Source organism: Alkalibacillus aidingensis, assembly GCF_014595945.1.
Lineage (GTDB): Bacteria > Bacillota > Bacilli > Bacillales > Alkalibacillaceae > Alkalibacillus > Alkalibacillus aidingensis.
The window spans coordinates 1-212,684 of the sequence record NZ_JABXWU010000003.1 but is presented as its reverse complement, the minus strand read 5'-3'; the positions used below and the strand labels follow the sequence as shown (position 1 = coordinate 212,684).

At 37.2% G+C, this 212,684-nt stretch carries 208 protein-coding genes, 14 tRNA genes, 1 rRNA gene, 1 other RNA gene, 3 pseudogenes and 1 riboswitch; of the genes and pseudogenes, 68 read left to right on the top strand and 159 right to left on the bottom strand.

From position 1 onward, the window contains the following. Positions 1-77, top strand: a 77-nt coding sequence (locus HWQ49_RS14885; protein WP_394810770.1) for an IS3 family transposase, incomplete at its 5' end; no start/stop codon positions are given. A 63-nt stretch (positions 78-140) separates the two neighbouring features. Here the strand turns inward: HWQ49_RS14885 and HWQ49_RS08295 are convergent. Further along, positions 141-1,361: a putative glycoside hydrolase gene (locus tag HWQ49_RS08295; protein WP_188207138.1), complete on the bottom strand. Its 1,221-nt coding sequence runs from the start codon at positions 1,359-1,361 to the stop codon at positions 141-143. A 519-nt stretch (positions 1,362-1,880) separates the two neighbouring features. Here HWQ49_RS08295 and trpS point away from each other — a divergent pair. Beyond that, a complete protein-coding gene (gene trpS / locus HWQ49_RS08290; protein ID WP_188207137.1) occupies positions 1,881-2,876 on the top strand; it encodes a tryptophan--tRNA ligase in 996 nt (331 codons plus the stop codon). A gap of 108 nt (positions 2,877-2,984) precedes the next feature. Here trpS and HWQ49_RS08285 read toward each other — a convergent pair whose 3' ends face one another. From HWQ49_RS08285 to HWQ49_RS08260, 6 genes are all read right to left on the bottom strand, one after another. Then, complete coding sequence (locus tag HWQ49_RS08285; RefSeq protein WP_188207136.1) at positions 2,985-3,743, bottom strand: DUF3603 family protein; 759 nt, start codon at positions 3,741-3,743, stop codon at positions 2,985-2,987. Positions 3,744-3,815: 72 nt separating this feature from the next. Next, positions 3,816-4,022: a hypothetical protein gene (locus HWQ49_RS08280; RefSeq protein WP_188207135.1), complete on the bottom strand. Its 207-nt coding sequence runs from the start codon at positions 4,020-4,022 to the stop codon at positions 3,816-3,818. Positions 4,023-4,197: 175 nt separating this feature from the next. Beyond that, positions 4,198-5,091 (bottom strand): glycine betaine ABC transporter substrate-binding protein, encoded by an 894-nt coding sequence (locus HWQ49_RS08275; protein WP_188207134.1) that lies wholly within the window; start codon positions 5,089-5,091, stop codon positions 4,198-4,200. 28 nt (positions 5,092-5,119) lie between these two features. Continuing rightward, positions 5,120-5,851, bottom strand: coding sequence for an ABC transporter permease (locus HWQ49_RS08270; RefSeq protein WP_223155071.1), 732 nt, complete (start codon positions 5,849-5,851; stop codon positions 5,120-5,122). 16 nt (positions 5,852-5,867) lie between these two features. Next, positions 5,868-6,857 carry an ABC transporter ATP-binding protein gene (locus HWQ49_RS08265; protein WP_188207132.1) on the bottom strand — a complete coding sequence of 330 codons (990 nt, stop codon included), beginning with the start codon at positions 6,855-6,857 and terminating at the stop codon, positions 5,868-5,870. 51 nt (positions 6,858-6,908) lie between these two features. Further along, positions 6,909-7,580 carry an ABC transporter permease gene (locus tag HWQ49_RS08260; protein WP_317450920.1) on the bottom strand — a complete coding sequence of 224 codons (672 nt, stop codon included), beginning with the start codon at positions 7,578-7,580 and terminating at the stop codon, positions 6,909-6,911. Positions 7,581-7,855: 275 nt separating this feature from the next. Between HWQ49_RS08260 and HWQ49_RS08255 the strand changes: the two genes are divergently transcribed. Then, on the top strand, positions 7,856-8,965 hold the full coding sequence (locus tag HWQ49_RS08255) for a mandelate racemase/muconate lactonizing enzyme family protein (protein WP_188207131.1): 1,110 nt from the start codon (positions 7,856-7,858) through the stop codon (positions 8,963-8,965). 163 nt (positions 8,966-9,128) lie between these two features. Here the strand turns inward: HWQ49_RS08255 and fabF are convergent, their stop codons facing one another. The 4 genes from fabF to HWQ49_RS08235 all read right to left on the bottom strand — a co-directional run bounded on the left by fabF (position 9,129) and on the right by HWQ49_RS08235 (position 12,788). Next, positions 9,129-10,367, bottom strand: coding sequence for a beta-ketoacyl-ACP synthase II (gene fabF, locus HWQ49_RS08250; RefSeq protein ID WP_188207130.1), 1,239 nt, complete (start codon positions 10,365-10,367; stop codon positions 9,129-9,131). Positions 10,368-10,435: 68 nt separating this feature from the next. After that, a complete protein-coding gene (locus HWQ49_RS08245) occupies positions 10,436-11,374 on the bottom strand; it encodes a beta-ketoacyl-ACP synthase III (RefSeq protein WP_188207129.1) in 939 nt (312 codons plus the stop codon). Between the two features lie 120 nt (positions 11,375-11,494). Then, entirely contained in the window at positions 11,495-12,439 is a 945-nt protein-coding gene (locus tag HWQ49_RS08240) for a BMP family ABC transporter substrate-binding protein (protein WP_188207128.1), read from the bottom strand. Positions 12,440-12,509: 70 nt separating this feature from the next. After that, entirely contained in the window at positions 12,510-12,788 is a 279-nt protein-coding gene (locus HWQ49_RS08235; protein ID WP_223155069.1) for a hypothetical protein, read from the bottom strand. A gap of 123 nt (positions 12,789-12,911) precedes the next feature. Between HWQ49_RS08235 and HWQ49_RS08230 the strand changes: the two genes are divergently transcribed. Next, complete coding sequence (locus HWQ49_RS08230) at positions 12,912-13,091, top strand: YjzD family protein (protein ID WP_188207126.1); 180 nt, start codon at positions 12,912-12,914, stop codon at positions 13,089-13,091. A 60-nt stretch (positions 13,092-13,151) separates the two neighbouring features. On the opposite strand, the gene HWQ49_RS08225 is transcribed toward HWQ49_RS08230, so the two are convergent. Next, positions 13,152-13,382, bottom strand: a complete 231-nt coding sequence (locus HWQ49_RS08225; protein ID WP_188207125.1) for a hypothetical protein — start codon at positions 13,380-13,382, stop codon at positions 13,152-13,154. A 199-nt stretch (positions 13,383-13,581) separates the two neighbouring features. On the opposite strand from HWQ49_RS08225, the gene HWQ49_RS08220 reads away from it, so the two are divergent. Beyond that, positions 13,582-14,394 carry an undecaprenyl-diphosphate phosphatase gene (locus HWQ49_RS08220; protein ID WP_188207124.1) on the top strand — a complete coding sequence of 271 codons (813 nt, stop codon included), beginning with the start codon at positions 13,582-13,584 and terminating at the stop codon, positions 14,392-14,394. Positions 14,395-14,915: 521 nt separating this feature from the next. On the opposite strand, the gene HWQ49_RS08215 is transcribed toward HWQ49_RS08220, so the two are convergent. Together HWQ49_RS08215 and HWQ49_RS08210 are read right to left on the bottom strand one after the other, a co-directional pair. Beyond that, positions 14,916-15,227 (bottom strand): metal-sulfur cluster assembly factor, encoded by a 312-nt coding sequence (locus tag HWQ49_RS08215; RefSeq protein WP_188207123.1) that lies wholly within the window; start codon positions 15,225-15,227, stop codon positions 14,916-14,918. Between the two features lie 75 nt (positions 15,228-15,302). Next, positions 15,303-16,067 (bottom strand): prolyl oligopeptidase family serine peptidase, encoded by a 765-nt coding sequence (locus tag HWQ49_RS08210; RefSeq protein WP_188207122.1) that lies wholly within the window; start codon positions 16,065-16,067, stop codon positions 15,303-15,305. Between the two features lie 169 nt (positions 16,068-16,236). On the opposite strand from HWQ49_RS08210, the gene HWQ49_RS08205 reads away from it, so the two are divergent. The 8 genes from HWQ49_RS08205 to dat all read left to right on the top strand — a co-directional run bounded on the left by HWQ49_RS08205 (position 16,237) and on the right by dat (position 22,189). Further along, positions 16,237-17,073: a Cof-type HAD-IIB family hydrolase gene (locus tag HWQ49_RS08205; protein ID WP_188207121.1), complete on the top strand. Its 837-nt coding sequence runs from the start codon at positions 16,237-16,239 to the stop codon at positions 17,071-17,073. 133 nt (positions 17,074-17,206) lie between these two features. Continuing rightward, on the top strand, positions 17,207-17,332 hold the full coding sequence (locus HWQ49_RS14760) for a hypothetical protein (protein WP_262926659.1): 126 nt from the start codon (positions 17,207-17,209) through the stop codon (positions 17,330-17,332). Then, positions 17,333-17,530: a DUF3813 family protein gene (locus HWQ49_RS08200; protein ID WP_188207120.1), complete on the top strand. Its 198-nt coding sequence runs from the start codon at positions 17,333-17,335 to the stop codon at positions 17,528-17,530. Between the two features lie 187 nt (positions 17,531-17,717). Then, positions 17,718-18,614: a phosphate/phosphite/phosphonate ABC transporter substrate-binding protein gene (phnD, locus tag HWQ49_RS08195; RefSeq protein ID WP_188207119.1), complete on the top strand. Its 897-nt coding sequence runs from the start codon at positions 17,718-17,720 to the stop codon at positions 18,612-18,614. A gap of 211 nt (positions 18,615-18,825) precedes the next feature. Then, the gene (phnC, locus tag HWQ49_RS08190) at positions 18,826-19,617 is read left to right on the top strand and encodes a phosphonate ABC transporter ATP-binding protein (protein WP_188207118.1); all 792 of its coding nucleotides are present in this window, start codon (positions 18,826-18,828) and stop codon (positions 19,615-19,617) included. After that, complete coding sequence (gene phnE / locus HWQ49_RS08185) at positions 19,598-20,419, top strand: phosphonate ABC transporter, permease protein PhnE (protein ID WP_188207117.1); 822 nt, start codon at positions 19,598-19,600, stop codon at positions 20,417-20,419. The genes phnC and phnE (HWQ49_RS08185) overlap by 20 nt, the downstream gene beginning before the upstream one ends. After that, the gene (phnE, locus tag HWQ49_RS08180; protein WP_188207116.1) at positions 20,419-21,216 is read left to right on the top strand and encodes a phosphonate ABC transporter, permease protein PhnE; all 798 of its coding nucleotides are present in this window, start codon (positions 20,419-20,421) and stop codon (positions 21,214-21,216) included. The genes phnE (HWQ49_RS08185) and phnE (HWQ49_RS08180) overlap by 1 nt, the downstream gene beginning before the upstream one ends. A 118-nt stretch (positions 21,217-21,334) precedes the next feature. Beyond that, complete coding sequence (gene dat, locus HWQ49_RS08175; RefSeq protein ID WP_188207115.1) at positions 21,335-22,189, top strand: D-amino-acid transaminase; 855 nt, start codon at positions 21,335-21,337, stop codon at positions 22,187-22,189. Here dat and HWQ49_RS08170 read toward each other — a convergent pair. Continuing rightward, positions 22,186-22,641: a hypothetical protein gene (locus tag HWQ49_RS08170; protein ID WP_188207114.1), complete on the bottom strand. Its 456-nt coding sequence runs from the start codon at positions 22,639-22,641 to the stop codon at positions 22,186-22,188. The genes dat and HWQ49_RS08170 overlap by 4 nt on opposite strands. 108 nt (positions 22,642-22,749) lie before the next feature. Here HWQ49_RS08170 and HWQ49_RS08165 point away from each other — a divergent pair, with 108 nt between their 5' ends. After that, a complete protein-coding gene (locus tag HWQ49_RS08165) occupies positions 22,750-23,013 on the top strand; it encodes a NifU N-terminal domain-containing protein (protein ID WP_188207113.1) in 264 nt (87 codons plus the stop codon). A 66-nt stretch (positions 23,014-23,079) separates the two neighbouring features. On the opposite strand, the gene HWQ49_RS08160 is transcribed toward HWQ49_RS08165, so the two are convergent. Further along, positions 23,080-23,937 carry a BsuPI-related putative proteinase inhibitor gene (locus HWQ49_RS08160; RefSeq protein ID WP_188207112.1) on the bottom strand — a complete coding sequence of 286 codons (858 nt, stop codon included), beginning with the start codon at positions 23,935-23,937 and terminating at the stop codon, positions 23,080-23,082. Positions 23,938-23,995: 58 nt separating this feature from the next. After that, positions 23,996-24,850: a YitT family protein gene (locus tag HWQ49_RS08155; protein WP_188207111.1), complete on the bottom strand. Its 855-nt coding sequence runs from the start codon at positions 24,848-24,850 to the stop codon at positions 23,996-23,998. Between the two features lie 91 nt (positions 24,851-24,941). Between HWQ49_RS08155 and HWQ49_RS08150 the strand changes: the two genes are divergently transcribed. Both HWQ49_RS08150 and HWQ49_RS08145 read left to right on the top strand, forming a co-directional pair. Further along, entirely contained in the window at positions 24,942-25,802 is an 861-nt protein-coding gene (locus tag HWQ49_RS08150) for a DegV family protein (protein ID WP_188207110.1), read from the top strand. A gap of 238 nt (positions 25,803-26,040) precedes the next feature. Then, a complete protein-coding gene (locus tag HWQ49_RS08145) occupies positions 26,041-26,247 on the top strand; it encodes a hypothetical protein (RefSeq protein ID WP_188207109.1) in 207 nt (68 codons plus the stop codon). A gap of 117 nt (positions 26,248-26,364) precedes the next feature. On the opposite strand, the gene HWQ49_RS08140 is transcribed toward HWQ49_RS08145, so the two are convergent. Beyond that, positions 26,365-27,795, bottom strand: a complete 1,431-nt coding sequence (locus HWQ49_RS08140; protein ID WP_188207108.1) for an alpha-amylase family glycosyl hydrolase — start codon at positions 27,793-27,795, stop codon at positions 26,365-26,367. Between the two features lie 91 nt (positions 27,796-27,886). Then, positions 27,887-28,276, bottom strand: coding sequence for a YisL family protein (locus tag HWQ49_RS08135; RefSeq protein WP_188207107.1), 390 nt, complete (start codon positions 28,274-28,276; stop codon positions 27,887-27,889). 159 nt (positions 28,277-28,435) lie between these two features. On the opposite strand from HWQ49_RS08135, the gene HWQ49_RS08130 reads away from it, so the two are divergent. Continuing rightward, positions 28,436-29,632, top strand: coding sequence for an ornithine--oxo-acid transaminase (locus HWQ49_RS08130; RefSeq protein ID WP_188207106.1), 1,197 nt, complete (start codon positions 28,436-28,438; stop codon positions 29,630-29,632). A 246-nt stretch (positions 29,633-29,878) separates the two neighbouring features. Here HWQ49_RS08130 and HWQ49_RS08125 read toward each other — a convergent pair whose 3' ends face one another. The 5 genes from HWQ49_RS08125 to HWQ49_RS08105 form a co-directional block, all read right to left on the bottom strand. Next, complete coding sequence (locus tag HWQ49_RS08125) at positions 29,879-30,118, bottom strand: hypothetical protein (protein ID WP_188207105.1); 240 nt, start codon at positions 30,116-30,118, stop codon at positions 29,879-29,881. 42 nt (positions 30,119-30,160) lie between these two features. Then, positions 30,161-30,424, bottom strand: coding sequence for a hypothetical protein (locus tag HWQ49_RS08120; RefSeq protein ID WP_188207104.1), 264 nt, complete (start codon positions 30,422-30,424; stop codon positions 30,161-30,163). An 80-nt stretch (positions 30,425-30,504) separates the two neighbouring features. Continuing rightward, entirely contained in the window at positions 30,505-31,029 is a 525-nt protein-coding gene (locus tag HWQ49_RS08115) for a GDYXXLXY domain-containing protein (protein ID WP_188207103.1), read from the bottom strand. 2 nt (positions 31,030-31,031) lie between these two features. Continuing rightward, positions 31,032-32,234, bottom strand: a complete 1,203-nt coding sequence (locus HWQ49_RS08110; RefSeq protein ID WP_188207102.1) for a DUF2157 domain-containing protein — start codon at positions 32,232-32,234, stop codon at positions 31,032-31,034. Between the two features lies 1 nt (position 32,235). Continuing rightward, positions 32,236-33,405, bottom strand: coding sequence for a DUF418 domain-containing protein (locus HWQ49_RS08105; protein WP_188207101.1), 1,170 nt, complete (start codon positions 33,403-33,405; stop codon positions 32,236-32,238). A gap of 203 nt (positions 33,406-33,608) precedes the next feature. On the opposite strand from HWQ49_RS08105, the gene HWQ49_RS08100 reads away from it, so the two are divergent. The 6 genes from HWQ49_RS08100 to HWQ49_RS08075 are packed head-to-tail and all read left to right on the top strand — an operon-like array spanning position 33,609 to position 35,507. Continuing rightward, positions 33,609-33,824: a spore germination protein gene (locus HWQ49_RS08100; protein ID WP_188207100.1), complete on the top strand. Its 216-nt coding sequence runs from the start codon at positions 33,609-33,611 to the stop codon at positions 33,822-33,824. Beyond that, positions 33,821-34,036: a spore germination protein GerPB gene (locus HWQ49_RS08095; protein ID WP_188207099.1), complete on the top strand. Its 216-nt coding sequence runs from the start codon at positions 33,821-33,823 to the stop codon at positions 34,034-34,036. Before HWQ49_RS08100 ends, HWQ49_RS08095 begins: the two co-directional genes overlap by 4 nt. Before the next feature lie 24 nt (positions 34,037-34,060). Beyond that, positions 34,061-34,645: a spore germination protein GerPC gene (gerPC, locus tag HWQ49_RS08090; protein ID WP_188207098.1), complete on the top strand. Its 585-nt coding sequence runs from the start codon at positions 34,061-34,063 to the stop codon at positions 34,643-34,645. Beyond that, entirely contained in the window at positions 34,635-34,817 is a 183-nt protein-coding gene (locus tag HWQ49_RS08085; RefSeq protein WP_188207097.1) for a spore gernimation protein GerPD, read from the top strand. Before gerPC ends, HWQ49_RS08085 begins: the two co-directional genes overlap by 11 nt. 9 nt (positions 34,818-34,826) lie before the next feature. After that, a complete protein-coding gene (locus HWQ49_RS08080; RefSeq protein ID WP_188207096.1) occupies positions 34,827-35,246 on the top strand; it encodes a spore germination protein GerPE in 420 nt (139 codons plus the stop codon). 42 nt (positions 35,247-35,288) lie between these two features. Further along, positions 35,289-35,507: a spore germination protein gene (locus tag HWQ49_RS08075; RefSeq protein WP_188207095.1), complete on the top strand. Its 219-nt coding sequence runs from the start codon at positions 35,289-35,291 to the stop codon at positions 35,505-35,507. A gap of 94 nt (positions 35,508-35,601) precedes the next feature. Here the strand turns inward: HWQ49_RS08075 and HWQ49_RS08070 are convergent, their stop codons facing one another. Next, positions 35,602-37,539 carry a heavy metal translocating P-type ATPase gene (locus tag HWQ49_RS08070; protein WP_394810769.1) on the bottom strand — a complete coding sequence of 646 codons (1,938 nt, stop codon included), beginning with the start codon at positions 37,537-37,539 and terminating at the stop codon, positions 35,602-35,604. A gap of 127 nt (positions 37,540-37,666) precedes the next feature. On the opposite strand from HWQ49_RS08070, the gene HWQ49_RS08065 reads away from it, so the two are divergent. After that, on the top strand, positions 37,667-38,230 hold the full coding sequence (locus tag HWQ49_RS08065) for a hypothetical protein (RefSeq protein WP_188207093.1): 564 nt from the start codon (positions 37,667-37,669) through the stop codon (positions 38,228-38,230). A 59-nt stretch (positions 38,231-38,289) separates the two neighbouring features. On the opposite strand, the gene addA is transcribed toward HWQ49_RS08065, so the two are convergent. From addA to HWQ49_RS08050, 3 genes are read right to left on the bottom strand one after another with little or no spacing between them, the layout of a single operon-like run. After that, a complete protein-coding gene (gene addA / locus HWQ49_RS08060) occupies positions 38,290-42,012 on the bottom strand; it encodes a helicase-exonuclease AddAB subunit AddA (protein ID WP_188207092.1) in 3,723 nt (1,240 codons plus the stop codon). Further along, positions 42,009-45,491 carry a helicase-exonuclease AddAB subunit AddB gene (gene addB, locus HWQ49_RS08055; protein WP_188207091.1) on the bottom strand — a complete coding sequence of 1,161 codons (3,483 nt, stop codon included), beginning with the start codon at positions 45,489-45,491 and terminating at the stop codon, positions 42,009-42,011. Before addB ends, addA begins: the two co-directional genes overlap by 4 nt. Before the next feature lie 20 nt (positions 45,492-45,511). Then, positions 45,512-46,159 carry a TVP38/TMEM64 family protein gene (locus HWQ49_RS08050; RefSeq protein ID WP_188207090.1) on the bottom strand — a complete coding sequence of 216 codons (648 nt, stop codon included), beginning with the start codon at positions 46,157-46,159 and terminating at the stop codon, positions 45,512-45,514. Positions 46,160-46,325: 166 nt separating this feature from the next. On the opposite strand from HWQ49_RS08050, the gene HWQ49_RS08045 reads away from it, so the two are divergent. Next, positions 46,326-46,715, top strand: coding sequence for a hypothetical protein (locus HWQ49_RS08045; protein ID WP_188207089.1), 390 nt, complete (start codon positions 46,326-46,328; stop codon positions 46,713-46,715). Positions 46,716-46,895: 180 nt separating this feature from the next. Beyond that, positions 46,896-47,150: a hypothetical protein gene (locus tag HWQ49_RS08040; protein ID WP_188207088.1), complete on the top strand. Its 255-nt coding sequence runs from the start codon at positions 46,896-46,898 to the stop codon at positions 47,148-47,150. Positions 47,151-47,186: 36 nt separating this feature from the next. On the opposite strand, the gene HWQ49_RS08035 is transcribed toward HWQ49_RS08040, so the two are convergent. From HWQ49_RS08035 to HWQ49_RS07985, 11 genes are all read right to left on the bottom strand, one after another. Continuing rightward, complete coding sequence (locus HWQ49_RS08035; RefSeq protein WP_188207087.1) at positions 47,187-47,621, bottom strand: hypothetical protein; 435 nt, start codon at positions 47,619-47,621, stop codon at positions 47,187-47,189. A 239-nt stretch (positions 47,622-47,860) separates the two neighbouring features. Beyond that, a complete protein-coding gene (gene solA, locus HWQ49_RS08030) occupies positions 47,861-48,985 on the bottom strand; it encodes an N-methyl-L-tryptophan oxidase (protein ID WP_188207086.1) in 1,125 nt (374 codons plus the stop codon). Positions 48,986-49,074: 89 nt separating this feature from the next. Then, positions 49,075-49,554: a competence protein ComK gene (locus HWQ49_RS08025; protein WP_188207085.1), complete on the bottom strand. Its 480-nt coding sequence runs from the start codon at positions 49,552-49,554 to the stop codon at positions 49,075-49,077. A gap of 527 nt (positions 49,555-50,081) precedes the next feature. Beyond that, complete coding sequence (locus tag HWQ49_RS08020) at positions 50,082-50,879, bottom strand: ABC transporter ATP-binding protein (protein WP_188207084.1); 798 nt, start codon at positions 50,877-50,879, stop codon at positions 50,082-50,084. Next, positions 50,854-51,867 carry an ABC transporter permease gene (locus HWQ49_RS08015; RefSeq protein WP_188207083.1) on the bottom strand — a complete coding sequence of 338 codons (1,014 nt, stop codon included), beginning with the start codon at positions 51,865-51,867 and terminating at the stop codon, positions 50,854-50,856. Before HWQ49_RS08015 ends, HWQ49_RS08020 begins: the two co-directional genes overlap by 26 nt. Positions 51,868-51,870: 3 nt before the next feature. After that, entirely contained in the window at positions 51,871-52,941 is a 1,071-nt protein-coding gene (locus tag HWQ49_RS08010) for an ABC transporter substrate-binding protein (protein ID WP_188207082.1), read from the bottom strand. Positions 52,942-53,102: 161 nt separating this feature from the next. Beyond that, positions 53,103-54,644, bottom strand: a complete 1,542-nt coding sequence (locus HWQ49_RS08005; RefSeq protein WP_188207081.1) for a fatty acid--CoA ligase family protein — start codon at positions 54,642-54,644, stop codon at positions 53,103-53,105. A 242-nt stretch (positions 54,645-54,886) separates the two neighbouring features. Next, complete coding sequence (locus tag HWQ49_RS08000) at positions 54,887-55,081, bottom strand: YwbE family protein (protein ID WP_188207080.1); 195 nt, start codon at positions 55,079-55,081, stop codon at positions 54,887-54,889. A 34-nt stretch (positions 55,082-55,115) separates the two neighbouring features. After that, the gene (locus HWQ49_RS07995; RefSeq protein WP_188207079.1) at positions 55,116-55,646 is read right to left on the bottom strand and encodes a hypothetical protein; all 531 of its coding nucleotides are present in this window, start codon (positions 55,644-55,646) and stop codon (positions 55,116-55,118) included. A gap of 35 nt (positions 55,647-55,681) precedes the next feature. After that, positions 55,682-55,882: a DUF6366 family protein gene (locus HWQ49_RS07990; RefSeq protein WP_188207078.1), complete on the bottom strand. Its 201-nt coding sequence runs from the start codon at positions 55,880-55,882 to the stop codon at positions 55,682-55,684. After that, positions 55,879-56,388 carry a hypothetical protein gene (locus HWQ49_RS07985; RefSeq protein WP_188207077.1) on the bottom strand — a complete coding sequence of 170 codons (510 nt, stop codon included), beginning with the start codon at positions 56,386-56,388 and terminating at the stop codon, positions 55,879-55,881. Before HWQ49_RS07985 ends, HWQ49_RS07990 begins: the two co-directional genes overlap by 4 nt. A gap of 156 nt (positions 56,389-56,544) precedes the next feature. On the opposite strand from HWQ49_RS07985, the gene HWQ49_RS07980 reads away from it, so the two are divergent. After that, positions 56,545-56,919 carry a hypothetical protein gene (locus HWQ49_RS07980; protein WP_188207076.1) on the top strand — a complete coding sequence of 125 codons (375 nt, stop codon included), beginning with the start codon at positions 56,545-56,547 and terminating at the stop codon, positions 56,917-56,919. Between the two features lie 151 nt (positions 56,920-57,070). Here the strand turns inward: HWQ49_RS07980 and ligD are convergent, their stop codons facing one another. Further along, complete coding sequence (ligD, locus tag HWQ49_RS07975; RefSeq protein ID WP_188207075.1) at positions 57,071-58,834, bottom strand: DNA ligase D; 1,764 nt, start codon at positions 58,832-58,834, stop codon at positions 57,071-57,073. Between the two features lie 94 nt (positions 58,835-58,928). Here ligD and ku point away from each other — a divergent pair, with 94 nt between their 5' ends. Beyond that, complete coding sequence (gene ku / locus HWQ49_RS07970) at positions 58,929-59,789, top strand: non-homologous end joining protein Ku (RefSeq protein WP_188207074.1); 861 nt, start codon at positions 58,929-58,931, stop codon at positions 59,787-59,789. Positions 59,790-59,950: 161 nt separating this feature from the next. Here ku and HWQ49_RS07965 read toward each other — a convergent pair whose 3' ends face one another. Next, positions 59,951-60,955 carry a lipoate--protein ligase gene (locus HWQ49_RS07965; RefSeq protein WP_188207148.1) on the bottom strand — a complete coding sequence of 335 codons (1,005 nt, stop codon included), beginning with the start codon at positions 60,953-60,955 and terminating at the stop codon, positions 59,951-59,953. Positions 60,956-61,022: 67 nt separating this feature from the next. Beyond that, the gene (locus tag HWQ49_RS07960) at positions 61,023-61,760 is read right to left on the bottom strand and encodes an MBL fold metallo-hydrolase (RefSeq protein WP_188207073.1); all 738 of its coding nucleotides are present in this window, start codon (positions 61,758-61,760) and stop codon (positions 61,023-61,025) included. Between the two features lie 119 nt (positions 61,761-61,879). On the opposite strand from HWQ49_RS07960, the gene yhfH reads away from it, so the two are divergent. Continuing rightward, positions 61,880-62,008, top strand: coding sequence for a protein YhfH (yhfH, locus tag HWQ49_RS07955; RefSeq protein ID WP_188207072.1), 129 nt, complete (start codon positions 61,880-61,882; stop codon positions 62,006-62,008). A 117-nt stretch (positions 62,009-62,125) separates the two neighbouring features. Here the strand turns inward: yhfH and hemY are convergent, their stop codons facing one another. The 7 genes from hemY to liaF form a co-directional block, all read right to left on the bottom strand. Next, the gene (gene hemY, locus HWQ49_RS07950) at positions 62,126-63,517 is read right to left on the bottom strand and encodes a protoporphyrinogen oxidase (protein WP_188207071.1); all 1,392 of its coding nucleotides are present in this window, start codon (positions 63,515-63,517) and stop codon (positions 62,126-62,128) included. A gap of 6 nt (positions 63,518-63,523) precedes the next feature. Further along, positions 63,524-64,453 (bottom strand): ferrochelatase, encoded by a 930-nt coding sequence (gene hemH, locus HWQ49_RS07945; protein WP_188207070.1) that lies wholly within the window; start codon positions 64,451-64,453, stop codon positions 63,524-63,526. Between the two features lie 16 nt (positions 64,454-64,469). Continuing rightward, positions 64,470-65,504, bottom strand: coding sequence for a uroporphyrinogen decarboxylase (hemE, locus tag HWQ49_RS07940; protein WP_394810768.1), 1,035 nt, complete (start codon positions 65,502-65,504; stop codon positions 64,470-64,472). Positions 65,505-65,610: 106 nt separating this feature from the next. Beyond that, complete coding sequence (locus HWQ49_RS07935; RefSeq protein WP_188207069.1) at positions 65,611-67,767, bottom strand: transglycosylase domain-containing protein; 2,157 nt, start codon at positions 67,765-67,767, stop codon at positions 65,611-65,613. A 762-nt stretch (positions 67,768-68,529) separates the two neighbouring features. Next, entirely contained in the window at positions 68,530-69,165 is a 636-nt protein-coding gene (locus HWQ49_RS07930) for a response regulator transcription factor (RefSeq protein ID WP_317450919.1), read from the bottom strand. 15 nt (positions 69,166-69,180) lie between these two features. Then, complete coding sequence (locus HWQ49_RS07925) at positions 69,181-70,218, bottom strand: sensor histidine kinase (RefSeq protein ID WP_188207068.1); 1,038 nt, start codon at positions 70,216-70,218, stop codon at positions 69,181-69,183. A 12-nt stretch (positions 70,219-70,230) separates the two neighbouring features. Continuing rightward, positions 70,231-71,211, bottom strand: a complete 981-nt coding sequence (liaF, locus tag HWQ49_RS07920; protein ID WP_188207067.1) for a cell wall-active antibiotics response protein LiaF — start codon at positions 71,209-71,211, stop codon at positions 70,231-70,233. 223 nt (positions 71,212-71,434) lie between these two features. Here liaF and HWQ49_RS07915 point away from each other — a divergent pair, with 223 nt between their 5' ends. Both HWQ49_RS07915 and HWQ49_RS07910 read left to right on the top strand, forming a co-directional pair. After that, a complete protein-coding gene (locus tag HWQ49_RS07915) occupies positions 71,435-71,869 on the top strand; it encodes a ferritin-like domain-containing protein (protein WP_188207066.1) in 435 nt (144 codons plus the stop codon). 187 nt (positions 71,870-72,056) lie between these two features. Continuing rightward, the gene (locus HWQ49_RS07910) at positions 72,057-73,226 is read left to right on the top strand and encodes a M20 metallopeptidase family protein (protein WP_188207065.1); all 1,170 of its coding nucleotides are present in this window, start codon (positions 72,057-72,059) and stop codon (positions 73,224-73,226) included. A 202-nt stretch (positions 73,227-73,428) separates the two neighbouring features. Here the strand turns inward: HWQ49_RS07910 and HWQ49_RS07905 are convergent, their stop codons facing one another. The 3 genes from HWQ49_RS07905 to HWQ49_RS07895 all read right to left on the bottom strand — a co-directional run bounded on the left by HWQ49_RS07905 (position 73,429) and on the right by HWQ49_RS07895 (position 76,464). Further along, positions 73,429-74,286: a YitT family protein gene (locus tag HWQ49_RS07905; protein ID WP_188207064.1), complete on the bottom strand. Its 858-nt coding sequence runs from the start codon at positions 74,284-74,286 to the stop codon at positions 73,429-73,431. A 215-nt stretch (positions 74,287-74,501) separates the two neighbouring features. Beyond that, a complete protein-coding gene (locus HWQ49_RS07900) occupies positions 74,502-75,725 on the bottom strand; it encodes an ABC transporter permease (RefSeq protein ID WP_188207063.1) in 1,224 nt (407 codons plus the stop codon). Between the two features lies 1 nt (position 75,726). After that, the gene (locus tag HWQ49_RS07895; RefSeq protein WP_188207062.1) at positions 75,727-76,464 is read right to left on the bottom strand and encodes an ABC transporter ATP-binding protein; all 738 of its coding nucleotides are present in this window, start codon (positions 76,462-76,464) and stop codon (positions 75,727-75,729) included. 145 nt (positions 76,465-76,609) lie between these two features. Between HWQ49_RS07895 and HWQ49_RS07890 the strand changes: the two genes are divergently transcribed. Together HWQ49_RS07890 and HWQ49_RS07885 are read left to right on the top strand one after the other, a co-directional pair. Next, positions 76,610-77,029, top strand: a complete 420-nt coding sequence (locus tag HWQ49_RS07890) for an HIT family protein (protein WP_188207061.1) — start codon at positions 76,610-76,612, stop codon at positions 77,027-77,029. A gap of 85 nt (positions 77,030-77,114) precedes the next feature. Then, positions 77,115-77,483: a YtxH domain-containing protein gene (locus HWQ49_RS07885; RefSeq protein WP_188207060.1), complete on the top strand. Its 369-nt coding sequence runs from the start codon at positions 77,115-77,117 to the stop codon at positions 77,481-77,483. Positions 77,484-78,080: 597 nt separating this feature from the next. Here the strand turns inward: HWQ49_RS07885 and HWQ49_RS07880 are convergent. From HWQ49_RS07880 to HWQ49_RS07865, 4 genes are all read right to left on the bottom strand, one after another. Continuing rightward, positions 78,081-78,992 carry a glycine betaine ABC transporter substrate-binding protein gene (locus tag HWQ49_RS07880; protein WP_188207059.1) on the bottom strand — a complete coding sequence of 304 codons (912 nt, stop codon included), beginning with the start codon at positions 78,990-78,992 and terminating at the stop codon, positions 78,081-78,083. 37 nt (positions 78,993-79,029) lie between these two features. Continuing rightward, positions 79,030-80,004 carry a glycine betaine ABC transporter substrate-binding protein gene (locus tag HWQ49_RS07875; protein ID WP_188207058.1) on the bottom strand — a complete coding sequence of 325 codons (975 nt, stop codon included), beginning with the start codon at positions 80,002-80,004 and terminating at the stop codon, positions 79,030-79,032. Positions 80,005-80,082: 78 nt separating this feature from the next. Continuing rightward, positions 80,083-80,925: an ABC transporter permease gene (locus tag HWQ49_RS07870; RefSeq protein WP_394810767.1), complete on the bottom strand. Its 843-nt coding sequence runs from the start codon at positions 80,923-80,925 to the stop codon at positions 80,083-80,085. After that, on the bottom strand, positions 80,918-82,120 hold the full coding sequence (locus HWQ49_RS07865; protein ID WP_188207056.1) for a quaternary amine ABC transporter ATP-binding protein: 1,203 nt from the start codon (positions 82,118-82,120) through the stop codon (positions 80,918-80,920). Before HWQ49_RS07865 ends, HWQ49_RS07870 begins: the two co-directional genes overlap by 8 nt. 283 nt (positions 82,121-82,403) lie before the next feature. Between HWQ49_RS07865 and HWQ49_RS07860 the strand changes: the two genes are divergently transcribed. The 3 genes from HWQ49_RS07860 to HWQ49_RS07850 all read left to right on the top strand — a co-directional run bounded on the left by HWQ49_RS07860 (position 82,404) and on the right by HWQ49_RS07850 (position 84,252). Continuing rightward, on the top strand, positions 82,404-82,889 hold the full coding sequence (locus HWQ49_RS07860; RefSeq protein WP_223155067.1) for a GbsR/MarR family transcriptional regulator: 486 nt from the start codon (positions 82,404-82,406) through the stop codon (positions 82,887-82,889). Between the two features lie 167 nt (positions 82,890-83,056). After that, positions 83,057-83,584, top strand: coding sequence for an HTH-type transcriptional regulator Hpr (locus HWQ49_RS07855; protein WP_188207055.1), 528 nt, complete (start codon positions 83,057-83,059; stop codon positions 83,582-83,584). Between the two features lie 125 nt (positions 83,585-83,709). Beyond that, positions 83,710-84,252: a DUF3267 domain-containing protein gene (locus tag HWQ49_RS07850; RefSeq protein WP_188207054.1), complete on the top strand. Its 543-nt coding sequence runs from the start codon at positions 83,710-83,712 to the stop codon at positions 84,250-84,252. Positions 84,253-84,590: 338 nt separating this feature from the next. On the opposite strand, the gene HWQ49_RS07845 is transcribed toward HWQ49_RS07850, so the two are convergent. Beyond that, a complete protein-coding gene (locus HWQ49_RS07845) occupies positions 84,591-84,683 on the bottom strand; it encodes a YjcZ family sporulation protein (protein WP_188207053.1) in 93 nt (30 codons plus the stop codon). Between the two features lie 152 nt (positions 84,684-84,835). On the opposite strand from HWQ49_RS07845, the gene HWQ49_RS07840 reads away from it, so the two are divergent. After that, entirely contained in the window at positions 84,836-85,693 is an 858-nt protein-coding gene (locus HWQ49_RS07840) for a peptidylprolyl isomerase (RefSeq protein WP_188207052.1), read from the top strand. 152 nt (positions 85,694-85,845) lie between these two features. Here HWQ49_RS07840 and yhaM read toward each other — a convergent pair whose 3' ends face one another. The 3 genes from yhaM to HWQ49_RS07825 are packed head-to-tail and all read right to left on the bottom strand — an operon-like array spanning position 85,846 to position 91,029. Continuing rightward, positions 85,846-86,784, bottom strand: a complete 939-nt coding sequence (gene yhaM, locus HWQ49_RS07835; protein WP_188207051.1) for a 3'-5' exoribonuclease YhaM — start codon at positions 86,782-86,784, stop codon at positions 85,846-85,848. 56 nt (positions 86,785-86,840) lie between these two features. After that, a complete protein-coding gene (locus tag HWQ49_RS07830; RefSeq protein ID WP_188207050.1) occupies positions 86,841-89,813 on the bottom strand; it encodes an AAA family ATPase in 2,973 nt (990 codons plus the stop codon). A 1-nt stretch (position 89,814) separates the two neighbouring features. Then, positions 89,815-91,029 (bottom strand): metallophosphoesterase family protein, encoded by a 1,215-nt coding sequence (locus HWQ49_RS07825; protein WP_188207049.1) that lies wholly within the window; start codon positions 91,027-91,029, stop codon positions 89,815-89,817. A 162-nt stretch (positions 91,030-91,191) separates the two neighbouring features. Between HWQ49_RS07825 and HWQ49_RS07820 the strand changes: the two genes are divergently transcribed. Then, positions 91,192-91,377, top strand: a complete 186-nt coding sequence (locus HWQ49_RS07820) for a YhzD family protein (RefSeq protein WP_188207048.1) — start codon at positions 91,192-91,194, stop codon at positions 91,375-91,377. A gap of 140 nt (positions 91,378-91,517) precedes the next feature. On the opposite strand, the gene HWQ49_RS07815 is transcribed toward HWQ49_RS07820, so the two are convergent. After that, on the bottom strand, positions 91,518-91,865 hold the full coding sequence (locus HWQ49_RS07815; protein WP_188207047.1) for a YlbF family regulator: 348 nt from the start codon (positions 91,863-91,865) through the stop codon (positions 91,518-91,520). A 79-nt stretch (positions 91,866-91,944) separates the two neighbouring features. Next, on the bottom strand, positions 91,945-93,084 hold the full coding sequence (locus tag HWQ49_RS07810) for a DUF445 domain-containing protein (protein WP_188207046.1): 1,140 nt from the start codon (positions 93,082-93,084) through the stop codon (positions 91,945-91,947). 184 nt (positions 93,085-93,268) lie between these two features. On the opposite strand from HWQ49_RS07810, the gene HWQ49_RS07805 reads away from it, so the two are divergent. Further along, complete coding sequence (locus HWQ49_RS07805) at positions 93,269-93,463, top strand: hypothetical protein (RefSeq protein ID WP_188207045.1); 195 nt, start codon at positions 93,269-93,271, stop codon at positions 93,461-93,463. A 167-nt stretch (positions 93,464-93,630) separates the two neighbouring features. On the opposite strand, the gene HWQ49_RS07800 is transcribed toward HWQ49_RS07805, so the two are convergent. The 22 genes from HWQ49_RS07800 to HWQ49_RS07695 form a co-directional block, all read right to left on the bottom strand. Then, positions 93,631-93,834: an alpha/beta-type small acid-soluble spore protein gene (locus HWQ49_RS07800; protein WP_188207044.1), complete on the bottom strand. Its 204-nt coding sequence runs from the start codon at positions 93,832-93,834 to the stop codon at positions 93,631-93,633. 84 nt (positions 93,835-93,918) lie between these two features. Next, positions 93,919-95,310, bottom strand: coding sequence for a class II fumarate hydratase (gene fumC, locus HWQ49_RS07795; RefSeq protein ID WP_188207043.1), 1,392 nt, complete (start codon positions 95,308-95,310; stop codon positions 93,919-93,921). A gap of 134 nt (positions 95,311-95,444) precedes the next feature. After that, the gene (locus HWQ49_RS07790) at positions 95,445-96,257 is read right to left on the bottom strand and encodes a M15 family metallopeptidase (RefSeq protein WP_188207042.1); all 813 of its coding nucleotides are present in this window, start codon (positions 96,255-96,257) and stop codon (positions 95,445-95,447) included. Between the two features lie 121 nt (positions 96,258-96,378). After that, a complete protein-coding gene (locus HWQ49_RS07785) occupies positions 96,379-96,618 on the bottom strand; it encodes an IDEAL domain-containing protein (protein WP_188207041.1) in 240 nt (79 codons plus the stop codon). A 273-nt stretch (positions 96,619-96,891) separates the two neighbouring features. Further along, complete coding sequence (locus HWQ49_RS07780) at positions 96,892-97,932, bottom strand: hypothetical protein (protein WP_188207040.1); 1,041 nt, start codon at positions 97,930-97,932, stop codon at positions 96,892-96,894. 215 nt (positions 97,933-98,147) lie between these two features. Continuing rightward, positions 98,148-98,696 carry a GNAT family N-acetyltransferase gene (locus tag HWQ49_RS07775; RefSeq protein WP_188207039.1) on the bottom strand — a complete coding sequence of 183 codons (549 nt, stop codon included), beginning with the start codon at positions 98,694-98,696 and terminating at the stop codon, positions 98,148-98,150. Between the two features lie 25 nt (positions 98,697-98,721). Continuing rightward, the gene (locus HWQ49_RS07770; protein WP_188207038.1) at positions 98,722-99,015 is read right to left on the bottom strand and encodes an AzlD domain-containing protein; all 294 of its coding nucleotides are present in this window, start codon (positions 99,013-99,015) and stop codon (positions 98,722-98,724) included. After that, positions 99,012-99,755 (bottom strand): AzlC family ABC transporter permease, encoded by a 744-nt coding sequence (locus HWQ49_RS07765; RefSeq protein ID WP_223155065.1) that lies wholly within the window; start codon positions 99,753-99,755, stop codon positions 99,012-99,014. The genes HWQ49_RS07770 and HWQ49_RS07765 overlap by 4 nt, the downstream gene beginning before the upstream one ends. 59 nt (positions 99,756-99,814) lie before the next feature. Next, positions 99,815-100,600 carry a cobalamin-binding protein gene (locus HWQ49_RS07760; protein ID WP_188207036.1) on the bottom strand — a complete coding sequence of 262 codons (786 nt, stop codon included), beginning with the start codon at positions 100,598-100,600 and terminating at the stop codon, positions 99,815-99,817. Between the two features lie 253 nt (positions 100,601-100,853). Next, on the bottom strand, positions 100,854-102,623 hold the full coding sequence (locus tag HWQ49_RS07755; protein ID WP_188207035.1) for a methyl-accepting chemotaxis protein: 1,770 nt from the start codon (positions 102,621-102,623) through the stop codon (positions 100,854-100,856). Positions 102,624-102,766: 143 nt separating this feature from the next. Beyond that, complete coding sequence (locus HWQ49_RS07750) at positions 102,767-103,888, bottom strand: SpoVR family protein (RefSeq protein WP_188207034.1); 1,122 nt, start codon at positions 103,886-103,888, stop codon at positions 102,767-102,769. A gap of 59 nt (positions 103,889-103,947) precedes the next feature. Further along, positions 103,948-104,586, bottom strand: a complete 639-nt coding sequence (locus tag HWQ49_RS07745; protein ID WP_188207033.1) for a YhcN/YlaJ family sporulation lipoprotein — start codon at positions 104,584-104,586, stop codon at positions 103,948-103,950. A gap of 103 nt (positions 104,587-104,689) precedes the next feature. Next, a complete protein-coding gene (locus HWQ49_RS07740; RefSeq protein ID WP_188207032.1) occupies positions 104,690-105,388 on the bottom strand; it encodes an ABC transporter ATP-binding protein in 699 nt (232 codons plus the stop codon). A 16-nt stretch (positions 105,389-105,404) separates the two neighbouring features. Next, a complete protein-coding gene (locus HWQ49_RS07735) occupies positions 105,405-106,424 on the bottom strand; it encodes an ABC transporter permease (RefSeq protein ID WP_188207031.1) in 1,020 nt (339 codons plus the stop codon). Beyond that, complete coding sequence (locus HWQ49_RS07730; RefSeq protein ID WP_188207030.1) at positions 106,421-107,605, bottom strand: ABC transporter permease; 1,185 nt, start codon at positions 107,603-107,605, stop codon at positions 106,421-106,423. Before HWQ49_RS07730 ends, HWQ49_RS07735 begins: the two co-directional genes overlap by 4 nt. A gap of 61 nt (positions 107,606-107,666) precedes the next feature. Continuing rightward, positions 107,667-109,208, bottom strand: coding sequence for a hypothetical protein (locus HWQ49_RS07725; protein WP_188207029.1), 1,542 nt, complete (start codon positions 109,206-109,208; stop codon positions 107,667-107,669). A 129-nt stretch (positions 109,209-109,337) separates the two neighbouring features. Further along, positions 109,338-110,612 carry an anti-sigma factor domain-containing protein gene (locus tag HWQ49_RS07720; protein WP_188207028.1) on the bottom strand — a complete coding sequence of 425 codons (1,275 nt, stop codon included), beginning with the start codon at positions 110,610-110,612 and terminating at the stop codon, positions 109,338-109,340. Then, positions 110,612-111,352 carry an RNA polymerase sigma-I factor gene (sigI, locus tag HWQ49_RS07715; RefSeq protein ID WP_188207027.1) on the bottom strand — a complete coding sequence of 247 codons (741 nt, stop codon included), beginning with the start codon at positions 111,350-111,352 and terminating at the stop codon, positions 110,612-110,614. The genes HWQ49_RS07720 and sigI overlap by 1 nt, the downstream gene beginning before the upstream one ends. 60 nt (positions 111,353-111,412) lie before the next feature. After that, positions 111,413-112,231, bottom strand: coding sequence for a S1C family serine protease (locus tag HWQ49_RS07710; protein ID WP_188207026.1), 819 nt, complete (start codon positions 112,229-112,231; stop codon positions 111,413-111,415). 279 nt (positions 112,232-112,510) lie between these two features. Further along, on the bottom strand, positions 112,511-114,541 hold the full coding sequence (locus HWQ49_RS07705) for an ABC transporter ATP-binding protein (RefSeq protein ID WP_188207025.1): 2,031 nt from the start codon (positions 114,539-114,541) through the stop codon (positions 112,511-112,513). Position 114,542: 1 nt separating this feature from the next. After that, a complete protein-coding gene (locus tag HWQ49_RS07700; protein ID WP_188207024.1) occupies positions 114,543-116,285 on the bottom strand; it encodes an ABC transporter ATP-binding protein in 1,743 nt (580 codons plus the stop codon). A 745-nt stretch (positions 116,286-117,030) separates the two neighbouring features. After that, positions 117,031-118,044 (bottom strand): TIGR00341 family protein, encoded by a 1,014-nt coding sequence (locus tag HWQ49_RS07695; RefSeq protein ID WP_188207023.1) that lies wholly within the window; start codon positions 118,042-118,044, stop codon positions 117,031-117,033. Between the two features lie 104 nt (positions 118,045-118,148). On the opposite strand from HWQ49_RS07695, the gene HWQ49_RS07690 reads away from it, so the two are divergent. Genes HWQ49_RS07690 through HWQ49_RS07680 form a run of 3 tightly spaced genes read left to right on the top strand, consistent with a single transcriptional unit; the run spans position 118,149 to position 121,888 of the window. After that, the gene (locus tag HWQ49_RS07690; RefSeq protein ID WP_188207022.1) at positions 118,149-119,645 is read left to right on the top strand and encodes a spore germination protein; all 1,497 of its coding nucleotides are present in this window, start codon (positions 118,149-118,151) and stop codon (positions 119,643-119,645) included. 9 nt (positions 119,646-119,654) lie between these two features. Further along, positions 119,655-120,755, top strand: coding sequence for a GerAB/ArcD/ProY family transporter (locus HWQ49_RS07685; protein ID WP_188207021.1), 1,101 nt, complete (start codon positions 119,655-119,657; stop codon positions 120,753-120,755). Next, on the top strand, positions 120,752-121,888 hold the full coding sequence (locus HWQ49_RS07680; protein ID WP_188207020.1) for a Ger(x)C family spore germination protein: 1,137 nt from the start codon (positions 120,752-120,754) through the stop codon (positions 121,886-121,888). Before HWQ49_RS07685 ends, HWQ49_RS07680 begins: the two co-directional genes overlap by 4 nt. 176 nt (positions 121,889-122,064) lie before the next feature. On the opposite strand, the gene HWQ49_RS07675 is transcribed toward HWQ49_RS07680, so the two are convergent. The 4 genes from HWQ49_RS07675 to HWQ49_RS07660 all read right to left on the bottom strand — a co-directional run bounded on the left by HWQ49_RS07675 (position 122,065) and on the right by HWQ49_RS07660 (position 126,590). Beyond that, entirely contained in the window at positions 122,065-123,255 is a 1,191-nt protein-coding gene (locus HWQ49_RS07675) for a quaternary amine ABC transporter ATP-binding protein (RefSeq protein ID WP_188207019.1), read from the bottom strand. Next, positions 123,256-124,113 (bottom strand): ABC transporter permease, encoded by an 858-nt coding sequence (locus tag HWQ49_RS07670; RefSeq protein WP_188207018.1) that lies wholly within the window; start codon positions 124,111-124,113, stop codon positions 123,256-123,258. It lies immediately after the preceding gene. 88 nt (positions 124,114-124,201) lie between these two features. Next, positions 124,202-125,194, bottom strand: a complete 993-nt coding sequence (locus HWQ49_RS07665) for an ABC transporter substrate-binding protein (protein WP_188207017.1) — start codon at positions 125,192-125,194, stop codon at positions 124,202-124,204. A 325-nt stretch (positions 125,195-125,519) separates the two neighbouring features. Next, on the bottom strand, positions 125,520-126,590 hold the full coding sequence (locus tag HWQ49_RS07660; RefSeq protein ID WP_188207016.1) for an undecaprenyldiphospho-muramoylpentapeptide beta-N-acetylglucosaminyltransferase: 1,071 nt from the start codon (positions 126,588-126,590) through the stop codon (positions 125,520-125,522). Between the two features lie 95 nt (positions 126,591-126,685). Between HWQ49_RS07660 and HWQ49_RS07655 the strand changes: the two genes are divergently transcribed. Next, positions 126,686-128,029 carry an MATE family efflux transporter gene (locus HWQ49_RS07655; RefSeq protein ID WP_188207015.1) on the top strand — a complete coding sequence of 448 codons (1,344 nt, stop codon included), beginning with the start codon at positions 126,686-126,688 and terminating at the stop codon, positions 128,027-128,029. A 79-nt stretch (positions 128,030-128,108) separates the two neighbouring features. Here HWQ49_RS07655 and HWQ49_RS07650 read toward each other — a convergent pair. From HWQ49_RS07650 to HWQ49_RS07640, 3 genes and pseudogenes are all read right to left on the bottom strand, one after another. Then, positions 128,109-129,247 (bottom strand): annotated as a pseudogene (locus tag HWQ49_RS07650) (NupC/NupG family nucleoside CNT transporter). Positions 129,248-129,521: 274 nt separating this feature from the next. After that, complete coding sequence (gene safA, locus HWQ49_RS07645) at positions 129,522-130,115, bottom strand: SafA/ExsA family spore coat assembly protein (RefSeq protein WP_188207144.1); 594 nt, start codon at positions 130,113-130,115, stop codon at positions 129,522-129,524. A gap of 59 nt (positions 130,116-130,174) precedes the next feature. Further along, positions 130,175-130,579, bottom strand: coding sequence for a hypothetical protein (locus HWQ49_RS07640; RefSeq protein ID WP_188207014.1), 405 nt, complete (start codon positions 130,577-130,579; stop codon positions 130,175-130,177). A gap of 486 nt (positions 130,580-131,065) precedes the next feature. Here HWQ49_RS07640 and HWQ49_RS07635 point away from each other — a divergent pair, with 486 nt between their 5' ends. Further along, positions 131,066-131,203: a hypothetical protein gene (locus tag HWQ49_RS07635; RefSeq protein WP_188207013.1), complete on the top strand. Its 138-nt coding sequence runs from the start codon at positions 131,066-131,068 to the stop codon at positions 131,201-131,203. Between the two features lie 121 nt (positions 131,204-131,324). Here HWQ49_RS07635 and odhB read toward each other — a convergent pair whose 3' ends face one another. The 8 genes and pseudogenes from odhB to HWQ49_RS07595 all read right to left on the bottom strand — a co-directional run bounded on the left by odhB (position 131,325) and on the right by HWQ49_RS07595 (position 142,343). After that, positions 131,325-132,587, bottom strand: coding sequence for a 2-oxoglutarate dehydrogenase complex dihydrolipoyllysine-residue succinyltransferase (gene odhB / locus HWQ49_RS07630; protein WP_188207012.1), 1,263 nt, complete (start codon positions 132,585-132,587; stop codon positions 131,325-131,327). Further along, positions 132,577-135,445 (bottom strand): annotated as a pseudogene (locus HWQ49_RS07625) (2-oxoglutarate dehydrogenase E1 component); the annotation flags it as partial. The gene odhB and the pseudogene HWQ49_RS07625, both read right to left, overlap by 11 nt. A 222-nt stretch (positions 135,446-135,667) precedes the next feature. Then, a complete protein-coding gene (locus HWQ49_RS07620; protein WP_188207010.1) occupies positions 135,668-137,362 on the bottom strand; it encodes a hypothetical protein in 1,695 nt (564 codons plus the stop codon). A gap of 318 nt (positions 137,363-137,680) precedes the next feature. Further along, positions 137,681-138,154, bottom strand: a complete 474-nt coding sequence (gene trmL / locus HWQ49_RS07615; RefSeq protein WP_188207009.1) for a tRNA (uridine(34)/cytosine(34)/5-carboxymethylaminomethyluridine(34)-2'-O)-methyltransferase TrmL — start codon at positions 138,152-138,154, stop codon at positions 137,681-137,683. Positions 138,155-138,205: 51 nt separating this feature from the next. After that, positions 138,206-138,718 carry a methylated-DNA--[protein]-cysteine S-methyltransferase gene (locus HWQ49_RS07610; protein WP_188207008.1) on the bottom strand — a complete coding sequence of 171 codons (513 nt, stop codon included), beginning with the start codon at positions 138,716-138,718 and terminating at the stop codon, positions 138,206-138,208. A gap of 12 nt (positions 138,719-138,730) precedes the next feature. Further along, the gene (gene queG / locus HWQ49_RS07605; protein WP_188207007.1) at positions 138,731-139,861 is read right to left on the bottom strand and encodes a tRNA epoxyqueuosine(34) reductase QueG; all 1,131 of its coding nucleotides are present in this window, start codon (positions 139,859-139,861) and stop codon (positions 138,731-138,733) included. 106 nt (positions 139,862-139,967) lie between these two features. Further along, on the bottom strand, positions 139,968-141,662 hold the full coding sequence (locus HWQ49_RS07600; RefSeq protein WP_188207006.1) for an ABC-ATPase domain-containing protein: 1,695 nt from the start codon (positions 141,660-141,662) through the stop codon (positions 139,968-139,970). Between the two features lie 24 nt (positions 141,663-141,686). After that, a complete protein-coding gene (locus tag HWQ49_RS07595; protein ID WP_188207005.1) occupies positions 141,687-142,343 on the bottom strand; it encodes a TVP38/TMEM64 family protein in 657 nt (218 codons plus the stop codon). A 134-nt stretch (positions 142,344-142,477) separates the two neighbouring features. On the opposite strand from HWQ49_RS07595, the gene HWQ49_RS07590 reads away from it, so the two are divergent. Then, positions 142,478-143,419 carry a DUF4349 domain-containing protein gene (locus HWQ49_RS07590; protein WP_188207004.1) on the top strand — a complete coding sequence of 314 codons (942 nt, stop codon included), beginning with the start codon at positions 142,478-142,480 and terminating at the stop codon, positions 143,417-143,419. A gap of 40 nt (positions 143,420-143,459) precedes the next feature. On the opposite strand, the gene HWQ49_RS07585 is transcribed toward HWQ49_RS07590, so the two are convergent. The 3 genes from HWQ49_RS07585 to HWQ49_RS07575 form a co-directional block, all read right to left on the bottom strand. After that, positions 143,460-143,936: a hypothetical protein gene (locus tag HWQ49_RS07585; protein ID WP_188207003.1), complete on the bottom strand. Its 477-nt coding sequence runs from the start codon at positions 143,934-143,936 to the stop codon at positions 143,460-143,462. 388 nt (positions 143,937-144,324) lie between these two features. Then, positions 144,325-145,281, bottom strand: a complete 957-nt coding sequence (locus HWQ49_RS07580; protein ID WP_188207002.1) for an alpha/beta hydrolase — start codon at positions 145,279-145,281, stop codon at positions 144,325-144,327. Between the two features lie 110 nt (positions 145,282-145,391). Beyond that, positions 145,392-145,775, bottom strand: a complete 384-nt coding sequence (locus HWQ49_RS07575; protein WP_188207001.1) for a DUF4870 domain-containing protein — start codon at positions 145,773-145,775, stop codon at positions 145,392-145,394. 262 nt (positions 145,776-146,037) lie between these two features. Here HWQ49_RS07575 and HWQ49_RS07570 point away from each other — a divergent pair, with 262 nt between their 5' ends. The 5 genes from HWQ49_RS07570 to HWQ49_RS07550 all read left to right on the top strand — a co-directional run bounded on the left by HWQ49_RS07570 (position 146,038) and on the right by HWQ49_RS07550 (position 151,535). Continuing rightward, entirely contained in the window at positions 146,038-147,249 is a 1,212-nt protein-coding gene (locus HWQ49_RS07570) for a hypothetical protein (protein ID WP_188207000.1), read from the top strand. Between the two features lie 48 nt (positions 147,250-147,297). Beyond that, a complete protein-coding gene (locus tag HWQ49_RS07565; protein ID WP_188206999.1) occupies positions 147,298-148,464 on the top strand; it encodes a hypothetical protein in 1,167 nt (388 codons plus the stop codon). Beyond that, positions 148,451-149,350: an ABC transporter ATP-binding protein gene (locus HWQ49_RS07560; RefSeq protein ID WP_188206998.1), complete on the top strand. Its 900-nt coding sequence runs from the start codon at positions 148,451-148,453 to the stop codon at positions 149,348-149,350. Before HWQ49_RS07565 ends, HWQ49_RS07560 begins: the two co-directional genes overlap by 14 nt. A 35-nt stretch (positions 149,351-149,385) precedes the next feature. Beyond that, positions 149,386-150,069, top strand: a complete 684-nt coding sequence (locus HWQ49_RS07555) for a hypothetical protein (RefSeq protein WP_188206997.1) — start codon at positions 149,386-149,388, stop codon at positions 150,067-150,069. A gap of 161 nt (positions 150,070-150,230) precedes the next feature. Continuing rightward, positions 150,231-151,535: a cytochrome P450 gene (locus HWQ49_RS07550; RefSeq protein ID WP_188206996.1), complete on the top strand. Its 1,305-nt coding sequence runs from the start codon at positions 150,231-150,233 to the stop codon at positions 151,533-151,535. 43 nt (positions 151,536-151,578) lie between these two features. Here HWQ49_RS07550 and HWQ49_RS07545 read toward each other — a convergent pair whose 3' ends face one another. Then, the gene (locus HWQ49_RS07545; protein WP_188206995.1) at positions 151,579-152,109 is read right to left on the bottom strand and encodes a CBO0543 family protein; all 531 of its coding nucleotides are present in this window, start codon (positions 152,107-152,109) and stop codon (positions 151,579-151,581) included. Positions 152,110-152,247: 138 nt separating this feature from the next. On the opposite strand from HWQ49_RS07545, the gene HWQ49_RS07540 reads away from it, so the two are divergent. After that, positions 152,248-152,706 (top strand): CBO0543 family protein, encoded by a 459-nt coding sequence (locus HWQ49_RS07540; RefSeq protein ID WP_188206994.1) that lies wholly within the window; start codon positions 152,248-152,250, stop codon positions 152,704-152,706. 62 nt (positions 152,707-152,768) lie between these two features. Here the strand turns inward: HWQ49_RS07540 and HWQ49_RS07535 are convergent, their stop codons facing one another. The 3 genes from HWQ49_RS07535 to HWQ49_RS07525 form a co-directional block, all read right to left on the bottom strand. After that, positions 152,769-153,302, bottom strand: coding sequence for a histidine phosphatase family protein (locus tag HWQ49_RS07535; protein ID WP_188206993.1), 534 nt, complete (start codon positions 153,300-153,302; stop codon positions 152,769-152,771). Positions 153,303-153,405: 103 nt separating this feature from the next. Next, positions 153,406-155,427 (bottom strand): prolyl oligopeptidase family serine peptidase, encoded by a 2,022-nt coding sequence (locus tag HWQ49_RS07530; RefSeq protein ID WP_188206992.1) that lies wholly within the window; start codon positions 155,425-155,427, stop codon positions 153,406-153,408. A gap of 110 nt (positions 155,428-155,537) precedes the next feature. After that, a complete protein-coding gene (locus tag HWQ49_RS07525; protein WP_188206991.1) occupies positions 155,538-156,548 on the bottom strand; it encodes a DUF3231 family protein in 1,011 nt (336 codons plus the stop codon). 162 nt (positions 156,549-156,710) lie between these two features. On the opposite strand from HWQ49_RS07525, the gene HWQ49_RS07520 reads away from it, so the two are divergent. The 3 genes from HWQ49_RS07520 to HWQ49_RS07510 all read left to right on the top strand — a co-directional run bounded on the left by HWQ49_RS07520 (position 156,711) and on the right by HWQ49_RS07510 (position 158,628). Further along, the gene (locus HWQ49_RS07520) at positions 156,711-157,424 is read left to right on the top strand and encodes an NAD(P)H-dependent oxidoreductase (protein WP_188206990.1); all 714 of its coding nucleotides are present in this window, start codon (positions 156,711-156,713) and stop codon (positions 157,422-157,424) included. 22 nt (positions 157,425-157,446) lie between these two features. Then, complete coding sequence (locus HWQ49_RS07515) at positions 157,447-158,031, top strand: Maf family protein (protein ID WP_188206989.1); 585 nt, start codon at positions 157,447-157,449, stop codon at positions 158,029-158,031. A gap of 120 nt (positions 158,032-158,151) precedes the next feature. Continuing rightward, entirely contained in the window at positions 158,152-158,628 is a 477-nt protein-coding gene (locus HWQ49_RS07510) for a DinB family protein (protein WP_188206988.1), read from the top strand. Positions 158,629-159,128: 500 nt separating this feature from the next. Here HWQ49_RS07510 and ssrS read toward each other — a convergent pair. Beyond that, positions 159,129-159,309: non-coding RNA, 6S RNA (gene ssrS / locus HWQ49_RS07505), on the bottom strand. 84 nt (positions 159,310-159,393) lie between these two features. Continuing rightward, positions 159,394-159,813, bottom strand: a complete 420-nt coding sequence (locus tag HWQ49_RS07500) for a MarR family winged helix-turn-helix transcriptional regulator (protein ID WP_188206987.1) — start codon at positions 159,811-159,813, stop codon at positions 159,394-159,396. A gap of 147 nt (positions 159,814-159,960) precedes the next feature. Between HWQ49_RS07500 and HWQ49_RS07495 the strand changes: the two genes are divergently transcribed. Continuing rightward, positions 159,961-160,482, top strand: a complete 522-nt coding sequence (locus HWQ49_RS07495; RefSeq protein ID WP_188206986.1) for a CarD family transcriptional regulator — start codon at positions 159,961-159,963, stop codon at positions 160,480-160,482. 59 nt (positions 160,483-160,541) lie between these two features. On the opposite strand, the gene HWQ49_RS07490 is transcribed toward HWQ49_RS07495, so the two are convergent. Beyond that, a complete protein-coding gene (locus HWQ49_RS07490; protein WP_188206985.1) occupies positions 160,542-161,102 on the bottom strand; it encodes a thioredoxin family protein in 561 nt (186 codons plus the stop codon). 162 nt (positions 161,103-161,264) lie between these two features. Between HWQ49_RS07490 and HWQ49_RS07485 the strand changes: the two genes are divergently transcribed. Next, entirely contained in the window at positions 161,265-161,660 is a 396-nt protein-coding gene (locus HWQ49_RS07485; protein ID WP_188206984.1) for a hypothetical protein, read from the top strand. A 101-nt stretch (positions 161,661-161,761) separates the two neighbouring features. On the opposite strand, the gene HWQ49_RS07480 is transcribed toward HWQ49_RS07485, so the two are convergent. Both HWQ49_RS07480 and HWQ49_RS07475 read right to left on the bottom strand, forming a co-directional pair. Next, positions 161,762-162,289 carry a LysM peptidoglycan-binding domain-containing protein gene (locus HWQ49_RS07480; protein WP_188206983.1) on the bottom strand — a complete coding sequence of 176 codons (528 nt, stop codon included), beginning with the start codon at positions 162,287-162,289 and terminating at the stop codon, positions 161,762-161,764. 89 nt (positions 162,290-162,378) lie between these two features. Further along, complete coding sequence (locus HWQ49_RS07475) at positions 162,379-163,332, bottom strand: alpha/beta hydrolase (RefSeq protein WP_188206982.1); 954 nt, start codon at positions 163,330-163,332, stop codon at positions 162,379-162,381. 282 nt (positions 163,333-163,614) lie between these two features. Between HWQ49_RS07475 and HWQ49_RS07470 the strand changes: the two genes are divergently transcribed. Further along, on the top strand, positions 163,615-164,133 hold the full coding sequence (locus tag HWQ49_RS07470) for a hypothetical protein (RefSeq protein ID WP_188206981.1): 519 nt from the start codon (positions 163,615-163,617) through the stop codon (positions 164,131-164,133). 234 nt (positions 164,134-164,367) lie between these two features. On the opposite strand, the gene HWQ49_RS07465 is transcribed toward HWQ49_RS07470, so the two are convergent. After that, positions 164,368-166,098, bottom strand: a complete 1,731-nt coding sequence (locus tag HWQ49_RS07465) for an ABC transporter substrate-binding protein (protein WP_188206980.1) — start codon at positions 166,096-166,098, stop codon at positions 164,368-164,370. A gap of 116 nt (positions 166,099-166,214) precedes the next feature. Between HWQ49_RS07465 and HWQ49_RS07460 the strand changes: the two genes are divergently transcribed. Continuing rightward, entirely contained in the window at positions 166,215-167,447 is a 1,233-nt protein-coding gene (locus HWQ49_RS07460) for an MFS transporter (protein WP_188206979.1), read from the top strand. 66 nt (positions 167,448-167,513) lie between these two features. On the opposite strand, the gene HWQ49_RS07455 is transcribed toward HWQ49_RS07460, so the two are convergent. Genes HWQ49_RS07455 through HWQ49_RS07440 form a run of 4 tightly spaced genes read right to left on the bottom strand, consistent with a single transcriptional unit; the run spans position 167,514 to position 169,469 of the window. Then, positions 167,514-168,143: a hypothetical protein gene (locus tag HWQ49_RS07455; RefSeq protein WP_188206978.1), complete on the bottom strand. Its 630-nt coding sequence runs from the start codon at positions 168,141-168,143 to the stop codon at positions 167,514-167,516. 34 nt (positions 168,144-168,177) lie between these two features. Further along, positions 168,178-168,903, bottom strand: a complete 726-nt coding sequence (locus HWQ49_RS07450) for a gamma-glutamyl-gamma-aminobutyrate hydrolase family protein (protein ID WP_188206977.1) — start codon at positions 168,901-168,903, stop codon at positions 168,178-168,180. 27 nt (positions 168,904-168,930) lie between these two features. Beyond that, entirely contained in the window at positions 168,931-169,194 is a 264-nt protein-coding gene (locus tag HWQ49_RS07445; RefSeq protein ID WP_188206976.1) for a hypothetical protein, read from the bottom strand. 17 nt (positions 169,195-169,211) lie between these two features. Then, positions 169,212-169,469: a hypothetical protein gene (locus HWQ49_RS07440; RefSeq protein WP_188206975.1), complete on the bottom strand. Its 258-nt coding sequence runs from the start codon at positions 169,467-169,469 to the stop codon at positions 169,212-169,214. A gap of 193 nt (positions 169,470-169,662) precedes the next feature. Between HWQ49_RS07440 and HWQ49_RS07435 the strand changes: the two genes are divergently transcribed. Then, positions 169,663-171,090, top strand: coding sequence for a hypothetical protein (locus tag HWQ49_RS07435; protein WP_188206974.1), 1,428 nt, complete (start codon positions 169,663-169,665; stop codon positions 171,088-171,090). A gap of 98 nt (positions 171,091-171,188) precedes the next feature. Here the strand turns inward: HWQ49_RS07435 and HWQ49_RS07430 are convergent, their stop codons facing one another. From HWQ49_RS07430 to HWQ49_RS07405, 6 genes and pseudogenes are all read right to left on the bottom strand, one after another. Next, positions 171,189-172,379 (bottom strand): DUF4317 domain-containing protein, encoded by a 1,191-nt coding sequence (locus tag HWQ49_RS07430; RefSeq protein ID WP_188206973.1) that lies wholly within the window; start codon positions 172,377-172,379, stop codon positions 171,189-171,191. A gap of 153 nt (positions 172,380-172,532) precedes the next feature. After that, positions 172,533-172,937, bottom strand: a complete 405-nt coding sequence (locus HWQ49_RS07425) for a globin domain-containing protein (RefSeq protein ID WP_317450918.1) — start codon at positions 172,935-172,937, stop codon at positions 172,533-172,535. A gap of 173 nt (positions 172,938-173,110) precedes the next feature. Beyond that, positions 173,111-174,250, bottom strand: a complete 1,140-nt coding sequence (locus tag HWQ49_RS07420; protein ID WP_188206972.1) for a tetratricopeptide repeat protein — start codon at positions 174,248-174,250, stop codon at positions 173,111-173,113. Positions 174,251-174,480: 230 nt separating this feature from the next. Next, positions 174,481-174,630 (bottom strand): annotated as a pseudogene (locus HWQ49_RS07415) (SDR family oxidoreductase); the annotation flags it as partial. A gap of 96 nt (positions 174,631-174,726) precedes the next feature. Continuing rightward, positions 174,727-176,412 carry a choline dehydrogenase gene (gene betA / locus HWQ49_RS07410; protein ID WP_188206971.1) on the bottom strand — a complete coding sequence of 562 codons (1,686 nt, stop codon included), beginning with the start codon at positions 176,410-176,412 and terminating at the stop codon, positions 174,727-174,729. 635 nt (positions 176,413-177,047) lie between these two features. Next, positions 177,048-177,668 (bottom strand): LbetaH domain-containing protein, encoded by a 621-nt coding sequence (locus tag HWQ49_RS07405; protein ID WP_188206970.1) that lies wholly within the window; start codon positions 177,666-177,668, stop codon positions 177,048-177,050. 357 nt (positions 177,669-178,025) lie between these two features. On the opposite strand from HWQ49_RS07405, the gene HWQ49_RS07400 reads away from it, so the two are divergent. The 3 genes from HWQ49_RS07400 (at position 178,026) to HWQ49_RS07390 (ending at position 182,585) form a co-directional block, all read left to right on the top strand. Then, positions 178,026-179,708, top strand: a complete 1,683-nt coding sequence (locus HWQ49_RS07400) for a M20/M25/M40 family metallo-hydrolase (protein WP_188206969.1) — start codon at positions 178,026-178,028, stop codon at positions 179,706-179,708. Positions 179,709-180,507: 799 nt separating this feature from the next. After that, positions 180,508-181,734: a DUF438 domain-containing protein gene (locus tag HWQ49_RS07395; RefSeq protein WP_188206968.1), complete on the top strand. Its 1,227-nt coding sequence runs from the start codon at positions 180,508-180,510 to the stop codon at positions 181,732-181,734. A 203-nt stretch (positions 181,735-181,937) separates the two neighbouring features. Beyond that, a complete protein-coding gene (locus HWQ49_RS07390) occupies positions 181,938-182,585 on the top strand; it encodes a GntR family transcriptional regulator (protein ID WP_188206967.1) in 648 nt (215 codons plus the stop codon). Between the two features lie 52 nt (positions 182,586-182,637). Here the strand turns inward: HWQ49_RS07390 and brnQ are convergent, their stop codons facing one another. The 12 genes from brnQ to HWQ49_RS07330 all read right to left on the bottom strand — a co-directional run bounded on the left by brnQ (position 182,638) and on the right by HWQ49_RS07330 (position 191,934). Continuing rightward, positions 182,638-183,996, bottom strand: coding sequence for a branched-chain amino acid transport system II carrier protein (gene brnQ, locus HWQ49_RS07385; RefSeq protein ID WP_188206966.1), 1,359 nt, complete (start codon positions 183,994-183,996; stop codon positions 182,638-182,640). Between the two features lie 189 nt (positions 183,997-184,185). Further along, the gene (locus HWQ49_RS07380; RefSeq protein ID WP_223155064.1) at positions 184,186-184,827 is read right to left on the bottom strand and encodes a YczE/YyaS/YitT family protein; all 642 of its coding nucleotides are present in this window, start codon (positions 184,825-184,827) and stop codon (positions 184,186-184,188) included. A 322-nt stretch (positions 184,828-185,149) separates the two neighbouring features. Beyond that, complete coding sequence (locus HWQ49_RS07375; RefSeq protein WP_188206965.1) at positions 185,150-186,160, bottom strand: DUF3231 family protein; 1,011 nt, start codon at positions 186,158-186,160, stop codon at positions 185,150-185,152. A 299-nt stretch (positions 186,161-186,459) separates the two neighbouring features. Then, positions 186,460-187,029 carry a CBO0543 family protein gene (locus HWQ49_RS07370; protein WP_188206964.1) on the bottom strand — a complete coding sequence of 190 codons (570 nt, stop codon included), beginning with the start codon at positions 187,027-187,029 and terminating at the stop codon, positions 186,460-186,462. 241 nt (positions 187,030-187,270) lie between these two features. Beyond that, positions 187,271-187,525: a hypothetical protein gene (locus HWQ49_RS07365; RefSeq protein ID WP_188206963.1), complete on the bottom strand. Its 255-nt coding sequence runs from the start codon at positions 187,523-187,525 to the stop codon at positions 187,271-187,273. A 57-nt stretch (positions 187,526-187,582) separates the two neighbouring features. After that, positions 187,583-187,834 (bottom strand): hypothetical protein, encoded by a 252-nt coding sequence (locus tag HWQ49_RS07360; protein WP_188206962.1) that lies wholly within the window; start codon positions 187,832-187,834, stop codon positions 187,583-187,585. An 8-nt stretch (positions 187,835-187,842) separates the two neighbouring features. Beyond that, a complete protein-coding gene (locus HWQ49_RS07355) occupies positions 187,843-188,187 on the bottom strand; it encodes a hypothetical protein (RefSeq protein ID WP_188206961.1) in 345 nt (114 codons plus the stop codon). Positions 188,188-188,429: 242 nt separating this feature from the next. Beyond that, complete coding sequence (locus HWQ49_RS07350) at positions 188,430-189,275, bottom strand: SHOCT domain-containing protein (protein ID WP_188206960.1); 846 nt, start codon at positions 189,273-189,275, stop codon at positions 188,430-188,432. 560 nt (positions 189,276-189,835) lie between these two features. Continuing rightward, positions 189,836-190,039 (bottom strand): hypothetical protein, encoded by a 204-nt coding sequence (locus HWQ49_RS07345; RefSeq protein ID WP_317450921.1) that lies wholly within the window; start codon positions 190,037-190,039, stop codon positions 189,836-189,838. Between the two features lie 326 nt (positions 190,040-190,365). Next, positions 190,366-190,599, bottom strand: coding sequence for a hypothetical protein (locus tag HWQ49_RS07340; protein WP_188206959.1), 234 nt, complete (start codon positions 190,597-190,599; stop codon positions 190,366-190,368). 258 nt (positions 190,600-190,857) lie between these two features. Next, entirely contained in the window at positions 190,858-191,115 is a 258-nt protein-coding gene (locus HWQ49_RS07335) for a hypothetical protein (protein WP_188206958.1), read from the bottom strand. 201 nt (positions 191,116-191,316) lie between these two features. Beyond that, positions 191,317-191,934, bottom strand: a complete 618-nt coding sequence (locus HWQ49_RS07330; protein ID WP_188206957.1) for a hypothetical protein — start codon at positions 191,932-191,934, stop codon at positions 191,317-191,319. 456 nt (positions 191,935-192,390) lie between these two features. On the opposite strand from HWQ49_RS07330, the gene HWQ49_RS07325 reads away from it, so the two are divergent. Genes HWQ49_RS07325 through HWQ49_RS07310 form a run of 4 tightly spaced genes read left to right on the top strand, consistent with a single transcriptional unit; the run spans position 192,391 to position 195,151 of the window. Continuing rightward, entirely contained in the window at positions 192,391-192,588 is a 198-nt protein-coding gene (locus HWQ49_RS07325; RefSeq protein WP_188206956.1) for a hypothetical protein, read from the top strand. Next, positions 192,578-193,135: an ABC-three component system protein gene (locus HWQ49_RS07320; RefSeq protein ID WP_188206955.1), complete on the top strand. Its 558-nt coding sequence runs from the start codon at positions 192,578-192,580 to the stop codon at positions 193,133-193,135. The genes HWQ49_RS07325 and HWQ49_RS07320 overlap by 11 nt, the downstream gene beginning before the upstream one ends. Then, a complete protein-coding gene (locus HWQ49_RS07315; protein WP_188206954.1) occupies positions 193,113-193,355 on the top strand; it encodes a hypothetical protein in 243 nt (80 codons plus the stop codon). Before HWQ49_RS07320 ends, HWQ49_RS07315 begins: the two co-directional genes overlap by 23 nt. Further along, complete coding sequence (locus HWQ49_RS07310) at positions 193,352-195,151, top strand: DUF2326 domain-containing protein (protein WP_188206953.1); 1,800 nt, start codon at positions 193,352-193,354, stop codon at positions 195,149-195,151. The genes HWQ49_RS07315 and HWQ49_RS07310 overlap by 4 nt, the downstream gene beginning before the upstream one ends. A 253-nt stretch (positions 195,152-195,404) precedes the next feature. Here the strand turns inward: HWQ49_RS07310 and HWQ49_RS07305 are convergent, their stop codons facing one another. The 3 genes from HWQ49_RS07305 to istA all read right to left on the bottom strand — a co-directional run bounded on the left by HWQ49_RS07305 (position 195,405) and on the right by istA (position 199,132). Beyond that, positions 195,405-195,881 carry a hypothetical protein gene (locus tag HWQ49_RS07305; RefSeq protein WP_188206952.1) on the bottom strand — a complete coding sequence of 159 codons (477 nt, stop codon included), beginning with the start codon at positions 195,879-195,881 and terminating at the stop codon, positions 195,405-195,407. A 958-nt stretch (positions 195,882-196,839) separates the two neighbouring features. Continuing rightward, a complete protein-coding gene (gene istB / locus HWQ49_RS07300) occupies positions 196,840-197,583 on the bottom strand; it encodes an IS21-like element helper ATPase IstB (protein WP_188206951.1) in 744 nt (247 codons plus the stop codon). 1 nt (position 197,584) lies between these two features. Then, complete coding sequence (gene istA / locus HWQ49_RS07295) at positions 197,585-199,132, bottom strand: IS21 family transposase (protein WP_188206950.1); 1,548 nt, start codon at positions 199,130-199,132, stop codon at positions 197,585-197,587. 250 nt (positions 199,133-199,382) lie between these two features. On the opposite strand from istA, the gene HWQ49_RS07290 reads away from it, so the two are divergent. Together HWQ49_RS07290 and HWQ49_RS07285 are read left to right on the top strand one after the other, a co-directional pair. Further along, positions 199,383-199,532, top strand: a complete 150-nt coding sequence (locus HWQ49_RS07290) for an Arm DNA-binding domain-containing protein (RefSeq protein WP_188206949.1) — start codon at positions 199,383-199,385, stop codon at positions 199,530-199,532. Positions 199,533-199,627: 95 nt separating this feature from the next. Beyond that, positions 199,628-200,746, top strand: coding sequence for a site-specific integrase (locus HWQ49_RS07285; protein WP_188206948.1), 1,119 nt, complete (start codon positions 199,628-199,630; stop codon positions 200,744-200,746). Positions 200,747-201,183: 437 nt separating this feature from the next. Here the strand turns inward: HWQ49_RS07285 and HWQ49_RS07280 are convergent, their stop codons facing one another. From HWQ49_RS07280 to rrf, 22 genes are all read right to left on the bottom strand, one after another. Next, complete coding sequence (locus HWQ49_RS07280) at positions 201,184-201,606, bottom strand: cytidine deaminase (protein WP_188206947.1); 423 nt, start codon at positions 201,604-201,606, stop codon at positions 201,184-201,186. A gap of 392 nt (positions 201,607-201,998) precedes the next feature. Next, a tRNA-Leu gene (locus HWQ49_RS07275) sits at positions 201,999-202,080 on the bottom strand. A 120-nt stretch (positions 202,081-202,200) separates the two neighbouring features. Further along, on the bottom strand, positions 202,201-203,244 hold the full coding sequence (locus tag HWQ49_RS07270; RefSeq protein WP_188206946.1) for a ribonucleotide-diphosphate reductase subunit beta: 1,044 nt from the start codon (positions 203,242-203,244) through the stop codon (positions 202,201-202,203). An 18-nt stretch (positions 203,245-203,262) separates the two neighbouring features. Then, complete coding sequence (locus HWQ49_RS07265) at positions 203,263-205,536, bottom strand: ribonucleoside-diphosphate reductase subunit alpha (RefSeq protein WP_188206945.1); 2,274 nt, start codon at positions 205,534-205,536, stop codon at positions 203,263-203,265. A 151-nt stretch (positions 205,537-205,687) separates the two neighbouring features. Then, a riboswitch (cobalamin riboswitch) is annotated at positions 205,688-205,881 on the bottom strand. Positions 205,882-206,034: 153 nt separating this feature from the next. Then, a complete protein-coding gene (locus tag HWQ49_RS07260; RefSeq protein WP_188206944.1) occupies positions 206,035-206,877 on the bottom strand; it encodes a carbohydrate ABC transporter permease in 843 nt (280 codons plus the stop codon). 18 nt (positions 206,878-206,895) lie between these two features. Continuing rightward, positions 206,896-207,789, bottom strand: a complete 894-nt coding sequence (locus tag HWQ49_RS07255) for a carbohydrate ABC transporter permease (protein WP_188206943.1) — start codon at positions 207,787-207,789, stop codon at positions 206,896-206,898. A gap of 196 nt (positions 207,790-207,985) precedes the next feature. Next, the gene (locus HWQ49_RS07250) at positions 207,986-209,356 is read right to left on the bottom strand and encodes an ABC transporter substrate-binding protein (RefSeq protein WP_188207139.1); all 1,371 of its coding nucleotides are present in this window, start codon (positions 209,354-209,356) and stop codon (positions 207,986-207,988) included. A 101-nt stretch (positions 209,357-209,457) separates the two neighbouring features. Continuing rightward, positions 209,458-210,366 (bottom strand): N-acetylmuramic acid 6-phosphate etherase, encoded by a 909-nt coding sequence (murQ, locus tag HWQ49_RS07245; RefSeq protein WP_188206942.1) that lies wholly within the window; start codon positions 210,364-210,366, stop codon positions 209,458-209,460. 280 nt (positions 210,367-210,646) lie between these two features. Further along, a tRNA-Cys gene (locus HWQ49_RS07240) sits at positions 210,647-210,720 on the bottom strand. Between the two features lie 6 nt (positions 210,721-210,726). After that, positions 210,727-210,801 (bottom strand) — tRNA-Gly (locus HWQ49_RS07235). Between the two features lie 47 nt (positions 210,802-210,848). Beyond that, positions 210,849-210,923, bottom strand: a tRNA-Gln gene (locus HWQ49_RS07230). 8 nt (positions 210,924-210,931) lie between these two features. Further along, positions 210,932-211,004, bottom strand: a tRNA-His gene (locus HWQ49_RS07225). 11 nt (positions 211,005-211,015) lie between these two features. After that, positions 211,016-211,089: transfer RNA gene (locus HWQ49_RS07220), tRNA-Trp, on the bottom strand. Positions 211,090-211,108: 19 nt separating this feature from the next. Then, positions 211,109-211,194: transfer RNA gene (locus HWQ49_RS07215), tRNA-Tyr, on the bottom strand. Between the two features lie 9 nt (positions 211,195-211,203). Continuing rightward, positions 211,204-211,279 (bottom strand) — tRNA-Phe (locus tag HWQ49_RS07210). A 198-nt stretch (positions 211,280-211,477) separates the two neighbouring features. Then, positions 211,478-211,554, bottom strand: a tRNA-Asp gene (locus HWQ49_RS07205). Positions 211,555-211,633: 79 nt separating this feature from the next. After that, positions 211,634-211,710: transfer RNA gene (locus HWQ49_RS07200), tRNA-Met, on the bottom strand. Positions 211,711-211,929: 219 nt separating this feature from the next. Then, a tRNA-Val gene (locus HWQ49_RS07195) sits at positions 211,930-212,005 on the bottom strand. 69 nt (positions 212,006-212,074) lie between these two features. Beyond that, positions 212,075-212,149, bottom strand: a tRNA-Glu gene (locus tag HWQ49_RS07190). Between the two features lie 10 nt (positions 212,150-212,159). Next, positions 212,160-212,252, bottom strand: a tRNA-Ser gene (locus tag HWQ49_RS07185). A gap of 7 nt (positions 212,253-212,259) precedes the next feature. Then, positions 212,260-212,334: transfer RNA gene (locus tag HWQ49_RS07180), tRNA-Asn, on the bottom strand. A gap of 40 nt (positions 212,335-212,374) precedes the next feature. Beyond that, positions 212,375-212,490, bottom strand: a 5S ribosomal RNA gene (gene rrf, locus HWQ49_RS07175). Between the last annotated feature and the right edge of the window lie 194 nt (positions 212,491-212,684).

Genomic DNA, 212,684 nt, shown 5'->3' with positions numbered 1-212,684 from the left:
ACAATTCATCGAGATATCAGTGGACATTAAAAAAGATGACCCCGAATCAGTATCGGGATCACCTTTTAGCTACGTAGTTTTTTTAATACTGTCCACTTTTTGGGGTGCAGTTCAAAAACGAGGGAACTTTTAATTTCATATTACCGAGGGTCAAAATCGACGCCTCTTGTATAGTTGTTATTCGGGTCCCATAGTAAATATTCGTAGATCCCATTATCATATAGTGCTCTTATTTGTGCTTCTACTTCGTCAATTCCGTAAGTAAATGATTGCCCTGGTGGATATAGCCAAGCTGCAGTAAAGTCTTGGATCCACGGCCTTGAAGTAGGTGCTTCATCTAACTGACCTAGTAACTCATTTTCTACTTGCGCATACTCATTGACTAAATTATATGGTTCGCGATCCGGCTCAGAAATGCCAAAATATGGTGTCCAATGACTCGGATAAATCATTGACGAGATGACATCAACATTTTCAGAAATGCCTAAGAAGTTTTGACCAATTCCTGGTGCCTCTTCAATAGTAGCCGTATATCCGAAAATATCAACTGAAACATCAACATCATATGGCTGTAATTCTTCATAAGCATATTCTACGAACTCGTTTACTGCTCTTACACGTTCTTTAATATTATCTAAACTAGCATCCTCATAATCGCCACGTCGGTAATCTAAAATCTCATCACGCGTTTCAAAACCTTCAGGGAATCTAACATAGTCAAACTGAATCTCTTTGAAACCTAATTCAGCGGCATGTTTGGCAATTTCTAAATTATACTCCCAAACCTCTTGAACAAATGGATTAACAAAGGCTTCCCCACGACCGTTGATCCACACGTCGCCATCTTCTTTAAACGACCAATCAGGGTTATCCATCGCTAAATTAGTATCCTTAAAGACAACTACACGAGCTATTGGATAAATCTCCTCTTCCTCCAGTTGTTCAAGCATTTCACGCGGGTCTTTAATGAAATTATTGGAGTAGTCATAATGAGGTGAATCCTCATCTAACTTATAGGTAATGTTGCCGTGATCATCCTTCACATCAATCACCATAGAATTAAGAGGTGTATCATTAACAAGCTCAATTAAACCATCAAAGCGTGAACCCCCAGCAGAATGACCAGTGACATAGATTCCACGGACAGCATCCGGATACTCAAAGTTCAAACCCGAATCATATGTAAAACGTGGTAGAGGGTCTGGTAATGTTCTCATTTCCAAAGATGTCTCAAAAGTATAATGCAGACTAGCTTCCATCACAGTAGCCTCTTCCTCATCAGCATTCAATTGACCTGGTAATGTCAATTGAACTAAACTCATCATCAAGACTAACGTCAAAATCCAACGAATCGCATTCATTGTGCCTCTCCCCCAAGCTGTTCTATTTATCTATTAAAACTATTATATACATTATAATCGGTTTTTCGACACTTTTGTTATTTTTTTTATAATTTATATTATTTTTTGAAAAAATAAACCAATAGGTATAGTTCCTCCGTTTTATTTACATTAAAGTGATTCTTTTTAACTGACAATTTATCACTTGCAACCGATTATATAATTATCTATAATATAAAGATATAAAATACAAGACATAAAATGCTATGAATTAGCTGAAGTACTGCGTTACCTCTGATTGCAGTGAGCCTGGATAGTGAAAACAGGCATTATGTAACGTTAGGAAATTGGGGCTTTGGAGCAGATGAATCTTCCGGGTTGCTCTCGTTAACAGCATTTACTAAGTGACCTTAGTATTTAATCAAGGTAACAAGGGTGGTACCGCGAATCCATTCGTCCCTTACTGGGGATGAGTGGTTTTTTTATTGGTCTTTAATGGTTTAATAACTATTCAGAACGTAAAATTAATGAGGTGATGAAATGAATACAATTTTCTCTGGGATTCAACCTAGTGGAACATTAACCATTGGTAATTACTTAGGAGCACTAAGTCGCTTTCCTAAAATGCAAGAAGATAATAACTGTTACTTCTGTATTGTTGACGAGCACGCAATTACAGTACCACAAGATCGTCTAGAATTACGTCAACAAACCCGTTCATTGGCAGCATTATATTTAGCCGTGGGAATCGACCCAAAAAAATCGACACTATTTATCCAGTCTGAAGTACCCGCTCACACTGAGCTAGCTTGGATCTTACAATGTGTCAGCTATGTTGGTGAGCTTGAGAGGATGACTCAATACAAAGATAAGTCTCACGGTCAGGAGGCTGTTTCAGCAGGTTTATTAACCTACCCACCATTAATGGCAGCTGATATCTTACTTTATTCAACTGATGTTGTCCCAGTTGGTGAGGACCAAAAACAACATATTGAACTAACACGAAATTTAGCCGAACGCTTTAACAACAAATACAATGACATTTTTACGGTCCCAGAACCACATATTCCAGAACAAGGGGCACGCATTATGTCCCTTCAGAATCCCACTAAGAAAATGAGTAAATCAGATGATAATCAAAAAGCAACCATCAACATCTTAGATGAACCTAAGAAAATCGAAAAGAAAATAAAAAGTGCTGTCACGGATTCTGAAGGTGTAGTCGAATATGATAAAGAAAATAAACCAGGAATCACTAACTTATTAAATATATATGCTGGATTTTCAAATCATTCCATCGATGAAATTGTCGATATGTATAGAGGGAAAGGTTATGGAGAGTTTAAAGGAGATCTCGCACAGGTCGTAATCACAGCTTTACAACCTATCCAAGAGAAATATCACGAACTATACGAATCAGAAGAATTAGACGACATATTAGATGAAGGTGCGGAAAAAGCTGCTTTTGTTGCTAATAAAATGCTCAAAAAAGCAAAGAAAGCCATGGGATTAGGTCGCGTTCATTTAAAAAGATAAACATAAGAGGTTAGATCCAAAATAATCTCTTAATATAGAAGAGCTCTATTTAACGATAAGACCTCAAAAAAGCCTACACATTATATATATGTGTAGGCTTCACTAAATCTAAGTCCTCTTTAGAACATTTTTCTTCTGTTGTTCCATTTCCCATAAACGCTCAAAGAATGGTTGACCTTTAGCCATTTTAGCACAGATGTCATCATGCTTCTGACTCCACCCTACTTTTGCTTCTTCAAGTAACCAATTAAACCCTTCTTCAAACGTCATTGATTGAATCTCTTCATAATTTTCTGGTCGCCATTCAGTTAACCAATAACGCAATTCATCGATTCGGCCACTTTGTTGTAGCTGATCAAGCATCAGCATCAGTAAATGCTTTAATTGGCGTTCTTTTCTAGTCAGCCCCACCATATACTCCGGATTCAAGGATAAGATATGGTGAGTTTTCCCTTCGCTTTTTGGCTTATAAGAATAATCCATCGGTCGTTTATGCGAAATTAAATCAATAACTAATCGTTCTTGTCTTGGGATCACTCGGCTTTTTCGTACAGGGATTTCATAACCTAGCGTATCAACGACTAATACTTGTTTTCCATCGGTAGCGACAAAAGCATAATCCAGCGAAATTCTTTTATGTTGTTTTTTTAAGTAGGCTCTTTTATAAACAGAGTCTAATAATTCTTGAGGAAGGTCTTGCATGTCATTTTCTATGTAATCAAATAACGCTTCTGTCACATAAACAACTGGTACTTGATCGAGTAACTCTATCGAATCGTTTTTACGCCACTCATGAAAATGGCAAACATTATAACCATTCTCTTCCCCTTCGAACCAGTTCACCCAAATATCATGAACGTACATCATCAACATCCCTCACTTTAAGTGTTATTCCGTTTACGCTCATTATCACCCAAGTGACTTATTTTTATTCTTAATTTATGAACCAAATGGGTTTTTATACATGGCGATAACCATGATGGTAAAGCCTAAAGGCAGCATATAGCACTCTGGCCTTTTATATATAAATAGTAAAAAATCATACACTGTCATCCCTACAGGTAAGAAATTTAAATAACCTATGATTGAAACAGCCCCGACACAAGTAAACCCAAACCCTATAAAAAACATGATTAAATACCACATCTACAACTGAAGCCACCTTTTCAATTAGTCGCTTGTCCAATTGATGTCTTGTCCGAACCCTATTTATTAAAATATATGTATCACCTTAATGTATCATTATTATTTTTGCCCACAAAAAAAGCTGAGACAGCATCATAGCTGCCCCAGCACGATTAAAATCTTTTATTCAAACCTTTTATTCAATGACACCGATTTCGGTTAAAAACTCTTCAGCAACCTCACTTACACTACGTTCTTCAACATCAACTTGATAGTTTAGCTCTGTCATCGTTTCGCTATCTAATGCATCTGCTACTGGCTTAGTCAATTCCTCGATTTCTTCATTAGCTTCTAAGACTTCACTACGTACAACAACTGCAGCAGAATAGTCTGGGAAGAAGTTTTGATCATCTTCTAAGTTTACCAAATCAAACTGTTCGATTCGGCTATCTGTGTTAAAGCCCATTGCTACATCCACTTCTTCATCTCTTAACGCTTGGTAAGTTAAACCTAAATCCATAATTGTTACATCATCAGTTGCGAATTCGAAATCGTAGAACTCTTGTAATGCACCAAACCCATCAGGACGCACCGAGAATTCGTCATTGACCGCTACCGGTGCCTCATTACCTGCACTGACATAATCAGCTAAGTCAGATAACGTATTAACACCTTCAGAATCTGCAAATGATTGGCGAACCATTAATGTATAGGTGTTATTCACTTCTGTTGGGTTCATCCAAGTAATTCCATTTTCAGCATCAATATCTTTAACCGCTTCAAACGCCTCAGCTGCGGTTGTTACCGGCTCTTCATCAAGGTAAGTCACTAATCCTGTACCAGTGTAATCCCAAGTAATATCTACTTGTCCACCTTCCATCGCTTCTCGTAAAACGTTACTACCCATATCCGTACGCTTATCAACATCATAACCTTCTTGTTCTAAGATGATTTCAGTCATCTCAGCAAATAATAAAGACTCCGTAAAACTTTTTGCTCCAACAGTAACCTCTTTTCCACTATCTCCATTACCACAAGCAGATAAAATAAGCATAACTGCTAACATTGATAAACCAATTACTTTCTTCATCATAATCCCCCTTAAAAATATATAACTTTTAACTAGATTCAGGTCTTGTTCCTCTAGGTACAATCTTTCGCTCAATTAAGCGTAAGATTAAATCGGTAATAACAGCTAAAATTGTTAGTGGAACAGCACCCGACAATAGAATGCCATTATCAAATACTCGAATGCCCGTAAAAATCCAGTTACCTAATCCACCACCACCTATTAGTGATGCTAAAGCTGCTGCACCGATATTAATAACTACAGCCGTTCTAACCCCTGCAATAATTGAATAAGCTGCATTCGGCAATTCAATTCTGAATAATATCTGATAAGGTTTAAAACCCATTCCCTGAGCTGCATCTATTAAACTACTATTAACTGATTGTATTCCTGCTAACGTATTTCTAAAAATCGGTAAAATGGAGTATAAGAAAAGGGCAAAGACAGCTGTTTTAAAGCCTATCCCCATCACTCCCATCATCAAGGCTAAAATCGCCATATTCGGAATGGTATATCCGAAATTAACAATCGTTGAGACAATTCCTTCAAACCTTTTAAACATTGGCCTAGTTACCAGAATAGCCAGTGGAATAGCGGTTAATATTGCTAACCCAGCAGAAATCAGTACTAATTGAAAATGCTGGCGTAACAGGACTGAAAACTCTTCAAAATTATTTACCAGATAGTCAAAATAGCCATTAGTGATGGTCCAGATAAAAAACCACACAAGAGCTACATAAACGACGATCCTAACTGACCAAGTGATTATTGTCTGACCCAATATTCTTACCTCCTTTTTAAGGTACTCTGACAGGATCATCTTCGCTCGACAGACTAACCATATATCGATTAATCAACTCAAAATCTAAATAACCAATGATCTCTTGTTCTTCATTCACAATAGCAACAGCTTGCTCTTCGCTTTCTAAAACAAACCCTAAAATATCACGCAAACTCGTATCTAAACTCGCTTTCTTTACAGTAGCAGAGCTTGATAATGAGTCTTTCAATTCGATTGTCTTAACTAAGTCATAAACAAAGTGGATCGTTAAACTTTTAATGGTTCGATCTTGACCAACAAATTGTGAAACAAAATCATTGGCAGGGTTTTGTAAAATGTTAGATGGGGTATCGAATTGCATAAGCTGTCCATTTTTCATTAATGCAATTTTATCACCCATTTTAATCGCTTCATTAATATCATGACTAACAAACAAAATGGTTTTATTCAACTCTCTTTGAATAGATAAAAACTCATCTTGAATGCGTTCACGGATAATAGGATCTAGTGCACCAAACGGCTCATCCATTAACATGGCTGGTGGATCAGCCGCTAAAGCACGAATCACACCAATTCGCTGTTGCTGACCACCTGATAACTCATGAGGATATCGTTTTCGATAATCCTCAGCATCTAAACCTACTAAACTCATTAACTCTTCATAACGTTCATTTTTCTTATTCTGATCCCACTTTAATAAATGAGGAACAATCGTGACATTTTGTTCAATCGTCATATTAGGAAATAACCCATTACTTTGAATGACGTAACCTATTTTTCTTCGTAATTCGATCTCATTTAATGATTGGATACTTTCACCATTGAATAAAATATCACCATCAGTAATAGTTTCTAAGCCATTGACCATTCGTAATAGAGTTGTTTTACCACAACCTGAAGGGCCCAATAAAACAACAATTTCACCTTCATTCACGTTTAATGAAACCTGATCAACCGCTGTGATATCGTCACCATATACTTTTGTGACATTATTATACTGAATCACGTCGGTTCAACTCCTTAACGTTTTTATTAACATTAGACTTAAAAATTCTACCTACGAAACCCCTTTTGGTGTTAATAGTTTTTGTAAAAACCTTAAAAATAAATCGGCTGATATTCCTAAAATAGAGATAGCAATCGCACCTGAGATAACCATCTCATGATAACCACGTGTAATCCCTTGTGAAATCAATGTCCCTAAGCCACCTGCTCCAATAAAGGCAGCAATAACCCCAATACCAATATTTAAAACTACCGCCGTCCTCACTCCTGCCATAATTACAGGAATGGTGTTTGGAATTTCCACTTTAAATATTCGTTGGATAGTACTCATTCCAACACCTTTAGCAGCATCGCGAATTTGAGGGTCAACGTTGTGTATAGCAGTGTATGTGTTTCGAATAATTGGTAATTGTGAGTAGAGGACTAAGGCAACAAAGGCAGGAACGAAACCTATGCCGTAATTAATGATGGAGAAGATTGGCACCATAATCCCAAATAAAGCAATGCTTGGTATGGTCATGATTACACCAGCTATGTTGAGGACAGTTCCAGCTAACTTCTTATTTGTCGTTAAATATATTCCTAAAGGTACGCCGATTAATATAGCTACCATTATAGCCGAACCAACCAATATAATATGTTCAATTGTCAACTCAATAACCCAGTCCATATTATTTTGGAAGTATTCCATTACCCGCCCAAAAGTACTTTGATGATCGTTCATTGATCTTGCACCCCCTTTTGATGCAACATTCAACACTAACCCGTTAATCGAAAATAAGCACATCTTTAATAATATATTAAATTGTATTTATATAACAAATTACTCATTAGGTAGATTCATAACGATATATGAAGTATTTTTATCTTATCACCGATTAACCTAGCTATATCTTTTGAATTACCTTAAATATATTGATATATCGAGGTATTTAAGTTTTGTATAAACTCTGACTATTTGTTATGTTACGGCTATTCAAATAAAAAAGGAGTTCAAAAATGAAAATTACATCGATTGAAACGAAACATTACAGTAAACCTCTGAATCCACCATTCAAAGCAGCTTGGGATCCAAAACCACGTGAGAATTTTGCTTCAACATTAGTATTTGTCCATACCGATGAAGGCATAACTGGCGTGGGATCCGGCGATTTAATGACAGGGTTTGAAGGCCATGAACACTTATTCATTGGACAAGATCCATTTGCCATTGAAAGACACTCTAAAATCATTGATAATATTGACTTCCACTACGGTCGCTGCTGGCCCTTGGATATTGCCTTATGGGACTTGATGGGTAAAGCAACAGGACAACCTGTTTACAAATTACTTGGTGCAAAATCCAACAAAATTAAGGCGTATGCTTCTACAGGTGAGATTGTCACTCCTGAAATTAGGGCAGAAAGAGCTAAAAAGTTAATCGAAGAAGGATATGAAGCCATTAAAATTCGCTTCCATCATGACGATGTTCGTGATGATTTGAAAGTGGTTGAAAAAGTACGTAAAGAAGTAGGTGACCAATTAGAAATTATGGTCGATGCGAACCAAGGTTGGAAGATGCCATGGGATACTGAAAAGACTTGGGATTTAAAAGAGGCTTTACAGGTTGCTAAAGAACTTGAAAAGCTTGGTGTCTTCTGGTTGGAGGAACCACTTCCTGCCCATGACTTCAAAGGTATGGCAAAGCTTCGTGAAATGACTAGTATTAGAATAGCAGGAGGAGAGATGAACCGAAGATGGCATGACTTTCGTGAAATGACCGACCAAGGTTCATTGGACGTATATCAGCCTGATGTTGCTCTTGCAGGTGGAATCACCAATGTTAAAAAGATTGGGGAACTCGTCCAAGGAAGTGTACATCTTTTCTCACCACATACCTGGAGTAATGGAATCGGCTTTTTAGCCAATCTCCATTTAAGTGTGGCGATTAGCGACTGTCCTTACATCGAATTTCCTTACGATCCCCCCGCATGGACACCAGAGCGTAGAGATTTCGTTATGAAAAACTTTATTACACCAAATGAACAAGGTGAGTTTATCATGAATGATAAACCAGGATTAGGCTTCGAGCTTGATGAAGAAGCACTCCAAAAGTACGAAGTAAAATGATAAAAACATATAAACTAAAATATATGAAGCCTTTGTTTTGTGACACGCTTACGGTTCATGACTGCTTCATTAGTATTCTCCAAAACCATTCTAATAGTATGAGCAACAGAACTAAAAAACAAGCACTATCCTTTGATAGTGCTTGCTTTATTAGATCAAATCTCTACTCATATTTCTTAAATACAATTGATGCGTTATGACCACCAAATCCTAATGAGTTACTCATTGCAACATTAACTTCCGCTTTCCTCGCTTCATTGACAACGTAATCTAAATCACATTCTTCATCTGGTGTTTCATAATTGACAGTTGGTGGCATGATACTATCTTTTATAGATAAAATAGAAATGATTGCTTCTAAACCACCAGCAGCACCAAGTAAGTGTCCTGTCATTGATTTGGTTGAACTCATTGCCAGATGATAAGCATGATCTTTAAAAACTGTTTTTACAGCATTTGTCTCATACTGATCGTTGTATGCAGTACTCGTTCCGTGTGCATTGATATAATCAACTTCTTCTCCGTTCAATCCTGCATCATCGATGGCTTGTTGCATCGCACGCGCTGCACCTTCTCCCTCCGGAGCTGGTGCGGTGATATGGTAAGCATCACCTGTTGAACCATATCCAACAATTTCTGCATAGATTTTAGCACCTCGTTTTTGTGCTGATTCTAATGATTCTAAGATAACAATTCCAGCTCCCTCACCCATAACAAATCCGTCACGGTTTTTATCAAATGGACGACTGGCTGTTTTAGGGTCTTCATTAGTCGTTAGCGCTTTAGAGCTAGAAAAGCCAGCAAATGCCATATTGACAATTGGAGCCTCAGCTCCACCTGTAATCATGACATCAGCATCGCCACGTTCAATCACTTTAAATGCATCACCGATTGAATTCGTACCTGAAGCACAAGCGGTAACTGTACATGAATTGATACCTTTTGCACCAAGTTGAATCGAAACTTGACCAGAAGCCATATCCGGAATCATCATCGGAACGAAGAAAGGGCTAACTCTGCGCTGTCCTTTTTCGATAAAGTTACGGAATTGATCTTCATAGGTCTGCATTCCACCGATACCTGATCCAATCCATACACCAACGCGAGGAGCTAACTGTTCATCAATTTCTAATTGAGCATCATCTACTGCCATTCTTGATGCTGCAACAGCATATTGAGTAAATAAGTCCATTTTTCTGGCATCTTTTTTATCCATATAATTCTCTGGATTAAAATCCTTAACCTCGGCCGCTATTTTCGTTGGAAAGTCATCCGGGTTCACCTTAGTGACATGATCGATTCCTACATAACCATCTAAAAGGTGATTCCACATTGTTTCAACATCATTGCCGATAGGCGACACAGTTCCTAAACCTGTCACTACTACACGATTTTTAGTCATGGTTCATTACCTCCTAATTCTCAATATATACGATTGTTTAACGAAAACCAATTACGAAGACTTCGAGTTTACTTTCCCCATCGTAATGCAATAGCACCCCAGGTTAAACCTCCACCAAAACCAACTAATACTGTTACATCATTGTCTTTTATTTTACCTGCTTTTACATCTTCAGACAATGCTATTGGAATCGATGCTGCTGAAGTGTTGCCATATTTATGAACAGACTTAGACATTTTTTCAACTGGAATATCTAAATTTTCCCTAGCTGCCTCCATGATGCGAATATTAGCTTGGTGTGGAATTAAATAATCGACATCATCTTTGGTCAGTCCTGCTTTTTTCACTACGTTAAGGGAAGAATCCCCCATTTGTCTTACTGCAAATTTAAACACTTCACGACCATTCATATAAATAAAATCTTCTTCAGTTTGGTGCAAGTGTGGTATTCCTGAACCATCAGCACCTAACTCATGTGCAAGAATTCCTCGCTCCTCAGAGACAGATCCTACAATGGCTGCACCTGCTCCATCGCCAAATAAGACACTTGTATTTCGGTCTGACCAGTCCGTAATCTTCGAGAGTTTTTCAACTCCAACCACCAAAATATTTTGATGGACATTTGCTTCGATAAACTGTTTGGCCGTTACCACACCATAAATAAAACCAGAGCAAGCGGCACTAATATCCATAGCAGCAATTTGCCTAGCACCTAATCTGGCCTGTAGCTGGCAAGCAACAGATGGGAACCCCATATCTGGAGTGACTGTCGCAACTAAAATCATATCTATATCTTCTGCCGTCAAATTTGCTTCATCAATTGCTTGAACAGCTGCATGATATGCCATATCTGACGTATCTACATCATCGGGAGCAATTCGTCGCTCTTCAATCCCTGTTCTTGTACGAATCCATTCATCAGACGTATCCACTATTTTCTCTAAATCATGATTAGTCACTACTTGTTCTGGAACGTAATGTCCAGTTCCAATAATACCTGCCTTCATGATTGCCATCTCCTAACAGTTACAATTATAATCATATATTATGACCTGGTTCTAATTTTAACAAAAAAAGTAGTCATTTAAAAGTTTATTTTCTTTCAAATGACTGTATTTTATTTATCATCATTTAGGTAATTGACCCGTTTCTTCAAATTCAGCAATCTTCTCTTCAACATGTGTCTGTATAGGTAATGACACATCATCACCAAAGTTACCAATCGTTAAATAATTTTGATCAAAGGTAATATTGACAATACCGGATGGAAGATTATCTTCATTAAACTGGGTAGCAATTTCCGTATACAACCCATCTACTTTATGCACTGTACTTGTTAGTACGGTCTTGGGAGCAATATCATATTGGTCATCGATAAAGCCAATAGCATAAATCCCCTCTTCTTGAGCTGCTCTAATAACAGGGGTGTTAAACCCGTCTCCAGCAGGGAAAACCACATCAACACCTTCGTCAACTAACTCATTAAAAAACATAATTGCTCTTTGTTGATCATACCTACTATTGACGACTCGTATATCCATATCTATGGTCGGGTCAACAGCTTGTACACCTTCAAAGAAACCTTCTACTTCATCTTGATATTGAAAGGCTGAAACAACCCCAATCTTTTGGGTGTCAGTCATTTCACCTGCTACCATTCCAGCAAAATAACCCACTTCATACCCATCAAAGTTGATACTAGTAATATTCCGATCAAACGTCCTACCGTTAAAATACACAAATTGAATATCAGGATAATATTCATTAAAGCTATCAAAAACACGCCCAAAGTTTGAACCATGACCAAAGACTAAGTTAACCCCTTGTCGCTTAAAATCTTCGACCGCTTCCTCAGCCTTCCGTTCAGTATCGATGTTTTCGCGAAATAGCACACTAACATTTTGCTCCTCTTTGATATTTAACAATCCTAGATAAGCTCCTCTACCCCAAGACTCATCATGGATTGTCCCTTCAAGGAGCAAGCCAACATTATTAAGTTGTCCATCATCAAACAAATTACAGCTTGATAATAAAGTCGGTATGATTAAAAGCACCAATAGCCATTTATACACCGTCCAACACTCCGATACTACATCATCTATACTCATTGTGGGAGTAAAAACAGAAAATAGCAAGACCTTATCATTGTTTATCTTCAGATGTATGGACAGTAATCACTTGCTTAGCACGTACCTCTAATTCAGAATTAATGAGATAAGCTTGGTCAAAACACTCATCACGATCTAAATCAGTGAACTCAGTATAATTAAAGTTTGCGTTTCTACCAACACTCATAAAGTAAAACGTCTCCTCATCCGACTCTAAAGTTCCAGAACCTACAACTTTAACGCCACTGTTCAAGAAATACTCAACTAGTTGATACCCTAAAGGGCTAAAACAAGGATAGACAAATACTTTCATCATTTATATCCCCTTAAAAATTAGTTTCCAATCATAAAACAAGCTCAAAATTTTTATATTTATTTTTATTAAAACCTTTGGTAAACTATTATATGGAATGTATAGATAAATGAGGTGAAGAATATGCGCTTAATTTGGACTGCTGTATGGAGCTTTTTGCTTAGTGCAATGATCGTCTACGTTATTGGAAGCATGTCTGGTCAAGAGTTTAATGTGACTGGGACGATAGCTTTGGCTGTAACGTTTTCATTAGTAACCGTCATTTTAGGTGAAGGCGTACTTAAGGAACAATCAGATAATTAAGGTTTGAGGTTGACTTATTCGTTAAGACTTCTAAGTCAACCTCTTTTATATTTCACAACTTTACCATGGCAAGGCGCTTAAGGCAGCAACAAAGGTTAATGGAATAATTAAACGGCTTAGACCATAACCATATCCATATGGTGGATACCCGTATCCGAAACCATATCCAAATGGATAACGATACGGCTGCCCCATTCCTGGCATATGTTGTGTGCCATGATGAGACGGTACGACAAGGTGGACATGTTCATCATCTAAATCAATGACGACACCTTCAATCTGTTCCCCCATCGTAGTCTCTACTATAACATGCTGTTTAAGATGGTTTTTACATAAATTATACGTCTGAGCTTTTGAACTATGCGCCAATGTAACCTCCCCTTTCACGTTACAGTGTATTCAACCAAAGAGTGACACGTGACCCAGTTAGGGAAGTTTATTTGTTCAAATCTAACCCGGTTAAAAAGTATCCAATTAAGGAGAGTGCCATATGTCTGACCTAATCGAAATTATTCAATTTTTCTTTCTAGGACTTTTCCAAGGCTTTACAGAACCTATCCCCATTTCATCGAGTGGTCATTTATTAATGCTTAGATCTATTCTCGATATTGATCTCCCCGGGGTAACTTTTGAAGCCTTTATAAATTTTGGTTCACTAATAGCTGTATTAATTGTCTATCGAAAAGATATTTTGTCGTTAATGATTAATGGAACCGCTTTTTTATTTAAACGTGAGGAAGAAAATCGCCAAGAGTTTTACTATCTATTCTTACTATTCATCGCGACCATTCCAGCTGGTTTAATTGGTGTTCTTTTTGAGGATATGATTGGAAGTATTTTTGATCACGTTAAATTAGTAGGAATCACGTTAATCCTAACCGCCATCGCACTTTGGATTATTAGGAATTTAAAAGGGTACAAAGATGATGCTGAAATGACCATCAAGGATGCGATTATTATTGGGTTTGCTCAATCAATTGCTTTATTACCTGGTATTAGTCGATCAGGAGCGACTATTGTTGCAGCTATGTTAGTTGGTTTAAAACGCCGTAGTGCCCTAAAGTTTTCCTTTTTAATGTATATCCCGGTTAGCCTTGGAACGATGGTGTTTGCGACAAATGACGTTTTAAGTGACCCAGCTATTTCCAGTCAATTTATCTTATACGTCATCGCTCTAATCGGTGCCATATTTGCGTCATACTTTGCTTTATTATTCTTTATTAACGTGATGACTTCAGGTAACCTTAAGTATTTCGCCTATTACTGTATGGGTATAGGTGTTTTAGCACTGATTTTTCTATAATCGATGGCTCGTTAACGTTGGATTGTTGGGATCTATGTGTGGTCGGACTTGCGTGCTGAACGTCGGACTATGTCGCGTAACGATCGGATTGAGTCTGCTGAGCGTCGGACTATCTCACGTGACAGTCGGATCAAGTCTGCTGAGTGCCGGACTATCTCACGCGACAGTCGGATCAAGTCTGCTGAGTGCCGGACTATCTCACGCGACAGTCGGATCAAGTCTGCTGAGTGCCGGACTATCTCACGCAACAGTCGGATCATTGCCCTGAACGTCAGACTAAACACCGTGGCGGTCGGACAGTCAGCGTCTTGAGCGCTGGATTCCACAATTATTTTTGAAGATTCAATAGTAGTTCTCCTAATTCATTAATTACAGGGAGTTATTCAATATTAAAATTGCTCTTTCATCAATTAATCAGACTTATTCATCATAAAAACGCTCATTCATCAATGAATATCCAACAAAAAACAGCCTGTACGGGATCGTCCCATACAGGCTGTTTTTAATAAAACTATATCGACTTAGTCCGGAATTCCTAATGCGATCTTCGCATAACGTGACATACGATCTTTTGTCCAAGGTGGATTCCAAACAATATTTACTTCAACATCAGATACTTCTGGTATATCGGAAAGTGCATTTTTAACATCTGATTCAATCGTCGCAGCTAATGGGCAACCCATTGCTGTTAACGTCATGGTAACAGTTGCCAAGCCATTTTCATCTAAATCGATGTTGTAAACAAGCCCTAAATTAACAATATCAATCCCTAACTCAGGGTCAATAACGTTTTCAACGGCACCCCAAAGATTCTCTTCTAATGCTTGATCCATCTTTTACTCCTCCTTCAACCATTCTATCTACATTATAAACGTGATCATGGATATTTTAAAGTGAAATCCTGTGAACTATAAGTGTCTTTTGAACCAGTCAGTTAACTGAAGCATCGCCTGACGACTCACCTTGTGATCGCGCCCATGTTCACGTACAAACTCTACATGTTCATCCATACCTAATGCTTCAAGTTCTTCAAAAAACTCTTGAGCATGACTAAATGGTACAACTGGGTCTTGATCACCATGCCAGATAAATAATGGACGTCCATCAATCGATTCTGGTTGCTCTGATAAGTCAATTTTCCTAAGGGCAGCTAGTTGCGTTTCAAGCTCAGCTTCACTAAAGGGGATCTCAATACCTTGTTGTTCGATACCTTTTAGAAGATAACGAGCCATATCCTGAGCTTTAGCAGACCCCATCATCATTCCGACCGCTTGAATCCAAGAATATTGCGTTAAGGCAGCTGCAGTAGTCATACCACCCATACTCGTTCCGGCAATCCCTAAACGTCCACTCTCTACTAGACCATTTTGTATTAACCATGAATTAATCATATGTAAATCGACTAAATTCTGCTCAACTATTTTCCAAAAGTCAAACTGAATTTGATCTTCATTTACCTCACCACGTCGTGCACCATGATGCATGGCATCAGGTAAGACAACACGATATCCAATATCGGCTAACAAGTAGGCAAGGGATAGATTCTGTTCCTTTGCACTTGTAAATCCGTGAAAATAGACGATTACTGGTAAAGGAGCAACTTGCTGTGTTTGATTATGTACAATTAAAGTTGGAATATGTTCAATTTGTCTCTCTTCTATAACTACTGCCATGTCAATAAGCCCCCTAAAATCATTTTATAACCATAATAAATGATATCCTAAAAGCTCTCAAACAATTACGCTTAACCCTTTTGACATAGCTAAAGTGACATACTCATAAAAATATGATATGATATTTTAATTAGAAAAAAGACAATGAGGAAATTGAGGTGAAACCGGTATGGATAGACATTTAATCGCTCTCGATTTAGATGGTACGTTACTTAATGACGATAAAATCATTTCCAATAGAACGTTAGAGACTATTAAAGCTGCCAAAGAGGCTGGACATATTGTAGCAATAGCAACTGGAAGGCCATTCCGCGTTAGTAGACAATTTTACGAGCAAATGGCATTGGATACTCCTATTGTGAACATGAATGGAGCACTTATTCACCATCCTAAAAAAAAGAACTGGGACCATTTGCATTCTCCATTACCTAAAAATGTGGCGTATGACATCATTGATACGTGTTATGATGTTGGTGTGCAAAATATTCTAGCTGAGATTATGGATCAGGTGTATATTGAGTTTAACAATAATCATTCAATTACGGATTTTTTCCAAGTGGGATTAGATTCACCTGCTATTTTCGGTAATATGAAAACCAATTTAGCGGATGATCCTTCCTCTGTACTCATTCATCCATTTGATGACCGAGTTAATCAAATTCGCCAAATACTAACTGATCGCCACCAGTCCATTATTGATCATCGTAAATGGGGTGCACCATTCCACGTCATTGAAGTGATCCGTTCAGACATGCATAAAGCAGTTGGGGTTCATAAAATTGCTAAGTATTATGACATACCTAAAGAACGAATTATTGCTTTTGGTGATGAAGATAATGACTTTGAAATGATCGATTATGCCGGAGTCGGGGTTGCAATGGGGAATGGAATTACTGAATTGAAAAATTTAGCCAATGAAATTACCAATACCAACCACCGAGATGGTGTTGCTGAATTCCTTGAGACTTACCTAAATTTACCTAAGCCAGCTTTAACGAAAAAATAACCAATTATAATATAAACTATTCCACACACACTATACCTGAACGCGATCTATTCGTGTTCAGATTTTTTATATGGATCTGAGATCGTTAACGACAGCTCAGGTTTTAATTGGGTCCCTTTAAAGGAGGAGCTTCATGCGCCATAAAAAAGAGGAAGTGCAACCAAATAAGCGTGGGAACACGAAAACAGGTCAACGAAAATTCACCGATCAGGAGCGGAAGCGAAGAGAAGCGGATATTCACACCAGAGGAGGATTTTAAATGGAAAACAACTTCCTTAACCAAGCGAGACAAGCAGTTCAAAATTTAACGAACCGAAACAATCGCCAAAATCAACCAGACGAAAAAGAACTTCAAGCCGTGCACGATGCAATTCAATCCGCTTATGAACAAAGCACTCCAGAAGAACAGCAGGAACTACAAGAATTGGAGAACGAATTAAGAACCCACCATCAATAATCAAATAATGTTAATGATCGATCATTACCCACTAAAACGTGACACAATTCGACTTGTGTCACGTTTTTTGTTAAGAAATCGTAAATTTGTCTCAAATTTTTAAAATTATGTTGTACTAATGTGTCATATTATTTATAATAAAGTTGTTTCGAAATAATATTTTGAATATTTTAAGGGGGAGACAGTTTTGAAAAAGTTCCTTATGGTAACTGCTTTAGCACTTATGACGTTTCTAGCAGCTTGTGGGTCGTCTGCTGATGAAGGAAACCCGGATGAATTAGTTATGGGGTTTGTTCCTTCACAAGACTCTGACACGATCGCAGAGACCGTTGAACCACTGGCTGAGGAATTAGCTGAAATTTTAGGCAAGGAAGTTGAACCACGTACCATGACCAACTACAACGCATTGGTTGAAGGAATGGGCTCACAGCAAGTTCATATCGGATTTATTCCGGCGTTTGGGTATGTCATTGCTAATGAAGACTATGACGTAGAAGTAATCTTAAAATCTATTAGACACGGTGATTCTACTTATAAAGCACAATATGTTGTTCGCTCCGATTCTGGTATTGAATCCCTTGAAGATTTAGAAGGTAAAACTTGGGCGTATGCAGATGCAACATCAACATCAGGTTTCTTATTCCCTGCTTCTCAATTGATGGACATGTTTGACCTTGAATCACAAGGAGATTTAACTAACGGATTCTTCGGTGATACAGTTGCTGTAGGTGGACATGACACTGCTGCAATTGCTGTCTATGACGGTGATGCTGATGTGGCAACTACATTTGATGATGTTCGTGACAACTTAGAAGATGATTACCCAGATATTTTTGATGAACTAGACGTAATCGACTACACAGATGAAATTCCAAACGATACGATCTCAGTCATCAAAGAACTAGATGATGATCTAGTTGAAGAGATTCGTGAGGCTTTCCTATCATTTAACGAAGACGATGATATGATTGAGATCATGAATGAGGTATACACTTGGGATGCAATTGATACAGCTGAACATTCTGAGTACGATGTGGTAGCTGAAACTTATGAACGCTTCAAAGATGACGTGTCATTAGACTAATCTAACCTATAACTATATACATCAAGATATTGATAGCAAGGGAGGAGTAATCCTCCCTTTTAGATTATCCAAAAAGGTTGCGAATTATCAGACGAAGGATCCATTCAAAGCATCTAAATTTAATCTAGCATTTATTATTCTCTATTATTCTATTATTTAGCGTCTGAATGAACAATACTAACATAAATCAACAGGCATGAGGTGAGAAATTGTGATTGAATTTAAAGATTTGTCTTTAGTATATCCAAACGGCCACCAGGGTCTTAAGGATGTTAATGTTACCATTGAAGATGGTGAATTTGTAGTTATTGTTGGTCTATCAGGAGCTGGTAAATCAACATTTATCCGTAGTATTAATCGTCTTGTTACCCCTACTGCAGGCGAGTTACGAGTTGATAGTGATAATATTCTTGATTACAAAGGTCGAGGATTGAGAAGTTTACGTACGAAAGTCGGTATGATTTTCCAAAGCTACAATCTAGTTAAGCGTAATAGTGTGTTCAAAAATGTCTTAGCTGGCCGACTAGGACACACAGGAACTTTTCGTTCTGTCTTCAATCTCTTTAATAAAGATGATAAAGCATTAGCTTATGAAAGCCTAAAACGAGTTAACATTGGTGAAAAGATTTATAACCGTGCGGACGAATTAAGTGGTGGTCAGCAGCAACGTGTTAGTATTGCACGTGTCTTAACACAAAAGCCTAAATACATTTTGGCCGATGAGCCCGTGGCCTCACTTGATCCACCTACATCACATCAGGTCATGAAATATTTACGTAAGATTAACAAAGAAGATGGGATCACAACAATTGTCAACTTACACTTTATCGATATGGCAATGGAATATGCTGATCGTATTATTGGTATGAGAGATGGTGAAGTCGTTTTCGATGGTCCAGTATCAGAAGTGAGCGAGAAGACTTTCGAAGAGATCTATGGTCGTTCAATCCGTGAAGAAGATATGCGCGGAGGTGCAGAAGAAGATGTCGAATCCCATGCATAAACCCTCGCTAACTGAGGACCAATACGCACCAATGCTCTCTCCTTGGCGAGCCAAAGCCAAGATTACCATGATCTTCTTTGTTATTATTATGTTTTTACTTTTTAGCTCTTGGCGTACGGGAGTTGACTTAGCTGAGCTTACACGTGGCTTTGGGAATATGACTCAAATAACTGATAAATTATTCCCGATGAATATGTCAATTTTAGGGCCTGCTGTCGGAAGGCTGTTTGAAACAATTCACATGGCCATTATCGCATCAACCTTCTCAACTTTAGTCGTTATCCCAGTTAGTCTATTAGCTGCAAACAATATTACGACAAACTGGTTTGTTTATAACATTACTCGTTTTATTATGAACGTTTTACGTACGATTCCTGATGTTGTACTAGCAGTTATTTTCGTTGGATTATTTGGAATTGGTGTATTCGGTGGTATCGTTGCACTATTTGTCTTTTCACTTGGAATCTTAGCTAAATTAATTAGTGAGACTGTCGAATCAGCAGATATGCAACCTGTCGAAGCCATGCGTGCATCTGGGGCTAATACGATTCAAGCAATTGCCTATGGAATCGTTCCTCAAGTATTACCACAATTTACATCTTTTTCACTATATGTATTCGAAATTAACATCAGAGCTTCGGTCGTAATTGGTTTAGTAGGTGCTGGTGGTATTGGTCAGCTTCTCATGAACCAATTTAGTTTTAACAATTATGGTGCTGTCATGACCATTATAGCTATCATCTTCGTTGTTGTAGTCATCATTGAATACATCAGCGGTAAAATAAGGGAGGCGATTATCTAATGAGCCAACAATTACCTCCAAAAAAACCGAGATCAACCAAAAAATTAGTTCGTAACATTGCCATCGCCATTGCGATTGTGATCCTTTACCTATGGACATTCTTATCAATTAATGTGGACTTTGCTCGAGTGGCAGAGCGATTTAGCTCAAACTATGATCGGGTTGTTCCTCAATTAATTAGTCCCAACTGGGAGCGAGGTCCTGAAGTTATTGAAATGATGATTGAAACGATATTTATCGCTTACGTTGGTTCTTTAGCAGCTGCAATAATTGCTGTCCCATTAGGCTTTCTTGCTGCATTTAATATGACGTATAATAAAATGCTTTCCACATTTGGTAAGTGGATTTTAAGTGGTGTTCGTGCATTCCCGGAAATTATTTTAGCAATCTTATTCGTTGTGGCTGTTGGTCCAACTCCTTTCGCAGGTATTTTAGCAATTGCGATTGGTTCAACTGGTATGCTTGGTAAACTTTATGCTGAAGTACTAGAATCAATTGACATGAACGTTGTTGAAGCCATGCAAGCTAATGGTGCTAATAAAGTTCAAATTATGTTCCACGGAATTATCCCACAGGTCATTCCGGAATTTCTATCATACGCGATCTATCGTTTTGAGATCGATGTTCGTGCATCAACCATTCTAGGTTATGTTGGTGCTGGTGGTATTGGTACAATGATCTTCTTCGCACAAAGTAACCGTAACTGGAGCGATATGGGGATGATCTTACTAGTGATCATCATTGTCGTAACACTTATTGACTATGCTAGTACGTATATCCGTAAACGTATCGTCTAATAGTCCATTCAAGAAGGTTCAAGTGACTCTATCTGTCATTTGGGCCTTTTTTTATATTTACACACGTATTTTTTAAAGCTAACATAAAATAATAAAGAAACTAAGGGAGTTGACATATATGATTGTACTAAAGAACAACCAGTTCATCGAAAGAGAATATGCCACAATAGATATGGAAGATCGGGGTCACCAATTTGGCGACGGTGTTTATGAAGTGATTCGTGTTTATGAAGGTAGATATTTTTTACTACAAGATCATCTTGAGCGATTACAATATAGCCTTAATGAAACGGGGATTAACTTTAATATATCTGAAGAGAACGTCCATGATCACCTTCACCAGTTAATAGATTTAAATGATGTTGAAGATGGCGCTATCTATATACAAATCACTCGAGGTATTGCACCAAGATCACATCCATTTCCCAAGGATACATCACCTATGGTTTTCGCTTATCCGATTAAAGCTACGAGTCCCACTGAAGCACAATCAAAAGGGATTAAGGTAATTTTAGAAGAGGACTTCCGTTGGTTACGTTGTGACATTAAGAGTCTCAACCTCCTAGGCAATGTAATGACCAAACAAAAAGCCGTTGAAGCAGGAGCAACCGAAGCGATTTTCTATCGTGATGAAAATCATGTAACAGAAGGCTCTTCAACAAATGTGTTTATCGTCAAAGATGGTACTATTTACACCCATCCTGCCGACAATTACATACTCAATGGCATCAATAGACGTTACCTTTTGTATCTTGCTAAAGAATTGAACATTCCTTATAAAGAAACGATATTTTCCATTAATGATTTAAAGCAAGCTGATGAAGTATTCATTTCATCAACAACTTCTGAAATGCTGCCTGTCGTTAATGTTGACGGTGAACCAGTCGCCAATAACAAGCCAGGCCCTATCAGTAAGCAGTTACTAGAGACATTTTTTAAGTATAAGGATCTTAATCAAATACCAACTCATTAATGCCCTTTGTGTTTGTGAAACAACCATTCAGAAATGTAATATAAATTAAAGAAGAAAATGACATGTCCAATAAACCAATCAAAGATAGCGACGAGATCTGTAGGAGCAGGTGTCGTCGTTTTTGCTATAGCCGTTAAGGGAAAGTAGGTTAAAAAAGCTATAAACGTCAATAAAGCCGCAACTTCTAACCGTCTCTTCCACAAACCTTTTCGCTTAGTAATTAAATATAGATAGATCGATGCAATCAATGTAGCCACCAACACATGTAGTGAATACTCAAAAGCCATATACAAATTATCCGGTACAGTTTCAGGGGGATCAAAAATAAAGTCAAGGTTTAAAAGTAACGTAAACAACTGTTTTCCAGTAAAGGCTTCAATTATATAAAAATAGAGGCTTATCGCTGTGGATGAAACCAATCCAACTACTAATGCTATGTACAAATACCTCATTAAATCCTCTCCTCTATAATTATCATATCATTTTATTCATGACTTTGCTTTTTTATCGACTTTTTTCATGCTAATATATAAGAGAGAAACCTAGGGAGGGATTGTCCAATGGCTGTAATTACCGAACCAACTCCAAATCCAAATGCAATGAAATTTACTGTCGATCGTGTGATTTTTGAAGGAGATGACAGCATTTCTGTCATGCAGGGTGAAACGAGCGAATTTGATATTTTAAATGATCTTATGGAACTTGAAGGTGTTGATAATGTCTTCGGTTATTATAACTTCATTACTGTTAATAAGACGTTTGATGCACAATGGGAAGAGCTTACGCCCAAGGTAGAAAAAGTTATAGAAGGCTATGGTTATTAATTGACCATCCTTGTTATCACCAAAGCCACCTAGCTAATTAGTTAGGTGGCTTTGTTTTATATTTATTTAGTTAAAATCTTCAAGTTTAGTATGATAATGGTTGGTCTGTTCTTCAGTTTCATCATCGTATTGATATAAAATCAAGGAAAGAACACCGTACTCAGGTAGATTTTCCTCATCAATTGAAATCTCTAGTTCAAATGACTGCCACTCATCATCACTTGATTCACCAAGTTCAACCTTTTCATTATTCATAAATAGATGATGACCATCCTCTACTGAATAATGGAAGTTTTCTTCTTTAGTTTCTCCAGTCACTTGATAATCGCCATTCTCACCACTAACCTCTATGTGACGGAATCGCTCATCATCAGAGTTTGCTGATTCAACTACTTCGTCTGATACTTGAATAGTTGATTTCTTTATTAATGAAGATTCTTCTACAGTATGACCGTCAACTTCTTGTGGTAACATTTCCACACTGACATCGTAATCATCAGATTCCACTCTCTCACCTTCATGAGTGTAGTCCCATTCTTCTTCCCATGTCAGCTGATCACCTGGTTTAAGATCTTCTGTAATAATAGCTTGTGTAAACATCTTTCCTTCAGAATAACGGTAAACTTCTTCCCCAGACTCTTGTTCACTCACAACAATTTCATACTGCTGTCCTGAGGAAAAAGATAACGTCATTTCATCATCGCCCATATGCTCTAGAGTCATCTTAACGATTAAGTGGTCATCCTGATTTTCAAGATCAATATCAAATTTCAACTGATCTAACAATTCCTCCACTTCATTCACTTCTCCTTGTTGATCCGTACCGTCCCCAGATGTAGAATGATCTTCTTGACCTGAAACGCCACATCCTGTAAGTAAGAAAATTAGTCCAAATGCAATTATAAAGCCTAGTAACTGCTTCATCTTGGCCACCCCTTTTTTCTATGGTTGTATCTATTTAGACGTTGGAACTTTTTATAAGTTACACCTTCTCGTCCTCTTTTCGGAAAAACCCAAAAATCCCCGCTGTTTGGACAATATTAGTAAAGGAGTTGGGATCGGCCTCCTTAACAATATGTTCTAAATCATACAATTCATAACGTGTTACAACCATCATTAACATTTCACGATCCTCATCTGTAAAAGCTCCTTTAGCCGGTACACGTGTAATCCCACGGACCATCTGCGAATGAATAGCTTTTGTTACTTCCTGTCCTTTCGAAGTGACAATCATAGCCGTCAACTTCTCATGACGAGTATGGATCGCATCAATTACGCGTGTTGTTACATACAAAGTAACCAACGTATAAAGAGCTTTTTCGGGGTCATATACTAACCCAGCAAAAACGATGATCAACCCATTAAGTGTTAAGAAGTAAACCCCAATGGGGCGATCCTTTAACCGTGAAAGTACCATAGCGATAATATCCATACCACCCGTTGAGGCACCTAATTTAAGGGTAATTCCCACACCAACACCACTTAGTAACCCACCAAAAACGGCATTAAGTAAAATGTCATCAGCCAAATCCATAAGTGGAATCGTTTCTAAGAACAATGTCGTAAAGCCAACTGAAATAACACTATAAACGGTAAAACCTCGTCCTACTTTCAACCAACCTAAAATAACAACCGGAATATTTAGTAAAAATAGCAAGATACCTGTACTAATATCGACATTTAGAAAGTCTTGAAAAATACTTGATCCAAGCTGAGCAACTCCCGTAAAGCCACTCGCAAATACATTAGCTTGAATTAAGAAGAAGTTTAAGGCCATAGCATTAAGTAGGGCCCCAACAATAACAATCGCAAAACGCTTTGCTTCAAATATAAACATAATAGCCTCCTGTCTAAACATTGACGTATGTAAATTGTCCTATTAAACTTAGTATAATAACGAATTTTAAGATAAATCTAGGAGGAAGTCCATGAACGTAAAATTAATCGTTGATTCAGGTTCGGATTTACCACAAGACATCATAGACAAATATGACATTGACCTCGTATCACTTATTGTCCATCTAGATCACAAAGATTATTACGATCGCGACACAATTGATTCAACAGCTGTTTATGAAGCCATGCGAAATGGTGCAGCTCCAAAGACCGCTCAAGCAACTCCCGATACTTTTTATGAATTATTCAAAAAGTATGCTGAACAACAAAGACCCATTATTTATCTAGCATTCTCCTCTGAACTATCAGGTACCTATCAAAGTGCTATGATAGCCAAACAACAGGTGGAAGATGAATTTAGTCAAGCTGAAATTTATATCATTGATACTAAAGCAGCTTCAATGGGACATGGGCTTATTGCTTATCATACGGCTAAAGCTATTGAATCTGGTGGAAGCATTCAGGACATCCTAGATCGTGCTCAATTTTACGTCAATCACATGGTACACATTTTTACTGTTGATGATTTAGAATACCTTCAACGTGGGGGTAGAGTCAGCAAAGCTCAAGCTTTTGTTGGTGGCATGTTAAAAATTAAACCTCTTCTCCATGTGGAAGATGGCAGACTTGTCCCACTTGAAAAAATCCGAGGAACTAAAAAAGTCCTTGGACGTATGACTGATTTAACAAAAGAACGAGGCCAGTCATTTGACCAACAAACCATCGCTATAACTCATGGTGATGACGAAGAGAGAGCACAAATGCTAGCTGAACGGCTGCGTGAGGCCCTTAATCCAAAAGATATCATCATCCATCAAATCGGCTCAGCAATTGGTGCGCACGCTGGTCCAGGAACGATCGCTCTATTCTTCTTAGATGAAGTCGAAAAGTAGTCTATAAAACAAATATACCCAGATGAAAGATTGGTTAATCTTTTCATCTGGTTTTTTTATAAAAAACAGCTTGATAGTAAAGCTAACTAAAAATAATCAACAGATATGATATTTCCACAAATGATTTTCTAATAATTCACCATCTCCATCATATAATGGTATAATAACACTAGTAAACACCATTTTTAATTTAAAAAGTCTTGAGTTTTTATCAATTTCTTCAGGTAAGGAGGTACATATGGACTGGTTAAATTGGTATGATTGGATTACTCCAACCAATGTCAATGCTGCAATCGTCATTGGATTGATCGTTGTAGCCTTAATTCTTGTATTCGTTTGGTTTCAAATTAAAAAGATTAAAGTGATCTTTTCCTTATTAATTACAGGCACAGTAACAGTAGTTGCACTGGCCTTATTACTCAACTGGATTGGTTTTTATGAATAAGCAAGTTTTATATGCTTTCAAATCAGTCCCATCTATTTTTAGAGCTAGTTAACATTACCTCATAAAAAATGACTGAATTGCACTAAAGCAATTCAGCCCTATCTCTTCTTCAAAACTCTATTCCTTACCCCTTGCGTTCTTATTCTTACGATACATCACGAATGCGAAGATCATAAATCCACCCATAATTCCAACGAAAACTAACGTGATAGTCCAATTGATTCCTTGGTCTGTCTGGACTTGATAGACGTTGACCGCTTCTCTTCCTAAAGCGATCGTATAAGCTCCATCTTCATTTTCGCGAACTAAGTCATTATCTAATAGTCCACTGAGCTCAAGATTAGAATCTAAATGGGTAAGGTCTACATGTTCTTGACCCGTACTATTATTAATCGCGACTATGAATTGTTCATCATCTAAATTTCTTTCAAATACTAGAAAGTCCCCTTCATCGTGAAGCACTTCCATCGAACCATCTCGTAAAGCTGGAAACTCATTAACCAAACTCGTTAACTTCTCAATGTGTCGAATAAGCTGATCATCGCCCCCTAAAAAATTGACCATATCGTGATGGGTAGCATCTTCCACTTCCCCATCCATTGGTACCTCAGTGCCTTGGAACAGCCATGGCTCATTCGGTGTCATAAACATAAAGGTTAAAGCCATTTTCCAACGTGTGATCGGATGAAAACCCGTCTCTTCCATCGCTCGGGTAAAACGATCTGTATGATAAGTATCCATGTAATGAATGACACGTGAATCTTGTACGAAAGGACCTGATACTAGAGAGGATAGTTCAGTTTCCACATCCTTAAAAATATCAATAGCTTCATCCCTAAAAGTTTGATTTAAGATTCTGTCAAAACCTCCGTCAAGGTAGAGATCAAAATTTTCCTCATCAAAATTGTTAAGTTGACCGATCCACAGTTGATCTGACAATTGACTGCTAGCTTCTTCCCAAAATGACAACGGACGCTCATCAATGTCATTAACATAAAATCCATCGGTTTCTAAAAGTTCCTGCCAATGACGCATCATCTCAACCATATAATCTTGAGCCGCATCCTCTTCCAGAAAAATATCTCCATTCTCAGAGATCCAATCCTCATCTATTAACGCACTATCAGAACTCACTTGATTGATCGGAAAATGAAGGATGGTCTCAATTCCATGATCACTTAACGTCTCGACAACGGATTGAAGTTCATCTAAAGTCCCATAAGTCTCTTGAACAGATTCATAATCACTGACGACTTGTCCTAAATAATCTTCGCTAGAAAAGACAGGTGATAGCACGACATGGGTGATTCCTAATTCATTTAAATGACTAACACGATCGGCAATTCCAGCAAATTCGCCCCCATGGAAACCTAGGGGATCACCACGATCAACTACATCCTCAGAAGCCTGGTTCGAATTTTGAAAACGATCAATTAAAATATAATAATAACTATGTTGCTCATCTTCTTCCCCATCAGCAAACCCTACTAACGGAGCAACTAAACAACTAAATAAAATAAGCAAAACCATATATAATAAACGTTTCATGGCGAACTCTCTCCTCTATCACTCGTCCAAATATTCAAAAATAGCCTATTAAACGGAAAAAGCCCCATGACGGGACTTTTTTTTATTACAATTACGGTAAAAATCCAAATGGTAAACGTCCGAATCCTAACGCTAACACTAAGATTAATGAAATAGCTAACTGTAACCAACCGCTAAATTCTTTTTTACCTTTCTTAGCTTTTGCCAAGGTCATTTCAATTGCAGCAATTACCCAAACACCAACGACTGCCTTAATGACTGATTCAGCAAAAAACTCACTCTGTATGCCAAAGTAAAAACGGAAGAACAAATCCGCACCTGTTGCTACAATAAGTAAATATAAAACACGAAGAATCATTTGAATAATCTTGATCGGCTTTTCGACCTTATTTTGCTTAATCATGACATAAGCAACTACAAAAAGAATAATTGCAGTACTCCACGAAAGAATATGTATTAATGCCATTTGTTGATGATCCATTACGCATACCTCCTTACCATATATCGTATCATTTTTTTAAAACATATGCGATTAAATTGTTGACAACTTTGAAACAATCCATACAAACAGGTATAATATTGATTAGATATTTTATCCAGTTTTTTTATTTTGTTTTTGCTTATTATTAGGAGGGATTAAATGTTAAAAAATAGTCAAAGCCAAAGCATTATCGAACAAACCGATCATTTTGGAGCAAACAATTATAAACCTCTACCTATTGTCGTTGCCAAAGCTGAAGGAATTTGGGTAGAAGACCCTGAAGGCAATCGCTACTTAGATATGTTAAGTGCTTACTCAGCTGTTAACCAAGGGCATCGCCACCCGAAAATTATTAACGCTCTCAAAGAACAAGCCGATCGCTTAACGTTAACATCACGCGCATTCCATAACGATCAGCTTGGCCCATGGTATGAAAAGATTTGTAAGATGACTAATAAAGAAATGGCACTGCCAATGAATACAGGAGCTGAAGCTGTGGAAACAGCAATCAAAGCGACACGTCGTTGGGCTTACGACGTCAAAGGGGTACAAGAAGACCAAGCAGAAATCATTGCCTGTGTGGGGAACTTCCACGGACGTACGATGACAGCTGTTTCGCTTTCTTCAGAAGAGGAATATCAGCGTGGCTTTGGCCCATTACTACCAGGCATTAAAATTATCCCTTATGGCGATGTTGATGCTTTACGAGATGCCATTACCGAAAACACAGCAGGCTTTATATTTGAACCGATTCAAGGTGAAGCAGGAATCGTCATGCCACCTGAAGGCTTTCTAAAAGAAGCTTATGATGTCTGTAAAGAAAATAACGTCCTATTTATTGCCGATGAAATCCAAGCAGGTTTAGCACGTACAGGTAAAATGTTTGCTTGTGATTGGGAAAATGTAGAACCGGATGTCTTAATCCTTGGTAAAGCGTTAGGCGGTGGTGTCTTCCCAATTTCATGTGTGGTTGCCAACCGTGATATCTTAGGCGTCTTCAATCCAGGCTCACACGGCTCTACATTCGGTGGAAACCCACTAGCATGTGCCGTATCCCTAGCCTCACTTGAAGTATTAGAAGATGAAAAATTAGCCGAACGTTCACTTGAGTTAGGTGAACATATGCTTAACGAATTAAAATCAATTGACAACCCAATCATCAAAGACGTGCGAGGTAAAGGATTATTTATCGGTGTTGAACTACACGAACCAGCCCGTAAATACTGCGAACAACTAAAAGAAAAAGGGTTATTATGTAAAGAAACACACGAAAATGTGATTCGATTTGCCCCACCACTAATCATCGAAAAAGAAGACTTAGACTGGGCTATTTCAAAAATTAAAGAAGTCCTGTGATTTTAACCAGTGGTGTTTAAGTCGGAAACTTTGAAACTCATCGATCAATCGTTAAGTAAAACCAAAAAATGTAAAAAGGCACTTGGGTTAGTAGCCAAGTGCCTTTAATAATTATTCAACTTATTGCGTATTTTTTGGTTTAAGAAACTTACTATAGCACCGTTAAGTGCATTTCCATAAATTGTATTTACTCCACCTATTAGTCGGGAACCTTCTCATATAAACACTTCGTCCCTACTCTAACTCTTATACAATCTCCATAACCGCGCTAATAAAAACAAACAGCGCCAACAGAACAATTACTACACCAAACACTTTCTTCCCTTCAACAAACCGTCTTACGGCCATAATTCCTAACATCACACTACCTGTTAATAAGGCAATCGTAATATAAAGTGGATTGTCCAACACAAAATTAAGGATAATAAACAGTAACGTCACAAACGAGAAAATAATCTCTATAATCAATAACCGCTCTTTACTCATGTCCTTTCCAGCCTTCCTAAATAAAATAAACACTCAACATCTTTAAGTGAAGATAATATAAGCGATAAAAATTAAAATAGCTATGTTGACAACGATTTGTAATTGAAATTTATATGGAAACCGGTCCAGCAATTTATTTAACGTGAGCGATCCATAAATCGTGGCCCCTAATAAGATCACAATCACAAAAAACTCCACTGCTCTGTGGAAATACAAAACGTGAAATATTTCTCCATACATATTTAAAACAATTAAAATAAATATACCGACTAAAAACACAAAAATACGTGATGTCATTTCTTTCATGATTACATCTCTACCTCTCATTATGATTCGCTACATATTATAAACGAAATCGAACCATAACACCATGAAGACTTATTACTTTATGACTCTTCTTCAACTTCGACTGTTTCAACATCAACAACTTTCTTCTGACCCCAAGGCGATAAAGCCACGGAGACAATCAAACGCTCCTGTGAAGCTTCAACCTCTTCTCTTTCGCCCGTTTCCAAGTTGTAACGTCCAATATCTAAATCAATATGATGAATTTCATTAAAATCTTGATATTGGTAGCGAGCCTGAATAACAACTTCATCCCCCTCTGCTTCTAACTTCATATCAGAAGCAGCTTTCACTTGATAAATCCCATCTTCATTTGGTGTTAATAACACATATATACGTTGATTAGGCTTTACTTCATCAGAAGAAAACCAATTTTCTGGCCTAATCTCCTCCACTAAATATTTAAGCTCGACATAATCACCATAAAAAACATCCTGCGAATCATAAGCCTCTGTTTGCAATTTAATAGTCTCTCCAAATCGCTCTAGCAGATAGCTTGATGTGACCATGGCCAATAAAAATAGTACTTGCAAAATAACCGTTATAAAAAAGAGTTTTTTACGCATGATCACCCATCCTTCCTGCGATCTTCTAACCGACCACTGTGCTGACGATTAAGTAAAACTCCAATCACAAACAAAATGATCCCACCAATTAAAAAGAAAAGCGAGCGGTCTAAGAAATCCCAAGCCATTTGGAAATATACAACACATGTACTTAGTAAAAATCCTGCTATTCCAAACCTAACTTTCTGTTGATCATAACAATAATAACCTTCAAGTAATTTACTAATGGACACGATGAATAATAATAAACAAGCAATAATTGAGGCATATTCTCCAAATATAAATACCGGAACAAATAAAACTAATTGGATAACTCCGAATTTTTCTTTATTCAGAATCGCAAAAAGTACAGCTAAGCTTAACATAGGAATTAGAAATAAGAAGTAATAGTCATTAACAGTGAACGTTTCTACCCTAGTCACATTCTCAAATAGTAGTGCATGATAAATGGTTATGATAAACATAGAACCTATAGCTACCCCGTATAAAGGTCTTTGGACCGAACGAGACGCCACGCTATAACTAAGTAAATAGATTAATAAGGCAAAAACCGTAAACCAATAATAGTCGACTTCTGAAACTGAAAAGGCAAATAACTGAACCGTAAGTAAAGAAGCAAACAACCAAGATAACCCTTCATGCTTGCGAACATAGATGACCCCACCGTAAGCCACAACAAATACTGCTAATAATAACCAATTGAAATCATGAAGCTGAAATGTGCTGATCATTTGGCCAGCGAAAGCGATGACTAAGCCGATTATCCAAATGAATATGTGTGGACGGCTCAAATAGATTAAGAAGGCAGCAATGGTCCAGATCGTAAACGAAAAAACGCTATTCATACTGAAATGATACATATCCCCAAACAAGAATATTCCAGTACCAAAAATAGCCAGAGCAACTACATTACAAAATATCCCGTAGCTCTCCCGTCCACGTTCAAACATCCAATAACCTAAAACATAAAAGCTAACTAAAAAACTTATAATTAACGTCACTCGTAACAAGTGATGAATTTCAGTCCAATTAGCCGCGAGAAACGTCAAACAGGCCAAGCCAATTAAAATGGCCGCAAAGAAGAAAATAACTGAACCACCTGATTGTTTTTCATATTTACTAAGTATTTGTTGCTGTTGAGCTTCGTCGATTATCCCTTCTTCCACCCATTCTTTCGACTCTGCCTCTAGCCAACTACGCTTCATGCTAAGCCCTCCTCTTAAACGCTTGTTTACGCCCATAGGTTAAGCTTCGATAGATCCACTCAAAAGGCCCATATTGATATTTAGATAAGTACCAGTGGCTAAACAAGGCTTGCATACTATAAATCAACAAAGCAAGAGCGACTAAAGCTGGAACGGTTAATTCACCGTACCACCCTAAACCAACGCCATAAAATATTAAGAAACAAATAACCGATTGCATTAAATAATTCGTTAATGATAACTTCCCAACTCCTGACATAATTCGTTGGAATCTGAAGAAATACCTTTTTTCAAATAAAATTAGTAATAACAATAAGTAAAATATACTCGAAAACGATCCCCCAATCGTATCTTGCATGAAATCCATCCAAGCTGGCATTCCAAATGCATACGGACCGATTTTAAACAGGGCAAAAATAATAAATGAAATGCCAAGCCACATTCTTATCTGCTTAAGATTTCCCTCAATATCCTTTAGCCATCCCAACTTGACGATAATGATTCCTGTTAAAAACATTGGCAAAATCGTTAAAGTGATAATTATTATTTGAAATGGATCAAACATAATTAACCAATCTGTAAAATTACGACTTAAAATATCTGAATAACTACCTAAATAATGGGCAAAAGACTCTCGAATCGCCCCGTGATCTTGGTACCCGTCAACAAAGTCACGTGCTTGATAATACATAAACGTTAATAATAGCGTGGTGATTAACAGCATAGAAGCTGCCCATTTAACTAACGATTTAACGGATTTATGTATAAACAATAAAGTAAATAAGCCTACAATACTATAAGTTAGTAGAATATCACCATACCAGATGAAGAGCCCATGTGCTAAACCAATTAATGCGAGCACGAACATGCGTCGTCTTAATACCTTCTTTGCTTCGTTCTGAACACTTTGTTGCAATCGTTCATACATTAGATACATACCGATTCCAAATAACAATGAAAATAATGGATAAAAACTAGCTTGAAAAAATAAATCGATCATGACTAAAAAAGGCCCATCCCATTCAGCTTGATAAAACTCACTAGCCCCACCATATAAAAAATGAGGAGAATGAAAAGCCAATATATTAACCATTAAAATACCGAATAACGCAAATCCTCTGATTGCATCTAACGAAATAATACGTTTTCTTGTCCCCGTTATTTCTTTCATCCTCTCACCTCTTAGCTCCATTATAAGCCATTTCTACTTTTTAACAATAGGGGCTCTATCATACATTATGAACCTGATGAAAAGGTCACTTTATAACGAGCAATCTTTACGAGTTTGCTAATTTTTTACTATAAATCTAAATCGGTTATAAGGTGTCAATTCATTATAAGATACATATATTACTATGAAAGGAGATAGGTTATATGCCTGCATTTGTTGGTGCTGTAAATGTGGTAAGTGTCTCCTCTTCAAGCGTTTTTCAAATCGGTGATGTCTACATGATGCAACCGATGAGTAGTGCAAAAACATTTGCAGGTGGAGGTTCTTTTAATACGGGTGATCACATCGAGGTCGAACTTGGATTTTCACAGGTCTATGTTTATGATAAAGATTTTGTTGATCAGGGTGTGATCGGATGACATTAACAGTCCACCAAAACATTCATATTCATTTTCTGAAAGTAGACGCAGTAACCAACTCATCCGTGCTTCAAGTTGGAAGCTCTGGCTGTATTCAGGCTGTCTCTAATGCGTATAACACAGGGGGCTATACTGAACCAGCAGAAGAAGCAGACCCGATTGAGCAGCCACTGGTGCCTATTCCAAGGCTGCCACTTGCGAGTAATAAGTGATTTTTCTAAAAAGGAGTGAGTGATATGCATGTGCATCCATATATTCTTGAAAGGTTGGCTCGGCTTGAGGAGAAGGTGGATTATCAAATCGAGCAAATGGCACAAATCTTATCCTTACTCCAAAACATGTCCCAAGAGCAGCCTGAACAAGAGGAATCAAAGGCTACCATTGATTCAGTTGAATACCATTTTGAACAATTAAAAATTGAAACGCTAGAGGGGACACTCAATATCGGATTAACCCCACAAAACGATCTACCTTTTGAACAGATTGATCTACCAAAACAAGAAGGAATGACTCATTTAGAACAGCAAGCAATGGAGGAGTTATCACCTTTCTTACGTGAAGAATTACCAAAAGCCATCGATGAGTATGCACAAGAACATGACCTTAAGGTGACCGATGAGTGGAAAATGTTAATCCTTCAAGATGTACAAAAACAAGTCCCGAAAAGGGTGAAGGAATATTTATCGCAAATAAACCCCGAAGAGCGAGTGATTATTGAAAATGAGCAAATTCCAACTATCGTAAAACACATTCGTTCTGAAATTTTAAAAGGGGTAAAAGATCATATTATGAAAATAAAGGAGCATCCTGATGAACGTTAAATTTATCAACGAGCAATTATATGTTGATAACATAGAAATTACAGGGGTCTCATCCTCATCACTATTCTTAATTGGTGATGCCAATCATCTGCAATTTTCTTCCAGTTTTGATACGCCACCAGAATCCTATTATATTGAGAATATCGTACCAGTCGTTCCATTTTCAGGGTAAGGTGATGCTATGCGTGATAGTGTTGTCAAAACCGTCAATTGCCAGTCCACAGATAATTCTTCTAGTATAAGAATCGGCGATACAAAATGGTTGACTCCCCAATCAGTCGCCCTTGCCGTTCAAAGAGAAGGCGCATATTATAGTAGAGAATTCCAGGAACGACATACTTTTCAATATTATCATTTCATGGATCAACCTTTTCCAAAGCAATTACAACCATTTCAGTGTAAAGTGTCACGACAAGAAAAACAGCCTATTAAAGTAGGTAATATCAATGTCATTGGTATTACAGCAAGCTCAACCTTACATGTTGGCTCGCTAGAACATGGTGATGCTTTTAGCAAAATTAAGCATGTTAGGCAGCTACTTGAGGCTGATGATGAAGAAGAAGTGGATGATCACGAAACGGATGATCAAGTAATTGATTAATTGTGAGGAATAGGATTTTATTTATAATAAGAAGGTGATGAGATGCCGTCTATTGTTGGCCCATTAAAGATTAATAGTGTTGATGGAGGAACTGTCAACTTTGGAGATGCCTTTTATATTGCACCCAAAAGCTCTTCTAAATCAAACGCAGGGTCTGGTGCATTAAATACCGGACAATTAATCCAAACTAATAATCTACTAAGTACTTCTAATCCAGTTGACCCAGATTTAAAAGATCAACAAATCGCTGGGAATAAATAACGATGAATTAAAAAGACACCGTCCAATGATTAAACGATCAGTTCATTGGACGGTCATTAGTTTAATTATAAACATTTGTCCAAGTCTCTTTGTCTTATTCTTTTAACATTCTTAATCCATTTAAGATAACTAGAATGGTGCTTCCTTCATGGGCAATGACGCCATAAGGTAACGTTAAACTTTGAGAGAAGTTAGCAACGATTAAAACAATAATCACACCAATGGAAAAGACTAAGTTTTGCTTAATAATTCGATTTAATCTTGAGGATAAATTAAATGATAAGGTGATATTTTCAAGCTTACTATTCATCAACACCATATCAGCTGTTTCAATGGCCACATCAGTTCCTGAACCCATAGCAATTCCAATATCGGCTTTAGCCATAGCTGGTGCATCATTCACCCCATCACCAACCATTGCAACTGATTCATAAGTTTCTTTTAAATGGGCGACTTCTTTCACCTTTTGTTCAGGTAAACAACCAGAAATCCACTCCTTAATTCCTGCTTCACTGCTGATCGATTGTGCCGTCTGTTCATTATCACCAGTGATCATGATCGTTTTTATTCCTTTTTCATTCAATGATTGAATTAACTGTTTTGCCTCAGGCCTAATTTGATCCTTAACCGCCACTAACCCTGTCACCAATCCTTCTTTACCTATCAGCATAACGGTTTTCCCTTGTCCTTGCAGGTAGGATTTACGTTCTTGTATATCAGAGGGGATCTCTACATTCTCTTCCATTAATTTCATCAACTGCTCATTACCGATATACCAAGCTTCTTGATTAAAGATGGCTTTCACACCATACCCAGTTATATTTTCCATTTCATTAATACCATTTTTGAATTCCACTTGTTTAGTTTCACCATAATGAACAATTGCTCGTGCTAGTGGGTGGTTGGATTGGTTTTCAATAGCGACGACATGCTCTAGAACATGTGACTCATCAATTCCCTCTTTAACATAAAAGTCAGTCACCTCAGGTTCACCCTTTGTAATCGTTCCTGTTTTATCAAAAGCAACTGATTTCACCTTTGATAACTGCTCTAAGTAACTTCCACCTTTCATAAGTACTCCTTTTCTCGCCCCCGTACTAATCGCCGAAAGTAGTGTTGGCATAATAGATGCAACCACCGCACAAGGGGAGGCAACAACTAATAACACCATGGCTCGATAAAAGGTTTCCTCAAAGTCAAACCCGAGAACAAATGGTGGAAACACTAGCATTAATCCAACTACTACAAGAACCGTGATTACATAAGGACCTTCAATTTTTTCGATTAATTGCTGGCTCGGAGGACGATTTTCTTTTGCTTCTTCAACCAGGCGAATCATTTTTTGGAATAAAGAATCTTGGTTTCGTTTAGTCACTTGAACAATAACAGAACCATCTCCATTAATCGTTCCGTTAAACACCTCATCACCTGATTGCTTATCATCTGGAATCGATTCCCCGGTAATAGTGGATTCATCAATAGAAGTTTGACCGGATAGAATCTCCCCGTCTACCGGAATCCGTTCACCATTTCTAACAAGTACACGATCACCAACATTTAAGGCATCCAAAGCTACCGTTTCGACCGTATCGTCTTCTTTTAATCTATTTGCCTCTTCAGGTGCCAGTTGAATTAATGTCGATAGATCACGCTCACTCTTTTGTGTCGCATAAGTTTCTAAAGCACCACTCACTGAAAAGATAAAGATTAAGATCGCGCCTTCATGCCAATAACCTATTGAGGCAGCTCCGATTGCCGCTAAAATCATGAGGATTTCAACATTTAAGGTATGATCATGAATAAGGTCAAGAACGCCTTCTTTTGCCTTAAAATAACCACCAACCACGTAAGCTAATATATATAAAACTGCAGTAAGGGCACCGGCATCATAAGACTCTGAAATAAACGCCGTTAGTAACAACACCCCACCAAGACCTGCAAAGATCATTTCCAGATGTCGTGATATATTTCCCCATAATGAAGTAGAATTCTCCATAGTCCTCCCCCTATCCTGTTTATAATAAGTATTTATTTATAATTATTATAATCTGATTATAGCATACCTCACTTTTTAAATAAAATTAAATACATCACATTGTTGTTTAAACTTCTGTGACAGGATAATTAATCATTATATGGGGAAAGATACGAGAAAATGAATGCTAGGTGATGTTATGTGGAAAGTTCTGCACCTTTTATTAATAGCTATTTTAGCTATGTTTCCAACCTTATCTGTCGAAGGGCAGGAAGTAGATAATCCTAAACCATTTGAAGAGTCATTCCCTGATCTGGGTTATACGACGGTAGAAGAGGCCGTTGGAGCGTTCGAAGAATATTACGGTCGGAGCGTAACACTGCCATTACGTGTTCCACCCATTGAATTTACACATCAGTTCGGACGATTTAAAAACGGAGAGGAAAACCAACTAGGCCATTCACTTGAAATCACTTTTTTAAATGAAGAATTATTAATCAATCATTATAAAATTGATATTCGACCATTAGAAGAAAAAATCCCCATCGAAAACAAGGAAACTCTTGGAAAGTACTCACTCAATTATGGGAATGAAGCTAAGTATATAGCTATTGCTGGGTTTAATGTGTTCGTTTTCGAAAAGGAAGGTTGGCAGTATATGATTAGTATTGACCGAAGAATTACAGAGCTCATTACACCCGATAATTTGGTCGATATCGCCAATTCAATTGATTATGCTCAACAATGAAAGGTTAATATAAAAAACATACCAAGCGCCATTTCACAGTATGAAATGGCGCTTGGTATTTAAAGGTTAATCATTAGTGAACGATCAAAGTAATACAAGAATACTCCTTCTAAATCAACATTCCATATACTCTCAAAGGCGCGACAATATAGATCAACCTGCAATTTGTAACGGTCAGACAGTCTTTTAATCTGCTGATCATCAAGATCACCGACAACGCGATCTGTTTTATAATCAACTAAATACCACTTACCTTCATACTTAATAATACAATCAATGACACCTTGAATGAGCACACTTTCATCTGTGTCATCCTGCCAATCTGGATAGATCTCCTTGGCACTTAGCTCCATCGTAAATGGTAATTCGCGTTTAACCTCATCTGCATTTAGCAGCATCTGGCCAACTGGTGTTTTAAACAGTTGTAAAATTGACTGATAATCAACCGCATCTGCTTCCTCATCAGTCAAAATTTCCTTGATAACTAAATCAGATACAAACTCACGTAAACCGTCTTCCTCCCATTCACGATTAAAAGGAAGATGTTGCATAACAGCGTGCATCGCACTACCGATTTCGGCCTTCGTCAGCGTTTGGTCATCTTGTTGCATAAAACGTGGACGTTTGAGTGAATGCTTTATTGAACGTCTTATGAAATCAGTCGCACTGGTCTCATCTTCCTCTTGTCGTAATCTTTTTAACTCCGTAACCGTTTGCTTCGCTCGGTGATGAACACTACTTGGAAAAGAATATGAAAAGGTTAAACGTTGACCAACTTTGTCAAATTCATCTGACTTTGCTTCAATTTTACTAGAGTCCCATTCTTTAATCGCTTGTTCTAAATCATCATTACGTTTGACCGTAATCCACTCAGGTTCTTCATAAACACTCGCATGTTCAATCCAAACCTGCCATGTTGAATCATCATCACGAATTTCACTAGGAACCTGTCTGTCAACTGGCCCTTCCCCTAATTTATCCGTCCCACCATGTCTGATTAATGACATACCAATCCAATTTAAATAGTTGGATTGCTCTACTCGAACGTGTGGTGGTAAGACCCATTGTGGATGCGAAGCAATCTCCTGCCACTTAGCATGACGTTTGTCCCAGTCGTTAATCGTTCCAACAATGACTAGCTTCTCCTTTGCTCGTGTTAAAGCAACGTATAAAACACGCATCTCCTCGGCTAACATTTCACGCTTATTGGCAACCGAAATTGCTTCAAATGGGAACGTTTTATACATAATGCGATTATCCACATCCATAAACTTAGCCCCTAAGCCAAGGCGCTTATGCATCAAATAACGTTTCTTATAATCAGCTGTGTTAAAATCCTTATCAGCTGCACCCAGAATCACTATGGGGAATTCCAAACCTTTACTAGAGTGAATCGACATCAGTCTAACAACATCTTCTTGCTCACCTAATGCACGTGCAGCTGCTAGATCCTCTCCGTTCTCCTCCATTTTTTCGATAAAACGTAAAAAACGAAAGAGACCTCGATAGGCTGTGTTCTCATAACTACGTGCTCGGTCATAAAGAGCGCGCAAGTTGGCTTGTCGCTGCTTACCACCGGGTGTGCCACCGACAAATTCATAATAACCTGTCTCGCGATAAATTTGCCAAATCAGTTGAGATAAAGCACCATACCTTGCTTCTTGGCGCCATTTGGTAAACATGCTAAAAAACCGTTCCAAACGACGAATTAATTCGCCGTCCTCACCAGCTCTCATGTAATTTTTAACAGCTTGATGAAATGTCTCCTTTCGTCCATGCAGACGAATCTTTGCTAACTCATCTTCATTTAAACCGACAATAGGTGATTTCAACACACTCGCAAGTGGGATATCCTGCTTAGGATTATCAATTGATTTCAACAAGTTTAACATCACTTGTACTTCAATCGCTTCTAAGTATCCCTCTGACATATCTGCATACACCGGTATCCCTAACTGCTTAAGCTCCTCTACCACGACACCAAACCAAGGTTTTGAGCGCATGAGAATGACAATATCCTTGTACTTTACCGGTCTTGGACGCTCGGTTTCTTTATCAATGATAGACATCGGCCGAGAGCCATCCGTACCTACCCAAGATTGAATTTTCTTTGCATAAGCTCGCGCTTCAAGTTGGGCTTTCTCAAGGTACTTCCACTCATCAGATTGCTCTTCGCTCTCGTCATCTTTATCACGTGTGATAATATGAAGCTCTGTATCCACATCTGAAGTTGTTAACGTATCATAAACCTTATTACTGTAAATTAATTCAGCCTCTTTTTCGTATTCCATGTCACCAACTTGTTCATCTAACAACTGTCGAAAAACGTAGTTCGTGCTAGATAACACTTCAAAACGACTACGAAAGTTTCTAGCTAGGTCAATTCGCATATTTGAATTCTCACCATTTTGGAATTCTTGATACTTTTTCATAAACAAGCTTGGCTCAGCGTGACGGAAGCCGTAAATACTTTGCTTCACATCTCCAACCATAAATAGATTGCCACCAGATTCATCTCCTGTTAGCATCGTTAGGATTGTTTCTTGAACCAAGTTGGTATCTTGATATTCGTCAATCAACACTTCACGAAACTGTTTTTGGAATTGTTTAGCAACCTCAGATGGCTTTAGGTTATCAGGGGTAGCGTCTTCACTCAAAAGTATTTGTAAGCTGTAATGCTCTAGATCTGAAAAATCAACAACGCCTCGCTCCAGTTTTTCCACTTCTAATCGTTCATCAAACTCTTTAACCACCTTAACTAGCTGTTCAATTTGTGGTTTTAATTTCCGTAAATCATTCACTAAAGCGGATGGTTCGCGCTGAAACCATTGCTTGATTACCCCTGAATACTTCTTCTTATAACGGTCTCTTATATCTTTCACACGCTGCTTTAAATCTTCGTTACATTCTACTTTTTTGCTAGATAAACGAGCAAAACTTTGTCTTTCTAACAAAGCATGGCGTAAATCTTCCCAGGGAGCTCCTATATACTCCATCACTTGTTGAAATAATTCTTTATCCTGTTCTAACGTTTCTAAATAATGCTGAGGGCCATCAACCTCTTGTGCCAGATTGATCGCATGATTCACGTCAAACATTAAGGATTCAAACGCCTCTTTAATATCTGCTCTGGCATACGGCATCCATACTAAATCATCAAGAGTTGAATCGTCACCAACATCATACATCTCAACCAATTCATCTAACCATTGAACTGGCCAAGGATTCTGGATCGCAAAGTTATGGACTTTTAGTACGAGCTCTTCTACCTGCTCATCATTACGGTCATTAGAAAAGCTGTCAACAAAACGGAAAAAGGCTTCCTGTTCCTCACCTTCTTTTCCATACCAATATTCAAAAACCTCTTGGATCACATCTCTTTTGAGTAATTCAGACTCTACATTATCTAAAATACGAAAACTAGGGTCTATATCCAATTGGTAACTATACTTACGCACAACATTCATACAAAAAGCATGTAACGTTGAAATATTCGCTCGCTGGAGAAGGGCGATTTGTTTTTTTAAATGGACACTCTTAGGGTTCGACTCTAATGCTTTCTCCAAAGCTTGGCCGACTCTAGTTCTCATTTCTTGGGCTGCTGCATTCGTGAAGGTCGCCACTAACATTTCATCAATATTATAGGGATCTTCTTCATCGAGCATCTTTTGAATAATTCGCTCGACTAACACGGCCGTCTTCCCCGAGCCAGCTGCTGCAGAGACGAGAATATCCTTGCCACCTTCATAAATAGCTAATTCTTGCTCCTTTGTCCACTTCATTTATTCTCCCCCTCTCTTGCTAACATTTTCTCGAGCATCACTTCGTCTTTTTCTTCCTTCAAACGTTCATAATCCTTTTCCTCTAGTGATGGATCAAATTGGCAGACTGACTTATACGGACAAAATGTACAAGCGACATGATCTTTCTTTTGAATAGGATTTAGCCTAACATCACCTTGTACAATTTCACTACCCGCTTGACGCATGACCCCTCTGACATATTGATTCATTCGCTTAAAAATATCTTTATCAACAGTTCTTGAAGTCTTTGTAAAAGTACCATCTTTTCTCACACCAAATGGTGCAATTTGTGACGTACCGGTAACTGACTTATCCATGGCAGCTGCAACCTGCTCATCTTCTAATAGCCAGCCCTTCATTTTATATTGTTTAAATAGTTCCTCTTCCACCGAGGACTTAATATCCGTTTCATTTAAAGTCGGGTTATGCACATGGAAGTACAAGACACCCGCAGGCTCCACTTCTTTTCCTAACCAACGATCAGAATGAGTTAAAACGACATCTAAATACGTTAACATCTGGAGGGCTAATCCATAATACACATCAACTAAGCTTAAATCTTTCTTGCTAGACTTATAGTCAATAATTCGTAAAAATAATTGATTGTCAATTTCAGCCTGATCGACTCGGTCCACTCTACCACTTAGTTCTAATTGATACCCATCCGGTAAATCAAGTGTTAGTGGTGGTAACTTTTCCCGACGACCAAACCCAATCTCAATTCCTGCTGGTACAAAGTCTGATTGCTTTGATTGGTTAGCTAAAACCGTTGTTGCCCGAATGATTACCTGTTCTAACTTACGTAAAATATAACGGTAACGATTTGAGCTAAACAAGATTTGATGCTGTAGGATTGGGGCCAACTGATTAATTGCCCGACGTGCATATTGTAAAATTTCCTCCTCTGTGAGTTCGAAAAACGCCTTACCATCTTCATACACCCATTCAGTAATAAATCTTAAGGATTCATGAAATAATTGACCGATATCCGGAGCTTCTAATTGATATAAGTTACGTTCCTTAAGACCTAACGTGTATTTAGCAAAATAATGATAAGCACACTGATGGTAGGTTTCTAAGCGCGACACACTCGATTTGATGGTTGTATCAAATATTTGCTTAGCTGTTTCTGGTTCGAGGTCAACTGGCTCGTTGCGATAAAATAAACTGCTTAAAATTTGCTGGGTTTCATCTGTTTTTGATTCTTTTTCCATAAACCAATGTAGGGTATCCCAATAAACCCCGGCAATTGGATAACCACGCAAATATCTTGATAATTCAGCTGTTAATATCGCACGTGACTTTACTGGATTGGTAATAAATCGAAGTGGATCTTCTTCATCCTCATCATCGAGTAACATTTTCACTTCTGCTTGTGGGTACATCGTTTTTAGTTGTTTAATAATGGGGGCCTCGGTCTTTTGATTTCCCTCTGCATCACTAAACGGATGACTCACCCATAACTGTTCACTTCCGAGAGTAAATGCTAAGTACATATAAAAACGATCATCTAATAAGACCCGGTCCGCCTGATCCGCTAATGTGATCCCTTGTGAGTCTAATAATTCACGCTCTTCATCGGTGACTAACCCTTCACTCATTGGTTTCATCGGGAACACACCTTCATTAACTCCTAAAATAAAGTTCACCTTCACATCGGTAATACGGGAGCGTTCAACATTACCAACAATCACGTGATCAATGGTTGGGGGAACATGGGAAAACTTTAGTGTCTCAAAACCTGCTTCCATAACCTCGCCAAACAATTTCAAAGAAAACTCCTCTTCACCTAACATGTCGACCATTTCATCAAATAGCTGCATGACTGCTTGCCATGCCTGCTCTTGTTCACGTGCTGTTTCGACATCACCACGAGCATCAAAATCGTCACGAAGTGCTTCCAACGTTTCAGGTGCTGCAATTTGTTCAAGCCAGCTATAAATAACTTGACAGCGCTCCTTGACCGTTTTAGCTTGGCGTATTTGTTCATCAAACATCTCTAAGTAATCTACGACCTGTTGACGGTATGCATTTATTTGTTTTTGTACTTCTAACTCTTCGTCTGTTTGCTTACGAATATCAAGTCCAAATAAGCGTTGATAAGTCCAACCCTGCTCCTTTAACCACTGTTCACGCGTACGAATTCCGTATTCAAGCACATAATTTTCTAGTAGATCAATCGCCTCTTCATTTAATGGATACGCCTCATTTGTGGGTTTAATAAAGCCTGTCTTAAGTAACCTAAATAACGTATCATAACGCCAGTTTCGTTCAACCAATTCTAACGCACTACGGATTAACTCGATAAACGGATGGTTTAACATCGTTCTCTTTTCATCTAAGAAAACTGGAATATCATAATCTTTAAAAATAGTTTCAATTAAGTCATGATAAGTACGATCATCACGCATTAACACCGCAAAATCGCGATAACGATAGCCTTCTTCACGTACTAAGCGAATCATCTCTTGAGCAACCCCTTCGACTTCTGCTCTTGGATGAACCGCCTCAACTAATTTGATCGGTGCCTCCCCTTCAAAAGTTTGCACCGGATGTTGGTCAAAATGGCGCTCTAGATGTTGAAATGCCAAGTTATCTTTAAAGCGACGCTCATCAGGATAAAGCTTAATCGTGTCTTTTACATTTATCTGATGATGATCAGCCATTTCGATTAACGATTCATAAGTCTTACGCGTTTGGAAGAATAAATCAAGTTCACCCACTTCTTGGTGCTTTTCATCTAAGATGAGTGCAACTTTAACCTCTTTTGTATAACGCATGAGTGCTTCTAGAACATAAAGCTCTTGTGGTGTAAACCGATAGAAGCCATCGATATAAATAGTTGACTGGCTTAACACATTAGTTTGAGCAATTTTTTCAACCAACAGTTCAAGCTGATCCTCACTATCCACATAATGCCCTTTGAGTTGTTCATCTAATTTTTCATAAATAAGTAATAGATCTTCAAGCTTATGCTTTAACGCCATTTCATTAGGCGTTAAATGCTCAAAACGACTCAACTCATCTAGAACGCTTTGCAACGATTCCGGTGTCACACGATATCTTTTCAACTCGGTGATCATTTTCTCCAACTGGTCGATAAAACCTTGCTTATCCATCGCTTTTTGAAAAGCATCAAACGACTCCTGATGTTCCTCGGCAATTTTTCTTAACAGCATTTGGATTCCAGTTGACGTCACAAATGGCTTCGTACCCCCTCCTACTTCTTGGAACACAAACCAAGCTAACCGTGAGAAGCTAAACACCTGAGCACGAATAGACCCAGCTAAATCGCTTTTTCTTAATAAATCATACTCTTGTTGAAATGCCATTTGGTCTGGAACAATATAAAAAATCGGATCACCTGTTGGATCCTGTTTTAATTCACGTTCAATTTCTTCTAAACAGTACGAGCCAATCTCTGATCCAGCTCGTCCTAAAATAAACTGTAAACCCACACTCATTCCCCCTTTATAGGCTAGGTCGTTTCACCATCTTCTCGCTCAACGTCTGTTTGAATTCGCTTCTCAATATATTTTCCGATGATCCAAAACAGACCAATCGCAATCCCTACAATGATCGTTTTTACAGGTTCTTCTGCAAATGACGTTATACTATCCCCTACATAAGATACTGAAAAAATCATGACCGCTTTTCCTAACGCTAAAGCTAAAATCACCTGTTTAATTGACATCTTCGTAAATGCCACAACGACATTTAATAAGGCTGAAGGCGAAAACGGAAAGCACAATAATAAAAATAATGGCGTAAAACCACGTCGATCAAAGAAGGTCGTAATCTTTTGAATATGCTTCTGATATTTAATTCGCCTTACCCAGCGAAACTTTTCACTCTTTCGCACTAAGACAAAGACGATAATCGCTCCTGCCAAACTACCTGCCCATGATAAAAGAAAACCCATGACCAATCCGTAAACAATCGAGTTCGCTAATATAAACACGATAATTGGCAAAAACGGTAAGAACGCTTCTATAAATGGCAGAAGAATCCCCGGAATTGGACCAAAACCACCATAAAATTGCAACAATTGAATGATAAAATCTCCAACGACTGAATCCGATATCATGTCTTGTAGTTCATCTAAGTTTGAAACGTCTTCATTCATGGTCTCTTTCTCCCATCTTTGGTCTCTACTTATCATTTTATAAGAAAAATGAACGCTTGCCCACTTTTAGAGACGAAATCTTTTCTTCTTTAGTGTTTGATATTTTATCAAGATTATCATATAATAGAACAAACGTTCGATAACTAATAACAACGGAGGGATCACTGTGCAATACTTAAATGAAGAGGAAGGAAAAATAGCATCAAGATTCTTATTTTTATCGATGGCCATCGTTGTTTTAGAGAAAGACATCAAGTTAATTGAATCAGGATCGTTTAAAATAAAAGAGCCTTACTTAGAACTGCTCCGTCGCATGATTCACCAAGCACGAACCGAACGACGAGATTTACGGAAGAATATGGACCAACGCAAAATGGATGTCGTATTTATTCAAAAAAACGACACCTTTTCCACCTATTTATTTTTGGCCCACGGATACGAGGAAGAGCGTCGGTACTTTAACCCAGCTGTCCGTAAGAAAGTTGAACAGATTTTATATGAGCTGATGTTCGAAACGATCGATACGACCAACAAACCAACACCCGACTATGCGTAGTTTTTGTTTGAAGCTTTTGAAACTAAATACCTATTACTAATATATTTGGAATTCTATATATGGATTCCAAGTTTTTCGACTTTTCTAACTAAAATGTGTTATGGTAATCGTACAAAATGGCTAAAATCATGTTCTCATGAATACTTAGGGCATAGTAAAACCTATAGAGGTGAGTAAAAAATGAACTTAAAAACAGTTAATCACATGGCTACCATCTTAGGTGTGATTGGCTTAATCATAACAACATTAGGATTGATTAGTTTTGGATTAGGAACGAATTCAAGTTTGCTGGATATCATATTCGGGGTAATCATTGTTTTTATCGGCTACTCCATTTATCAATTTGCCTCATTCATGGAATCTAAAATGACATATTTAACCAACAGAATGGCCTACCTAGAAAAACAAATTAACCAATTAAAAAAGAAACATTAGACCAGACATATCAAATAACCGGTTTATGTTTAACATTTAATGCTTGATGTAAAGGTAATACCATCTAAAAACCGGCACAATAAAGAGGTAAAAAATAGCCGAATACCACAATTTCCATCCAGTATAATTTAAATAATCGAAATACACGGTTGTCCATTCAAAGAAAGTAGCAAAACCAGCCCAAGCAATCCAATATGGGATGAACCGTTTAAAGTCATGAGGCATATAGTTTAAATACAGTAATGCAAATAGTGGAGCAGTAAATAACTTGATCAATAAGACGCCTCCACTCAGTTCATTTGAATCCCCAAAATAATAAAAGCCGAGAGTTTTATCTAGAGTTAAATCAATGACAATTTCGGTAAATGCTGCACTAATCCATATGATTAATATATCTCGCTTATCCAACTTCTTTGGCATGAACCAAACGACTACTAACAAAACACCGACCACAATGGAGATATAAAGCACTGGAGTTCAGTCCTTTCCTTCTCGATTGTATTAGTTTTTCAGGAACTAAGACTATTATGTAAAAGGATCACAAAAAGCATTATTCTTTTTATACCCATTGTACATTTTGCGGTTCACGGGGCGAGAAAACAGTCATGAGAACTCTACAATAAGATAATCACACTCATATGCATTTTTCCCATAAAAAACACGTGATTCATTTCAGAACTCACGTGTTTCACCTTATATTATTTAATTGCCTAAAATCGATCCACTCTAAATGGTGACAGGTTAAATTCTGTTTCACCACTTGTTACTAATTGTGATAAAATCTCTCCTACAACACTGCTAAACTTAAAGCCATGACCGGAGAACCCACATGCGACAATCACATTTGTGTAACCTGGAAGCTGATCAATTATAAAATCGCCATCGGGTGTATTGGTATATGTACAGACCTTGCCCATACGATGAGGCATTTCCTCTTTAAAAATTCGCTTAGTTTGCTTGACCACATCAGATCGATCACTTTCATAAGTCCCGAACTCAGCTAATTCCAGTGAATGTTCCAATAGCTCTCCACTATCATGACGACCAATTTTAACTCCCTGACCATTAATACTAGGAAAGCCATAAAACGTCTGATCATTTGCGTCATAAGCCCAACCTGGGAAATGGCCACTTCCATAGGTTTCCTCATTTGAGTCAAACCATGAAAACGTTTTTCGGACAGGCTGAAGTGGCACATGTTCATCCAACAACGATAAGACCTGGTTCGTTCCCTTTCCAGCCGAGACAATTAGCTTAGAAGCAGTCACAACACCATCTGATAACTGAATGGTCACTTGATCATCACTAGTCTCAACAGCTTGAACCTGTTGATTCATTTTGAATTCGGCCCCAGCACCTACTGCCAAATTACGATAAGCCTGGATACACTTCTCACTCATTAACACCCCTGAATCTGGCTCAAAACATCCAAACAAATCCTCTGTTAAATTAAAACCTTCCCAACGTGCATTAACTTCTTTAGCTGTTAATGTCTCAAGGTTTAATTCAAACTCTTCTGCACTTTTGATCACATTTTTAACAAAATCCGAATCCCGATCACCGATATTTAGCACACCAACTTGATGAAATAACGCTTCACCAGATTCCTGTTCAAGCTCACCCCAAAGCTCCTGAGCTCGAAGCGCCATCGGAACATAACTTTCTCCTTCACCATAAGCATGGCGAATTAATCTAGTTTCACCATGGTGCGAACCTTCGCTATGTGGTGGATCAAATGCATCAATCAACACGACACGCTGATCCTGCTTCGCTAAATAATAACCAGCAGCCATCCCCATGGAACCTGCACCGATTATTGCAACATCATATCCCATCTCATCACCCTCTTATTCAATATATTAGTCTGTTAAAGGATATTAAGCGAATTTTAGCAATAAGCCAGGGTGTTGTCAAAGCGATGTACCTAAACCCGGTAACTTGAAATTCGCTCTGTCACCAAATGACGATACTGTGCAGTTTTACGAATCTGGTTAGTTAACGATGTCGGCGAAACATTAAGATTTAATGTCTTACCACAATTGAAGATCACTCGTGTTTGTTTAGGAGCCAATGTTTCTAGATTTAAGACATAGCTATGCGCAATCCAAGCACACTCAGGAGAATGAGGCGATGAAGTAGGCATGAAGTACATATTTGATGAAGGTTCAACAACAATAGGGGCTTTTCGTTGGACGTTAAAAGATTTGCGAGTGGCATCCAAACGACCTTTCAAACTACAAGCAAAATAATTACAGATATCTTCCATTAGCTGCTTCGGTGTTAGATAAGAATAAAAATCATCGCCTTTATTCACAACATATGAACCAAAAACGCCATCTGAAAATTCATGAGGTAATACTGCTAATGTTTCTAAAGTAATACGACCATCTTCTTTAATATTCATATTTTTCTCCCCTTTCAGAAATTAAATATATATTATAAAACTTGTCATAAAAAGTAAAACCACTATTTTCTGCATTATCGCCCGATTTTTAGCTAATTTGACATAAAAATCACCACTAATTTTCCTTACGTATACACAAAACAAAACATAAAGAAAAAATTTATTTTTTTTAAAAACAAGCGCCTTAAAAACGGTTTTAACTTCACTTAATAGGCTTATAACACCATGAAAAATAACTTTAAAAGGGGAGTGTTTTTTAATCGTTAAAAGAATTAAACCGACCATGTCACCTTTCTATTAGTCAGTCAACACTTTTTTCACAAACAGGTAAATATACCTGTGATGAACGGTATTGATAAAAAAACTTGACAATAAAACTAAATTAGTATCCACAATCCTACGTTCATATTTTTAACATTGCTTTCAAAATTGTGACCTTACAATATACAAAAAACCAATCCGAGATTTTATCAATCTCAGATTGGCACTGTTCTTAAAAGTTATTAAAATAGACACCTTTACCTAGATCACTTCGCCAACAACGCTCGATCACTTGCCATTTTCTTACCACGGATATCTTGGAAGTTTTGGAGGAGATCTGCAACAGTTAATCTATCTTTATCGGCACCGTTGGCTTCGAAAATAATTTTTCCTTCATCCATCATCCAAAGGCGATTCCCGAAGTCTATTGCCTGCTCCATTTGGTGAGTTACCATGACAGTGGTTAAATTGTGTTTTTCAACTAGTTCACGTGTTAACTTTAGGATCAATTCTTCTTTGGACGGATCGAGTGCTGCTGTATGTTCATCTAGTAATAATATTTTAGGTTCTGTAAAAGTTGCCATGAGCAAGGATAGAGCTTGACGTTCACCACCTGATAATAAACCGACTTTAGTATTCAACCGATCTTCTAAGCCGATCTCTAAGGTCGATAGGTGCTCTTGAAATCGTTCGCGTAACTGTTTGGATACACCACGAAACAAGCTACGACGCTTGGTTCGCCCAAGTGAGATCATCATATTTTCTTCGATAGTCATACCTGGTGCAGTCCCTGACATCGGATCTTGGAAAACCCGACCGATATAACGTGCACGCTTTTGTTCGGGGAACCCTGTAACATTATTTCCGTCAATCCAAACATCACCTTCATCGGGAATGATCGTGCCAGCTAATGTATTAAGAAGAGTAGATTTCCCTGCACCATTACTTCCAATAATTGTGACAAAATCACCCACATCAAGCTGCTGGTTGACGTCAACCAGTGCCTGCCGTTCATCTGGTGTGTTCGGATAGAAGGTTTTATGAATTTGATTTAGTTGAAGCAAGGTGAATCTCTCCTTTCTTCTCCGTTGCACGTGCTTTTGACTTTTTATACTGGCTTTTGGCATTAGAATGACCCAGCCAGTTAGGGAATACGAGAGCCACAACGACAATAATCGCGGTAATCAACTTCATATCACTCGCTTCTAAAAAGTCTACGCGCAAAGCTAATGAGTATATAATTCGGTAAATAATCGCACCTAAAACAACAGCCAGTGTCATTCGGACGATCTTGTCTTTACCAAACAACACCTCGCCAATAATCACCGAAGCTAAACCAATAATAATCATCCCGACACCAAGGTTAATATCCGCAAATCCATTATGCTGAACGATCATCGCACCACTAAACGCAACTAACATATTGGAAATCCCCATGCCAATTACAATATATAAACTAGTGTTGGCTGAAAAGCTGCGTACCATCTTGGCATTATCACCTGTAGCTCGCAATGTTACACCGGCTTCCGTCCTCAAGAAAAAGTCCATTAACTTCTTCACAATAATAATCACAACTAGAAGAGACATTAGAGTATAAAAGGATCTCGGTGCAAAGTCGGCGATTCCTAACCAGTTAAATGGCGCCATGAAAATCGCCTCTAAATTCATTGCTTCCCACCAACCACTAATCGTTGTAAACAAGGTGTTTTCATTTAAGAGTGGGATGTTTGGCTGTCCCATAATTCTTAGATTAATAGAATAAAGGGCAATCATCATCAGAATACCTGATAATAATGGATTAATGTTACCCTTGGTATGCAGGATGCCTGTGATACATCCTGCAAAGAAGCCTGAGATAGCACCTGCTAGAGTAGCTGTAAAAGGATCGACACCACCAACAATCATCACGGATGTGACAGCGCCACCTGTAACAAAACTTCCGTCTACCGTTAAGTCAGGAAAATCTAGTAAACGGAATGATATATAAACACCTAGTGCCATAATCGCGTAAATTAATCCTGATTCAACTGCCCCGTATAATGCACTAACCATGCTTTACTCACCTTCTTCTTCTGTGGTTACAATCTCCGCTTGTTCTCTTAATTCATCTGTGATCTCTACACCCATTAGTTCAGCTGCTTCTTCATTGACTTCTAGAATTAGGTTTTGTGGATAAGATGCTGGGATGTCTCCTGGATTTTCGCCATCTTCTAAGATTTTAACGGCCTTTTCACCCGCTTCATAACCGATATCATAGTAATCAAACCCATAACCGGCGAAACCTCCACGTCTTACTGAATCTAGTTCACTAACAAATACAGGCATACTTTCATTTTGGCCGACAGAAATAACCGATTCTAATGCACTAACGACTGTATTATCTGTAATAATTAAGAAAACATCTGCCTGACCGACTAAAGATTCAGCAGACTGCATCACTTCTGATGATGATGAAACCGTAGCTTCATGTGTCTCTAAACCATTTTCATCTGCTACTTCATTGACTAACTCTATTTGTCTAACAGAGTTTTGTTCAGATGCATTATATATTAATCCGATTGATTCATATCCCATTTCTTCAACTAATTCCACTGCACTTGGTACCGCATCTGGGTGCATATCTGCCGTTCCTGTTACATTGCCACCTGGTTGATCCATTGTATCCACGAGACCTGCACCTTCTGGATCTGTTACTGATGTAAACACAATCGGAATCTCATCTGTTTCATTTAATGCTGATTGCGTACTTGGCGTTGAGTTACCAAAGATTAAATCAACCTCATCACCAACGAACTGTTCAGCTATGAGAGACGCATTATTGTTATCACCTTGTGCTAATGATATGTCAAAATAAACACTTAGCCCGGCTTCCTCTAAAGCGTCCTGGAAGCCTTCAGTCGCCCTGTCTAAAGATGGGTGTTCAACGATTTGAGAAACACCAACAACAAAGTCAGCATTATCACGGGTCACCTCATCTTCATCTTCATCTTCCGGTTCGTCACCGTTAATTTCATCCTCTGGTTCATCACCGTTACCCTCTTCACTTCCTTCTTCAATCGCTCCAGAACCACACGCAACTAGTATGGATATCACACCAATTACCAATAACAACAATAATTTTTTCATTTTTTAGTCTCCTCCCTTTTCTACATACACGCTTTTATGCATTAAAGCCTTTCGGAATATTGCTAACCATTATATGCCTCTTGACCTAGAAAATCAACAGGTAAATCAAAAAAAGTTCCGCAGCGTCAAAACGCCACGGAACCTTGTAAACGCTTACTTTGTTAATGTGATGCCAATTGATCACGTAAGCTTCTTCGTAAAATTTTTCCGGTTGTATTTTTAGGAAGTTCGTCTAGGAAGTTGATTTCATTTGGAATTTTATACTTGGCCAGTTTATCTTGGCAAACTTTTAACAACTCATTTTCTGTCAGGAAATCATCATTCGAAACGACAAAGGCAACTACGGCTTCGCCTAAGTTAGCATCAGGCACCCCAATAACTGCTACCTCTGTAATACTCTCGTGGCTATAAAGGACTTCTTCTACTTCTCGTGGATAAACATTGTAACCACCGACTAAAATAAGGTCCTTTTTACGATCTACAATATAGAAATAACCTTCTTCATCCTGACGCGCCATATCACCTGTATAAAGCCAGCCATCTTTAATGGTCGCTTGTGTTTCTTCAGGCATTTTATAATAACCCTTCATCACATTAGGTCCACGTACAACCAGTTCACCAACTTCACCGGTAGGTAATTCTTCGCCATGTTCATTGACAACTTTATTTTCAACATTAACAATATTAGTCCCGATCGAGCCTGCTTTACGGGGGCGATCTAAAGGATTGAAACATGTTACAGGAGATGCTTCTGATAAACCGTAGCCTTCAGAAATTTGAACATCAAAATGCCGTTCAAATTGTTCCAATAACGCAACAGGCATTGAAGCCCCTCCCGAGATACATAGGCGTATCCTTGAGAAATCCTTCTCCTCTTCTTTAGGATATTGAAGTAAATAGTTATACATGGTTGGTACACCGGCAAAAACCGTTGATTCATAATCCTTCGCAATTTTAAATACCGCTTCTGGAGAGAATTTCGGGACGATTAAAACCGTCGAACCATTGACCAACGGAGCATTTAAAGCGACTGTTAAACAAAAAACATGGAACATTGGCAAAGCTGCTATAACTCGGTCATTTTCATTGATATCTAAATACTCAGCGACATCCTTCGCATTCGAGTACAGGTTTTGGTGCGTTAACATTGCACCCTTTGGCTTACCAGTTGTGCCAGACGTATATAAAATGACAGCTGTATCATCGTCATTTAACGTCGGACGTTCAAACTCTAAGCTTCCATCCTGTATGAGTTTCGTAAATGAATAGGACTGGTTTTGTAACGTCGACTCATGTTCTTGTGATTGTCGGGTGGTTTCTCCGACAATGTAATGCTGAACATCAGGAATCATTGATGCCATTTGCTCAAACTTTTCCATGAGAATATCTAGCGTGATTATCCCTTTCACATCACCATTATTGACTATGTAAGCAATCTCATCTGCTGTATAAATTGGGTTAATCGGAATCACTGTTAACCCTAAACGCATCGCACCGTAAAGACCAATCACAAAATGTGGTGTATTCCCAACCACAAGCGCGATATGATCCCCCTTCTCATAACCAAGCGATTTTAGACTTGAAGCAAATTTAGTTACCGACCCTTCTAATGTTTGATAATCTGTTTCTTCCCCATTAAACACATAAGCTGGCTTCATCAAATGTTCTTGAGCTGTTAACGACAACTGATCACTTAAATTCATCTAACAACCTCCTCCCTAATAATGAAAACCCTTACAATTAAGAATTGAATGAATAATCATTCATTTAATTGTCTGAATTTAATTATAAATTAAATATTAGAGAAGAGCAAATCCTTTAAATTAACTATATTTCCTGGATTTTAACCGTATTTTGCTTTAATTAACCGTAAATTTAAAATTTTAACTGTATTTTCGAGAAATTAACCGTAAATCTGAGAATTTAACTGTATCCATAAACTAAGTCACTCTATAATATGCTTCACACGTCCAACCTGCCCATCTTCTAAACGCACTTTAATCCCATGAGGGTGATGAGACGATTTCGTTAAAATATCTTTAACGATCCCACGCGTTAACCTACCTGTACGCTGATCTTTCTTTAACACGATCTCTACTTCTATCCCTATTTTAATGTGACTTCTCTGTTGTCCTGACATCATAACCATTCCTTTACTTATTGATACAATCCTATTATTCCAATGGCTTAACCAAATACTCCGCCATTAATTGATTCGTGATTCTAAGCGCCTCCTCCCTACTATGAGCTGGACCCGCAATAACTTGGCCGTCTTCCCCTTTCCAGGTGCCGCCATTTTCAGTTTGTTCAAGAATGGTGATCATGAACTCACTGAAATCATCGTTCACACAAAGTGTTCCATAAGTCTCAATTCGATCATTTCCAATATAATCGATCGTTTCACTGTTTTTACAAATCCCATCATCAAAAACAAGCTCCAATTCATCGTCTCGCGCATCTGTCCCTGGCATCACATGATCATCAATCGCAATTGTTCCTACAAACGTTAAATTGCGAAACAAGCTTTTCTTCAGTTCACCATTAAACTCGACGGTTACTGGTTCCTCATAATCGGCGTTTTCCTCACCCAACTGATACCAGACCCCATCAAACGATTGATCAATCTGCTGAGACGTACTTGTTAAAGAAATTATTAAGACGCCTATTAATAACAGCAAAGCTATAACAACATATGGCCTTTTCATAAAATAAATCCTTTCTGTTTAGCCATTTATCTACATCAATTTAAAAAAGAATAAACAATAAAACCAACAATCATAATCAAAATTAAAATCCCGGTACCTTTCCAGCCTAGTGCACCCACGAGATCAACTAAACTCCCTGATTTAGCTCGGTGGAAGCTATCACCTACATTGCTCGAAGAATTCTTTAAATCCCTTTGTCTTAATCTCTCCCTACGTTCTTCTGGCGATTCCTTCATGATTTCTCCTCCTTATCCGATTCAAAATATGCTTCAACTTGTCTCTCTAATTCTTCAGTCATCCTCTCAACATCCGGCCTGAACTGTTCAGCTACTTCTTTAGGAAAAATCTCTTTAATATCATCTTGGTTATAGCTTCCATCCCTAGGAATTCGATGATCTACAATCCGATAATCTTGATCAACTCTATTAAAAATAATCGCAACTGGTAGTGATGCCCCACTTAAATGTTCTAAGTCCTGATTATACTCGCCACACACGGACCAAACGTAATGATACAAATCCTCATCATCTTCAAAAACCCCATATGAGTGATCAGTACAAAAGACTTTATGATCAAAAGATGAAGAAGCAACCTCTTCTGCTAGATACTCAGTTGTTAGCCCTTCAATTATTTCACGATCTGGTTCTGGTAAATCAGCTTGATCAACTCTGTTGTTATATTCATCACCACAAGCAACTAAGAGCAACGTAAAAAGCAAAAAAAGCAAGATACGAACCAACATAGATCAACTCCTACCATACGAAACTATTTCCATTTATCATACCATAATATAAAGACTTTTTGATTGACTTTTCTGACTTATCTTTCCTGTTACTAACGATTATGTTAACTTAAGTGTAGTGATTCTACTGACTTATAAGTAAGGAGTTCATATGTCATGAGATACGTTGCTTTGTTACTGCTAATTTCTCTATTAACAGGGTGTAATAATGGTCCAAAAGAAGAAGACATTCAAAGCCTACTAGCACCAACACCTGACACGTTTAGCCTTTACGTTATTGTTGAAGAACAAGAAGATAGAGAAAACCGTGATTTCGATTTAAAACAAATTCTAAGTGAAGAAAGCCTGGATGTGACCGCGCATGGTGATGGTGTATGGGGAGTGGATAGTGGATTGTTAGAAGTATTTGATATAGAGGAATATCCAACCTTTCTTATTTTTAATCAAGAGGAATTTTTATTACAAACGACTAATGTTGATGAAGTTGATCAATTCTTATCGTCAAATGACCCTTGGGATACACTTGAATAGCAAAAAATCCAGCACTTATCATAATCATAATCTGGCTAGCAGTTTACCCACCTTCTCTTAGCCTTGTGGCAGACGGAAGTGAAGTCTTGGCGACGGGCGACGGGTTATGGTTAGCGATCGGACAGGAACTTTTCCAAAGAATAAAATCATGCTAAGCATTAAAAAACGGACACCCCTTCTCTTTTAACCTCTTAGGAATGATATCCATCGTAAAGTCTCTAGGGTCTAAAGACTCGTTCAATTCATCCCAAAACAATGGTGTGGCAACCGTTCCTTCTTTCGTTGCCCTCGGAGAATATGGTGCAATAATCGTTTTGCCAGGTGCATGTTGAATATAATCTAAATAAAGTTTATTACCTCGATTTTTCTTTAAACGTTCAATCGTAAACGACTCTGGGTATTTTTCAACTAAAACCTTCGCGACTGCTTCCATGAATTCACGTGTATCATCAAAGGTCATGTCTTCTTCTAATGGAATATGCAGCTGCAATCCTGTCTTCCCTGATGTTTTTACATTCACTCGAAATCCTTGATGCTCACACATTTCCTTAATTAATTGTGCAGCTAAAACGGCTAAAGGGAATTGCTTCAGAGTCGGAGGATCTAAATCAAACACCATCTCATCTGGCAAATTGGAATCAATCCGTTGAAAAGGTACATGATACTCAATCGCCGCATGATTCCCAAACCAAAGTAGGGTCTGTAAATCCTGACAAACAATATCCTCTTCATCATCTTCACCTGGTACAGTTTGGATAAACTCAGGTGCATAATCAGGTAGGTGCTTTTGATAAAAGGAATGCTCATCAATCCCATCTGGAAAACGAATCATCGTTAAGCGCTTATTTTTTAACCTTGGTAGTAGTAATGGTGCGACCTCGCGCAGATACAAGACAAAATCGCGTTTATTAAAATCAGGAAACAAATATTTATCTGGTTTGGAAATCTCAATAGAATTCGGTAACTGCCCTAACCCTTCACGTACTGCTTCATACGTACAATCTTTTGGTTCTAAATCAAAACGAAACTGCTGAAACACAGGCTCACGCAGTTCACGGTCTTTCGCTTCTAAACAATTCACTTCCACACAAACGCTCGGAGGAATTTCCCATGTATTAGCGTCTACTTTCCCCCCATTCTCCTTGACAAACTTCCTAAGCGTTGCCTTTTGTTCATCATCAAAACCATGCTTTAATTTACCTAGTAGTATGATGTCATCGCCCCTATAAATTGACACATCATAATAGTCATTTTCCATATTCCATGTGGTAAGAAAGCCTGTCACTGTACGCCAGTTCTTCACCTTTTGCCACTTAGTTGTTCTCTTCCCATTAGTGATTTTTGATCGCTGATTTTTCGCAACTAGTCCCTCACCTTGGTGTAAAAATACATCCTTCCATGCTTGGTCTTCTCTAACGTATTGGTCAACTAAATGGATCCGTTGTGAGGGATCGGTCAACTCCCATTCCATCTCTTTGAAAAATTGCTCCAACTGTTCACGTCGTTTATGTAATAGCTGATTTTCGATATTTTTCCCCTTTAACTGTAAACCATCAAAAATCACTAACGTAGCAGGACGATGATGACTCAACTTATCAACACCTTCATTCGATTTCGTCCTCCCTCGCTTTTGAATCATCGAAAAGTTAGCACGTAACCTCGTTTCCAACACTACTAACTCCCCATCAAGGAACAACGGTAAATACGGCTTAGCTTCCTCAGCATGTTCCTCACACCACTCCACAATCTCAGGAAATTGTGGAGTCAAATCTGTTCCATTACGACTCCACAGCTTGACTGCATCTTCGTTCCACTCCAAGCCACAACGAAACCCATCATACTTCACCTCATAAACCCAATCCTCACCCTTTGGAATGTCTTCCACAAGAGTTGGTAGCATTGGCTTCCACATCATTAACCACCCCTCCAAATCTAGGCTTATTTTTAACGTTTTAGTGCATTTTTATCAATAAAAAGAGAAATGATAACCATTAAAGGAGTTGATCGTCATGCATACGATGTGGAAGGGAACGATAAGCTTTGGCCTTGTGAACATCCCGGTCAAACTACATTCAGCAACTGAAAACAAAGATATTAAACTTCGAAACCTGCACAAAGAGTGCCAATCACCTGTACAATATGAGAAGACATGTCCTGTCTGTGATAAAGAAGTCACGAACGATGATATTGTCAAAGGATTTGAATACACGAAAAATAAATTCGTCATTTTAGAAGATGAGGATTTAGAACAATTGAAAGAAGCAAAAGACGATAAATCCGTTGAAATCGTTGACTTTGTTAAGCTTGAGGAAATTGATCCAATCTATTTTGACCGAAGCTACTACCTATCCCCTAATGACGGTGGTGGTAAGGCATATTCATTACTACGTCAAGCCCTTGAAGAAACAGGGAAAATTGGTCTGGCTAAGATTACGATCCGTTCAAAAGAACATTTAGCAGTCGTACGGATTTACAAAAACACCCTCGTCATGGAAACCATTCACTATCCAGATGAAGTACGTGCCGTTGGCGAAGTGCCCAATGTTCCTGAAGAAGATAACATCGTTGAAAAAGAGCTAGAAACAGCCAAGATGCTAATTGATCAGTTAACCACCGAATTCGAACCAGAAAAATATACTGATGAATATCGAACTGCACTATTAGATTTAATTGAGCAAAAAAAAGAAGGCAAGGAAGTCGCAACTGCCAAAGAACCAGAAAAACCAGACAACGTCACCGACCTTATGGAAGCTTTGGAAAAGTCGCTTAATAAAACGAAGAAAGGAAAAGGTGGCACAAGGAAGAAAAAGACAACAACCGGTCAAAAGAAAAAGACGACTGCTTCCACTCAGAAAAAGAAAAGTGGTTAATAATTACCGGATTCTCACTTTTATTATTAAAAAACTCGACAGTTAACGCTGTCGAGTTCTTACCCATTTCCGCTTTGATACCCTAAATCATTCACACAGCACCCAAGGGACACATCCATTCAAATTACCCCCAAAAGCATTCTTAGCTTATGGGGGGGCTATTAATAGATTAATGACAAGAAATCTTCATCTTCTAGTTTTCCTAAATAGTGTTGAAGATCAACGTCTTTTAACGCTTCCTTGATTGCTTCACGTTCATATCTTACACCTTTTAACTTATCCTCTACATCTGTTACTTCTCCGATACCAAAAAAGTCCCCATAAATGGTCACATCCTGAATAATGCCTTTTTTCACATCTAAGCGAACGTCGTAAGAACCAACACCCTCAATACGCTTTGAGTGTTGGATGTTAAAAGCTGGTGAACGGCCATAATTCCAGTCCCACTTTTGATAACGTGATTCTGAGATCTCATAAATCTTCTTCCAGTCATCTTCTGTTAACTCATAGCGTGGGACATCTTTCACATCTTCCACATCAAAAATGTATCTTAATAAAATTTCTTTAAACTCGTCCATTGTGATTTGCTCATCCAAGAACTCTGAAATATTCGCCACCCGACTACGGATTGATTTAATTCCTTTTGAACGGATCTTCTCCGACTTCACACGTAGTGATTGAATGACATTTTCAACTTCTGAATCAAACATTAATGTTCCGTGGCTGAACATACGACCTTTCGTTGTGAACTGGGCATTACCAGAGATTTTACGTCCTTCAACAGTAATATCATTTCGTCCAGATAACTCTGCATTCACTCCTAATTTTTGAAGCGCATCAACTACAGGCTGTGTAAATTTCTTAAAGTTGCTAAAGTTATTTCCTTCATCCTTAGCTAAAAAGCTAAAATTCAAGTTCCCTAAATCATGGTAAACCGCACCACCACCAGACAAACGACGGACGACTTTAATATGATTAGCATCAACATAATCTGTGTTAATCTCTTCAATAGTGTTTTGATTCTTACCAATGATAATTGATGGGCCATTTACATAAAACAATAAGTATTGCTGATCATCATCGATATTTAAATGCTTAAGTGCATATTCTTCAATGGCTAGATTTATTTGTGGGTCAGTTATTCCCTCATTATCAATAAAATACAACATAATAATTGCCCCCTCTTCAACCTCTATTTAAAGTATAAACAAACTCTAACTGCATTCCAAACGATTACTCCCCGGTCGACCAAGTCAATCCTTCATGTGCCAATTTTATCTCACCTGTAAATAACGATTTCGCTTCTGTAACTAAACTTTGCTGTTCACCAAAGTGGGGTAAATGTGTCAACCAAAGCTCACCAACACTGGCCTCACGCGCAACTCGACCACACTCTTCACTTGTCATATGACCAGCTTTTGAACCATCCATCCCTTGGTAAAAACTACTCTCTGCAATTAAGAGATCCACACCTTTAGTAAAACCAATTAGTTCTGGGAAAAATGCTGTATCCGCTGTATAAACCAAGCTGTTCTCACCATTTGTAATACGCATGGCATAGCATGTCTTTGGATGCTTCGTTTTTAGAAATGAGAACGTAAATGGACCAATCGTTAAATCTTCACCTACTTGATAAGCTTCTCCTTTTGTTGCCACATGATTAAGTAAATCAAAATTGGTTTCACCGTCATTTGCCGCATAAATGGGAACATTATTTTTCTTCCCATTCAGCTGCTGATTCACTAAACAAAAATACTGAAAGGAACCTAAATCCGCCACATGATCATGATGAAAATGCGATAGGATAACTGCATCAATTTCATCCAAAGATGTATATTGTTGTAGGCGTGAAAGTGCACCACTCCCTAAATCAATCACCACTTTAAACCCGTTTTGTTCTAGTAAGTAACATGAAGTCGCGCTTTCCACCTCCGGATAAGCACCCCAATAACCAATCACTGTCATCTTCATATAGGACTTACCTCCCAATTTTATTCTATAACAGATTTAAACTTAACAAAACTGTATTAGTACAGTATATTAATAGTAAGAAGTTTTCTTAAAATTCAACCTTTAAGGAGGGCTTACCCGTGTTGACGTCACCTGTCCAATTCTTTCGCAAATTACCCAAAAAGCAATGCGCTGTTTGTAAACAGAATATTAACGAGCAAGCCGATTGCTATACAAACAAATGCGAAAAATGCATGACTGTCCTATAACAAATAAAATCAACCTCTTAGTTAAGCTAAAAGTTTAACCACATATATGACTCCACGTATGACTTGTAAAAAAAGTGCTCTAATAAACTAGAGCACTTTTTCCTTGATCGAAAACAATCATGAATTTGATTCAACAATCTTATTAACGGCTGCGATTGCTTGGTTCATACAGTCCGGTAAGCCAACACCACGATAAGCGTTACCCGCAAGGAAAACGTTAGGCAAGTGCTCACTTAGTTTCTGTTCTAGCTGATCCAAACGTTGCAAGTGTCCAACTGTATACTGTGGCATCGCATCAAACCATCGTGTCACTAACTTGAACTTTGGCTCTTGATCAATCGTCATGATTTTCTTCAAATCATCCATCACCAGTTTGGAAATCTCATCGTCTGATAACTCTAGCACCTCTTCATCATCTGGCTTTCCAACATAAGCTCGCATTAGTACGGAACCATCCGGTGTTGTGTGTGGCCACTTCTTATGAGTCCAGGTACAAGCTGTAATTCGATAATTTTCTTTTCGAGACACAACGAAACCAGTACCATCTGGGAGATTTTTTATCGCATCTTGATCAAAAGCCATCGCTACATTCGCAACCGATGTATTTTTGGTCACTGAAAGTTCGTGCATAAAGTCGTACTGACTAAAGATTTTCTTTGTCACATGATGTGGTGTTGTGGCAATCACATAATCCGCTTCTAACACATCATCTTGACCATTGATATGAACGTGGTACCTGTCACCACGTTTTTCGATATGAGTGACGTCTGTTGATGTTAACAACTTAGAATCAGTTAATGCCTGTTCTAAACCGTCAACTAAAGTTTCGAGGCCACCTTTTAAAGTTAAAAACATCCCTTGTTTTTTTCCTGACGTTTGCTTCTTAGGTGTTGATTTTTGTAACCCACGAATTAAGCTACGGTGCTTTTGTTCCATCTTCAAGAAATGTGGAAAAGTCGCATTTAAGCTTAGTTGATCAATATCACCTGCATAAATCCCCGAGATCAATGGGTGGATTAGGCGATCAACCACTTCATCTCCTAATCGACGGCGAAAAAAGTGACCAACAGAAATATCGCCATCAACTTCTGTCTTGCCTTTAGTTAAATCCTGTAATGCAGCAAGTTTACCTTTCCAAGTAAACAACGTTGAAACTGCAAACGGTTTAATCTCTGTCGGAACTCCCATAACCCCACCTTTTGGAATTGCGTGAAGACGGTCTTGAGATAAAATATAAGATCTCCCAGTAGAGTTACGTACTAGCTGATCAGCCATTCCTAAATCTTCGACTAACTGTTTCGCAGTTGTTTTACGCTCTAGAAATGAATCAGGTCCACGTTCAATGGTAAAACCATCACGTTTCTCCGTTTTTATTTTTCCGCCTAGGTGGTCTGATTTTTCAACTAAGGTCACCTCGGTATTCATATCACTCGTTTGTAAGTAATAAGCAGCAGTGAGACCGGTGATTCCCCCACCAATAATTACTACTTGCTTGCGTTCGTCACTCATCTTCGACTACCCCTTCAACGTATCTAATACTACCTTTGATAACGTTTTGATAAATTTCGGATGAGAATTAGGCATTTCCGGACGGTAGTAAGATGCCTGAATGTCATCACAAACTTCTTTACATTCAATGTCATTATCGTAAAGTACTTCTAAGTGGTCAGAAACAAATCCTACTGGTGCATAAACGAACGTTGAATAGCCTTTTTGTTCAAATAAATCACGTGTTAAGTCTTGAACATCGGGACCTAACCAAGGTTCAGGCGTGTTTCCTTCACTTTGCCAGCCTATTTCGTAGTCGGTAATTCCTGCTTGTTCAGCAATTAAGTCGGCCGTTCTTTGTAATTGTTCCGGATATGGATCACCGTCTTGGATAATCTTCTCAGGTAAGCTATGTGCTGAAACAATTAAGCAAGCGTTCTCTCGCTCTTCTTCTGTCATCGTGCCATACACCTTGTTAACTTGCTCAACCCAGTACTCAATAAAGCCTGGCTCATCATACCAATCCACAACAGATTTTAAGTTAATACCGTGTTTTTTAGCTTCCTCTTGAGCACGTCCGTTATATGATTTAATACTGAATGTTGAGTAGTGTGGTGCTAGTACGATGCTCACTGCTTCATTTATACCGTCTTTCGCCATTTCTTCAACGGCATCCTCAATAAATGGGTCAATGTGCTTCAAACCTAAGTAAAGTTTAAATTCCACGTCATCTTGCTCTTCATTTAATTTTGCCTCAAGCGATTCGCCTTGTTCTCTAGTGATTCGTGCCAATGGTGAAATCCCACCAATCGCTTCATAACGACTACGTAAATCTTCAATCATTTCATCTGTTGGTCGATTCCCTCTGCGAATATGTGTGTAATAACGCTCTAAATCCTCATCCTTGTAAGGCGTTCCATAAGCCATAACAAGTAGTCCTACTTTTTTCTGTGTCATCCTTTTTCAACCTCTCTTACTTTGAAGTATAATCATGGACAAACGCCGCTAATCGCTTCAGTGTATCTGGTTGGATTTCAGGAAATACGCCGTGTCCTAAGTTAAACACATAACCTTCTTGGTCTTTTCCTTGATCTAAGATTTCTTTCGTTCGTTTTTCAATAACGTCCCAATCAGCTAGCAAAATTGCTGGATCAAGATTCCCCTGTAAGGAACGATTGATGCCCATACTTCTAGCATCATTAATCGATGTACGCCAATCCAAACCGACTGTTGAAACTGGAAGGTCATTGAACTCGAGTAGTAAATGATTGGCTCCAATTCCAAACAAAATCGTCGGCACACCCTCTTCGTTTAAGGCGTTAAAGATTTTTTGCATAACTGGCTTAATAAAAATTCGATAGTCTGCTGCACTAACCGCTCCAACCCAGGAATCAAAGATCTGAATTGCTTTAGCACCTGCATTAATTTGTGCTTTTGTATAAGTAATAATCATATCACCAAGCTTGTCCATTAAAGCAAACCAAGTCTCGGAATCCCCATACATCATCGCCTTAGTTTTATTGTATTGCTTCGAAGGCCCTCCTTCAATCATATAGCTTGCTAAGGTGAAAGGAGCTCCACTAAACCCTATTAAAGGAACGTTTAACTTCTCTTCTGTTAAAATTTTAATCGTTTCTAAAACATAAGGAACATCTTCTTCTGGGTTTAGCTCACCTAACTTATCCACATCTGCTTTGGTTTTGATGGCATTGCCAATAACCGGACCAACACCTGCTTTAATCTCAACGTCGACACCCATAGCCGGTAAAGGAGACATGATGTCCTTATAGAGAATAGCTGCATCTGTTTGGTAGTTAACAACTGGCAGTTCTGTGACATAAGCACATAGCTCAGGTTGATGCGTAATCTCAAATAAAGAGTATTTCTCTTTTAATTTTCGATACTCAGGTTGTGAACGCCCAGCCTGACGCATGAACCATAACGGTGTGTAGTCCGTTTTTTCTCCTTGATAAGCTTTCAAAATCGTATCATTAAACTGTGTCATCAAATTCTCACCCTTCGTCATTCCATCTGCATTCAATATATAGGAAAATACAGCTACTGTATAGTCATAGATAGGAATTGTCATGAATTTGTCTAACTCTTTTTACCCATTAAAACGCTGAGTCTTTATTCGACGATTCCCCTTCCACGTCATTCAAAGGATTAACTGGAACAACATAATAGGAAGGGTTATCAAACATACGTATTTGTCGTATTTGATAACTTCCTACTCCCGTTACGGTATCTAAATAATCGACTTTACCATCAATTTCTCGGTAGATATGATACTTCACCCGTTCATCCTTAGAAGCTGTCCAGTTCAATTCAACATGTAAACCATCTCTAAATCCTAGTGAAACATCAGCACTTAAATCATGAATAACAGGTAATTGTACAGGTGGCTCTAGATCATTTACATGTTCTGGCTTTTCAAAGTTTGCTTGAAAGTCCTTGGTATCATCCAACTTAGCTAAGATCGATTCAGCTAAAGCGTTCGCCGTTCGACTTCCCGCTGTTAAATAATGATCCTCATCACTAATATCGTAGCCAATCCAAGATGCCATCACATATTCTGTATTAAACCCGACAAACCAAGCATCACGAATTCCGTTACTTTGTTGTGGGTGCTGTGTCGTCCCTGTCTTACCTGCCAAATCTTTTTGATATTTACCAACTTGAGCGGTTCCATCTGTGACAACCGCTTGCAGCATTCGTGTTAAATACCAAGAAGTCTGGCTAGAGAATAGTCGTTCAATCGGATGATTCGGTCCTTCTAAAATGTCACCTTGACGATCCTCAACCTCAATAACCGCATAAGGTTCGATAAACCTTCCCTCATTATAAAATGCTCGATATAAACTAGTTAATTCAAGAGGACTTAGCCCTTCACTTAATCCTCCTAAAGCAACAGATAAACCATCATCTGGGAGTTCAACCCCCACTTCTTTCATATATTCAAGCCCTTGACTTACACCGATTTCATTTAATAAGGCTACTGCTGTTGTATTCTTTGATACCCTTAAAGCATCATACATCGTGACTTCACCTTCATAAACATCATCAATATTATGAGGACTATAGCCATCATAATCAATGATTTCATCAGGGAGTATAGAGTAAGGGTGGTAATCACTTTCCTCTAAAGCAGGTCCATAAACGGCAAGTGGTTTAATCGTTGAACCAGGTTGTCTACGCACATCAATCCGGTTCAGATCCCCTTGCTGATAATTCCGGCCACCAATTGCCGCTCGTATGAGTCCAGTCGTTTGATCAAGAATAACTGTTGCCCCCTCGATGTTATCTTTAGAACCTTGGAAGTATTCGTCCTTTTGCATTTCCTGATATGCAATTTCCTGAGCTTCTTGGTCAAGTCCAACAGTTATTAAATAACCACCCGTATAAATTTCTTCTCGAGTCAGATGATAATCCTCTTCAAGCTCCTCTAGAACAACATCGACATAGCTGCTTAACCACGGGCTCTCTTTACTCTCACCCATCTCTAATCCTAAGGTTTTACCACGTTCGTGTCTCATCGTCTCAGCATCAAGCATACCAACATCATACATTCTACTTAAAACCACATTACGTCTTTCTAGAGCTCTTTCCTCATCAACCGTAGGGGAGTAATAATTCGGTGCTTTCGGTAAAGCTGCTAATAACGCCCCTTCAGATATGGATAACTCCGCTACCGATTTTGAATAAAAAGTTTGAGCTGCTTCCTCAATCCCATAAACACCATTTCCAAAATAAATTTCATTTAAATAATACTCCAATATTTCATCCTTTGAACGGTGTCTTTCTAAATAAATAGCACCCATTACTTCCTTCGTTTTCCGTAACCAAGATTTATCATTAGTGAGTGAGGTATTCTTAACAAGCTGTTGGGTAATGGTACTAGCCCCCTCAGCCTTACTCCAACTCGTCACATCACGATAAATTGCCCGGGTAACCGACCAAAAGTCGACACCACTATGTTCATAAAACCGGTGATCTTCAATAGCTAAAAAAGCATCAATCACATGCTCCGGGACCTGCTCAATCGGTACATATGTTCTATTTTTATCATAAAGTTTAATAATCTCGTCTCCATCTTCCGTTTGTAATATGGTCGACTCCGAAAATACAAAGTGCTGGTCATCTACGACAAAGCGACCACCAAGTAAAATGAACATGAACCCTAAAAAGCTTAAACCAACTAAAACTATTAAACTATAGACAATCCATCTCCATTGTTTAAAGGTTTCATTTATATATTTCCTAACGGCCATCCTGCCACCTCGTTATTGTTAATTAGATTAACCTTCATTATAGTATAGCTGATAATTTTCGACAAAAAATTCACCTTTAAGTGAATGAACCACATGAGGTAGTTGTGTAGGACGTAGATGATAGATCATTTTGAGCCACTTAACACTTCTCATGTAAGGATGGTAAGTTGGGGGTTGAATTTGATTGATTAAATGAGGATTGAGTGATTTTATTAATGGATAAGTGGAGTTATTGAGGAATGAGTGAATTAATTGATGAATTACTTCCTATAATTGTTGAATGCTGCTAATTTATTGATGAATTCGCATGATGAAGGACTTTGTGCATTCAAGGAATTCTAACTATTCGTTCGTGGTGCATCATTCAGCGTTCTGCCCATCTCATCCGTCCGTCACGGGGCTTCATCCGACTGTCGGCCCATCTCGTCCGTCCGTCACGGGACCCCATCCGACTCTCAGACCTTCTCATCCGTCCGTCACCGTGCTCCATCCGACTCTCAGACCTTCTCATCCGTCCGTCACGGGGCCCCATCCGACTCTCAGACCTTCTCGTCCGTCCGTCAGGGGCTCCATCCGACTGTCAGACCTTCTCATCCGTCCGTCACGGGGCCCCATCCGACTCTCAGACCTTCTCGTCCGTCCGTCACGGTGCTCCATCCGACTGTCGCGTACCGAAAATTCGACGCTTCCACTCCGTTCCAACAGTCGCCACCTCCTATAACATAAAAAAGGATTCATGAGTCACTTCATGAATCCTCCAAGTTATTTCATTAACCCTTTTTGATGCGCATAAACAGCTGCTTGTGTCCGGTCTTGAACTTCTAATTTATGGAGAACGTTACTGACATGCGTTTTCACCGTTTTGATTCCAATGAACAGCTTTTCACTAATTTCTGCGTTTGTCAATCCGTTACCAATACATATCAATACTTCTAATTCTCTTTCAGTGAGCTCCTCATGAGGTAATCGCTCAGGTGTACGAATACGTGACATCATCTTTCCGGCTACCTTAGGTTCAATGACATTCTCACCATTCGCTGCTTTTTTTACCGCTGCGGCAATTTCATCAGCCGACGAAGTTTTCAACATATAACTAAATGCACCTGCTTCTAATGCTGGAAATACTTTCTCATCGTCATAAAAACTAGTTAAAATGATAATCTTACAATCCGGTAACTGATTCGTAATCTTCTCAGTCGCTTCAATACCTGTGCCATTTTCCATCATCAAATCCATTAATACCACATCAGGTTTTTCTTTTAAAACTAACTCCACACCTTGATTTCCACTAGACGCTTCACCAACTACGTCAATACTTTCCTCTGTCATGAGATAAGTCTTAATCCCCTTACGAACGACATCATGATCATCAACAATGACCAGTTTAATCGTATTCACAGTTATCCTCCACCTTTACTTTGGAATCCGCATATCCAAATACGTTCCTTCCCCCTGTTTAGATTTAATTCGGAAAGTACCACCAATTTCTTCACATCGTTCTTTCATGGTACGTAAGCCATAAGAAGCTCCACGGTCCAGTTGTTGATTGACATCAAAACCTTCCCCATCATCACTTATATAAATATAAATATTATCCTTTTCTTTAATTCTTAAGACTATGTTAGAAGCGTTCGCATGACGTAATATATTTGACAAGGCTTCTTGAACCATCCGAAAGATATGTTCCTCTTTAGCTTGTGACAAATCAATTGATTCTTCTATATCTAGATGAAATTCGACATGGCATCTTTTCTTTAATTCTTCAATTAATCGTTGAATTCCTTCTTCTAAAGTTTCGCCTGATAAGTGAACAGGTCTTAAATGTAGTAATAATGCCCTCATTTCATTTTGAGCCTGTAAAGACATACTGGCGATTTCTTCAACTTGCTCCTTGGCTTGTTTAGGATGTTGATCAATAATTTTGGCTGTAGCTTCAGACATCATTGTTAAGGCAAACAATTGCTGACTAACTGCATCATGTAAATCACGTGCTAGCCTTTGTCTTTCCTCAATCGTCGCAGCCATATGTGCTTGCTTGGCAAACTCAGATTTTTCTTCCGCTAAACGCTCTAATGATTTCACCTGACCTTTTAACTTTCTTGCTAAGTCATTCAGTTCCGTACCGAGCGTATCTAATTCATCGTTGTGATCCTTCAAAATTAATTTCGCACCATATTTGCCTTCTGACAAAGTAGAAATATAGATAGAGTAAGCATGTAATCGGTCTTTAAATTCTCCACCCTTTTTATACATCACTAGTAGACCAACAGGCGTCATCACCAATGCCATTGTCCCTAAAAATAGAAAAATGCCTTCAATTGTTAACCACTCAGGCTGAATAACCGAATACGTAAAAAATAATACAAGCGAAATCAATAACAAAGAGAAATAAATCATATACAAATTCATTCTAATAAATTGATATCTAATACTTTGTAATCTTTTTAACACGACGAATCGCTCCTAAACGGATAAGATTTGAATGTCACCAATCTGGTAGCTAGCATAAATATTTAATTTGCGAGTTGCTTGATCATACCCTTCTGACTCATAACTAACGGCATTATTAAAGCCAGATCCGACCTCCTCAAAGATTCTAACCTCACCGATATTCACTCGCCCATAAATTTTCACAGCTACATGTTCAGGGACTTTCACCACTAAATCAGCAATATATCCCTTTAATGTAATGAACGACTCCTCATCCGGAATATATCCCTTGGAAAAATCGATATATACATCACCGACAACAGACCATAAATCCATTGACTCGACTTCCCAATTATCCTTAGACAAATTAATATCAGATACAAAGTGCTTTCCCGTATCGATATGATATTTATATTTGCCTGTTCGTTGTTTTGAGTGTTTCTTACGCTCACTTTTTTTATCTTCATCAGCTTCATTGTTGGAGTAAGAATCGTTAAATGAACTATCCTTCTCACTTACTGAATCAGTGAGATCTTCAACAACATCGTTAACCCCTTTGACGACATCATCAACTTCATCAACGACATCGTCAACAACCTCTTCGACCCATTGATCAGAAGTTCTTGATTTATTATTTTTTTTAATAGATTCTTCATTGGTTACCACTTGAACCGAAACCATTTTTTTGCCAAACAAAATCTTAGCACCTATATAGATTAAAATAATTGGCCAGAGCTTCCATACATCAGCAAACGTAAAATCATAGACCCCAAAGTTCCCTAACCATAGCAATATACCAAAGACAATTAAGAAGAGACCAAATAACCAACTTCCACTCTTATCTCGTCTGAAATAATTAACAAATAACAAAAAGCCTAACACCACAAAAATAACCGGCCATGAATCCCAAACAACACTCGATATTTCCACGGAAATAATTTGGAGATTTTGTAGAATAATCGTAAAGCCGATAATTATTAACAATACGGCAAATAACCATTTAAAGAATCTCACCCTACACCACACCTTTTAGTTGACTGGTTAATTTTTACAAATGCAATTTTGATTCTTATTACAATTGAATTAATTCTATCATACCTATTACACTAAAACGCCGTAACATACTATAGAATGTTTTTAACTCAGACTAGAGACCGAGAGAATAAAACCAGCTTGTTTAACAAAAAATAAAACGGGTATGCAATCTATGTAAGTTAAAATGAAAGGGTGGATAAACATGGATCAGAAATTACAAGAATTAATTGATGGCCTAAACGAAGATCTATCTCATGAGTACGGTGCAATTATTATGTACACGTATAACGCCTCGGTAGTCTCCGGTTTGTACAGACAAGTCCTTAAACCATTTTTTGAAGGCGAAGTGGAGGATGAGGCTTCACATGCCCTTTACTTATCAGATAAAATTAAAACACTAGGTGGTACACCAACAACGACGCCAGCAAAAGTGGAGCAATTAACAGATGTTAAAGACATTCTAGAGGCCACACTAAAAGCAGAAACAGACACCATTAATCGCTACGAAAAGCGAAAAGAACAGGCAGAGGAACTTGGCTATACTGAACTTGCTGTTAAACTAGATGACATGATTGCTGATGAAACTCACCATAAAGAAGATATTGAAAAATTACTAGAGGACCCAAGTTTTAAATAATCATCTGAGCAAAAGGATGGGACAAACGTGTGTTTTGCTAAAGATTGATCCGAACGTCTTTAGCAATATATCACTTAATTATGTTCCATCCTCTTTTTTTATGCCAAAGTAGCGCTTACCTCTGGACTATTTCAGCAAAAATTCTGTTATAATAGAATAATTAATATATTAAAGGGGGAAGCGAAGAATGTGGGAAAAACTCTATAAAAAAATCGATGGTCTCTATGACAAGATGGTTGCCGACAGACGTTATCTTCATCAGCACCCAGAATTGTCCTTTGAAGAAAAAGAAACAGCTAAATTCATTACTAATCGCTACGACGAATTAGGCATTCCATACAAGAGTAACATCGGTGGGTATGGCGTAGTTGCAACTTTAGAAGGTGGTAAGTCCGGAAAGACAGTCGCTTTACGTGCTGACTTTGACGCCCTACCGATCCAGGAAGAAAATGATGTTCCTTACAAATCAAAAGTCGACGGTAAGATGCACGCATGTGGTCATGATGGTCACACCGCATCATTATTAGCTGTTGCCGAAGCAGCTTTAGAATTTAAAGATGAACTACCTGGTAAATTAGTTTTCTTACATCAACCAGCTGAAGAATACGCTCCAGGTGGCGCTAAACCAATGATTGAAGATGGTGGATTAGAAGGTGTTGACGCCGTATTTGGGACTCATTTATGGTCTAACACTAAACTAAATAAAATTGAAACAACTAAAGGTCCATTCATGGCTGGTGCTGATCGCTTTACCATTATCTTTAAAGGAAAAGGCGGGCACGGAGCTATGCCTCAACAGACAAAAGATCCTGTTGTCATGGCTGGTCAAGCTATCGTTGAATTACAACAAGTCGTCAGCCGTCGCATTAATCCATTACAGCCAGCTGTTCTTACGATCGGAATCATTGAAGGTGGAAATGCCTTTAATGTGATTCCAGATACAACAAAACTAACGGGTACGGTAAGAATCTTAGATAAAGAGGTTCAAGATCTTGTTATTGAGGAAATGCATAAAGTTCTAAAAGGCATTTCGACTAGCTACGATGCGGAATATGAACTTGATTATATTAAAGGTTATCCACCTGTCGTTAACCATGACAAGGAAGCCAACTTCTATTTAGAAGAAGGGGAGCAAATCCCAGGTGTCACAGATATTGAACAGGTAGATCCGGTTATGGGTGGTGAAGACTTCGCCTATTACTTAGAAGAACGACCTGGTGCATTTTTCTTTACAGGAGCACAAATTGAAGGACACGCTTATCCACATCACCATCCGAAGTTTGACATCGATGAGCGCGCTTTACCAACAGCGGCCAAAGCATTAATTCATGGCTATAAAAAATTCCAAGAAAGCTAATAGATCACAATCCTATTAACTATCACATCAAAAAGCCCCTCAAAGGCAAACAGATATGTGTTTGATCTGTCTACTTTGAGGGGCTTATCACTATCCATTCAACTTTTTTTCCTCTAAGTTTAGTTGCCACGCATTATATGAACTAATCTTTTTCCCATCTAACTTTCATTATAAATATTTTTATGTTACCTCAATCCTACACCTATGCAGGTTCATAAAACCCTTTCCCCAACACTTCTGCAGAATCAGTAACTATAACAAAAGCTTCAGGATCAACTTCCTTAACCGTGCGTTTTAAACCTGCCACCTCTGATTGGTTAACGACACACATTAATACAGGTCTTTCCTCATCAGTGAATCCACCTTTGGCAGTAAGTTGGGTAACTCCTCGGTCGACCTTTGTATAGATGGCCTTTTGTACTTCTTTAAACTGATTTGAAATAATTAAAGTTGTCTTCGTCTTATTAAAACCAGTCTGTACTAAGTCAATCGATTTACTTGTCATATATACACCAATTAATGCGTATAAACCTAACTCAATATCAAAAACAATAATTGCTGTTAAGACGATCATCCCATCAATTACCGCAATACTTGCACCAAGCGATAAACTTGAAAATTTATGAATGAGCTGTGCAATTAAGGCTGTGCCTCCTGTTGAAGCATCACCTAAAAATACGATTCCTAACCCAATACCGACACCCAAACCACCGAACAACGCAGCTAATAAAGGGTCAGTCACAAACGGTTCGATGTGACGGGTCAAATAGACAAAAAATGGTAAAATTAACGAACCTGCCAGTGACCTAAATGCAGAACCCTTCCCTAAAAGATAATAAGCCACTATTAATAATGGGATATTGATGGACCAAATCACATAAGCCGGTTCGAGTCCAAATAATGCTTCTGTAATCGTACTAATGCCACTAACACCACCGGCCGCTACATAATTCGGTAAAAAAAATCCATTATACACCACTGCTACGATCGCTGAGCCGATGATAATATAAATCAATTGTTCGAGATTGGATAATTCTGTCTTTCTTTTTCTCCCTACCATGTGTCATCGAACCTTTCTGTCTCTGTCATAAGCCGTGATGATTTTACCACTATATTACTGGTTTGTGAACATCAGCATATAAACGCTTTATCAGATAAAAGGGGGAGTGACCTTTCAAAAAACCGGCATTCTTTATACTGGTTATACTGGGTGTTAATTAACGTATCTAATGCGTATACTAAAGATTCCACTATAACAGCAATTCTTCCCTGTTGTTAAGTTCCAAGCTTTCTAATACGGGATTTGACGTAAAAAGCTTCAAATAATACAGCAAATGCTACTGCCAAACCTCCATATATTATAGTTCCCATCCAATCAGTAGCCACTAAAAATATTACGGCCATGATGATAATTTTCAAGAACATTAACATTAAGATCAGTTGGTGAACTGCTTTTTTCCTTAAACCTTGTGAAACGGGATATAACCTAACCCAATCGATGGTACGGTGATGATTATAAATCGTAATAAACTGAAAACCTGTTATAAATAAAAATAACATCGCGAAAATGATCTTACCCCAAAAGGCTGGGATCCAAAATACAAAAAAGATAGCTAGTAATAGCAGTCGCAAGTACATGCCAAAATAATCACCACTTCGTATAAAAGTAATGCTATATAAATAAATGAACGTCTGACTTTGTTTAGTTGGCATTCTTCTTGTAACTAAACTGACTAATCCGTGACGTTTCTTAGGTTTTCTTTTCAAATCAGGAACATCTGTTGATAAATTGGCAATTCGATAGAAAAACTGCAATCTGGCATCTTCTTTTTCAATCAAATCATCCCAAGGAAGGCTGTACTTTGTGTAGACATTCCAATAGTTTAAGAACATCACACCCACAATTAGGGCAACAGCCACAATCGCATAGGCAGGTTGTCCTATCGCTAAGAAAAATACCAAAAACACATTGATCACAAAGCGAACACCGATATCTAAGTAGTGTAAGCGTGTATCTCTCGTCTTGCCAATAAACCAAGTTGCTAGTAAATTGCCAACCTTTACGGCTAAGGCTACGATTAATACAACTAATAGATATAAAGCAGCAACTTGTTCATAAACGGTAAAGTATAGTGGCGATAGTGCAAATAGGAAAATCGCAACCCAGTAACTTTGCATCACAAAACTATAAATCACACTGTTTCGAATATAAGGCTTTAAACGATTCTCGACCGTTAATAAAAATACGGTATCTGCTTCTTTGAAAAATGTTCTAACCGGGCTATAAGTTAACAACGATCCAATCAAGACCGCCATAATCCAGGCAACAGGAAACGTATTTGGCACCGTCTCCAACCACTGCTGATAAAAGAATGCAAACGCTGCGACAAAAAAGATCAGCGCAAAGGCTAAATGGTCATTGAATATAAGTCGCATATAACGACTGACCATTTTTAAATGATTATTTAATCGATCCTTCCATAACTGATTCGTATCCATGTTACGCATCGTCCTTTGTTAGTTGTACATATATATCATCTAAACTAGCGCCCGGCATGCTAAACTCTTTTCGTAAATGCTCCAACGTCCCAAATGCTCGAATGTTCCCATGATGAATGATCACAAACCTGTCACAATACCTCTCAGCAGTCGCTAAGATATGAGTGGACATCAACACTCCTGCACCCTGCTCTTTCATTTCATTCATCGTATCTAAATAAGACTGAATTCCCAATGGATCCAAGCCAACGAATGGTTCATCTACAATGTATAAGGATGGCTTGACTAAAAATGCACACATGATCATTACTTTCTGACGCATCCCTTTTGAAAAATGAACCGGAAACCACTTACGTTTTTTATCTAAGTGAAACTCTTTTAACAAAAAGTCTGTTCGTTCTTGATAAGTTTTATCATCTAATCCATAAGCCATTGCCGTTAACCTTAAATGCTCTTCTAAAGTTAGCTCTTCGTATAACATCGGCATCTCAGGAATATAGGCAAACTCACGCCGATACTTTTCTAAATCATCAATAATACTTTGTCCATTAATATGAACCGAACCACTCTTCGGGTTCATTAAACCAATAATATGTTTAATTGTCGTACTCTTACCTGCTCCATTCAACCCAATCAGACCAACAACTTCACCTTGCTTAACATCAAAAGAGATGCCATGCAAAACATTTTGCTGTGTATAACCACCGACTAGGTCTTTAATAGTTAACAACTCGCTCATCATATCCCTCTTTTCAATCTAAACACTCTCTAGTTATCATACCAAAAAATTCATGAGAATTAATAGCTTAGACCTTTTATTCTTACATTCGACAAAGTATTGCGTTACAATAGCAATATATAGAAATCGTTAAGGAGGATGTTCAATGTCAGATTGTATTTTTTGTAAAATTATTGATGGAGAAATCCCTTCAGCAAAAGTCTACGAGGATGAAGATGTCTACGCCTTTTTAGACATTAGTCAGGTAACTGAAGGACATACACTTGTCATCCCTAAAAAGCATTGCCAAGATGTATTTGAATTAGACGAGGATACAGCAGCTAAACTATTTAAAGCAGTACCTAAAATATCAAACGGAATTAGATCCGCTTATGAGCCAAAGGGAATGAACCTCCTTAATAATAATGGTTCTTTTGCAGATCAAAGTGTTTTTCATATTCATTTACATCTCATCCCACGCTATGATGAGAAGGATGGCTTTAAATCTCAATGGGAAGTACATGGTGATGAATATACTCCTGAAAAACTACAAGAAGTTGCTCAAAAAATTTCCGAACAAATCTAAATCACTGCAGTAAACTTACAATTGCACTAAACATCACAGCATAAAAAAGGTATAATAAAAGTAGAACGTGAAAGGAGTTTTGACTATGGCTAATGGAAAATCATTACTACTAGGAGCACTGTTCGGTGGCATTGTCGGTGCCTCTGTTTCCTTACTGACCACACCAACTTCAGGGGAAGAGATGCGCAGCAGAGTTAAAGAACAAAGTGAACGATTACGTGAAATTACACAAGAAATTAAAGAAAACGGTTTAGACTTAAGAAATCAACTGTCTCAAACGTCTAAAGAAGGCGCAGCACTTCTAAGAGACCTTTCTCAAGATATCAAAACTTCCGTTGAAAGCTGGAAAGAAACTGTCGAACCACATCAAGAAAACCTACAAGAACACCTTCGTCAAATTGAAGAAGGAATAAGAGAACTAGAAGATAAAATTAAAGAGCAAAATTATAACTAAACAGTACTTTCACCCGAGCATTGACGGGTGAAAGTTTTTTTATGTATAAATTTTTTCTAGAATTGATTTTTAAAATTCACAACTAACGGTTCACCAGGAATGACCACGAGATTTTTATGGAATAGGTGGATTTATTGATGAATGCGTGGGTTTAATGATGAATAGCTGATTTAATTGATGAATGCGTGGATTTAATGATGAATAGCTGATTTAATTGATGAATAGAGTCCTGTAATGATTGAATACTTGTTATTTATTGATGAATCGAAGCAATTACTTTGGAATCACCTACATTAATTACTGAATTCTTACCTTTTATGATGAAATCAAATTCAATTGGGACGTCGGGAGATTTTTTCGACCCTCAACAGGCTTAATCCGACTGCCAGATCCTCTTGTCCGACCTTCATCACGCTACGTCCGACCGTCAATCCCTCTCGTCCGACTCTCACCACGATCCGTCCGACCGTCAGCACACTTTATCCGACCCTCACACCCTATCGTCCGACCGTCAGCACACTTTATCCGGCGTTCACACCTTTTCAAAGAAAAAATCCTACTGAAAGTCGCAAAGACCTCCAGTAGGATAAAAATAGCTTATTCAGCTGGTTCTAAATCTTCAATGGAATCCAGGTCCATATAGCTTGGTACAACAAGTCCGATTTTAGCGCCTTCTAAGTTAGCGCCTAAATCAACTACATCGTCTTCTACACTTTCATAGAAGTCGGCATGAGTAAATGGCAACCAAGCTGCTACAGTCGCATCAGCATCATCATTAGCGATTGATTCGAAAACAACTGCAACATCAACAGGTGTAACCTCGACATCGAAGCCGTGATCTTCTAATACAGCGGCTAAAACACCGGAAGATGCACGTTCAGAATCCCATGGTGTTGAAACTAATTCAACTGATTCACCATTACCTTCTGCTACACCATCAGTCCACTCCGACACTTTATCTTGGTTATCTTCAACCCATTGTCTAGCAACATCGTCAATGTCCTCGTCATTTTCATTGGCGTCATACATGATTTCTTCCATGTCTTCAACATCCCAATAGAACTGATCGATTAATTTAAATGCCTCAGGGTTATCCTCCTCAAAGCCTTGACGAGCTAAAGTTTGAATGTTTTCTGCCTCGCCATAAATCCCTTGAGGGTCATCTAAGTATTTTAAATCCGGGAACTGAGCAAATTTCCAGTGTGGATTCCAACCCGTAACGATGATTGGTTCCTCATTAGCAATAGCTCCTTCTAGCTCTGTAACCATAGCAGCTGTAGAAGATTGCTCCAACTCCCAACCACTTAGATTCTCATATTCCTCAATTGCTTTTTCTGTAGTGACAGTAATACCAGCACCTGGTTCAATTCCAATGATTTCATAACCAACTGCTTCACTATAATTGACGTCGTCATTAACGTCACCATTATCAGTATCATCAGTACCACATGCTGCTAAGACTAGCACTGAAGTTAATACTAATAATAAAAGATTTTTTTTTGATTTCATGTTTTTAGATTCACCTCTAAAAGTCTGATAATAAAAATTATTGAACGTCAGTCCACTCTTCAACTAAGTCTTGATTGTTTTCAACAAAGTTAGCTGCTGCTTCTTCTGGGTCAACACCCTCGTTGATTTCTGACATTACAGAGTTAAATTCTTCCTCTTCCCAGTAGAAGTTATCTAGAACTTGGTATGCTCCTGGAAGATCTTCTTCTAGGCCTTCACGAACCATTGTGTCAATTGTTTCTGCTTCACCAAATGATAATTCAGGATCTTCTAGGTACTTAAGGTCATACTCAGCAAATTTCCAGTGTGGAGACCAACCAGTTACAACGATTGGCTCTTCGTTGTCAATAGCTGACCCTAAAGCAGTCGCCATTGCACCAGAAGATGATGTTTCAACTGTCCAGCCTTCTAAGTTAGAGTATGTTTCAGTTGCATCCTCAGCCGCTTGAACCACACCAGCACCTGGCTCGATACCTGTGATGTTTTCGCCAAGTTCATCAGCATATTGATCTAATTCCTCAATTGAATCAACATCCATGTACTCAGGTACGACTAAACCAATTTTCGCACCTTCAAAGTTAGGACCTAATTCAACTAAGTCATCTTTATGCTCTTCATAAAGATCGCCGTGAGTTGCTGGTAACCAAGCAGCTACCATTCCATCAGACTCACCACTAGCTACTGATTGCCACATAATCGCATTATCAAGTGGTGTAACTTCAACGTCATAACCTAGGTCTGATAATACATGACCAATAACGTGAGTAGAAGCTACTTCTGTATCCCACTCAACATATACTAATTCAATTTCACCTTCATGCACAATTTCGTCTGAAGATTCGTCTTCTGCGCCTTCTTCTTCGTCAGTGCCTTCTTCTTCTGTTGTTTCCTCTTCATCATTTACATCTTCGCCGTTTGCATCTCCTTCATCATCGGCACCACATGCTGCGATGACTAGAACTAATGCTAATACAGCAAATAAAGCAAAACGTTTCCATGTACCTTGTAACATGTAAACAACTCCCCTTTACTTATAATTTTTATATGGATCTTCCCCCCTCATATTTGAAGAGGGAAGTAATTCCCTAACTTAGTGCTTTTCTTTATTTAAGTTTTGTGTGAAACGGTCAATAATAATCGCTAAAATAACAATCGCAAAACCAGCTACGAAACCAGGACCCGCATCGGCACGCTGAAGTGCTGACAATACGTCACGTCCTAAACCTGGTGCACCGATCATTGACGCAATAACAACCATTGATAACGATAGCATAACCGTTTGGTTAACACCAGCCATAATTGTTCGCTTGGCCATAGGTAACTCGACTTTAAATAGCTTCTGACTACCAGTTGTACCAAATGCATCAGATGCTTCAACTAATTCTGTAGAAACTTGGCGAATACCTAAGTTTGTAAAACGAACAACTGGTGGTGTTGCGAAAATAAATGAGGCGAACACACCAGGAACCATACCGATTCCAAAGAATGCAACTGCTGGAATCAAGTAAACAAATGCTGGCATAGTCTGCATAAAGTCTAATACAGGTGTAATGATATTTTCGGCAATTCTGCTCTTAGACATTAATATACCCACTGGAATACCTACAATTACAGAAATCAAACTTGCATAAAAGACAAGAGTAAAAGTAGATACTAATTGATCCCATAAACCTTGGTTTTCGATAAATAATAAACCAATAATGCTAAATGCTGCTAAGCCAAATTTCTTTCCACTTAGGAAAAACGCTACAATAGCTACAATTAATATGAAAATAATTGGTGGTACCATAGCTAAATATTCCGCAGAATAATCTAATACAGCACCTAACCCTGATTTAATCGGGTTAAATAACCAACTAAATACTTCAGTAATTTGATCAACTGTCCAATCTATTCCGTCTGCCATTGGAATTTGTGGTAGATTATCAAGCATCGTCTCCATTCACCCCATTTCCATTTCCATCAGCAAGTGCTGCAATCACTGCACCACGTACAATAATTCCTCTTAATTTCCCTTCTTCTGTAACAGCCACTGGAACTGGAGCATCATGAATAACATTAAAAATATCCTGAATGCTTGTATCCAAATCAACTGTTGGCATATCTGTTTTAATAATCGATTCTAAACTAGAAATACCTTCCTCACGTGCGGATCTCGCATCGTCTGCTGTTACATAACCTTTAAGATTACGAGAGCGATCCGTAACATAAATAGTAGATAAACCTTGTTCACGCATTCTTTCTAAAGCAACACGTGGACCATGTTTATGAAAATCAACTGTTTCTGGACGTTTCATAATCTTATCAGCAGTCAATACCTTCGAACGATCAACGTCTTCAACGAACTTCTCAACATAATCGTTTGCAGGGTTAATTAAAATTTCCTCTGGTGTACCAATTTGAACGATAGATCCATCTTTCATTAACGCAATACGATCACCAATTCTAAGCGCCTCGTCTAAATCGTGCGTAATAAAGATAATCGTCTTCTGCATCTTTTCTTGTAGATCTAACAGCTCATCTTGCATATCTTTACGAATTAATGGGTCTAACGCAGAGAATGCTTCGTCCATTAGTAGAACTTCAGGGTCATTAGCTAAAGCACGTGCTAGACCAACACGTTGCTGCATACCACCTGATAGCTGATTAGGATACTGTTGCATAAAGCTTCCTAATCCTACAAGCTCTAGAGCATCTTGAGCCTTTTCCGATCTTTCTTCCTTATCAATACCTTGGATCTCTAAACCGAACTCTGTATTCTCAAGAACTGTTCGGAAAGGAAATAATGCGAATTTCTGGAATACCATACTCATTTTAGTACGGCGAACTTCACGTAAATCTTCCTTATTCATAGTAGCTAAGTTATCACCATCGATCTCAACGTTACCTTCTGTTGGTTCAATCAGACGGTTCAATAAGCGAACCAATGTGGATTTACCACTTCCTGATAGACCCATAATAACGAAAACTTCTCCTTCTTTTACTTCGAAGTTGGCACGGTTAACACCGACAGTACAGCCAGTTTTTTCCAGAACTTCTTCTTTAGAATATCCTTCATCAAGTAATGATGTTGCCTCTTTTGTTCGTTTACCGAAAATCTTCGATAAATTCTCTACCTTAATAGGCAATGGTCTACACCTCTTTCCTCTTTCCAACTATTATTTTCAATACAGCTTGTAAACTTTTTGTAACAATCACCCTTATAACTATATTAGTTTATCCAGTAAAACTCAAAGTACGTATAAAGTTATATACTTTTATATAGTCCGTAAAGTTCAAACTGTACAAACTTATTAGATAAAAAATCGACAATTGCTCTATTTATCTAGCAAATGCTACCTAAAACCACAGTTTGTTTTTTCTCTGAACTGGTGTAGATTGTTACGTAGATGTCCTTAAGGAGGCTCATTTATGCAGACAGATGAAAACCGAGAAACACTAGATCACTTTCATTACCAGATGATTAGTGAGTTTTCCAAAACCCTCGAGATGTTCTCTTTAAATACGACAGAATCACAATTATTCGTTATTTTGTATTTGAGTAACCAACCGATGACTCTTGATGATATGAAGAATGCTTTAGGAAAAAGTAAAACTGCGATGAGTAATTCTATTCGAACCCTACTTGATTATAATTTAGTAGAACGTGTTTGGATCAAAGGGGTTCGAAAAGATTTATATCAAGCAGAGAAAGATTTATATGGTAAGTTTATGAAGGCATATGTCAATCGCTGGCTTGATGCAATTGATCGGCAAAAATCAAATCTAAAACAAATTGAAAATGATATGAAAACCAATCAAATCCTAAGCAGTAAACAGACCGAGTATAAACTACATGAGGCAATTAAGTTTCACAATTTGTTGGAGGAAGCTTTTGTTGAATTAAATAAGAAATAACGAATACATTAAAAGATTTGTAGAAATTACTGATTTTCTACAAATCTTTTTTTATGATTATGTTAAACTATTAAATATAGGTAAAAAGACGGATTAGTTAAGTAACTGATGAATTAATCATATATAATTTTTATTCATAAAATACTTTAACAAAGGGGACATTTATTGTGAGTAACGAATCTTATTCACTGCAGGAAGCCATACTGTATTCACACAAAATGGCACAGTTGTCCAAAGCCATTTGGAAACAAATCGAAAAAGATTGGCAAAAATGGGTTAAACCTTTTAATTTAAACCTTAACGAACACCATATCTTGTGGATTTGTTATCACCTGAATGGAGCTAGCATTTCAGAAATCTCTAAGTTTGGGATCATGCATGTATCGACTGCCTTTAATTTCTCGAAAAAGTTAGAGGAACGAGGTTTACTATCCTTTTCAAAAAGGGAAGAAGATAAGCGAAACACTTACGTTGAATTAACTGATGCAGGTATGAAGCTGTTTGAAGAAACCATGGAAGCACATGCTAATGCAACAGTGAAAAATACCGTTATGCAAGCCTCATTACCATTAAAAGATTTATATGGTAGTTTCCCAGAGTTTCAGGACCTTGAAGCCATTGTAAAAGAAATCTACGGTAACGAATATTTGGAGATTCTCGATCGCTCCATTGCGAGTATTCGTAAGGAATATTAAATATTATTGATTATTTTTAAGAAAAGGGTTGAATTTTTGTTTCGTAAAGCGTATTATTCCTTCTGAGACAGCATAATTAATAATAGTTGTCCAATAATATGCAACGAAAAGGAGGCCCTAGTAATATGACTTGCTGGAGAACCATAAACATTAATAAAGAGGTTGGTCAAAATAGGTTGACCATTCTATCAATCTTTCTTGGGATTATCTCATTTATCATTCTTTTTATTCCGTTTTCGATTATCCATCAAAATGTAACCTTACATGAACCAGCGCTGTGGCAAGTATTACTAGGTGTTGTCGTCCTACCCATCTTGCATAAATTAGCGCATGCATTTCCAATTACATTTACGGATAAAGAGCTTGAATTAAAATGGCGTTTAAAGTTTAAGTATATCCCCTATTTAAAAATTAAAATTAAATCTAGTTTATCGAAACGTACATCAATCATTATGATGTTAGCGCCAAGTGTATTTATTTCATTACCGTTACTGTTAGGTGCTCTTCTATTCCCGATGTTTTATCCAATCTTAATCGTTTTTGCATCTATTCATATCGGCATTTCGCTATCAGATTGGTTAATTCTATCATTCTTCGTAAAGGCGCCTAAGAAATGTATCGTCGAAAAATCTAAGAACAACTATGATATATTAGTACAATCTCCTTAACCGTGTTATAATGTAGATAATTAGGAGGGGGAAACATTTTGTTATTGTTTTACGTACCATTTGCCATATTCATTTTGTATTCTTTCAACTCAATGACAAAGAAATTCTGTACCAAATCAGAAATGTCATCAGAAAAAAGTAACAAGGTATATCGTACCATCAACATTTCAATGTTAATTCTGCTCATTTCATCTTATTATGAAGTGAATTATCTATAGATTGAATACACGCTTTCATAGGTTAGAGTTTTATGAACCTGACCTATAAGCCATAATTATTAAAAGGGTTGCTCCGAACTTAATCGGAACAACCCTTTTTCTTTCCTAACGATTCGGATTTTAGAACCAAGCAGCTCCAACAATGATTAATAAAATAAACAGCACGACGATTAACGCAAAACCGCCGCCGTATCCTCCTCTACCGTAGCTCACTTAATTCACCTCCTAATGACATAACTACGATATCTTATGTGAGAGATATCGTCTTTGTTTAGGCACATATCAAATGTTTAGTGTAAGTTATTTAAAATTTGTGATATATTATTTCTTGTAGACAAATGACAGACTTTAGGGGGAGCATAAAAATGAATAAAGTAATACTCATGATTTGTACAAGCATTGTCTTAGTTTTATCTGCATGTTCATCTGACCAAGATGAGACGGTTGTGGAAACCAATGTAGGTGATATTACTAAAGATGAGTTCTATGAGGAATTAAAAGACAGATATGGTGAAAGCGTTCTAAGAGAAATGACAACACGCATGGTGCTCGAGAATAATTATGACGTATCAGAAGAAGAGTTAGAAGCAGAAATAGATGAGTTTAAAGAACAATTAGGATCACAGTTTGATCAATTCATCATGCAACAAGGTTTCTCTAATGAAGAAGAATTTCGTGAGGCTCTGTATATTAGTCAGCTTGAATTTTTAGCCGCAACAGAAGACTTTGAAGTGACTGATGAAGAAGTTAAACAACGATATGAAAACATGCAAGAAGAAGTACAAGCCAGACATATTCTTGTTAACGATGAAGAAACAGCACAAGAAGTCTTAGACCTTTACCATGAGGGAGAAGATTTTGAAGAACTGGCCGAACAGTTTTCTACAGACGGTTCAGCACAATCAGGTGGTGACCTTGGCTTCTTCACTGGAGGAGATATGGTTTTCCCATTTGAAAAAGTAGCTTTTTCACTAGAAATAGGTGAAGTTAGTGATCCTGTTGAAACTCAATACGGTTGGCATGTCATCTTAGTTGAAGATCGACGTGATTTAGATGTAGAGTTAGAACCATTAGATGAAATGGAAGATCAAATTCGTGATGAATTATTAGCTAGTCAAGTTGACCCTAACGAATTACAAAACATTCTTAATCAAGTCATAAATGACGCAGATGTTGATATTAAAGACGAGGAGTTAGAACACATTTTTAATACTGAATTCTAAGGTACACTTGATCATGCATAAGTTTTATTGATAGGCTCCCCATCTAAGTAAGCTGGTTTAGAAACAAAAACAGCTACTTAGAGGGGAGCTTTTATTATTTTCCCACTTCTAAAATGTAGATCTATACTAAACCTGGTGGTATCCATATTTAACTATATAGTCGGTTTATAAAATGAACGATTTTCTAATGGGAAGATCCTCTCAGTAAATTCACCTGGTTCTACTTTCTCAAGTGCACGATTTAGCATGTTCATCTTTGCATCAATCATGTCGATTTGATGTAAAATCTCGGCTTCACGAATAATTGGTGCTTTGGGACTTCCCCACTCAGCCTTACCATGATGGCTTAAAACAAGGTGCTGTAACAATAAGACCTCTTCACCTTCAATGCCTAATTCGTTAGCAGCTAAAGAGATTTCATCAACCATCATCGTAATATGTCCAAGCATCTTGCCTTCCAACGTATAAGTTGGTGCAGCTGGACTTGATAACTCCTTCACCTTTCCAATATCATGTAGAATAATACCAGCATATAATAAGTCCGAATTTACTTCAGGATATAAATCTTTAAGTTGTCTAGCTATTCTTAACATACTAATAATATGATGAAGTAACCCTGAGACATACTCATGATGATTTTTAGTTGCTGCTGGATAAGTAAACAGTCGCTCACTGTGTGTCTTCATAATAAATCGAACAATACGTTGGATATTTGGATTTTCGATCGTAAAGATCATTTGCGTTAATTCTTCCTTTAAATCTTCAAGAGCTATTGGTGCCTTTTCCACAAAATCCTCAATTTTAACTGGATCGGTTGGGTTTGCCAAGCGGATTTGTCGAACATTTAATTGGTTTTTTCCACGAAATTGTCTGATTTCCCCCTGGATGTGGACGATTGCTTCACTGGTAAATGCTTCTTCATCCTCCTTGGTTGAATCCCATAGTTTAGCTTCAATTTCGCCAGATAAATCACGGAAAATAATCGTTAAAAACGGTTTTCCGGAGCTAGTTACCCCCTTATTAACCGATTTGATCAATAGAAATCCTTCAAAAATTTCCCCAACGTCTAGAGTCGCAACTCCTTCATTCATCGCTTATCTCCCCTTTTTAACTATAACTTTTATACTTTCGGTCAATTAAACAATAATTACAACTGAGCTTTGCCGTACTCTTCGATTGGAACTACATTTATAGTCGATTCTGTAAATGGATAGCTTTCGCAAGAAAAATAAATTAGCTGCTGCTCTTTTGCCTTTTCTAATAATTCATCAATCATAAGGCTTTTTCTCATATCATCAAAGTGAACAAAGGCATCATCTAATATAAACGGAAAACCTGTCGTATGAGTTAGTGCTTCATTCAAAGCAAGCCGTAAAGAAACGTATAATTGATCGGCAGTTCCTTCTGATAGCTGCTTAACATCAAACCATTCACCGTTAGACTGACAAACCCTTAAAGACTGCTCTTTTGAAAAACCTACTTCAACATATCGACCTCTAGTTACATTATGAAAGACTTTCCTTGTATACTCTAATACGGCTGGTAAATACTCATATTGATAGCGAGCTTTCGTATCCTGTAGTACTCCCTTCGCTGTTTGATACACAGCCCATTCTTTAGCTAAACTCATAATCTCACCTTCAAGCACCGCTTGATCATGTATTAGATTAGACAATCTCCCATCCTCTTCTAACTGTTTAATAGTTGCCGTTAAATCTGCCTGGACTTGACGCTTATTTTCTAATTGGTCTAAAACTCCTATACGATTATCTTCATCTTGACGTAAACGTTGTTCAATTTCAATCCAATCATATGATTTTTTGAGCACGTGATCAGTCTGTTCATTAAAGATTTCATTTACCACCTGATAATGCTGCTGCTTGGCACGATCTTTTTCTTGGTAAGTCTCAAAGTCTACAATCGCTTGGCGTAAAATTTCCTCATTTTCGAAATTAGTCTCTTGTAGAAGTTGATTTAAATCTTGCTCATAAGGCTCATACGCTAGTTTCAATTCCTTTAATTCTTGTTCTAGTTGCTGACGCCACTGATTTTGATGGTATTGTTTTTCCGCTAAGTCTCTTTCATATTTAATATAATGTCGTACCATTTCAATGGATACTTTACTTCTATAGAGTTCACCTTCAGATACATAATAGCTAAGAAATCGTTTCAGCTGATCTTCTAAATGATCACTCACACGTTCAACCTCAGCAATTTCGACTTCAATATCACTGATTTTTGCCATATAGTTCTGTGCATCAACTAATAATTGGTATATATCACTCCACTGATCAAGATCAAAGGATTCCAAGAACGGAAATTGTTGCACTTCACTGACTCGTTCTGTTTCGAGTTGATCTAATTTTTCTTCGAGTCGAAGTCGCTCAGCTTCATTTTCTCTTAAATCTGCATGAAGGTAATCCATTTTCATTTTCAATTCATTTAACTGCTGTTGATCTTGTTGTTCTTTCTCTAATAGCCGTTCAATTTCCATTACCTTCCTAGTTAAATCCTCTTCCTCTTTATAATAATCAGACGTTTTCTTTAGTTTGTTGAGTTCCTTTTTTATTGAGCGTGATTGAAAGTGAAATAAAATAAACGCCAATAACCCGCCTCCCATTAAACCACTTAGCCAAAGGTAATCACTAGAAGAACCCGAACTAACGTATAAGACATAAATGGTTATTGCTACGATTGAAAGGGTGCTAATTCCCCATTTCAGGTTAGACATCCAATGATTTAAGCGAGATAATTGCTTTTGTTGAGCTTCAGACTGCGATTGCATTTGTTTTTCTAAAGACTGTCTTGCTTGTCTCTGCTTTAACTGTTCAAGTTGATCTGTTAAAGTTATTCGCCGTTCCTCAGATAACATTTGCTGTTCCATTGAGGTCTGTTTCTCACTAAGTTCCTGGAGTTCCGTCAATTTAACTCGTTTTTTACTCTGAAGCTCACTTAATTTTTCAGCATTTGCTTTTATTTCTTGAGCTAGCCTCTGCCAAGATTGCTTCGTATATTGGCTTAACTCTAAAGCAGATAATTCGTCCTTATTGGTATAAAGGTTCGTATCCTTAAGTTGTTCGTCTAATGAATTTTGCAACTTTTTTAATTGTTCATTTAGTTCACGGTTCCGTTCGTACTGCCTTTCTAAATCAAATACCCACTGCTCAACTTCATCTAACGAGAAAGGAAGGACCTCTTGTTTTGATGCCTTTCTTAAATCTTCTTCCTCTTGTTTGACATGATCGAGCTTTGAAATAAGGACCCTAGCTTTCTCATCAAACTCCTGTCGCATTTCTTTGACTTCTTGGTATCGTTCGATCATGGCTTCTGTTAAATGTGATTCCGTCAATAATTCGTTCATTTCATGAGATAATTGCTGGAATTGAACTATAGAGGATTTAGCTTGAAGTAAAAGTTGAGCGTTTCGAATGCTTGTGTCGAGCCTTTTTTCTTCTTCTTTTAATAGCACCATTTCTCTCTCTAGACGTTTAACATCTTGATACAAGCCGTGATGTTGCTTTTCTCGTTGATCCACTCGTTCAATTTCTTCAGTTAAACTTTTTAGTTCATTCAGTTTTTCGTTAATCGGTGGCTTACGACCTTGTTTTTTAAATAAACCTTCACTTTTCTTGGTTAATTCCTTCTCGATAGCGACAACTTGATCAGAACCTGTCAAACCCAGATTAAATAAAACTTTACCAATATCGTCAGAATGTTTATGACGAATCGCGTGCAAATCACGATCCTGAAATGAAAAAATCGCTTCAAATAAAAATAAATCAATATGCTGTAATACCTGATTGATTGCCTTATCATCCACTGGCTCACCCTGATAATAAGCGATCCGTTTGCCACGATTATGGTGTGCGAAGCGTTCGATCACCCAGTCCTCTCCATCCTTTTCAATGACGACTCGACCACCGATTTGTCCATCTATTTTAGAACGGTATTGTTCACGATTTTGCGCAGACAATCCAAATAATACATAAGTAATAAACATTCGAAGCGACGATTTCCCTGATTCGTTAGCTCCATAAATGTAATTGAAGCCATCAGTCAGCTCAATAGTTTGTTGATGCCATTTTCCAAATGCAACAATTTCTAATCGTTTAAAATGCAATTCAATCACGACCACCTTTTAACAACTTTTGCATAACTAGTTGTTCAGCTTCTTCTTTAATTTCCTCAATCGATTGTTGATCAAAAACCCTCATGTGTTGGCGGAAGGTACGATTATTGAGCAAGTCCTGTAAATACCCCTCAATGTCAGCTTCATCAATCATCTGAATCACTTCACTAGCAAATCGGTTTGACTTTTTCAGCTGTTCACGATCATAGTTAACTCTATACTCAAACTTAACCCCTTGAAACCAGACCCAAATTTGCTCTGTTGCTTCATCCTCATTTAATATGGTCACTAACTCTTTAACATGCTTCATTTCGAAATTTATTTCAACAGTTACTCTTACAATGACTTTTTCTCCATAACTTCTAACATCTGCCTTATATTGTTTTAACCGTTCTAGAAGCTCTTCACCACTCGTACAACCCAAAAATTCTAAAGTATCTTCTCTAAAACGGATGGACTGTAAAGACTGAAAAGATAAATCCTGTGATGCATCGCTAAGTTCAACTAGATAACATCCTTTATCACCGGTCTCCTTCATATGTCTTCCTTGAATATTACCTGGATAAACAACTAAAGGATGCTTAGATAAGATCGATCGTTGATGAATGTGTCCTAAAGCCCAATAGTCGAATGATTTTTCCTTAAGTTCTTGTAATAAAAAGGGAGCATAATGGTCATGCTCCTCATTAGACTGCAGACTCCCGTGTAAGGTTGCTATATGAAAACCAGATTCTTGCTTAGGTAGATATTCACGAACCTTGTTTTCCGTTACCGCTCTTCTTTGATAGCTAAATCCATAAATATGTGCAACTGCTTCCCCACCCTTTTGGTAGGTAAAAGCTGTCACTTCCTCTGAAGGAAATATGTATGTGCGTTCTGGTAATGATAAATCAACCTTCTCTAACATTTGATAATCGTGATTGCCAAAGCTAATATATACATTAATTTCGTGGTCATTCAGTTGTTTTAATCCTTCTTTTAGATGGACTAATGACTTTAACGAAACCGATTGTTGATCAAAAACATCGCCAACAATCAAGACAAAATCAACATGCTCAGAAATAGCCAAGTCCACTAGTCGATCAAACGCCTGGAATGTACTATTTTTAATATCGTGTAATATATGATCGGGTAAATCGTGTAACCCTTTATACGGACTATCCAAATGTAAATCAGCACAATGTAAAAAACGCACCGACTGTCTCATCATTAGTTCCTCCATTCAAACCTTTGACTTTATTTTACCAAAAACAATTAACGAATGCACGTTCGGTTCTGAAGAAAATAATAACGTCAGACCATTTACAAAACTCTCTAAAATCCATATAGTTAAAAGTAAGAAGCTTGGATTTATTAAGGGGGATGAGAGATGAAGACTTTCTACTTAACTGTTTATGCTAAATCAGGTGAAAACCTATTAGATGAACCTTTCGAGGCAAACCATGATCAAGAAGCTAAAGAAATTGGACAGGAAAAATTAAAACAACATCAATATGAAGAAACAACTCACCGCTGTGTAGCTCCAGACGGGCGATTAGTTTTATTTCATCGCTAACCAACAACTTACTTCAGAGGGTACTTTCTTAAGCTAAGCTCATACCAGGCGAGATTAAAACGTCTCGCTTGGATTCCACAAATATAAAAATAAAAAAGTACACCATTTATCCAATGATGTACTCATTCATCTAAATTAACTTATTGATCTTCTCCGTATAGCTCTTCAAGTGGCTTCGTAATAATCTTACTAATATCACCAATTGCTGTGTTTAGGCGTTGCTCTTCTTCCATTAATTTAGAAATGTCTTCGTTTTGTTGTACAAGATCAACAACTTGCTTGGCTTTATTAACTTCCTCTTCAGTAATCTCTTCACCTTGCATTTGCTTCTGCTGAAGGTTTAATTGAGTATCACGGAAGTTATCAAACATTTGCTTTGTTGATGGATCATTCATAACCTTTTCATACGCATTTTTTAATGCTTGGAATTCATCGCTTTCGCGAAGTCCTTTCTCTAAATCATAAGCTAAGTCGTAAATATTTGGCACAATATACCTCCTAATAATCTTTCACATATTCTTTTCTACTGTATCAAAGAATGTACAGACTGTATAGTAAAAATACATACTAGCTAATAAAAATCACTATAACACCTTGGATTAAACCAATAGTCCCACCTAAAACAGCTCCCAAATAAGTGATCATAGTGAACTCGCGCTTCGTTATTTCTAGTACCATTTTCTCTAGTCGAACGACATCAAATTGATCGACTTCTTTCTGAACCATTTCAGATACCCCCAGAGTTTTCATCAATGTTTCCACTTGTTGAGACAATTGATGAAATAGTTGATTGGTCAATTTTGGGGTGATCTGTTCTTTAAATAGGCTTTCCCATTTTTGTAACTTAGCTGAGAGTGGTTGTTGTACATGCTCGCTGATATTCATTTCATCAATCATATATGTAGCCACCCGTTTTTCCAATAAATCGTCAAAGAATCTTTCGCGAATTATCGATATTTCAGTTTCTTGCCACTTATTCCATTCATTTCGAATTAAATTTTCAACAGTTGTCTGCGTTTGTCCAGAACGGATATATTGATTAACGGCAGGTGTAATCTTGTCTATCAATCCCTCCTCACCTAAAAAGGAGGAGACCATGTTCCCTAAAAATCCTTGTGTAGCTAGAAATTTTGATGCTGCCTCTGACAATTCCCTTTGTCCTTGTGCACTGTTAATGTATTGGTCAACCTTAGATAATATATACGAGGCAACGTCAGGAATTTGCTGATCGGTTGAATGTTTAAGGTCCTCTGGTAAGACCTCCGATAATTTAGCCGATTGATGACTGTGATAAATTTTTACCAGTTCTTGCTCAACTAAAGAAGTTGCATGAGCTTCTAACTGTTCGATGGTTAAATCTGAGTTGAACTCTTGTAAAAGAGCGAAAACAGTTCGGCCGTCCTCATAAAGAAACCGTTCAACTCGTTGATTGACTAATTCAACAATTTTCTGTTTAAATTCACTATTTTCTAATTTGTCACGAATGGCTTGGGCTGTGACTAAATGATTCGTCACTAACTTCCCTAACTGCTCGGCTAGTTCACCTTGTCGTTTCGGGATTAAACCTGGTGTGAAAGGTAGCTTCAATTTATTTAAATAGATAGGGCGATATGGTCTAAACAACATTTTAATGGCTAAGAAGTTCGTCATCCCACCAATAACAGCACCTATCCCAATCATTAACAAGATTATTAATAAATATTCCAAGTTAAAGCCCCCTTTTGTCTTTAGTGAACCATTATCAAGATATCATATTATCTCCAAATCATCGACAGATCATACCCATATACAATTACTTCAATGTATGATTCCAGTAAACGCGTTGCAAAATATAGATTGTAGGAACTCACTATTTAGAGACTTGAAAGCATCGAAAGGAGGATTAATCATCATGAATGATTCAAGAGATCGCAAAGACAGTCGAAGTGAGTATGATTTAGATGTTGATCGTATGATTAATGAAGGATTAGCAGGTGGACACGTAAATCCAAAAGACGAGCAAGTGCAAATCGAGGAATTACATGACATAAGGGAAAATGATGAACCTTTTCCAGAGGCAAAAACAAATAATGAGACGTCAAAATAAAAATATGAGGGGCTTCCTCTCATATTTTTATTTTCAAATCAATACTTACTCAAGCAGTGAAACTCCCTTACTAACAACAAAGAGGAGGCCCTATTAAGACCCCCTCTTAGAATTCAATTTAAATTTTAAAGTCTCACAATAAATAATTAATCTTGTCAATTAACTACTTATTGACCACCCATTTGTTGCTCCGCCATCTGTACTAAACGTTTTGTGATTTCACCACCAACTGAACCGTTAGCACGTGAAGTTGAATCTGCTCCAAGCTGTACACCAAATTCTTGAGCAATCTCTGCTTTCATTTGGTCTAAAGCTAGAGAAGCACCAGGAACTACTAACTGATTTGAATTAGAATTATTGTTTTGTGCCATAATCTAATGTCACCTCCTGTGTAATTATATTGTGGACAAGAAGTGAATTTATATAAGGAAAAATCATCGGTAAATTATGGTTCTTTATTTGGCATTAGGTTTTGTCATTTCTTTTGGAACAACTAACTTGTCGAACTCTTCACCTGAGAGAACGCCTGTTTCAACAGCCGATTCACGTAACGTTTGATTATTTTCGTGTGCATATTTAGCAATTTTAGCTGCATTTTCATATCCGATATGAGGATTTAATGCTGTAACGAGCATCAATGAATCATTTAAATATTTTTCAATCTTCTCTTCATCAGGTTCTAAACCTGCTAGCGAACGCTCATCAAATGACTTAATACTATCACCAAGAAGCTGGCAGGATTGCAAGAAGTTATAGGCAATCATTGGTTTAAAAACGTTTAACTCAAAGTTTCCCTGGCTTGCTGCAAATCCAATCGCTGCATCATTACCCATCACATGTGCAGCTACCATAGTAATCGCTTCGCTTTGTGTTGGGTTCACTTTACCTGGCATAATCGAACTACCTGGTTCGTTAGCTGGAATAGTGATTTCACCTATACCACAACGAGGACCACTCGCTAACCAACGTACGTCATTAGCAATCTTCATCACATCTGCTGCTAAAGCTTTCAAAGCACCATGTGTATGAACTAATTCATCATGACTAGTTAACGCATGGAATTTATTCGGAGCTGAAATAAAAGTGCCATTTGTCTCTTCATTGATTTTTTGAGCCACGGTTTCAGCAAAGTCAGGATGAGCGTTAATTCCTGTACCTACTGCCGTACCACCTAAAGCAATCTCGCGAACATATTTTAACGAATCATCAATCATGGATTCGGTTTTCTCTAACATACGATGCCAGCCACTAATTTCTTGGCCTAATGTCAGTGGTGTTGCATCCTGTAAGTGAGTACGACCAATTTTAACCACATCTTGATAAGCGTCTGCTTTTTCCTTTAACGTTTGTTTCATCTGCTTAAGCGCAGGTAACAAGTGATCTTCTACCTTCTTAACAGCCGCAATATGTAAAGCAGTTGGATAAGTGTCGTTTGAGCTTTGTGACTTATTTACATCATCATTTGGATGAAGACTTACTTCTTTTTCTTGCGCTTCTAACCACTCATTACCAACATAAGCAAGTACTTCGTTCATATTCATATTTGATTGTGTACCACTACCTGTTTGCCAAACAACCAATGGGAAATGATCAAATAATTCTCCAGCTAACACACGATCAGCTGCATGTCCAATGGCATCAGCTTTATCTTTTTCTAAAAGACCTAATGACTCATTAGCACGTGCTGCACTCTTTTTCAAAATCGCAAAGCCTTCAATAATTTCCTTTGGCATCGTTTCATTACCGATTGGGAAGTTTTGCAGGCTACGCTGGGTCTGTGCTCCCCAATATTTGTCGTTTGGTACTTTCATTTCACCTAATGTATCGCGTTCAATACGATAATCCATATTCATATCCTCCTTCATTTATCCAATGAAACTTTTCAAACCACTTCTTATTATAATAATAATCACCAAGATTTTAAACGAATAGCCTAAAAAAAGACCTAAAGCTTTCTATCCTTAGGTCCTTAAATCTTATATTATTCAACCATTCCAAAGTATTCCTCAACCGTTAGGCCCGATTCATAAATTGCCGTAGCTAAGTTATCACCAAAATAACGTAAATGCCACGGTTCATAATTATAACCGGTAATATGACTCTTTCCTTCTGGATAACGGATAATAAATCCATACTCATGACCATGTTCAGCTACCCATTGACCTTCAGCTGTATCACTTAAATCTTCCGTCAAACTATAGCCTAATGATTCTGTAGATATATCCATTGCTAATCCTGTTTGGTGTTCACTATGTCCAGGAACAGCTGAATATTGCTCAGCATACTCTCGTCCATTATTACTTACATGCATCGCAAACACAGCTTCTTGAGTCCCGTAAGAACGATACCCTGAAATCGCTACTAGATCATGTCCTTCTTCACTAGCTGCCTGAAATAATTCTTCCAATGCATGCGCAGCTTCCTCACGCATATATTTACGCTCTTCATTCGTTGCATGAAAATCTACATTTGGCTGAATTAAGTCAGGAGGTTCATAGCCATCAGGTAATTTTCGCTCCTTATTCACAATCACATCAATCGCATCTGGATCAGAAACTGTTATGGCTTCATTTTCATCTGTCTCTGGTTTTTGTGAATCTTCTTCTTGTCCATTAGGATCAGTCTGATTAGGATCTTCTTGCTCATGAATGACAATATGACCCTTAGGTTGTAGTTCTAAATCAGCTGAATGGGCTGTTTGGCCTGAACCTAATTCAACGTCATCCTGTTGACATGCGAATAATATGGTTGCTAACATCATGAAAATCGTAGTTGCTAAAACTTTTCGTATCATCATAATCCCCATTCTATAAGTTGTTTATATATAATTTAACATGATTTCCACCTTAATGTCTCTATTCTACTTAAATTGATCTTACTCATAAAAATGCTGCCATTCACGGCAGCATTTAAAATCATACTATATATTTAGAATACTGTTTACTTAGACGATCAAAATCATCAATATTTTGTTGATCAATGGCTTCATTAATTTTATCTTCTAATACTTGTTTGTTCCATTTAAACATGATCTCATCTAAAATCAAACGCGACGTCAATTTAAACTCGTAAGGAACATCTCTTCTTGCTTTTATAACAATGCTTTTCGGAAAGCGATACTTCACTAATACATAAGAGGTTACTTGTTTTTTCATCATCCCTTCCCCCTTACTCCTTTTTTCCATTATCCTAAATTTCACAGGCAATTGCAATAATTTTCTGAAACCTTACTTATTTTTATTCAAGTAGTCTTCTTATGTGTTTGCTTAATTACAGAAAACTCGGTAATTATGCAAAAGTCACCCCTCTTTGAAATAGGTACCAAGAAAAAAGGAGCCATCTCTTGTAGAGACAGCTCCTTTTTTCCTCTGTTGGGAGAGAGGTGTATATGAAAATCGTGACTGAACACGATTTTTCCACAGTTGGTATTAGCTATTTGGACCCTTTCCATTATTGCCTTTACCATTGTTACCTTTGCCTTTTCCTTTACTTGGCTTGTTTTCTTTGTTCTGTTCTTTCATCTTCTGACCATTGTTTTTAAATTCTTTTTCATCATTAGAAGATTCTTCTTTTTCATCTTCTTCTGTTTCATTCACCGTTGCTGATTGAACTTCTGTTTCTGAATCATTTTCGGACTCTTCATCAGATGATGAACTTTCCTCTTCATTATTCTCTTCGTTAGAATCTTCTTGCTCTTCATCTTCATCAGTTTCTTCTTCTTCTTTAAATTCATCAGTAATTTCATTTAATTGTTCTAATAAATCAGAGATATCACCATATTTAGCTTCTAAGCGATCAAGTGAGCGCTCAATATTACGCTTAAGTGCAGCTTTTGCAACTGGATTTTTCTTGTCTTCCATTGCATTTGCTAATGAAAGAACATTTTGACCAATTTGTTTTGTTTCAGTTTCTTCTTCATCTTCTTCAAGCTCATCTTCTTCTACTGCATCCTCTTCAGAGCCTTCTTCAGTTGATTCCTCTTCCTCTTCAGAACCTTCTTCGGTTGATTCTTCTTCTTCATCAGAGTCTTCTTGTACAGCCTCTGCTTCTTCAAGAATCTCAATGCCATCTTCAATCACTGAACGAACTGCATCTAAGTCACCTTCTTGATATGAAGTAAATGCTGATTGCAGATCTTCAACTGACCAATATAAAATACTGTGAGCTAACTCAACTTGTCCATCCTCAAGAGCAATGGATAGTTGATTGGATAACTTTCCGTAATAAGTAAATAATTGCTCGACAAGATTTGCTTCTTCTTGTCCCTCATCCTCATCAGTAACTTCTTCATTTAGTTCATCCTCAAGTTCCTCAAGAGTTTCTTCTTGATCCTCAAGAACTTCCTCAACTTCTTCTTCATTTGTTTCTGTTTGTTCCTCTTCATCAGCAAGTACTGCTAATGGACTTAGCATTAATGAACTAGTTAATGTAATTGCTGATAATGAGTAAATTAGCTTTTTTCCCTTCATTCTCTCACCTCTTTGTTAGATTTACTATACGTTACGAATACAAGGTGAATTTTTCAGGGGGTTGTTTTTCATTTTTTTAAGAAAAATTAAAAATGAACTACTACATTGACTACATAACTTACAAAAACTCGATTGAAGATATCTCTTCAACCGAGGCTTTTATCCATATTTATTCACTAATACTTATTATTGATCGTTCTTTATGTTGGTGAAACTTATCTAAGCTCTTTCGATTTATTTATGTTTTGCTTTAACGTTTGGATAGACTCCCATCCATAAGCTGTTTCCTCATATGTTCCTTTACCAATAGTCACATTTTCAGCTTCAACTTTCTTCGCACCTAAATTAACATAAAATTGACCGTACGGATTATCAGTTAAGATCCAGACTAATAACGATTGGTACCCGACCTCTTCGCACTCTTCCACAAACGCTAGCAGCAGTCTTTGTCCGTACCCTTTACGTTGATATTCTGGTAAAATATAGATCTGATAAATTTCACCGTCATATGTAAAGTTACCCGTACGTTCTTTTCCTCCAGAAATAAGACCAACGATATCCCCGTTTTCGGTTTCAACGACAAATACATGGTGATGTGGTGATCTCAGTGTCGTCTCCCACATAATTTTCTTATATTCAAAAGAAGTCACTTGCTGTAAGTCGTCTTTTTGAATAATTGGTTCATAAGTCCATTTCCAAGTTTGATCATGGACCTTGGCGACCTTTTCAGCATCCTCAACTGTTGCTTTACGAACATTAACCATTTCCATCCCCACCTTCAAACTAACACTACATGGTTAGTAAAAATACGGTAAAAATTGCACCCACTACTGCAAAGATAACATTTACATTAAATAATGCAATAGCTGCAGCCACTAATCCACCAATTATTCCAATCCAAGGCTGTTCGGGTATCACATTCATTATACCAGGAAAAACCAATGCTCCTAAAGCTGCAAAGGGAATAGCGTTTAACCAGCGATTCAACCAAGGACGAAGAGAGATTTTTTCCATAATAAATGCCGGGATAAACCGTGGCACCATCGTTACGATCGCCATCCCTATAATCGTTGCAATAATCATGCCTCTTCCTCCTTCAATAATGAAATTCCCAGTAAACTACCGAATACAGTTGCTAAAACAATAGCCCAACCATCATCTAAATTTAGGAAGGTGATTAGTAGATAATTGATGGCCATACTAATGACGGCGATGACACCAATTCGCCATTCCTTTTTCACAGAGGGGACTAGTAAACCAATAAACATGGCATAAAGGGCAATTCCCATACTATCACTTAAGGAGGTCGGCAATGTGTCACCTAACATCGCTCCAATAAAGCTACCAATAATCCACGAGACATAAGCTAATAAAAATAAAGATAAAAAGAAGTACTTTCCATAACTTTTGTTAGCTTCTTTACCGTTTAATGAAGAAACCGCAAAAGTCTCATCTGTTAATCCTAACGATAATCCAAACTTCCACCTAAGGGGAAAGTTATGAATCTTATTCATAAATGACATACTCATCACAAAATGCCTGAAGTTCAAGACAAATGTAGCGACAACAATTTGTAAAAACATGGCCCCTTGTGCAAACATATTCGCTGCCATAAATTGAGCAGCACCGGCGAATACTAATAAACTCATCATGGTTGTTTCATAAGTTGTCAATCCTGATTGCTTGGCCAAAACACCATAAGCAATTGCGATCGGTAAGTAGCCTAAAAAGATTGGAAAACCGGCTATAGCTCCTTGCTTAATAGCAGCGGCTCTAGTTTGTTCATGTTCTTGTTCTATATCAGTTGAAACTGCCTCTTCCAATGTCATACCTTCTTTCTCTAAACGTTTCTACTTAATTTAGCATATCTTACAAGACAGAACTATTCATGAGGAAAATGGTCTGGGTGTAGAATAGTTGCTAACTTTTCCAGTCCTTCCAAAAGTCTTGGTGAGGGACGGCAATATAAGTATTCTTCTAAGACATGAATTCGATTTTCTTTAACCGGTTTAAGTGATAAAGCATTATGACGTTTTTTAATATGGCCCGGGTTCATTTTTGCTTCTTTAACACCAACCCAAACCATACATATCTCATCAGGTTCCTTGTCAATGACCTCTTCCCAAGTTGTTTGAACACTTGCTTGGTCATAATCCCGAAACACATTATATGCACCTGCTAATTCACTTATTTCGGTAAGCCAATTTTTCCCTCCTGGTGTAAAAATCGGTTTTGGCCACCATTCCCAATATACTTTTTTTCGGTTTTCAATTTGATTTGACCAGTTTTGAAACTGATCAATGGTTTTTAGAAAACTAGTGTAAACTTGATCAGCTAACTCTTGTTTTCCAATCTCTTCACCAACTGTCTTTATATTATCAGCAATTTCATTTAAAGAGTTAGGGTTTAATATGATATATGGTAACCCATACTCCTCTAATTGTTCAATATTTCGCTCCATTCCTGGAACACTTAATGAAGCTAAAACCAAATCAGGCCTTAGTTCCTTGACCTTATTCACATCGATGTTTAAATCACGTCCGACTCTTGGAAGACCATCAATTTCTAAAGGCCAATCACTATCATCATCCACCCCAACTAGTAGGTCAATGGCATCTAAATAGGCCAAAATTTCTGTATTACTCGGGCAAATTGATACGATTCGCATATGAACACCTCACAATAAGAATTTACTAACTCATTTATAAAGTTATGACCTTGATAAACATGACAAATCATGCCAAAAGAGGCCAAAACAAATGTTTATAATTAAAGCAAAGACCGTACAATGAACTAATCTTTTAATCATTTGTACGGTCTTTATTATACGCTTCGTCAAAATACGAAGCTGAAATTAGAATTTCCATCTAATGTTTGTCTTTTGTACCTGTTATTTACCTTTTGTCCCTGCCTCGCTTATATTAGAGTTTAAATTTTTGAACTTGTCCGTTCAGTTCTTCCGATAAATTTGCTAAGTCTTCAGCTGCGCGAGAGATTTCTTCCATTGAAGTATTAGCTTGTTCAACTGAAGCAGCTGTTTGCTCAACTCCTGCAGCTGATTCTTCTGAAATAGAAGCAATTTCTTCAATAGAGTTATTCATTTGAGTACTATCATTCATTACTTCTTCTAGATTTGTTGAAATCTCTTGAATCTTGCCTACGACTTCGGTGATCGCATCATTAATTTTAATAAAGGTCTGTTGTGTATTCTTGATTTGTTCAGAGCCTTCTTCAACCTCTTGGTAGCCTGATTCTAATGAAGTTGTAACTTGTTTAGATTCTGACTGGATATTGTCAACAATCGTTGTGATATCACCAACTGAATTACTTACCTGCTCGGCCAGCTTTCTTACTTCGTCAGCTACGACTGCAAATCCTTTACCATGCTCACCAGCTCTTGCAGCTTCAATAGCAGCATTTAGTGCTAATAAATTTGTCTGTTCAGCAATATCTTCAATAACTTGAACTAACTTAGAAATTTCTCGTGACTGATGATCCAAGCCTTTGACCTTATTAACAGATTCTTCGACCAGACTATGAATTTGTTGCATTTGAGAAACCGATTGCTCCATTAACTCTTGGCCTTCTCCTGCCGTCGCTAAAACTTGCTCAGAAGACTTAGCTACGTTCTCGCCACTTTCATATGAATGTTTAACCTTACGAACAAGCTGATCCATCATCTCAGAAATGGATGAGGCAGTTTGTGCTTGTGTCTCCGCACCAGAGGAAAGCTCTTGCATGGTTGAGGCAATTTGTTCACTGCCTTCTTTAACCTCGTTTGATGACTGTGTTAATTCCTCGCTTTGACTTGAAACAGACTCAGAAGCGGTTGCAACACTTCCAATAATCTGCTTTAAATAAGTTTTCATCGTATTCATTGAAGTAGATAAACGACCAATTTCATCTTTTCCTTCATACTTAATATCATCAACCGTTAAGTTACCCTGGGCTATTTGATCTGCTACTTCAACAACTGAATTAATATTTCGGCTTACTACTCTGCTTATGACCAGTAATAAAATAATAGCGATAACAACGGCTGAACCAAGACCAGCTATTAAAAACACTTGTATCTGTGACATAGCTCCTCTTGTTTCACTAGCTGATTGTTCGTAATCATCAAGTACCATCGCTCTTAATTCTTCAAACATGTCGGTTGTCTCCCCACGGAGATTTCCGATAATGGTACGTTCACCCAAAGCATCTTGGTTATTACGGTTTCCTATCGAATGAACGACGTCATCATTGACTATTTCATCTATTTCTTCATTTTTAGCCATGATCTCGTCTAATAAAACTGTCTGCTCTTCATTTAATGTAGGTCTTATGTATTCGTAAAGCTCGACTAATTCTTCGTTTCTCTCCCGATACTCATTTAGATGACCATTGGTTTTAAAAGCAACATAATCCCCTATACGAATATCCTTAGCCCTAAAGACTGATCCCATCTCTCCAATAACAACAGCTCGTTCACTATATTCATCTTGTTGATTAACTGTTTGATTAGCTGTGTTAATCTGCCAGAAAACTAATGATGAAGCAGCTGCGAATAACAACAAAGTAATTATAAATACTAAACCGAATTTCTTACCAATAGATAAATTTTTTCCTATTGATATTTTTTTCTTCTGCTTCTTCGCTTGTTTTTTAGCTTTCTTTGCTACGTTCTTTTGTACGTCTTTATTTTTCAACGTCAATCCCCCTATCTCCCCATCCGTTTCACTTTTTAAATAAGATTGAATATTTTATAAAATGCAAAATATTAATTTTAGATTAGCATAGCCATCGACAAAAAACAACTTGATGTTCACATATTTTACAAATTTCAAGTGGGTTAACTATAATTAGTTATGGTGCTCTTTTGAAGCCGACTTGCTTTTAAATATACCTTCATATTTAAGAGGGATTGAAGAAGTGTCTTAATTGTTTTAAGGCTATGTGGGTTAGATGACTTAGGTGTATGTCTTAGTACTAATTCATTAGGAGGAGATGTTAGCTGTTGGTCAACTGTCAAAACGACTTGATCACCAAGCGCAGCAGATTTCAATAAGTTAGCCTTCACCTTATGGAATTCATCCACTAACAAATCACCATCAATTATAGAAATTTGTTCTTGGTTATGAACAGCTTCTGTATAGTACTTTTGGATAAACTCATAATCAGTAAAGTTCTTCATCACTTGACGTTTTAAAACATCAGGTACCTCACTCCATATTGATTTACCTAACGTATAAGGGTTTATACCATAACGGTAATGACGATATAGCTCCGATTCGTTAATTATGATCCTCAGCAGTTCATCCTGGTCTATTGATGAGGATTTTAAAAGAGGCATTTGATAATAACAAGCCCATCCCTCATTCATAATCTTCGTCCGGTAGGTCATTTCAAATACCAGCGCTTCACTTCTAATCAAGCGTAAAAGCGTTTTTTCCCAGGTCTTTAAGGGAAATTCCTCATGTAATAAGTAGTCAATTAAGTTAATCCCGTCCCTTTTATTTATGTATTGATTGGCAAATTCCTCGGTCATCATAATATGTTTACTTAAAGTTAGTAATTTATTGATAAAATTTAGCTTATCTGTTTCATAAAAGTCGATATCATTCCCATGTTCGATGATTTGGTTCAGTCGAAATGCTCGTTGATTGATCCACTTATTATGCTTAATAAAATCGGCATGACCAATCGCATGGGCAATAGCCAGTAAATTTAATGAGTGATTGTTATACTCATTTAAATATAGACGATTGACGCCAATAAAATCGTACAACTCAGCAATATAGAATGATTCATTTGAATCGGGTATTTTATAAGGTCGTTTCGCATAACCTCGAGATTGTAACTCACGCATTCTTGATGGTGAACTAAACTGTATATCAAAATCGTATGGGATCAAATGATGACTGTCCGCTAATGCGATAAGCTCCTTTTTGTATTGCTCTAATATAAAAAACATTCTTCCCCTCCTAGATGAAAAATAAAGATGGAGCAATCCTGCTCCATCTTTAATAGTAATTATCCTTCTAAATCAGGGAAAACGCGATCTAACATTTGTGTAAACTCTTCAAAAAATCCTTCAACAGGATCTCCTTGGCCCACACGGTCGACGTAGTCGCCTGTCATGTTGACAAAGTCAGGGTTAGCAGAAACGTAAACATTATTTAAGTCACGCTTGGTTGACTTCACCACATCTGCTACCTCTTCTTTTAAATCATCACTTAAATCTTCTGTATTATTATCATCATTATGAAGAACAACTGCAACATATGCATTATCATCGCCAGTTAAAACGTATGCTCTTCTTACGTCATCCACCTGGTCAGTAACTGCATCTGCAGCTTCTTCTGCAATGTCATAACGATCGTTTCCAGCGGTACGGTCTGTCCAACCCGTGTTATCTCCCATACGGTCCGCTCTATCATCTTCGCCTAAACGGTTTCCCGTATTATCTCCCATACGGTCACCTGTACGGTTGCTAGTACCACGGTCATTCACATTCATCTGACCAGGTTGACCAAACTGTCCATCCTGTTGTCCGATCTGATTTTGTCCTTGGTCATTCGGCTGGTTATCCATCATACCCGTATCATCGTTTGGCTGACAAGCCGCTAAAAGCATAAATACCAAAATAGTTGGTAACATCACTAAGCGCATAATTATTTAGCCTCCTTTCATTCATGATGTATTTTTAGTATGGAAGAAGGCTAAACAGAATATGCTACCTGAAACGCGAAAAAACGATACCATATTTTTCTTATCACTGCATTCTTAAAGCAAACATTTTACTTAGTGCTGTCCCCTCGGCTATTTTTTGACTTGATAAATGGTTTATCTCACTCATCTTCACTTGATCAGTGATCCGACCATCCTCTAATATCCACATTTTTTTAGCCAGTTGATTAATCACATGCCAGTCGTGAGTCACAAACACAACCGTCACTCCTCTTTCATTTAACTGATTCAGCCACTTTAACATATCATGCTTTGCCGCTAAATCAACCCCTACAAAAGCTTCATCTAGAAAAACGATCTCCGGTTCGTGCAATAGACCAACAGCTAAGTTGACCTTACGCATCATACCACCACTTAACTGATCAACCCTCTTACTGAGAATTTCATTGAGTCCTAACTTCAACTTCATCTCTTCAATATAATTTGTTGAATGCTTTTTAGTCATCTTTTGATAAAAACGCAAATGATCTTTTACTGTTAAGTTATTAAATAAAGCAACCTGCTGAGGTATATAACCAATCGGATGTTTTTCTTCTTTAGGATGAAAATGCCTTACCCCAACTGTCGGCTTAATTAAATTAGCCATGACCTTAAGTAGCGTTGATTTGCCCGCCCCGTTTGGCCCGAATAGACAGATACTATCACCAGCTTCCACATGAGCGTTCACACCTTCTAATATGTGCTTTCCCTTTTTTTTATAACCCACATCATCTAGCCTGATCATTCAATCCCTCCATTCATTAAAGCAACCAAACAGGTATGAAAAAATAGTTAAACCAGTTGTCAGCTAACCAACCCCAAGAAATAAACCAAAATACACTAACGGAACCAAGTAAGTAGCTTAAGGTGGAAGCTAACATTCCTCGTCTTGTTCTACAAATCAAACTACTCACTAAAATTAAAACAGCTGAAATGAATAACACAGGACCAAGCTCGTTCATTAATTGCCACCACGTTACCATTTGTGAATCTATACTATGAAGAATCGCTCCGATAACTGAAGCAAATCCGAAAACAATCACTAACACGACAATGATCCAATATAAATACAACTTTGCTCGTCCGTAGCGATAAAGAGATAACCGATCAAATAATTGTTGACCTCTCCAATGGTAGATGTAATTAGTAAAATAAATCATTAATAACCAACAATACGTCCAAATTATTAGTAAGTACATGGCTGTTGATTGTTCACTTTGACGATGAGTCTCTTCTTGACCATACTCACCAAACGATTGGAAATCCATTTGAAAGATCGGGTCAGGTTCGAAATATCTTTGACCATAATGAAACACTTCATCCCAATCAAAAGTGTCTGTTTGACTCATCACCAGGTTAGCCGATTCTGCCTTAACAATCATTTCCATCAATGTTGATGCCAGGTGCTCTTTAAACAACCCGTCAGCAAAACTATTCTCATGACGATACCAGGTGAATAATTCATCCGTATCTCCGTCTAAAATTCGTGTTTCTAAATCGTCCGTCACTTCGAAAATCGCCTCTACCTCTCCCCTAGCAAGAACATCAAGATCCAAGTTATTGACTACTTGTAATGAAAATGGCTCAGTTTCTTCAAGCTCATCAACTAATTCTTCAACCATAGTTTGTTCTGAAGAATCGACAAGCATAATGGGTACCTGAAGATCTTCAACAGTCGATTTAAATAATGGTAAAGCTAAACTTAAAAATAGAATGGGTAAAACTAACAAGATGACCATCGTTACCTTGGAAAACAGCATCGACTTCCAAACCCATCTCATACATGATCCCCCCTTCTACTCATGAGCCATAGTATAAAAAGCATGAAAAGAAGGAGTAACCATAAGATCCCCCAAAAACCTATGGGCCAAGTTTGCTCGTTGATAATTTGATAAAAACTAAAATATAAAGACTGTATTGGATACCACGCATCAACTGTCATCCAGTCAGGTAGATAAACACGTGGGATGATTAAGCCACTAATCGTCAGAACGGTTAAACTTGTTAAACTAAATAAAAACAAGCTTAACGCTGGCGTACGAATAACTGTTTCAAGAATCACCATTAATAGGCAGATAATCGTCGCTAATAACGTCCACTGAATCGTCAACATTAAGCTATTAACATCAAAAAGTAGTAAGGCGCCTGTAACTGCTGTTATTAATAAATAAACAAAACTAAAGCTAATTAAGTGTAAGAACCTTCCTAAAGCCCTCTTCCACAGGGTCACATCAATTAAGTATAGCCGCTGATTAATTAACGACCATTCCTTAGGCCTAAATAAAAATGCAAAAAAGATGAGCGTTAATATATACAGGAGCACAAATCCTGTTACGTATAGTTGCTTGTCCCATGATAAAATATCAACACTCGATAGATCAGATTCTAAAAACAAGCTGTTACGTCCTAACGTTAAAAAGGAAAAATGAACAGTCATCTGTTCAACTAAATCCCTTCGTTCATCCGAAGGGAGTTCCGATCCCCAAAAATGGTTAACTGTATTTACCCCACTCTGTGCTGCTGTAATATAACCTTGTCCACTATGCAACAATAAATAAGCTAATTGTGAGCTAAAGGGAATTTGGTTATTTAAGTAGACCTCGATTTCTTCGTTTTGTCCATTTTGAAGCTGCTCTGTAAAACCTTTAGGAATTCTTACAACAGCAGCATAATCAATCGACTCATCAAGGTACTCAGACAACGACCGATCACCGCGGTGGAAGATGACCTGTTCACCAATCGTTTCATCATTTTCAAGCTGTTGAATTAAGGTATTGGTTTCAAACGTTTGATCCTCATCAATGACCATTAACTCGACTTGTTCTAAATCCTCCTGAACCGTTTCGTAAAAAAACATACCCACAACGAGTAAAATTAATATCGGAAAAACTAAAGTAAATAAAAAAAGAGCAGGTGATTTTAAAACTCTTCGCCACTCAAACATACTCAAATGAAAGATCATTTCTCCCTGCCCCTTTCTGGAATAACCTTATTTAAATTCAAATAGATCTAACTTTATCGTGCTAAAACGGGAGAATTGACTCCAAAAATTGATCAAAATAACTCTCGACATGCTCTTCAAGTTCAGATTTAAACTTTAACCGTTGCTGTTCACTCAACAGGTCAATCCTTTTAACGTCTTCAAGATTGATTTGTGGAACCTCGAGGTTTTCCATAAAACGAAGATCTTGCTCAACATTCAAATCAACTTCATATCCTGCTGCATGGTCAGACCATAATGTTGGTATGTTAAATTGGCTCGTCAACTCATAATTGCGATAAGCTGAGTCTTCAGATACAGTGCTTTCCTGTACTAATGATCCAGACATTTCAGACGTGGTATGATCATTTTCATGTTTTAGCTCAAAATCAGTTTTCATCTTATCTTCATCATAAAACGAATCCATGTCCACAGCGAGTTGTAACAATTCCCCATGACCTAAGCCCATTTTCCGATTAATAATATAACCATCGTCCTTTGGCTCACCATTTGAGCTGAAATCAAAGGTCCATTCTCCTTCTAAACTTTTCACCTCAAATTTAGAATCAAGACGATAGGTTTGATCGTCTATACGTGTATCCATCAACCCGCTCATATCATAAGTTTGTCCATCGATTAACCATGTACCAGAAAGTTCACGGTAAGCTACATAATCATTCGTATAATACGCTTGATAAGTTATTCCCTCTGGTAAATTGATCTTTTCAATTATGCTTCGTAATTCATCAAAATAGCTCTCATCTGTCGTATAAAATTGCTGAGCTTGAAAAGAATTAACTAATTGCTCTTCTTCAAGGTGATTAACCAACTCAAGCAACAAACCTTGAAATTCATCCTCAGATATTTCAACATCAAATCGAGCAAGCTTCTCTCCATCTATTTCGACGTCCTCTGTCGTTTCCATATTTAGATTATTGAAATAATCGATAAAAAAGGTCACCTGATCGAAAAAACTGCTTTGAATATCTCTTCCCGTAAAAAACTCACTTTGTTGCTGATAAAGACGGGGAAAGCTACCAACGGTCAACCGATCTTCTAATCCTTCGTGTTCAAATCCTAAAGGTTGGTCATATAAAACATCTGATTGAATGGCTGTCAGCTGTTCATCTTGATATAAATGACTATTAAACACATTCATTCCCATAATATCTAGCCCGAGATCAAAGGAGACTTCTTCTTCGGGAAGCAAGTGGCGAGTCGCCTCAATTTGTGTAGTCATTAACAAACTACGCAAAGTGTCAATCAGGGCGCTTATCTCGTTTGATGCTTGTTGATCCACAGAAATATTACCTGTGATGGTCATATTTGATTCACTGGCGGTACTCTGCAAACGATCATTAATCACTTCTTCATTATCATAAAAATGACTGGTCAATGAATCAATATCTTCCATCGTTTGCTTCTCTGCTTCTGCATACTTAACAAGTGGATGAGAAAAAAATATCTGGTAAGCATAGATGGTAGCTGCCAAGACGATCAGAATTACGCTGACAACGACAAATAAGATTACCTTTTTACTATTTATATGTAAGTTTCTTTTATGCTTACCGTTCAGCTGAACCATCTAATCCTCCTACACCTCAACGCGTGAATAATGACCATGTTTTACTATTATACTACGATTCCAAGCTAAGTTTAAGTCATCAAAAAAATGTCCCAGTTGTCATAATGACTACTGAGACAGTAAGTTTTCTTAATCATCATTTTTCTTATTTAATCCAGGTGGAACAAAATCATTTAACCAAGGTGGGCCTTTTTTATCCGATGACCCCTTGTTTCCTTGATTATTTCCCTTGTTACCTGGGCCTTTTTCATTACCATTCCCATTGCCTTTGCCGTTTCCATTATTATTGTTTGAGTTACCCTTATTTTCTTGATCAGGCTCTTCTGATGAATCCTCGCCTTCATCGTCATCACTCTTATTTTGACCAGGTGGTCCGTCTTCACCAAATACCGGATGGTCATCAGGTGGACCATCTTTAGATTGATCCTCTTGATGACCCTTTCCGTTATTTTTCCCATTTTCAGAAGGGTGATCATTTTCTTCTGATGAACCTTGGTCAGATGACTGATTTTCTGATTCACGTTGGTCTTCTGCTGTTTGTGAATCATCTATTTTCTTTTGAAGCCCTGGTGGAAGGTCATCGCGATTAGACTTTTCTAAAAAGTGTTCCATCACTTCTTGTAGTCGGTCCTCTTGTGGATGATCTTCCGATTGGTTATTTGACTCAGGATTCTCAGATGAATCATCAGATTCTGTTCGATCTTCGACTACGTAATCATCTTCTTGCTCAAGTGATCCGAACACCATTTCAGAAGCGTAAATTACATTCATAGATGTATTTTCATCTTTCGCTTCATCTCGTATATCCTTTGGGACAATAAATGAGGTAATACTAATATCACCTTCATAACTAGATAGTAGATCGGATGATAAGGAGTCTAATGAATAATCTTCATTTTCTAAAAGCTGATCTGCGTAACTAATCCCTAGAAAAATGTTATGATCTTCTTCTAAATACCCCAACTCTTTACTTAATATAAGCACTTCAGATGACACGTTTTGTAAGCTTTGACCTTGGATGCCACCCATTTCATCTAATAACTTAGACCCATCACTATTAAGTGGTTCAGCTCCAATTACTTCATAGGTTTGGTCAACACTTAACTCAATGCTTGGATTAATATCAATACTAACATAAGCATGAACTTGCTCCTGATTGATCCATGAATAAAATGGGAATACTAGCGCTAAACACAGTACAAAAGCTGTAACAGCTTTCCATTGAATACGATTCTGCACCCAGGATAAGAGCGAGTCAAAAGAGAATCCTGTTGTTTCTAATGGATTAAATGTTACTTCTTCACCAATAAAAACGGCCGATTCTAACTTAGTCTTATAAAAAGACCCATCTGATGTCATAACAATATGATGATGACCCTTCTTCTCAACAACGATCCCTTTCATTATTCACTCACCCCCTGTACATAATCCTTTAAGTACATAAAATCTTCTGTTAAAAGAATAAAAATAGCTAATATATATTTTCGGTTACGTTCGATTGTTTTTTTACTCACACTAACGAGTGGCTCGACCTTTTTGATCGGTAGCCTTTTTTTAGTTAACACATATTCTCTGATTTCATCATTATGATAAACGACCCTTGCAACTTCTTTAGCAGACTCCTTAGCATCATGATGCTTTGGTGAAATGGTTGCCAACTCTGAAAAAGAAAGCTTATACTCTTTAAGCTTTTGGTTATACTCTTCAATTTCGATCTGACGATACCAAGCGTCCTGGTCTTGTTCAAATGCTTGTTTGGCAGCATGGGATAATTTCCAGTCTGTCGGTGATTGATCCTCATCTTCCTCTGATTGATCTAAGGAAACAGTCCCGAAATGATTGGATTCTTTTCTGATATAATCTATCACTTTCCTGGAAATAACTAACCGAGCAAAGGTTAAAAAAGAACTACCTTTATCTTTTGAATAAGAATCAAGGGCCTCATTAAACGCCATTAACCCGATACTAAACTCGTCATCCTGCTTTGTGTCTATATATCTTTTACAAACCTTTGAAACAGCAGTTGCAATGAACGGTTGATAGCTCGATAACAGATGGTGACGGGCATTCTCATCGCCATGCTGAACAGCTACCACCTGTTCCTCGAGGGTAACGTCATCTTGATCTACTTGACGTTGTAACACCCCTCACCACCCCCAACTAATATATTTTTCGAAAACAGTCTAATCTTTATGGGTGTTTTATCATTCTTTCTGTTGAAAATCATAATAAGCATCAATTGGAACAGCCAAGCCTATTCTACCATATGTGTCATGATTTAACGTTGCATAAATAATGGCTATAACTTCACCAGACTCATTAATAACTGGACTACCACTATTACCACTATAGATCGGTGCATCTAACATTAGTACAGGGGAATCAATGCCAGACACCGTCATTTCTCCAATAATTTCACCTTCATTTGCAATCCCACTAAAGCCTAAAGGGCTACCAATAAAATAGAAAGGTTCATTTGACTCATACTCAGTTTGCAAGGCTAAGTCTAGATGTGGAAAATTACTAGCCTCCGTTTTGAGTACGGCTAAATCAATTTCAGGATAAACCTCTTCAATGGTTGCACCATATGGACCATCTTCCTTAAAGTAAACCCATAGTTGCTCCCTCTCTTCAATTACATGATAGTTGGTTAATATATATCCATCATTAGTAAAAGAAAACCCTGTTCCTCGACCACTACCTGTGTCGACCGTGACAATCGATTCTCGATATTTTTGAACATCCTCATCTAACATGAGTTGAGCGGACGTTTTGACAAAGTCAATCGCCGGTAATGAGAACATACTAGGAATGGCAATGGCAGCATTAATAAACAGAAACAGAGCAATAAGCCAAAAAATCCACCGGGGAAAACGACGCTTAGGTTCCTGTTTCTTCTCGACACGACGTTTTTGACGTATGCGCTCCTTTTCCTCTTGTAAGATCTCATACATCTCTTCTTCATCTAGGTCTTCATATAAGTCTTTTTCATCTTCAGTTTCATAGCGTCGATCATCAGACATCGCAATTGCTCCTTAGAAATGGCTTTTCAACAGGTCTCTACGACATTTTTATCGATTTGACGGCTAATTTTAGAGTAGACAGAGGCCTTCTATACGATTTTTTCAACTTTAATCACTAATTTCGGTGTAGAGAGCCTCACTCTAAACGTTTTTCTCAACATTGATCGGCGTTTTCGGTATAGATAACCTCTCTCAATACCATTTTTCCCGATCTAACTGTTAATTTCCGTATAGACACCCCTACCACACTATTTCGCCTCCCCTCCTATTATACAAAACTTAAAACGAGGCATATGAGTGGGGGTGTCCAAGCTGCATTTTATACATCATATAGTATTCACCTTGTTCTTGCAAGAGCGTTTGGTGTGTACCTTTTTCAATCAATTCTCCCTGCTTTAGTACAAAGATTTGATCAGCATCTTGAATCGTGGACAAACGATGGGCAATCACCAAGGTTGTCCTTCCTTTCTTTAACACTTTTAATGCATCCTGAATCATTGCTTCTGTCTCTGTATCGATATTCGCTGTTGCTTCATCTAATATTAAAATGGCAGGATCAAAAGCTAAAGCTCTAGCAAAAGATAATAACTGTCTTTGACCAGTGGAAAACTCAGCCCCCTTTTCTTTAACCGGCTCATCATATTGATTAGGTAACTTCTCAATAAATTGATCTGCACCAACCGCCTTTAAAGCCTGTATTGCATCTTTTCGACTAATCCGAGGATCATTCATCGTTACATTAGAAAGAATCGTGCCTGTAAATATAAACGGATCCTGAAGCACAATACCAATATGGCTTCTAGCTTGCTGTCTTGATAATTTACTAATCGGTTTCCCATCAATTAAAACTTGCCCTGTAGATGGATCATAAAATCGAAACAATAAATTCATGATGGTGCTTTTTCCAGAACCTGTATGACCGACAAAAGCCGCTGTTTCACCCGGCTGAATAGAAAATGATAGGTTTTTCAAGACATACTCATCTTTTTCATAAGCAAATGAGACCTGATCAAACTCAACATGACCATTGTATCGAGAAATCGGTTGTTCGTAGACTTCTTCCCCATCTTCATCTAATAGTTCAAATACGCGTCTACCAGCCACTCTTGACTGCTCAAGTTGCGCTAGTTGACTAACGATCTGATTGACTGGTTCAAACAATCTCGTTAAGTAATCGACAAACGCGTAAAGAACACCAGCAGTCACAATGCCTGTGCCATCTAGTGACAATCCGCCAAAGTAAATAATGAACACAACAAACGCGACATTTCTAAGAAAATCAACTAAGTTAAATGAGGTGGCTGCTGTAAACGTGTTCATCTTCTTTTGATAACGATGGTGATAGTGGTTTAAATCCTCAAACTCTCTTGTCATTCGATCAACCTGATTATACGCTTGAATAATGGACATTCCTTGTATGGATTCATTAATATTAGCATTAATCCGGCTATTGGTTTCACGAATCTCATGATTATAATCGCCGGCAACTTTTTTATAAACCTTCATCCATATGATCATAATTGGAATTAAAAGCAAGCAAATACTAGCCAATCTAGCATCTAAGATAAATAAAGCAATAAAAATTCCAAACATATAAATGAAACCAGAAGTGAAAACTTCTAATACCTTCTCATATAACTCCTTGATTGCCTCTGTATCATTGGTGATACGAGCAACGATTTTTCCAGCTGGTTGGTCTATAAAATAGGGAATCGGAATGCGTTGGATATGCTTAAAAACATCCTTTCGCATCGTTTGAATAATTCGGTTAGAAGCATATTGTAGTAGGTATGTTTTATAATATAGGAAAATTGTCGAGCCTAGAATTAATCCTAAATATAGTCCTAACCAAGCCATAATTGAACTGATTTCAGGTTCAAAAAAATAAAATACCTCACCCGTTGTTAACGACTGTCCTGTTACAATAACCTCTGTTTCATTCGTTTCCAAAACATAATTAGAGCCCTCTTCTCCAACAAACCTAGCATTAAGCGGAACTTCTTCTTCTAATAGGAAGAATGATAAGCCATCTTGAAATAGGGTCACAACTTCCTCACCACTTGCAGAGTCATGGCGCTCAACGCGTGTATAATATTCACCTTGATATTCAACCTCACCCGTCTGCTCATCCGTAACCACATAATGATTAGCGACCCCAACAATATGATCATCAATCACCTTTTTGGCAATCAAGGGGCCACTTAACTCCATCACGACTGCAATAATTAAACAGATCAGGCCAATCCAAATTGTCTTTTGATACTGCAAAGCATAATGGAAAAGGCGTTTTTCAGTCGATAAACCTTTCATGTTATTCGCCCCCTTCCATTTGTTGCTTAATAAATTGTTGGCAGTACCAACTCTTAGAGGCCATAAGCTGATCATGTGTTCCATGTTCAACTATTTCACCTTGATCAAGTACGATAATTTGATTGGCATGTTTAACAGCTGATAAACGGTGAGCAGCAATGATCGTCGTTTTATGACTACGTTCTTGTTTCAAGTGTTGGATGATTTTGGCTTCGGTTTGACCATCTACAGCTGATAACGAATCATCTAAGATTAACCATTCGGGGTCTTTTACGAGTGCTCTTGCTAAGGACACACGCTGCTTCTGCCCCCCTGATAAAGTCACACCACTCTCACCAACTAAGGTGTCTAATCCTTCTGGTAATTGCTCAATATCTTCACGTAGAGAGGCTAATTCTAGCATCCGGTAGACTTCTTCATCTGAAGCATTTATGTTCCCAAATAAAATGTTTTCTCTAACTGTTTTGGAAAACAAAATATGGTCTTGTGGGACATAGCCAATCCACTCCCGAGTTTTAGACAAGGGGATCTCGTCAATTGGAATACAATCAACGGTCACAGAACCTTGTTCCGGTGTTGGATACTCTCTTAACAATTGCCTGATTAAAGTGGTCTTCCCAGAACCTGTTTTACCAACAATGCCAATGGTCTCACCTTTATTAATTTGTAAATTGATCTCCTTTAATTGATGAGATTCAGCCTGTGGATAGCTAAAACTGACTTGATTAAAGCTAATCGTCTCTGGTGATTCAATCATCACTTCCTTAAGAGGATCTTTAACGTCTGGCTCATGTGTCAGAATTTCATCGGTTCGATCGAGTGAGGCATTGCCTCTTTGCATCACGTTAATTAGCTCACCAACAGCAAACATTGGCCAAATCAACATCCCTAAATACACATTGAAAGTAACCAATTGACCAATAGTAATCACACCTTGAATAACAAGATATGAACCGTACCCTAATCCAATCGTATAAGCCAATCCAACTAATACTTTTATCGTTGGTTCAAATAAAGCGTCCATTTTAGCAACTTCAATATTTTTCTGAAAGACTTCCTCTGTTTGATCACTAAATCGTTCGTCATCCCACTTTTCTTGCACAAAGGCACGAATCACACGAACTCCTTGAATCGATTCCAACGTGTCATTATTTAAATCACTAAAAGCAGACTGCGCCTTTGTAAAACGTTCGTGAATCGCCCGACCGTACCTCTGCATTAATAAAGCCATAATCGGTAAAGGGACTAAAGCCGCTAGTGTTAAATGCCAGTTAATCATTACTGACATGACCATAATGATCAACATCATGAACATCGTTGCATCAACTAAAGTTAAAATACCGAATCCTGCTGTCATCATAATGGCACGTAGGTCATTTGTACTTCTAGCCATCAAGTCACCTGTTCGGTATCGGCCAAAAAAAGTAGGTGTCATTCGCATAAAATGATTCATTAATTTCGAACGCATCTTCCTTTCTAATAAAAACGCACGTCCAAACAAGGTAAAATCCCAATAAAATGAGACCACATAAATAGTTAATACAAGTCCAATAAATATGGCCAAAAGCTCATAAAACCTTGCTGCTGTTAATTGGTTATACTGAATTAAATCAATGACTTCCCCAAGCAACATCGGCGGAATAACACCAAGGATATTGACAACGAGTAGCGCTGAAATGGCCAGTGTATAGCGAAGCCATTGTTCTTTAAAATACCAAGATAACTTTCTAAATACCGAGATCATCTAATCCCCCCTCTTCGTTCTCTCTATTTGTCTTTCTCTAACCACCATCAATCCTATTACCTCTATTTAGCAATTGAAATTTAATATGAACCACCTTTTTCACCCCTTTCTTTTTATTCAAATACTCAATGGAAATCTGTAACATCTTGATCACCTCCTTTAAACAAACGCTCTGTTAAGGTTCAGTGTTGATGATTTAAAGAAACAGCACTTAGTTGTTGTATGGTGATAGCGAAGGTGGCGACTCCTGGTCGGTGAAAACGCCACGTCCTGTGGCATCACCGACACTTGTACGTCCTGTACGTCGCGAGAATAGCGCGAGCTGAAGATCCACTTGGGAAACGCTTTTCTTCCCAAGTTAGCTGAAGCCGTGCCCGTGGAAAGCCTCCACCGAAAGCGTATCACCATAACAACAACGGACTTTAACAGAGCGTAAACAAAAACACTTAGGCCCAATAAACCAAGAGCCTAAGTGTCCATAAATAAAAAAAGTCGCGACATGAGGAACATGCGCGACTTTGCTAATAACTTAAATCAATAATATGGCATAACACTAATTAAAGACATCCTTCGGCAAGGTCACGACAGTGAAATATAAATTTGTCATCATTAACTCATGGCGATTTTGCATCATTTTACGTTTAATCATCATTCGCGACCTCCTTTTTCCTTTAATTTCCTCTCAAATTATATACCCCTTATCTGAAAATTGCAACACTTAATTGATAAATGATTCAAAAACCTTTTACATACTTAATAACAACACAATAACTAGCGTCACGAAAATTATCGCAACAATTGTAAATGATAAGATCCTAGAAACATTAATCGTAAGCTCCTCTTTCCACTTTAAAGGCCGTATGCCACTGATAAAGAAAATAATAATTCCACTCAAGAAAATACAAGTGACGTTAGTCGTTATAAGTAAGAAAGACCAATATGTGTCTTCCCATATCATTTGTCCGATCGAAATACCAAACGTGACTGTCGGTGGAAGCAAGGCCACAGCTACCATCACTCCCACAAGGCCACTAGAGACACGATTTAAAATCGATAATGCTCCAGCTGCCCCAGAAGCTAAGGCAATAAACAAATCAGCTAATGACACATTAGTTCGTAACAGATACTGCCTCGATTCAATTGCTTCATCAAAGAAATAACCGAATGAACTAGCAATAAAGACAATGATTAGAAAACCAATTACCAACGTGGACATTGCCTTACCAAGTCGCCGTAAATCTCCTAACACCGCCGCAAAAGATACCGAAATAGCGGGGCCGATTAAAGGCGCAATGGCCATCGCTCCAATAACTACCGCCTCACTATCATTAACAAAACCACCCGCAGCAACAATTGCTGAAAAGATAATTAATAAGGTATAGTTCATCGTTAAATTACTTCTCTTTTCAATCGTATGCATTAGTTCTTGCCGACTTGCTCTTAATAATTTACCTTTTTCCTCTGTGCTTTCTTCCTTCTTGTCTTTTTCATTCTGCTCTCGCTTTTCAATCGTTTCTCTTGAGAAGTAAGTGTGAACCGGAAATAGAATCGTTTCAAATCCTTCAGATAAAGTAGAGATTGCTTCTAAATAATCCAAAACCTCTTCTACATCTTCTTCAGCCACAATCATTCTAAACAAAATTCTGTCAGCAAGTTCATTTTCTTTCCACACGCTCTTACCAGAAAAGTTACTTAATGCAGACTCAACATCTTCAAAGTTTTCTTTAGGTATATAGACTTCTATTAATTGTATGCTCATTTGCTAACATTCCCCGTTTTTTAAGTTAGTTTTAACAAGCGCTATTACATATTTTCTCCAACTAATCGCATACTATGTTCAAACCTTGATAAAGGGAGAATATTATGAAGCGTAGATTTAAGAAGTCAAACTATTTTCCTTGTAAAATGGATCAACTCAAAACCGATTTAAAAGAACAATATTTTAAAGGATCACCAGATCTATCTTCAAAAATAATTGAGCAACAAAACAACGGTTGTATCATTATCTTCTTAGATTATTTAGTTGATAAGCAACACTTATTCGATAAAGTTATTAAAGAGCTACAAGACACTAGTGAATTATCAAATGAATCGATCAAAGAAGCTATACCAATATCAGGAGTAAAAGAGGAGAAAGAGCTTGAGAATATTGGTGACGAACTATTAGACGGTGGAGTCTGTGCTTATATTGAAGGGGAACAACAAGCATTGACCATTCCAATTCCAAGAGTAGAAGCAAGACAGCCTGAACGGGCAGAAACAGAATCTCTTGTATTTGGTCCACAGATTTCATTTACTGAGTCAATTGATATTAATTTAAACATTGTTCATAAACGGATGAATACCGATAAATTAAAAGTTGAAAAGTTTGTTATTGGTGATACCGTCCCTTCAGAGGTTAGATTAGTTTATCTAGAAGACATAGCAAATGAAGATAATGTTAAAGAAATGAGGAGTCGTCTTGAACAGTTGAAGGTTGACGATGTCCTAGAGAGTTCAACCATCACACAATATATTGAAGATAATTCATACTCGATCTTTCCTCAATTTTTAGTCACTGAATTACCAGACAGATTTTGTTACAGTCTTAAGGAAGGTAGGTTAGGCGTACTAGTAGACAAAAGTCCATCAGGCGTAATTGCACCCACCAATTTCCTTAGCTATTTCCAATCTACAGAGGATTTATATACACGATGGAACATGGGTGCTTTTATTAGGGTGATGCGTTTTGTCGCTATGTTTGCTTCGATTACTTTAACTCCAGTTTATGTAGCGGCTTTAACGTTTCACTATGAGATTATTCCTGAAGCGATGCTAGTTTCCCTCGGTCACTCGAGGTCTAGGGTCCCTTTCCCACCATTACTCGAAGCCTTAATCCTTGAGATATTCATCGAATTGATTCGTGAAGCAGGGGCAAGGTTACCGACTAAAGTCGGTCAAACAATGGGTATTGTTGGGGGGATTGTCATCGGACAAGCCATTGTAGAAGCGGGCTTCACCAGTAATATCTTAATTATTATTGTTGCGATCAGTGCCTTGGCTTCTTTTACAGCGCCTAGTTATTTGATGGGTTCTGCAATCCGAATAATTCGCTTTCCAATTATTGTATTGGCTGGTCTTTGGGGATTTCTTGGCATTGTCTTCAGTATGGCCTTTATCATCATTCATTTGATTAAACAAAAATCTTTAAATCGACCATACCTAGCACCCATTTACCCAACTCAACCTAAGGATATTGACAACTCTGTCATTCGGTTACCTTTTTTATTCAGTAACAAACGTTCTTACTCAAATAAGCCAAAAGAGATTAAGCGGTTCCCTAAGCCACCGAAAAAGAAGAAATCTGATATCGATGAATAGGTGTGGATTATGCAATCACAACTTCAAATACCAATAGATAAAAAAATAAAGGCGGTTTATTTATTTGTTGTCTTACACGCCTTACAAATGGGGGTAGGAGTTGTAGGGCTCCCTCGTGTTGTGTATGAAGAAGCTAAGCAAGACAGCTGGGTGTCAGTATTAATTGCTGGTATCGCTCTTCATATTGTGATTGCCTGTATTGTTTTCATTCTAAACAGTTATAAAAATACGGATATACATGGCATTTTAGCTCAGATATTCGGACAAAAGATCAGCAAAGTCCTTAGTATGGTTTTTATCTTTTATTTTTACTTAATGTTTATTAGCATTTTACTTAATTATATAGAATTCGTACAAGTATTCATATTTCCTAAACTATCAACGGGTTTTATCGCTTCACTACTTATATTCTTAGTCATTTACGCTGTTTATGGTGGAGTTAGGGCAGCTGTTGGAAGTAGTATTGTCTTTTTCTTTACGACGATCTGGATGGTACTACTGTTAATTGAACCCATTTTCTTAATGCGTGCAGAATATTTTCTACCAGTATTAGATAATAGTCCACAAGACATCTTCTCAGGCGCATTAAAAACGTCTTACTCGATACTAGGTTTTGAATTAATTTGGGTTCTCTATCCATTCATCCAGGATAAGAAGAACGTAGCCAAGTATAGTCATTTTGCCATGTTATTTACAATTATTTTAGTTATGTATGTCACTGTAGTAGCCATTGGTTACTTCAGTCCGAAACATCTAGAAATGAAGGTGTGGCCACTTTTTACGATGTTTAAAATCATAACACTCCCTATCTTTGAGCGATTCGATGTGATTTCAGTTGCATTATGGTTAATGGTCGTCATTCCCAATCTCATCTTACTTGGCTGGATGATCTCATATAGTTGTAAGCGAGTCACTGGTTTAAAACAAAAGCATTGCCTACATGTTTTTATGTTAATCGCTTTAATAGTAGCCACCTTTGTTGATAAACGAGAATACGTCAACATATTAACAGATTATGTGGGGCAGGCAGGTATATTTTTTGGTCTAACATTGCCATTTCTTCTATTACCTTTTGCCATCTATAAAAGAGTGAAAGGAAATAAATCATGAAATATCATTTACTTGTCATATGTATATTGCTAGTCATGTTAGTTGGTTGTGCTGAAGAAAATATCATTGAAGACCTTGGAATCGTGACGGTATATGGCTTTGATAAAGATGAAGATACTGGACACCTCCTTGCAACAACTGTCCTATACCAATTCGATCCTGATATAACCAATGCTTCACAAATCATTAACAGTGAAGGGGATACGTTACAAGGAGTTAAGAGAAATGCCAATAAAGAGTCTGGGCACAAGATCACCAATGGTCAATTAAGAGTTATATTATTCGGACCAAGTCTTTCTAAAGAGGATGGTTTTATTGAACATCTTGACACTTTAGGAAGAGATGCTAAGCTATCAGATATTGTTTATATAGCCGTTTCAGATCAGCCAAGTGACCAAGTACTTGCTTCTACAAACTATGAAGAAGCACCAAATATTGGGGCCTATTTACATCAATTAATAGAAACCGCCGTAAGAAATGAGGAAATAACAAGTAGTACGTACCACGAATATTTAAGAGACTATTTCCAAGTAGGTCGTGACCCTGTTTTACCATTACTAAGTGTTGATTCTGAAAAAGTTACTATTAAAAATATTGCTGCTTTACAAGATGATAAAGTGGTAGGAGATTTTACGATAGAGGAAGGCTTCTATATTCGTCTGATGGTAGATCAGTTTGATTCTGGGTTAATTGAACTGAAACTGCCGATTGAGCCATTTGAAGATCATCTAGAGGAATACGCTGAAATTGAAGACCCACATATCTACGCCGTTATCGATAAAATTAACAGTAATACAGATATAACTATGGAAAGTAAGAATCCACCGTCATTTGAAGTGAAAATCGATATTGATGGCAGAGTAATTGAACTGTCAAGACAATTAAATTTAGACGATCCTGAAACCTTAGATGTTTTAGAAACACAAGTAACCAAGCAAATGGAGAAAGAGTTAGAAGAAGTCATTAACAAAGCTCAAGAGATGAATGCTGATGTGTTTGGATTTGGCGTCAAATATAACAATAATACTCGTGGAGAGGACCTTACTAAAGAGCAATGGCGTGAAATGTTTACTGACATAGAGGTTGAGACAACTATTAAAATCAACATTGAAAGACACGGTACAGTTCAATAAAAAGGTTAAAAAAGGCTAAGTTTTTCGATGCTGTCGAGACCAATGTTTATCATTAAAGTAAAGACCGTACAATGAACTAATCGTTTTAATCATTGTACGGTCTTTATTATACGTTTGGCCAAATTTTTTCTTTTGTACTTGTTATTTACTTTTTGGCTCTAGCTCTTTTTAATACATTATTCATCTATATCTTCTGCAACTAAACTTGATAGTACATGAACCCGAAGAATGATTCCTTCTAGACGATTACTCTCACCAACTACAGCAATTGGGTAAGTTGATTCAACAGCTTTTGGAATAATCTCTTCTAAGTAATCTTCTTTTTTTACGGTTGCTACATCTTTAATCATAACGTCTTCTAAAGAGTTCTTTTCTTTTACACCTTGGATAGCATCATCAATCGTGACGATCCCCTGTAACTGACGTTTACGATCCGTCACATAAACACTTGATAAACCATTAGACTCCATTTCCTGAATAGCTACTTTAAGCCCATCCTTTAGCGAAACTAACGCGTTCGGTCTAATCATAATATTTTCGGCCTGGATAATTTTCGAACGATCGATATCTTTAATAAATTCTGAGATATAATCGTTTGCCGGTTCTTCAAGGATTTCTTCTGGTGTACCCGTCTGAACGACTTTACCGTCCTTCATCACCGCTACACGATCGCCAATTTTGAAAGCTTCGTTAATATCGTGAGTGATAAAGACGATCGTCTTCTGTAGGCGCTCTTGAAGGTCTAACAATTCTAACTGCATTTCACGACGAATGAGAGGGTCTAACGCACTAAATGGTTCGTCCATTAAAAGGATATCTGGGTCATTAGCTAACGCACGAGCTAATCCCACACGTTGCTGCATACCACCAGATAGTTCGTCGGGGTATTTATCTTCCCACCCCTTTAATCCGACACTTTCTAGATTTTGACGAGCAATTTCTTGACGCTCTTCAGCTGATACCCCACGAATCTCTAATCCATACTCAACATTTCCTAGTACAGTACGGTGACTGAACAATCCAAAATGCTGGAAAACCATCGCGATTTTCTTCTGGCGGTATTCCTTTAAAGCCTCACCCTTATACTGCACCACATCCTCACCATCAACGACAATTGAGCCTGTTGTTGGCTTGTTCAATAAATTTAAACAACGAATTAACGTCGACTTTCCACTTCCAGAAAGCCCCATGATTACAAATAGTTCACCTTCATTTATATCGATCGATGCGTTATAAACACCTACTGTATTTCCTGTTTCAGCTAAAATATCTTCTTTAGATTTTCCTTGTTCAACTAAAGGTATGGCTGTCTTAGGTTTTGGACCAAAAATTTTCGATACATTCTCCAATTTCATTTTCACACTCATTTACTGGTCCCCCTTATCTCTTTGGAAACGGTTACCGATTCCACTTGTAATGCGGTCAATGATAATAGCTAAAAATACAATACTGATACCTGCTTCAAATCCTAATGCAATATCAATACGGTTAATTGCCACTAAGACTTGTTCACCTAAACCGCCAGCACCAACCATGGATGCAATAACAACCATCGCTAAAGCCATCATCGTTGTCTGGTTAACACCAGCCATAATTGTAGGAACAGCTTGTGGTAATTGAACTTTCGTCAAAATTTGCATGCGAGATGAACCAAATGATTCAGCTGATTCAACCACTTCCTGATCAACATTTCTAATACCTAATTCGGTTAAACGAATAACTGGAGGTACTGCGTAAATGATAGTTGCAAATACAGCAGGAACATTACCTAGTGGGAAAAAGAAGATAACAGGAATTAAGTAGACAAAGCTTGGCATCGTCTGCATCGCATCTAAGATAGGTCTAATCACAACAGAGGAGGCTCGGTTCATCGCCATCCATATTCCGATTGGTATACCAATGATTAACGAGATGATCACAGCAGTCAGCACAATTGCAACGGTAATCATCAACTCTTCCCATAAACCAAAGCTACCAACTAAGAATATAAGAAACGCGTACAACAAACCTGATGTTGCGTTTTGGAAAAAGTAACCCAAAGCAAAAATAAACACTAATAGTAACCACCACGGTAAGAAATTCAATATATCATCAAACGTGGTAATGGTTGTGGACGTCATCCAAAAAATAAAGTCAAATACAGGCTCTAAATTTTTATCTAAAAAGTTAACGACAAAGTCGGCTATATTCCCCAGAGGAATCGATATATCAGGGAAACCACTCATCACTCTCACCTCTCAATTGTTTTGTTTAAATAAAAGAAGATAGTTAGCCATTTAATCAAATAGTGGCTAACTACCTTCAAATTAGGAACTAGATTCCTAAGCCCTCTTTTACTTTCTCAGCCACATCTTCAGGAACCCATTGTGTCCAAAGATCTTCATTCTCTTCCATCCACCATTCTGCTGCTTCTTCAGCATCTGTATCATTTTCTAGTAGATAGACTAATGCTTGTTCAGTTAATTCAGTTGATGTTTCATAGTTTTGTAAGAACTCAAAAACTTCTGGTGCTTGATCAGGGAAGTCTTTGTGCACCGTTACCATAACATCATTAGGAGGGAATTCAGTTGCTCTATTTTCCTCCCACTCATCCTCATCATACGGATTATCTCCTAGGATTGTTAAATCATAAGAAGCTGTAACCCAAGTTGGTGACCAGTAATAGCCAACCCATGGCTCACCTGACTCATAAGCTGATGAAAGTGAAGATACTAGCGCAGCTTCAGAACCTGGAGCTAATATGTTATACATCTCATCTAAACCATAATGTTGAAGTTTTTCTTCAATATGTTCATTAACTGCCCAACCAGATGGTCCGTTGACGATACGACCTTTGCTAGAATCCTCTGGGTCTTCAAAAAGCTCAGGATAATTTGCGAGATCTTCAACAGTTTCTAAATCTGGTGCCACAGGCTCAATCCCACGCTCTTCATCACCTTCAATGACGTATGTTGGTACATATAAGCCCTGTGCGTTATCATCAAAGTTAACTGAAGCATCAACATAATCTCCAGCCTCGATAGCTTCTTCATAAAGTTCCTTAGTATTATCTGTCCAAATTTCAGAGTAAACTTGAATGTCTCCTTCTCTTAATGCCTGCATCGTGTTTGCGGTTGAACCACTCATAGTTTCAGTATCGTAGTCATAACCATGTTCAATAATATTAGCCATAACATGGTTATGGAATTTAATACTATCCCAATCCCCGTCAGCTAGGACAATTTCTTCTAAAGTCTCATCATCGTCACTACATGCTACAAGAACCAGCATGGAAGACATTAAAATTAATAATAAAAATTTCTTCATTTTAACTCTCCTTTTAAATTTTTAAATGCATTAGGCCTGGTTACTTTTTACACTTTTTGTTGATCAACGTTGTGTTCGAAAAGACCTATAAAAATTTTTCTCTGAATCTATCAATTTTGAAACCATTTTTAATTATATTCGTGTGGCAAAATTCTATCAATTACGATATTTAACGATTAAGAACGATTTACAAACAAATATTCCGATTATTTATAGTTCAGTTGTTTTTTAGATAATATCGATAGAAATAACTCTACATTCTATCCAAAAACAAAGGTACCACCCAAAAATAGGTAGTACCTTTGTATACAAAAGGAAATAATTGTTATTTCATGGTTGTTTTGATTAAATTAATTACCTCATCTTTAGTCTTAATCGGCTGATAAGCTTGCATATTTTGGATATATTTTTCCCGATTTTGATAAAGCTCTTGGATCTGTTCATATAAAGTTTGATCATTAACCTCTTCATCTTCAAGCATTTGTGCATAACCACGTTTCTTAAAGGATTCAGCATTAAGGATTTGATCACCTCGGCTTGCTTGCCTTGACAACGGGATGAGGAGCATTGGTTTTTTTAAAGCTAAAAACTCAAATATAGCATTGGCTCCAGCCCGAGAAACAACAACATCCGCAATAGCTAAAAGATCCTTTAGTTCATCTGTGACATATTCATATTGAACGTAACCGTACTGTTTAATAGATGCGTCTAACTTTCCTTTGCCACACAAATGAATGACTTGAAACTCTTCAAGCAGTTGTGGGAGATTAGAACGAATAGCCTCATTAATGCTTTGGGCTCCTGCACTCCCCCCCATCACTAGTAAGGTCGGTTTAGATTTAACAAAGTCCGTCATTTGATAGGCTTGACCTGGATCTCCTTGAAACAATTCATCTCGCACAATTGCACCAACGTTTTTCACTTTATTCTGGGGCAGATATTCGTTCGTTTCAGGGAAGGTTGTCAAAACATACTTAGCAAAATTAGTGGCGATTTTATTAGCTAATCCCGGCGTATAATCAGATTCATGGATGATTGACGGTATATTAGACATTTTAGATGCCATAACAACTGGCACCGAAACAAACCCACCTTTTGAAAAAACTATACTTGGTTTTAACTCTTTCATGAGCTTTTTAGCCTGGAAAACACCCTTTAATACCTTAAATGGATCTTTCATATTTTGGGCCGACAAATAACGTCTTAACTTACCTGTTGCGATACCATGATAAGTCACGCCTTCCATTCCCTCTACTAATTCGCGTTCAATCCCTTGATAAGACCCAATATAATGTATGTCATAACCTTCTTTTATAAACTCTGGCATTAAAGCAAGGTTAACCACTACATGCCCTGCCGTTCCTCCACCTGTAAAAATTATTCGTTTATTTGTCATTTGTTCGTCTTCCTTTCTATCCAAAAACCATAAACTAAGCTATAATGACATATTAGCAAACATTGTTATCACATAGTATAGGAAGGAGTTAAAAAATGTATCAAACTCATTCCACAATCGAAAAAATAACTTTATTCATAAAAATATTACTCCCGATCTTAGTGACTCAGGTCGGGATCTATTTAATGAACGTTTTTGATACCGTGATGGCTGGTCAGGCTTCATCTGAAGATTTAGCAGGTGTTGCGATCGGTTCTTCAATTTGGATACCTGTATTAACAGGTATTAATGGTATATTATTAGCCATTTCTCCAATCGTCGCACAACTTTCAGGAGCCAATCAACGTGACAAAATCCCTACTGCCGTTAAACAAGGGATTTACTTAGCGATTATCATCTCTGCTTTTATGTTTACTTTAGGAGTGTTCTTTTTAGACTCCCTATTAAATATATTATCACTTGAACCAGAAGTTAGATACATCGCTAAGTACTATCTAGTCGCTCTTGGTTTTGGTATGTTGTTCCTATTTTCATTCAACCTCATGCGTTCATTTATTGATGCCTTAGGTCAAACCAAAACCTCTATGTTAATCATACTAATCGCCTTACCGTTAAATGCTTTTTTTAATTACCTCTTTATATTTGGTAATTGGGGTGTTCCAGAACTTGGTGGAATTGGAGCAGGAGTTGCTTCAGCACTGACTTACTTCATTACCTCAATCATTACCATCATTATTGTACAAAAAGTGCAACCCTTTAGAGGTTATCAGATATTTAATGAGCTAGTTCGTCCATCAATAAAAGCATGGAAAGAACAATTAAAAATAGGCGTCCCAATTGGGATTACCATCTTTTTTGAAACAAGTATCTTTGCTGCAGTCACTCTGTTTATTAGTGTTTATGACACAGTAACAATAGCAGCCCACCAAGCTGCAATGAACTTTGCTTCGATATTTTATATGATTCCTCTGGCTATTGCTATGGCACTAACGATCTCAGTCGGTTTTGAAGTCGGGGGAAAACGATTAATTGATGCTAAAGTATACAGTTTTATTGGAATTAGTTCAGGACTTTTCTTTGCCATATTAAGTGGTATATTGATTTTCATTTTACGTGAAGAAGTTGCCCAATTGTATAGTAATGAGCCGGAAGTGATTTTATTAATGCAGTATTTCCTAATTTACGCTGTATTCTTTCAGTTATCTGATGGATTTGGCACACCAATCCAAGGTGCATTAAGAGGATACAAGGATGTTAATACGACTCTGGTGATCGCATTTATATCATTTTGGGTTATTGGATTACCAACAGGGATTGCTTTAGCCAACTTAACAGCACTTGATCCATTCGGATACTGGGTTGGTTTAATTACTGGACTTGCAACAGGGGCAATTATTTTAATCATGAGGTTATATTACGTCGTTAAGACATTTAGCTGATTCACCACCATCAATCAAAAAAGAGGCTGTCCCTCTAGTCATCTATTCATGACTGGGACAGCCTCTTTTAAATTCGATTTTATAAGAATAGACCAGCGATTGTAGCTGAAAGGATAGATGCTAAAGTAGCACCAACTAGAAGCTTCATACCAAAACGTGAAACTGTCTTACCTTTTTCACCATCAATACCAGCAACTGTACCTGCGATAATACCAATTGAACCAAAGTTCGCAAAGCTTGTTAAGAATACAGATACAATACCAACTGTCTTATCTGAGAATTGATCTTGCATGTCAATGAACTGTAACATCGCAACGAATTCGTTCGTTACAATCTTCAGACCCATTAAACTACCTGCATCAATCAATTCACCTGGCTGGATACCAATTAGAAAGTAATTGGAACTAAGATAATACCAAGAATACTTTCTAATGTTTGACCAGGGATAATGGCACTTACAATGAAGTTCACTAATTCTAATGAAGCTAAGAAGGCAATTAACATCGTTGCAACGATTAAGGCAATTTTACCACCATCCATCGCACCATTTGCCATTGCTTCAAAGATACTTTTAGCTCCACTTACTTCATTCACATCAACATCATCATCTTCATCAGAAACATCTGGTGGTGCAATGATAGATGCAACAATTAACGCACTGAACATGTTTAGTGGAATCGCCACTAGTACATATTCTGCCGGGATCATCGTCATATAAGCACCAATAATCGATGCTGAAACAGACCCCATCGCTGACGCTGATACAATATACAAGCGATTTTCAGTAATTCGATGGAACTGTGATTTGATCGCGATTAACGCTTCAGACTGACCAAAGAACATACTGTTTACTGCGTTAAAGGATTCGATTTTCGGTAAACCTGTTATTTTAGATAATGCCCCACCAACATACTTAATGAGTAATGGAAGCACTTTCAAATATGTTAAAACAGATAGAATAGTAGCAAAGAAAATAATAATTAATAATACATCAAAGAAGAACACGTTAGGGTCATCTGGATTAGTCATGGCAATACCACCCACGACGAACTCTACCCCTTCACGTCCAAATTCGATTAATTTCTCAAACACCACTGCAATCGATTCGATGATAATACGACCAATTTCCGTATTAAACATAAACCACGTAATCAGTAGCTGTAACAAAATCATGATTCCGATTCCTTTAAATGGAATCCCGTTACGGTTACTAGACATTAACATAGCTAGTCCAATAACTGCAACAATGGCTATTAACCCCAAAATAATATCCATCTCTATATCCTCCTAAAAATAAATATATAAATAATCACTGCTATTGAATTTTATCAACTGGAGTATGAAAACGCAATCATATTAGGTAAATTTATCGATAAAAATTTAAAAATGTCGCAATTTGGTGAAGTTGATTTTTTACTATACAAGAAAAATATTCTAACAAAAAGTAGTGGTCTCCGTAGTAACTTACCTACTTCAACCACTACTACTACTACTACTTTTCAATAAACATTTGGGTCCAATAAGTAGAGCGACTTCCTCCTTCTGCGTAACCAACACCAATATGTGTCATATCAGGATTCAATATGTTTTGTCTATGTCCTGGACTATTCATCCATGATTCAACCACTGCCTCAGCGGACCTCTGACCGGCAGCAATATTCTCGGCTGCTCTACGGTAACTGACATTAAAATTTTCAATCATATCAAATGGTGAACCATAAGTAGGTGATTGGTGAGAAAAATAATTTTTATCACGCATATCTGCAGATTTATACCTAGCTACCCTTGAAAGTTGCCAATCATGGTCTAATGGTTCTAATCCATTCTGTTCACGATAGTTATTCGTTAGACGAATAACTTCATTTTCAATTGACTTTACTTCTGTTTTTAAAGGGACATTAATTTCATCTCCAGGGTAAATTAAGTCTGGGTTACGTATTTGAGGATTCGCTTCAATGATTTCACTTAAGCCAATTTGATAACTTCGTGAAATCATCCACAGTGAATCTCCAGGCTGTACAACGTAAACGTCCACTGTCTCAGCATCTACTCTTTTGATTGGTTCATCAACCACAACCAGTACCATCAATAATAGCGCAATCACAAAGAAGAACTTTTTGAATCTCAAAAGTAGCACCCCTTTCGTCACTTGTTAGTGTGACCGAAAGGAAGGTATTTTATGTCAACGTTTTTTAGATCACGGTTCAGTTTGTTTACGTATTCGGACTTAGGGTTTGCCGTCACTAAGATTAATTTATATGCTAAAGCATTGTGCTGGCTTAAGGATTTGAGAAGAGCGATACTTTTATTCACCTCACCAGGATCAACTTCTCCATCAGTCACATGGGTTAATTGAAGTTGAATTTTCATCTGATCTAATGCTCGGTAGATTTTTCTAAATACATTGGTGTAAGACGTTCCACCGTGAAAACTCAGTTGATTAATATGTATAAATTCATCGTCTAATAGCTCCTGGTTGTGCAGCAAAACAAGTTTGCTACTTGTGATTCCAAGTTGATTGACCGTTAGAGTCTGTTTTTTTGGCTTCATAGAATTAGAAATATCGATAAGAGCTAATTCAATCGTCCTCTCTCTAGGCTTCAATGGAATCTGATTATATATTAGAGATTTCTCAAATGGCTTATTGTTACTTAAATAATTCAGTAAGGTTCTCGTTGTGTTAAGCTTACCTTTATTTGTATGGGTCTCATCAGATTGATTGGTTGATTTTTGCTGGATTAATTTTTTAAGTGCTTGAGTAGATAGTGGCTTAGGTGATTGTTCACTTCTGCCTACTTTCGATGGTTGTGAATAGGTTTGTGCTTGTGTTTGTGGAGGTAATTTGGGGATCTCCCTATGTCTATGTAAAATTTTATGGCTACTATACTTAATGTGAATCCCCCCCTATAAGAGTTCTAAAGCTAATATATGATGAGGATAATGGATTCTTTCATTCATGTTAAGAAGGAGGCTGAATTGCTGGACGCAAATCAGCTCTTTTGTGTTGGAATGAAATTAGGTAGGAAAAACGGGTGAGTGAGTAGAGAACTGGTCGCTAAAACAGTGATGATGCCATTCTATTTAACGATTTGGGATCGTGTCGACGCATTTCCGTTAATTAGAGCCTGGCTATTTAACGGTTTGACCCCTTGTCGACGCATTTCCGTTAATTAGAGCCTGGCTATTTAACGGTTTGACCCCTTGTCGACGCATTTCCGTTAATTTGACCATATAAAAAAAGCCCGGTTATGACTATTCATCATAACCGGGCTCCTTAATAATACTTACATAAGACTTATCCTTCTAGAAGAAGGTCATATGGATCCTCAATCATTTCTTTCACGCGTACTAGGAATTGTACAGCTTCGCGACCATCAACAATTCTGTGGTCATAGGATAAAGCAAGGTACATCATTGGACGTACTTCAATGCTATCATCTGGCATAACGACTGCACGCTTTTCGATCTTGTGTAATCCTAAGATACCAACCTGTGGTGTATTTAGAATTGGTGTTGAAAGCATTGAACCGAAAATTCCACCATTGGTAATCGTGAATGAACCGCCTTGTAGTTCACCCATCGTTAATTTACCGTCACGAGCTTTCTTAGCTAGTTCCATAATTTCGCCTTCGATACCTGCGAAACTTAAACGGTCCGCATCACGAACTACTGGAACAACTAAACCTTCTTCAGTTGATACAGCCATACCGATGTCATAAAACTGTTTTTGAACAATTTCATCGCCTTGGATCTCAGCATTAAGTAATGGGAACTCTTTAAGTGCTCCAATAACTGCCTTTGTGAAGAATGACATGAATCCTAGCTTAATACCATGTTTCTTCTCGAACTCTTCTTTACGTTCACTACGTAAATTCATGATATTAGTCATATCCACTTCGTTAAATGTTGTTAACATCGCAGAATTGTGTTGTGCTTCAACTAGACGCTTAGCAATTGTTTGACGACGACGTGACATTTTTACACGTTCGACTGGCTTTTCGAATTCAGTTTTCTCAGCTGATTTGTCTTCTTTCTTAGCTGATTGCTTCTTACCTTCGTCAACTTTTGCCTTAGCAGCAGCTTCAACATCTTCTCTTGAAATTCGGCCAACTGGATCTTTTGGCTTAATTTCACTTAAGTCGATACCAAGCTCGCGAGCACGCTTACGTGTTGCTGGTGATGCTACTGGCTGTTCACCGTCTGCTGCAGCTGGCTCTTCTTTAGTTGTTGGTTGCTTTTCTTCTTTTTTATCCTCTTTTACTTCTTCCTTAGGCTCTTCTGTTTCCTCAGGTTTGTCATCAGATGCAGGTGCTGCACCCTCGCCACTTTCGTCAACTTTTGCGATCGCGTCACCTACTTCAACATCCGCACCTTCTTCAACTAATAATTCAGTAATAACACCAGAGTGATCCGCATTTACCTCTACGTTTACTTTATCCGTTTCAAGTTCAACGACAGGATCACCTTTCTCTACCTGGTCACCTTCTTTAACTAACCATTCTGCTACCGTACCTTCTGTGATTGATTCGGCCAACTCCGGAACAATAATTTCCTTCACGACATTCTCCTCCTTTAATCTAGCTTCAATGCTTCATTTATAATACGACTTTGTTCTGATTTAGAAATATTAGGATCACCTACAGCTGGAGATGAGCGATACGGGCGTCCAACGTAGTGAAGCTTCTGCTTAACCTTCTTAACATCCTGGATACGTTCCTTAACAAAATCCCAGCTTCCCATGTTCTTTGGCTCTTCTTGAACCCAAACAATTTCTTCAACATTTTTATATTTCTTAAGTAATTCTTTTAATTCTTTTTCAGGGAACGGGTAAATCTGTTCAAAACGGGCTAGATGGATCGTCTCATCATCCACTTCACCTTTTTCAATGGCTTCTTCTAATTCAACCATGACTTTACCGCTTCCTAGAACTAAACGTGTAACAGCCTCTTGATTCTCACCTGTGCCTTTTTGCTCAAGAATGTTCTTAAACTTACCTTCAGATAATTCTTTCGCATCGACTGCCACTCGTTGGTTACGTAATAAACTCTTAGGTGACATGACCACAAGTGGACGAGCAGCTTCTGTACCAACGATTGCTGCTTGACGTCTTAATAAATGGAAGTATTGTGCTGATGTAGTTACATTAGCTACTGTCCAGTTATTTTCGGCTGATGATTGTAAGAAACGTTCTAGTCTGGCACTAGAGTGTTCTGGTCCTTGACCTTCGTAACCATGTGGTAATAACATCACTAAACTTGCAATTTGTCCCCATTTCGCTCGACCAGATGAGATAAACTGGTCAAAAATAACTTGGGCGGCATTAGCGAAGTCACCAAATTGAGCTTCCCATAGTACTAATGTATCCTCACTTTGAACACTATAGCCGTACTCAAAGCCTAAGACACCAGCTTCTGATAATGGGCTGTTATAGATACTAAATGTTTCATCAACACCTTCTAATCCATGAAAAGGACTATAGGATTGTTCTTTTTCAGTATCATGTAACACCGCATGACGGTGAGCAAATGTACCACGCTGAGAGTCCTGACCAGTCATCCGGATTGGTGTACCGTCATTTAAAATGGATGCAAATGCCAGTGCTTCACCTAATGCCCAATCAATCTTTTCCCCTTCGTTAAATGCTTTTTCACGTCGTTGGAGGATCTTCTCAAGTTTTTTAAAGCCTGTAAAATCTTCCGGGCGCTTTAACATATCTTCATTTAATTTCTTAAGTACATCGACCTCGACAGCTGTTTCAATCTGGTCTAATCCATTAGCTACTTCATCTGGTAACTCTGGGATTGTTGGATCAAGGTTTTCATTTTCAATCATGTTGTTATAAGTTTCTCGTAGATCTTTCATCACTTGATCTTTATAACCTTTAACATCATCTTCTGAAATAACATTCTGATCCGCTAAGTATTGTGCATATTGTTCATATGCTGTTTCGTGCTTATCAATTGACTTATAAAGGTGAGGCTGTGTCCCACGTGGTTCATCCATTTCGTTATGTCCATATCTTCTGTACCCAACAAGGTCAATTAAGACATCTTTTTGGAACTTTTTACGATATTGATAAGCTAGTTCAACAGCAGTTAGACAAGCGATTGGATCATCCGCATTGACGTGAATGACAGGAATCTCAAAACCTTTCGCTAAATCACTTGCATATTTAGTTGAACGACCCTCTTCATGATTGGTTGTGAAACCAACTAAGTTATTCGCAATGATATGAATGGAACCACCTGTTGCATACCCATTCAATTGTGACATATTAAGTGTCTCAGCAACAACACCTTCACCAATAAAGGCTGCGTCACCGTGAATCTGGACTGTAAAAGATTTATTAAAGTCAGGTTCAGCATAACCACCTTTATAGCGATCATCTTGTACTGCACGTGTATATCCTTCTACAACTGGATTAACAAACTCTAGATGTGAAGGGTTATGAGCTAACGTGACGTTGGTCTTATGATCATCACCAGAAAATTCACGATCGCCACCAAAGTGGTATTTCACATCTCCTGTCCAGCCATAATTAATGCCAGTTGATCCTTCAGAAGGTACGAGTTCTTTATCTGGAGAATGCGCAAACTCTGAAAAAATTCTTTCATACGGCTTACCAACGATATGCGCTAATACGTTTAGTCGCCCTCTGTGTGCCATTCCCATCATAATATGCTCAACTGAATCTTTGTTTCCATTCTTAACCATACGATCAAGCATCGGAACCATCATATCTAAACCTTCAATTGAGAAGCGTTTTTGTCCAACAAAAGTTTTTCCTAAAAATTGCTCAAAACCTTCAACCTCTGCTAGACGATTGAGCAATTCCTTTTGTTCGTCGTCAGTTAAAGACACGTCAAAAGCACCAGTCTCTACTTGGTTGTAGAGCCACTCGCGCTCATCATCATCAGGAATATGGTTAAATTCATAAGAAACCTTACCTGAATAACGGCCTTTCAAATGTTGAATTAAGTCCCAGGCATTTTTCACATGACTAGGCGAATCAGATACTAAAATATCGACATCCATCTTCTTAAGATCTGATTCCGTTAGGTCATACGTTTTCGGATCAACTAATGGTGTTGATCGATTATCTTGTTTTCCTACAGGGAAGATGTCCGCTTCTAAATGACCATGGCGACGGATTGCATCAACAAGCTTCATTGCAGATGTTAGCTTTTTCATGTCAGCCTTCGACGCTGTTTGCCCACCAGTAGCTTCAACACTACCTGAATCCATCCACTCAGGTGCGCCATGTTCTTCAAACATTTGACGCAGTGATTCATCAACTGCATCAGGGTCATCTAAAAATAATTCATACTGCTCTTCAACATATCCCATATTTGGGCCATGAAAAGCATGCCATACATTGTCGTTAGACCCTCTGATTGCCACTTTTACTACCCCCATCGAATTGTACAAATTGAATATTTATACTTATTAGTTTATAACAGTTTTTCTCCTGATTTCTATCAAATTGTTTACCCATAAATTAGCCAGTGTAAACAACTTTTAGAAAACAAAAGGAAAAACATACTTTACCTTAAATTAGTATATATGAAAATAACCATATAGAAAAGGTTAACGATCGAAATTTTGCAGATTTATCATTGGATTGTCGAAGCAGATTATTCATCTTAAAATTTCATATAAATCTGTGATTGATGTCATTGAAAATTTTCTGTCTTTGTATACCATATAAGGCCAAAATTCATCCGTTAACCATGCTTTTAATTGATCCATTTTTTTCAAATGATCCACACAATCTTGTCTTAGCTTTTGCTTGAATCGTCGTTGATATTCTGTAGGAAGGATAGAAAAATCTATTTTATTCACATCTAGCTCACTTATATTTTCCTGAAGCTGATCATACATCGCACGGTCAAACTCCAATACATCGCTAAATTCTTGAAAACCTTCTTCAGAGCACAGAAACCTTTGCACCATCTCATTAAGTTGGTTGATATTTCTTTCAGCGAAGTAGTCTTCAACATGTTTTAGGAGTTGGTCAATGTAACGTGCGCGTGCACGCCTAATACAATATTGATAAGCCTGCTTTTCAGACTCTGTAAAACGATAAGAGTCTTCTATCCACTCTAATAACTCATCCAGTAGCATTTTTGCATCGATTTGATCAGACTCTGTTGCAAGAACAGAACTGATTGCATTAAAAACTAAACGTGATTCTAAACCAAACATCCCTTCATCAGGATGCTCTGCTTGCAAATCATCCTTTATCAGATTCGACGAATTCTTCTTATTATAAACATCTATTTTTTCGCTAAGGGTGATTGGGTAGGTATTAGATTTTTTTAGCCGTGTCATAATCACAGCTGCAGCCAATGTCTCTAAAGCTTGATACATCAATCTAGGCTGTTCATTAGGGGGGATTATCTGTTTATAAAGGTTAACTTCTGCATCTAGAAGAAGGTTATGAGGAACATTGATTAGAACCATTCGACTTAATAAAGCGTGGTTGTTACCTTGACTGATAAAGTTTCGTAAGTCTTCTTCATTCGTATGACCAAACATGACTAGATCAGTGTGAATCATAGACTGTCTCGTTATTTTATATGTGCCTTCTTCTGCCAGTGTTAATAATGGATAAAGCAACTCCGTACGACATTTAAACACTTCATGTAATTCTAGAATCCCTTGATTAGCTGCTTGCAGTTCACCGTCATAACGATATGCTCTAGGATCGGATGTTGATCCATACGTGGTAATGGTTGAAAAATCAACCCCTCCCACTAACTCTGATAACTCCTGAGTATGGGGATCTCCAGGGAAGAAACTTCCTATCCCCCTACGCTCAGATTCAGATAAAACAAACCGCTCGACAGGTATCTGACGCCAATCTCCTTGATACTCTTTGTCTAACTTGTACTTATTTAAAGGTGAAAGTTCACCCTTTACCTCAAGCTGACACTCTTCTCGTAAATAAATTCTCCATTTTGGGGGTAAAGCTAATAATGGGTTCTCTTGTAATGGACAACCTTTTATGCGAATTACTGCACCTTCAGCTGTTTTGGAGAAGTCAATCAATGCTTGTTTTAAAAATTGAACTAAAGTAGATTTCCCACTACCAGGTGGCCCAACAAAGATAACCATTCGCTTTTTGATATCATAACCCTGATTAGCAGGGGTTAGGTAATATTTGAAAAGAGATTTTATCACATTGTGCATTGCGATTAGCTTTGGATCATCTTTCCTTTGATCGATTGCCCGTTTCACTGCGTAGTATAAACGTTGATGAGTAGATAAAGGTTCAAATTCACCTGATTGAATCAAGTGGACATATTCTTCTAAAGTCCCTTCCCACCTCATGTACCTACCTCCTCATCGGATATAAGAATCCTATAACTATCCTTATTCGGTCATGATGGTGGACTATACGCATAAAAATAAGAAGATTATTTGAACATGTTTACACTTTAATTCACTTCGAGTATACTTTTGGTTATAATAAACTTAAATTAACGTATCCTTTTTGAGAAGAATAAAGGAGGAGTCTCCATGACAACAGCTATCATTTTGGGCGTATGCCTAGTGTTTTTAGTTTCAATTTTCACAGCAGGTTATGAAGCAAAGCCAGGTGAACGCAAGTAATAAAAAAGCAGAGGAAACGATCCTCTGCTTTTTTTATTACTCTACATCCGGAAACCCTTGTTGTCTTAGGGCTTCATAAATGATAATCGCTGCCGTATTTGATAAATTCAAAGACCGAACTTTATCTGTCATATGAATTCGTAAACACTGATCCTCTTTTCCAACTAACAACTCTTTAGGAATTCCATCTGTTTCCCTTCCAAAAACAAAAAAAATATCCTCTTCCTGATTACTATAATCAAAATCTGAATAATGTTTAGTACCAAAATTCTCTATATAATAAAATGAACCATTTGGATAAATCTCATATAGCTCATCTAATGAATCATGATAGTTAATATCAACATCATGCCAGTAATCCAAGCCTGCACGTCTAAGCATTTTATCGTCAGTTGAGAAGCCCAGTGGTCGAATTAAATGCAAGCTAGCATTAGTTGCCAAGGCTGTCCTAGCAATATTTCCCGTATTAGCTGGAATTTCAGGTTGATATAAAACAATGTGTAAGCCCACTCTTCCCACCTCGATCACAACACATATTTATTTTTTCATAGAATCTAAAGATTAGTCATAATACTTAAGTTCATGTTCAAGCAGCCAAGTTTTTTTATCCAATCCACCACCGAATCCTGTTAGTGAACCATTTTTTCCAATCACTCGATGACATGGAACGATAATTGAAAACGGATTTTTATTAAGAGCTCCTCCAACTGCACGAACAGCTTTCGGTTTATTGATTGTCTTGGCAATATCACCATAAGCAACCGTTTCGCCGTATGGAATCTGGGTTAATGCTTGCCATACTTGCTTTTGAAACTCAGTCCCAACAAATTTAAAATCAACATCGAAAGTCTTTCGATCACCTGAGAAGTATTCCTCTAGTTGGCTAATGACAGGCTCAAAAGAGGATGGATCTTCCTTAAAATGAGGATCGATTCGGTGTTTCTTTAACCAGTTTTGGATCTTGTTCATTTTCTCTTCAGCTGTCCCAAAATCAATCCAATAAAGATTCTCACCATCGGATCCCAGAAATAAAGGCCCTACTGGTGACGGATAAGTCATCGTTAATAATTTCATATCATTCCCCACCTATTTCAATAGAGCTAAACCTTTTTCAATCTCTTTGATGACTTGTTCGTCCTCTTCCTTATCTAAAGCCCTACTTAGTAAGTCTTCTGAATCATTTCTACCAATTTTACCAATTGCCCACCCAGCTGTTCCACGGATTACAGGCCTTGGGTCTTTAAACATCACTTCCGCCAACGTATCGACAGATGATTCTTCTTTATAGTGTGCTAAAGCGATGATCGCATTACGTTGAAGTGGCTTCTTGCCACGCCATGAGCCGGACATGTCACCAAAAGTTTCTTTAAACTCACGATTGGAGATCTTAAGAAGTGGCTCCAACTTCGGTTTAACTCGTTCTGGTTCTGGTTCGAGCTCTTTATGAAGATGAAAATCAATACCTTTATTTTTCGGACATACCTGCTGACAAGTATCACACCCATAGATGCGATTACCGACTTTCTCTCGGAATTCATCGGGCATAAAATCTTTAGTTAGTGTTTGATAAGCGATACAGCGACTAGCATTAATTTGCCCACCTTGTACTAATGCTCCTGTCGGGCACCTATCCACACAAATATTACAATCACCACAGCCGTCTTCAACCGGCTCATCTGGTTCAAATGGAATATTAGTAATCATTTCACCCAAATAAACATAAGAACCGTATTCTTTCGTAATGAGTGCACAGTTTTTACCTACATAGCCAAGACCAGCACGTTCGGCTACGGCACGGTCATGTAATTCACCAGTGTCTACCATCGATTTATATTGAACACCTTCGACTCGTTCATCAAGGAACTCACCGATTTTTTGAAGCTTTTCCCTTAAAACATCGTGGTAGTCTTTACCCCAAGAGGCTCTTGCGAAAAGTCCACGTCTTTCACCTTTTTTACTTTTCGGAGCATCTTTCATTTTAGATGGGTAGGCTATAGCAATCGAGATAATTGACTGTGCCTTTGGTAAAAGCATTGTCGGGGTTGTGCGCTCTTCAATCGAGCCTTTTTCAAAGCCAGATTGATAGTTGAATGATTGCTGCACTAACAACCGTTGCTTTAATGTCTCGAAGGTATCTGCCGAGGCAAAACCCACCTTTTGTATATTTACTTCCTCACAATAAGCAATTAGCTCTTTTTTCAGCTCATTAAAATCCATGCACAACCCCTCCTTTTTCAATTGATTAGATGATTTATTTAGACTGTTTTTAATACAGTGTTTAGCTATTCTATCCACCATGCGAAAACACGTTTTTAGAAAAACATTATTTTACTTGTAATTTCCGAATCCTATTTAATGCAGCAGCAATTTCAAATCGTCTTGGACGAGCTAAATCGCCAGGGTGTTGTTCTTTTGATCCCTGAATAAAACTTAACCCATACTTCTGCATTTGTTTTTCAATTTGATCTAGCCACTGATTAATAGTTAATTGACTACTTTCTTTAAACGCCATATATTTTAACATATTTGCGATCATTCTGGTTTGGGAATCATCGACAATTTGTTCAACTAAAGCCAGATCAACTGGTTGTTTCCCGAGCATAATTGTGCCTTTCCCTTTAGCTTGTACCTTCGCTTTAGGTCCTAACTTTTGTTTGAGCGAGCTTGAATCAACCGCTCGACGTCGCCATTCACCAAACGCTTCTTCGGTTACTTCTTCAATTGGGCGTGGATTTTCCTCTGCGATCTTCCTAGCTTGAGCTGTAACGTTAAGGGGAAGATATTGGTCCATCATAATGACGTCATCAGCTACATCAAAATAATCCCCAGAGCCACCCATGACTAATACAGTCGATATATTCATTTGATCACGAAGTTGCTCAACCTTTTGAACAAATGGGGTGATTGGCTCTTTATCATTGGCAACCAGATATTGCATCCGTTCATCACGAATCATAAAATTGGTCGCACTCGTATCTTCATCAATTAATAAAGTCGAAGCCCCTGCTTCTAATGCTTCCATCACATTCGCAGCTTGAGAAGTACTCCCACTAGCGTTCTCTGTCGTGAAATAATCCGTATTGTCCTGGTTTGGTAAATCATTTATAAATGGTGAAATCGTTACACTCGATATGCTTCTGCCGTCTTCTGCTCTCACTTTAACAGCTTGAGGATCCGTTAAGACATATTCACGACCATCACCTGCAATATGTTCATAAACACCATTTTCTAAAGCTTCAAGTAATGTACTTTTGCCATGATAGCCTCCACCGACAATTAAGGTAATTCCACGTTTAATTGCCATACCGGTGATAGGTTGATCACGATGAGGAATATCAAAGCTAACCTCATTTTCTTTTGGACTTTTAAAAGAGACTGCTTCTTTAAGAGGCTTTGAGCTTACCCCACTTTCCCGCGGTAAAATAGAGCCATTAGCAATAAAAGCAATCCAATTTTCCTTGTCCATTTTTTCACGAATCGCTTCATGTTGATCAGCTAACTCAATAACAGACTGAACTCGATTAAGATCAAGTGAAAGAATCGAATGATTTACAATACTAGGTAATGCTTGAAAGAATAACTTTTCTGCCTCTTCACCGTTAATTCTTCGGCCATTAGCCGGCAAACCAATTGATAAACAAATGGTAACTTTATTAGTATCAATCGTTACAGCTGTTCTTTCGAGGATTTGCTGGTCAGGAGCATCAATTGCCACCATGCCACTTTTGCCACTACCTTTCACAAAGGTTTTTTCATTGATAATAGCTTGATGGACACGTCTAGCAAAATGATCTTCTACATAAATCCGACGTCTATTGGTTGCTAACCAAGATTGGTCAATATCTTGTGTTTCTTTTGGAATAGTTAATCTAATTTTCGATGGTGCGGCAAATGGATCTCCTTGAACATAATCAATGTGAAGTGAAAAGTCTCGAAACTGATAAGATCCACGTAAGTCTTTATAAGCTTTATAGCTTTTTCGATCCACCTGCTTCAATAGTTGCTGTAAACGTTGCACATAAGACCCTCCATAGATGTTAGTTCATTTTGATTCAATTTTGTTAACATGATTCATAATACCACGATTCCAAATGACCGGAATAACGATAAGCAGGATATAAACTGTCCCGGCAATTATCATGGTCACATCATCACCCTCTACAATGCTTGCTCCAAGAAAGGTATAAATGAGTGTTCCTGGCACAATACCGATCACTGTCGCTTTGATAAAATCCCTGCACTTCACCTTAGCTAAACCAGCTCCATAACTAATTAAGTCAAAATTTACAATTGGCAAAAGCCTTAATATTAAAATGTTATAAAAGCCTTTTTCTTCAAATTTCACCCTTGCACTTTCAAGCTTTCCCTTTTTATTCAACCGAATATTCCGATCTCCATAACGACGACCAATGCCATAAGCAAGGATTGCACCACTTGCTGCACCGATGAAAGCTAACAGCGATCCCATAACAGCTCCAAAGGCTAATCCTCCGACGATAGAAAACACAGAAGCCGGGAAGAAAACAAGGGGCCTAAGAAAAAATAATACTATATATAAAAGTGGAGATAACCATCCTGCAGAGGAAATAATTGAACGGATATCTTCTGGTGAAACAGCTAATAAACGCTGGTTCAGTGAATACAGAAACAGCGCAAATAAGATGGTGATGACAACTTTGATTAAATTTTTAATTTCCATAAACTCCACCCTTATAGACTTAGTTTCCTTTCCCCCTACTCAAAAAAACTTTAAATCTATAATTAGAGTTTCTGTGTAACATTGTACCATTTTACTACGTCTACTGTAGTAAAGAATTGATGGGGGTCAATTTTATGAAGCAATTCCGTTTTAGCTCAATCGCTGTTTTGATGGTTATCACCATGTTGATAACTACTGCCTGTTCTAGTGATGACGATCAGGCAGAAGGTGCAAATGCCGATTATGACACTAGTGAAGATGAGGAAATTGGATTCACTGAAGAACGTGAACAAGAAGCACAAGCTGACTCTGCAACAGAAGATCGCGATGATATGAATGATTCAGAGTCAACCGATGCCAATTCTGCCATCGACCAATCAGAAGATCGCATGGTTATTTATACCGGGACAATCGCCATTGAAGTTGAAGACTACGATCATACTTATACCACTATTGTAGATGAGTTAAACGACTTTAATGGTTATGTCGTTGAATCTAACGTCCACGAACATCCTGAAGATGACCGTAAAAATGGACATATTGTTGTACGAATACCAGAAGAGCATTTCAATGATTTTATGAATGGGGTTGAGACAAATAGCGAACACGTTATTGAAAAAACAACCGAAGGAAATGATGTAACCGAAGAGTATGTCGACTTAGAATCGCGGTTACGTTCACAAGAAGCAGTTGAAGAACGTCTTCTTAATTTCCTAGATGAAGCTGATAACACCGAAGATCTGTTGAATATTTCTAATGATCTAGCTCGAGTACAAGAAGAAATCGAACAAATTAAAGGCAGAATGATTTACTTAGAAGATCATGTCGCTTACTCAACAGTAACCATTAATATTTCAGAAAAACGAATCAACATTCCGGAAATAGAAAGCCAAGATTCCTTAAACACATTTGAAAAAGCCCAACAATTATTTATGGGAACCGTTAACTGGATCATCTCGGTTTTCTCTAATATCATCGTCTTCATCGTTGGATTATCACCAATCCTAATACCAATTCTTATTATTGCTGTCTTCTATTTTATTCGTTATAAACGGAAAAATAACCCAAGTGACTAACCACTTGGGTTTTGTTTATAATTATCGTTGTATTAACTTCTCACGGCAGTTTAGCTTGCTTAAGGCGTGTCTGCAGAACCTTCTTTATCACATATCCAATAATAAATGCCAAAATCGTGAATATAATCGGTAACCATATAATTCCTGGGTAAATACCATTCACATTAAAAATTGGCGAATAAATCACGCCAATCGTTCCAATAAACGCTGCCAACGTAAATGGAAGATATGCATAAGGGTCCCTAGCACCACCCGCGTCCTTATAAGCATCATAGATCGAAAACATATACAAACAAGGATAAAACATGACCCATTGGTAATTCGTGTGATCAATCGCCATTTGGATATCTCCATGAAAGCTTGGTATGATCACAAAGTTCAATCTAGCCTGTACATTAATAAGGATTTCTAAAAAGATAAAAAAAGCACCCTTAATAAATCTTTTGTTAATTAGCTGCCCGAAACCTGGCAGTGCAATGCTCCACAACACAACTTCTATTCTTTTGTCTCGTTCCATAAAAACGCCTACTCTTTCTGTGATTTTTGGGGATCTACTACCCGAGTGGTGGTCATCGTTATTCCACTTAACAGAGCTTTCTGTTGCTGTTAACTGAATGTTATATTGAGTCTAGCTTGCCTCCTAAAGATACAGGATTTTACACAATCAATATTTTTTTCTTTTGGCTAAAAACTATTCTTACATAACAAATAAAGAGAGCATTATAATCGGAACCATCGAACAATCATGACTGTTATAGCAATGGACAACACCACGTTTAGTATAGAGCCTACCAATGGACATAAAAAAAGATGATCCCGAATCCGTATCGAGATCACCTTTTAGCTGTCTAGATTTTGAAAACTGTCCACTTTTAAGGGGAAGTTAAAGGAGTATTTGTCTTTAATCACTTCAGATATTTTTCTAAAAAACGATCTAAATGATCGACATATTGCTCCGGATAAACGGCAATAGCTTCACCATGGCCAGCGTTTTCAAATACCATGATTTCAGACTCGCTATTTGTGTTTTCATGTAATTCTTCGGCCATTCTTGTCGGGACAAATGTGTCATTATTTCCGTGGAAATATAGAATCGGCACGTCTGTTTGTTTAACTTGGTCTAATGAAGAAGCCTCAGTTAACGAGTATCCAGCACGATATTGGGTCATTAAACTCGTGCTTGGTAACAGTGGGAATGCGGGTAGATTAAACATACGGTTCATCTGATATTTAAATAAGCTATACGTATCAGTATACGGGCTATCGGCAATAATCGCCTTCACGTTGTCTGACAAATCTTCACCACTTGCCATCAACACGGTAGCCGATCCCATCGAAATACCGTGTAAGACAACCTCAGTATCATCACCTTGGTGTTCAATAATTTGATCAACCCAATCTAATATGTCCAATCGATCATGCCAACCAAATCCGATGTAATCTCCCTCACTATTTCCATGGCCACGAAGGTCTGGCATAAAAATGTTGTAGCCAAGGTCTTCATAATAATGCTGTCCAAAGAGTCCCATGTCAGTGGCACGCCCTAAATATCCATGAGCTAATACAACCGTTTGATTTGATGGTTCCTTCGCTTCTAAATAGTACCCTTGTAGCGTTAAGCCATCATATGATTCTAGCTCCCATTCATCAAAAGGTTGACTACTTACCCAATCACGCCACCCACCTTGTAAAAAAACATCCATGGCAGTAGCGGATACCACTAAATCCTCATTATCGACAAGAAAATCCTTTTGATCACGCTTGATAGCCAAATCATAAAAATAATGACTGGCAACCAAATTTATCACAACTAGAATTGACAACAATCCTAGACTTATTTTAAGCCATTTCTTTTTTTTCACGGTAGGTCTCCTCTCTTGTTTACTGTATTTATATTATAACAGGAATAACTAAGGAAACCGTTTTCAGTTATTGGTAATCAATTTGAAATATTCACTTAATCAAATCGTCATTATTTTACAAATCGAATAATTAATGGAAAGCGGAAGTACTTACCCATTAGTACGGCAATTACTGCTACTGCAAGTAAGATGACCCATGTGAAAGCTGCCAAAATCATTAATCCTAGAACACCGAAAGATAACAGTATTCCAATCATCGAGGCGATATCTGGAATAAAACCAACTTGACCAATAATTTGAACGATAAAAACAAGTACAAAAAAAGACAGCATATATAGCTGAATACTAATCTGATAGTTTATATTCTCCTTCAAATGATGATCAGTAAAGTCAGACTCACTCGGCAATACTCTCCAATAAATATAGGTAATCACAATATTAAATAGTGGCATCGGTAGAAATAGAGGGATAGCATAACCGATAATCGCTAGCATTTTATCTTTACTAGTTACACGATTTTGAATATTAATCTCCCCAATCTAGCTAATTGTTTAACTTATTAGAATGTAATTAAAATACATCCCCCATAATAACACACAATCACTCATTAATTAACACAACCTAACAATAGTCGGCGATAATCGATTAAAAATTCAAAACTTTACTTATATTCAAACTTCGGTTAAATTAGTTATAAATGTTTTACTAAAATATCTAAAATAGTGACGGACGATCTGTTCTAAAGGGGAAGCATGGATGAATTTTTCATTATTAAAACACGAACTAAAACTCATGATGCAAAGTAAGAAGAACTTATTCTTTATTTTATTTTTGACGGTACTCGTTTTAAGTTATGCTTTGATGATTCTTCCAAATGAAGAGACAACTGAAACATTTTCACCAGATGAGGTTAATAAGGAACTAGAGGAAATTGCGATCCAGCAAGAAGACCGAGAAGAACGTGGAGCTACAGGGATCATCCAATTTACAGGGATGCCGTATTACGCATATAACGACTATTACTACCAGTTACATAACAGAATGGTTCATTCATATAAGAATGAAAACTTCACCAGGTTTGTACACCTACGACTTCAAGACCTTATCAGAAATGAAGATTCTTTTTTAGACGAACACCAAGAATTATTCATAGATTCTCCTATTCCGAGAAAAGATACAATGCACTTATACCATCAAACATTACTAACGTACCAAGGCTACTTAGACCAAGAGATCGCCGTTACTGGCCCGATGATTGAGGAAAAAACGTTTTTACAATCGGTTAAAAATATTCTGTTAAGCTCAGTGACCTATTTAATTATATTTATGGCAATCTACTTCAGCAGCGATCTTTTAACACGTGATAAACAAAATCAAACCTTGCTACAAGGTTTACCCGTTCCTTGGTATCAAACGCTGAATACTAAATCAATAGCAGCATTTGTATATAGCTTACTCATACTGACGGGATTAACACTCCTTGGATTAACCATAATCACGATTCAATTTGGCTTCGGGAGCTTAGATATTAAAGTTCCTACTATGATCGCCCAAAAGACATTTCGTTTAGAAGATTACGATTATATGTTAATCACTGAATTCTTATTTAAGGTATTAAGCTTTATTCCATTAATCATGTTGTTATTTATCAGGTTAAATATGATATTGAGTCTAATATTTAGAAATCTATGGCTTGTCCTTACGATTAGTACAATTCTGTTAGTTTCGGAATTTATATATTTTACACGTACAAAAAGACAGTTATTTGGATTTGATGTCAGCCATTTTCCACAAACCTATTTTGACTTTGGCAAAGTTGTTACAGGGGATAAGAATTTCTTACTAACCGTTGAATCTATTACTTACGAAAAAGGGATCCTGGTTTTACTTATAACGTTAATTGTAGTCGAGTGCTTGGTCCTTATAACAGCCAAATTCATTAATAGAAGACGGTTTTTCAGTGCATAAGAAACCTTGAAAATAAAATCATGTCATTTAACAAGAAAGGAAACGCATATGTCTTGGAAGTATTTACTCTTTGAAGCAAAATTATTAATAAATAATCGGAAATTTTGGTTCATTGCTGTCTTTTTATTACTCTACTTTCCGATCTATTACATGATCTATAGTGATACCGACCCTGAGACGCTACAAGATGGAAAACGAGTTGAACAAGAGATGACAGACTCTGCATTGGATCAATTCAGCGATGACATATTAGAAACCACTGATGGTCAACAAGTTTATGACAATTTACTCGATCAACTTTCCTTAATTAATATGCAAATCTATTATATTGGCCTAGGAAATGATGACCAAGCTTACATTGATGATGGGCTAAAGTTAAATGAATTACGCCTTAAAAATCACGAGTTAAACAACGTTGGGATCCCTGAACACTTAATTATTCCAAAAGACGAGGTGTTAAAAGAAGAAGCTTTCTTAAGTTATATTAATGAAAAGCAGATCCCCCTTGACTCGAATGAATATGTCGCTAGTAAATATATTGTTGTCGCAGTTAGTATAATGAGTGGCTTAATGTATTACTTTATAGTTCTACTCACTAGTGGGGACATGCTTGTCTATGAAAAGCAACATAAAACTGTTGTCAATGGGTTCCCAATTTCATTTATGAGTAAGGTATTCAGTAAAATTGCCCTATACTTTGTGTATATCCTAATTCCACTAATATTAGGAACACTCCTAAGTATTTGGTATGCAGCAAGAAAAGAAGGGTTAGGAAACTTTTCAGAACCTGTCCTTATCTATCAACAAGGTGACTATACAGCTATTTCGACTAGCCAGTATCTCGTCTATGTATTTGGTGGTATTGTCATCATTACTTTAATGGTGTTACTACTCTCAATGCTTTTAAATGTTCTTTTCAATAATTTATATGCCACTGTCTTAATCGGGCTAGGATTATTTTTGATACCTGAATTGTTGATGGCCATCCATTGGGACCCATTATTCTTACGTATTTTTAAATATGTTGATATCGTCAACATTTTATCGGGTGACCTTGCTCTTGAATTAGGTGATCATGGAATTGATTATTGGCACGCGCTAACCTGGATGATGGTAACGATCATTATTTTCTCGTGTATACTTTACCTCATCAACAAACTTAACTATCGCAGGAACTTAATAACTAAAGGGGTGAGTTACAATGCTAAAGCTTAACAATCTCTCTGTTGCTTATAAGGATCATCAAGTGTTAGATGAAATGTCCTTGACGGCTAAAGAAGGGGAAATTATTGGGGTTGCAGCCCCTAATGGAACAGGTAAAACAACGATGTTTAATGCAATGGCAAACTTTATTAAACCTGACTCTGGCTATATTGAATTTTATCAAAAACATACTTACAAAACAGAAAAAGACGAAATTTACATTCATAAGCATATGGCAACTTTCCCAGAACAAAAAGATCTCTTTGAAGAACTTTCAGGTGTGGATCATTTAAAGTTATACGCCAATATGTGGCAAGGCCATACACGACACGTCCCAGAAGTCATTCAACGTTTACACATGCAAGACTATGTCAAAAAGAAAGTCAAAACTTATTCATTAGGCATGAGACAACGCCTATGTTTCGCTATGATGGCCGCAGCCGACACTTCCATCATGTTAATGGATGAGGTCATGAACGGACTCGATATTTCTAATGTCGCCATTATCTCAGACATTTTAATTGAAATGAAACAACAGAACAAAATTATTTTTGTCGCATCCCACTTACTTGAAAACCTGGATTTATATGCAGATCGAGTTATATTCTTAAAAGGTGGAAAAATTGTTTACCAACATCATTTAAATGAAGACAATCAAGATCATATTAAAATCTCGATGGACCACATGCAATATAAGCGGTTTAAGGAAAACTATCCGTTACCTGAGAATCACCAATATATTGCTGGTCATCTCTTATGCATTCCATTAGAAAATATGACGATCGATGAACAAACGAACTGGATTGAACGCACTCTTGATTACAAGGATTCAGAGGTCGTAATCGGCCCACTAGGTACGATGGAATACTATGAAAAATATTATCACGACTTTAAATAAGAGCATCACTCCACGCATTTAGGAGGCTACTAACCATGCGAATTGGACAAATAGTAATTTTACTATGTTTACTCATATTCATCAGCGCATGTTCAGGAACAACTGATGAAGCCACTGCCTACCAAGATCAATATGAAATCATTGGTGACGAAAAAGATGAACTACTAGAAGATTTAACAGATCCAGTCGTCATCCCAGAAGTAAGGGGAAATCCAGAAGCCGAGGAAATCATAATTGATGGCATTGACCAAGAAGGTGTTGAGTTTAACGCCTCACCAGGAAGATACGAAATCACAGGAAGTATCACAGGTAATCTTTACATTTATGATGAACATGATCATTTATTATTCCATAACATTATCGGTAGAAGTTATGGTGTTGAAAGTATTACTGTTGATTTAGATGAATCTTATACAATTATAGCTGATGGTGGATTCGACATGGTCCATGCTGCTCCTTCAACGCATGATTTTAACGAAAATAACCACCTTACTGCCGGGGTCTGGGAAGTGGGTACAGATATCGAACCAGGGGATTATCAAATCACCACCTCTAACGGGATGGGCTTCCTCCAGATATACGATTCACAAACAGATGAGCCTAAAATTCATGAAGTTATTGGTGGAGAATTTGGTGCAACTAAAGGACATGTCCAATTAGAAGATGGGCAAATTCTTCGTATTACGGAAATCTCACAAATACATTTTGAACCGTTATAAATGACTAGGCTTATGAATATGAGCCTAGTTATTTTTTAGACGGAAGACTTCCGAAATTAACAGGGTGACTCTTACTTCTACCTGTCATAATTCCCTTGAACCGAGAGACAATAAGGATGGCGATTCAAAAGTACCTACTATTGCATAAGGAGTTGTCATTCATGAAAGTAAAGACCCCCATCCCACGGGCTGATGGTATTGATCAGACACTAACCCTCCTAAAAGAAGGATTCAACTTCCTCCCCGGTCAAAGGAAAGAACTAAAATCAGATATTTTTGAGACACGATTAATGGGAAAAAAAGTCATCTGCATGGCCGGTGAAGATGCAGCAGAAATGTTTTACGATAATAACCTGTTCAAACGTAAAAATGCCGTACCTTTACCGATTAGACAGTCCTTACTTGGTCAAGGTGGAGTCCACGGTCTAGATGATGAAGCTCATAAACAGCGGAAGAGAATGCATTTATCCTTAATCACCCCTGAACGTCTGGAAGAGATGAAAAACACCGCTTTACAAGAGTTAGACGCTAAAGCTAAAGAATGGGAAACTAAGGAACACGTTATATTATTTGATGAATTAAGGGAAATCCTGACCAGGGCTGGGTGTAAGTGGGCAGGAGTCCCGTTACAAGAAAGCGAAGTTAAAAAACGAACAGATGAGTTAAGCCAATTAGTCGATTCCTTTGGCTCAGCTAAACGAATGGCTAGTGGAAAAAAAGCTCGAGATCAACACGAAAAATGGCTAAAAGGTATCATTAAACAAATACGATCACGTAAAATCTCACCACCAGAATATACACCAGCATATATTGTATCTAATCATCGTGAACCAAATGGAAAGCTACTTGATTTAGACACAGCCGCAGTCGAATTAAATAATACGTTTCGACCCTTAGTCGCCACCGCATACTTTATTGTATTTGGTGCACTAGCACTCCACGATTATCCAGAAACATTCGATAAACTTAAAGAAGACAAAGACAACTATAGTCATCAGTTTTCTCAAGAAGTGCGGCGTTTTTATCCGTTCGCTCCTGCTATGGGTGCAAAAGTTAAGAAAAGCTTTCAATGGCACGATTATCATTTTAAAAAGAATATGCTGGTCGTTTTAGATATTTTTGGTACAAACAGACATCCTGATACTTGGGATGACCCAGACCAATTCAAACCAGAGCGCTTCAAAAATTGGAAAGGTAGTCCATTCGGATTTATTCCACAAGGGGGAGGCGATCATCATATTGGTCACCGCTGTGCAGGTGAATGGATGACGGTAATGGTGATGCGCTCCTTCTTTAAATACTTAGTAGAAAATATCAATTATAACGTACCTGAACAAGACCTTAGCTATAACATGAAACGAATGCCCACTATTCCCAAAAGCCAATTTGTCATTTCAGATGTGGAGAGAATCAAGAGATCAGTAAAAGATCTCATGGATGATGAACAAAGTCATACCGTAAAGTAAACGACACTTAAAAAGCTTTAGAGACTGTGTGCTCTAAAGCTTTTTAGTGGTCATATCCCGGTCTTTCCTCAATCGGAACCTCGACTGGAATATTAAAAACTTCAAGAAAGATAATTGTAATAATCACCGAAAGTATATAGGTTAAAACTGGGCGCTTGTGATGTAAGCGAAACATCGGAAACATGATGATCACTAGAGTGACTGACCACCAATAAGTCCAATCAAACTGATAATATATTCGACCGGTTAATAAAAAGAAATACTCAATTCCAACGTACAAACCAATCCACAGTAAATAATGTATTATTTTTTTCTTAAGTTCACTCGGATAGCGTCTTAAAAACATTAATGCAGTAGCAGGAAAAACAACAAAAGTATATAGCATTTCAGTAATTGGATGATTTGGCATTAAATCAGGATCTAATTTCCATAGCAAATAATTAGCGCACAAAAAGTTATAGGTAAGGTTACCTACGGCATAATAAAGCATAGTTGAGTGGTATTTTCTCCAGTCCTTGTAATCCCCATTTAGCCAGACGATCAGAATGACAATGAATGTCAGTAGAAAATGCATCGCTGTCACGCCTTCTTTGCTTAATCACCATTATCCTAACCTACATCCATTAAAATATGTCGACTTTATAAGTGAGCTGGATATTGAATAAAATAGGACAAAATACACACCTTATTATTAAAAGGTGGTGCGTGTGACTTGAAAGATAAATTATTATTAAGAGGCCTTCTATTTTTTGGCCTTCTAGCCTTTATACCTACCGTTTTTAAAAAACCGCTTAAGGATTGGATCATCGTATTTCTATTAAAAGGCTATGTGTCAGGCTTTATCGATACGATCTTCGTCACGAAGAAATATTTAAAATACCCTGTCACCTTGACTAAAAAAGCAAACATGAGCACGTTATATGACTATTTGTTATTTCCACTACTATGTGTGTGGTATAACCAAACATCACGTTATTCAAAGCTACCTGGTATTATTCGCCAAGCATGCCTCTATAGCATTGTAGTCACTATTGTGGAGCACTGGCTGGAGAGAAATACCAAGGTCATTCAATATAAACAATGGACACCATATCATACCTTCACTTCACTTCTACTAACCTTTTTAGGAGCACGTGGGGCAATTGGTTCCATTAGAAAGTATAGTGACTAACTTTAAAGGCTGATTCTCAATCATTGGAGTCAGCCTTTTATAATCATTAGATGAATGATTTTTCAATTTGTCCAATCTTCTAGGGTCAATTGATCAACGACTTCAAAACCATTACCTTGCCCTAATGGTCTAATAACCACAGTACCCATATTAGGAATGAATCCAAGCGCAAATCCTTCAGGGAAACTGTGTGCGATAATGACTCGATTGGTACCAGGTTGTGGCTGTTGTTCAAAAATAGAATTTAATGAATATAGCATCATCTGTTGCTGCTGATGATTCCCAACTTGAAAGACACTAGCCCAAAAAGGACTAACAAAATAATTCCCTTCCCCAAACGCTAAAGCTGTGGTTTCTCTAGTCCTACAAAACGGACTCGTATAGACTGGATGTTCAACAGGAATAGCTAAACTACGAAATACCTTTCCATAAGCAATCGCCTGTTCCCTTCCCGTTTTAGAGAGGTTCCTTTGGGTTGAACAATCGTAATAATTAAGGTTAGGTTGATCCTCTCCAACCGTTGCCTCCGCATGTCTAGCATAAAGCACGTACCCACCACTTCTTAGCTCTTCTAACAGTGAACTGAAATCATTCAAGCAAATCCCTCCATTCTTTATAACTCAATTCATTCTATTCATAAAGATTTCTGGCAGGACTTGCACACAAAAAAAGACGGGTAACACACCCGTCTAAAACGTTTTAGCCTAATTCTTTATCTAAAAAGGCATAAAAGTCTACCCACTCATCAATTATTTTAGAAGTCGGCTTACCGAGACCATGTCCAGCTTTAGATTCTAATCGTAAAACAACTGTAGAATCTTCACTAGCCTTTTCTAATAAAGTAGCCGTAAACTTCTTCGCATGAGCTGGCACAACACGATCATCACTTTCAGCAGTCGCAATTAATACTGGAGGATATTTCTGTCCACCTTTCACATTATGCAATGGTGAATATTGATAAAGGAATGGAAAGTGTTCCGGGTTCTCTGCACTTCCGTACTCAGGAATCCAAAACTGGCCAATCGTAAACCTGTGGTAACGTAACATATCAATCACAGGTACACGGCAAATGACTGCACCAAATAAATCTGGACGCTGTACCATACAAGCAGCAACTAAGAGTCCACCATTTGAGCCACCCATAATCGATAACTTCTCTTGACGTGTATAGTTCTGTTCGATTAAGTATTCCCCAGCGGAAATAAAATCATCAAACACATTTTGTTTATTTTCTAACATACCGGCTCTATGCCATTCCTCACCATACTCTGAACCCCCACGTAAGTTGGCTACCGCATAAATCCCACCTTTTTCAAGCCAACGTAAAATCGCTGGATTAAAAGACGGCGTCACACTTATGTTAAACCCACCATAACCATACAAAATAACTGGATTCTGTCCATCTAACGGGAGCTCCTTTTTCTTGGTAATGAACATCGGCACCTTAGTTCCATCTTTAGACGTAAAGAAAACTTGCTCCGTCTCAAACTGTGACGTTTCTATGTTGAGTTCAGATTGTGCAAACTCCTCAAGCTGTCCACTAGTAAAATCATAGCGATATACGACTGTTGGACTTAAGAAAGACGTCATTCCGAAGAACATTTCCGGTTGATCATGTTTACCTGATATATCGGTAATCGACCCAATCACTGGAACCTCGACTTGCTGATTGTAACTTCCGTTTTGATCATACAAGTGAATTTGGTGATGAGCATCATGTAAAAAGGCGATGACAAACTGACCATTAACAAACCTAACTGCATGCATAACATCATTTTGCTCACCAACAACCTCTTGCCAATTTTCACGAGATGGTTCTTCTATATCAATGGCGATAATTCGTCTACGTGGTGCATCTAGATTAGTTTGAAAATAAAAGATTGAACCTTCATTATGAATATAATTATACTCAGCATCCTGGTCATCCAACAATCGTGTGAAGTCCTCATCTGAACCTAATTCTTTATAGTAAAAACGATTTTCCGCAGCCGTACCTTGTCTAACAGCAAGACAAATAAATTGATCATCGTGACTGATAAATGGGGCCAGCATCAATTCAGGATTGTCTGGATGCTCATAGATAAGCTCATCTTTATCTTGAGAAGTTCCTAATTGGTGAAAATAAACTTTATGGTATTTCCCCTCATCTTCCTTAGCAATAGTCGATGGATCCGGAAAGCGACTATAGAAAAATCCTGAACTATCAGGCGCCCAAGAGATTGGTGTGAATTTTACCCACTCAAGGTGATCGTTCAAATCCTCACCCGTTTCAACATCTCTAACAAAAATCTCTTGCCAGTCACTACCATGAGTTGACGTCGCATAAGCCATATACCGACTATCGCTACTAAATGAATAATTTGTCAATGCGACAGTACCGTCATTACTTAACTTATTAGGATCGAGTAAAACAGAGTCATTCCCCACTTGCTTTTGGTACAATACGGCTTGGTTTTGTAAACCATCATTTTTTTGGAAAAAGAGCTTGTTCTCCACTTTTCTCGGGACAAAAAACTTTGGGTAATTCCATAATTCCATAAGCCTTACCTTATCTTCATCCCTGGTTGTCGTCTGATCGAAATAGGCTTCACACCTTTTCTCTTGCTCCTTTGCCCATTGGGTGGTTTCCTCACTTTGGGAATCCTCTAACCATCGATACGGGTCAGCCACCTTTGTACCATGAAAATCCTCTACAATATCACTCTTTTTTATCACTGTCATTAAACAAACCTCCCTTATAACATAATATTTCGACATTCGAAATGAAAAACCTTTTTATATTTAATGTATAATAAAAAAACGTCCCCCCTAATGGAGAGACGGTATCATGCTTATATCTTCTTCCCTTTTGCTAAATTCCTCCGATCACTTGCCATCGGTGGCTGTTCAAACCAACCACAATCGATCATCAATTTCATTCCATCTTCAGCATACTTAGCCAACTCACCAGTTAGCGCCACATATTTAGCAGCTAAATCTCTTCTAGAGTTGACACTAAGAGCCGTCCCGTAAAAAGCAATTGCAATCTGTGTAGATAATTGTACTTGATACATCATCAGTCGATCTGAAAAAGGTGGTTCGGTCGAATCGGTCACGTGTGACTGCCAAGACATAGGTGAGTTGAGTTTTTCTTCACGTAAGACGTCCTCAAACTCATCTAAATGTTTATCCGTAATCCGAAGTCCTCGTTGAATATATTTTCGAACTTTATTAGACTGAACCACCTGACTAAAGGCCAGCTTTAAAGCCACATGTAGTTGCATTTTATTTGAATTAAAGGTGATATCACCAATTTCCATCGCCGTTAGCGGTCTACGTTCACCAAACCAACCTGTTAAAAAGCTTTGTTCTTTGACAAAATCAACAGATTCAGGTTGATTTAATGTTGGTGGGCGCGTATAGATCCCCTTCTCAAGCATGATCCCAATCGTTTTGTCAAAAATGTCCATCGCTTCTGAATTACATTCCATAAAGTATTTTCGCAAGTCTTCTCGAATCGACGTACCAACAGAAAGCCCATAACCTGTAAGCCCCTGAAGCGTCATAATATACAGGTAATTTAAATAAAAAGGATCTTGAAACAACCGTGTAGCCTTAGGGTTCACATCATCCTCTGTAAACCCATGAGGCACTGGATAATTTTCCCCTTCAAAAAATTCTTTTAACTTCTTGATATGACTTTCTGCTATTTCTAAAGCATGGTGATACAAACCTCGAATCTCTTCATCTTCAATATGTTCCAATGCATATTTAAAGAAGCAAATTGACATCGTATCAAACAAATACTGATTCCATAAACTTGCCATTTCCGATGCTGTTAGCTGTATGTTTTTGGGTTCCATAACAAACTCCTTAGGCGTTTTACCTATTATGATTATTCAACTGGCAAATTTTATACTATTTAAATAAAAGTAGGGAAAACATAGTAATTAAGAAAACTGGACCGCTATTGAAGGTATGTTAATATTGACATGTTACATAATTAACGAGGAGGAGGACCTAACTTGAATACTCTTATAATCTATGCACACCCTGAACCTAAATCTTTTAATGGTGCTTTAAAGGACCTCGCAGTTTCAGAATTACAAATGTTAGGGCATCAAGTCCAAGTTTCAGACTTGTACGCAATGAATTTTAAAGCGGTTGCTGATCAAGATGATTTTCACCAACGACAGGTTCAGGACTTTTTTAAATATGGATTAGAACAAAACCATGCGTCACAAACGAGTGGATTTGCACAGGATATTAAAGATGAACAGGATAAACTATTATGGGCAGATTTCGTCATCTTCCAATTTCCTCTATGGTGGTATTCTGTACCGGCTATTTTAAAAGGCTGGTTTGACCGAGTATTTGCAGCAGGCTTCGTTCATGGAAGTGAAATTGGCAGATATGAACACGGTGGACTTAAAGGTAGAAAAGCCATGTTATCAGTCACGACAGGAATTAGACAAGAAGCCTTTACACCCTATGGTATGGAAGGTGATATCCATGAACAGATTCTCTATCATATCAATCATGGGATTCTTTATTATTCAGGTATGAAGCCTGTTGAACCATTTCTAGTATGGAAACCAACACAGAGTGAAGAGTTACGAAAACAATATCTAACGGACTATAAAACAAGGTTACACCAGCTAGACGAAATCCCACTGATCTCATATCATCCAAATGGACATTATGATGAAACCATGCAATTAAAGAAAGAATATCGTTAACTCTTTTATAGGAGGTATAACTATGACAAAGTCGCTTATCTTAGCCTCATCATCACCTAGAAGGCAGGAGTTATTAAAACAAGTAAAGATTCCTTTTGACATTCGTAAACCAAACGTCGACGAATCACAAATTAAAACGGATGATCCTGAAGAAAAAGTGAAGCAGTTAGCTATTCTTAAGGGGGAAAACGTTCCCTTTCATCATTCGAACGAAGTCATTCTTTCAGCAGATACAGTTGTTTCATACAATCAAAAAATATTTGAAAAGCCTTCTGATAAGGAAGAAGCCTATAGGATGATTTCTCAATTAAGCGGAGACACTCATGAAGTTTTTACTGGGGTCATGATCCGCTCTCAAGATAACGAAATCACGTTTGTTGAAAAAACCCAAGTTGAATTCTGGCCATTATCCCAAGAAGAAATTAAATGGTACATAACCACCAATGACCCCTACGATAAAGCAGGAGCATACGGCATCCAAAGCATAGGAGCAATGTTCGTTAAACAAATCATCGGTGACTATTACAACGTAGTTGGACTACCTATCTCCCGTGTTTTAAGGTGCCTGTCACTTCCCGATTTTTGTCGAATACCTCTAAACAAGTAGCACCAGCTGCTTGAGATATCTATGTTTTAACAACATCTCAAACACTTTATTTCTCATCAATTTATATATTTGATAACCTAATATAAGGAAACAAAAATCTACATATATGGAGATGATTTTATGTACAGAACAGTCTCAGACTTTGTGGCTGATTGGTCACAAGCATTAGAAGGAACAACAATGGTATTTGAAGCGATGACAGACGAACAGTTAGATCAAGCAATTGTCGAGGGACATAGTTCTCTTGGATGGCTTGGTTGGCATTTAGCGACTTCACCCGTTTTCTTTGCCAGTGTTGTTGGAATCAAGCTTGAAACTAACGCGAACCCTGAAAAAGTACCGAACCAAGCTAGTCAGATTGTAGATACTTATAAGCAAGTAGCCAATGAACTCAAAGAAAAAGTCGAACAAGAACTAACAGACGAACAACTGGAGGAAAAAGTTGAAGGCTTTGGTACTCAGCTTCCTAGAGGTGCTGTACTTAGAACATTGATTGATCACCAAACACATCACCGAGGTCAAATGACAGTCCTCCTACGCCAAGCAGGACTTCCTGTTCCAGGGGTGATGGGACCAACGAAAGAAGATCAACAATAATCAACGATAAAACAATCGGGGCTGGAAATGACTAGCCCGGTTCCGGTTGTTTATGTATTTTCATGTTATTGAGCAGTCGTCTCTTACATTTTGCGCTTCACACAGGGATGAAACGTCACCGAGAGGACTTCTCTCTTACATTTTGCGCTTCACACCAGGATGAAACGTCACCGAGAGGACTTCTTTAAAGTGGCTCCTGTCATAGTGTGAATTTTTGAGCACTGAGGTTTGGTATTGAAATCGCGTCTCTTTGACCAAACTACCTCTAAAACATTCTTATTCTTTTCAGTCGTAGAGACATCGCTATCCGGCAATATCTCCTAGCTGCCCCGATCAAGTGAATAAACAACTCATTTAGGCAAAGCGACTTTACTAATCAAATCCCACATAGACATCACCTATGCTAAAAATTCATACAAAAAAGCTGCCTCAAAAGTCACTCCAATGACTTCTAAGACAGCTACATATAATCAAATTAATTTTAAACGAATTTAATTAATGACCATTCCGCCTGATGTCGTAACTCGGATTGTCTTGTAAACCCGCTTTAGCAGGTGGGTAACCGCATTAAACTGTCCAACGTCCAGATGTACAGGCATGTTGTTGAGTTTAAAATTTAGGTTTCCCTTTTATTAATTATAGGTTTAAGACAAAATGAGGCTACGAACAACGCAGAATTGGTTGTTTGGGAAGCTCGTTCCCTGTGATTAATAATATACCACGTACTCCCTACTTATTCAATGGTAATTAAAGGTAACGACCCTCTTATAACCCCCAATCTTCCTTTAGCACCTGTTTAAATTGCTTCAAACGTTCTTCACCAATTTCTTCAGCAATCCGATTCTCTAGATGAGCTTTAAGGGTTTCATTTTTTTCATAACATTGCTTACCTAACTCGGTTAATTCTAATAACTTTGCATTTCTATTATTTTCTAGCCTTTTTACTGAAACCACACCTTTTTCTTCAAGACGATTAATGAATTTATGTGCAGCTTGTCGTGAGATATCTACATGCTTGGCAATACATGGTACAGTCATTTGTTTCTTATGATAAATTTTCGATATGATAATCCATTCTGAATTGGATAAATCAATGTTATTTTGGTCGTTCCATATTTTTTCTGAAACCTGACGAAGTTGTAAATGACGTTCACTAATAAGATCAATTAAATCTAGTTGCTCCAAATAGAACTCACTCCTTCACTCCCAATTGTAGTGACCTTAATATACAAAAGCAGTTTACTATTGTCAACTAAGTTGACAAAATGGGGCAAGAGGTATAAAATGAATATAGTCAACCTAGTTGATAATACGCCTTAAAGGAGTTAACACATGTTAAATATTGGGGATTTAGTTGTTTATACAGGTCATGGTATCTGTCGTGTAGATGATATTTGTGATAAAAACTTATTCGGAATGAAGAAGACTTATTATATCCTGCACCCTCTTGAGAATAATCACCAATTAACCATTAATACTCCTATTGATAATGATCAAATTTCGATGCTGCAATTGGTTAATCAACAAGAAGCCGAAAAGATCTTGCATTCATTTAATTCGGATGGTTATGACTGGATTGAGAGGCCAAATCTAAGAACTCAGCATTTCACTAAGACATTAGATACTGGAGATCGAATGAAAGTTGCTAAAGTCGTCAACACGTTGTTACGTAAAAATCACGAACTTAAACAAAAAGAACAAAAACTACATGCCAATGACAGCAAACTTTTAAATGAGACACAAAATGTCCTATTTAAAGAATTATCTATCGCACTCAAAACATCGACAGAAGAAATAGCCAAAAAAGTTTACAGAAATATAGGTGCCTGTCACTCCTCGAATTTTGTCGAATAAATAAATGTTCAAAGAAAAAGACAGGAATCATTTCCTGTCTTTTTCTTAATATGACGTTACTAATTTATTGATCTGGTTAGAAGGCTTTCCTTAAAGCTTTCGTATACATATGACCAAAGCGTAGACTCCTCAGAGTACTTTTTCGTTAACGTCTTAATCATGTCTTTTTGTTTCTCCTCAAAAGCTGGGTCGTCTTTAGATGGAAGTTGTGCACGCATTTCATCCACTATTTGTTGCACTTCAGGCGCTCGTGGTCCCCACTTTCCAACTAGCTCTCCACTCTCATTTAAAACCAAAATAATCGGGATCGCCCGTCCACCATTAGTTAGATGACGGTCAATCAGATCAGTATCCTCATCCCTTAATACAACGCGCATATCAATATTTGCTGGCTCAGCCAATCGACGTATAACTGGGTTAATCATCATCGCATCGCCACACCAATCCTCTGTAATGACTAAGAAATGCAATGACTGCTGTCTTAATTCCTCAGGAAATCCGTCATTAGGTAATTGGAAGTTTTCATAAACATTAAAACTCTCTTCTTTTAACTTACTCATCTCATCCATATAATCCTGTATCGTGATTCCTTCAGTAAAGTACTGCTCTTCTGTCTTCATCTAACCCCTACTTCCCTTACGTACTGTTAGTTTTATTATGGACAAGGATTTCTTACACTGCAAATTCCATGCTTAACAATTGCCCATTACTACCACTATTTAGCCAATGAATAATTCTCTTTAATCAGAAAATGTTAATATTTAGAAGGAGATGATTCTTAAATGTATCAATTGATTTATGTACTTATTGTCTTAACCTTGGCATTAACCGCTTGCAACAATGAAGTTCAGTCCGACAACTTAGCCTCCACACATGATAATCAAATAGAACATAAAAACATTCAAGTGAGTCATACAGAAAATAACAACATTGAACCCATTCTAGAAAACCACTTACTATCTCTACCAGAACACAAGACAATCATAGAACAAGTCGGGGACCAAGGATATACATTTGAACTAACAACTGATAACAACCAAAAACGTATCATGTTCCTTGTAATCAACGGGAATAAACATTACAAAACCATATTTAATAAACAAACTAACCGTCTGAGAATCATTAATATTTATGAAAATGGTGGAGAAATATTTAATGGAATTATTAGTAGAAGATAAAATGCCCGTCATAATGATTTACGTGAAAGGGCCCTCTCAAAAAATACACCTTCGATTTAGGATATCTCTCACTAAATCGAAGGTGTTTATATTCACTCCTATTATGGTGTCACCATCGGACTAGGCACACAAAGTTTTGTGCCAACTTGAACATGATCTGGATTTTCAATATGATCATTAATCGCAATAAGTGATTCTAACGGGATATTAAAACGATCAGCTAACTCATACAACGTTTCTCCAGGCCTTACAATATGGAATCGCTCCATTGGACACTCCACATCAATACTTGGTGGAATACAAAGAGGTTGCCCTAATCGAAGTTGATATGGGTTAACTCCTGGATTTCTAGATAAAAGATCTTCCACCGTGACATGATACATCTGAGCAATCTGAAATAAAGTATCATTTGGTTTGACAATGTATTGGAACCCGTTTTCACAAGGGGGCAATGGTAAACAGATCACTTGACCAACATACAGCTGATTTGGATTTACATCAGGGTTTGCCTGTTGAATGCTGAGAACAGCAATGTTATAACGCTTAGCTAAGTCATAAAACGTATCCCCAGGCATCACAACATACTGCTGTTCATAAAGGCAATTTAACGGATGTCTGTTAAAATACATCTTTCCACTCCTTTTGATTACCTACCCTACAGTATTCCTATGTCCAACTTGGTGTGAGGTGGGGTGGTCTATCGCCCCAATGATTTGAGTTATTCATCCAATACATTCACAATAAAATTACTTACACGCTCATAAAACTCTTCAGTAACATTATCAAATGCCTTCGTATGACCCGCATCAGGAACAAGCCACAATTCTTTATCCCCACCGGCTGCTTCAAAAATCTCATGTGCCATGGTTGTTGGTACTAAATCATCACCCTCTCCATGGATGATCAATAAAGGCAGTGTATTCTCTTGTACTTGATCAACTGCTGATGCTTCACCTAAATAATAACCTGCACGAATATTCGTGATCACACTGGTCACATCAAGTAATGGAAATGGTGGAAGACCATAAATATTCTCCAATTGATAAGCCAACTCTTCTTTCACTGTACTATAGCCACTATCGGCAACAATACCCTTCACTTCATCCGGAAGCTCTTCACCACTAGTCATTAAAACAGTTGCTGCTCCCATTGAATTCCCATGTAAAATGATATCTTCTACGCCATAATCTCTAATTAAGACGTCAATCCAATCCAAAATATCTAACCGATCATGCCAGCCATAGCCTATGTAATCTCCTTCACTTTCCCCGTGACCACGAGCATCAGGTAAAAGAATATCAAATCCCTTATCATAGTAAAGTTTCGCTAACTTCCCCATATCATCTCCTGTATTTCGAAACCCGTGAGCTAGAATAACTGCTCGACCTTCGTCAGAACTATTCTCTATAAACTGTGCAACTAGGTTTAAATCATCATAAGATATGTGCTCAAGGATTTCTGTATCCTGTTCATCAAACCATTCATTTGCTTCACCAACAAGCGTTTCGTCTCCTTCAGTTGCGACAACATTAACAACCTCATCTTCACGATGAAGTTCAACCTCAGTCCCCCGTTTAATCCCTTCACTATAAAAATAATTGCCTGCGAAAATCAATGCGACAAAAAATAAAGTAAAAAGACTCCCTAATACAATCAGGATTTTCTTTTTCAATTTAAATTCCCCTTTGCTTACTAGAGCATTTTCAAACTTCAATATATTTACAATAATCTCATTATACCAAATTTATGTATGTAATAGCACCAATTAAATAATAGTTTACTATATTCCGTAAAAACAGCTTAAATAACTCTCACCAACTTTATGAATTCACAATCGTATTTTCTATTGATCCGTCAATACATAACCACATTAAGAGGGTTTGTCCTGAACAAAATGATTTTCAATGCATACATTATGATGAAATAACCTACATTCAATTGAAGAGGTGTCAAAATGACTTCATTACCTGCTATTGACCTTGGGCTAATGGCTGAACATCTATCAGCTCATGAGGGTGTCATAAATAAGTTGAAGGCCTACAAAGGTACAGTAACAAACAAGCGATTGAGAGATATTATAGAATTGCAAGAAACGACGATGCGTATGCACGTCTGGATTATGTTAGGTCTAATAAATCCAGAATATAATAATTACATTGAAGTTCCACCTTTAAATGCCCCTTTCGTAAGACATTATTCCGAGAAAGAAGGATATGAAAATACCACTAACAATAAATGGATAGCTTTAGAAGCACACAACACAGCAAAAAATATGTCAAATGAAAATTATAAATCTGCCTTGATGATGCAAGACACTAATGTAAAGAATGCACATATTGAAATGGCATTACAACAATATCAAATAAAAGAAAAATATGCAGAAATCATTAAAGAAATGGGCTGGGAGTTTACTCCTCATACATCTGAACAAGAACAGATCAATACCTACCGAAATTTCCAACATCTTTTGTAGAGCGTGCCTGAGGGGTGACAGGCACCTCTCGGATTTTGTCGAATCTGATGTCAACATGGAAAATAGATATGTACACCAGTCTGTAGAACCATTTAGTGTCGTTAATTTCATGTTAAGTGTCGATATCTTTTCATGAGTGTCGTTAATCTCTCCGTGAGTGTCGTTAACCTCACTATAACTGTCGATAAAACCTTCCAAAGTGTCGATATTTTATGTTGAATGTCGATATCAGTATTATTCCTGTCGTTTCCACACGTTTCGGTAATCAACTCTTCCATGACTATCTAACTCTATTCCCATGTAGGGGCTCGTTTCTGATTGGTAGATGGTGTGTGTGCGATGACTCAAGAAGAAAATCGCATGTTCAGATTTGAGATATTCCTCGACCTTAAAATAAATATCCCATTGCACATTGGTATTCTGATTTTCCTTGATCATAGATATTCCATCGTTAACTTCCTTCTTCAACTCATCACTCAAACATGGATAAATGACCATTCGATTGGACTGCAATGTTGTCAGTACTGATAAAAGATGATCGTCTGATAATGCAACCCCTCCAACAACGATGTCATACTGATCGAGTACATCAGGTTGAATTAATTGATGGATAGGAACTGCCTCAACGCTAGAATCCACACCAATTTTATTCAATTGTTGTTGAAAAATAAGGGCTTCTCGTTCATGGTTAGCCCCCTTTCGAATTTGTTGTGCGGCAATCTTTAAGGTTAATTGTGGTGATTTTTCCTCGGTAGGGCGCTTACCATTACTAGACTTAAATTCCAGAGATCTTTGAGTCAGTAAACTATGAGCAACCATTTCACGTGCTAAACAGAATTCTTCAGCATTAATCTGTTCACATGTCCACTTTCTTAACGACTCATCGCTCATAGGCCCTTGTTTTCGACAATTAAATATGATGTAATCAGCCCCTTCTTCTTGGGTTGTAATTTTATCCCAAGAGTCGTCAGGCGCGTATAAAAATAACGGCATTTCACGACTGCTGTCGAATTTATCTGGGACTTTGATGATTTCAACTCGATCAAGCCATGGTCTATAGCCAAAGTAATTCTCAAACACGTCTAAACGGATGAGATCATCGTCATTTCTTATCAACTGAAAAGGACCTGTCCCTATAGGGTGTTTGAGCAATGCCTTTTGATCCTTTTCTAAAACATCACTAGGAATAATCGAGACTTTCAAGTTTGCTAAGTATCTAGGGAAGAGAAAGTTTGTTTCATTTAAATGAAAAACGATGACTGTTTGATTGATAATTTCTATTCTATCGATATTTTGTGTAATAACATCATCTTCACCTAATCGTTCAATAGTTGCACGAACATCACGTGCCGTTAGCACCTTCCCATCATGAAACAACACACATTTACGTAAATAAAATGTCCACTTCACCCCATCGGTCGATTCCCAGTGGTGAGCAAGTTGTGGCGTTAACTGATCGGTCTTAGAATCATATTCCACTAGGCGATCATAAATCTGTTGTACCATGTGGCCATCATGCCTTGATTTAAGGAAGATGGGATCCATTACTAGATTCGTTTCGTAAAAAGGATATTTGAGAATATCTAATTCCTGTTCCTTAACCGAATTCGTTTTAAAAATTCCCGCATTCGTCTTTAGCCAACCTTGAAACTTTTCTTGGAGATTTACATTTAAACGCTGAACAATTTGAAAGGCCTTTTGATAGTGTTCTTCTTTAGAGAGTTTCACTGCTTCTTCAAATAAAATATCTGCATGATCTAGTAATAGCGTGATTTTTGGTTTTTTCCCCCGACCACGTTGGACATCCCAACGGATCCACTCTCTTTGATCCAAATAGTTTAAGACCGTTTTAGTATGTCGTTCTGAACATTTTAGCAACCCTGAAATATCGTCAATAGAGGTTTCTACCGGTTTATTTTTCGGAAAATGTGTTGCTATCATTTTGGCATAATCGATATACTTCATCCTATTCCCTCCATTATGAAAAAGGTGAACTATCCATCATTTAAATCGTCACTTTTTATACACCTTTTATTTCAGTATACTTTCATTATTCAAATAATCAATCAGGGGGGATCTATTTGATAACGAGAGAAGCCACGCCTATCAAAGAGGAAAGTGGAACATTATGGAAAAATAAAAACTTCTTGCTATTATGGGGAGGCTCAACGATCGCAAGCTTTGGGTCACAAATGTACACTATTGCTATTCCACTATTAATTTATCATATGAGCCAATCAGCCTTAGCAATGAGTACGATGAGAGCAATTGAATTTTTCCCGAATATATTTTTAGGAATGATTGCAGGTGTGTTTGTTGATCGCTTTAACCGTAAACGTATGATGCAATGGACTAGTTTCATCCAAGTGATCGCGATGGTGTTGATCCTGCTTTTGTTAACTACTAACCACATTCAACTTTGGCACTTATTCTTGTTAGGTTTTATATTGTCTTCTGCCGGATATACCTTTGGAAACGCACACCACTCGGTGATTCCACAGCTAGTCACCAAAGAGCAACTAACATCAGCAAACGCGAAATTATCTTTTGTAAGTACATTAATTCGCACGGTTGGCCCCGGAATAGCTGGATCATTAATTTTGCTATTTTCCTATACTTCTACATTAGCAATCTACAGCATTTGTTTACTCATTTTGTTTATGTGCATGCATTTCCTTCAAATGCCTGTAGAAAGTGAGCAAAAGCAGGAATCCAATAGTATATGGAGAGATATGAAAGAAGGCATTGATGAGCTCTTAGATAACAAAACGTTATTAACACCAACGATTACCGTACTATTTGTTAATTTTGCTTCTAGTCTGGTTATTGGCGTACTGATTTTTTACGTAGCCGATCAATTGAAGGCGACAGAGGATCAAATTGGCTGGATGTTTTCGATTTCAGCAATTGGTGGGCTTCTTGGAGCGTTGGTCATCAGTAAGATCAGAAAGCTATTAGGCAGGGGTGTGATTTTCACGTATTGTTTACTCATTGATGTTGTCGCCATGGCTTGGTTAATGATGGCGCCTTCTTGGTGGGTGATTGGGTTAGCACTCGCTGTCAGGACGTTTTCAACGACCGTATCTAATATTGTTTACCACACGATCAGACAGGAGTTCACCCCTAACCATTTATTAGGACGTGTCGCTGGCACATCATCCATGTTCATGAAACTAACCCTTCCCCTAGGCCTTTTCATCGCAGGACTATGGGCAGAATGGCTGCCAATCCCAATCCTATTCGGAATCTCCACCATAATATTCTTCACCCTATTTATCCGGTTACTCCTTCACCCATTCAGGAAGGTAGCGTAAGGCGTGCCTGTCACTCCTCGAGGGGTGACAGGCACCTCCCGGATTTTGTCGAATTTGAAGTACTTGTTATTGTACCTGTTTAATTATTTCTTGTAGCTCTGCTCTGTTGTAGTTGTCTGCGATTCCGGGTTTAGTAATCAAATATTCTAAAATGTCACGGTCTTCTAGTGATAAGGTGGTTTTTAATCCATGAATAATCATGCTTAAATATTCTTTCGAGGGTTTATTGAAAGGCACGTCTAAATCCCAGTCTGCGGTAAATGTAAAGATTGGGTGGCCACCTTCTTCACCTAAATACACAATCGTTCCATACCAAGAATCTCTAAAAGTTTTATATCCCTTCTCCATCACTTCATCTAGATCAATATCAACCTCAGCACCGTTATTCTCTTGTTTTACGACATCCATAAATTGTTCTTCAGTGATTAAATATTTACTACTATACGTCTTAAACTTCTTATCCTCTTTTAGTCCGATAAAAGCGACACCTTGTCTTTGCCAACGTCCTGATTCTTTAGCAAAGTATAAAGGATATCTCATAATATATGTAGCTTGATCAATAGGAAGCGATTGATCACGACAGCCAACTTCTTCTTGTTCAGAACCGATTGGACGACCACCTTTGATATAACATAAAAATCTTTCTCTACTTAAATTCGACCCATAGCTTGCGTACCAAACATAATTTTTAGACAACAGAACCACATCCAATTTTAAATTTTCAAAAGCATCAGTTCTTACACTCTATCACAAACGTATCAAATAGACGTTGCATTGCCAAATCATCACCAGCCATCTCTTCAGGATGCCATTGAACTCCCAATACCACTGGTGAAGATAAATCAGTTACTTCAACTGCTTCAATCACACCATCAGGAGCCTCTGCGACACTTTTTAGATGCGAAGATAACTGATCAATAGACTGATGGTGAAAACTGTTCACTTGGTAATTGGTGCTACCCAGTATTTGATAAAGCCTACTTGTTTGATCAATCCTGATATCATGAGTAGGCTCTGGCCTTTCAGCTTGCTGATAATGATTGATAGCATTGGGAATGTTCGTTTCAATATCTTGAATAACCGAACCACCTAAGCCCACATTTAAGATCATCGCCCCTCGGCAAAGACCTAGAATTGGCTTCTTCTGGTTCATTGCTTGCCTTACTAGTTCCATCTCAGTTTGATCACGCTTCTTATTCGTCTTCTTAATTTGTGGAGATGGATTGTCACCATAAGAGTTAGGATCGATATCCTCTCCTCCAGTTAGGATAACCCCATCACAATGACTAACCCACACTTTCGTCATCTCCTGCTTACCTGTTGGAATGACAACAGGTACTCCTCCTGCTTTGATAACTACATCAACCAGCTTTTTATGTATATTAAAACTCGGTATATTATTATGGTTAACACTTGAACAAGTTAACCCAATAACAGGTTGTTTAGATGTTGTCATTATAAACTCTCCCGTCATTTTAAACCACTATTGATATAAAGACTTTACCTGCTTTAGATCATCAATTAATTGCATGATTTCTTCTTGATCTAACTGAAACGGAATTTGGTCATATAACGTAATAACCTGTCCACCATCTTCATATTTGTGACGCTCTAAATACTGATACAAACTATCGATCTGGGCTTCATTTAGTGTCGATTCAGTCGTTAAATGTTTAACTCTTTTTAACGAAAATTCATTGTTTGGTTGATCAAACTGTCCTGAAATAATCTCACCATTAACATCCATTTCATTACACCTCCCATTTACTGAAATGAATCTAACTCATCAATTGCTTTGATCTCTTCATGTTGGCAATTTTGACAATAGAAATAATGTAAACATTGATGGTTTTCTAACGACTTAGGATCCCCATCAAACATCTTCACCATATCAATATCCATATAAGCACTATAATCATCAAAGTAATCAGTTAATTTCCCATGATCATCCAGGTTTGAATGACATTTTGAACACTCTATAGAAACCTTCGCTAAACCATTACATAAAGGACATAAATTCATCATCTCAACTCCTATATTTACTACATAAAATGGCTCAAGAAAGAGTGTTTTATTCTTATACCTCAGAGAAACGAGTAAGGAATCCGGTGAACGCGAATTCTCTGACTAAACACCTCATCTGTCACACTTGCCCAAAAGTCTACATAAGAATAACCACAGATTTCTACATTCCGAGAAAAAGGAGTTAGCGTACATGGAACTAACTATGGCTCATTGGCTATATCTGATCGGGACATTATTGATCATTTTAACAATGTTGTTTAGACAAAACGTGGTCGTCCCAGCATTGATCATGGCATTTTTCGTTGCTTGGACCTATACAGGGTCTTTCCTTGACGGGGTTCAAGCAATTTTCAATGCGAACTTAACAGCTGCGACTGAGCTGTTTAACATCTTTTTAATTATAGCGATTATGACAACTCTCTTACGCTCTATACAGTCGATCGGTGCAGATGAACAAATGATCCAACCATTCCAGAAGATTATGAGCACTGGTACACTGTCATTTTGGATCCTTGTTGTCGTAACATACTTTTTATCACTATTCTTCTGGCCAGCACCAGCAGCACCTTTAATTGGGGCATTACTCATTCCGGTTGCTATTAAAGCAGGACTTCCACCAATTGGAGCGGCAATTTCTATTTCCCTAGCTGGTCACGGAATGGCACTATCATCTGACTTCATCTTAAAAGTTGCCCCAGAATTGACGGCATCAAGTAGCAGTGCACTAGAAGCAAGTGCTATTGGCGAGCAAACATTGATCTTATCTCTTGTTGCTGGGGCAGTGTCACTAACAATTGCTTACTTTATGATTCGCAAACATATTAAAAAGCCAGCTAAAGAAAACCTCACCGAATGGGAAGAAAGTGGAGATGACGACTTAAATATTAGAGTAGATGACACTAACGTAAAGAAAGGTAAATACAGCCCAGTATTCGCTTTTCTCGTCCCTGCCATCTTCTTAGTCATTGTTACGTATGTCGTTGTTGCAACATTCACTGACTTCGTGCCAGCTATTGAAGACGGCGCTGGTTCGGCTCTTGTTGGTGGTACAGCGATTATCTTAATTATTCTCATGTCACTATTCCGTGACTATAAGAAGACATTACAAGAAGTTAGCGACCACATTGTTAGTGGGTTTGTCTTCGCCTTTAAAGTTATGGGGCTTGTCATTCCCGTTGCAGCATTCTTCTTTATTGGCAGTGGAGAGCTTGCAGGACAAATTCTTAATACAGACCCAGAAACAACACCTTCTTTCTTATTCGACTTAGTTCAAGAAGGTCAGGCGTTTATTCCGGATAACGCTTTATTCACGGCATTAGGTGTATTAATTTTAGGTATGGTTTCAGGACTTGACGGATCTGGCTTCTCTGCTCTACCATTAATCGGTTCATTATCTGAAGCACTAGCTGCATCAACTGCAATCGACCCAACAACACTAGCCTCTATCGGCCAAGTCGGTGCTATTTGGGTAGGTGGTGGCACACTTGTAGCATGGTCACCAATCATCGCCATTGCTGGTTTCGCTAAAATATCTGTCATAGAACTCGTAAGAAAAAGCTTCATACCTGTCGTAATTGGCTTGCTGGTTACTACTGTGTTTGCCGTATTGATGTTTTAAATAGGTTTAAACGAAAAATCTTGGACATATAAAATGGGAGGTAATCTTATAAAAAATTACCTCCCATTAATATTTCATAATCATTCATTTTTAAACGATCATTCTTCATGATCTTTAGCTTTTTGCACTAAAGCCTCAGGAATCATTTCAAATCCTTCAATCACAGTATTTTCTTCTACTTCAATCATAAGGCATAACTTTCCACCTAACTGAGTTTGGCGTACATACTTTAAATCTTGTGGACTGACCGCGATGTCAGCTACTTTGGTCTTAATTTTGATTGATTTAGAATTGTACTTAGGCACAATATTACTCGCTTTTAGTTCATAAGATTCATCATTAATCACGGTTTTGAACGCTTCTTGCACTTTTTCAGGTTCAGCTTCTTTTACCCCACTACTTTTCAGTACTTTTTCCACATCTTTATAGTCCAACTTAGGGATTTCTTCCTCTTCGTTTTCCTCTACCGTTCGATTGATTTCCTCATATACATTAGAAAGTGTCGTCGTGTTAATTTGGTCACCAGCCACTTTCCTCATCACTTCTTCAAACACAATTTTATCCTCTTGAGCTGTCATCATTTCTTCAGCATTCAGAACTTGCTCGATGAAATAATAATCCGGTTCATTGGCTTTCCCAGCAGAATAAAGCACGTGATTAACATCGGCTGCATTTTCCGTAAAACAAGGGAACAAAAATCCTGATATTGGAGCTTTAAGGTTAATAACTGGATCGACGACAATATTGTATTTAAACTCCTTTTGCACATAGTCAAACAGTAGTTCCTTTTTCGGGTCTTGTGTTTTATTTACACTACACAAAATGAATGGATGAGTATAAACCGTATCACGCTCACTCTCTTCTGCTTCTTCATTACGTGGCTTGGTAGGCTTCATATATTCCCCGCGAATAAAGCTCACAACTACATCCATCTCATATTGTTTATCCTTTAGCATCTTCTCAACAAGACGCAGCATTTGACCCTTCCATTCCTCAGTGTCCTGAGTCAATAACCCTTGATGAAGAATGAGCTGACTATTATCTTCTACATCACGTTGGAATTTTAATTCAAACAACTTCTGATCTAACTGTCCGGTTAACACCTTTTTGAAATTATTCATAAATAACTCTTGCTGTTCTTCTTCCATAAAATCAAACGACATACTTTGATGATGATAAATTTCGCTTGATTCTTTCATGATATAGACATTAAAAATCTCATGTATGTTTAACAAATCATTATTCACTTTAAATTGTTTGCGTATATTGGCAATATCTTTTTTATTCAAGTTGTTCCACTCCTATGTGATGTTGATTATAAATACATTCCTTCATTTTAGCATATATCGTAACCATTCTTATAATCTAACATATAGATTAAAGAGGCAAAAAAATACCTGTCTCTTTCTACAAAAGTAGAGAAAGACAGGTAACTATTCATATTAATTTGTCTCCTGGCGGCTAACCATCAAAGGTGCAACTTTAGTTAACTTTTCATAAAACTCCTGTCCAGCCGGAGTATCGTACAGATCGATTGCTTTTAACGCTTCTTTCATACAATTCAACCAACATTCAGCCTGTTTGAGCGTGATTTCAAAAGTTTGGTGTCGAGATGGCATTGCAGGTGGTCCAAACTCATCACTATAAAAAGTTGGCCCACCTAAAAATTGGGGTAAAAACATCCGTTGCTTACGCTTAATTTCTTCAATGTCGTTTCCTTCAAACAGTGGCTTTAACTCCTCATCTTCATATACACGTGGATAAAACTCGTCAACAAGCTGATTGACCGTCTCTTGCCCACCTATTTCATCATAAAGTGATTGATTCTGATTCATTTTCCCACCCACTCTTTTTACTCCTATTATAAAAGGGATGGGCATGACATAATGTGATATTAATCACAACTAAAGATAATAATTGAGAAGTCTCTTACAGTCTGACAAATAAACCCTCACAAACTGGTTGAACCAACATTTGTGAGGACTCTTCAACATAATTAGTGTTATAGGTTTATAGGTTATTACTGCATCCGTGCTTTTTCATTCGTCAGTTTAACGAATTTATTTTCATAGAAACGCTTCTTCTTCTGATTCCCCGTACTTTCAAAGAAAGCAATCGTGTCTCCTAGGGCATTTTCCAATAGCTCATAATCCTCAGTTTGCTCAAGTTGCTCAATTGCCTTTTCATAATTTTTCCCTGCTGCTACCTTGTCTGATTGCTCTTGATTCTCCAAGCAATAGGCGTACTGCATATAGATCATACCTAGCTCACGATAAGAAAAATTAGGATTATTTAAATGAATGTCGATCGCTTTTTCATAATATGGAACAGCTTCATCAGGTTTAGACTGAGCAAAGTAATTATAGGCCATTTCCGTACAAGCCTCAGCATGTACAAACTTTCCGGATAAAGAGGAATCCTCTAGCATCGGAATGGCTTCATGTAAATAATTAATCGCTTTTTCATATTGATCTTTATTTCCATACATCTTCGCCATACTGACTAAGCTATTAATCTTCACTTCCTGATTCGATTCATCGGCCATTTCAATCGTTTGTTCCAAATAGTTAATCGCCTCGTCTAATTCATTAATCTGAGAATGAAGTGCACCAAGTTTAAAGTTTAGAAATAGAACCATTTCTTCGTAAGGTCCTTCTGCCTGTTGGAAATGAGCTAAACCTTGTTTATAGTACTTGATTGCCCGTTTAAACTTCTCTAAATTCTCTTCAGCCTCACCTAATACTAAGTAAGCACGAGCCGCTTCTACTTGATCATACGATTCCTCTTCCTCCATTTGTTTCACCGCATCTGACATTATTCTTCTAGACAGCTTAAGATCACACATAAAAGCAATGTTCCCAAATAAAATTAAATCATCAATCGACTGGTCATGTGAACCTTGATACAAGCTATTAATGATTTCAGCAGCCTTTTCGTTATCATCCATTTGCGCATAACAAGTAGCATCAAGTAATAATAAGACCTTTTTTAAAACTTCATCAGGCTCATGCTTCTTGCGATACTCATCTGTTTTAGCTAGAACATTTTCAAACTGATTACCTTTAAATTGATCAACAATCTCATTTAAGTCTGCTTCATTATTCTCAGTTTTATATTCTTTCAGCGTTTCTTCTAAATTAAAAATATCCATTTTAGACATAGGATTACTCCTTCTTGTAACCTTTTTAACCTTAGTGTAGCAGGTTATTGAGGAATATAAAAATGATTAGATAAAATACCTTATTAAAACACCTTTTGTGTGGGCATATCGGGAATAAAAACTACCAATCTTATAACTCAATAACCTCGACCAAATAAATAACCGTCCTTTTCTAATAGTGAAAAGAACGGTTTTACAATTTAAATGGAGTTTTATTTTCCTTAAATTAATTAATCTGCCTGCATACCACCATCGACATTATAAAGCGATCCAGTTACAAATGGAGACTTATCAGAGGCTAAGAATAGAACAACTTCTGCTACATCTTTTGGAGTGCCAAATCTACCTAGCGGAATACCTTGCTTAATTGCTTCTGCAGCGCTTTCTGGGTCATCTGGGCTAAAGCCTGCAGTTTAGTCTGCAGGCTTTATTTAATATTTATAACTTATAAGGCTTCTTAAAAAGCTATTATTTTCTTATTTCTTTACTGTACCAGCATCAGCTGGATCTACTCTATGACGATAATAATCGGCATGAATCGGCTTAAGGGGTTCTTTTCCAAGAATCAAGTCTGCTGCCTTTTCTGCGAGCATTAACACGGGTGCGTGAATATTTCCGTTCGTGACATAAGGCATAGCAGAAGCATCGACCACTCGTACGTTGTCAAGACCATGAACCTTCATCGTTTCTGGGTCGACAACTGCCATAGGGTCAGAAGTTGGTCCCATTTTTGCTGTACATGACGGATGAAGAGCTGTCTCTGCATCTTTGGCTACCCAATCCAGAATCTCTTCGTCAGTTTTAACAGAAGGACCTGGTGAAATTTCACCTGAGTTATAAGGTTTCATAGCTGGCTGAGACATGATTTCTCGTGAAATACGCACGGCTTCAACCCACTCGCGACGATCCTGTTCCGTAGAAAGATAATTATAGACCATACTTGGATGTTCTTTAGGGTCCTTAGAACGAATCTTTAATGACCCACGAGCATCAGAGTACATAGGTCCAACATGTACCTGGAATCCGTGATCAGTATCTGCTTTTTGTCCATCGTACCTTACTGCTACCGGAAGGAAGTGGAACATCAAGTTAGGATACTCGACATCCTCGTTAGAACGAACAAATCCTCCACCTTCGAAATGGTTAGTTGCTGCAGGTCCTTTACGTCCAAGTAACCACTGCAAACCGATCCAAGGCATACGTGCTTTATTTAAGTTTGGTTGTTCAGAAACTGGTTTGGGACATGAGTATTGAATATATGTTTCAAGGTGGTCTTGAAGGTTTTCACCTACTCCAGGAAGATCAACCACTGGTTTAATGCCAAGTGAAAGCAAATGATCCGCATCACCTACACCTGAGAGTTGAAGAAGCTGTGGCGTATTAATTGCTCCACCTGATAGGATAACTTCACCAGCATCAACATGATGTGTCTTCCCATTGCGTTGAAAGGTCACACCCTTAGCTCGCTTACCATCGAAATCAATACTTGTCACAAAGGCACGTGTTTTCACTGTAAGGTTCGGACGTTTCATAGCTGGACGCAGATAGGCACGTGATGCTGACAAACGCCTTCCTTTATACACGTGTTTATCAAACGGACCGAAGCCCTCTTGTCGATAACCATTTACATCAGGAGTTCGAGAGTAACCTGCCTCAACCGCTGCATCAAAAAAGGCCTGGAATAAAGGATTTTTAGCTGGTCCGCGTTCTAATTTTAGTGGACCATCATGGCCACGCAGTTCATCATCTGGATCCGCCGCTAAAGCAGTTTCCAGGCGTTTAAAATACGGAAGACAATGGGCAAAATCCCATGATTCCATCCCCTCATCAGATCCCCAACGCTCATAATCCATTGGGTTACCTCGCTGATAAATCATGCCATTAATTGAACTTGATCCTCCAAGTACCTTACCTCGAGCATGCTTAACACGTCGTCCACCCATATAAGGTTCTGGGTCAGACTCGTATCTCCAGTCATATAAACGCTTCCCTGAGGGGAATGGTAAAGCAGCTGGCATTTGAATCAACAAGTCCCATGGATAATCACTACGTCCTGCCTCTAGAACTAGAACATTACGAGTCCCATCTTCACTTAAGCGATTTCCGAGTACAGAACCCGCACTACCGCCTCCAATAATAACAACGTCATAAGATTTATTCATCTTCAAGACCTCCTTGGATTTTGATATGGAATGAAGTGGTCAAAACTATATTGAAACCATTCATTAGAATTCCTCCTTCAATAATGAAAACAGCTTAATAGCTTGATAGTTTTTAATAACTTTTCCTTAATCTATTTCACATCTTTAGGTTGGGGGTGGCATGGGTAAGCATAGGTTCTATGTACTCCTAACCTAATTTCCTTCAATCCTGATTACCTATAACCACCCACAAAGCCTGTGTTAATAAGGATTGATATGCCATCACTTTTCCAGAACGGATAAATCCGTTACCTGATAAGCAACTCTCCTTCATTAACTTTGTTAAATTTTTATTTAACGTTCTTAACGATTTTAATTTACCATAGCATTTTGTTTTTGTAAACCGACAACCATATTCTTTTTTTATCAAAATAAAAGTTAGTCAAACATGTTAAATAGTAGACCGTTTTTAGGGTGAACACTTTTCATTCAATAAAAAACCTGTTAATAGAGTTGTCTTCTATCAACAGGTAGGTGATTTAGTCCCATAAGGATGAGGGGTTTAAAGGTAGTGGTAACTATATAATTTGATAAAAAATCACATTCACACAAAAAAGTGACTCAGCAAGAATTATGTCTGAGTCACTTTGCTATTTCTATGACAAAGTAAAAGCTAAAGGTGTATTCTGACCATATGACTTTCCTAGGCGATAATAATGATCAACAATTTTTTGATTTAAGTCTTGGAATTCTTCAGGTACTGGTGGGAGTTGGTCTGCTTCTTCTTGTTCCCACACCGATTGTCCGGGTGCAACAAATCGATTATCACCTATCGTTACTCCATTCGTCACCGTCGCATTGTGCATGATCACACAATCTCTTCCAATAATAGCATCATAAATACTGGTATGCTGTCCAATAAAAGTATTTCTACCAATAAACAATGGACCGTGAACAGCAGCATGGTGCAAAACACTGTTCTCACCTTCTAAGTAAACTCCCCATCTCTGACCATCAACAACCACGTGTTCTCGACCTGGATGTACATGCATTAAAACATTATCTTGTATGTTTGTGTATGGTCCAACATGATAAGGATATCCCGAATCTGCACGGAGCAAATTTTTAAATCCCACAAACACTTCATCATCAATTGTGATGTCACCTATAATCATGGTGTCTGTTCCAATAACAGATTTTGGACTAATTTTGGGATAACTAATACTCGTCACTTCTGCAACTGGAGGGTTATGATAAATAATTGGGTTTAGATTCATACAGTGTTCTCCTTTTTCTAACTTTTGAAATTCACAAGACTTCCATTCCTTTAAAAAAGGCTAAATAAAAGAAATCTCGTCATATTATTAATTGAGAAGTACTAGGCTCCTCACCCAACTTCTAATTTATCCTATGTCATTGGCATTCTATTGGTTACTTAAGCGTTTAGTAGTGTTTGATTTTTCAGCATCATTTTGCTAAAGTTTGACCAAGTAGTTAGAAAACTATATACACACATAAATGTGGCCAAAGTAATCCACAGATCCTTTTAGTTACTAGAAACGTCAGAAAAATACCATCAGTTTGTCAACTGATGGATTTTGTATATTTGTAGAAAAATCCAGGGGGAATATCATATGAGTCAGTCAAATATAAATAAGTTGTCGTGTCGGGAAGAGATCTTATCAATTACCAAAAGTTTAGTAAATGTTAATAGCATTGTGAATACAAGTGGAGAACAAGACATTGCCAAAACCGTTTATGATTATTTGGCTTCCCACCCTTATTTTGAAATGAAGCCTTCCCAACTCGTTATGGAACAAACGATAAATGATGATAGAGAGCGTTATAATGTACTCGCCCATGTGAAAGGAACAAAGGGGAAAAGCAATCGTACCATTGTATTAATGGGGCATCTAGATACGGTTGGCGTTGACGATTTTAACCAACAACGCGATCTAGCTTTCTCCCCAGATGATTGGATGGAATATTTACAAAGTGAACAACTACCAGAACAAATACAAGACCAATTAAAGTCAGGTGATTGGCTATTTGGACGTGGTGTTCTTGATATGAAAAGTGGTCTCGCTAGCAATATCTATCTACTCACCTATTATGCTGAACATCCTGAATTACTAGATGGTAACCTCGTATTGATTGCAGAATGTGATGAGGAAGATAGTTCTAACGGTATTTTATCTGCTTTAAAGACGTTAAAGAAATGGAAAGAAGAACATGCATTTGATTATGTAGCAGCCATTAATAGTGATTTTGTTGCTCCAGCGTATGAAGGTGATGAAAACCGTTATGTGTATAAAGGTACAGTAGGAAAATTATTACCTTCCTTTTTTATCACAGGTGAGGAAACTCATGTTGGATCAGCCTTCGATGGGCTTGACCCAAATTTCGTCGCTGCTGAACTTACCAAACAAATCAATTACAATCCAGACTTGAGTGACGTTGGTTTAGGTGAATCCACTTTACCACCAGTTTCCTTAAAACAAACAGACTTAAAACCATCTTACACAGTGCAAACCGCATTATCAGCATATGTCTACTATAATTTCTTCGTGCATTCCTGGTCACCGGAAAAAGTGCTCGAATTATTAAAAGAACAAGCTACCATTGCTTTTGAGAATGCATTAAGTTCTTTTGAAGAACGTTATCAACAATATTGTCAGGTGAGTCAGCAGCCATACCGCTCAATTCCTTGGGAACCACGTGTCTTTACGTATAGTGAAATGCAAGAAATGTTAACACGTACACACGGAGAATCTTATGAGCAACATATGAATGATTTTAAAGAAGATCTATTACAAGATGAAACACTTGATATCCGTATGTATGCTGCTCGTGTCGTCGAAGAATCATGGAAGTTTATGCCCGATAAAAGTCCTGCAATCATTGTCTTTTATTCTTCGTTATATTCACCACGTGTCGCATTAACAGGAGAAACACAAGACGAGCAAAGGTTATTGGCTGCATTGGATCATGCCATTAATGCCCTTCAACCTGAGTACAAACACCCGATAGCCGCAAAAAACTTCTTCCCACACATATCTGATATGAGTTTTGTTGCGATGAGCGATCGGATGATTGAAATTGATTATGCAGTGACTAACACTCCATCATGGGGCCAAAAGCTACACGTCGCATATGAAGATGTAAACGAATTAAATATTCCCGTTATTAATATAGGACCATACGGAATGGACGGGCATAAAAAACTGGAACGTATGGAAATGACTTATTCACTAGAAATTGTGCCGAATTTAACTAATCATGTTATTCAGGATGTATTAAATCGGGAAGAATCATAAAGCTTTTATCAAAAATTAACTACCCCCTCACCATTGGTGAGGGGGTAGTTTCCATTAGGTTATTCATCATATCTTTTTAATTTGATTTTCAAAAAAGTATTGAAAACCATAAAAACGACTTTAAAAAATAATAAAGGAAGAATTGAAATTCATTAAATCGTACTAGTTGATAGTGCTTTAGCTTTTTAGCTATTCTTGTGATTGGAAAAGCAAAAAATGCATTTACAACTGCATTAAGTAATACAAAGCTCTTAAACCTTCCATAGGTCCACCTTAAAATCCATAAGGACCCTACAAAAAACGGCCCAATGATATAAGGAAACTCCCCAAACAAGACTGACTTTGGTTTATTATAAAATACCCACCATTTCCGATTTTTCCCGACGATTGTCGTCATTAATTCCACTAGGTAAATTAGAAAAGTAGCCTGAAGGAACCTTTTGAACCGGCGTTGTCCGAAAAAAGGAAGTGTCAACCATGCCAACAGGACTATGATGACATTTATTAACCTTTGATTTTTTATTGTCAAAACTCATCATCCTTTTGCCTTTACCTAGTCGTTAAACTATTCGAACATCAACTTTATTATGTACGAAATAATTGGGCACTGACCCCTTCTTCCTTGTGCTCAATCATCTTCTTCCCATATAATATAAGTAAGATGATCAGTCTGATAAAATGGATTATATTTAAAAAATCCCATGTGAAGTATAAAATCATAATCCGTTCTATTTGCTTGATCTTACAAGTTTAGACTTACAGAAATCGCTTTTTACTACCATCACAATGAGGTGAAAACATGATTCAAGCACAATTAGATATTACCTTAATCCATACGATCAAAGATATATTAGCACGTTTACATCAAGGAGAATCCGAGCAAGACGTCCAAGAGGAATTTGACGAGCACATTCGTCACCTAGACACTTTAGATATATTGTTGAACCTACAAGAATTAAAAAATAGTGGCTACGGTATGACCAATCAGGATATCAAAACATTCTTTGATACATACCAGCACCTATATGGTCATTCCATTCAAGACATTCCTGTTCCAAATTCGCACCATCCCAACCATCCCATTCACATTTTCAAAGAAGAGAATCGAGCATTTGAGGACCTATTAACTCGACTAAATAACCTTGTAAAAGCTATTGAAAATGATCCACAACACCCAAAAGATCAATTAATCACTGAAATGAATCAATTAGGGAAGCTATACAGTCATTACAATCGTAAAGAAAAACTCTATTTTCCAATACTAGAGCGCTATGGCATCTATACCCTATCACGAACAATGTGGGCAGAAGATGATCGAATTCGCACGTTATATAAGGGTGCCAAAAAAATGATGGAGAAGATTCCAGAAATAGAATTTCACTACGTCAAACAAGCTTATATTGACTTAGAAAAAGCGTTCAAAGACATGATGATTCAAGAAGAATACTTTCTATTACCTATCATCCAGTCAATCTTTAAAGAAGAAGACTGGTTAGCCGTTTCAAAAGAAAGTAAGGCATTTGGCTATGCCATCAACGAACCAGAAGAAGAATGGATGCCCGAAAGCCAATCAAATGAAGATACAGAGCAACAAAATGACACAACCAACACAGAACATTTACGATTCGGTGGTGGTTACTTAACCCTTAAAGAAGCCAACCATATTCTCAACAACTTACCACTAGAATTAACATTCGTTGATAAGCATGGCGTCTTTAAGTACTTTAATGAAATAGTCGAATCTTCCGACATGATGTTTATACGCACCCAAACTTCGATTGGACGAAATGTAGCAAACTGCCACCCACCGAAAAGCTTAGGGAAAGTCATGAGACTCATCCGTGACTTAAAAACAAAGCAACGAACTTCAGAATCGATGTGGTTCAAAAAGAAAGACGAATATGTTCACGTGACGTATAAAGGTGTGTTTGATGAAAACGGTGAGTACTTAGGAATCTTAGAATATGTTCAAGATATTCAGCCATTTATGGACTTACCCCGTGAGGTAAAAAAAGAATTGAGTTAAAAATAAAACCGTGGAAGTTCATCTTAACCGATGAGCTCCACGATTTTTTATGTTGACTTATAACTTTATAAAATAGATCTCCTTTGATCTGCTCATACTTTTTTTACAAACAATGATCAATTAATATATTGCATATTTTTACTCCGAGGTATTTTCATGTATACTATATTCATACTAAGGTCGGTCAAGAAAGGAGAGGTAGCATGCCAATCCCTGTAAACCACTCGAAACCTGTTCGTCAATCGGCAAAAGAAAGTGCATTTAACCAGATTCAACAGTGGATCATTGATGGAACATTGCTACCAGGCGAAAAGCTAAATGATTCCGAATTAGCTGAATCGCTAGGTGTCAGTCGAACTCCGATTCGAGAATCACTGCAGCTTTTAGAAGTCCAAGGGTTTGTCAAAATGTATCCAGGTAAAGCCACACAAGTTACCGAAATTAGACGCGAAGCCATTAAGGAGCTTCTCCCCCCATTGGCGGTGTTGCAGTCCTTATCCGCTGAGCTAGCCATTGATAACTTAACGACAGATCATATTATCCAACTCGAACAGATCAATGAACGTTTCGCACAATCTATTCGTTCCCATAACGAATATGCTGCCTTAAAGGTCGATGAAGAATTTCATCAAGTGATTGTTGACATAACAAATAACTCCTATATCCATAGCATACTAGAATCATTACAGGCACATGTGCGAAGGCATTTCTTCTACAATTCAATTGTGTTAACGGAAAAGTCCATTGAAGAACATCAATCGATTATTACGGCTATGAAAAACGGAAATAAAGATCAAGCTTCAGCAATTATGAAAGAAAACTGGCTACGTACATTAAAAGAGTTCGAATGAGATTTGTACATAAAAAAACCGGCTCCGAATCAGGAACCGGTTTTCATTTATTTTATGATACATGAGCTGTAGTGGCCTTTTCATTTTGGAAACGGCTGATGATCGCAGTAACGACAATAACGACTATTGCCGGAAGTAACCATCCAAGCCCCTGATTATATAGTGGAAGCGATTGTTCATAAAAAGCTATAATCGGCTCCATCCAGCTAAAATATTCGATACCCAGTGATTGACAAAGGGACTTTAGACCATCAAAAATGCTGATCAAAAACGTGACAGCAATGGTAGATACATAAACAATTCTTGCATGTCTGAACAATGGTGATAAAAACGTTAAGATCATTAAGACGATGGCCAAAGGATACAAGAACATCAAGACTGGAACAGAGTAAGTAATGATATTTGCCAACCCGAAGTTCGCAATCACAAAGGTCGACGTGGCAAAGAAGGTAACCAAGGTTTTATAGCTGATTTTCGGAAACAATGTATGAAAATATTCTGCATTGGCTGTTGTCAGTCCGATGGCAGTCGTTAGACAGGCTAAAGTAATGGCAATAGCAAGCAGGATAGAACCAAATGTCCCAAAGTAATGCGAAGCAGCACCACTTAATACTGGTCCACCAGTTTCAAATATCCCGAATAATTGTGTGCTTGTTGCCCCCATGTAGGCAATCCCGACATAAATCGCACCCAGAAGTAAAATAGCAATACTACCAGACTTAATAGTTGTCTTAAGAATATCTGTTTTGGACGTGACACCCATAGCCCGGATCGCATTAATTACGATAATCCCAAATACCAATGAGGCTAGTGCATCCATGGTATTATAACCTTCAAGAAAGCCCGTTACAAACGCACCACTAGTATACGATCCCTGAGGTGACTCCATTGGCCCCATCGGATTAACAATGGCTGTCATAAGTAGAACGGCAACCAGAACAACCAATCCAGGTGCCAACAACTTCCCAACATGATCCACTAGTTTAGCCGGTTTTAATGAAAACAAGAGCACGATCGTGAAGAACACTAAGGTAAAAATGAACAACCACAATTGTTGCGAAGATTCACCTACAAAAGATGATATACCAACCTCAAACGCAACCGTACCTGTACGAGGAGAAGCAAAAAATGGTCCAATCGTTAAATAAAGTACTGATGTAAAAAACACGGCATACACCGGGTGAACCCTTGAGGAAAGTTCCTGCAAATTACGACTCCCTGAAAAACTCATGGCGATGATTCCAAGAAGCGGCAGTCCCACACCAGTAATTAAAAATCCAACAACCGATGGCCAGAGGTTCGTCCCAGCATTTTGTCCCAAACTTGCAGGAAAAATCAGATTACCAGCCCCAAAAAATAGTGCAAACAACATAACTCCAACAGCTGCGTAAGACGAAAATGATAGTTTCACAATAGGTTCCCCCAATGATGGTCAATTTTATATAGAAATGCAATATATCGCTCTGAACGAAAACAATCGTACTACTTTTAATCCCAAAATGCAATATATTACGTGAATTTTTCGATAATTAGACAAAAAAAATTCATGGAGTAGAAATGATCAGCCATCCTACTCCATGATTTTTTATATGATACCATTTCACACTGTCTCCGTATTCGTTTTGAACTCATCTCGTCGATGTTCAATAAAATGAAGTAGTGCTTTAAACTTCATAAATGAATAGGCAAATACCGGACTCTGAATAAATGTAAATATAAATGTGAACCAAAAAACAGGTCCCCCTAGAATTAGCCCGAGGACTAACACAGAGCTTTCAACAATAATTCGTATTCTTCCTATCGGTGCCCCCAGTTTATCAGCGATCGATAGCATAAATCCATCCCTTGGACCAGCACCTACTTGTGCAGAATTATACAATCCACCACCCATTCCCATGGTGATAATACCACCAATCATAACCAATATATCGGTCCACGCATAACTCGCATTCGGTAAAAAATCCAACCATAAAAACAGATCCACAAAAACACCCACGAGAATTCCATTTAAAAATGTGCCTAATTTGATATAACTCTTATCCAAGATCCAAGAGACAATGATTAATACTAACGAAATAATAATCGCCCAAGAACCAATTGATAACCCCATTTTTTCATAAAGCGCAACAGAAAGAACATCCCATGGGTGAATACCCAAATGCTGAAGACTTAGCGCAATGGTAATTCCATAACTAAAAATAATTAATCCAATCAAGTAAAATAACCAACGAATGATGTACATGATGCCTCTACTCCCCCACTCTTTCTCTCTTCCTTCCATCATAATACGGATTGAGAATTTAAGAAAGGGAGTTGTTTGGAAGTGAAAGTGGATACTTCTAGATCCACTGTATAAGAAACTTCGTTATTCTCACTCAACTCTTTAAATATTTGGTATAAATTGCTTACCAATGATGTACTAGTGTAAGTACCTGTTCCAGCAGGGAAATACATTTAAAATATTTGTGCTATTATTTATAGTTTGTGAAGGATCAATCTTAAACCAACGAGACAGTAGAGTAAAACAAGAATTTACAAAAAGATACCCTTGCTAAAAGGGCATTTTAGTTCTCTTTACCTTTTGCAAGGTCTTTCCTGTTTGGAGCAAGTGGTGGTTGTTCTAACCATTTATTTTTGGTCATTAAATTGAACCACTCTTTTGTAATCATTAAATTCTTTAGTATTATTTTTTCATAAGTCGTCACGAGGTCTATTCTCATGGCAGCTGCGAGACCTGCACCGTGATATGATTGGGCTGATTGTAACAAGAATCCAATGTGATACAACATTAGCTTATCTGAAAAAGGGGAATCTTGGGAAGCTGTAACCTCAGATTCCCAAGACATGGGAACAGGTAATTTATCTCCTTTAAGTATTTTACTTAGTGATTGAATTTGCTGGTCGGAAGCGTTCTGTGTGCTCTCTAAAAATTTTCTAACCTCTTTTGATTGTGTTACTTGACTGAATCCAATGGAAAGAGACTTTTCCATTATTTTCTTTTTTAAATTAAGTGATAAGGCAATAATTTCTGTTGATGCTAAAGGACGCTTATCTCCTAAAAAACCATCTATAAATTGCTGTCCTGAAACAAATTCAGGATTCTCTTCTGGGTAAAAGTACGGGTCTCTTTGAAAATGTCCTTTTTCGAGTAGTAGTTCAGTAGTTCGATGATACATACTCATCCCGTCATTAGTACATGAATCATAAAAGTGCCTCAAGTCCTTCCTTACAGAAGAACTAAGAGATGTTGAATGCCCTAGTAATCCATGAAGTGTCATAATATGTAAATAGTGCAAACAGAATATATCAGAAAATAATCTTTTGGTTCCTTTGTTAAGGTCTGATTCAGTAAAGCCAACTGGTACTGGAAAACCTTCATTTTCAATAAATTGTCTTATTTGACTTTTCTGTTTATCAAATATCATTATTGCATCTTCGAACAGCAGTTTTATCTTCTCATCTTCTATAATGGATAGCATATATTTATTAACAATATCAACGGCTGTTCCATTTACATATTCGCCCCATAATGTTCCTATCTCAGCAGATGTGAGTTTTAAATCTTCTTTCTCCATATAATCACCTCAACCTAATGTTTCCCAAATTATTCGCATTTTATTACTCCTGTTTGATTCACTTCATATCTGATATAATCAGTTTGTTCCACTGCTAACATCTCCTAGTCTCCTGTAAACGTTATTGGTCCAACGTGGAGTTTAAAGTTATTTAGAGAGGTTCTCAAGTGGAATTTTTTATTTGTGCGGCTTTTTCACTAGCCTAACTAAATTAAGTACTAAAGACTACATTCTAAGTTTGCCATAGACATAAAACGAAACAGAAATCCATTAAGGACAAGTAATACAATACTCTACTTTTATTTTTTATCTCTACGCTCTACTACCTTGGATTTTTCTTTAACTAAAAACATCATAACTAGTTTTGATAGGATACCAAGTGTTAAATAAACTGCAAACGAATATGTGTGCGTCCATTTTTGTAAGTTATATATATCCATCCATACAAGAATAGGTTCTGCTACATACGCAAGAATTAACGCTAAAAATATTGTACTAATTGTTAATGATTTTAAAGTAGTAAACCATTGATAAATTAACATATAAAGAAAAGGAATCATGGTTAAATAAGGTAGTAAAGGTGGAAGTATTGGTATTAGCCTGGTCTTATGTCCAAAAAGAACCATGCTCATAAATAATGAATCAAAAAAAGTAGCGAGTGCAGAAACCAAAAGTCCATATGCTAATAATTCAAATATTCTTCTTTTATCGGCTAATACCCACCATATAATAGGGATAGCAAATAACAGTGTTAAAAGTACCCACCAATTAAGAGAAAAAACTTCATTATCCACCCAATATTGTAAATATGTTTGAAATAATTCTTCACGAATATTCGTTATATCTTCCCAAGTAGGGTTGTTTGACACAATACTCACCTTCTTTCATTAGTATAAAAGTATTATGTGGAAAATAGCTTGTAATTATGAAAAAATTACTTTTAGCCGTCACGAAAGAACAAAGCATCAAAACACTTATAGATAGTACGGCGTTAAGGTCGTTCAAAATTTATACGGTGGTTTGGTGTTTTTGCAACCACAAATTTCACTTTATTATGGGACGCTTCCATCTTTCTTTCATCATTCCAAAAGAAGCAATAGTTATTTACATTTATACTTCATCAGCACGTAGGATTAATAAACCTGACTTAAACTTATTGATATTTTGCACTTCATAACGTTTATCAACCAAATCAAACTTATCATTTATTTCAATCGTTTGAGTTTCTTCGTTGGCCTGTACAACTATATCTATTTCTTGGTCGGAAACAACTATTTGAGTACCTTCAATGCTTAAACGTTGCCAATCAATATAGCATGGCACATCATGATATGTTTCAACTCCATCATATATAGGTCTTCCCATATCATCAGTATCACCTGTATCAACTTCTTCTACAGTAACTACCTCTATAACTAAATCTCATGGTCTAATCGTTGCTTTATACTCGTAGTTACTTTTCAATTGAACATCAGAAATAATAATAAACTTCTCATTTTCCCATGTAATCATATCTCCACGTTGTATGGAGAAATTAGTATGTATGATGTATTCGTCAAAATCTTTATTTCTATTATTCTTAGAAAGTAATACTTTGCGTGGCTCTGATTCGTCATTTAGATAAATATCTTTACCATATTCCTTTATGGTATGGTTAAAAGTTTCTGCTAACACATTATCACCTACCTATCGAACAGCATAAAAATGTTAGATTCATTCTCTAACTGTTCATTTGTTTTTATCCCTCTAATTTTTCGTTCTAATTGATCTATGCGATTTTGAAGATTGGTTGCAAATTCAGATATATCTAAATCTTCATGTTTAATATTTTTCATTTGTTCAGGGTCATTAGCCAAAGATTCTAAAATAGATAATGCGGATTTATAAATATTCTTTTTACTTGTGGCTGAATCGGGATCATATTCATTAAATGGCTGTAAACCATTTTCCTGAAGGTAAATCGTTAGTTCTGACTGTTCTAGGTTGACGTTTTTAACTTCCATTTCTAAACGTTGTAAATTGTTCATGCATTCACTCTCTTTTGGGCATAATAAAAAGCCACTCGCAATGGAGTGGCTGTGGGTAAAAGATTTAAATTTATTTGTTTTTAATTGGAAACAATCGTGCCTAAAATTGCCATGAACCCTATGAATACTGTAAAGACAATTAGCCCAATTAACGCACTAGGCATCTCTTGTTTCTCATTATTTTTTTTGTTGTTAGAAATAATAACACCACCAAACTTATTTATATATAAGTTATTTAGACATTAACTACCTTGACTTAATACTTTTTGTTTTTCCGAGTTAAATTCTTCTTGGGTTATAAATCCATCATTGAGCAACTCACTCAATTTTCGGATTTCATCTGCTGTAGAACTGTTAGAGTTAGTAGATTGAGTAGGTTCAGGTTGTTTATTATCTTCTTCATCTGCCTGTTTAATAAGTACTGTTATTAACGAGTGCCAGTGATTTATTTTGTTTTTTGATAACTTATATTGACTAGATGATTTCTTAATTGGAATTGGCTTTTGTGAAATTGATTCAATTTCTGCTTTAAGAAAATTAATTGTATAAACTGGATTCTGTGTGTTATTTACAACTAACTTTAAATCTAAACTTATTATCTCTTTATCAGATTTTTGCTTACCACTTAAACCACCAATAATTGCACCGACTCCACCTGCAAGAACTCCACCTAATAAAGCACCACCGATTTGTGATTTCCTAGAAGATTTGGTTATTGTTTCTCCATCTTCAATAATTTCTGATTCTAATATATCACGATAATTAAAAACCTTATGCCTGTTCATTCCTTGCCAAACTATACAAACTTTTTTATTATCTTCGTCAATTAAAATACCATGATCCTGATCGTTAGTTATGTATTCTTTAGTTACCGTGAAATCCTCTAAGAGTACATTTTTTATGTTAGATAAAAGTTTTTCTTTTTTATCCTTAATGGCTTGTTGTTCCTTAGATTCTGATCTACCGAGTAAAATAACACCTACAATTATTACCAAAAACAATAAAAAGACAAGCCACCCTGATATTGACCAAAGTTTAAACATGATAAATAAGAAAAAGATCATTCCTATTGCAAATAGAAATTGCATATACACACCTCTCTCTTTATGGAAATATATATTTATAAAATTGATTCTTTAAAGCCATATATCATTAAATTTTTATTGGGTGTGTAAATTGGTTAGTTAGGGGGCTGATCGGTATAAGTTGGGGTATTTGCAATAAATTAACTGTAAAATGTTAAGAAGTTTACATAATGCAGTTATAGGAAGTACACTCTGCCCTATTTCAATGTCTGATAATATAGGTTATACCGACATTTTAGACGTTTATAAGTATGTACTGCTTAAAACGTTAATTTTATTGGATTAATGGTTATTTTACCATATTTAACCTGTAAGTCAAACGGATCATGCCATATATACCTGGTATTTCTAGCATAACAGCAATCCATAACACCTGCTATACCCTGATATAACAGGATTTGTTCGTGCAATCCAACAATTATACTTCTAAAAGTGTACACCTTTAGTCCTACATCTGAAACCCAGCAAAAAATCCGTTGCAATTGAAATAAATCTATATTCCTGCTTCTAACTGCCAAACTTGAAAATGTATGTCTGAACTTGTGACAAGTCGCATGTACATTTCATTGTTTACCGTATTTTGTAATACGTTGACGTTTTGCTAGTTGTTCATTTTCAAGTGTTATAAACAAATAGTTACAATTAACCACTCCACGTAATTTTAAATACTTTTCTAACTGATCCTTTATGCGATCTTGAAATGGTACATATCTGTCACTATAACCTTTTGTTGTTTTCAGCAATATTAGATTTTCCTGTAGGTTTATATCATGAATTTGAATATTTGATACTTCGTTCGCTCTTACTCCTGTTTCTAACAGGTAACATCATAATCGTGTAATCACGTACACCTACAAAAGTTTTCAAATCAGGTTGATTAAATAGTTTGATTAATTCATCATCTTAATAAATAGGTACTGCCATTTTACGATCCTTCAATAGTTTCAAGTTTTTAACAGGGTTATCCTTGATGTACTTTTCCCGATATAAATAATTAAAGAATGTACGAATGCTCGAAGACGTGTGTTAATGGTTACTATCTTGTTCTTTTTAATTTCTTTCATGAATAAAATTTGATTTTGGTTGATAATTTCTAAAGTGATTTTGCTTGGTGTGTGGTATCTATTTTTTGTTCTCTTAGTTGCTTGTAAAAAATAGATAATTCTGTTTGATAAAATTTAATGGTATGTCCTCGTAAATTAAGAATGTTACAATCACCTAGGAACGATTGCAAACATTCCCCAAACGTTTGAGGAATATTCCGATCAATTTCACGATCAACTAATTGAAGTTCATCATGAGAGAGGTCGTTATTACGTTTAGACATATGATACACCTCCTTTGGAATAGGCGTATCGTTCGTAACATACGATTTTAAATTGAATAGTCAATTTTTTGAGGAAATAAAAAAGACCTCCGAGAAGTTCTCGAAAGTCATATCAACGTTCATTAAACTTTTGTAAGTACCGGTGGTCGGGGTCGAGATAACCTCGTAAACACCTATGTTATAAGGATTCTTAGATACCTTGTGCATTTTTTGTGAATTTTAATTTTAAAGCTGAATATTTGTACTTAATGCTATACCTTAAACATACTTAATCTCCTTCATTAACTCTTGGTTTACTTCAGAAACAAATTGATAAATTGGTCCATCTTTTACAAATTCAAATCCTAATCCATCACTATCTATTTTGATAATAGTTTGTACTGCATCCCCATATCCAATTGTGATGCAATATTTCTCCATATCTATAGTTTTTTCCCAAGTACTATTAATAAATTTACCTTTATCATTTCTCACTTCAACGGTTACCAATTTCCATTCGTTTGGATCGAAGGCCAATAAATCCTCTATTATATTTTCTGGAATTGACCTTTCTTCAGCTCTTTGCTTAAAATGCTTTCCGTGTAATTTTAATGATCTATGTTCTTAATACTTATACTGCACTCGTTCAAACAATACTGTCGGACCATAAGATACATGAAGACGTGAAGTTTTAAAACGAACTGCCATTGAACCCGTTAATTGATATGGTGGAGTTTTTTATTTTAATATATCTGGATTAGTAAAATCGAAGGAAAAGATTGGATGCGGTTTCTCTTTAAGTTCATTTCCAAATTTCTTTTCACACTTATCAACTAGGGCTTCTAAACTGTTTATATATTTCACGCATATTTCTTTAATATCACTTTTAGGAAAATCCTCCAACTCGTGATGATAACCTGCTAATTTCCCATGAAAAGTTACTGTGTTTTCATCATCTACCGGCTCATTTTCTGGGTCATACGCACTAACAGTAAACTCTACTTCTTTCTTATCCATTTTTCGTAATTTACTCTTCATTTCCTCAGTTACTTTGTCTTCATTAACATTCAAAACTGCTCTAATATAGGTGTCTATTGGACTAATTTTTTGGGTACGAACCCTAATATCATTTAACTTCTTTAATAATTGCCTTTCTTCTATAGATGGAGATTCAGAATCATACCAATCCTTCCACCCATCAACCTTTGAATATTCTGCTTTCATCACCCATAAAATTGAACGCGCAGAACTGATACATGCACTTAAATAATAATTGAAATCCGGCATTTTAGTTTCAGTCTTTAGCTTTTCTAAAAAGAATTTAGCTTCATTCATTTTTTCCACTGTATCTGACAAGCTACTTCCCCCTTCTTTATAATAATCCTAATATTAATTGAAAGAATATAAATGGTAAAGTGTGGTAAAACAGGAACAACGAGAAGATAGGCCAACCTTCTTATCTATTGATATAGCAAGTTGGATGTAATGAGTTCTTGTAATTGATGGGATGATTTTATAATATCCCGGTAATTTATCCACTAAATCACATAATTTTATTATATTATAAAACTCCTTTTTTCAACACTAGACTACAATTGTTAACTCCTAAACCATAGTTTTTAGATTCCCAATAATGTTAATTCTAATAATTAAATAAGTAACGGCTCTTCTCATTTAGTAATAATTTCATAATAAGAAACTACTAACCGATTATTAAAAATTTGGAATAAAATTGTGGGGAATAATGTCAAATATTTAATTCTATATTAAATGTTAGTTATAATAAGTATAGATTCAAAGGGGGTTAATTAAATGAGTTTTAGTTTGATAGCAGGTTGGGCCTCAATTATATCTTTACTTCTTGGAATTTTTTCTATATGTTTTAGTACATATTCACTAAGAAAGGTAAATAGATTAACAGATAAAAGTAAAGATATTAATCGTAATAATAAAATGAAAGTCAACGGTAATAGTAACACAGTAACAGGGCGTGACTATAATGCTAAATAAAAACAAGATAGAAATAGACGGTACTAGTAATACTGCAGTGGGTCGGGATTACAATGATAATAGAAAGTATATTTTTGCGGACACTAGTCCATTAAGATTTTTTGATGAAGAGATTAAAGAGGTAATAAAAGAATTCGCTAAAGTTGCCCGAAAAGAAATTGGACGAAACTATAATTTCAAAAGAATAGCAGCTGAACAAAAAAATGAATTAAACGGACTAACTAACGATTATTTTACAGATGTTATTTTGGAAAATAGCATCTGTTATTTTCAACAAATAGATGATTTTTTAAAGTCACCCATCAATGCCGAATATTTGGAAATGTATGAAAATACAGTAGACGATCTAAATCAAAAAATCGCTATATTTAGAAAAAAATACGAAGAATTTGAATTTGTTTTTAATGATTTATTTGATCATATATTTTATAACAACAAATCTGAATTAAAGACCGATCGAAGGTTAATTTGGGTTATGCTACATTATATGTATTGGAAATGTGATATAGGAAAAGGTGGGGAAATTGGTCATGTTACTTCCTCATAAGTATATGAATCTTGAAAAGAGCGTTCTAAAGGTGAGCAGTGAGATAATAAAAGAATTTTCTAATAAAGAGGCAATAGAATTTGATTATTTATATAAAAAAATGGAGCATAAGTTTGGTGTAGAAGTGAATGAACTATTTATTCCATCTCTTATATTGCTTCATGCCTTTGGAAAATTGGAATATATAATGAGTGAAGATTTATTGGAGTGGACTGAATGAAAATTTGCCAAATCTATTCAAATAATAATAAATTTAAATGGATAAAATTCAATAAACACTTAAACGTTATTTTAGGAATAATAAAAGATAAATCCAATGAAGATACTGATTCACATAACCTAGGTAAATCAACATTAATATACGTAATTGATTTTATGTTCCTAAAAGAAATTAAGAGTAATAGAGATCTATTTAAGAAGAACTATGATCGCCTCAAAGATTTCACTTTTTTTATGGAATTAAAGAAAGATGAGAATAGTTACGTCACAATAAAAAGAAATGTTAAAAATAACACTAAAATATCAATCAAATTCCATACCAAACCATTTCAAGACTTTAGAAATGAAGCGATATGGGATTACACTGATCTCCCCCTAACATCTAAAAATGTTGAGAAGAACCCAAAAGAAATATTAAATAACTTTTTTTCTTTTTATACTAAGGAGGAGTATAATTTCCGAAAGTATTTAGGCTATTTTTTGAGAACTCAATATGATTATGATGAGGTTTTTAAACTCAACAAATTCAAAGGTAAAATGATTAATTGGAAACCAGCATTATTAGATTTATTAGGTTTTGATGGAGATTATTTAAAAGATAAATTAGCGCTTGAAAGCCAAATTGAATTAACAAAAAAGTATTTGGAAGAAATGAAAGAAGAGTTAAGAGTCAGTGATTACGAAATAGACGTAATTCATTCGTTAATTGAGGCGAAATCAGAGGATAAGGAAAAATTAGAAGAGGAAATTAATAGATTCGATTTCTATAATAAAGAGAGAGAGAATACTAGAATACTAGTTGAAGATATAGAATCAGAAATAAGTAATTTAAATAACTTAGAATACAAGTTATCATATGAAATTGAAAAGATAAATGGCACACTTAAACGCGATTTAGATTTTGACTTAGAAAAGGTTGAAAGTATTTTTAATGAAGCGAAAATACTCTTTGGGGATCAAATTAAGAAATCATACAATGAACTTGTACAATTTAATGAAGATATAATTCAAGAAAGAAATACATATCAAGCAAAAATGCTGCGTAAAAAAGGCGATGAATTACAACTAGTAAGAAAAAAATTGAAAGAATTAAATGATGAGAGAAAAAGTAAACTCGCATATATTAGAAACTCTAATACAATGGCTAAGTTTAAAAAATACCAAAATGAATTGGTAGAAACAGAAAACGAAATTAGCCACTTACTAAATAAATTAGACAATGTTGATGTAATCAAATCTATAAATAAAAAATTGAAACAAATGGATAAGGATCTTGAGGAGAGTATTCAAAAGTTAGAGGAACATTTAGAAAAACCAAATGATTATTATAATGAAATTAAAAGTCACTTTAGGACATTGTCAAAAGGTATATTAGGTGAGTCAGCTATTTTGTATTACATAATGAATACAAATGATAACCCTGACTTTTTCGCTGACTTCGTTAACATTAATGAATCAAAAGTAGATTCACAATCCGATGGGTATTCATATAAGAAAATGTTATGTGTTTGCTTTGACCTAGCAGTACTACTTACATATTCTAAAAAAAGATTCTTTAAGTTTGTTTATCATGATGGCGCTTATGAATCAATGTCTGATACAAGGAAAATCAAATATTTAGATAAGGTTCGTGAAATTTGTGACAAGTTTGACATTCAATATATTTTTACTACTCTAAGTGATGATATACCTAGAGGGACAGACAATAAACTTTATGATTTTACCGAAGATGAAATTGCACTGGAACTTAGTGACGATGAAGACAATTTAGGGAGATTATTCAGCATGAAATTTTAGATTACTATTAATAATTATCGGGGCATCTGTTCTTTTACAATGCCCTTTCTTTTTTACAATATTTTGTATTAATATATCTCGGTCATTAATGAAAGTTTTTATCCCTTCAAAAAAACCATTGATTTTTAAGTTAACGAATAAAAACGACCACTCACATTACAAGAGTGGTCGTTTAATCTATAATTGTATTTACTATAAATGTTCATGAAAATATTTGAAGAAAATCAATTTATAACTGACTTTGATCAGTTAACTACTTTTGATCAAAATTATAATATTCTAATCCCTTGGATAATAAAACATCGATAAGAACGTTGATTTTTAAAGATCTTTCCTTACTAATTACCTTTAATGTTTTATACATTTCTTCAGTTAAAAAAAAGGTTTTCTTTTCTTTTAATAAAGAATAATCTACACTAATAGAATTAGCGTATAATTCGTAATTCTTATCATTATGCTCCTTCGGGTTTGTCCTTTGATGTTTTTCCTCCCTACTCACAAATGGTCTATCTACTTTTAGAAGTTTTATTGGTTTGTTAACTTCTCTACTAAGCGATATACTTGGTGAATTTCCAATGTAATTCCACTGATTATTTTGTTCATTATATACAATCGCAGCATTCTGTAACTTTGTTGATAATTTTTGTTCTTTGTCTATACCTGCACGCTTGGCAACTTCAGTAATTAATATCCCATCATTTAATTGATTAAGCACCTCTTGTAAAGTCACGTTTTTCCTCCTTTCTGACGTTTTAAAGCATTGTATCTTCAATCCTCTAAATTTCAAGACAAAATAATTATTACTTTTTTCCGAATTCATTCTAACTTTTTTCTCATTCTGATATAATCATTTTCTAACTTCTTTTCAGCTGTTTAAAAAATTCCAAACCAACTCATATAAAATAAATAATTTTTTTGTTACTGTTATAGTGAACCTAATTTCGATATCCAAGATAAAGTAACATCACTTATCGAGAAGTTTGTAAGATTTTAATTAGACATATGATTAGCGAACGTAAATAATACCAATAAGTAAGATATAAAAATTAGTTATATGTATCTAAAATCATGCATTCCATAATTCATATTAGAGATTCTAGGAGAAATTAATAAGTTCAAAGGGGTACACTTAACCATCCCCCCTTGAGGCTATAAACCAGTTCATATACCTGTGATTTAAAACACCGCCATTCAAGGTTTAGTAACACATAAAATTTAAGCATTTCCGTGACATATTACATTCATAGAACCTTTAATGACTACGTTCTACTAATTAATTTACAGAGTTTATAAAACCCTCTTCTTCCATCACTTAAAATACAGGTTCTAGTTATTTTGTCGTCATCTATTTAGTAATTTATAAAATTTTGGTAAATCGTTATATAATTAGTACCCTTACCAAGCGATACATTAATTCACAAAAATAAAATAGCATATATTTTCTCAATATCTTTAAAACAATGTTTACTCTGGTTTTAACACGTATTTATGTAGTTGATAGAAATAATTAGGAAAAAGCATTTGGGCGTCAGAAAATTATTTAAAGTTTTTTACAAGGAGATGAATTTGAATATTGTCCTTTGAGTGGTCCACCTTTGACATCTTTTTGACCCATCCGTGACATGGTTTTAACCCAGCGATGACATGAAGTGAGCCACTATCAATCTGATAGTGGCCACATAGGTTAACTATTGGTTTAAACCGTGTCGCTCTCTCATAGAAACTTTGCCGTCTATTAAGATGTTATATGAATCATGGACGATTCGATCTAAAATAGCGTCTGCTAATGTACCTTCACCAATTTTCTCGTGCCACCCTTTTGGGTCAAACTGAGAACAGAAAATGGTTGATGATTCTTGGTGCCTCGATTCTACGATCTCTAAGAGATCTCTTGCTTCACTTTCTCTTAAAGGGGTCAACAACCATTCATCTAATATTAAAAGATTAACTTTCTTATACTTTTTCATTACCTTTCGGTAAGTTCCTTCACCTCTTGCGATGGCGAGTTCATCTAATAAGTCTGGTAACCTTGTGTACTTGACTTTATAGAACTGTCGACAAGCAGCGAGACCAAATGCGCAAGCTAAGTATGTTTTCCCATTTCCTGATGCGCCCTTCAATATGATGTTATGTCGATCCTGAATGTATTGCCCATTAGCTAGTCTGAGGATTTGTGTCTTATCAAGTTTTCGGTCAGGGTGGTACTCAATATCTTCGATGGAAGCTTGTCTATCTCTTAATTCTGCAGCTTTAATTAATCGATCCAATTTATTATTTTGTTTATGAGACCATTCTAAATCGACAAGTAATCCAAAACGTTCTTCAAATGATAGTTCTTGATATTCGGGATTACGTAATTGTTCCCTATACGTTTCTGCCATGGCAGTTAACCTCATATCATTTAATTTTGTTAATGTGTTTTCAGTAGTCATTCTAATTACCCCCATAGTAATCAGCTCCACGAGTGAACCCGTAAGAGCTTCCATTATTTTGTTTTGTAGATTTTTTCCGTTCTTCTTTTGTTACTTTTTCCTGTCCGGTTTTTAAAATGGTCTGAATGCTTTTAAGTGTTGGACGATGAGTGTAAGATAGAGTTTTTTCACAAGCCATTTCAAGTCGTTCGATGGAATGTTTATCTCCTAACTTAATTAAACCGAGGCAAGATTTTAACCCTTGCTTTTCAGACTGATAAGAAGCTAATATACTCTCAGCTGTTTTAAAAGTATATTCGCCCACTGATCGAGCCCATTTCAAAACATACTCTTGGTTGAAGTCAATATATTGTTGATGCTCTTTAGGCATATGATCAGGAACGGTAGAAAATTGTCCTGGTTTCCCTGTCAACTTTTTATGAGATGCAATGCGGAGACTTTTGTAGAAGACTTCGATGATATTGCGGGTTACCCTAACATCCACCTGGTGTTTGATATAATCATAAGGGACAGAATAATACATCTTATTAATGTTTATGTGATAATCATATTGTACGGTTGCTTTTTGCCAAGTGGCGATTTCGTACGGTGAAGCAGGCAGAGGGGCCATCGCAAACTTTTCTTCCTCAATATAGGCCGTCTGCCTGTTTCCATCTCTTTTCTGAAAAGGTCTCAAATTATACTCTTTTAACTTTTCATGGATTGCTTTATTTAACTCACTTAATGAAAAGAACGTTTCATGACGTAGAGAGGCGATGATCCAAGTTGATATATGGCCAACAGTCCCTTCAGCACTCGGCTTATCCTTCGGATGACGCACACGTGCAGGAATAATCGTCGATTGATAATGTTCGGCCATTTCTTGATATGTCGTGTTGATGATGGGTTCGGTTCTTGAAGCCTTGATCACACCTGTCTTCAAGTTATCTGGCACAATAACACGGGGAACACCACCGTAAAATTGAAAAGCATTAATATGAGCAGTAATCCAACTCTCGGTGTTCATTGTAAGAAACCCCTCTACATATGAATATTGGCTACAGGGTAATGTAGATACAAATACATAGACTGGGATTGCTTCACCAGTAAGATTATCGGTTAGATGCATGGTTTGCCCAGCCCAGTCGACTTCAAGAATTTCTCCCGGTTTTCGTTTGATACGCATAGTGGCTTTAGTTTTAATCGCATAGTTATGGTAAAAACGACAAAACTGTCGATAACCATATGGGATTTCATTATTCTCTCGACAGTTAAGTGAATACTCATTCCATAACAGCGATAAGGTCACACCAGACTTGGCTAACTCTTTATGAATGTATTCGCAATCTGGCTTTTTTCTGAAATCAATAGACTGATGCTTTTCTGGAAACAATAGATTCTGAATATCTGAATCGGTCAAATTAGTCTCAAACGGCCAAGAAAGGTCCTTTTCTTCGGCCCTATTGACTACATTGCGAATCGTAGTTCTAGAATGCCCACAACTAGATGCTATCCCCCTTTGTGTAACTCCCTGTGCATGGAGCCTTAGTATTTCACGATACTTCACCATGAAAAAACCTCCTATATAGTAGATTTGCACCTTATGGTGCAAGTCTATTATATAAGAGGTTGGGTCTCTCTAAGTCATAGGTGGGTCAAAAATGTGTCATAAGTGGAACAAAAAGATGTCACAGGTGGGTTTATTGCATGTCTTTATTCAGATATATTTTCAAACTCTACTTTGTCAGAGTCTAATATTTAATTTATATTCAAATTACTTAATACAGAAAATTAATAATTCGAAAGGTGAGTGATCAACTATGATTAAAATATTAAAAAGAGGGAATTCATGGCAGTTTAGTGTTATAAGTATTCAAAATGGAAGAAAGAGAATATATAGAAAAAGAGGTTTTCGAACAGCATATGAAGCAAAAGATGCAGCTGAAAAGTTTATTAAAGATAAAGTATAAAATAACGCTAATTAAATCTTATTAAGATAAATCACTAACATTCTTATTCTAAAAATATACTATTAGCTTCTCAAAAATAATAGGGAGTGATAAAAATGGCAGGAGCTCAAAAAAGAGGTAAAACTTTTCAATATTCGGTTAGTTATACGGTAAATGGTAAAACAGAACAATTTAGAAAAGGTGGATTTAGAACTAAAAAAGAAGCACAACTTGCAGGGAATGAAATGGAATTACAAATAAAAAAAGGACATTTACCATCTTCAACACCCTCAAGTCCACAACATATCGATGAATATTTTGAGAAGTGGGTTGAATTATATAAACCTAATGTAGCAGGATCTACAAAATATAATTATAAATATACTCTTAATGCTATAAAAGCACATTTCGGAGATATTCCATTACAAAATTTAAAACGTCATGATTATCAGTTATTCTTAAATAATTTTGGTGCAACTAAGTCTCGTGAAACTGTAGAAAAAGTACATTCACATATTCGTGCTTGCATACAAGATGCTATGGAAGACGAAATTATAAGACATGACTTCACTAGAAAGGCGGAGTTAACTTGGACCATTAAATCAAAGAAACCTATTGAGAAACACTTAAATTATAATGAAAGTCAGAGATTATTAAATAAACTATTTACAATACTTGATTACGGATTAGAATATTATTTAATTTTGTTAGGTTTAACATCAGGGCTACGTTTTGGAGAGTTAGTTGGTTTAACGACAAAAGATTTTGATTTCCAAAGTAACACAATTAATGTTGAAAAAGCATGGGGATATTTGAAACGGTCACCTGAAGGATTTGGACCAACCAAAAACGAGCAATCAAATCGAATTATAAAGATCGACAGAAGAACAATGGAAGCATTTAAAAAGCTTTTTAGAGTTATGCCTTCAAACGTAAACCAATTAGTTTTTTTTAATTCTAATTCAAAATATAAAGTAATATCTAATTCCACTGCAAATAAAAAGTTAAAAGAAATTTTAAAAGAACTGGAAATCAATCCAATCACAATGCATGGATTGCGTCATACTCATGCTAGTGTACTGCTTCATAGGGATGTTTCTATTGATTATGTAAGTGAACGACTAGGACATAGTGATATACAAACAACTTTTAACAAATATGCACATTTATTACAGGAGCGACGTATTGAAGATGAACGTGAGACTATGAATATATTTGAAAGTATGGTGGCATAAATCGTTTAAAAGTTTTAAGTAAAATATTACAATGGAAACTGTATTTAATGCTAGATTTACCAACCTAATGAGTAATGCAATACACACATAATTATCATAGAGTAAACGCTCCGAGCATGTAAACTCAGAGCGTTTATTTTTAAATTAATGAAGCTGTTTGTGTATATAAATTCAATTTTTTATAAATTTTGAGATAAACGAGGCATATTCATAGACGGGCTTTCAACTTTATTCAATAATCTAATATCCATATTGCTTTCCTCTATAAAAAGTAATAATTTAATTTTACCATTTTTTATTTCTCTAAAACGCCCTTTACAGTAAGATTACTGATTAGGCTACTATCACTAAAATATTAACAAAAACCCAATAAACCTTTTTAATTAAAAAAGATCGTCGAAAAGACGATCCTCCTGTTTAACTATTGCCCCGTTCCGTTATTCGAAAAATCCTTCATCTTCGTATGCGCGAGACCAATGATATGGCTGGACTTCTTCCAATGTTTTAAAAAGTAATTGTTTCTCATCATTTGAAACAGATACCGCAACTTTTACATCTCTTCCCCAATAAATTAATCTTTCCTGACAGACCCCACAAGGTGTTAATACCTTAAATTCTCCATTTTCATCATCTCTTACAACACAAATTGAATGAGTAATTTTGGTATTAAATTTATGTGCTTCCAAAATTGCACCTGTTTCTATACATAACTCTGTTGAAGCATTTATGACCTCTGGTGCGACACTTGTCAATATTTCTCCATCGTTAGTGTGCATTGCTGCTGCACCACCCCAACCAGTACGATATCTTTTTTCAATAAGCTCTTTTGCTGCATAATATAATTTTTGTTCAATATTCAACCCTTTTCCTCCTAATATTTCCTCTTCCAGTGCCCAACATAATTGTAACATCTCAAACCATTGTTCAACTAATCCGTCCGTTACACTTCAAATTCGATACAACTCCCCTTTTTATGAATCATATATTAACATAACAGATGACATATTTATTAGCATAAGTATGTTCGTAGTGAGAACCATCTTACTTCTTTTGGATTAACATATTTTTCTAAATCCCTAAAAAGGTAGATAGTAAAAAATGCAAATAACCTTGTGCATTTTTGTGCATTTTAATTTCAAAACATATCTTTTTCTATCGTATTCTTAAAAACAAAAAACACTCACAAACATTGATATATCAACATTTGTGAGTGTTTTATAGTCTTTAAACGAGACCTATATTTACTTGGTAATACCGGTGGTCGGGGTCGAACCGACACTCCGTGAGGAACACGATTTTGAGTCGTGCGCGTCTGCCAATTCCGCCACACCGGCATGTATATAACTTTTTTGCGACAAAAATAATCATATAATAATTTAGAGTTTTTGTCAAGATAAGGTGGTGGAAAGAAGGCTCTGCAATCACGTGACAGAGCCTTCTAACCACTAATATTATTATAATTCATCAAAACCGTTATCATCAGACACTTTCGTATACTGTCTTGATTTTTGCTCGAAGAAATCAGACTTTCCTTCATCTACTTCCTTATACGCTTTAATCCACTTTAATGGGTTTTCTGTCACTCCAGGGAATGGAACCGGTGCACCTAATAGTTTGCAGCGTTTATTGGCTGTATACTGGATATATTCTTCTAACTCGTCCATATGAATGCCATCAATTTTATTGCCAATAATATGACGTCCCCAGTTAACTTCTAACTCTGTTGCTTGTTTAAATGTATCCGTTACAAACTGAATATTTTCCTCTGTGTTAAGTTCCGGATTTTCGTTTAAAGTTTCTTTAAAGATATGGGCAAACAGGTTAACATGTAACAGTTCGTCTCGATTAATATAATTGATCATTGTACTGGTCGATACCATTTTCTGATTTCGTGCTAGATTGTAGAAGAAGGCAAATCCAGCATAGAAAAAGAGCCCTTCTAAAACAACATCATAAACGACTGATTCTATAAAAGCTTGTGGTGACTTTTCATCGACAAAGCGTTCATAACCTTCCGCGATGAAGTTATTGCGTTCTTTTAATACGTCGTCATGCTTCCAGTATTCAAAGATTTCATCCTGTTCTTGTTTATCGACTAAAGATGACAAGATATAAGAATAGGATTGATTGTGAACCACTTCTTGGAATGATAGCACTTGCATTAAAGCAGCTAAACTAGAGTCTGTTAAGTAATCAGCTACTTTTGCCGAATAATCAGTTTGGACCGAATCCAAAAAGGCTAGTAATCCAATAATCTTTTTAAATGACTCTTGTTCTTCTGCTGTTAACTCTGGCCATTGCTTACGGTCATTTGACATATTGATTTCAAATGGCGTCCAGAAGTTGGCAAGCATATTTTTATACATTGGATATGCCCATTTAAAGCGCACATCATCCCAGTTTAAGACGTTTGAGCTTTCCCCGTTAATGATCCCTGTTGAGGCATTCGGTGCATGTAGATCATATAGCTTTCGTTCTTGTAATGATTGGTGATTCATTCCTTTAATCCTCCTCTATTATGATTCACAGCTCTCACAGTCCTCAATGTCAGATGAGGTTGATCTCGTATAATAAGTTGTTTTAAAGCCGGATTTCCAAGCAAACATGTGTAAATCTAGTAACTCTTTTGCTTTAATCGTATTTTTAACATAAAAATTAAATGAAATAGACTGATCAATATGCTTTTGCCTAACCGCATTTTGCTTAATTGTCCAAGTATGATCAATTTCATAGGCGGATTTATAATACCAGAACGTTTTCGGACTTAAATCTGGAGCAGTAACTGGAATTTTATAATCTTTCTTTTCTTCGGAATAAAATTTCTTAAAGATTGGGTCAATACTCGCTGTACTTCCGGCAATAATGCTCGTGCTTGAATTCGGTGCCACTGCCATTAAATATCCATTGCGCATCCCATACTTTTGTACATCCCGCTTAAGTTCGCCCCATACTTCACTATGATAGTCTTTTTGTTCGAAGTAGCTCCCATCATGCCATTTAGAGCCTTCAAATAACGGATAATGACCTTTCTCTTTTGCGAGTTCCATACTGGCCTTAATCGTCAAAAAGGCGATCTGTTCATATAATTGATCAGCATAATCAACTGCTTCTTCTGACTCCCACTTGATCTCTTTCAGTGCCAATAGATGGTGATAACCAAAAGTTCCTAGCCCAACTGCACGGTATTTTTGATTAGTCAGTTGAACTTGTAAAACAGGGATATTGTTTAGATCAATGACATTATCTAGCATCCTCACCTGGATTGGAATTAATCTTTCTAACACTTCATCTGGTATTGCTTTTCCTAGGTTAATACTTGATAGGTTACAAACCACAAAATCGCCTGGAGTCTTCGTGATGATTATTTTACCGTCTTCTGTATATTGTTCTTCTACCGTTGTCGCACTCTGGTTTTGCATGATTTCAGTGCATAGATTAGAACAATAAATCATGCCATTATGTGAGTTTGGGTTTTGACGGTTAGCCTCATCTCGATAGAACATATAAGGCGTTCCTGTCTCTAGCTGACTAATCATAACCCGCTTCATAATTTCAATTGCTGGAACTTTTTCTTTACTAAGATCAGGGTGATTAACGCATTCTTCATACCTCTCTCGAAAGGATCCGGCTCCAGTCTTCTCATCATAGTAATCTTCTAAGCTGTATCCCATCACAGTTCTTACTTCATGAGGGTCAAACAAATACCAGTCTTCTCTCGCATCGACTTTTTCCATAAAAAGATCAGGAAGAGAAACACCTGTAAATAAATCGTGTGTACGCTGTCTTTCATCACCGTTATTTAACTTGGCATCTAAAAATTTAAAAATATCTTGATGCCATATATCTAAATAGACGGCAATAGCACCTTGTCGTTGTCCTAATTGATCAACACTCACAGCGGTATTGTTTAACTGCTTCATCCAAGGCATCACGCCACTTGAAACACCTTTAAACCCTTTAATCGAACTACCATGGGCGCGAATCTTTCCTAAATACACCCCAATTCCGCCACCATTTTTCGACAAATTAGCTATGTCAGTATTCGAATCGTAAATTCCTTGCAAACTATCATCTACTGTATCGATGAAGCAACTAGACAATTGTCCATAAGACTTACCTGCATTCGCTAACGTTGGTGTTGCAACCGTCATATATAAATTACTTAAGGCCCAATAAGCCTCCTTAACGAGCTCAAGACGGTCTTCTTTTGGTTCATTAACCATTAACGTCATGGCAATCGTTAAGAACCTCTCTTGTGGTAATTCAAACACGTTACCATCATGGTCTGTTGCTAAATAGCGATCAGCTAATGTTTTTAAACCAATATAAGTAAACAGGCGATCTTTTTCAGGATCTATTATTTCTCCTAATTCTTTAATTTCTTTTTCTGTATAGTTGTTTAAAATTTGGCCACTATATATATTCATGTCAGTTAATTGCTTATGTAGTTGATCAAAAGGGCCATATTTGTCTGTACTTTGAAACCCTCGATTACTCGCTGCTTGTTTATACAATTGGTTGAGGTAAATATTCGAACAAACATAAGTCCAATCTGGTTCACTCGGGCTTATATTTTCAAGACCTCTTAACAATAGCTCATTAGTGATTTGTTTTTTTGATACCTCTTCTTTACCATGAAGAGCTTCAAACACCTTTATTCCATAGCTAGTAACATCTAAGTGATCAAGATTCGTAGACATCCGGTGAATAAACCGATTAAGTCGTTCCAAATCTAGGAATTCCTCGCCATCGCCATCTGTCACGCGTGTTCTTGCCTTAACTGTCTCCATCTGTCATCCTCCTTAAAATAAAAAAATCGCTTCCTAAGTTGGGGAAGCGAATAAAACGATCTGTCATATTCATATACTTATAGACTAGTTAAATATCAATCTACTGAATATCCACACAGTCGTTTCATTCTCTCAATCCCCGAAGAAAATGTAAACTTTGCTTATGTAGACAGGTCTCCTGACTTACGTTTCAACCTACTTTGGCCCTTCCCTTATAAGTTGCTCTTAACAATCCTTATAAAGTGGTTAACCATTTCGTCCACGCTTACAGTTGCGGGGGCAGTTTTGGACTTTCACCAAATTCCCTATTAAGCCTAAAAAGGCATCTACACAAACGTTTTTACCATATATAGTTTTACTTTAATATTACAACACTATATTTTGTGTTGCTAAAGTCATTATAATAGACTTGTCCTCATGACTTCAAGAGGAATTTTATATAAGATGAAAAAAGTGCTTTGGCCTTAAGACCAAAGCACCCCGTAAATGTTAATATGATTATCCCTTAATGGCCCCTTCTGTCATACCTTGAGAGATACGACGTTGGAAGATCGAGTAAAGAATAATGACTGGAACAATCGCAATAACTAAGCTGGCGAAGAGGACCCCCCATGCATTAGTATATTGAGCTTCATTACTAATAAAGTCAATCGCCAAGGCTAGTGTATAATTTTCACTAGAATCCAAGAAGATTAACGCCATAAAGTATTCGTTCCAGAACTGAATCGAGTTCATAATCGTCACTGTAATAATCCCTGAAGTCGTTAAGGGTGTTACAATTTTCCAAAGCACCCCATATGGTGACATGCCATCCATGGCTGCTGATTCCTCTAATGACTTAGGAATTGTACCCATGAAGCTAGTTAAAACAAAAATCGTAAACGGTAATTGTGAAATGGCATAAACAATTCCTAAACCAAAAATATTATCCAATAAATTAAACTGAGCTAATAAGAAGAATAAAGGAATCCAACCTAGTACCATCGGAATCATCATCGCTGAAATATATAAAGTGAATAACGCATGACTACCTTTAAACTTTACTCGCTCTAAAGCATAAGCTGTTGGGATCGCTAATACAAGGCATAGAACGGCCCCAAAAGCCGTCACTATTAAACTATTAAAAATGCTTGTATCTAAATTATATTCTGTCCATGCTGATACAAAGTTTCCAAATTCAAATGACTCTGGAACCCCCCACGGATTCGCATAAATTTCAGCGTTTGTCTTAAACGCTCCTAAAAACATCCAGAAAATCGGATATAAAACTGCTAATGACCAAAGAATTAGGGGTAATCTGATACCTGATCTAACCAATATTTCACCCACTGTACGTTTCATAATACGTTCCTCCCCTCTTTAATACTCTACTTTTTCTCTTCTGAGTAAGAATTGTAGGATCAATACAGTAACCAGAGATAGAACTAGGATCATTACACCAATAGTTGCTCCATAACCGAAGTTGTATTGGGTGAATGCTTGTTGGTACAGATAGGACCCCATAACATGAGTGGAATTGTTTGGTCCACCACCAGTCATAACTTGAACAATAATGAATGAACCGTTTAATGTTGTAATAACAATATAAAGAATTGAAATCTTAATCTGTGGCCAAATCAAAGGCAAGGTGACATGCCAAAACTGCTGCCACTCTGAAGCTCCATCAATTTCAGCCGCTTCATAATTACTTTTAGATATGTTAGCAATACCACCCATAAGCAGTAACATAAATAACCCTATACCAGCCCAAATCGAAGGTAAGACTAAACTTGGTAAAGCCCATGTTTCACTACCTAGCCACGGTCTCGTCCATTCCTCCAAACCGATAGCCTCTAATCCAGAGTTGACTAGACCAAGGTTCGGGTTGTAAATAAACATCCATAAAATACCGATAACAACAACTGACATGATATTTGGAAAGAAGAAGATAATTCGATAAAATGGCGCTTCCTTGATTTTAAGCTGTGTTAATGCGACCGCAATAAATAATGCCATAACCATAATTCCAAATACTTTTGTAATCACTAGAAAATAATCATGCCAAATGGTTTTCGGAATAATACCGTCATTAAATAATTTCACATAGTTATCTAATCCAACAAATTCTCTTGTTTGTGAAGCCCCTGACCATTCAAATAAAGAATAGTAGAGTCCACTAAACAACGGATATAATGTGAATATAGCAAACATAATAAATGTCGGAACCAAACAGAATGCTAGAAATATGTATTTTTGTTTTTTACTTTGAACCATACAACCACTCTTTTCACTCAAAGATGATTTTTCTATGCTCTTTATAAGCAAATGTCTTAGTTATTTATATTCAGTTAAATCATCATCTTGTACCATAAAATAAGTTATTATTTTAACCCCTTCATCACTTAAACCATGTTAAATAATTGTATGGAATGCAGAAATGGAACACATTCTACATTCCATACATTTTTAATTATTCTTCCTCATCACGATATTCTTCTGCTGCCTCTTCTGCTTCTTCAATAAATTCTTCTGCAGTTATGTTACCTAATAGTAATGAAACTAGAGAGTCACTTAAAGGTGTCTCTAAGTCAGCACTCATTGGATGAGGCTTATAGTAGATCTGAACTTGTTCAGGATCATTAATCATTTCATTAGCTTCGATTAGATATTCAGGTACATTTGGATTCTCAGAAAGATCCACACCCTCAATGTTCATAATCGCACCTGTATGTTCAGAGAATAGCTGCGCATATTCTCTTGTAAATACAAACTCAACAAACGCTTTAGCAGCTTCAGGATTATCTGCTTCTTCTGCAATAGCAAGTGGACGTAAGTCAGGAACAATTGCCATTGGTTCACCTTCTGGGTTCATAGGTGAAGGAATAAAGCCATACTCGAAATCTTCAGGCGTATCCCCTTCCATTTCATTTGGTAACCAGAACCCTACTGGGATAAATGCATTTTCATGTAATAGGAAGTTCATTTGAGACTGTGTATGATTTAGTGCACCAAGACCAGAATCAACATATCCTGCTTCCACCATGTCTTCTACGCCTTGCATAATCTCTACTGCTTCATCAGTTTCCCATGCACCATCTGCACCTTGAATGATGTCAGCTAGAAGCTCATTACCACCATACGCAGCAAATGCTGGGTACAACATACCTCTTGAGAAGTAGTAAGGGTGTTGACCAGTTGTAACAAATGGCTCAATTCCCTCTCCTTCTTGGATATCACCCATTGTGCTCATGAAGCTTTCAAAATCAGATGGTACTTCATAGCCACCTTCGTCGAACAACGCCATATCATACCAAGTACCCCAAGCATCAAATACTAACGGTAAGCTGTATAATTCACCATCAAAGTCAGACGGCTCTGCAATAAAACTATCTAGAATTGGAGAACCATCTTCTAATTCAATCTCTCCTGCCCAATCAGTTAAGTTCATTAACTGACCGTCTTCTACCATTTGAGTCTCACTAGAACCAGCACCATCAATATAAACGACATCAGGTGGGTTACCAGAAACCCAGCGCGATCTCATTTCTTCATTAATACTCGCACCAGCATGTTCAACCACTTCTACATCTGGATACTCGGCTTCAAAGTCACTAATCACTTCTTTCCACCAAGAATCACCATAACCACCAACAAAATACTGGATTTCAAGCTCTCCACTGATCTCACCGTCACCAGATGCTTCACCTTCAGAATCACTGTCTGAATCACCATTTGAATCTCCATTTTCTTCAGTTGAATCTGAATCGCTACCATCATCTATCGGTGCCTCATCTGGTGCACATGCAGCGGCAAAAACCAAAATAGCTATGGCCATTATCATAAGTAAAAAATGACCTTTAAATAATCTGTTCAATTTCTTCTCCCCCTTTAAAACTTATTAATATATGAAACGCATTCATAGTTTTTTACTACGATGCGAATTCACTTCTGATCAAGAGCTAATTGGATAGCTTTACGGACATCTCCATCACTATCATTGATGGCTTGTTGTGCTTGATTAACATCTACACCACTTTTAATCATAACAATTGCCGGTTTAACTTGATTCTTAGTCTCAGAAAGTACCCGATCCGCCTCCTCATATGAAACATTAGTAATATCCATAATAATTCGACGTGCCCGGTTCATTAACTTAAAGTTACTTGCCTGAACATCAACCATTAAGTTTTCATAAACTTTACCTAGCTTCACCATCGTTGTCGTACTGATCATATTCAAAATCATTTTATGTGCAGTAGCCGCCTTCATTCTCGTCGAACCTGTCAACACTTCAGGTCCAACTATCACCTCAATGGCTGTATCCGCATATTCACTAATAAGGGAATGGGGATTACAAGATAATGAAACCGTGTAACTACCAACTTCCTTAGCTTTTTTTAAAGCACCAATTGGATACGGGGTACGACCACTTGCTGTAATCCCAACAATAACGTCATTTTCAGTCACATTTTTATTAAATAAATCTTGTGCACCTTGCTCCTCGTTATCTTCAGAACCTTCCTTAGCTTCAAAGAAAGCTCCCATTCCACCAGCCATTAATGTCTGAACCATTTCGGGGTCAGTCATAAATGTTGGAGGACATTCTGAAGAATCAAGTACACCCAATCGACCACTAGTACCCGCACCTACGTAAATTAAGCGTCCTCCTCTGCTTAACCTTTCATAAATATTTTCTACTGCTTCATTAATTTGCGGTAAAACCTCTTCAACAGCTTTTTCAACTTTCTTATCTTCCTGATGGATAATCTTTAGTATATCCATGGTAGGTAGCTGATCAAGATTCATACTATTTTCGTTTCTTTGCTCTGTTAATAAATTTGATAGTTTCATTGATATAGAAGACTCCTTAAACATTAATAATAAAGCGCTTACATATAATGTATAAAAAAATAACCTCAAACATATAACCGAATATAATTACCTGAAAATTTACTCTAATTATAACGTGATTGATTTTTTCTGTCAAACTAATTTAAATGATTTTAAAATAATATTTCAGAGCCATTCTAGAACCATAGTAATATGTACAACAAAAAAGCTGGTAGGCAGTTAAAAGGTTAACTGTCTACCAGCTTAGGTTTATTATAAATTATGTATTATTAATAAATTATGGAGGCGGCAACCGGATTCGAACCGGTGATAAAGGTTTTGCAGACCTCTGCCTTACCACTTGGCTATGCCGCCAATTAATGGAGCGGAAGACGGGATTCGAACCCGCGACCCCCACCTTGGCAAGGTGGTGTTCTACCGCTGAACTACTTCCGCATTATAATTATGATTAAAATATAAAAATGTGATAAATAAGAATAAAATGGCTGGGCCACCAGGATTCGAACCTGGGAATCACGAGACCAAAACCCGTTGCCTTACCGCTTGGCTATGGCCCAATAAAAAGGGCGATCGGTGGGAATCGAACCCACGAGTGCCGGAGCCACAATCCGGTGCGTTAACCCCTTCGCCACGACCGCCATATAAAAAATGGCAGGGGTAGTAGGAATCGAACCCACATCAAAGGTTTTGGAGACCTTCGTTTTACCATTAAACTATACCCCTACGTTTATATTAAAAGAAATGGTGGAGGGGGACGGATTCGAACCGCCGAACCCAAAGGGAGCGGATTTACAGTCCGCCGCGTTTGGCCAACTTCGCTACCCCTCCATTGATAAATGGTGGCTCGGGACGGAATCGAACCGCCGACACACGGATTTTCAGTCCGTTGCTCTACCGACTGAGCTACCGAGCCATAAATGAAGTGAAAACTTTATTCACTCTAGATACCTTGTGAGTAAACAGTGCTCACAGAATTAGCAAAATCAATGATGGTTACTTGCTCGCAAAGCTACTCAGATGAATTTTCATGAGGTTTACGCTTAGCTACCGAGCCATAAATGAAGTGAATAAATACTGATTTTATTAATTTATAATATGGTGCAATTTAAAATGGCGGTCCGGACGGGACTCGAACCCGCGACCTCCTGCGTGACAGGCAGGCATTCTAACCAACTGAACTACCGGACCTAACTGTTGTGTCTAAACCAAGGAGTCATTTATTTTATTCTCTTAACGTATGATGGTCAAATAGAATGAATAAATAATTTGGTTGCGGGGGTAGGATTTGAACCTACGGCCTCCGGGTTATGAGCCCGACGAGCTACCAGACTGCTCCACCCCGCGATATTGACTGTGATTCATATAGTAGCTGAACCCAGACGACATAAATTTAATTGACTGCTCGTCGCTTTGTAGCGATACATTGTAGCTATGTGCTCCTCGCAAACCTGCGAAGATGTTGTTTCATTGTTGCGGGTTTGCTCCACCCCGCGATATTGACTGTGATTCATATAGTAGCGAACCCAGACGACATAAATTTAATTGACTATTTAGTTTTTAAAATGGTGGAGGATGGCGGGCTCGAACCACCGACCCCTTGCTTGTAAGGCAAGTGCTCTCCCAGCTGAGCTAATCCTCCGGGACGTAAGTCTATATTTTCTATATGATTTCGATCTTCTTTATCTCACATAGATGATTGAAAGAATAGTGGTGACCCGTACGGGATTCGAACCCGTGTTACCGCCGTGAAAGGGCGGTGTCTTAACCACTTGACCAACGGGCCATTTATAATATGGCGGAGAGCGAGGGATTCGAACCCTCGAGACCGCGGTAGCGGCCTACACGATTTCCAATCGTGCTCCTTCGACCAACTCGGACAGCTCTCCAAAATAATGGCTCCAGCGGCAGGATTCGAACCTGCGACCAATTGGTTAACAGCCAACTGCTCTACCACTGAGCTACGCTGGAATATGATTAAACTGTCCACGAAGGAGAATGGTTAATATATGCCCGGCAGCGTCCTACTCTCGCAGGGGAAAAACCCCAACTACCATCGGCGCTAGAGAGCTTAACTGCTGTGTTCGGCATGGGAACAGGTGTGACCTCTCTGCCATTACCACCGGACATATTCATTTGTAATTCTCTCAGGTTTTCCTGCGACAAATTATATTATATTCACCTTCGAGTAAAAATGCAAGTGCATAATTGAAATTTTTAATGATAATTTCAATTAACATATGTAAGGTGAAGCACCTTCAAAACTAGATAAGAGATGATCCAAGTCGAAACGCAAACGTCTTTCACGTTTTGTTGAAGTT

Bases quoted from the DNA above. Each gene is read 5' to 3' on its own strand.
- HWQ49_RS08295 (WP_188207138.1), bottom strand. From the start codon at position 1,361: ATGAATGCGATTCGTTGGATTTTGACGTTAGTCTTGATGATGAGTTTA.
- trpS (WP_188207137.1), top strand. From the start codon at position 1,881: ATGAATACAATTTTCTCTGGGATTCAACCTAGTGGAACATTAACCATT.
- HWQ49_RS08285 (WP_188207136.1), bottom strand. From the start codon at position 3,743: ATGATGTACGTTCATGATATTTGGGTGAACTGGTTCGAAGGGGAAGAG.
- HWQ49_RS08280 (WP_188207135.1), bottom strand. From the start codon at position 4,022: ATGTGGTATTTAATCATGTTTTTTATAGGGTTTGGGTTTACTTGTGTC.
- HWQ49_RS08275 (WP_188207134.1), bottom strand. From the start codon at position 5,091: ATGAAGAAAGTAATTGGTTTATCAATGTTAGCAGTTATGCTTATTTTA.
- HWQ49_RS08260 (WP_317450920.1), bottom strand. From the start codon at position 7,580: ATGAACGATCATCAAAGTACTTTTGGGCGGGTAATGGAATACTTCCAA.
- HWQ49_RS08255 (WP_188207131.1), top strand. From the start codon at position 7,856: ATGAAAATTACATCGATTGAAACGAAACATTACAGTAAACCTCTGAAT.
- fabF (WP_188207130.1), bottom strand. From the start codon at position 10,367: ATGACTAAAAATCGTGTAGTAGTGACAGGTTTAGGAACTGTGTCGCCT.
- HWQ49_RS08245 (WP_188207129.1), bottom strand. From the start codon at position 11,374: ATGAAGGCAGGTATTATTGGAACTGGACATTACGTTCCAGAACAAGTA.
- HWQ49_RS08235 (WP_223155069.1), bottom strand. From the start codon at position 12,788: ATGAAAGTATTTGTCTATCCTTGTTTTAGCCCTTTAGGGTATCAACTA.
- HWQ49_RS08230 (WP_188207126.1), top strand. From the start codon at position 12,912: ATGCGCTTAATTTGGACTGCTGTATGGAGCTTTTTGCTTAGTGCAATG.
- HWQ49_RS08225 (WP_188207125.1), bottom strand. From the start codon at position 13,382: ATGGGGGAACAGATTGAAGGTGTCGTCATTGATTTAGATGATGAACAT.
- HWQ49_RS08220 (WP_188207124.1), top strand. From the start codon at position 13,582: ATGTCTGACCTAATCGAAATTATTCAATTTTTCTTTCTAGGACTTTTC.
- HWQ49_RS08215 (WP_188207123.1), bottom strand. From the start codon at position 15,227: ATGGATCAAGCATTAGAAGAGAATCTTTGGGGTGCCGTTGAAAACGTT.
- HWQ49_RS08210 (WP_188207122.1), bottom strand. From the start codon at position 16,067: ATGGCAGTAGTTATAGAAGAGAGACAAATTGAACATATTCCAACTTTA.
- HWQ49_RS08205 (WP_188207121.1), top strand. From the start codon at position 16,237: ATGGATAGACATTTAATCGCTCTCGATTTAGATGGTACGTTACTTAAT.
- HWQ49_RS14760 (WP_262926659.1), top strand. From the start codon at position 17,207: ATGCGCCATAAAAAAGAGGAAGTGCAACCAAATAAGCGTGGGAACACG.
- HWQ49_RS08200 (WP_188207120.1), top strand. From the start codon at position 17,333: ATGGAAAACAACTTCCTTAACCAAGCGAGACAAGCAGTTCAAAATTTA.
- phnE (WP_188207117.1), top strand. From the start codon at position 19,598: ATGTCGAATCCCATGCATAAACCCTCGCTAACTGAGGACCAATACGCA.
- phnE (WP_188207116.1), top strand. From the start codon at position 20,419: ATGAGCCAACAATTACCTCCAAAAAAACCGAGATCAACCAAAAAATTA.
- dat (WP_188207115.1), top strand. From the start codon at position 21,335: ATGATTGTACTAAAGAACAACCAGTTCATCGAAAGAGAATATGCCACA.
- HWQ49_RS08170 (WP_188207114.1), bottom strand. From the start codon at position 22,641: ATGAGGTATTTGTACATAGCATTAGTAGTTGGATTGGTTTCATCCACA.
- HWQ49_RS08165 (WP_188207113.1), top strand. From the start codon at position 22,750: ATGGCTGTAATTACCGAACCAACTCCAAATCCAAATGCAATGAAATTT.
- HWQ49_RS08160 (WP_188207112.1), bottom strand. From the start codon at position 23,937: ATGAAGCAGTTACTAGGCTTTATAATTGCATTTGGACTAATTTTCTTA.
- HWQ49_RS08155 (WP_188207111.1), bottom strand. From the start codon at position 24,850: ATGTTTATATTTGAAGCAAAGCGTTTTGCGATTGTTATTGTTGGGGCC.
- HWQ49_RS08150 (WP_188207110.1), top strand. From the start codon at position 24,942: ATGAACGTAAAATTAATCGTTGATTCAGGTTCGGATTTACCACAAGAC.
- HWQ49_RS08145 (WP_188207109.1), top strand. From the start codon at position 26,041: ATGGACTGGTTAAATTGGTATGATTGGATTACTCCAACCAATGTCAAT.
- HWQ49_RS08140 (WP_188207108.1), bottom strand. From the start codon at position 27,795: ATGAAACGTTTATTATATATGGTTTTGCTTATTTTATTTAGTTGTTTA.
- HWQ49_RS08135 (WP_188207107.1), bottom strand. From the start codon at position 28,276: ATGGATCATCAACAAATGGCATTAATACATATTCTTTCGTGGAGTACT.
- HWQ49_RS08130 (WP_188207106.1), top strand. From the start codon at position 28,436: ATGTTAAAAAATAGTCAAAGCCAAAGCATTATCGAACAAACCGATCAT.
- HWQ49_RS08125 (WP_188207105.1), bottom strand. From the start codon at position 30,118: ATGAGTAAAGAGCGGTTATTGATTATAGAGATTATTTTCTCGTTTGTG.
- HWQ49_RS08120 (WP_188207104.1), bottom strand. From the start codon at position 30,424: ATGAAAGAAATGACATCACGTATTTTTGTGTTTTTAGTCGGTATATTT.
- HWQ49_RS08115 (WP_188207103.1), bottom strand. From the start codon at position 31,029: ATGCGTAAAAAACTCTTTTTTATAACGGTTATTTTGCAAGTACTATTT.
- HWQ49_RS08110 (WP_188207102.1), bottom strand. From the start codon at position 32,234: ATGAAGCGTAGTTGGCTAGAGGCAGAGTCGAAAGAATGGGTGGAAGAA.
- HWQ49_RS08105 (WP_188207101.1), bottom strand. From the start codon at position 33,405: ATGAAAGAAATAACGGGGACAAGAAAACGTATTATTTCGTTAGATGCA.
- HWQ49_RS08100 (WP_188207100.1), top strand. From the start codon at position 33,609: ATGCCTGCATTTGTTGGTGCTGTAAATGTGGTAAGTGTCTCCTCTTCA.
- HWQ49_RS08095 (WP_188207099.1), top strand. From the start codon at position 33,821: ATGACATTAACAGTCCACCAAAACATTCATATTCATTTTCTGAAAGTA.
- gerPC (WP_188207098.1), top strand. From the start codon at position 34,061: ATGCATGTGCATCCATATATTCTTGAAAGGTTGGCTCGGCTTGAGGAG.
- HWQ49_RS08085 (WP_188207097.1), top strand. From the start codon at position 34,635: ATGAACGTTAAATTTATCAACGAGCAATTATATGTTGATAACATAGAA.
- HWQ49_RS08080 (WP_188207096.1), top strand. From the start codon at position 34,827: ATGCGTGATAGTGTTGTCAAAACCGTCAATTGCCAGTCCACAGATAAT.
- HWQ49_RS08075 (WP_188207095.1), top strand. From the start codon at position 35,289: ATGCCGTCTATTGTTGGCCCATTAAAGATTAATAGTGTTGATGGAGGA.
- HWQ49_RS08065 (WP_188207093.1), top strand. From the start codon at position 37,667: ATGCTAGGTGATGTTATGTGGAAAGTTCTGCACCTTTTATTAATAGCT.
- addA (WP_188207092.1), bottom strand. From the start codon at position 42,012: ATGAAGTGGACAAAGGAGCAAGAATTAGCTATTTATGAAGGTGGCAAG.
- HWQ49_RS08050 (WP_188207090.1), bottom strand. From the start codon at position 46,159: ATGAATGAAGACGTTTCAAACTTAGATGAACTACAAGACATGATATCG.
- HWQ49_RS08040 (WP_188207088.1), top strand. From the start codon at position 46,896: ATGAACTTAAAAACAGTTAATCACATGGCTACCATCTTAGGTGTGATT.
- solA (WP_188207086.1), bottom strand. From the start codon at position 48,985: ATGGGATATGATGTTGCAATAATCGGTGCAGGTTCCATGGGGATGGCT.
- HWQ49_RS08025 (WP_188207085.1), bottom strand. From the start codon at position 49,554: ATGAATATTAAAGAAGATGGTCGTATTACTTTAGAAACATTAGCAGTA.
- HWQ49_RS08015 (WP_188207083.1), bottom strand. From the start codon at position 51,867: ATGGTTAGTGCATTATACGGGGCAGTTGAATCAGGATTAATTTACGCG.
- HWQ49_RS08010 (WP_188207082.1), bottom strand. From the start codon at position 52,941: ATGAAAAAATTATTGTTGTTATTGGTAATTGGTGTGATATCCATACTA.
- HWQ49_RS08005 (WP_188207081.1), bottom strand. From the start codon at position 54,644: ATGAATTTAAGTGATCAGTTGTCGTTAACAGCTCAAGAACATTTGATG.
- HWQ49_RS08000 (WP_188207080.1), bottom strand. From the start codon at position 55,081: ATGTCAGGACAACAGAGAAGTCACATTAAAATAGGGATAGAAGTAGAG.
- HWQ49_RS07995 (WP_188207079.1), bottom strand. From the start codon at position 55,646: ATGAAAAGGCCATATGTTGTTATAGCTTTGCTGTTATTAATAGGCGTC.
- HWQ49_RS07990 (WP_188207078.1), bottom strand. From the start codon at position 55,882: ATGAAGGAATCGCCAGAAGAACGTAGGGAGAGATTAAGACAAAGGGAT.
- HWQ49_RS07985 (WP_188207077.1), bottom strand. From the start codon at position 56,388: ATGTTGGTTCGTATCTTGCTTTTTTTGCTTTTTACGTTGCTCTTAGTT.
- HWQ49_RS07980 (WP_188207076.1), top strand. From the start codon at position 56,545: ATGAGATACGTTGCTTTGTTACTGCTAATTTCTCTATTAACAGGGTGT.
- ligD (WP_188207075.1), bottom strand. From the start codon at position 58,834: ATGATGTGGAAGCCAATGCTACCAACTCTTGTGGAAGACATTCCAAAG.
- ku (WP_188207074.1), top strand. From the start codon at position 58,929: ATGCATACGATGTGGAAGGGAACGATAAGCTTTGGCCTTGTGAACATC.
- HWQ49_RS07960 (WP_188207073.1), bottom strand. From the start codon at position 61,760: ATGAAGATGACAGTGATTGGTTATTGGGGTGCTTATCCGGAGGTGGAA.
- hemY (WP_188207071.1), bottom strand. From the start codon at position 63,517: ATGAGTGACGAACGCAAGCAAGTAGTAATTATTGGTGGGGGAATCACC.
- hemH (WP_188207070.1), bottom strand. From the start codon at position 64,453: ATGACACAGAAAAAAGTAGGACTACTTGTTATGGCTTATGGAACGCCT.
- HWQ49_RS07935 (WP_188207069.1), bottom strand. From the start codon at position 67,767: ATGGCCGTTAGGAAATATATAAATGAAACCTTTAAACAATGGAGATGG.
- HWQ49_RS07915 (WP_188207066.1), top strand. From the start codon at position 71,435: ATGGATCAGAAATTACAAGAATTAATTGATGGCCTAAACGAAGATCTA.
- HWQ49_RS07910 (WP_188207065.1), top strand. From the start codon at position 72,057: ATGTGGGAAAAACTCTATAAAAAAATCGATGGTCTCTATGACAAGATG.
- HWQ49_RS07905 (WP_188207064.1), bottom strand. From the start codon at position 74,286: ATGGTAGGGAGAAAAAGAAAGACAGAATTATCCAATCTCGAACAATTG.
- HWQ49_RS07900 (WP_188207063.1), bottom strand. From the start codon at position 75,725: ATGGATACGAATCAGTTATGGAAGGATCGATTAAATAATCATTTAAAA.
- HWQ49_RS07895 (WP_188207062.1), bottom strand. From the start codon at position 76,464: ATGAGCGAGTTGTTAACTATTAAAGACCTAGTCGGTGGTTATACACAG.
- HWQ49_RS07890 (WP_188207061.1), top strand. From the start codon at position 76,610: ATGTCAGATTGTATTTTTTGTAAAATTATTGATGGAGAAATCCCTTCA.
- HWQ49_RS07885 (WP_188207060.1), top strand. From the start codon at position 77,115: ATGGCTAATGGAAAATCATTACTACTAGGAGCACTGTTCGGTGGCATT.
- HWQ49_RS07880 (WP_188207059.1), bottom strand. From the start codon at position 78,992: ATGAAATCAAAAAAAAATCTTTTATTATTAGTATTAACTTCAGTGCTA.
- HWQ49_RS07875 (WP_188207058.1), bottom strand. From the start codon at position 80,004: ATGTTACAAGGTACATGGAAACGTTTTGCTTTATTTGCTGTATTAGCA.
- HWQ49_RS07870 (WP_394810767.1), bottom strand. From the start codon at position 80,925: ATGCTTGATAATCTACCACAAATTCCAATGGCAGACGGAATAGATTGG.
- HWQ49_RS07860 (WP_223155067.1), top strand. From the start codon at position 82,404: ATGCAGACAGATGAAAACCGAGAAACACTAGATCACTTTCATTACCAG.
- HWQ49_RS07850 (WP_188207054.1), top strand. From the start codon at position 83,710: ATGACTTGCTGGAGAACCATAAACATTAATAAAGAGGTTGGTCAAAAT.
- HWQ49_RS07840 (WP_188207052.1), top strand. From the start codon at position 84,836: ATGAATAAAGTAATACTCATGATTTGTACAAGCATTGTCTTAGTTTTA.
- yhaM (WP_188207051.1), bottom strand. From the start codon at position 86,784: ATGAATGAAGGAGTTGCGACTCTAGACGTTGGGGAAATTTTTGAAGGA.
- HWQ49_RS07825 (WP_188207049.1), bottom strand. From the start codon at position 91,029: ATGAGACAGTCGGTGCGTTTTTTACATTGTGCTGATTTACATTTGGAT.
- HWQ49_RS07820 (WP_188207048.1), top strand. From the start codon at position 91,192: ATGAAGACTTTCTACTTAACTGTTTATGCTAAATCAGGTGAAAACCTA.
- HWQ49_RS07805 (WP_188207045.1), top strand. From the start codon at position 93,269: ATGAATGATTCAAGAGATCGCAAAGACAGTCGAAGTGAGTATGATTTA.
- HWQ49_RS07800 (WP_188207044.1), bottom strand. From the start codon at position 93,834: ATGGCACAAAACAATAATTCTAATTCAAATCAGTTAGTAGTTCCTGGT.
- fumC (WP_188207043.1), bottom strand. From the start codon at position 95,310: ATGGATTATCGTATTGAACGCGATACATTAGGTGAAATGAAAGTACCA.
- HWQ49_RS07790 (WP_188207042.1), bottom strand. From the start codon at position 96,257: ATGATACGAAAAGTTTTAGCAACTACGATTTTCATGATGTTAGCAACC.
- HWQ49_RS07785 (WP_188207041.1), bottom strand. From the start codon at position 96,618: ATGAAAAAACAAGTAACCTCTTATGTATTAGTGAAGTATCGCTTTCCG.
- HWQ49_RS07780 (WP_188207040.1), bottom strand. From the start codon at position 97,932: ATGAAGGGAAAAAAGCTAATTTACTCATTATCAGCAATTACATTAACT.
- HWQ49_RS07775 (WP_188207039.1), bottom strand. From the start codon at position 98,696: ATGGTTAATGTTCGTAAAGCAACAGTTGAGGATGCTGAAAAGGTCGCC.
- HWQ49_RS07770 (WP_188207038.1), bottom strand. From the start codon at position 99,015: ATGATTATTGCAACGATTATAGGGATGGCGATCGTAACGATGGTGCCA.
- HWQ49_RS07760 (WP_188207036.1), bottom strand. From the start codon at position 100,600: ATGCGAATCGTATCAATTTGCCCGAGTAATACAGAAATTTTGGCCTAT.
- HWQ49_RS07750 (WP_188207034.1), bottom strand. From the start codon at position 103,888: ATGTTTTTTATATTAGAGCAATACAAAAAGGAGCTTATCGCATTAGCG.
- HWQ49_RS07745 (WP_188207033.1), bottom strand. From the start codon at position 104,586: ATGCGCTTAGTGATGTTACCAACTATTTTGGTATTTATGCTTTTAGCG.
- HWQ49_RS07740 (WP_188207032.1), bottom strand. From the start codon at position 105,388: ATGATCAGGCTAGATGATGTGGGTTATAAAAAAAAGGGAAAGCACATA.
- HWQ49_RS07735 (WP_188207031.1), bottom strand. From the start codon at position 106,424: ATGAGATGGGTTTGGAAGTCGATGCTGTTTTCCAAGGTAACGATGGTC.
- HWQ49_RS07730 (WP_188207030.1), bottom strand. From the start codon at position 107,605: ATGATCTTTCATTTGAGTATGTTTGAGTGGCGAAGAGTTTTAAAATCA.
- HWQ49_RS07725 (WP_188207029.1), bottom strand. From the start codon at position 109,208: ATGGTTCAGCTGAACGGTAAGCATAAAAGAAACTTACATATAAATAGT.
- HWQ49_RS07720 (WP_188207028.1), bottom strand. From the start codon at position 110,612: ATGAAAGGGATCGTTGTTGAGAAGAAGGGTCATCATCATATTGTTATG.
- HWQ49_RS07710 (WP_188207026.1), bottom strand. From the start codon at position 112,231: ATGTCTGATGATCGACGCTATGAAACTGAAGATGAAAAAGACTTATAT.
- HWQ49_RS07705 (WP_188207025.1), bottom strand. From the start codon at position 114,541: ATGAAAGGTTTATCGACTGAAAAACGCCTTTTCCATTATGCTTTGCAG.
- HWQ49_RS07700 (WP_188207024.1), bottom strand. From the start codon at position 116,285: ATGATCTCGGTATTTAGAAAGTTATCTTGGTATTTTAAAGAACAATGG.
- HWQ49_RS07695 (WP_188207023.1), bottom strand. From the start codon at position 118,044: ATGAGCATACAATTAATAGAAGTCTATATACCTAAAGAAAACTTTGAA.
- HWQ49_RS07690 (WP_188207022.1), top strand. From the start codon at position 118,149: ATGAAGCGTAGATTTAAGAAGTCAAACTATTTTCCTTGTAAAATGGAT.
- HWQ49_RS07685 (WP_188207021.1), top strand. From the start codon at position 119,655: ATGCAATCACAACTTCAAATACCAATAGATAAAAAAATAAAGGCGGTT.
- HWQ49_RS07680 (WP_188207020.1), top strand. From the start codon at position 120,752: ATGAAATATCATTTACTTGTCATATGTATATTGCTAGTCATGTTAGTT.
- HWQ49_RS07675 (WP_188207019.1), bottom strand. From the start codon at position 123,255: ATGAGTGTGAAAATGAAATTGGAGAATGTATCGAAAATTTTTGGTCCA.
- HWQ49_RS07670 (WP_188207018.1), bottom strand. From the start codon at position 124,113: ATGAGTGGTTTCCCTGATATATCGATTCCTCTGGGGAATATAGCCGAC.
- HWQ49_RS07665 (WP_188207017.1), bottom strand. From the start codon at position 125,194: ATGAAGAAATTTTTATTATTAATTTTAATGTCTTCCATGCTGGTTCTT.
- HWQ49_RS07660 (WP_188207016.1), bottom strand. From the start codon at position 126,590: ATGACAAATAAACGAATAATTTTTACAGGTGGAGGAACGGCAGGGCAT.
- HWQ49_RS07655 (WP_188207015.1), top strand. From the start codon at position 126,686: ATGTATCAAACTCATTCCACAATCGAAAAAATAACTTTATTCATAAAA.
- safA (WP_188207144.1), bottom strand. From the start codon at position 130,115: ATGGTACTGGTTGTGGTTGATGAACCAATCAAAAGAGTAGATGCTGAG.
- HWQ49_RS07640 (WP_188207014.1), bottom strand. From the start codon at position 130,579: ATGAAGCCAAAAAAACAGACTCTAACGGTCAATCAACTTGGAATCACA.
- HWQ49_RS07620 (WP_188207010.1), bottom strand. From the start codon at position 137,362: ATGAGGTGGGAAGGGACTTTAGAAGAATATGTCCACTTGATTCAATCA.
- HWQ49_RS07610 (WP_188207008.1), bottom strand. From the start codon at position 138,718: ATGAAATTATTAACGATGACTTATCCGTCACCAGTAGGGCCTTTATTT.
- queG (WP_188207007.1), bottom strand. From the start codon at position 139,861: ATGGATTTTAATGAGCTGAAAAAAGAGCTAATTGCTTATTGTGAGGAA.
- HWQ49_RS07595 (WP_188207005.1), bottom strand. From the start codon at position 142,343: ATGGAAATTAAAAATTTAATCAAAGTTGTCATCACCATCTTATTTGCG.
- HWQ49_RS07590 (WP_188207004.1), top strand. From the start codon at position 142,478: ATGAAGCAATTCCGTTTTAGCTCAATCGCTGTTTTGATGGTTATCACC.
- HWQ49_RS07585 (WP_188207003.1), bottom strand. From the start codon at position 143,936: ATGGAACGAGACAAAAGAATAGAAGTTGTGTTGTGGAGCATTGCACTG.
- HWQ49_RS07575 (WP_188207001.1), bottom strand. From the start codon at position 145,775: ATGCTAGCGATTATCGGTTATGCTATCCCTCTATTTCTACCGATGCCA.
- HWQ49_RS07570 (WP_188207000.1), top strand. From the start codon at position 146,038: ATGAATTTTTCATTATTAAAACACGAACTAAAACTCATGATGCAAAGT.
- HWQ49_RS07565 (WP_188206999.1), top strand. From the start codon at position 147,298: ATGTCTTGGAAGTATTTACTCTTTGAAGCAAAATTATTAATAAATAAT.
- HWQ49_RS07560 (WP_188206998.1), top strand. From the start codon at position 148,451: ATGCTAAAGCTTAACAATCTCTCTGTTGCTTATAAGGATCATCAAGTG.
- HWQ49_RS07555 (WP_188206997.1), top strand. From the start codon at position 149,386: ATGCGAATTGGACAAATAGTAATTTTACTATGTTTACTCATATTCATC.
- HWQ49_RS07550 (WP_188206996.1), top strand. From the start codon at position 150,231: ATGAAAGTAAAGACCCCCATCCCACGGGCTGATGGTATTGATCAGACA.
- HWQ49_RS07545 (WP_188206995.1), bottom strand. From the start codon at position 152,109: ATGCATTTTCTACTGACATTCATTGTCATTCTGATCGTCTGGCTAAAT.
- HWQ49_RS07530 (WP_188206992.1), bottom strand. From the start codon at position 155,427: ATGACAGTGATAAAAAAGAGTGATATTGTAGAGGATTTTCATGGTACA.
- HWQ49_RS07525 (WP_188206991.1), bottom strand. From the start codon at position 156,548: ATGGAACCCAAAAACATACAGCTAACAGCATCGGAAATGGCAAGTTTA.
- HWQ49_RS07515 (WP_188206989.1), top strand. From the start codon at position 157,447: ATGACAAAGTCGCTTATCTTAGCCTCATCATCACCTAGAAGGCAGGAG.
- HWQ49_RS07510 (WP_188206988.1), top strand. From the start codon at position 158,152: ATGTACAGAACAGTCTCAGACTTTGTGGCTGATTGGTCACAAGCATTA.
- HWQ49_RS07495 (WP_188206986.1), top strand. From the start codon at position 159,961: ATGTTAAATATTGGGGATTTAGTTGTTTATACAGGTCATGGTATCTGT.
- HWQ49_RS07490 (WP_188206985.1), bottom strand. From the start codon at position 161,102: ATGAAGACAGAAGAGCAGTACTTTACTGAAGGAATCACGATACAGGAT.
- HWQ49_RS07485 (WP_188206984.1), top strand. From the start codon at position 161,265: ATGTATCAATTGATTTATGTACTTATTGTCTTAACCTTGGCATTAACC.
- HWQ49_RS07480 (WP_188206983.1), bottom strand. From the start codon at position 162,289: ATGTATTTTAACAGACATCCGTTAAATTGCCTTTATGAACAGCAGTAT.
- HWQ49_RS07470 (WP_188206981.1), top strand. From the start codon at position 163,615: ATGACTTCATTACCTGCTATTGACCTTGGGCTAATGGCTGAACATCTA.
- HWQ49_RS07465 (WP_188206980.1), bottom strand. From the start codon at position 166,098: ATGAAGTATATCGATTATGCCAAAATGATAGCAACACATTTTCCGAAA.
- HWQ49_RS07450 (WP_188206977.1), bottom strand. From the start codon at position 168,903: ATGACAACATCTAAACAACCTGTTATTGGGTTAACTTGTTCAAGTGTT.
- HWQ49_RS07445 (WP_188206976.1), bottom strand. From the start codon at position 169,194: ATGGATGTTAATGGTGAGATTATTTCAGGACAGTTTGATCAACCAAAC.
- HWQ49_RS07440 (WP_188206975.1), bottom strand. From the start codon at position 169,469: ATGAATTTATGTCCTTTATGTAATGGTTTAGCGAAGGTTTCTATAGAG.
- HWQ49_RS07435 (WP_188206974.1), top strand. From the start codon at position 169,663: ATGGAACTAACTATGGCTCATTGGCTATATCTGATCGGGACATTATTG.
- HWQ49_RS07420 (WP_188206972.1), bottom strand. From the start codon at position 174,250: ATGTCTAAAATGGATATTTTTAATTTAGAAGAAACGCTGAAAGAATAT.
- betA (WP_188206971.1), bottom strand. From the start codon at position 176,412: ATGAATAAATCTTATGACGTTGTTATTATTGGAGGCGGTAGTGCGGGT.
- HWQ49_RS07405 (WP_188206970.1), bottom strand. From the start codon at position 177,668: ATGAATCTAAACCCAATTATTTATCATAACCCTCCAGTTGCAGAAGTG.
- HWQ49_RS07400 (WP_188206969.1), top strand. From the start codon at position 178,026: ATGAGTCAGTCAAATATAAATAAGTTGTCGTGTCGGGAAGAGATCTTA.
- HWQ49_RS07395 (WP_188206968.1), top strand. From the start codon at position 180,508: ATGATTCAAGCACAATTAGATATTACCTTAATCCATACGATCAAAGAT.
- HWQ49_RS07390 (WP_188206967.1), top strand. From the start codon at position 181,938: ATGCCAATCCCTGTAAACCACTCGAAACCTGTTCGTCAATCGGCAAAA.
- HWQ49_RS07380 (WP_223155064.1), bottom strand. From the start codon at position 184,827: ATGTACATCATTCGTTGGTTATTTTACTTGATTGGATTAATTATTTTT.
- HWQ49_RS07375 (WP_188206965.1), bottom strand. From the start codon at position 186,160: ATGGAGAAAGAAGATTTAAAACTCACATCTGCTGAGATAGGAACATTA.
- HWQ49_RS07365 (WP_188206963.1), bottom strand. From the start codon at position 187,525: ATGGGAAGACCTATATATGATGGAGTTGAAACATATCATGATGTGCCA.
- HWQ49_RS07355 (WP_188206961.1), bottom strand. From the start codon at position 188,187: ATGAACAATTTACAACGTTTAGAAATGGAAGTTAAAAACGTCAACCTA.
- HWQ49_RS07350 (WP_188206960.1), bottom strand. From the start codon at position 189,275: ATGCAATTTCTATTTGCAATAGGAATGATCTTTTTCTTATTTATCATG.
- HWQ49_RS07340 (WP_188206959.1), bottom strand. From the start codon at position 190,599: ATGTCTAAACGTAATAACGACCTCTCTCATGATGAACTTCAATTAGTT.
- HWQ49_RS07325 (WP_188206956.1), top strand. From the start codon at position 192,391: ATGAGTTTTAGTTTGATAGCAGGTTGGGCCTCAATTATATCTTTACTT.
- HWQ49_RS07320 (WP_188206955.1), top strand. From the start codon at position 192,578: ATGCTAAATAAAAACAAGATAGAAATAGACGGTACTAGTAATACTGCA.
- HWQ49_RS07310 (WP_188206953.1), top strand. From the start codon at position 193,352: ATGAAAATTTGCCAAATCTATTCAAATAATAATAAATTTAAATGGATA.
- istB (WP_188206951.1), bottom strand. From the start codon at position 197,583: ATGACTACTGAAAACACATTAACAAAATTAAATGATATGAGGTTAACT.
- istA (WP_188206950.1), bottom strand. From the start codon at position 199,132: ATGGTGAAGTATCGTGAAATACTAAGGCTCCATGCACAGGGAGTTACA.
- HWQ49_RS07290 (WP_188206949.1), top strand. From the start codon at position 199,383: ATGATTAAAATATTAAAAAGAGGGAATTCATGGCAGTTTAGTGTTATA.
- HWQ49_RS07285 (WP_188206948.1), top strand. From the start codon at position 199,628: ATGGCAGGAGCTCAAAAAAGAGGTAAAACTTTTCAATATTCGGTTAGT.
- HWQ49_RS07270 (WP_188206946.1), bottom strand. From the start codon at position 203,244: ATGAATCACCAATCATTACAAGAACGAAAGCTATATGATCTACATGCA.
- HWQ49_RS07265 (WP_188206945.1), bottom strand. From the start codon at position 205,536: ATGGAGACAGTTAAGGCAAGAACACGCGTGACAGATGGCGATGGCGAG.
- HWQ49_RS07260 (WP_188206944.1), bottom strand. From the start codon at position 206,877: ATGAAACGTACAGTGGGTGAAATATTGGTTAGATCAGGTATCAGATTA.
- HWQ49_RS07255 (WP_188206943.1), bottom strand. From the start codon at position 207,789: ATGGTTCAAAGTAAAAAACAAAAATACATATTTCTAGCATTCTGTTTG.
- HWQ49_RS07250 (WP_188207139.1), bottom strand. From the start codon at position 209,356: ATGATAATGGCCATAGCTATTTTGGTTTTTGCCGCTGCATGTGCACCA.
- murQ (WP_188206942.1), bottom strand. From the start codon at position 210,366: ATGAAACTATCAAATTTATTAACAGAGCAAAGAAACGAAAATAGTATG.